Raw genomic sequence first — 164691 nt, forward strand, 5'->3', positions numbered from 1 at the left:
TGATAAACTGGTTAATGCTTCTAAAGTAAAACGTACTCTTTCTTCGGTTAAGTTCGGAGTGCAATGGGGACACCAATGTTTACCAGACAAAATCTGATTGGGCTTGGCCTTCCATATATGTCCATCGGTACATTGCCATGTTAGTTTGGTATGGGAATCAGTATAAGTAGTTGATAGGCATTTTCCACCTCTATTGTAGGCTAACTGTTGCATATCCTCAATTGTATGTCTACGTTCAATTCCTCTTTTCCTAGCACTACATTTAGGGCAAAATCTCCCTTTCTTATCTCTAGTGAAAATTAAAGCTGCATTGGCTTCGAAATTATGACCATGTTTACATTTCCATAGTAATTTTGTCTTATTATTTATATAACTAGATGACAGGCATTCGCCACCATGTTTCTTTGCGATTTCTTGCATATCCTGTAAAGTCTTTTTTTCATTTCCACTACATTTTCTACACCACCGCCCAAACCTAATCTTTGCGGGTGTTGCCTTCCAAACATGTCCGTTCTTACATTGAAAAGTCATATGAGTTTGGCTATTTATATAACGATCAGATAGACATTTTCCCCCTCGGGATTCAGCAAGATTTTGCATATCTTCTAATGTGACTATGATTCTCATTTTTGTTCAGCTCCTAACAAATGATATTAGAAATATTTAACATTTTATATTATATAGTATTAAAGATAGGATAAAAATGTTGTGTAGGGTTATATAGGAGAAAATAGAAGAGGTGAAATTCAAGGGAGAGTGACCAAATTGTGACCAGTTTGTGATTATAAATGCATATAGAAATATCGCTTCATAATAAAAGAAGTCCCAAATCCCTTTAAAATAAGGATTTGAGACTTCTCATAAAGTATGATCCCGACTGGGTTCGAACCAGCGACCTCCACCCTGTCAAGGTGGCGCTCTCCCTGCTGAGCTACGGGATCCCAACTATAAATATTACGACCAGCAATGTGTTTTCATTCGTGTAATCGGAGGATTTATATAATTTGTTGAATATTGTAACATTTGACGTATTCTTATAATAGCAACAAACTTCAATAGTGTAAAGATGTAATTTTCTGAATATTATTATTCCAATTTGTATATAAAAAATAAGCCCAGAAGAGCTTATTTCAATAATAATAATATCACCGCAATTATCAATGATATCATCAAAAATACAAGTGTAAATAATGGAGCTCGTTCATGAGCTATCTTCCTGTAAGTGTCATTGAAGCTGTATAAATTGTATCTACAGAACCGTCAGCATTTGTAATTTTAACTTTGTAACGATATTCCCCGTTTTCTGGAAGTTGTCCCCCAAAACCAGTTGTATTGTAAAATTCTTCGTTTGTTCCAGCTGGTAATTCGGAGCCAAAATTGAAGTCAGTTTCATAGTAACCCCAGCCACTTGCCCATTTCTTTTCAATAGTTACACGATAGCGCACATCTTCAGCTCTATCATTTGTGATTTTTGCAATCATATTTTGGCCGTAGCTGTACTCTGTAGCGTGTAATTGAATTGTGAAGCCATTCAACGTTTCGCTAGGACCACAAATATAACGACAGAACTCGCTTGCTCCGTCAGCATGTGCCTTTGGTGTATCAATGTTCATAGCTGTTAAACCGCCTAAAGCTAAAGCTCCTGTTAATAATACTTTACCAAATGTTTTCACTTGAAATTCCCCCTAAGTATATTCTCAATTCGTTCGATAGATATCATATTAATCTAATGGAACGTTTTTTCCTTAAGTGTATTCGCTATGAATCTTTCATCTTGTAGTAATCTAATCACAAGAAAAAATTTCATAGTTTTGATTCTATATATGTATCATGATTTACATAGAACAAATCTGTTAATACGCTTTGGTTATTTACTTATTCCACCACTTATTATTACCTTTTATTGGTAAAATGTTGGTTTTATTATATAACATTATTATCTATTTACAAGAGAAAATAATACTGTATGCAAAAATGCATAATAAAAAACACTGCTTGTATTCTAGATTACAGATTAAATGGAGTGTTGGGTTTCAATTAATATTTGAGTGGAACTTAATGCTAATTTTTTATGCTTAACAGTATGCATATATCATCGTTTATTAAAGTCATAATTGATAAACCTTGTTCAGGGGACGCTCTTCCTGCTGAGCTAGAGAATCTTCAAAAGGGAAAGTATAAGCGATTATGCTAGTAATGTATGAAGGAATAATGATGAGAAGCGAATTTAGTAGAAAGTAGTCTTTGGATGTAGTGGTTATATTATTTACGATACCAATCCAAAGGACCTTCAGCACTTAAATCAACAAGAAAAGGGAGTAAGAAATGTAAAGGTAAGCTTATAAGTTCTGGCATAGTGTTCACCGTTTTCTTTGATAGATATTGTCTCATAAAACAATACGGACAATCCTTTTCAAATGTCACGAGTATTGCCCATACATCTTTTATTGTCCACTTCGTTTTACAATACGTACAACGCGTCATGAGGTTCCTCCTCATTTTAAGTTTTCTTCTAGTATACTCCATTCCATTGTAAGAAAGTCATTTGTATTTGGTGTGGTAAAATGTAAGTTATTTTATTTTTATGTGAATCTATTTAGTCATTTATGATCAATTACATATCATTTGATATTTTTGCAGAATGATAGATTTTCAGTTTCAATATGCCAATTGGCCAATATATCCTTTTTACAATTTACTGAAAATCATGTATAACAGAGATACATGATTATTTTATCTCGCTATTTGCAGGCAGTAAGATCCCTTACCTCGAAATTCAGCAAAAGTAAAGAAGTTAGGTTGGAGTCTGGATGGCCGTAAAAGTCCGATTGGTGAGGGTTGATGAAAGTTTCACTTTATAAATATTCAGAAGTAGAGGGAGAAAAGTTGTAATGGTAAGAAAAACGTTCAAGATGCGCGTGTCTAAAAATAGAACGATTTCGATTAATGGATCGATTCTTGATGTGGATGTTACACATGATGAATTTTTACAAGAGTTTGTTGAGTGGGTTGATTCTAAAGGTTGGTCGTTTATGGGAATAACAGATGAGATTACGCCCGAGGAAGCTAGTCAAAAGTTAATAGATTCGTTGATTGATGAGAAGGATAAGAAAGAGTAATTCCTTCTTATTTTTATTGTATATTTATGTTCTTTATCGTAAAAGTATGATATAGTAAAAAATAGTGAAAATTCTTCCAATATAATACAAATTACATATGATTGGTAGATTTATTATTTTGTTAAGGAGTAAATGGAAAAGGGAGAGTCATATGGTAAATTTTAAGAAAATTTTGGTTTTTATTACAGTTATTTGTTCGTTTTTTTTGACACCTATGACATTGCGTGCTGAGACGAATATTGGAGTAAATCCAGAACAAGTTGCACCACCACCTGCGGAAGGACCGAATGTTTTTAGTCAGTTTGCAACGACAATTGATGCAAAAACAGGAGATGTTTTGTATGACAAAAACGCATATCACCGCGCATTTCCTGCTAGTACGACGAAGGTGTTAACAGCGATTTTACTCATGGAGCATACAAAGCCAGAGGATCAATTTACATTTTCACAATTAGCATTAGATCAAGAGAAGAGTAATTATCAAATTGAGTTTCAACCTGGAGAGACAATTAATAGAAATACTGCGCTTATGATTTTAATGGTGCTGAGTGCGAATGATGTGTCGTATGCGATTGCGGAGCGGATTGGCGGGAGTGTTGAGAATTTCGCTAATATGATGAATGAGAAAGCGAAGCAATTGGGGGCGAAAGATAGCCACTTTGTAACACCGAATGGATTGCATGATCCGAACCATTATACGACGCCGTATGATATGGCTATGATTACGAAGGGTGTGCAAAAGTATCCTGAAATTTTACAAGCGATGGATACGAAAAGAACGACAGTTACGACGTCTAGGCAGACGGTGTCTATTTTTAATAAATCTAATTTTTTTGAAAATCCATATAGCATTGGCGGTAAGACAGGGTTTACGAATGAAGCACGTAATACACTTGTTTTATTAAATGAGAAAGATGGAAATCGTATTATAAGCGTAGTAATGGCTTCTCAAAGACCTGAAATTTATGAAGATTTGAAGCAGATGGCGGAATATTCTTTCGGTCAATTTACGAAGCAAATGGTGCTTGATAAACATAATTGGCATCAAAAAACAACATATTTAAATAAAGATGTTAATTCTGAGTTGGAACAAAGTGCGGAGCTTATGCTTAAGAAAGATGAAGGGAAAAATGTGAAAACTATTTTCCGGGCGGCTTCATTAGATAAAGAATCTTTATATCATAAAGGAATACATCGTGGTGAGGTAGTTGGTGCAGTTGATATTACGAAAAATAATCAAACAATTGCGACGGTAAATGTTCTTTCAACAGAAGATGTCACTTTTACGATGCCTAAAAAAGATACAACTATGCCTGAAGTAAAAGACTCAAATGTGAAAGTAATAAGTGTTGGGATAGGTGCGATTGTATTATTTGGAGCAATTTTATATGTAGTGTTGCGCCGAAATACAAAAGGAATGAAATCAGAAGGTAAATAAATTACTAATAAAAAGACTGTGTAAAATTTTGGCACAGTCTTTTTTTTATACTTAAAATAACTAATAATTGTAAATTTTCTTATTGCAATAACTTAAAGTTCGTTATATCATTTACTTGTGTTCTTGTTAAAGAACAAAGTGGATATTGCATACTTCAAATAATATAAAACAACGGAGAGGGAGAGAGACGATGAAATTAATATGGAAGATAATTAGCAACGCGATCTCATTTGTTTTATTTGCATTGATGGTTTTTTTAGCTTTTGTAGTTATTTCTTCAAAAGCAAGCGGTGGTGATCCGACAGTGATGGGATATCAATTTAAGAGCGTTCTTTCAGGATCAATGGAGCCGACGTTTTTAACAGGATCAATCATTGCAATAGAACCAAAAAAAGATGGTTCTAAATATCAAAAAGGTGATGTTATTACCTTTAAAGAGAAAGATCAAAAAATTATCACTCACCGTATTATCGGTGTGAAAGATACAAATGGAAAAGTAATGTATGAAACAAAAGGGGATAACAACAACGGACCAGATTTAGAGCCAGTACTTGCAGAAAATGTAGTTGGAAAGTATGCAGATATTACAGTTCCGTATGTTGGTTATTTACTGAATTATGCGAATTCAAAAGCGGGAGCAGCATTACTTCTTATTATTCCAGGAGTCTTTTTACTTGGTTATTCCGCGATTTCTATTTTTGGTGCTATTCGTAGCATTGACGGAGAAAAGAAAGATAAAAAAGTAGAACAATCCGTCTAGTTCGTTTGGTTATACTTTCCGTTTAGGAAGTTAACAAATATATATTAAGGGGATATGGACATGACTTTAAAGAAAAAATTAGGAATGGGTATTACATCAGCGGTATTAGGAGCAGCTTTAGTTGGTGGAGGAACATTTGCATTTTTCAGTGATAAAGAAGTGTCAAACAATACATTTGCGGCTGGAACACTGGATTTAGCATTAAATCCATCAACGGTTGTTAACGTATCGAATTTAAAACCTGGGGATACAATTGAAAAAGAATTTAAACTAGAAAATAAAGGCTCTTTAAATATTAAAAAGGTTCTACTGAAAACAGATTATAATGTAGAAGATGTAAAGAAAGATAATAAAGATGATTTTGGTAAACATATTAAAGTAACATTCTTAAAAAATGTAGATAAACATGAGACAATTGTGAAACAAACTACTTTAGATAAATTAAAAGGTGACACACTTACAGCTGTAGATAATGATTTATCGGCTTGGTTCTGGGATGAAAAAGGTATTTCAGCAGGTAAATCCGATAAATTCAAAGTGAAATTTGAGTTCGTTGATAATGGAAAAGATCAAAATCAATTCCAAGGTGATAAGTTACAATTAAATTGGACGTTTGATGCACAACAAACAGCAGGTGAAGAAAGATAATAATAAAAAGGGCTATCACATGGATAGCCCTTTTTCTATTTTTCTAGTATTTGTCTATCAATTTTAATAGTTCTTTACTATAATATAGGTAATGTTCTGTATAAAGAACGTAACGTTCGATGGGAGAGATTAAGATGCTGAAAAGACCGCGTAATTTTAAAAAGATGCTTATATTGCCGTGTATGTGTTCTATTACGTTTTATTTAGGATCTCAAATTATGACGCATACAGAAGCGGCGTTCATTCATGAAACGAAAGTAGAAGCGACGCTTTCTACAGCAATTATATTTCCGAAAACAGTTAATACGTTAAAAGAGCAATCTGAAAAACATAAACAGTTTATTGAGCGTGAGTATGGAACGATGAAGGGGAAATCGAAAGCAACTTCTATTGAAGAAATAAAACAGGCGATTTCTGTATGGCAACAAGGGCGTGAGAAAATTCTTGCTGAGAAGGAAGCCCTGCAAAATGTATATACTGAAATAGAAGCTCCTTACAATCAAATACAAGAAGAATTAAAGGTAAATAAAGATGAGTCGATGCAGCAAGTGTCCATATATGTAAATGAAGGCTTCCGCAGTATCAAAGAGAAGCGTGACTATATTGAGAAAGAAATTAGCTTGAAAGCTATTGATGAGCAAATCCAGGCTCTTCAGCAACAATTAAACGTTGCAATTGAAGCGGAAGGACAAAAGAAAGCCGAAGAACAAAAGAAAGCCGAAGAACAAAAGAAAATAGAAGAACAAAAGAAAATAGAAGAACAAAAGAAAGTAGAGGAACAAAAGAAAGTAGAGGAACAAAAGAAAGTAGAAGAACAGAAGAAAGTAGAAGAACAAAAGAAAGTAGAAGAACAGAAGAAAGTAGAAGAGAAAAAGAAAGTGGAAGAACAGAAAAAAGTAGAAGAGCAAAAGAAATTGGAAGAACAGAAAAAGCTAGAAGAGCAGAAGAAAGCGGAGTAACTGCTTTAGTGAAACAGCCAGAAAATAAGAATGTGGTGTAAGAGAGAGCGAACGAATAAGCAAGACTAGTAATATTTATACGAGTGTGAGGGAACGTTAGCCCTCACCTCTTTGTTTTTCTTTTTTCTTATAGTATTAAATGATTTGAGTGTGAAAAAAGTTATAAATTATCATTTTTTTCTGAAAAGTCTAAATAATATTGAGAAATAAAAATAACTGAAAATATTAATAAATATGTGTTGTGTTTATATAGGTTTGTTCGTTATAATGAACATAAGGTTTTTAAAAAAGAACACATATTGGCTAAGCTAATATAGTTTTCTTTACATCTCTTATTGAAAAATAAGTGATAAAAATATAAAAAAAGCTAGGGGGAATTGATTGTGAGTCTGAAAAAGAAATTAGGTATGGGAGTTGCATCAGCAGCATTGGGGTTAGCTTTAATTGGTGGAGGAACATTTGCATTCTTTAGTGATAAAGAAGTATCAAACAATACATTTGCAGCTGGGACGTTAGACCTTACATTAAACCCTAAGACGCTTGTAGATATTAAAGATTTAAAACCAGGGGATTCTGTTAAGAAAGAGTTCTTATTACAAAACAGCGGTTCGTTAACTATTAAAGACGTTAAATTAGCAACAAAGTATACTGTTAAAGATGCAAAAGGTGATAATGCAGGTGAAGACTTTGGTAAGCACGTTAAAGTAAAATTCCTTTGGAACTGGGACAAACAAAGTGAGCCTGTATACGAAACAACTTTAGCAGACTTACAAAAAGCTGATCCAGATCTTTTAGCTAAAGATATCTTCGCTCCTGAGTGGGGAGAAAAAGGTGGATTAGAAGCTGGTACAGAGGATTATCTATGGGTACAATTTGAATTTGTAGATGATGGAAAAGACCAAAATATCTTCCAAGGTGATACATTGAATTTAGAATGGACATTCAATGCTAACCAAGAAGCTGGGGAAGAAAGATAATAAAAAAGGCGGGTATCCCCCGCTTTTTTTTATAAAGAAAAAGAAGTGCTGGTTGTAAGCACTTCTTTCTATTATTATTTTTGATTTTGCTTCCACTTTGTAAATTCAAGAAATTCACGAAATTGTTCTTTGGAGACACCAGAGTTCATTGCATCTTTAACGAGTTGTGTCCATTCGGAGTCTAGGTTAGTTTCCTTTGTTGTTTCATCATGAAGTAAAGTATCAACTGGAATTTGTAGAACTGCTGCGATCTTTTCAAGAAACTGAATGGAAGGGTTTTTTTGTAAATTTCGTTCTATAGAACTAATGTAAGATTTAGCAACGCCAGCTTTTTCGGCAAGTTCAGTTAATGAAATACCTTTTTGTAAACGAAGGCGTTTTATACGTTCTCCAATCATATTTGCGCACCTTTCTATCAATATGTAGTTGTCTTATGATGTCATTATTATAACATAAACTTCGTTAAAAAGAACAAACCTATTGAGCCTGACTGGATGGCTTCATACGTTGGAAAAATTGCTCGATGTCTTGCATGGCGATACCAGCATCTAGAGCTTCAAGTATTAAATCAATCCATTCTTGATCCAGTGCGTCTGTCTTATCTTTGTACAAATGTAATTCCTCCCTAATTATCGGTCATAATTGCTGCTACAGAATACATGATAATGCAATCGGATTTTGTGTTTTATATAGTGAATTATCAAATATTGTGTAGATGAAACAAAGATAAAATCCCCATTAAACTCCCTCTATGGAAATTATAAATTGTTCGATAAAAACTTTCAATATTTTCAGAAAACATTGTTGAATTGTGATATATTCGTATGCTAACTATGAAATTTTTACAAATATATTAAAAATATTACATAATATGACTAAATATTGAAAAAATATTGAATTTTTAATAAAATTCAATTTGTAATACATATTATTTATTAGGGGAGGAAATATGGGATGAACAAGAAACCGTTCAAAGTTTTGTCATCAATCGCTTTAACAGCTGTATTAGGCCTTTCATTCGGAGCTGGCACTCAATCTGCATATGCTGAAACGCCTGCGAATAAAACAGCTACGAGCCCAGTTGATGATCACTTAATTCCGGAAGAACGTTTAGCAGATGCGCTAAAAAAACGTGGGGTAATTGATTCGTCAGCTTCAGAGAAAGAAACAAAGAAAGCTGTCGAAAAGTATGTAGAGAACAAAAAGGGTGAAAATCCTGGGAAAGAAGTACCGAATGGGGATCAACTTACGAAAGAAGCATCTGACTTTTTAAAGAAAGTGAAAGATGCGAAAGCAGACACGAAAGAAAAATTAGATAACCCTGCAACAGGAACACCTGCAGCGACAGGACCAGTTAAAGGCGGATTAAATGGTAAAGTACCAACATCTCCAGCAAAGCAAAAAGCGTATAACGGTGATGTGCGTAAAGATAAAGTACTCGTTTTACTTGTAGAGTACGCTGACTTTAAACATAACAATATTGATAAAGAGCCTGGCTATATGTATTCGGAAGACTTTAATAAAGAACACTATGAAAAAATGTTATTCGGTGACGAGCCATTCACGTTAGATGATGGAAGTAAAATTGAAACATTTAAACAATATTATGAAGGGCAATCTGGTGGTAGTTACACTGTAGATGGAACAGTTACAAAATGGTTAACAGTTCCTGGTAAAGCTGCTGATTACGGTGCGGATGCTGCTAGCGGTGGTCATGATAATAAAGGACCAAAAGGACCACGTGATTTAGTAAAAGATGCATTAAAAGCAGCTGTAGATAGCGGTCTTGATCTATCAGAGTTTGATCAATTTGATCAATATGATGTAAATGGTGATGGAAATAAAAATCAACCAGACGGTTTAATTGATCACTTAATGATTATTCATGCAGGTGTTGGACAAGAAGCAGGTGGTGGTAAGTTAGGTGATGATGCAATTTGGTCACATCGCTGGACAGTTGGACCAAAACCATTTGCAATTGAAGGTACACAAGCGAAAGTTCCATATTGGGGTGGAAAGATGGCAGCGTTCGACTACACAATTGAACCAGAAGATGGGGCTGTTGGTGTATTCGCACATGAATATGGTCATGATTTAGGTTTACCAGATGAGTATGATACACAATATAGCGGAGATGGTGAACCAGTTCAAGCTTGGTCTATTATGAGTGGCGGAAGCTGGGCAGGTAAAATTGCTGGAACGACGCCAACAAGTTTCTCACCACAAAATAAAGAGTTTTTCCAAAAAACAATCGGTGGTAATTGGGCAAATATCGTAGAAGTAGATTATGAGAAATTAAATAAAGGTATCGGCCTAGCAACATATTTAGACCAAAGTGTTACGAAATCTAACCGTCCGGGTATGATTCGTGTTAACTTACCAGATAAAGATATAAAAACAATTGAGCCGGCATTCGGAAAACAGTATTACTACAGCACAAAAGGTGATGATCTTCATACGAAGATGGAAACACCGCTGTTCGATTTAACAAATGCAACGACTGCAAAATTTGACTTCAAATCATTATATGAAATTGAAGCAGAGTATGACTTCCTTGAAGTACACGCTGTAACAGAAGATGGTCAACAAACGTTAATTGAAAGACTTGGTGAGAAAGCTAATAGTGGAAATGCAGATTCGACAAATGGCAAATGGATTGACAAATCATATGATTTAAGCCAATTCAAAGGTAAGAAAGTAAAATTAACATTTGATTACATTACTGATGGTGGTTTAGCATTAAATGGTTTCCTACTTGATAATGCTTCATTAACAGTAGATGGTAACGTAGTATTCTCTGATGATGCAGAAGGTACATCACAATTCAAATTAGATGGTTTTGCTGTTTCTAACGGAACAGAGAAGAAGAGCCATAACTACTATGTTGAGTGGAGAAACTATGCTGGTTCTGATAACGCGTTGAAATTTGCTCGCGGCCCAGAATATAACACTGGTATGGTTGTATGGTATGCAGATTCAGCTTACACAGATAACTGGGTTGGTGTACATCCAGGACACGGTTTCCTTGGTGTAGTCGATTCTCACCCAGAAGCAATTGTAGGAACTTTAAATGGTAAGCCAACAGTTGAAAGTAGTACACGATTCCAAATCGCTGATGCGGCGTTCTCATTCGATAAAACGCCAGCTTGGAAAGTTGTATCTCCAACGCGTGGAACGTATACGTATGATGGTTTAGCGGGTGTACCGAAGTTTGATGATTCTAAAACGTATATTAATCAACAGATTCCAGATGCAGGACGTATTTTACCGAAGCTTGGTCTGAAGTTTGAAGTAGTAGGACAAGCTGATGATAATTCTGCAGGTGCTGTTCGTTTATATCGTTAATACTGTGAAACTACCGAGAGATTTTCTTTCGGTAGTTTTTTTGTGAGCAATGAATTTTATATAGCTGAAAAAGTCATATATAATGTAACTTTAAGAATAGAAATTTGTTATATATGAAGTCTATATAAATAATGAAAGAATTGGATAAAAATAGTGGGAGAAGGTGAGTGAATGAGTATTTCCTCTATTGTAAGTAGGCAAAAGGAATATTTTTTAAAAGGTCATACGAGAAGCATCGAAATGAGAAAGAATAATTTGAAGAAGCTTTATGAAGGCATTCAGCATTTTGAAGAAGAAATATTTCAGGCATTGAAATTAGATTTAAATAAGTCAGTTCACGAGTCGTTTACAACGGAAGTTGGATATGTATTAAAAGAAATTTCCTTTCAATTGAAACATATGTCATCGTGGAGTAAACCGAAGCGAGTTCGAACAGCACTGACTCATTTTGGATCAAAAGGAAAAGTAGTGCCAGAACCGTATGGTGTGACGCTTATTATTGCACCGTGGAACTATCCTTTTCAATTAGCAATTGCACCACTTGTAGGAGCATTGGCAGCTGGAAATACAATCGTTTTAAAGCCGTCAGAGTTAACGCCAAGCGTTTCAAAAGTGCTTAAGAGAATGCTAGATGAATTATTTCCAGAAGAGCTTGTAGCGGTAGTAGAAGGTGGCGTTGAAGAGAGTACATCTTTGCTGAAGGAACCGTTTGATTATATTTTCTTTACTGGTAGTGTTAGCGTTGGAAAAGTTGTAATGGAAGCAGCAGCGAAACAGTTGACGCCGCTCACTTTAGAACTTGGCGGGAAAAGTCCTTGTATTGTACATAAAGATGCAAAGATAGAGATGACAGCAAGAAGAATTGTTTGGGGTAAGTTTTTAAATGCAGGGCAGACGTGTGTAGCGCCTGATTATATGTACGTGCATTCTTCCGTGAAAGAAAAGCTAATTGAGGCACTGCGACATGAAATTACAGAGCAGTATAGTAAAGAACCTTTGAAAAATGAAAATTATGTGCGTATTGTAAGTGAGCGTCATTTTGAACGATTATGTGGATTTTTACAAGATGGTCAAGTCGTAATTGGTGGAAACTATGAGAAAGATACATTACATATTGAACCGACAGTGCTAGCGGATATTACATGGCAAGATGCTGTTATGGAAGATGAAATTTTTGGTCCGATTTTACCAATCATAGAGTACGACAATATAGAAGATGTAATTGGCACAATCCAGCAACATCCGAAGCCGTTAGCGTTATATGTATTTTCTGAAGATAAAGAAGTACAAAAGAAAGTGACGAGTAATATTTCATATGGTGGAGGCTGTATTAATGATGTTGTCTATCATCTTGCCACGCCATATTTACCTTTTGGGGGTGTTGGAAGTAGTGGATTAGGGGGGTATCATGGGAAAGAAAGTTTTCGGACTTTTTCACATTATAAAAGCATTTTAGCCCAATCTACAGCATTCGACATGAAAATTCGTTACTCTTCTACAAAAAGTGCTTTAAAATTCATACGAAAGTTGTTAAAATGATGATGGTGTTTATCAGTAGGCGTAGCCGTATGATAAAAGCCCCTTCGCAATGGAAGGGGTTTTTCTGTTCGACGTTATGTATCATGCGAAAATGAATCAAACATACTACATAAAGAATAGAAACGAACGCTTGCTAAATAACCATTTTTGTTTGGATCGAAACAAAAAATAGTCTATAGAACATAAATATTTATTCATGAATATAAAAATTTAAAATTTAAGGTAGATAGGACGGGAAAATGAAAAAGATTATTAAAGTTGAAGCAGTTGAAAAACATTTTGGAAATCAAGTGATTATCCCACCTCTTTCTTTAGATATTAAAGAGGGAGAGTTTTTAACAATTTTAGGGCCGAGTGGCTGCGGGAAAACGACTTTACTTCGTATGATCGCAGGATTTGAAACTCCAACTAAAGGGAATCTTTTATTAGATGATGAAAGAATTAACGATTTGCCGCCATATAAACGTCATATGAACCTAGTGTTCCAACATTACGCACTATTCCCACATATGACAGTAGAGAAGAATATTTGTTTTGGTATGAAAATGCAGAAAGTATCAGCAGCAGAGCAGAAAGAGCGTGCTGAAGAGGCAATGCGTTTAACGCAGTTACTTGAGTTCCGTAATCGTAAACCTGCGAAGCTTTCTGGTGGACAACAGCAGCGTGTTGCAATTGCAAGAGCGATTGTAAATAATCCGCGTGTATTACTATTAGATGAGCCACTTGGAGCGCTTGACTTTAAGTTACGAAAAGACTTGCAACGTGAATTGAAAAACTTACAACGTAATTTAGGAATTACGTTCATATACGTAACGCACGATCAAGAAGAAGCAATGAGCATGAGCGATCGTATCGTCGTTATGAATAAAGGACATATCGAACAAATCGGAACACCGAAAGAAATTTATAATAAGCCAAAAACATTGTTCGTTGCGACATTCATCGGTGAAAATAATATTGTGAAAAACGGGGAAGGCTATGTAGCAATTCGCCCTGAAAATGTAAAAGTACGTTCGGTTGAAGAACCAATTTTAAAAGAATACCATCTTGGACATATTGAAGATATTGAGTTTGTCGGAAATATGGAGAAGCTTTATGTACGTGATGAGAAAACATCAGAATTACTAATGGCATATCAAACTGCTGAAGAGGCAGCGCAGTGGAGCATTGGAGATAATGTATATGTAGGCTGGGAGCAAGAGGACGAGGTGACCTTAAATTGAAAAAAGGGAAATTACTCGCACTACCTACAGTCGCGTGGCTGTTAATTTTCTTCCTAATCCCGCTCATATTCGTATTAGGATTCGCCTTCATGCAGCGCGGAGCTTACGGGACAGTAGAAATGCAATTTACGCTGGAGAATATATCCCGTGTGTTTGACCCATTGTACTTAGGAACGTTATGGGAAACTGTTAAAATCGCAGTTATTACGACAGTAATATGTTTATTAATTGGTTATCCGTTTGCTTATACAATTACAATTGTTGACCGCAAATACCGCTCTATTCTTTTATTATTGGCAACGATCCCGTTTTGGATTAACTTTCTTGTTCGTTCATACGCATGGATTGTTATTTTACGTTCACAAGGTCTTGTGAATACGTTGTTATTAAAGCTTGGCATTATTAGTGAACCGTTAAATTTATTATATAATACTCCTTCTGTAATACTCGGAATGGTCTATTCTTTATTACCATTTATGATTTTACCAGTGTATGCAGCAATTGAGCAGCTGGATAAGCGTAAGCTAGAAGCGGCTTATGATTTAGGAGCAACACCAATAAAGGCATTTTGGAATATAACAGTGCCGATGACGATGTCAGGAATTGCGACTGGTTCTATTTTAGTATTCGTTTCTTCTATCGGAATGTTTGTTGTATCAGACGTGATGGGCGGATCGAAAGTAGCATTAATCGGAAACGTTATTCAAAACCAATTCTTAGGTGCACGTGACTGGCCGTTTGGATCTGCGTTATCGATTATCGTTGTTCTATTCTCTGTTCTGTTAATTTACTTATATTATCGTGCAACGAAAGTATATAAATATAATGAGAACGGAGGCGAATAGGCAAAGATGAAGAAGTTTTTAGTTTCTTATTCTTGGTTAATTTTGTTATTCTTGTATTTTCCAATGATGGTTTTAATGGTCTATTCTTTCAACGACTCTCGCATTAATGCGGAGTGGGAAGGTTTTACATTCCATTGGTATACAGATTTATTTCAAAAACAAGATGTTATTGATGCATTTGTAAATAGTATTACGATTGCAGTTATAACAACGATTGTGACAACGGTACTTGGTGTATTCTTTGCAATTGCTTTACATCGTTATAAATATCGTTTCGAAGGGGCTATTAATGGCCTTGTATATTTACCGATTTTAATTCCGGATATTTTAATGGGATTATCTTTACTAATTCTTTTCAGTCAGTTAGGAATGGAACTTGGACAAACAACGATTATTATTGCACATATTACATTTAGTATTTCGTTTGTTGTTGTTATTTTAGCTGCGCGTCTTTCAAGTATGGGACGTGACTTAGAAGAAGCTGCAAATGATTTAGGAGCAACCCCTTGGCAAACGTTTCGTTATGTAACGTTCCCAGCAATTGCACCGGGAGTTATTTCAGCAGCATTATTAACATTCACATTATCAATTGATGATTTTGTAATTAGTTTCTTCGTATCAGGACCAGGATCAACAACATTGCCACTATACATTTACAGTATGGTTAAGCGCGGAGTATCACCAGAAATTAATGCTCTTTCTACAATTTTAATTGTTGCTATCGTAGGATTAATGGTTCTATCTGAAATCTTCCGGAACAAAGGTGCAGATGGTGAAGAAAACTCTGGAGGACACCTTCCTTTATAATACGAACGATATAGAAAGTACAAGGGGGTAATAAATCGATGAAATTAATGAAAAGAATAGCTGGCGCAGCAATTAGCTTTAGCCTTGTTGCTGGTGTGCTTGCTGGTTGTGGTGAAAAGAAAGAAGAATTAAATATTTATAGCTGGGCTGACAATTTTGATGAGCAAGTGCTAAAAGATTTTGAAAAAAAGTATAATGTGAAAATTAACTATGACAAGTACGCAAGTAATGAAGAAATGCTTGCAAAATTACAAGCTGGTGGTGCAAAGTATGACTTAATCCAGCCGTCTGATTACATGGTTAAAACAATGGCGAAAATGGACTTATTAGCGCCGTTAGATAAAAAGAATATCCCAAATATCGAAAACATGGTTTCTAATTTCAAAACACCTGCGTTTGATCCAGAGAATAAATATTCTTTAGTGTACACTTGGGGTGTAACAGGGATTGCATACAATAAAAAGTATGTGAAAGAAGCACCTACAAGCTGGGCTGACTTATGGAATGAGAAATATAAAGGACGTGTAACGTTACTAAACGATTCTCGTGAAGTATTAGGAATGGGTCTTAAGAAGCACGGGTTCTCAAACAGTACGAAAGACGATGCACAATTAAAGACAGCAGCAGATGATTTAAAGAAGCTGCTTCCAAACTTATTAGCATTTGATACAGATAACATTAAACAAAAATTCATTACAGAAGATGCTTGGATTGGAACAGTTTGGTCTGGAGATGCAGCATTTATCGCAAAAGATAATAAAGATGTAGAATATGTTGTACCAAAAGAAGGCGGCACAATTTGGGCTGATACGTTAGCAATTCCAAAAGGTGCAAAACATAAAGAGCTTGCTGAGAAATTTATGAACTACTTACTAGATGAAAAAGTAAGTGTGAAAAACTACGAGTCAATTGGTTACAGTAATCCAAATGAAAAAGCTCATCCTCTTCATAGTAAAGAATACCGTGATAATCACATGATCTTCTTAACGAAAGAAGAGTTAGATCGTACAGAATGGCTTGTTGATGTGGACGATAAGTTAAAAGATTATGATCGTTACTGGACAGAGCTAAAAACAAAAGGTAAATAAGTAAGGAAATGCGGTTTCTAAAGTAGAAATCGCATTTTTTCATAGTAGGAGGAAATCGTTTGAAGAAGTTACATCAGTATGAGGTAATGTGTATCGGTTTGTTATTTGCTGTATTTGGTATTGTTGCTTGGCGCGTACATGCAGGTGGCGTTACAGTGATGGATACATATGTCCGTGGATTAGTAAGAGGGCTGCAAACGGAAAGTTCTCTTACATTTTTCTCGTACTTTACAAAATTGGGATCAGCAATTGGGATAGTCGCTACGCTCGTTATAAGTTTGCTTGTTTTTTGGAAGAAGCGTTATTATGCTGCGATGATTGTATATCCAATGGGAATTTTAATAACACATCTTGTGAATAAAGGGATAAAAGAGATTGTAAAGAGAGAACGTCCGTCATTAAATGAAGCGCTAGATGCACTTGGATATAGTTTTCCTAGTGGACATGCAATGCTATCGATTATGACATTTGGATTTCTTACTTATATCATTGCTGCTAATTTGAAAAGCGTAGCTGGGAAATGTGTCACAATAATTTTGATGGGTATAGTAATTCTATCGATTGGATTAAGTAGAGTCATTTTAAATGTACATTACCCAACTGATATTTTAGCTGGTTACTGCGTAGGTGGTATTTTGTTAATTATCGCGATTTACTACCATCGTTTACTTACTGAGAGATTAGGGCTTAATAAAGAGAGATAGAAAGACGTCTGGAAAAACTATCATTATAGTTTTTCCAGACGTTTTTTGTTTATATCAAGATGTGATACAGTATAAGTGACAATTGAATCATTTAAAGTAGGTGAAAATGTGTGAAGACAAATGTACATAAAGTTGATAAGTGGGGGAAGTTAGGAGCCTTTTTGTATCAGTCTCGTTATACAGTAATTGTAGCGCTACTGTTGCTCGCAATCGCACTTGGGATTTTTGCTCCAAAGCTACCGGGAGTATTAGGTGGCGATGGTTTCCAAACGGAAGGCGACTATCAAAAAACAAAAGAAATTTTAGATAAAAATTTTAAGAAGTCTCAAGATACGCTTCTGCTCGTTTTTGAGAAAAATAAAGATGTTTCGCATGAGGAATTTAAAAAACGAATAGATGAAATTGTAAAGAATGTTCAAGAGAAAGAGAACTATGAATCTTTCCATCACCCAATCCAAAATAAAGAAATGCTACAAGATGACATCGGTTATGCGACAATTTTATTTTCCGGGAAAACAAATAAAGAAAGAATGGAAAAGACATTACAATTTGCTGATGAGATTGAGAAAGTAAGTAATGTAGCATTAAAATTAACACCTACAGGATTTCCGAAAATTAATCAAGAGATTAATGAAAGAACGCAAAATGATTTAAAAGTAGCAGAAATGATTGGATTACCAATTGCGTTTCTTGTATTACTATTTTCGTTTGGGAGTCTTTTGGCATCAATTTTACCGATTTTGAATGGGGCGCTTAGTGTTATTAGTACGATGGGGATATTGTATTTCATCGGTGTTGATAAAGAACTATCTATTTTCGTGTTAAACGTTGCACCGATGATTGGACTTGCATTATCTATTGATTTTGCGCTATTATTTGTGAACCGTTTTCGAGAGGAAGTTGCTAAACGAACGGTAAAAGAAGCGATAGCAATTACATATCAAACGGCAGGACGTGCGATTGTATTTTCAGGATTATGTGTATTTGTTGGGTTATCCGGTTTGTTTTTCTTTAAGATAGATTATATTCAATCTGTAGCGATTAGCGGAATGATTGTTGTCATTATGAGCATTTTATTCTCACTCACACTTCTTCCAGCACTATTATCGTTAATAGGTAAAAGAATATTAAAAAAGAATCAAGTAGCACATACGCCGGCAAAAGCATGGCGTAAATTTGCACAATTTGTGATGAAACATCCAATTGCAATGATTATTGTTGTTACAACATTTATTGTTATTTGCTTATTACCGTTACGTACAGCTAATTTGCAGTTCCCTGGTGTTGAAGCTTTACCTGAAAAGAGTGATACAAGAATTGCATATGAAAAGTATGAAGAAGCATTTAATGAAACTGTCAAAACACACGCTGATGTTACGTTAGTTGTAGAGACGAAAAAAGATATGAAAGAAAAAGAAAGTCTACAAAAGATAGAAGAAGTCGTTCAAAAGTTAAAAGATGATAAGAAAGTACATGAAGTAAGAAGTTTATACGACGGGTTAACTGGAATGAAAGTAGATCAAGTTGTTGGAATATTACAGTCGCCAGAATCAGCGAAACTAACTCCTGTATTTGAAGCATACACGCAAGGGAATAAGACGACGATAGAAATCTTTTTGAAAACAAAACCACGTACAGAGACTGCAAAACAGTGGGTGCGTGACTTTAAAAAGAACTATAAAGAAACGGATGTTACTTATTATCTAGGCGGAATGACGACATTTCAACAAGAATTAGAAGATGAAATTAAAGATAAAGTAGTAATTGGTATGTCTGTTATATTTGGATCGACCTTTGTTATATTATTATTTGCATTCCGATCTATACTCATTCCAATTAAGGCAATTGTTATGAATATACTTAGTTTAAGTGCAACTATTGGAATTGTTGTTTGGTTATTTGAAGGTGGTCATTTCGGTTTAGAAACGAGTCCGGTTCTGTTTGTCTTACCAATCTTCATTTTTGGCCTCGTATTTGGGCTTAGTATGGATTATGAAGTATTTCTTATTTCACGTATTCATGAGCTCTATGAAGAAACAGGAGATAACGATCAAGCAACGTTAGAAGGGCTCGTTTCAACAAGTAGAATCATTACATCAGCTGCTTTAATAATGATTGTTGTAACTGGTGCATTCGCATTTACTGATATTTTACCAGTAAAGCAGATGGGTCTTGGCGTTGCGTTAGCAATATTTCTTGATGCAACAATTATTCGTCTTATGCTCGTACCAAGCTTAATGAAGTTATTTGGAGACTGGAACTGGTGGTTACCATTTCGAAAAAAACGAGAAAAATCATTGTAAAAAATGCTCATCATATTGATGAGCATTTTTTATGAATAGCAAAGCCTACATTTTGCAAATAGTATGTGATAAGAACATTACATAATAAGTAGGTGAAGGCAATGTTTCGTTATTTTAAGTTTAAGTTAAATGATACAGTACAGTTTGCCGAGAACGATGGGCATATGTATCGCATTGTCGGTTATCGGTTAGAAAAAGGATTTTATCCAAAAGATGAATGGACTCATATCATTTATGAACTACTTAGAGAATTTGACGGGTATACGATGGATGCAGAAGAGGAAGAACTTGTAAAGGTCGTTCAAGTTGAGGATGAGTATTACAAAATACAAGAAGTATCAGGTTATCGCTATCCAGTAAAAATGAAACAAAAACAACAAGTGATGAAAATAGAAAAGATGGACGATTTATTAGATGCTTACAATGATTATAAAAGGTTGGCGGATTTCTTTAAGGATTTATCGTATGAACAAAAAGCTGAAGAAGTATTGTTAGAAATGAAAAGACTTAGAGCTTGAGGGGCAGTCTATTATAAGACTGTCCTCTATTTTTGACGGTGCATCAAAGTGTGTTTTCCGTTACAATGAGAGAATCAATAGAAATAAGGTGATAAACAGTATGGAAACAAAGAAAAAGGGCGAATGGTGTGAAATTACCGTTCCAGCTAAATGGAATGGTATAAGTATTGAATCGGTATTAAAAGTAGAATGGGAAATACCGAAAAAGCTATTACATCAGCTTCGTATGGAAAAAGGTGTTACGGTTAACGGGGAACAAAGAAGATGGAATGAGCTTTTAAAAGAGAACGATAAGTTACAAGTCCATATGTTTGCGGAGGAAGAGTACGGTGTAGATCCAGAATATGGTGAATTACATGTAGTATACGAAGATGATCACGTACTTATCGTAAATAAACCAGAGCAAATGGACACACACCCTGCTGAAAAAGGTGGAACCGGGACGCTTGCAAATCTTGTTGCTTTTCATTTTCAAATGCAAGGTTTAGAGACGAGGGTGCGTCATATTCATCGTTTAGATAAAGATACGACAGGTGGTGTCGTGTTTGCTAAGCATAGAATTGCTGGTGCAATTATGGATCGTCTATTAATGGAAAGAAAAATTAAAAGAACGTATGCTGCGCTCGTTGAAGGGAAAGTAAAGAAGAAACAAGGAAAGATTGATGCTGCTATCGGAAGGGATCGCCATCATGCTACAAGGCGTCGTATTTCTCCAAAAGGTGACCAAGCTATCACATATTATAAAGTAGAAAAGTATTTTAAGAAGCAAAACACGACTTTCGTAACGTTACAATTAGAAACGGGTAGAACACATCAAATTCGTGTTCATATGAGTCATAATGGTAATCCACTAGTTGGGGATGTATTATATGGTGGACAAACAAAATATATGTCCAGTCAAGCATTACATGCGATGAAGATAAATTTCTTGCATCCAATTACGAAAGAAGCGATTGAAGTTGATGTGCCGTTTCCTGCAAAGTTAAATAATAAAATAAAAGAATTTCAAAAAGAAAATGCGTAAAGTATAAGTTTTAACTTGAAAAAAGTAGATTTTTGCAGGGATTTCTCTACAAGAAGCGAAGCCGTTAAGAGAAAAGAGAGGTGAGAATCACTTGATCAAATATAAGTATGTACTTGGAATATTTTTCGCTTGTCTTTTACTTACTCTATGTCTTTATCCCTATTTACCAAATCGTATGGCAGTACATTGGAATGTAAATGGTGAGCCAAACGAGTTTATGAGTAAACAAGTTGTTGTAGCATTTATTCCCTGTTTTATTATTTTTTCATATGGATTTTTGTATATTATTTCACATAATATATTTAAGTTTAATGAAAGAGAGCATGGTATTATAGGCGGATTTATAAAGAAAATTACGTTATTTATGTTGTTTATTCATATGCTTATCCTCTTTATTAATTTTGGGGATTTGATATCCTTTCAAACAGGATTAACGATTGGGATTAGTATGTTTCTTTTTATGCTGAGTAAAGAATTTAAGAAAATAAAAGGCAAAGAAAAAGACCCAATTAAATTACAAAAAATTCGTTTAGTGAGTAGACGGATTTTTCAAGTGATGGCATGTGGCATATTGTTTTCATTGTTTTTGAACTTAGAGTGGGGATTTTATGTATTGCTTAGTGTAATAAGCTGTGGATCTATGTTGTTTATGTTATATATTTTCTATTCATACATAATAGAAAGCTATGAAACTTAAAAAAGAGTCTTCTCATTATGAGAAGACTCTTTTAATCTATTTACTTCGTAATAAATTGTTGTGTCCAGTAGTTGCCGCTTTCTACATAACCAACACCGATATGAGTGAAGCCGTTATTTAAGATGTTTGCACGGTGTCCAGCGCTGTTCATCCAAGCTTGTACTACTTCTTCAGGTGTACGTTGGCCTTGAGCGATGTTTTCACCTGCAGATGTATAAGAAATGCCAAATTTCTTCATCATGTCAAACGGAGACCCGTATGTAGGGCTGTTATGATCAAAGTAGTTGTTTTTTTGCATATCTTCAGACTTAATACGTGCTACTTTGCTTAATTCAGTATCGATTTTTAGTGCTGGTAAGCCTTGTTTTGCACGCTCAGCATTTGTTAATTCAACAACACGTTGTTCAAACTCGCTTAAAGATTTTGCTTCTTCAGCAGGCTTTTGCTCAGCAGGTTTTTGTTCAGTAGGTTTTTGAGTATTGTTGTTTTCAGCAGGTTTTTGAGCTTCTGGTTTTTGAACTTCTTCAGCAGGCTTTTGCTCAACTGGTTTTTGTTCAGCAGGCTTTTGAGTTTCTGGCTTAGCAGTTGGTTGCTCAGTTACAACATTTTCAGTAGGTTGTTGACCAGGAATGAAGCAGTTTGGTTGGAAGTTTCCTTGTTGCCATTGTGCTAATGATTCAACGCCCATAGATTGTAAGAATGCTTGTAATTCTTGTTGGCTCATTTGTTTCATCATCACTTTTGAATGCTGAATATTTTGAACCTTTAAGTTAGATGGTTGTACTGTTGCAGCTTGTGCATCTAGAGAAGATACTCCTAAAGTAAGAGCTGTTGCAGCAGCTACAGATAATAAAACACGCTTTTTCATGATGTGTGTCCCCCTATATAAAGTTTTAATTTGTTTTCACACGATTTGTTTTTGACAGCCTGTCTGACTGACAAATTCATCGTAGCATACAATTTGCGAGAAAAAAGATGGAAAAAAATTCATAGACTTTAAAATTACCTAATTTATCCTAAGAGAAGAAGGGAACAAAAATAAGAGAAATATAGAGTATAAAAGGAATTTATAGTGTTTTTATACTTGGTTTTAAGAGGGGATTTTTGGATAAAGTTACCTAAATAGAAAATGAAGAATCCTATTGTATCAATGGTTTGAGCGATTTTTTGAGGAATATAATGGATTGATTTTTACAAAACTGTAATGTTTCTGTTGTTCTTTTTTATAATAAAGTAACATATTTTTAATGTTGTAGCAGACAAAAAAGCGGCTATCTCTTTACATAGACGAAGGAGATAGCCGTTTTCCTATTATTACGTATGTTACGAGTTATTACGAGTTAGTTTCAATTGCTTCTAATAATAAATCCACAATGTGAATTCCTCTCATTTTATGAGAAAGCCCTTCTCGCTCAATGCCCAATTTCATTTGTAATAAACAACCTGGATTTGCAGTAACAATGGTTGCTGCGTCTGTTTCATGCACACGGTCCATTTTGTAATCTAGAAATGCCATTGATAACTCTGAATGAACAATATTGTAAATACCAGCAGAACCACAGCAACGGTCGGCATCTTTCATTTCACGGTATGTTGCACCTTGGATAGCCTCTAGTAACATACGAGGTTCAGAAGATGTGCGCATAACATTGCGTAAATGACAAGAGTCTTGATACGTAATAACTTGCGGCGTGAGTCGTAAGTCATTACGTTTATGGAAATCTAGTTCTACTAGAATAGCAGTAATATCTTTAATTTTAGAAATAAACTGCTTAGCACGTTCAGCCCAATCCGGATCATCCTTTAAAAGATAATCATAGTCTACGAGATAAGCTCCGCAACCACCTGCATTCGTAATAATATAGTCGATGTTTAAATCTTCGAATGCTTTTATATTTCGCTTTGCTAATTCTTTTGCTCCACTCTTTTCACCAGCATGTCCATGCAATGCACCGCAGCAACTTTGTGTTTTCGGAATAACGATATCACAACCAGCTAATTGAAGAAGTTTCATCGTTGCGTTATTTGTTTCTAAAAACATCGTATCCATTAAGCAGCCTGTGAAGAATGCAACTTGTTTTTTCTTTGTACTTTCTGCAGGTAAAAATGAAGGACGATCTTTCATCGCTTTCATTTTAGGGACTTTGGGTAAAACGAGATCCATCGTTGCAAGTGTTTCAGGGAATAACTTCATAATCCCTGTTTTATGTGTTAGCGTTTGTAAACCAGAACGTTGATAAAATCCGATTAGTCCAGTTAATGTTCTCATTCGATTTTGATGGGGGAATAATCCTTCAAAAACGACTTTTCGAACAGCTTTCACTGGCACTGAGAATTTTTTATTTTGATTAATAATATCACGAGCTTCTTCTAATAAATGTCCATAATTTACACCAGATGGACAAACAGGCTCACAAGCACGGCAACCAAGACAAACGTTTAATGTATTTTCAACATCTTCATCTGGTTCGATTAAACCATCAACGACTGCTTTCATTAATGCGATACGTCCGCGCGGTGAATGTGACTCTTTATATCCGGATTGAATGTAGGTAGGACAAGTAGGTAAACAAAAACCGCATCGCATACAGTTTAGTAATTCATCTTCACTTAATCGTTCTTTAAATTCTTTTTGAATATTTTCTTTATTTAATGTGGTCATCGCTCAACCACCACTCTTTTACGAGTGTCTTTCGCGAACATTTTTCCAGGATTCATAATGTTATTTGGATCGAAAGCTTGCTTTATTCCTTGCATAGCTGCAATACCTTCTTTACCTAATTTCATTTCTAAATATGGAGCTTTCATTGCACCAACACCATGTTCACCAGTAATTGTGCCACCAAGTTCAATTGCTTTCGCAAATATTTCAGCAAAAGCTTGCTCAGCTCGGTGCATTTCTTCTGCATTACGAGCGTCTGTCATACAAGTTGGATGTAAATTACCATCACCAGCGTGTCCAAACGTACAAATAGGAATATTATATTTTTTTGCAATGGCATTAATAGCTTCAACCATAGGAGCGATTTGTGAACGTGGTACAGTTGCATCTTCTAATATTGTAGTAGGTTTTAGTCGTGCGAGCGCTGATAGAGCACTACGGCGAGCGGTACGAAGCGCATCTGCTTCTGTTTCATCTTTTGCAACGCGAACATCAACTGCATTCATAGAGCGGCAAACATTAGCCATGTTTTCAATATCTCGATTGACTACTTCGGGCGGACCGTCTTGTTCGATTAATAAAATTGCTTTTACATCTGTAGGTAAACCGATTTGTGCAAACTCTTCTACTACTTCAATTGTCGGTTGGTCTAAAAACTCCAGTGTTGCTGGAATGATTTTATTTGCAATAATAGAAGAAACAGCACGTGCAGCTTCATTAATATCTTCATATAATGCAAGCATTGTTTTCTTTGTTTCAGGCATAGGAACAAGTTTTAATATAGCTTCTGTTACCACGCCAAGTGTTCCTTCAGAACCGATAAATAAACGAGTTAAATCGTAACCAGCTACATCTTTTGCTAATTTACCACCAGTGCGAATAATATCACCATTTGGTAAGACAAGTTCAAGCCCCATTACATAATCACGTGTTACGCCATATTTCAAACCGCGTAATCCACCTGAGTTTTCATTAATATTACCGCCGATTGTAGAAATTTTCATCGAGCTTGGATCTGGTGGATAAAATAAACCTTTTTCTTCTACCGCTTTAATAATATCAAGTGTAATGACACCAGCTTGTACAGTAATTGTTAAGTTTTCTTCATCAATTTCTAAAATATTGTTCATATGGCGGAAAATAAGGACGATACCGCCTTCAAGTGGACATGTTCCTGCGCAAAGATTTGTTCCAGATCCGCGCACATACACAGGAATTTTGTGAGTGTTACATACTTTTAACACTTCAGCTACTTCATTTGTATTACGAGGAGCAATGACTGCATCAGGCATTGCTTGGAAGTTTGGAGTAGCATCATAACTATAAGTTAAACGCCCCATATTGGATGTATCTACATTATCTTCGCCAACAATAGATACGAATGAATGAATAATTTGTTTTTCTAACATTGGAAATCCCCCTCAAACTGTTAACGTGTTTAGTTATAATAAACAACGTGGTAACAGTGCTTTCATTATAATGATAAAAAAGTTGAGGGATTCTTTCTATGTATAATCATCTAAAGATTAATCTATTTTATCGTTCTTTTTTATATGATTATCTAATAGGAGAAGTGCGAAGTATAAAACGTTTAAGTCTTTGAATTGTTTTGGATCAAGTCCTGTATGTTCTTCAATCTTTTTTAGCCTGTAATGTAATGTGTTAATGTGTATATGTAATTGTTTAGCCGTCTGTTTATAAGATTGGTTATAATCGATAAATAAGCGTAAAGTGTGCATAAGCTCAGGATATGATAATAAGTTTTCGATGGTACGCTCTAGAAATTGTTCACGCGTTTCGGCAGAAATATCTTGTAAACACATTTCTAAACGTAAATCTTCATTAAATACAATTTTTTTCGTTTCCAATGATACAGAAAGAGCTCGTAATGCTTGTTCGTAACATATGCTCATATTGTTTGAGGTAACTGTTTGTCCAATCCCTATATATAAAGGAATAGAAAATAAAGTTTCGCAGTCTTGTTTTAATCGTTTTAAAAATTGATAAGTTTGCTCTTTGGAGCTCATTGCTGTAAATAAAATAAAACGATCATTTCCCCAGCGAACAAATAGATGCTCTTTTGTTAAAATATTACGTATGTGTTGCCATATTTTACGCTGGAGCATCGTGTCATTTTTGCCAATAGAAAACAAAATAAGTTGTTTTTTCTTATATAAATCAATGCCAAGTGTTTTTGCGCGATCAAGAAAACTCGGGGACCACTCTGTATTTTGAAGCCAATCAAAGACAAAAGCTTCATAAGAACGGTGCTCAAGTTCTAGTTGCTCTAAAAAGTAGTTTTCATGAATTAATAATTCGGTCATCTTACGCAATATTTCTCCGTAGCGTGAAATGTTTTCAGGTTCTCCTGTAATCCCAATGACACCAATTACTTCATCATGAAATAATAAAGGAAGATTCATCCCAGCCTTTACACCTTGCAATCGCCTTTCATCTTCTTTTGTAATGATGACGGTTTTCTTTTGTTTGGCGCAGCGGAGTGCACCTTCATGAAATTGTCCAATTCTTTCTGTATCTGTACTTGCGATAATAACGCCTTCTATATTAATGATAATTATATTTTCTGTAATTAGTCTGCGTACTTCTCGTACAATTTTATTCGCTAAATCAGGAAATAGCATAATTGACACACCTCAAATTCTATTTGTTGTACATTATATATGTAAATTGAGTAAGAAAGGGAAATTTCACACTTTCCACACATTTATTTGTTATTTTACAATTATAACGAAATCATCTGAAGATGGAGGGAATCTTTTGAGAAAGTATGTTTTTCTTCTCTGTTTTTTATTTCTATTAGTAGGGTGTCAAGGAAGTTCATATACACCAATTGCTAAAGATAAAAATGTTATTATAACTACGAATATAAAAGAAGGCAGTATTAGTTTTATTGATAAAAAGGATAAAAAGTTAATTACGACATGGGAACTAAATGAGCCAATGGCCGGAATCACACTGCTTCCAAATGGCGATGAAATACTTGTATACGGTAAGCAATTAGAATATATGTATGTATATTCACTAGCGGAAGGAAGGCAAGTGGAAAAATATAAAACTGGAAAGGGCATTGTAAATGTGGTCGTATCAGCAGATAAAAAACAATTATTTGCTGCTGATCAAAATGTTCAAAAGGTAAGATTCTTTACGATAAATGGGAAAGAGACAGGAAATGTTTCAACAGGAAAAGGGCCTATAACGATGGTAGAGTATCAGAATCGGTTATCTGTACTAAACTTTTATGATACGAAACTAACGACAATTGATACGAAGAAAAAAGAAGTTGTTCAATCCTTTATGATTCCGCCAGCATCAACAGGAGCGACGATTAGTCCTGATGGGAAAGAAATATGGATTGGCGGACATGGTGATGGAAATCAAGTAAATGAGAAAGTGTTAGTGTATTCTTTACAGAGTGGAGAAATGGTGCGTTCTTTACACGCTCCATTTATGCCTGTGAATATAACGAAGGATAGTAAGTACGTATATGCACTCAGTCATGGGTCGAATACACTTAGAAAGTTTGATGTTAGCACATATAAAGAAATAGCTTCTGTAGAAGTAGGGTCGAATCCATTTGCATTTTTGGAGAGCGGAGCAGAAGGGTATGTAGCCAGTTATGATAGTGATGAAGTGTGCGTTATGGATATGAAGAATTTGAAAATAAAACAAACAATTAAAGTCGGAAAAGGACCGTTTCAACTCATAGAGAGGGAAGGGAAGGACAATGAATAAATATAGAGTGCTAGTTGTAGATGATGAAAGTGATATGAGGCAGCTTGTTGGAATGTATTTGGATAACTTTGGATATGAGTGGGGAGAAGCTGAAAATGGAAAAGAGGCTCTTAAAAAGCTAGAAACGGATCATTATGATTTCGTTGTATTAGATATAATGATGCCAGAAATGGATGGACTTTCAGTTTGTAAAGAAATTAGAAAAACGTCAGATGTGCCGATTATATTTTTAACCGCAAAAGGTGAAGAGTGGAATAGGGTGAACGGCTTACGTATGGGAGCAGATGACTATATTGTAAAACCGTTTAGTCCTGGTGAATTGGTTGCCCGTATGGAAGCTGTGCTAAGAAGATATACAAAGCAAGAACAGCAAGAAGAGATTCAATTTGGACCAATTCTTATCAATGAAAAAAGTAGACGAATCGAGGCGGATGGTGAATTGATTTCTCTTACTGTAAAAGAGTTTGATTTACTATATTTTCTTTGCCAGCATACAGGACAAGTGTTTAGCCGGGAGCAATTACTTGAAAAGGTATGGGGATATGATTATGCCGGAAGTACAAGAACAGTAGATACGCATGTGAAAACGATGCGCTTGAAGCTTGGAGAAAGTGGAAACTACATTCAAACTGTTTGGGGTGTAGGCTATAAATTCGAGGTGTAACGTATGTTTACGATGGTACAAAAACTTTGGCTTACAGTAGTATGTGCAGTATGTGTAACAGTGTCCTTTCTTTATTTCGTATCTTTATACTCGTATGAAAAATTATACGTTGATAATTTAAAAGCTTCGTTAGTAATGGAAGGAAAAAGTCTTGCTGCTCAATATGATAGGCGTGAAGGAATATCAACTTTTGAAGAGAAAGTAAGATCGTTTGATCAAATATCTAGTTCAGACGTTATTTTTGTGTCTAATCCGCGTGACTTAAGCGCATGTTTGCCTTTTGATGTGCATCACCATTCTCTTATAAGTGAAGGAGATAGGCAAACGCTATTAGATGGGAAAACTGTGACAAAAATAGGATATGAAGAACATTTTGACCGTAATATTATGGGGGTTGTCATTCCTGTATTGGAAAATAAAAAATTAGTCGGAATTGTCTATTCGTATATTCCTTTAAAAAGTATAAAAGATTTAATCTATGATATGGGTCTTATTTTAGCACCGTTAGCAATTGCTATGATTTTAATTACGATATGGATTGGAAGAAAAATTATAATTGCAATTACGAAGCCACTTTCGCAAATGGAGCGGGTTGCAAATCATTTGGCTACGGGAGATTTCTCGGAGCGGATTACAGTTTCTTCAGAGGATGAAATTGGACGATTAGGAAAAGCATTTAATAAAATGGCAAATTCATTAGAAACAGAAGATGTAAAGCGTAAGGAATTTTTAGCAAATGTTTCGCATGAACTTAGAACACCACTTAGTTATATAAAAGGGTATAGCGAGGCTATTTTAGATGGTGTTGCAAAGGGACCGCAGCAGGAAAAAGTAACGCAGCTAATTCATAAAGAAGCAGGTCGTATGCAGCGTCTCGTTCATGACTTGTTAGACTTAGCACAATTAGAAGGCGAGCACTTTCCGTTAAAGAAGCAACCTATCGTTTTTTCACAGCTGATTGAAGACGTATTAGATACGTATGAGATTAAGTTTATAGAAAAGGAAATTCATATTTCAACCAATTTAAATCCAGAGGTCATTGTCATGATTGATGAGGATCGTATGCAACAAGTGCTTCATAATGTGTTAGATAATGCGATACGGTATACAAATCAAAAAGGAAATATCGTTATAACTTTAGAGCAAATCTATGATTACTGTGAATTAAAAATACAAGATACAGGAATTGGCATTGATATAGAACATTTGGAAAACCTTGGGGAACGCTTTTACCGAGTTGATAAAGCGAGAAGTCGTCAACACGGTGGAACAGGTTTAGGCCTTGCTATTGTGAAACAAATTGTTCATATACATGGTGGACAGTGGCAAATTGAAAGTGAAAAAGATAAGGGAACAACGGTTAGTATTAAACTGAATGTACAGGATGAGGGGGCATGTTCTAATTTTTAGGACATGTTCTTTATATTGAAGGAAATATTTATACATAAAAATATAAATTAATATGTAATAAATATCGAAAATTTGACTATTTTATGAACAAAACATTTGTACTTCTTATCAATTCGGTCTAAAATAGTTATGATGCAAAGTTTTTATAAATCGTTTCAATTGTTGTTTGGAAGATACTGAGGTGATTTAACTGGAGTACAAATCTATTAAACCAAAAAAAATTTACGAAGAAGTATCTGAAGCTATTTTAACAATGATTAAAAATGGTACGTTAAAACCTGGTGACAAACTACTCCCTGTGCATCAATTAGCTGAGCAGTTTCAAGTTGGCAGATCTGCTGTTCGTGAAGCGCTAAGTGCGCTAAGAGCGATGGGCTTAATTGAGATGAAACAAGGAGAAGGTACATATGTGAAGAACTTCGATTCTTCTTCATTAACGAAATCATTAAACAATAGATTATTAATGAAGAAAGAAGATATTTTGAATTTATTAGAAGTACGAAAGGTGCTTGAAGTGGGGGCAGTTCGAGTAGCGGCGGCAAAACGTACGGAAGATAATTTACAAAATATGAAACATTGGCTAGATGAAATGGCAAAGAGCATTGGAGATGAAAAGGCTGGCGAAAAAGCCGATTTTCAATTTCATATGGGAATTGCAGAGTCTTCGCATAATAACATTTTGCTTGAACTCATGAATCATGTTTCAGAGATGATTGCTGAAACAATTGGTGAATCAAGACGCATTATTTTATATGGTGAACAAACGACATCAGAACGACTTATAGAAGAGCATCAAGTTATATATGATGCGGTGTTAAAACAAGATGTAGAATTAGCGCAGCAAGCAATGCTAGATCATTTAACAAATGTAGAACATATTGTCACAGGTAAAAACGATATAAATTCGTAATTTAATCTTTTAAAAATTTAATTTTCTGATAAAATAGAGAAAGATTAAGTAAGCGTTTTCTTTAGAAGAGGGAGAGGATAGGCCATGGTTGAGCCTATTTCTTCTCTACTAAGTCATCTGATGACCATATGTTTGTTGGTGAAGTTGTAAAAAGGGGGAGTAATAGTTATGAAAGTTACTTTATTTGTTACTTGTTTAGTCGATATGTTTGAAACAAATGTCGGTAAAGCAACAGTTGAAGTGTTGGAGCGTTTAGGTTGTGAAATTGAATTTCCAGAAGCACAAGTTTGTTGTGGGCAGCCTGCTTATAATAGCGGCCATGTAGAAGCAGCAAAAGAAGCGATGAAACATATGATTGAAACTTTCGAAGATGCAGAATATATTGTTACGCCATCTGGTTCTTGTGCGACAATGTTTCATGAGTATCCGCATGTTTTCAAAGATGATCCAAAGTGGGCTAAACGTGCACAAAAAGTTGCTGATAAAACTTATGAATTTACACAGTTTATTGTAGATGTTTTAAAAGTTACAGATGTTGGTGCAAGTTTACCAGGGATAGCTACTATTCATAAATCATGTCATATGACGCGTATGCTTGGAGTAAAAGAAGCACCAGGAATTTTATTATCAAATGTAAAAGGATTAACTGTGAGAGATTTGCCAAACGTGCAAAATTGTTGCGGGTTTGGGGGAACGTTTTCAGTTAAGATGACTCCAATTTCTGAGCAAATGGTAGACGAAAAAGTAGATAGTGTCATGGAAACAGGTGCAGATTATTTAATCGGTGCAGATTGTGGGTGTTTGTTAAACATTGGCGGACGTATTGAGCGTTTAGGAAAAGAAGTAAAAGTAATGCATATTGCTGAGGTACTGAATAGTCGCTCATGAAGGGGGAACATAAGCTATGTCTATGAAAATCAGTGAGAAAAAATTTAATGATCGCGTTGGTGATGGAATTCAAGATTCGTTTATGCGCGGAGCAGTATCTTCTGCACAAACGCGTTTATATACGAATCGCTTAAAAGCTGCAGATGAATTAGGAAACTGGGAAGAGTGGCGTGAACTAGGTGAACAAATTCGTCAACATACGTTAGAAAATCTGGATTATTACTTAATGCAGTTAAGTGAAAATGTATCAAAAAGAGGCGGACACGTGTACTTTGCGAAGACGAAAGAGGAAGCTGCAAAGTATATTCAAGATGTTGCCAAAAAGAAACAAGCGAAAAAAGTAGTAAAATCAAAGTCGATGGTAACAGAAGAAATCAGTATGAACCATGCGCTTGAAGAGATTGGCTGTGAAGTGTTAGAGAGTGACTTAGGAGAGTATATCTTGCAAGTAGATAACGATCCACCTTCACATATTATTGCACCTGCACTTCATAAAAATAGAACGCAAATTCGCGATGTATTTAAAGAAAAGTTAGGCTATGAAAATTCTGATGACCCGTATGAAATGACAAAGTTTGTTCGTAAACAACTTCGTGAGAAATTTATGGATGCAGAAATTGGTGTAACTGGTTGTAACTTTGCTGTTGCAAATACTGGCTCTCTTTGTTTAGTAACGAATGAAGGTAATGCCGATCTTGTCATGTCGATTCCGAAAACACAAATTGCAGTAATGGGTATGGAACGTATGGTTCCTACAATGGAAGAATTAGATGTTTTAGTTGGTTTACTATGTCGTAGTGCAGTAGGTCAAAAGTTAACAAGTTATGTAACGGTAGCGGGACCAATTCAAGAAGAGGAAGTAGATGGCCCAGAAGAATTCCACTTAGTTGTGGTCGATAATGGTCGTTCTCAAATTCTTGGATCTGAATTCCGCCAAGTATTGCAATGTATTCGTTGTGCTGCTTGTGTTAACGTATGCCCTGTATATCGTCATGTTGGTGGACATTCATATGGTTCTATATACTCAGGACCAATTGGTGCGGTATTAACACCACTTTTAGGTGGATATGATGATTACAAAGAGCTTCCTTATGCCTCTAGTTTATGCGGAGCATGTACAGAAGCTTGTCCAGTAAAAATTCCATTGCATGATTTATTATTAAAACATCGTCAAGTTATCGTTGAGCAAGAAGGACGTGCTCCACTTGCAGAAAAATTAGCAATGAAAATGTTTAGTATGGGTGCATCTTCAGCAGCTTTATATAAAATGGGATCAAAAATGGCGCCAGCAGCAATGAGTCCATTTACATCTGGTAACCGTGTATCAAAAGGTGTTGGGCCACTTAAAAACTGGACAGATATTCGTGAATTCCCAGCTCCAAGTAAAGAACGATTCCGTGATTGGTATAAAGATCATAAGAAAGGTGGGGACAAATAATGACAGGATTAATTCAAAACCGTGATGCCTTTCTAGATAACATTGCAAAAGAACTTGGGCGCGCTCGTAAAACAGAAGGTGTAGAGCGTCCAGTATGGAAAAGTAATGTGAATATAGAAACGTTAAAAGATTATTCACAAGAAGAATTACTAGAAGTGTTTAAAAAGCAATGTACAAACATTCATACAACTGTAGTAGAAACGACAAATGACAGTTTAGGTGAAGACCTTCAAAAAGTAATTATGGAAAACGGCGGGGGACCTATTTTATTATCAGCAGATGAGCGTTTTGATGCATATGGTTTAACATCTTTATTTAAAGAAGAACTTCCAAAGCGAGACGTTGAAGTGAACGTATGGGATCCAGAGAGAAAAGACGAAAATATGCGTTTAGCTGAAAAAGCGAATATTGGTATTGCATTTAGTGATTATACATTAGCTGAATCTGGTACAATTGTTGTACAAAGTCATAAAGGGCAAGGACGTTCTTTACACTTTTTACCGACTGTATATTTTGCTATTATTCCACGTGAAACACTTGTGCCTCGTATTACACAAGCAGTTCAGGATATGAACTCACGCGTAGAAAATGGGGAGACAGCGGCATCTTGTATTAACTTTATTACAGGACCAAGTAACTCGGCTGACATTGAGATGAATCTTGTTGTCGGAGTACATGGACCATTAAAAGCAGTATATTTCATCGTATAAAAGAGGGGAAAGCAGGCCAGAAAATGGCCTGCTTTTTTAGTAGAATAAAGGATAATATGAAGTAGAAGTTCTCTCCTTTTTTTGCTATGTTTTTTGGGAAAGGAGAGGAAGGGATGTTCACTTATTTATATGCACTGTTAGCAGGGATGGTGTTTGGTTCTTTTTTTATGCTAGTTGCGATGAGGGTTCCATTAGGTGTTTCTATTATTACCCCGCGTTCACATTGTGATTATTGCAAATATGTGCTAAGGACAAAAGAACTAATCCCCATCATTTCATTTTATATACAAAGAGGCTATTGTACGAATTGTAAGAGAAAAATTCCAATTATGTATGTAACATTTGAATATATAACAGGAGGTATATTTCTTCTTACAGTTTATATGATTGGAATAGAACGAGAGCTTATTATCATTTTATCCCTTTTTTCGCTACTTCTTATTATTTCAGTTACAGATTACTTATATATGTTAATTCCTGATTGTATTTTAATTTCGTTTGCCGTTTTACTCATTCTCGAAAGTGTTTTTGTACAATTAGTTACTTGGACAGATAGTATAGCTGGTAGTGGTGTTATATTTATTTTGTTATATTGCATGCAAAAGATATATCCAGAAGGGCTTGGCGGAGGAGATATAAAACTGCTTTCGTTACTTGGTTTTATAGTAGGAGTGAAGGGAGTTTTTATCGTTTTATTTTTAGCATCTTGTTTTAGTCTTTGTTTTTTGGGGATTGGTATCGGATTAAAACGTATAGAAGTACGAAAGCCAATTCCATTTGGTCCTTTTATTAGTCTTGGGGCAATGTGTTATGTATTAGCCGCTTATTCAAATTAGAGAGTGAATCGAAAATGAACGTATATATGGATGATCAAAGAAATTGCCCGTTCGGGTATGTGTCCGCAACTACAGTAGAATGTGCCTTGCAAATGGTTCGGGATTATGATGTGAATATTCTTTCCCTTGATTATAATATGGGCTGGGGAGCAAAAAATGGACTAGATTTTGTAGAAGCTTTTTGTACAGAGGGATTATATGTAAATGAAATTCACCTTCATACGAATGATGTCATCGGTATGCATAAGATGAAACAGAGAATGGATAAGGGAAAGGAAGAAGGAGAAATTAATCCTCACCTTTTAGTTAAATACGTGGGAAGCTAAAAACTCCAAAGTAAAACTTTGGAGTTTTTAATGTTTCATATGTGCTTGTAAAGGAATAATCTCTTCTTGTTGAGCTGTTGCGATTTCAGTTTTTTCCTGTTGAACGTCAGGTGTTTTCTTTGTTAAGTAGTGGTATACCATACCGACAAATACTGATCCACCAATAATGTTACCGATTGTAACAGGAATTAAGTTATGAATAGCACCTGAAAAAGAAATTGTCTCAGGATGCGGTGAAACTAAAGATAAAGCAAAGAGTGATAAGTTTGCAATACTATGTTCGTAGCCAGATAAGAAGAATGTGAAAACAAGTAGCATCATGACCATTATTTTTGCTGTGTCACCTTTAACCTGAGAAGGTAAGAAACAAGCAAGACATACGAGCCAGTTACATAAAATAGCTTTAAAGAATAACTGCATCGTAGGTGTGTTCATCTTTCCTTCAACGACTTTACTCATTAAGTGACCGTGATCAATTGCTTCGAAAATTCCAGTTGCGTAAAATAGTAAGGCAAAGAATAACGCGCCGGCTAAGTTACCTGCATAACAAGCAACCCAGTTACGAAGTGTATCAGAAATCGTTGTTTCTTTTCTTAAAGTTGCTACAGTAAAGTACATTGTGTTTCCAGTAAACAATTCAGCACCGCCATATATAATAAGTACGAGAGCAATCCCGAAAAACATAGAAGCAGCTAAATACGTTGCTGGTGAATCTGCAATGTGAAAAAAGTTACCTAATTTAAAACATAGTACAATAATAAAACCGATATAAATACCCGCAAGTGCAGCACGAATGAAATATTGCATTGGGTTTGTATCTAGTATTTTCTTTTTGTTTTTAGCCAGTTTGACAACATAATCTAGTCCTTGTTCTAGCATGAGTAATACGCTCCTTTAGTAAATCTTCTATAAATACTCCTTATATGAATAAAGTACATGGAATTGTTCTCACTTTCAATAAGTTTGTGCAATGTTTCACAAAAAGGACATACATACATTAAGAAAACGTTTACAAAAGGTAGTATAATGGAATTTTTTCTGGACATTGAGAGGAAGAACGGAAAAAGAAAAAGCGCTGTAATTACAGCGCTTTTTCGTCTAAATTCTTTTCTACTTTTACTTCTACTTCTTTTGAGAAGAACCAACCACCAACTGCGATTCCGACTAATACAATCCAGAATGTAAGCTTCCACGGAGTGGATTCTGGGAATGAATGTGGTATTACATTTAATGCAGGGTGTGCTAATGTATAAACTGCTAGCTTCACACCAACCCAACCTACAATTAAGAATGCTGCAGTTTCAAGTCCTGGTTTACGTTTTAAAATCTGTACGAAAGCAGTTGCTGCAAATCGCATAATGATTAATCCGATAAGTCCACCTACAAAGATAACAACGAATTGCCCAGTATCAAGACTACCAATTGTACCTAATCCTGTTTTTGGTAAAGTCATTGCTAGTGCAACAGCAGCTAAAATTGAATCAACTGCGAAGGCGATATCAGCAACCTCAACTTTAAATACAGTCCACCAAAAGTTCTCTTGTTTTTTCTTTGCTTCTTTTTCTTCTGTTTCTTCATCTGTATTCTTTTTAACATATGTTTTAAATAAGTGATTACCAGCGATAAACATAAGGTAGATGGCACCGATTGCTTGCACTTGCCATACATCGACTAAGAACGAAATCATAAATAACGATCCAAATCGGAAAACAAATGCCCCCGCTAATCCATAAAATAGTGCTTTCTTTCGTTTTTCTTCTGGTAAATGTTTTACCATAATTGCAAGAACAAGAGCGTTATCAGCCGCTAAAATCCCTTCAAGTGCAATTAGGATGAGTAATACCCAACCATACTCCAATAATAATGATACATCCATGTACATTCTCCTCTCATTTCTATAAGTTCTAAATAAGTGAAGAATTTCCCCACTATTTAGTTTCCCCATACTCCTGCCTATTAACTTTGGAAGAATCTGGAAATGAATACAAAAAAGACCTCTGCCGTTAATAGGCAAAGGTCTTGCTAGACATATGTAATAAAAAATGCCAACAAAGCCGGAAGAACTAAGTTCTACGTAATGACGACTTTGTTTCCAAGAAATATTCTTGGACGCTACTCCCCTTTGGAGATATGTTATTGTATTCTCATTATATGGATAATTTATACGGTTGTCAACCTGTTAAAATATCTTCATTCGGATATTTTATTTTCGGGTTCTTTTTACGAGCAAATGAAAAAGCCAATGTTAAAGGACCCATTTTCCCAAAAAACATCATAAAGATAATAATAGCTTTTCCGATTATAGTTAAGTGGGGTGTTAAATTCATACTGAGGCCAACAGTCCCAAATGCTGAAAATACTTCGAAAGCACTCATCAATAGAGGAACTCGCTCAGTAATACTTAAAATTAAAATAGCAAAAAAGATAAATGAAATGGAAATAATAGTAATGGTTAATGATTTGACAATGAGAGTATCTTTAATGGATTTTTTAAATACGACAATATCCTCTTGTTGTTGTAAAAATTTAAATACGCCAAAAAATATGATTAAAAATGTTGTTAACTTAATCCCACCACCAGTTGAAGCGCTACCAGCACCAATAAACATAAGGAGCATCATTAATAGGAGGGAAGGTTTTGATAATGTAGAAATATCAACTGTATTAAACCCGGCAGTTCGCGTTGAAATTGCTTGAAAATAAGAGGCCAATCCTTCTTCAAATGGGGTAAAACCTCTCATAGAAAGGGAGTTATGGAACTCGAATATAAAAATAAAAAGGGTAGCAATAATGTTGACGATTAGAGTAGAAGAGAGCATAAGTTTTGAATGTAGTGTAAGGTTTTTAAAGTTTTTCTTTCTTTTTATGTCTACGATTACTGTAAAACCAATTCCACCTAAAATGATGAGAGAGGAAATGACGAGATTGACAAGAATACTATGAGAATGGGACATTAAATTATCGCTCCACACAGAAAAGCCAGCATTGTTAAAGGCTGAGATTGAATGGAAAAAACTATAATAGATCCCTTTCGTAACCCCGTATTTGGGTACCCATTCAAAAGAAAGAATTATAGTAGCGATACATTCGACTGTAAAAGAGAATAAAAATAATGCTTTGGCAAGACGGATGACGCCGCCGATATTCGTTTGATTTAATGCTTGTTGCAGTAAAATCCGATTTTGAAGACCGATTTTTCTTCCGAGCATAATCGCAATTAAGACAGCAAAGCTCATAATGCCCAGTCCGCCTACTTGTATAAGTGTTAAAATGACACATTGGCCAAATAAGGTAAATACCTTCCCAGTGTCTACCACACCAAGCCCTGTAACCGTACAAGCAGAAACGGTTGTAAATAAAGCATCTAGCCATGAGATAGACGTTGTTGTAGCAATTGGCAACTTTAATAAGCATGTACCGATAAGTGATAACATAATAAAAGCCAATGTAAGAACACGGGGAGGACTCATGCGAATATTAATCCGTTTCATGTTACATATCGTTCCTTTCAGTTTGCTTTTACTAGTATGTGAAAAAGTACGATTATGTATGTTAAAAATAGAAAGAGGCAGAGAATATCTGCCTCTAAGCCATATGTTATATTATTATCCACGTAGTTGTTGTTGAGCTAAAGCAACAAGACGTTTTGTTACTTCACCGCCAACTGAACCGTTAGAACGAGATGCTGTATTAGATCCTAAGCTTACACCAAATTCTTGTGCAATTTCATATTTAAATTGTTCAAGCGCTTGTTCTGCACCTGGAACTAATAATTTGTTTGTTTTTACCATGTTGATACACATCCTTATGAGTAGTCCAGTTCAGCTAAGTTCTTATCTAAACTGGTAACGTTATTTTATGTGGAAACGACGTACTCATACGCGGAAGTAATCGGTGCGATTAGAAGTTCTTGGATAGAAAAAAGAGTAGCAAATTTGCTACTCTTTTTTTAGTATTGTCGCTGTTCCTTCCACGACAATATCATCTGATTGATTATATATGTTTGTTTGCAACGTAATGATTTTTTTATCGTCACGCTTCTTAATAACCTCTGCCACAACGCGAAGTGTATCACCGATTTTGACAGGGGCACGGAATGAAACATTTTGGGATAAATAAATCGTATTTTTGCCTGGGAGTTTCGTTCCAAGGATGGTAGAAATAAAACTCGAGACGAGCATTCCGTGAGCAATACGTTCTTTAAACATTGTCGTTTTTGCAAAAGAATCTAAAATGTGAATAGGATTCACATCTCCAGTCAATTTTGCAAAATTGATAACATCTTCATCTGTAATTGTTTTTGTAAGGGATGCTTGATCACCGACTTGAATCTCATCATAGCGAAGCTCCGGAACAGTTTGTGCTTCTTGAAATGGATTCATTTTGTCCTCCTTCTTTTCCATATCGAAAAATGTTAGCCATCTTGATGTAGTAGGAGGAAGAAAGAGTTTTGTTTGTGCTGCGGTTAGCTCCCACATTTTTCTTACTTGATGGAAGTAAATAGATTTTTTGAGTTTTCCTCGAACTTTTTTGCGAGTTCCAACTGTTTTGACTTGAACTCTTCCAAAAAACCCTCTAACTGTTTTTGAGCCTCTTCACGTTGTAATTGTTGTTGCTCAATAAATTGTTTTGTTGTTTCTTCAAATTGACCGCTTGTTTGTGTAAGAATTGACAAAGAAGTTTTTGTAGGAGAAACGGTAAGCTGATGCATATGAGCAGAAAGTTCCTTCCACTTGTCTTGCCATTCGTTAATTTGATCATTTAAGGAGTTTCCAGTTAATTGTTTCACGTAATCTGTATATTGGTTATTGAACTGAGCAGTGAGTTGTTGCAGTTCTTTTTCTAGTTCATCTACTCCTGATGTTAATTTATGCAAAGCGTCTTGTTGTTGTTTTAATGTTTCTAAAGTAAGTTGCTCTAACTGTTTTCCAGCTGAAGAGAAAAGGGAAAGTGATTGAGACCAGTTTTTCCAAAATGCATCGACTAATTCGTATGGTTTAGTTTCCATTGTTTGACCCCCAAATGTTTTTTTGCATATTGTGAACGCAGATTACTCTGCTGTACCACCAGGTGAAGATGAAGAATCCTTTTCATCCTTTTCTGGAGAAGTAGAAAATGGAAAGAATGCATTGGTGTATAACGTGAAAAACGTTCGCAACATATTTTGATAATGTTCAAAAGAAGTCGCACATGTTGTTAAATATTGCTCTCCATATTCAGTTAAAGAATAAATTCTTTTTGCCGGCCCTCCATCGCTTGTATCCCAAGTAGAAGAAATAAGGTTTTCTTTTTCTAATTTGCGTAGTGTTCTATAAACATTACCTTGGTCAACAGAAGAAAAGCCGATATCCATTAGCATTTGAATAAGTTTGTAACCATGAAGACTCCAGTCTTTTAGACAGAGAAGTAAGAAGGGAACTAAGAAGTTTTTTGGCATGGAGTTTGGTTGTTTCGCTTGGTTGCTCTCCAAACTTTCGCGTTGTTCTGGTTCATTTTGTAGCATGATTGTGCATCACCTCATGAATCAGTTAGATGGAATTTTTTGCTTATAAGTGCAATTTACACCTATCTGTTTTTAAAGTCAACACATTTGTTAGAAAATAGAAAAAATAAAATATAGACTTGAAGTTTTATTCAGAATATTAGAAAATAGTGAATAGGTTGAATTGTTTCAAAAACGAAAAAGGGAGTGTAGGTAAAGTGATTGATCAAAAATTCGATCCACTACAAGCATGGAAAAATGCTTATGAACAAACCGAAACATTTTGGGGAAAAGCGCTCAATGAAACAATTAAAACAGAAGAATATTCTGCTTGGATGGGCAGCGTTCTAGATTTGAATTTGTTTTATCAAAAAGCATTAAATGATACGACAAAAAACTATTTAGAACAAGTAAATGTGCCGACGAAAGAAGATATCGCAAGAGTGGCTACGCTTGTTATTAACTTAGAAAATAAAGTAGATAACATTGAGGAGTTTCTAGAAGAGAAAGTAGATTCTTTAGGACAAGCTCCTACATTAAAGCGTGATGTGACGAAAGTAAAACAAGATATTCGTACGCTTGAAACAAAAGTAGATCAAATTGTAGAATTGCTAGAAAAGCAAAATGCAGTACTAGCTAAACTACAAGTACCTGTAAAAGAAGAGGTAAAGCCTGCGAATAAACCAGAAAATAAAAAATGATAAAAGCGCTTGTTTATAACAGGTAAAAGAGAGAGGGAGAATCTCTTTTCACGTATAAACAGCGAAACATAATTATATATGGACTCTATAGTATGAGTATCAAAATGATTCATAACAATCGTTCACAAATTCATTTAAGGGGGAAAAGAAATGGTTCAATTAAATGGAAAAGTAGCAATCGTAACAGGTGGAGCAAAAGGAATTGGAAAAGCAATTACAGTAGCATTAGCACAAGAGGGAGCGAAAGTAGTTATTAACTATAATAGCAGTAAAGAAGCAGCTGAAAATTTAGTAAATGAATTAGGAAAAGACGGGCATGACGTTTATGCAGTGCAAGCGGATGTTTCTAAAGTAGAAGATGCAAACCGACTTGTAGAAGAAGCTGTGAATCATTTTGGTAAAGTTGATATTCTTGTTAATAATGCTGGTATTACAAGAGATCGTACATTCAAAAAGTTAAATCGTGAAGATTGGGAGCGCGTAATTGACGTGAATTTAAGCAGCGTATTTAATACGACAAGCGCGGTTCTTCCATACATAACGGAAGCGGAAGAAGGAAGAATTATTAGCATTTCTTCTATTATTGGTCAAGCAGGTGGATTTGGCCAAACAAACTACTCAGCAGCAAAAGCGGGTATGTTAGGATTTACAAAATCATTAGCGTTAGAACTTGCAAAAACAAATGTCACTGTAAACGCTATTTGCCCAGGATTTATTGATACTGAAATGGTAGCAGAAGTACCAGAAGAAGTACGTCAAAAAATTGTTGCAAAAATCCCAAAAAAACGTTTTGGTCAAGCTGATGAAATTGCAAAAGGTGTAGTATACCTATGCCGTGATGGTGCGTATATCACAGGTCAACAATTAAACATTAACGGCGGATTATATATGTAATGAAGTAAGAAAAAAGTGCATATCCATAGCAGGAATGCACTTCTTTTTTTAAGAAGAAAATCGACCAAAAAGGAGATAAAAAAATGACTACATTCGCAACAGAATGGGAAAAGCAATTAGAGCTATACCCAGAAGAGTACCGAAAAGCGTACCGCCGAGTGAAAAGAGCGAGTGAAATTTTATTACGTGAACCAGAGCCGCAAGTAGGATTAACGCCGAAAGAGGTTATTTGGACGAAGAATAAGACGAAGCTTTATCGCTACATTCCAAAACAAGAAAAAACACAAAGAGTTCCAATTCTGTTAATATATGCTCTTATTAATAAACCATATATTATGGATTTAACTCCTGGAAATAGTTTAGTGGAATATCTAGTGGATCGTGGTTTTGATGTGTATATGCTTGATTGGGGCACATTTGGTTTAGAAGATAGTCATTTGAAATTTGATGATTTCGTGTTTGATTATATTGCAAAAGCAGTAAAAAAAGTAATGCGAACTGCAAAATCGGACGAGATTTCTTTACTTGGTTATTGCATGGGTGGAACGCTAACTTCTATTTATGCAGCACTTCATCCGCACATGCCAATTCGTAATTTGATTTTCATGACAAGTCCTTTTGATTTCTCTGAAACAGGATTGTATGGTCCTTTATTAGATGAGAAATATTTCAATTTAGATAAAGCCGTTGATACATTTGGAAATATTCCGCCAGAAATGATTGATTTCGGAAACAAAATGTTAAAGCCAATTACGAACTTTGTTGGTCCATATGTTGCTTTAGTAGATCGTTCAGAGAATGAGCGCTTCGTCGAAAGCTGGAGATTGGTTCAAAAGTGGGTTGGTGATGGTATTCCGTTCCCAGGTGAATCATACAGACAGTGGATTCGTGATTTTTATCAAAATAATAAATTGGTTAAGGGTGAACTCGTTATTCGCGGACAAAAGGTAGACCTTGCAAATATTAAGGCGAATGTCTTAAATATTTCCGGGAAACGTGATCATATCGCTTTGCCATGTCAAGTAGAAGCATTACTAGATCATATTTCTAGCACAGATAAACAATATGTATGTTTACCAACAGGGCATATGTCTATCGTTTACGGTGGAACAGCTGTAAAACAAACATATCCGACGATTGGAAATTGGCTTGAAGAGCGTTCTAATTAAAAATAAAAAAATCCAACTAGCCTATGTTAGTTGGATTTTTTTATGAAAAATAACAAAACATAGAAAGGAGAAATTTATATTTTAGGAGTATAATTATGAAACTTATGACGGGTAAGTTGTTTTGGAATACAGGAGTTTCTGTACCTTGTTATCCACTGTTAGAAAATGATATGATATGTGATGTGCTCGTAGTCGGAAGTGGCGAAGCCGGTGCTCATATAGCGTATTCTTTAGCGAAAATCGGTATGAGTGTAATGCTTATTGAAAAAAGAGAAATAGCATGTGGTAGTACATTTGCAAATGTAGGTTTATTACAGTTTCTTCATGATAAATCGTTAACCTCACTTATCCATACATTTGGTGAAGAAAAAGGGGTACGAGCATATAAACTGTGTTACGAAGCGTTACGAACAATGGAGAAAGTGGTACCTACTCTCGATATTGATCTCTATTTTATGCCAAGAAGTAGTTTATATTATGCAAGTAAAAGTGAGGATGTCTCATTTTTACAAGAGGAGTACAATACGTTACAGAATTATGGATTTCCTGTTGAGTATTTTACAGAATCTGATATTAAGGAACGTTATCCTTTTATAAAACAAGCGGCATTGTATACACACGGTGATGCTGAGGTGAATCCGTATTTACTAGCGCATAGTCTTTTGCATAAAGCAAACCAAATGGGAGCTAATATATATGAACATACAGAGGCAATACATATAAAAAAACGGCAAAATGATTTAATTTGTTACACGAAAACAGGAAATCAAATTGTAGCAAAGAATATTATTATGGCGACGGGCTATGAAGCGCTTTTTGGAAAGAAAGAAAAAAATACAACAGTAGAGGCATCTTATGCAGTTGTGACAAATGAAATAGATCAGTTTGATGGCTGGCATGAGCGATCGTTAATTTGGGAAACAGCACGTCCCTACTTATATTTTCGGACGTTTCAAAACCGCATTATGGTAGGCGGATTAGATGAAGCGATGCAAATTCAACCGATTGGTGATACGAAACTATTGCGTAAGCGTGATATCCTTATTAACATTGTAAGAGAGATGTTCCCACAGTATAAGAATATACAAGCAGAGTATTATTGGGCAGCAGCATTTGGTAGTAGTCATGATGGTCTACCTATTTTAAAAGAAGATAAGAAGATACATAATTTATTTTACGCATTATTGCACGGAGGTAATGGAACTGTGTATGGAATGGTATTTGCCAAATTATTTGAGCAGTTATTTACAAATAAAGAAAGTAAAGATTTTTCTTTATTTAATCGATAGAAAAAAGGTAGCGAAGTGATGGAATGAGAGATATAAAAAAGTTTTTACAAAAATTACGTCCTGTACAACTCATCGTTTTGTTTTATTTATTAGCGGTAGTTGTATCGGTGATATTGCTTAGTTTACCGTTTGTTACGAAGCCTGGTGTGAAATGGACATTTATAGATTCGCTTTTTACATCGGTTAGTGCGGTAAGTGTTACGGGACTGTCTGTTATTACGATTTCAGATACGTTTACTACAGCAGGAATTATTGTTTTAGCCCTTATTCTACAATTAGGCGGCTTAGGAATTATGGCGCTTGGTACATTTGTTTGGATCATTACGGGAAAAAAGATTGGTTTGCAAAGAAGAAGATTAATTATGGCAGATCATAATCAAGGAAATTTATCGGGTCTTGTAGAATTGATGCGTTCTATTTTAATTGTAATTATTTCGATAGAACTTATTGGAGCAATCCTATTAGGTACAAGATTTTTACTTTACTTTCCGACTTGGCAAGAAGCTTATTTTCACGGTTTCTTTGCAGCTGTTAGTGCGACTACGAACGGCGGATTTGATTTAACAGGACAATCATTAATTCCATATAAAAAAGATTATATTGTTCAAATGATTCATATGTTACTAATTATTTTAGGCGCGATTGGTTTCCCTGTGCTAATGGAAGTAAAGCAATTTCTTAGTAAAAGGCGACAACAATTATTTCGTTTTTCATTATTTACAAAATTGACGACAACAACATTTTTTGCACTCGTTGTTGTTGGTACAATTATGATTTTTTTACTGGAGAGAAATCATTTTTTAGTAGGAAAGTCATGGCATGAAACTGTATTTTATACATTATTCCAATCTGTGACGACGCGAAGTGGTGGACTTGCTACGATGGATATACGTGAATTGTCACAACCGACGCTTTTATTTATGAGTATATTAATGTTTATAGGGGCATCTCCAAGTTCGGTTGGGGGCGGAATACGTACAACAACATTTGCTGTTAGTATATTATCGCTATACACTTTTGCGAGAGGCGGGAGAACGGTTAGAGTCTTCAAACGTCAGCTACATGAAGAGGATGTGCTGAAAGCATCTGTCGTTATGACAATGGGTATTTTATTATGTGCTACAGCATTATTTATTTTATCTATTACGGAAGATGTACCGCTTATGAGTCTAATTGTTGAAGTCTGTTCTGCTTTCGGAACGACAGGACTATCGACGGGTATTACGCCAGATTTAACAACTGTTGGTAAAATTGTACTCATTGTGCTTATGTTTATCGGTCGCGTTGGTATTTTAACATTTATACTAGCTAGTGGCGGAAGAGAACAGCCACCTCGCTATAAATATCCGAAAGAGCGGATTATTATTGGATAGTATGAAACCATTCTACCTATGTTAGGTAGAATGGTTTTTTAGTCGTTAATGCCAAATTGCGGATGCATAAAAGCATCCTTTTTATTATCTACTTCTTTTTTTAGCAACTCTTGATTTTCTTCTGAAATCCACCCAATATCATTTGTAGGATGGATCCATTCTTCTCCAGCCATAATGGCAGGATCTACTTCATCACTCCAATTGTTAAGCGGACTGTTCTCGGAATTATATTTACTGTCTCCAATTACAACATCATATTGATTCAAAAAAGGTTGTTGCATCGTTTTTCCTGTTCCTTTAAAAGATGGAAAATTCATTTGATGCGGGAGCGTTTCATCTAAAATGGGTGACTGAATTTTATCTTGCTTCTTCAAAATACGAGCTCCTTTTTATAATGATTTCTTCATATGTAGTATTTCCATCTAACGCCTCTTATGTACTTGTTAACACTTGCCAGTAATAATTATTTCAGCTTGCTTCAAACTAGAGTAGAAAGTGATTTCTTGAGAGCAGGTGAATGTATTGGTAAAAAGAAAAGTGAAACAAAATGCGGCAATTAACAATAATAAAACTCCGAAAGAAAGCTTACCAGATGCAGAATTTGCATTAGAGTATGAAGGAGAAAATAGCGCGAAGTATGCAAATCGTAATTCAAAAAAAGGGAAATAAAAATGAGGCGTTTTTTACAAACGCCTCATTTTTTTGTGGGATTATAAAGGAATTTTTAATTATTTGTAAATTTAGTGTTTTCTATCAGCAGAAAAATGCGAAAAAACATAGAAGTAGCAACGTATTACACAAAAACAAACAACAAACAAAAGATTAATGTTGGTTTAATACTGCTTTTACACTAGTTGTTTATATTTGAGTTGTACATAAGATTTGTAAAAGGAGAGAGAAACAGTGAAAAAAACAATCTTTAAAGCTGTAGCGACTGGAATGGTATTTTCGTTATTAATGGGGTGTGGTGCAAAGAAGGAAGAAAGTGCTGGAGCGAAAGTGAAAGATGACAAATTATCTGGATCATTAACTGTTTACACAGCGATTGAAGAAGAGCTTGTACCAATTTATCTTGATTCCTTTAAAAAGAAATATCCTGATGTGAAATTGAACATTGTACGTGATTCAACAGGAGTTATTACTGCGAAATTGTTAGCTGAAGGAAAAAATACACAAGCAGATGTTGTATGGGGAACTGCAGCATCAAGTCTATTAGCTTTAGATAAAAAAGATATGTTAAAAGGGTACTCTCCAAAAGGAGCGGACCGCGTTCTTTCGCAATTTAAAGATGACAAACAACCTGAAAAATGGGTAGGAAATACTGCATTTATGACGGGGGTTGCTATAAATAAAGAAGAATTAAAGAAGAAAAATTTACCGATGCCAGAATCATACGAAGACTTAACGAAACCAGAATATAAAGGAACGCTTGTTATGCCACATCCGGCTTCTTCTGGAACAGGATTTTTAACAGTTTCTGCATGGCTACAAATTATGGGTGAAGATAAAGGCTGGGATTACATGAAGAAACTTCATGATAATATAGCAACTTATACGCATTCAGGCTCAAAACCAGCGAAATTAGCAGGTGCAGGTGAATATCCAGTTGGCGTATCGATGGTTTATAGTGCTTTAAAGGAGAAACAAAAAGGTGCACCAGTTGAAGTTGTATTGCCGAAAGAAGGATTAGGTTGGGAAGTAGAAGCGAACGCACTTATTAAAAAAGATAATGCAAAAAATGAAAAATTAGCGCAAGCATTTTTAGATTGGGCAATTACTGATGATGTAATGAAGTTATACTTCGAGAAAAATGGATTTGCAACAATTAAAAATGATTATAAACTTCCAGATGGATTCCCGAAAGATGTGACGGAAAAATTATATAAAAAGAATGACTTTAAGTGGGCAGCAGAAAATCGCGACAAAATTTTAGAAAAATGGGAAAAAGAGTTTGGCCAAAAAGCAGAACCGAAAAAGTAAGTGAGTGGGAGAGAGAAAAAATGAGCGAATATTTATCAATTCAACACATTCAAAAACAGTTTGATGCATTTACAGCGTTAAAGGATATTTCTTTTACTGTGAAAAAAAATGAGTTTGTATGTTTATTAGGCCCAAGTGGCTGTGGGAAAACAACATTGCTTCGAATTTTAGCAGGGCTAGAAGAGGCGACAACAGGTAGTATAGCTGTGAATGGAAAAGATATTACAGCATTACCTCCTGGAAAGAGGAATTTCGGAATGGTGTTTCAATCATATGCATTATTTCCGAATTTAACAGCACTTGAAAACATTGAATACGGCTTAAAGACAAAAAAGTATGGAAAAGCAGAAGTAAAAGAGAAGGCGCTATCGGCGTTAGAACTAGTTGATTTACTGAATGTAAAAGATAAATATCCTGCTCAAATGTCTGGTGGACAACAGCAGCGAGTAGCACTTGGACGTGCGCTCGCTCTGTCTCCGGATATTTTGTTACTCGATGAGCCGTTATCTGCTTTAGATGCAAAAGTGCGAGAAAAGTTGCGTAGAGAAATGCGTGATTTGCAAGAAAAAGTAGGAGTAACAACTATTATGGTCACGCATGATCAAGAAGAGGCATTAACGATGGCTGATAAAATTGTTGTAATGAATCATGCGGAAATTATGCAGATTGGAACACCAGAGGAGATTTATCAAAGACCAGCCAATCCGTTTGTGGCAGATTTTATTGGTTCTATTAATTTCTTTTCGAAAAATAATGAAGAACATGCAATTCGTCCTGAACATGTAACAATTGTACAAAAGGACGGTATTAAAACAGTTGTGGAAAGTATGGAATTTCGCGGATCTGTATATCGGACGGAAGTGCGAGTCTTACAAGAAAACACACACCTTTATAATGAGAAAATTGTAGTGGATATATTAGCGTCAGAAGTAGAAGCAACGGCTATTAGAAAAGGAAAGCCGATTCAAATCTCTTTCTCAGAAAATCATATGTTGTCATATGGAAAGAAGGTCATTGTATAGATGGAGATGTTAGAAAACTATAAGGTAGAAAGTACGAAAAAAAAGATTAAGAGAAGTATAGGGAAAGAGGAATGGATCCAAAGGTTCGTAATTATCGGTATGATTCTTTCTTTCCTTATCATACTTGTATTACCGCTATTACAACTATTTACACAAGCTTTTTATAATAAAGATGGAGTTTTCATTGGTTTAGCGAATTTCAGTAAATATTTCACAACACCAACTTTAGTTCAGTCTTTACAAAATACAGTATGGATTTCGGGCGCAACAACAATTATTTCAGTTGCAATCGCATTCGTTTACGCATATGCAATTGCCCGTACGAATGTTTTTGGAAAGCGTGTATTTCAGTATGTAACGTTATTACCATTGTTCGCACCAACGATGATGCACGGTATAGCACTTACATATTTATTTGGTAATCAAGGGCTAGTAACGAAAGGAATGTTTGGTTTATTTGAAGGTATACAAATCCCTTTATATGGCCCAGTAGGAATTGTAATAGCTGAAGTTATGTATACATTTCCGCAAGCCTTTCTTATATTGCTAATTGCCTTCCAAGGATCTGATTATCGTTTATATGAAGCTTCTAATATGTTAGGGGCGAGTAAAACAAAGCAATTTTTCACGGTTACTTTACCTAGTGTAAAGTACGGATTAATTAGTGCAATGTTTGTTGTGTTTACACTTAGTTTTACTGATTTTGGGGCACCAAAAATTGTTGGTGGTCAATATAATGTGCTTGCTACTGACGTATACAAACAAGTAATTGGACAGCAAAATATGCCGATGGGTGCAACTGTCGGAATGATTTTATTAATCCCAGCTATATTCGCATTTGTAGTTGATCGTATTACGCAAAGAAAGCAGGCAAATTTCTTATCTTCAAAAGCAGTACCATACAGAATAATAGCTAATAAGAAAAGAGATGTCATCTCATTCATATATTGTAGTGTGATTACACTTATGATCATTCTATTATTTGTTGCAGTTGGTATTGCTGCAAGTGTGAAAGTATGGCCATATAATATGAGTTTTACATTTGAGCATTTTAATTTTTCGAGTTTAACAGGAGATGGACTTGAAGCATTTAAAAATAGCGTAATTGTTTCAGCAGTTACAGCAGTTATTGGGGCGATTTTAACATTTGCATTCGCATATGCAATTGAGAAAATAGACCAGCTACAATTTTTCAGAAAAACAGGTTACTTTTTCTCTATCGTTCCTTTAGCGATACCAGGTTTAGTACTCGGATTAGGATATGTCTTTTTCTTTAGTCAACCAACGATTCAAATTCTGGGACTATCAGTAACGAATCCGTTTCATTCTTTATACGGAACAATTGCTGTGTTAGTACTAGTAAATATCATTCATTTTTATTCTGTAACATTTGTCACGGCAACGACTGCCTTAAAGAAATTAGACCGAGAGTTTGAGCTTGTTTCGCAGTCGATGGGTATTCCGTTTTATAAAACATTCTTCCGAGTAACAGTACCAATGTGTTTACCAGCAATTTTAGAAATGGTAATGTACTACTTCGTAAATTCAATGGTAACTGTATCGGCAGTTGTATTCCTATATGCAGCTGATTTTAAACTAGCTGCCGTATCAATCGTAAATATGGATGATGCAGGAAATGTAGCGCCAGCAGCTGCAATGAGTGTACTTATTGTTGTTACAAATATTGTAGTGAGAGTTGTATATGAACGGGGAACGAAAGCACTTCGTAACCGAACTTCACAATGGCAAAAAAGATAAGTAAGAAAGGTGATGGACAGAATGAAAATTGAAGCAGTTATTTTTGATTGGGCAGGTACGACGGTTGATTACGGATGTTTTGCACCACTAGAAGTATTCATGAAGATTTTTCAAAAACGCGGCGTTGAAATTACAGCAGAAGAAGCACGTAAGCCAATGGGATTATTAAAAATAGATCATGTAAGGGCACTAACAGAAATGCCTCGTATTGCGGATGAGTGGAAGCGTGTCTTCGGTCAATTACCAACAGAAGCAGACATTCATGAGATGTATGAAGAGTTTGAAGAAATTCTCTTTTCTATTTTACCAAGTTATGCTACGCCGATTGATGGGGTAAAAGAAGTAATCGCTTCTTTACGTGAGAGAGGCATTAAAATCGGTTCAACAACGGGCTATACGAGAGAAATGATGGAAATTGTAGCAAAGGAAGCAGCGTTACAAGGATATAAACCTGATTTTCTTGTTACGCCAGATGATGTTCCAGCAGGCCGTCCATATCCATGGATGTGCTATAAAAATGCAATGGAACTTGGTGTGTATCCGATGAACCATATGATAAAAGTAGGGGACACAGTATCAGATATGAAAGAAGGTAGAAATGCTGGAATGTGGACAGTTGGTGTAATTCTTGGAAGTAGTGAGCTCGGTTTAACGGAAGAGGAAGTGGAGAGTATGGATTCGGTAGAGCTTCGTGAAAAAATTGAAATAGTTCGTAATCGGTTTGTTGAAAATGGGGCTCATTTTACGATTGAAACGATGCAGGAGCTCGAAAACGTAATGGAACATATCGAGAAACAAGAACTTATTATTTCATAAAAGGGGCACGGGATCATGAATGAAAATCACTACTTATTATTAACACCAGGACCATTAACGACAACAAAATCAGTAAAAGAAGTTATGCTATACGATTGGTGTACGTGGGATGATGAATATAATACGATGGTGCAAGAAGTAAGAGCTAAACTTGTATCGTTAGCGACGAAGGAGGAAGAGAAATATACAACAGTGTTAATGCAAGGAAGCGGTACGTTTTCAGTTGAAGCAGTAATTGGTTCTGTTATTCCGGGAAATGGGAAGCTCCTCGTTTGTACAAATGGTGCGTACGGTAAGCGCATTGTTCAAATGGCAGAGATGTTACAGATTGATGTAGTGATCAGTCAAACAGAAGAGTGGGAACCTACTAATATTGTAGAAGTAGAAAAGTTATTGCAAGAAGATAAAGAGATTACACATATTGCAGTTGTTCATTGTGAAACGACGACAGGAATTATAAATCCAATTGTAGATGTATGTAAATTAGGACAACAGTATGGAAAGGTTACAATTGTTGATGCGATGAGTAGTTTCGGCGGGATTGAAATAGACATTGCTGATTTACAAATTGATTTTTTAATTAGTAGTGCGAATAAGTGTATTCAAGGGGTTCCTGGATTCGGATTTGTAATCGCAAAACGTGATGAATTATTGAAGTGTAAAGGGCAAGGACGCTCTTTATCTCTTGATTTATATGATCAATGGGAAACGATGGAAAAACAAAATGGGAAATGGCGTTTTACTTCACCTACACATGTTGTACATGCTTTTTATCAAGCACTACTTGAACTAGAAAAAGAGGGAGGAGTAAGAGCGCGTTACAATCGATATTACAACAATCAAAAACTACTAGTAAATAGAATGGGAGAAATCGGATTTAAGCCACTAGTAGATGAGGAATATCAATCTCCTATTATTACATCTTTCATTTATCCAAAAGAGGGGTTTGAGTTTCAACAGTTATATAACGAATTAAAGCGTTATGGATTTGTTATTTACCCTGGAAAAATTTCGAAAGTAGATACGTTTCGCATTGGAAATATCGGTGATGTACATGAAGAAGATATTAATCGCTTAGTTGATATTATTGCTAAAGGAGCTGTTATTGGGTGAAAGTATTTTGCTTAGGTGGAGCAGGTAAAATTTGTCGCGAAGCTATTTTGGATTTAGTTCAATTTTCATCTTTTGAGACGATTACTGTAGCTGATTTTAACGAGGTAGAGGGTCGTAAAGTAGTAGAATGGCTCAACGACCCTCGTGTTGATTTTGTAAAAGTAGATGTAACGAATCACGAGGATACGGTTGCAAAAATGATTGGTTATGACATTGTAATGGACGGTACGACGATAAAGCTAAACGGATTGTCGACTCGCTGTATTGCAGAAGCAGGCTGTCACGGTGTGAACTTAAATGGATTTGGTGAAGAAAATGAATCGCATGCTATATTTGTTCAAAATGAAAAAACATGTTTACCTGGATTTGGCATGACGCCAGGTGTAACGCAAATGATGGCAATGCATGCAGCAAATCAACTGGATACTGTAGAGTCCGTCCGTGTAAGTCACGGTTCGTATCGTCCGATTGCTTTTTCTGCTTCAATTACAGAGACAACGACATATGAATATGATCCACATTTACCATCGCGTATAGTGTATGAAGATGGTGAATTTAAGCAAGTACTTCCGTTTGCGCGTCCGAGAGAAATAGAATTGCCAGCGCCTTATGGTAAGGCAACGCAGTATATCATTCCGCATTCTGAAACGATTACGTTAGCAAAGGCACTAGAAAATAAAGGTGTCAAACTGATAGAGACGAGAGGAACTTGGCCAAAGCAAAATATGCAACTTGTACGTGCTTTATATGATTACGGCATATTGCGTAATGATCAGATTGAAATAAACGGGAAAGAAATAGGTATTATGGATTGTATTTCGCAGTATTTATTACAATCGAAAGAAGGACAAGAAACAGAGCTTTATGGATATGCACTTCATGTAGAAGTAATAGGTATGAAAAATAATGAGAAGCAAAGACATGTGTTATATCATACACACCCGTTATCTGATGGTTCTGTTGTAGGATGGGAAAAATTAAGAGCGTATACGAGAAACGTCGGTATTCCATTTGGGATTGCTGCAGAGTTAATTGCAAATGGAAATGTAAATAGGGTGGGTGTTGTTACGCCTGAAGAAGCCTTTGAAAATCCACAATTGATTTTTGATGAGCTAGCAAAGCGTGGTATTCATATTCATGAAGAAGTTGCTACTTACAAAGAAAATTATAACTTTGTATAAGTAAGGAAGTTTATGAGGGAGATATAAATGGGGTGAAGCTATGTCTGTAGTAGGAGAAGAAAGAAAGCGAACCATTCTTGAAAAGGTAGAATTTAAAGGGAAAGTAAAGGTTTCAGAATTAGCGAGAGAATTTGCTGTATCAACAGAAACGATTCGTCGATATTTAGAAGAATTAGATCGTGAAAAGAAGCTGAAAAAAGTGTATGGTGGAGCTGTTCAACTTCCAGGCGCTGGAGTAGAGGCACCAATGTTAGAAAGAGAAATGCTACATATAGAAGAGAAGAAAAGAATTGGTTATAAAGCAGCGACATTTGTAGAAGATGGTGATGTCATTGTAATTGATGATGGAAGTACACCGCTTCAAATGGTTCCATACCTTGTTCATCGTAAAAACTTAACGATTGTAACAAGTTCATTTCCAGTAGCGACACAATTAATTTCTTCTATTAATAAAAAGATGTTTCACGGTGAAGTTTTATTTATAGGTGGAAAAGTATCTCCAAAGCATTCGCGTGTATCAGGTTCTATTTCTCAGCAAGTCATACAGCAATTCCATTTTCATAAAGCATTCGTTTCGATTGATGGGTTATTACCTAGTTTTGGAGTTTCCAGCTTTGAATTAGAGAAAGCAAAATTGTCAGAGGCGATGATGAAATTAGCTGAGAAAACATATATTTTATGTGATCATACGAAGGTAGGCGTGAAAGGGAATTATCGTATAGCAGCAATTTCGCGTATTCAACACGTAATTTGTGATAAAAAAATGCCATATAGCTTTGAAGAAGAACTTATGAAGCATAATATTCAGTGGACAGTTTGTTAAATACAGTGAAAGCACATAAACTCCCGCCTAATTTTTAGGGAGGGGTTTTATTGTCTGCAAATCGTGAAATAAAAGATTTGCATTTATGCAAAAAGTGGACACATTTTCTCACCTCTTTCATATAATTTACCAATACAAAAAAAGTTGGTCGTAGGAAAGAAGGGAGAAAATGTCAGAACGAATATATAATAAACTTGTATTGTACGCGAATATTTTGCAAAAAATCGGTGTCATCAATGAGAAGGAAAAAAGTGAAATTCTTCATACGATAGGTAAAAAATCCCTTTGAATAAAGGGATTTTTTTATTTTTATCTTTAAAAATATAAGTTTAATGTAATATTCTCATTGACAATGATAATGATATTCATTATCATTTATTTGTGAGTAATTGATAAATATTATCAATTAAGAAAATTATATATGATAGGGGATATTATTTTGAAAAAAATTTATATGAAGGCGCTAGTAGTAGCGACAACATTAGCAATTCCATTTGCTACGTACTCTACTCCAGCATTAGCGGCATTAAAAGTTGAAGCAAATCAATCGGTAGCAGCAGCGAGTGATCGCACGTATGATACTGAGATTAAAATATATAAGGACCAAAAAGACGAGCCATCTATGGTTTCTCAATATATAAAAGATCCTAAAGTAACGATTGCAGCTGGCAAAAAAGTTGTCACTGTAACAATGCAAGATAGCGATTATTTTCAATATCTTAGAATAGAAGATAGAAACCAGCCAGGTGTATTTCATGATGTGAAAGTTTTGTCAGAAGATAAGAGGAAGAATGGAACGAAAGTAGTTCAATTTGAAATTGGCGAGTTTGAGAAGAAGAACAATATGCAAATGCATATACTTATTCCGGCTATTGGATATGATCACAAATATCAAGTTCAATTTGAAATTAAAGATCCAACTGTAGGTAACAAAGAAACAGAGAAACCAGATGATAACTCTAATTCAGGCAATACGGAAACGGATAATCCAGTTGATAATCAAAATATGATAACAGATAACAAATTAAGAGAGCTTGTTAATAAAAAAGTATTTAATAGAAAAGATTTAAATACACCAATTACGAAAGATGAGTTATTACAAGTAAAGGATTTGTTTTTAAATACAAATGAGATACTTGATTATAGTGCATTAAAATATATGCCAAATTTAAAATCTTTAACAGTTGCGAATGCGAAGATAAAAGATCCGTCGTTCTTTGCGAACTTAAAGCAATTAAATCATTTAGCTTTGCGTGGTAATGAATTTGCAGATGTAACGCCACTTGTTAAGATGGATAATTTAGAATCCCTTGATTTAAGTAATAATAAAATTACAAACGTTGCACCACTAACTGAAATGAAAAATGTAAAAAGTTTATATCTATCAGGCAACCAAATAGAAGATGTAACAGCATTAGCGAAAATGGAACAACTAGATTACTTGAATTTAGCAAATAATAAAATTAAGAACGTTGCTCCATTAAGCGCTTTGAAAAATGTAACATACTTAACTTTAGCAGGTAATCAAATTGAAGATATTAAACCGTTATATTCATTACCTTTAAAAGACTTAGTATTAACGCGTAATAATGTTAAAGATTTATCGGGTATTGATGAAATGAAGCAATTAAATAAATTATTTGTCGGGAAAAATCAAATTAAAGATGTGACACCACTTACTAAAATGACTCAGCTTACAGAATTAGATTTACCTAATAATGAATTAAAAGATATTACTCCATTATCAAGTTTAGTAAACTTACAAAAGCTTGATTTAGAAGCGAATTATATTTCAGACTTATCACCAGTTAGCAATTTGAAAAAATTAATATTTCTAAGTTTTGTTGCAAATGAAATCCGTGATGTCCGACCAGTTATAGAACTAAGTAAGACGGCTTATATTAATGTCCAAAATCAAAAAGTATTTTTAGAGGAAACAGAAGTAAATAAAGAAGTAAAAGTACCTGTATATGAAAAAGATGGTGAGGTTTCTACGAAAATCCGTCTGAAGAGCGATAATGGTACGTATAGTAATGGTGTAGTGAAATGGAGTACATCAGGTGAGAAAGTATATGAATTTGGTGTGAAAGATCCATTCGCGGATACAGGAATCTTCTTTACAGGATCTGTTATTCAAAATGTAGTAGAAAGTAAAGACGGTAATACATCTAAAGAAGATGAGAAAACAGAAGTGGTAGAATTTAAAGATGTACCAAAGGGACATTGGTCAGAAGAAGCAATTAATTACTTAGCGAAAGAAAAATTATTTATAGGCTATGGAAATGGTGAATTTGGATTTGGTGATAACATTACTCGTGGACAAGTAGCACTTCTAATACAAAGGTATTTAAAATTAGAAAATAATCTAGAACCAAAAACGGCATTTACAGATACGAAAGGAAATATGTATGAAACGGCTATTGATGCAGTGGTTCAAGCTGGAATTATGACAGGATATGGAAATGGTATATTCCGTCCGGATGGAGTATTAACTCGATATGAAATGTCAGTAGTACTACAAAGAGTATTTCAGTTAAAAGAAAATGAAAATAGTACAGAGAATTTTCAAGATATACCAAATGACCATTGGGCGAAAGGGTATGTGAAAGCTTTAGTAGATAATAAAATATCAAAAGGTGACGGGGAAGGGAATTTTTTAGGAGATAATTTCGTAACACGTGAACAATATGCGCAATTTTTATATAATGCAATAAAGAAATAAAAAATGAGGAGAATGCGCTATTCTTTAATTAAAGAATAGCGCATTTTTTATGTACAAAATGAAATAGGAAATAGATAGGAGTATAGACATATGAATAGCCTATTTTAAAGAAGAACGACGAAACTATATTGACAAAAAAGCGTTCTCATGTGATAATTCAATTAAATTTTTAGAATAATCAAAAAATACTCCTTTTACATAGAAAGGATTCGAACCTTATATGAATATTATGCCGGGGGTGACGAAATGTTATTTTTTCTGAAGAAATGGAATGAATTAAAAGATGTGAAATCTGAATTGGCACTTCGTGATTGGTTTTATGGTACCAAAATTAGCTTATCGCTATGTACGTCAAAAGAGCCGTTAACATTTTTAGTAAACGTTGAGGGAAGAGATAAAGGGCTATTTTCGGAAGAAGATTTTATTGTCGTAAATTGCATGTGCGAGTCAGTATTTGAAAATGAAGAAAAACCAGCTGCAGAGTCATTTATGCATGCGGATATTTATAAAAAAAGTAGTGCAGGATGTATTTTACAAGTGCAGACTGTAGATAGTCATTTAATATCAGAGTTATATGGGGAAGAAGGAGAAGTAACGTTCGATAAACGCAGTGTGGAGCGTGTTTTCGGAAAAGAAGGTATAACAGAAATGACAATTCCAATTGTAGAAGATGAAAAAAAATTCGCTGATTTATTAGAAAGCAATGTTCCGAATTTCATTGAAGGTGGAGGGGTAGTTCTTGTTCATAATTATGGCATGATTGTGTGGGGAAAAACGCCAGAAGAAGCGAAAAAATGGTTAGAGGGTATAGAATATTTAATGAACTATCATGTAAAGTTATTAATGATTAAGGGTGCAAGGAGCTCTGTTATATAAAAATGGATGTGACATGGCTACAAGTTAATAATAAATGAAAGCGTTTTAAAAATAATTTCACTCATAAAATATAGGTCTCCTTATTATATATAGATTACATGTTGACATGTAAGGAGGAACATATTTTGCGAGTTAAATATCATTTTCTGCCAAAACAGCAAGTAACATTTTGCAAGATAAATGATTCTGGTGAAGAGGCACTGCAAATAATGAACGAAACGGGATTTCGAGCCATTCCGGTATTAGCAGAAGATGAGAAGAAATTCACGGGGATTATTTATAAAGTAGATTTATTAGAAAAAAAATGCAATAGCGGATTAGAGCATGTAAGTGCAGGAGATATGCTCGCTGATTCTAATGCATTTATTTTTGAAAAGGATTCCTTCTTCAGAGCTTTTTATGTAATTCGTCGGCTTCCGTTTTTAGCCGTGCTAAATGATTATAATGAATTTGTCGGTATGTTAACGCATTCGAATATATTTGATGTTATTGAAGATTCATTTGGTATGCGAACAGGTGGTTATATATTAACAATTGCAACACAAGATTGTAAAGGAACGATTAAAGAGCTTGGTACATTGTTAAAAGCATATAATATTGGTGGCCTATTTACGCTAGATAACGGTGATCAATATATCCGCCGCGTTATTGTAAATATATCAGATGAGTTAGATGAAACAAAATTAAAGCAATTAATCGGAAAAATAGAGAAAAAAGGATTCAGAGTGAGTCACGTAGATTATATTTAAGTTAAAAAGAAAAGTACCTATCTGTTATATATAGATAGGTACTTTTTTGTCCTGCTATTTGTGGGCAGTAAAATCCACGTCTCAAAATTTGGTGAAAGCAAAGAAGTTAGGTGGGCGGGTGTTGCCCGTAAAAGCCCGATTGGTGAGGGCTAATTAAAGTTTCACTTTATGTGAGTAATGAACTTTATTTTGAAACAGGAGGCGGGGATAATGCTAGATCAGATAAGAAAATAAAGTCTGCATGCTCACGAATTTTAGGGATAGAAGTTTCAATAACGCGTGATGTAATTTCACCTGGAGGACCCACATGCCCGATAGCTACCATAATAGGTTTTTCTTGAATTTTTTTGATGAGTAATTGGGCTTGTTTTGAAATATGCCTTGTTGTATACACATCATCAAAAAATAGTTGGTTTTCAATAATAGGAACTCCTAATTCTTTTCCGATTTTTGGGACGACACTATTAGGGTTAGTTTTACTATCTAAGTAAAATAAACCGTGTTTTTTACAAGCAGCAAGTATAAGGCGAACAATTCTTTCATCCGCTGTTACTTTTGAGCCCATATGATTGTTCATTCCAATTGCATGCGGTACTTCTTGAATCGCTTGTTCAAGTCGGTTGTTTATTTCTTCATCACTTAAATCAGTTGTAATTGCTTTCGGCCCAAGCCATTCTTTTTTGCCTTTTATAGGTTCCATTGGCATATGTATAATAACTTCATGGCCTTTCTTATGGGCAGCTATTGCATCTTCTTTTGTGGAAGGAAGAAAAGGCATAACAGCAACAGTGAGTGGAATGGGAAGTGATAACATTTGATTAGTCCCCTTCATATTATTACCGAAATCATCAATGACAATAGCAACTTTATTCGTATGAGCATTTGCTTGAATAGGAAATAAGAAGGACGGTAAAAACAAAACAATGATGAATAATGCAATCGTATATTTTCGCATATAAATATTTCCTTTCTATTGTTATCCCGCTATTTGTGGTAGTAAGACTCCCACCTCAACATTGGGCTGGATAGGTGGGAGATTCACTGCCTACCCGATTGGTGAATGCTAATAATCAGTGGGGGCTGAACAAAAAACACTGATTAAAGTTTCACTTTATCAATCATCATTATGTTTTGCTTTTTTATATAAATTAAACAAAAAATGTCGAAGAAAAGTAGGTGGAAAATTAAGAATCCCCGGTTTACGTAGAATTTATAAAAAAACAAGATGAAAAAAATGTCTATTATTGCGAATGTATTTACAAAGATAGAATAATTTGTAATAATTCTCAAAGTGAGGGTAAAGATTTGTAAATTACAGGGAGAAAATGTTAAAATTTCTGATTCTTCAAATTTGCATATGATTAAGTGGTTAAAAAAGTCAATGGAGAAGTGAAGTTAAGAGCATGGAAGTATAATAAGGGGGATATGGATGTTTACTGTAAAAAGGAAGTACACATTAGAAAAGCTTTCACGTGATATTCATATGAAACGTGAAGAAATGATTCAACTAGGATTAACAAGTGGGTTAAATAGTAGGGAGACAATTCAAGTTAGTCAAGAATTGGACAAGCTTATTTTACAATATCAATGTTATAAAGACAAACAAACACCGAAATGGTTTTCAATTATAAAAATACCTATTTTCCAAATCGGGTATGAAGGAAAATCAAATAATTTTTGGCGAATGCTTGTGGCTGGTTTTATGAAATAAGTATAATTACCCTTATAGGATAAGGATAATTATACTATGTGTAACGGAATTTCGATATGAACTGTCGTTCCTTCGTTTTCTGTACTGTCAATAAAAATATGCCCATTATACATCTCTACAATTCGTTTACATATGACAAGTCCAAGACCTGTTCCAGTATCTTTATTAGTAAAGAACGGATGAAAGAGGTGTTTTTGAATATGTTGCGGAATCCCTTTTCCAGTATCTGTAATATGCAATTGTGCGTGTGTTTCATTGTTTTTTACTACAATGGTTAGTGTATCACTAGAAGTCATGGCCTCAATTGCATTTTTTGTAATGTTTAAAACCACTTGTTTCATATGGTCTTTCGAACAACGGATATGAACAGGATGGTCTGGCAAATGTAAATGGAATACAATGTTATGTAAATTCGCCTCAGATTGAATAATTAATGCTATCTCATTTAGAATTGTTCTTACATCATATGTTTGTTCGATGATGGCGGTTGGCTTTCCGAGAATAAGAAATTCACTTACAATTTCATTGATTCGCTCTATTTCTTGTTCAATTACGGAAAAGTAGAACTGATCTTGCTCATCTTTATATTTCTCTTTTAATAGAGCGACGAGTCCTTTAATTCCAGTAAGAGGATTACGGATTTCGTGTGCTGTACTCGCTGCAAAAGTTCCAACTAATTCAATTTTCTGTAGTTCATTTTGTTGTCTTTCAAGTTTTGTTTGACGTTTTAACAACATGTATTGAACAAGTAAAAATAAAATAGACATTAAAAATAAAGTAGCGATACACTCTATTGTAACCCACTGGTATAAGGTTTTTTGATGAATAGGTAATGGAGAAACAGAGACCTTCCAATTTAATCTTTGGAGTGGGGTAGTAAGCATATTAGAATGCGTATCACTTGTGTCGTTATTATCATCGGTTAGAAAAACTACATCATGTTTATCAGTTACCTCAAAATGGTATTGTGGTTTAATGGCATTTAAAGAAGATGAAATGTAATCAAAGCGTAAACTAGCTAATAATAATCCTGAGAGCTCCTTCTGTTTATTAAATATGGGAGCAGCAATCATAATAGCTTTATGTCCAAGAACGCGATCAGTAATGACTGATGATACAGTGGTTTTTTTAGTTTGGAGCACGTCTTGAATATATTTACGGTCTGAAACATCTATAGGCTTTGATTCATCTTCAGATGCGATTGTAATGACTCCTTCTGGTGTAGCGTAATATAGACCAGAAAAGCGTGCATCGTTTCCATCTGTATCATGTACAATTTGTTTAATGCCATTTATATTACCAGTCTCAGTGCCTACAACTTTTGCAAGCATGTCTAAAGCAGAAATTGCTTCACCAAGATGATGATCCAAATAATCTCTATATAAAAAGAGAACTGTATGAGCGGATAATTTGTTTTCCTGTTTCATTTTATATGTATGATACGAATAAAATGTAGCACCAATCCCTATTGTCGGTAGGATAACAAGCAATATATATATAATTATGCTTTGGAATTTGACTTTCAAATGTGGTACTCCTTCTTTTTTTATTATCATTATATATAAACTATGTTAAAATTGTCATGTTTTTATTCAAGAATGATTCTTAATATATTAGGGGAGAGGAAATGAATGAGTGAATGCTCATTCGGAATTCACATGAAGTATGAAGTGGCATTTTCTTTTTATTGCTGAGAATTTAAGTGAAGGGTTGAAAGTTATATGACATCAAATAATGAACGAGAAGATATTTCTCAATCTTTAAAAGTATTTATTGCATTATCTCGTGTACATCGTTCTGTTATGGATACTACAAATAAATCTATACAAAGTAACGGGTTAAATCCAACTGAATTTGCTGTATTAGAACTGCTATATCATAAAGGCGGTCAACCACTTCAGCAAATTGGTGAGCGCATTTTAATAGCTAGTGGCAGCATTACATATGTTGTAGATAAGCTGGAGAAAAAGGGATTAGTAAAGAGAATCCCATGTCCGAATGACAGACGTGTTATTTACGCGCAATTAACTGAGTCTGGCGAGACCTTTATTGCTTCTATTTTTCCGGGGCATGAGAAAGTTATACATCAGTCTTTTGAAATGTTAACGAAAGATGAAAAAGATGAATTACTTGATTTATTAAAAAAAATTGGGAAGTATGAAAAATAATATGTTCCAAAGGAGCTTTGGATAAGTAAATCCAAGGCTTTTTTATTTGCAATGAACTCAGGGCAGTCACTGCCGAATTTTGTTGAAAATTAAGAGGGAATTCGAGAATACGTATTGAATTATAATAAAGGTATGTAATGGAGAGGAGGCTCGTTCATGTCATTTAAAGACTATGAATATAAACGCCCAAATATTGAAGAGTTAAAAGAGAAATTTACTGTTGCTTTAGAGAAGTTTGATAACGCAAAAACTGTAGAAGAACAAAAACAAGTCATTCATTCAATTAATGAAATTCGCAACGATTTTGGTACAATGGGAAACCTTTGTTACATTCGCCATTCTGTTGATACGACGGATACTTTTTATAAGGAGGAGCAGGATTTCTTTGATGAATTCTCTCCAGTTGTACAAGGATATGGTACAAAATATTATAAGGCACTCATTAATTCTCCATTTCGTGAAGAATTAGAGGCGTATTATGGAAAACAATTATTTGCTCTAGCAGAATGTGATTTAAAAACATATTCAGATGAAGTCGTGAAAGATTTACAATTAGAAAATAAATTATCATCGCAATATACACAGTTATTAGCATCTGCAAAAATTGACTTTGCTGGAGAAGAAAGAACGTTATCGCAACTGATTCCGTTTATGCAAGGAAAAGAAAGAAGCGAACGTAAAGCAGCAAGTGAAGCATACTACAGATTTTTAGCTGGAAATGAGGAAGAACTAGATCGTATTTATGATGAGCTTGTTAAAGTGAGAACGAAAATCGCAAAATCTTTAGGTTTCAAAAACTTTGTTGAACTTGGATATGCAAGAATGTACCGTACAGATTATAATGCGGAGATGGTGGCTAATTACCGTCAGCAAGTGCTGGATTATATCGTTCCCGTTACAACGGAATTAAGAAAGCGACAACAAGCACGTATCGGTGTAGAGAAGTTAGCTTATTACGACGAAAACTATGAGTTTGCTACAGGTAACCCAACTCCAAAAGGAGATGCGGATTGGATTGTTAATCATGGGAAAACGATGTATAAAGAGTTATCGGCTGAAACAGATGAATTTTTCAATTTCATGCTAGATAATGATTTATTAGATTTAGTTGCGAAAAAAGGAAAAGCTGGTGGCGGATATTGTACATATATTGAGAATTATAAAGCGCCATTTATTTTCTCAAACTTCAATGGAACATCTGGTGACATTGATGTATTAACACATGAAGCGGGTCATGCTTTTCAAGTATATGAAAGTCGTAAATTTGAAATTCCAGAATATAATTGGCCAACATATGAGGCATGTGAAATTCACTCTATGAGTATGGAATTCTTTACATGGCCATGGATGAAGCTATTCTTTGAAGAAGATGCAGATAAATATTACTTCTCTCACTTAAGTTCAGCACTTCTGTTTTTACCTTATGGTGTATCTGTTGATGAATATCAACATTATGTATATGAAAATCCTGAAGCATCACCTGAAGAGCGTAAGACAGCATGGCGTAACATAGAGAAGAAATATTTACCACATCGTGATTATGAGGATAATGATTATTTAGAGCGCGGTGGTTTTTGGCAACGTCAAGGGCATATTTATAGCTCACCGTTCTATTATATTGATTACACGCTTGCTCAAATTTGTGCGCTACAATTTTGGAAACGTGCAAGAGATAATAGACAAGAGGCGTGGGAAGATTATGTGAATCTGTGCCAACAAGGTGGAAGTAAATCGTTCTTAGAATTAGTAGAAGTTGCAAATTTAACATCACCATTTGCCGAAGGCTGTGTGAAAAGTGTTATTACAGAAATTGAAGCATGGTTACATGCGATTGACGACACAAAATTGTAAAAAACATGCACTTTTTTTCACATGTTTAACATCGACATAATGGGAAAATGATGAGATAATAAAAGAAAATTCAGAATACTAAAGGGGTGTTTCTAATAAGGAGCACCTCTTTTGACCAACAAAAGGGGGGAACAAGTATGCTTCAATCTAATATGAATGTAAGTTTAGAAAGTTTAGTAAACTCATTACAGTCTACTCGAAGCACGCTATTATCAGAAATTGAAATGTTAAATGACACCGAAGTGAATGTAAAGCCACGCCGTGATAAATGGAGTATTATTCAAATTTTACACCACTTGCATTTAGTTGAACAATCTGTCACGTCTGCCCTTGTATATGCTTTACAAAAAAATGAAAGAAACATGACTTCATTTAAAGACCTCCAACTTACGCTTGATCGCACACATAAACGAGAAGCTCCTCAGCAAATGCAACCAACAGAAACTTTAATGAAAAAACAGCAAGGAATTCAATTGCTAGAACATTCACGACAAGAACTATTACACGCGCTTCATAGTGTTATAGATGAAAAAGATCTATTTGAAAATGGATTAAAGCATCCTGTTTTTAATGATCTGAATTTGTATCAATGGGTTCAATTTCTTGATTTGCATGAACAAAGACATCTTACGCAGTTAAAAGAGGCGAAACATGCAATTTTGCAGCGCTAAAGTGGAAGAAGTGGGAAACCACTTCTTTTTTGATACGTGCATAGTTTTCTTTCTTATTTTGGAATACTACATGGAGAAAGAAAAGAAGGAGTTGAAAAAACATGTCTAAGAAGAAGCGAGAAGAAGAGCGCGCCTGGAAAGCACGTAAAGAAAATCAACAACCACACGGAAAAGTGAAAGCTTTTGCTGAATTAGTTGAAGGAACAGAAAAAACGTGATGAGTATTTCATCACGTTTTTTGTATGAGTGGAAACGTTAATAAAAAGGTTGTACCGATTCCTTTTTCACTTATAATATCAATTTTTCCATTCATAGCTTGAACAACACTGAATACGACCATCATTCCAAGTCCAGTACCTTTTTCTTTCGTTGAATAAAAAGGAGAGCCAAGACGTTTTACTTGTTCCGAATCCATACCGACTCCTGTATCTTTTATATATAACTGAATATGCTTATGATCAGGAACTAATGTGAAATAAAGATCACCGCCTTTTGGCATAGCCTCAATGCAATTTTTAAAAATATTTAATAAACATTGATTTAGTTTTTGCTTTTCTCCAGCGATAAAAAAAGAAGTGCTTTGCTTTATATAATGAGTACGTACATTTGTTAAATTAGCAAGCGGTGTAATTAACGACAATGCATGTAGTAATTCTTCTTCTAACTGTAATGTTTGCTCTTTTTCAATGCTAGGTTTGGCAAAGGTTAAATAATCTGTAAGAACATGATTTGCTTGTTCGATACCGTTAATGGCAATGTCAATATATAATTTTCGTTCCAGCTCAGTGCATGTATCTGATTGTAACAGTTGTAAAAACCCTTTCGTTGAAGTTAATGGATTGCGAATTTCATGAGAGATAGATGCTGCCATTTCACCAATTAAATGAAACTTTTCAGCATTTATAAGTTCGTTTTGGAGACGAACTTGAGTTTGTAATATGTGTAGTAAATATAAAATTAGGATTGTACCAAGCATTGAACATAACTCATACACAATAATATGCGGTATATAATCAGTCTTATTTGTAACCTTGGAAAGGAAGAAGGGTATCCAACTAAATCCGTATGTGAGACTGTAGATAATAGCAAGTGTTATTTTTATACGATTAGAAGTTCGATTGAAAAATTTATATGTTAATAGTAGAACAATAAATAGAAGAACAGAACCGATAAGAGATGGGAAAACACCTACCCCACCTAATAATAAGCGATATATGTTTAATACAACTAAGATAGAACCACCAGCAATAGGCCCTCCCGTTAATGTACCGACAATTAATACAATATGGCGCATATCAAATTGAAAACCATTATTTATTTTTGCTGCAAATGTAATACAGAGTACGGTAGCGAGGCAACAGAGTACAATAAATATAGCTGAATTTAATTTAGGAGAGCGTTTCCCTTTTTGATTCCAAAATAAATGATATACGAGCATTGTAATCAGGATGAATAATATATTTAAAAAGAGATAAATAATAAAGGATTTCAGTGGGATGCCCCCTCTCTTCTTATATTAAATTAATCATACTATAAAATGAAAGAAATGAAATGAAAAATAACCGAAAAATCAGAAATTTTTACGCTAGTATACAATATGTTACAATAAGCTGTGTCAATGAAAGAAGAAATTCCGTGCACCGCGCGGGAGAGGTTCGCGAACTCCCTCTATAAAAAACTATGGAAACAACAATATCCTTAGGTATTGTTTTGTTTTTTTATTGTGACAGTTCAAGAACGTTCTTTCTTCTTATTTATAGTAGAGAAGGAGAATGAGTGAAATGAAAAAAGAAAAAGCAGTTGTTGTTTTTAGTGGAGGACAAGATAGTACAACATGTTTATTTTGGGCAATAGAGCAGTTTGCAGAGGTAGAAGCTGTAACGTTTAATTACAATCAACGTCATAAGCTAGAAATTGATTGTGCAGCGGAAATTGCGAAAGAGCTAGGAATAAAGCATACGGTACTAGATATGAGTCTATTAAATCAACTTGCTCCAAATGCGTTAACGAGAACGGATATGGAGATTACACATGAAGAAGGTGAATTGCCATCGACATTTGTAGATGGACGAAATTTACTCTTCTTATCATTTGCTGCTGTATTAGCAAAACAAGTGGGAGCACGTCATATTGTAACGGGTGTATGTGAAACTGATTTCAGCGGTTATCCAGACTGCCGTGACGTGTTTGTGAAATCGTTAAATGTTACATTAAATTTATCTATGGATTATCCGTTTGTCATTCACACGCCACTTATGTGGATTGATAAAGCTGAAACATGGAAATTATCAGATGAACTTGGAGCATTTGAGTTTGTTCGAGAAAAAACATTAACATGTTATAACGGAATCATTGGTGATGGTTGCGGTGAATGTCCAGCATGTCAACTTCGTAAAGCAGGATTAGATACGTATCTGCAAGAACGCGAAGGAGCGAACAACTAATGGATAACTTTTTTGGATTTCGCATCGTAGAGAATTTGCAAAAAATGGACAAGGATATTCAGCGTAAACAACTCAAATATCATAATAAAAGAGTAATGGTCAGTAAGGAACTTACATTTGATGCAGCACACCATTTACACTGTTATGAAGGGAAATGTAAAAACTTACATGGTCACACATATAAAGTTGTATTTGGAATTAGTGGATATGTAAATGAAATAGGTCTTGCAATTGACTTTGGAGATATAAAAGAAATTTGGAAAAATGAAATAGAAATTCATTTAGATCATCGTTATTTAAACGAAACGTTACCAGCAATGAATACGACTGCTGAAAATATGGTCGTTTGGATTTATGAAAAGATGGCAGAAGCACTAACAAAAGAGAATCGTGTGAACGAATATAAGGGAGCTCGCGTTGAATTCGTTCGTCTATTTGAGACACCGACTAGTTATGCGGAAGTAAGACGGGAGTGGATGCTCGATGAGTAAAATCCCTGTCTTAGAAATATTCGGTCCGACTATTCAAGGTGAAGGAATGGTTGTAGGGCAAAAGACAATGTTTATCCGTACAGCTGGTTGTGATTATAGCTGCGCTTGGTGTGATTCTGCTTTTACGTGGGATGGATCAGCTAAAGATCAAATTAGACAGATGACAGCAGAAGATATTTGGAGTGAGCTTGTTGCAATTGGAGGAGAAAATTTTTCTCATGTTACGATTTCAGGTGGAAATCCGGCATTACTGAAAAATATTGAGTTTCTTCTTTCTATATTAAAAGAAAATGGAATGCGAACGGCAATTGAAACACAAGGGAGTAAGTGGCAAGATTGGTTACTTGAAATTGATGAGGTAACAATTTCGCCAAAACCACCAAGTTCGACGATGAAAACAGATTTTCAGAAGTTAGATGCTATGATTCAGAAACTAGCAGGAAAAGATATTAGTTTAAAAGTAGTAGTATTCGATGATTATGATTTTGAATATGCAGTTAAGATGCACGAACGTTATCCAAAGGTACCATTTTTCTTGCAAGTAGGAAACGATGATACAAAAACAGTGGATGATGCGATGCTTATTAAAAAATTATTAGATAAGTATGAGTGGCTGATTGATAAAGCTGTAAATTGTAAAGAGATGAATGATGCAAAAGTATTGCCTCAGCTTCATGCGTTAGTATGGGGAAATAAACGCGGTGTATAATGAGAAGGGATGTTTAAAAATGGCAGGAAGATTAGATGAAGATTTAAAAGATGTAACATTATTAGGAAATCAAAATACAAAATATTTATTTGAATATAGCCCAGAAATATTAGAGGTATTTGATAATAATCATCCAAACCGTGATTATTTTGTAAAATTCAATTGTCCTGAATTTACAAGTTTATGCCCGAAAACAGGACAACCAGATTTTGCAACAATTTATATTAGCTATATTCCAGAGCAAAAAATGGTAGAGAGTAAATCTTTAAAGTTGTATTTATTTAGTTTCCGCAATCATGGTGATTTCCACGAAGATTGCATGAACGTTATTATGAACGACTTAATTAAATTAATGGATCCACGTTACATTGAGGTATGGGGGAAATTCACACCACGTGGTGGCATTTCAATTGATCCATACTGCAACTACGGTCGCCCAGGGACGAAGTATGAACAAATGGCTGACTACCGCATGATGAACCACGATCTATATCCGGAAACAATTGATAATCGTTAATAGAAAGAAAGGGCCTGTATACTATACAGGCCCTTTCTTTCTATTATATTATGCATTTTGATTAATGACAGTATAGTTTTTATGACTTACAACTGTAAGAGGTTCCATATCTAGTTCTCTAAAATTCTTCATAATTGTTATATCAACAATAACAGAGTTTTGATTTACTTTTTGAACACGGCCTTGCATTCCACCTTTAAATTCGATGATATCTCCAGTTTCTGCGATCTGCATAAGCAACTCTCCTTGTTACAGTTTTCCCAAAAAAAGAATAAATTTGGGTTTTTTTATTTCCTCCTATTTTGAACCATATTTCCTACTTTGTAAATGTTTCCAAAGTAAAAATTCGAAAAATATTCACTTTTTGTAAGAAAATATGTAAAAAATCCATGTTATTTGAAAAAAATAGCGAAAATGCGGGAATCTTTATATCGAGGTATAATGAAAAAGTAGAATAACCTACTGAAGTGGGAGAAATTAGAGGCGGTAAAATGATGTTTGAATTTGTGGGGAGTGTTATAGCTTTAATTTTATTTTTATTTTCTTATATGCATTTAAAAAAGATTCGTCAATATGATACGAGTACATATTTTGATGGGATGGATGGTATCCATGCTTCGATAACACATGATAGTGGTGGGGAGATGTAAAGGTATATAACTTTATTTTCTTGCGTGGTATGATGTTTAGAACTAGTGCATAATAAAGTTCGTAAGTGATGAATGGAGAGTGAAGAGAATGAAGATTTCTTTTATTCGTCATGGTTGTTTAGGTCGTATAAGAGAACCGATGACAATTACTTCATTTCACGAATGGATGAAACAGTATGATTCCGAGTCAATGATACAAAAAGCTAAAATGCCGATAGAAACAATAGAGGCAATTGAAGCAGCGAAATTTGTCTTAACAAGTGATCAAAGGCGTGCTGTACAATCAGCAGCTGAATTAACGGATTCTTTATCTTTTATGCAAAATTCTCTTTTTAGAGAAGCTGAAGTCCCTTCATGCTTTTTTGCTCCGAAGTGGTTGAAATGCAAAATTAAGGTATGGATGTTCATTGGACGAACATTATGGATACTTGGCTACCATAAAGGTGTTGAGTCCTATAAGGAAGTAAGAGAGAGGGCAAGGCAAGCGGCTTACCTGTTACATCGTTATGCTCTCGTACATGGAAGTATTGCTCTTGTAGGTCATAATTATTTTAATTCGATGATTGGAGCGGAGCTGAGGGCAATGGGATGGTCTGGTTCTCCTATTTTGCATAGAAAGCCATGGGGATGTACAACATATACGTTTCACGAGGCGATGGATGGAAATATATTAAATACGAATTTAACATAAAAGCACACGATTTATATAAATCGTGTGCTTTCTTTTTAAGATATAGAAATTTTGACGTTTAATGGTTTTACGAGATGAGCATAAGGTTCGCCTACTAGCATAACAATTACATCTTTTTTATAACCTAACTTTTCGTATAATGAATAGGCGCGTGTGTTTTCTAAATTAACAAGTAAAGCGATTTTTTCATGCCCTTTTTCAGTTGCATAGATTTCGGCAGCTTCAATTAATTTAGAACCGATACCTTTTCCGCCGTGTGCACTTGAAACTGATAATGTATCAATGTAATACTCATCAAGCTCAGCTTCTTTTTCTAACGTAATTGATTCATCTTTATGTAATTCTCTTAAGTGATGTACAATTGGTGCGTCAAGCTGTGTTGCTTCACTACCGTGATAAGCGACAATAACTCCAACTGCACCCCCGTCTTGCTCATATACAAAACAGTTTTCATAGCTCAGTCGATTTTTCTTTTTTGAGAACCATGTTTCAAGTCCTAGTAATACTTCTGTCTCAACTGTGCTACCTGTGATTTTTTCAGCAATTTCGTGCAGAGCGTTATACAATAAAGGTGCTACCAGTTTCGCATCTGTCTTTTTTGCTTTCCGAATCATAGTATCCCTCCTAGTTCTATTCATATATTGTAGCATAGCGGTGTGAAACTTTGCATAATTGAATGTCGAAATGTTTGATATAGAGAAGTAGCTATGTTAGTATATGATATTTAGTGGACATATACTAAAGAGATATCTTTTGAAAAATAATGAAAATGAAATGAAGGTATAGCATCTGGATAATTTTACAGTTGTTGACCTATAGAATATAAGATAAAATAAAATATTGCATAGAGGTGAAATACATGGATAAAGAATTAGCAAATACAATTTTGGATCAGCTGAAAAATGGTGAAATAAAGGAGTATGTTGTTACGAAAGATGTATTTTATACGTTCAGAGAAGTTTTAGTAAATCGAGAAGACTTTAAACATTTCATTGGTAACGCACAGCGAGGCGGGCAAGTGATTTATACATATTCAGAAACGCCACGTTCATAAAGAGGAATTTTGATCAGCAGGGCATCTCTCACTGATTAGTAGCCTTCACCAATCGGACGTTTAATGCGGGATAAATAAAAGATAAAGGAGAGGGGAATTATGGGCGATTTTAAACAAGGCATTTTACCACATTGGGATTATATGTGGAAAGATAGAGCCGGCAATCGATTTATGGGAATGGTTATGTATCCAGAGAAAAGAAAATGTTCAGCAAAAATGCTTCAGAAAATAAAAAGAGCATATGAAGAAGCAGTAGAAATTCAAGTAACTGTACAAGTTCAACATACATATCAGTACGTAGAAGGAATGATTGTATACTTTGATGAAGAGGCTCCTGTATGTACAATGATTGATAAAGATGAAAATCCGCATCATATATTTGTAAAAGATATTTTGCGCATTGAGCAATCTGAATAAACTTTTCATAAATAAATTGAAGTTCCATAATAATAATCTTTTTCTATAATAGTTATCTTTTAGTATGTAACGAGAAACGAAAGTATATGTATAATATATTTAATAAGGTAAATTGGATAAATGTAATCTTTTTTTAGAGCAGATTATAGTTTCATATCTGTTCTTTTTTGCGTGATGCTGGAGAAATATATTTCTTCAGCATCTACCGTTTTATGACAAAATATATTGTTAACTTTTTTTAAAATAAGGTTAAATTCGTTGACAACTTTTTTGAAAAGCACTTTATTGACATGAGTTTTAGAATGTTGTTTCATAGTCATTGTATTGAAAAAAAACGGCTATCATGTCGAAAAGTAAAAGTTAAAAAAAGAAAGAATTTATACATATATCTTGTGTCTTATTTTGAAACGTAATACAATATATAGAGAAATCAAGAACAACATATAGAGAATATAGATTTGAGAGGGAGGGTCGGAAATGTTAGTTGCATATGATTCTATGACAGGAAACGTGAAGCGTTTCATTCACAAATTAAATATGCCGGCCGTTCAAATTGATGAAGATCTAGTAATAGATGAAGACTTTATTCTTATTACGTATACAACAGGTTTTGGCAATGTACCAGAACGTGTTTTAGACTTTTTAGAGCGCAATAATGAAAAATTAAAAGGCGTATCTGCAAGCGGCAATCGTAACTGGGGAGACATGTTCGGTGCAAGTGCTGACAAGATTTCTACTAAATATGAAGTGCCTATTGTATCAAAATTTGAGTTATCTGGAACAAATAACGATGTAGAATATTTTAAGGAAAGGGTGCGGGAGATTGCGACACATTGAACTGAATAATGAAATCACGCAAATGCAGGACGGTTTTTATCAGCTTCATAAAGATAAAGAGGCATTAGAAGTCTTTATGGAAGAAGCTAGAGAGAATACCGTTCCTTTTAATAGCGTGGCAGAGCGAATGGAGTATATGAAAGAACATGATTACTATTACAACGTTCTGGACGAGTATAGCTTGGAGGAAGTAGAGGAAGTATATAACATCGCTTATGGTGAAAACTTCGAGTTCCAATCTTATATGGCAGCATCTAAGTTCTACAAAGATTATGCGTTAAAAACGAATGATCAAAAACAATACTTAGAAAGCTATGAAGATCGTGTAGCAATTGTTTCATTATACTTAGGACGCGGTGATGTTTCGAAAGCAAGACAATTCGCAAGCATGATTGTAAAACAAAACTACCAACCAGCGACACCAACCTTTTTAAATGCGGGAAGAAGCAGAAGAGGAGAAATGGTGTCTTGTTTCTTGTTAGAGATGGACGATAGCTTAAATTCAATCGGCTTTAACATTAATACTGCGATGCAATTATCAAAAATCGGCGGGGGAGTAGCTTTAAACTTATCTAAGCTACGCGCACGTGGTGAGCAAATTAAAGGTATCGACAACGCTGCAAGTGGTGTAGTACCTGTTATGAAATTGCTTGAAGATTCGTTTTCATATGCGAATCAGCTTGGCCAACGAAAAGGTGCCGGTGCAGTATATTTAAACATTTTCCATTGGGATATTATTGAATTCCTTGATACAAAAAAAATAAATGCCGATGAGAAGAGCCGTATTCAGTCTCTATCAATCGGAATTATCGTTCCAAGTAAGTTCTTTGAGCTTGCTGAGAAAAACGAACCTTTCCATGTTTTCGCGCCTTATACGGTTTATAAAGAATATGGCAAGCATTTAGATGATATTGACATTGATGAAATGTACGATGAATTAATGAGCAATCCGAAAGTGAAGAAGAAGCCACTAGATATTAGTGCACGTGATATGCTTATTAAAATCGCCATGATTCAGCTTGAGTCTGGTTACCCATACTTAATGTTTAAATCAAATGCAAATAATCAACATCCATTGAAGGATATTGGAACTGTGAAGATGTCGAACTTATGTACAGAAATCTTCCAGCTTCAAGAAACTTCAGAAATAAATGATTACGGTACAGATGACATTATCCGTCGTGATATTAACTGTAACTTAGGATCGTTAAATATCGTAAACGTAATGGAAAATAAAGAAATTCGTGAAGCAGTTCATGCGGGAATGGAAGCTTTAACAGCTGTTTCTGATATGACGATTATTCCGAATGCACCAACTGTGAAAAAAGCGAATGACGAGCTTCATTCAGTTGGACTTGGAGCAATGAACTTACACGGATATTTAGCAAAAAATAAAATCGCTTATGAAAGTGCAGAAGCGAAAGAATTCGCTCGTACATTCTTTATGATGTTAAATTACTATTCTATTGAGAAAAGTATGGAAATCGCTACAGAAAAAGGCGAGACATTTAAAGACTTCGATAAATCTGATTATGCGAATGGCACATACTTTGAAAAGTATGAAACGACAGATTACAGCCCAGTAATTGAAAAAGTTCAGCAACTATTTGAAGGAATTCATATTCCAACAAAAGAAGATTGGACAAGTTTAAAAGAGCAAGTGCAAAAGAATGGTTTATACAACTCATATCGTCTTGCCATTGCTCCAACACAATCAATCAGTTACGTTCAAAATGCAACTTCAAGCGTAATGCCGATCGTAAGTCAAATCGAATCAAGAACATATGCGAACGCGACAACATATTATCCAATGCCGTATTTATCAAAAGATACGTTCTGGTACTATAAATCTTCTTACGATATGAATCAGTTTAAATTAATTGATTTAATCGCAGAAATTCAAGAACATATTGACCAAGGAATTAGTACAATTCTTTACGTTAATAGTGATATTTCAACACGTGAATTAGCACGTTACTACATCTATGCACATAAAAAAGGCTTAAAGAGTCTGTATTATACGAGAACACGTAAATTAAGCGTGGAAGAGTGTGTGGCTTGTACCGTTTAATATAAAAAGTGAGACATGATGAGCAGGGTTTTCTGAACCCTGCTCATGCTTAGTTATCATATTTAGAGAAGGGGCGATTTAATGCGTGCGGTAAACTGGAACAAAAAAGAAGATGATTTTAGTTTAATGTTTTGGAAGCAAAACATCGCTCAGTTTTGGACAGAAGAAGAAATTGCGGTTTCGTCTGACAAAAATACTTGGGTGCAATTATCGAAAGAAGAGCAAATTGCTTATAAGCGTGTATTAGGTGGTTTAACACTTTTAGATACGAAACAAGGTGGCGAAGGAATGCCACTTGTACTTGTTCATCTTGAAAATTTACAAGCGAAAAGTGTATTAGCTTTCATGGGAGCTATGGAAGAAGTACATGCGAAAAGTTATAGTCACATTTTCACAACGTTAGCTACAGAAGAAGAGATTGATGATATTTTTGACTGGGTAGACAATCATCCGTTACTTGAGAAAAAAGCTGGTATTATTACTGGTTACTATCGTCGTTTATTAAAGCCTGAAGTAACAAAAAAAGAGTTATACATGGCAATGGTAGCAAGTGTGTTCTTAGAAAGTTACTTATTCTATAGCGGATTCTTCTATCCACTTTACTTAGCTGGTCAAGGAAAACTAACAGCAAGTGGTGAGATTATCAACTTGATAATTCGTGATGAGTCAATTCACGGCGTATTCGTCGGTATTTTAGCACAACAAATCTTCGCAGAACTTTCTGCAGAAGAGCAACAAGAAGTGCAAAAAGAAACACAAGAGTTATTAATGGAACTATATGAAATTGAAATGGCCTATACAGAAGAAATTTACACTTCTATCGGTCTTGTAGAAGATGTAAATCGTTTCGTTCGTTACAATGCAAATAAAGGGCTTATGAACTTAGGACTTGAGCCGAAGTTTGAAGAAGAAGAAATTAACCCAATCGTTTTAAATGGTTTACGTACAGATACGAAAAACCATGATTTCTTCTCTGTAAAAGGAAATGGTTACGTAAAAGCAACGAACGTTGAAAAGTTAGCTGACGATGACTTCGTGTTTAACTTTTAATATAGGATTATAAAGAAAAACTGTCTTATTCATTGATAAGACAGTTTTTCTTTATAATTTTGTTTACATAACACTATTATTTTTGTATAGCGATTTATATTGGGAAGTTCTATTCGTTTAACGGATAGAACTTTTTTGTAATTAAATGGGTATTTACAAACCTTTTGTATCGGTGTATTATTTAACTAGTACACCGATACGAAAGGAGGGAAGAAATGAAAATAGAGTTTTCTCCAAATACACCAATTTACATTCAGGTAATGGAATACATAAAAAAAGAGATCGTAACAGGACATTTATTGCCTGGTGATAAAATTCCCTCTGTCCGTGAATTAGCGAGTGAATTACAAGTGAATCCAAATACGATTCAGCGTACATTTCAAGAGCTAGAACGGGATGGAGTTGTTGTCACACGTAGAGGAATGGGACGGTATGTAACGAATGAAGGGGAGAAAATTATGGAGCTGCGAAAAGAGATGGCGAAAGAATTACTTCATTCTTTTATAGATGGAATGGACAATTTAGGTTTTTCAGAAGAAGAAATTCTTACAATTCTTCGTTCTTCATTACATGATAAGAGGGAGGAGAGCCAATGATAGAGCTAGTGAAAATAGAAAACTTATGGAAGAGATACGGATTAAAAGCAGTGATCCGTGAATTAAACATAGAGATTACGGAAGGGAAAATCGTTGGGCTTGTTGGAGATAACGGGAGCGGGAAAACGACGTTATTGAAAATGATTGCAGGCTTGCAACACCCTTCTGAAGGTAGTATTACAATAGACGGTAAAAAGGTAGGATTACAGACGAAAGAAATCGTTTCATTTATGTCCGATAAGCCAGTCTTTGATGATTGGATGACTGTAAAAGATGCTTTATTTTTTTACCGAGATTTTTATAAAGACTTCGATATTCAAAAAGCGGTAGATACGATTGCAGAATTTAAAATACCGTTAGAAGAAAAAATTACAGCATTGTCAAAAGGTATGGTTGAGAAGCTGCAGATTATTTTAACGTTTTCTCGAGAAGCGAAGCTATATGTACTGGATGAGCCATTGGGCGGGATTGATCTTGTTTCTAGAGAACATGTACTTGAGCTAATACTTAAATTTTATCGTGAAGATTGTACGCTACTTATATCGACTCATTTAATAAGAGAAATCGAAAATATATTCGATGAAGTAATCTTTTTGAAAGATGGAGAAATAATATTGCATGAAAATGTGGAAGAACTACGATTTCAAAAGGGTAAAGCAGTACATGAGCTGTTTAAGGAGGCCTATGAGAAATAAGTCAGCTTTTTCTTTATCTGTATAATTGTAATAAGAGAAAGATAGCCATTATTTACTTTGGTTTTATTACAGTTTCATTAATTCTTTTATTTAATATGAAAGGAGTTTCAGGAGTTAGAATTTCAGGTAGGCAAGATATAATTATTATTATATTCTTTATCATACTAGGTATAAATGGATTTGCAATTCTTTTAACAGGTATATCGTCTTTTCGGAAAATGTTAAAAAACTCTATGCTACGTTATACTTCTATTTCAGCAAAAAAGTATATATGTGCAAATATTTTATTCTGTGTACTACTCTTTATGATTTTGCTAGGAATAGGAATCATTTTTCTATACTATTTTTCTTTAAATATTTACAATGGAAAAACTAATTTAGGTATTCAGCAAGCAATACACAGTTTATATAATTATGGAATATTACATCATATGTTATCTATTTTCTTATGGGGACTAGATTTTCTTAATATGCTAGTTTCTATTTATTTTATTATAGTAATTGTAAAGCTATTAAATGTGAAATCATCGATGAATAAAGTTGCTTGTTTAGTTTTATTCGTCATTTTTACCGCATTTAATGGAGGAATAACGTATATTTTTCAGCAAATAGAAAAGTATGTGTTTGCTATAAATAATATTGGATTTATAGATCAAAATGGTTTTTTAAATACATCATTTTATTCTGGTACAGAGGTTACAATTTTAAATCTATTTTTTAATTGTTTATTAACAATTATATTACTAGTAGTTACAGGTAACATAATCGATAAAAAACTAGAAGTCTAGAGGAGGAATCAGCATTGGGAAACGTAGTAGTAAAGTTAGAGAATGTTCGAAAAAAGATTGGTGGAACGGAAATTATTCGTGGTTTATCATTTGAGGTTCGTGAAGGAGAAGTATACGGATTCCTTGGGCCGAACGGTAGCGGTAAGACGACGACGATCCGTATGATGACAGGTCTTATTTCAATGACAGAGGGCGATATTACAATTTGTGGACATAGTATTCGCTCGGAGCGTGAAAAGGCACTAGAGCAAGTTGGAGCGATTGTAGAAAATCCTGAACTATATGATTATATGACAGGAATGCAAAACTTAAAGCATTTTGCGAATATGGCCATTACACCAATTAGTAAAGAGCGCATTGCTGAGATTGTAAAGCTTGTTGAATTAGAGCATGCGATTCATAAAAAGGTGAAAACATATTCACTTGGTATGAAACAACGTTTAGGAATTGCACAAGCATTACTTCATCAGCCGAAAATCTTAATTTTAGATGAGCCGACAAATGGATTAGATCCAGCTGGTATTCGCCAAATTCGTGATTATTTACAACGTTTAGCGAAAGAAGAGAATATTGCTGTAATCGTATCAAGTCACTTATTAAGTGAAATTGAATTAATGTGTGATCGCGTTGTTATTATTAAACAAGGTGAGTTTGTACAAGAGTACAACTTACATGAAAAAGTGAAACATGATGAGGCAGTCGTTGTAGCGTTTGAAGTAGATGAAGTTCAGAAAGCAAATGAAATCATTAAAGGCAAAGCAAAAGGGAATGTAATTGTAGCATCTGTAACAAAAGACAACATTCCGCAACTTGTAAAAAAACTTGTTCATGCTGATGTGCTTGTATACGGAGTTACTGTTCAAAATAAAACGTTAGAGGATGAGTTCTTAGCGATTACTGGGGGAGTGAAAGCGTAATGTTTAAATTAATTCAAAATGAATTTTTAAAGTTGCATGCGAAAAAAGGTATGTATATTTTAATAGGTGTAATTGCTTTATTGGAGATTTTAGGAACAGTAGTATTGGCGAAATGGGGCGACGCTGGTAGCTTAAGTGGATCTTACTTAGATTTTGCGAGTTCAAATATCGGCTTAATTATGATATTCACAACGATCTTTGGAATTACAATAGCTTCTCGTACAATTACAGATGAATTCCAAAAAGGAACGATTAAGCAATTATTAATTCGTCCAAGAAAACGAATGACAATTTTATTTTCTAAATATATTACAGTATTATTAACGATGTTATTTATCGTATTTGCTAGTACATTAATTGCTTTGATTATTGGTGTAATTGTAATGGACGGTAGTAAAACTGAATTAACGTTAGGAATTGTTTTAAAAACAATATTATATCAGCTGCTATCACCATTTTTCTTTGCAACACTTGCATTTTTCTTAGCAAATGTGTTTAGAAAGTCTGTATTACCAATAATTATTACGATGTTTCTATTATTCTTACAAGGTACAATTAACATGGTATTAATGATGTTTGCAAAAGGTGTAGCGAAGTTTGTAGTATTCAGCCATTTGGATTTAAGAGCTTACGACAGCAATAAATTAATTAGTGGGGGAGTAGAACCTACATTTACAGAATTTACATTTACAACTTCATTATTACTTATAGCTGCATACTTTGTTGTATTACTTGTAGCATCAAGTGCATTATTCCAAAAACGTGACGTATTATAATAAAAGAAATCCCCGCTTGTAAAAACGGGGATTTTTATTACATAAAATTCACTTAGATTGAAACTTGAAGAACAGCGATATGGTATTTTAAGAGATATGCTGTTTGAAATGATTTGAGAAAAATAGGAAGAGTTTCAACTATATTCATATTATAATTTAGTTATCCTGCTATTTATAGGGAAAGGATTGCCTATAAAGTACTGATTAAAGTTTTATTGTATTTTTACTATCTTTGGGGGTGTTTTATATGCACTATGCATTTTCACGTATAAGGCTACGTAGCTTTTTTGGATGGATGATTATAGGGGTGCTCCTTATAATGATCCCATTAGGTCTAGCAAATGTTTCTGAGAATACGATGGAGGTTATTTCACAAATAACTGTATTTTTTGTATTTCCGTTACTTTGGCTATACGTAAAAACAAATAAAAATAATGTTGTATTCAACAGTTTTTTTGATAAGCCAGGACGTTTACCTTGGGGATTAATTGTATTAGCAACGATAATGGGGATGATTTTTTCAGTTGGCATATCTCAGATTCAATTTTACATATTAGCACATACGTTACCGAATTTCTTAGTTACTATGCTAGAAGACGGAAATGTTATTAATACGAGTAACGTATATATGACGATATTTACTTTCATTTCAGCATGTGTGTTAGCACCTATTATGGAAGAGGTTATTTTTAGGGGATTTTTCTTACAGCGAATGGCTTATAAATGGGGAATTAAAAAAGCTGTAATTATATCTTCAATTATTTTTGGCCTAGGACATTTTGATGTTATTGGTGCGTTCATGTTTGGTGTGGTTATGTGTCTTTTATACATAAAGACAAAAAATATATGGACGAATATAGCTGTGCACGCTCTAAATAATTTGATTGCAACAAGTATACAATTTTTCAGTGGAGAAGAAAGTGGTACAATCTCAATTACTGAATTACAAGCGCAAAGTAATTTATGGATTGGTATCGGTCTTACGCTTGTCGGATTACTTTGGTTAATTCCTTATATTGGGAAACAATGGCGTGCAGTAAAAGAAGTTGGCGTGCCACCAGTACGTTTTATAAATGAGCAAAAAGTAGTGAATGCATCACAAGAGAATGAAGTGTATAGTCAAGTGATCGTAACCGATAGATTGATGGCCATAGAGTTACCAGATGAGGCTGTAAATAAGCTTAGGTTAGAAGAAAATGATTATGTAACAGTATCTGTAGAAGAAGATAAAATCGTTATAAAGAAAGCACATAGTAGATAATTAAAAAGTAGCTCCTAAGGAGCTACTTTTTAATTTGTAATAATTTCCACTCGAAAATTATTACCGTTCTTTACATATTTAATATCTGTAACAGTGCGGACCGTCTTTAAAATCTCCACTTTTTCACCAATTCGCGGGATGGTTGGAACATTGTCCCAAATACCAAGCAAGTCATCTAATTGTGCCGTTTTTTCATAAAACCAGATTTTCAATGTAAAGCCCCTTTCTCGAACTTTATGTATTTTAATACATAATATGTTATTTTTATTCTTATTGTAAGGGGTTTTTTTATATTTTATGAATAAAAATAAATTAATCTTCTGGGAAGATATGTTCAATATCAGGAGTAAGAGATACTTCTGATAATACGATATGAGAAACGGTCGTTGCATATGAAGAAACATCATTGATAAATTCTTCAAGTTCAACGAGTGAAGGAACAGAAATTTTTACAATGTAGCATAAGCTTCCTGTTACTCGGTAACAAAAACTTGCAGATGGATAAGACTGAATAAATTGTTGCATACGTGTTGTATCACCATTTTTTAAAGTAATTTCTAAAATACAATCTAAAACGAGTCCAGCCTTTTTATAATCAATATCGATTGTGTATTTTTGAATAACACCTTCGCTTTCGAGCTTACGAACACGTTCTGAAGTAGACGGAGCAGATAAGTTTACTCGTTTCGCCAATTCACGCATCGAAAGGCGACTATCATTATATAATTCATTTAAAATTTTTCGATCAACACGGTCTAATTGCATTTGTAAATATACCTCCAGTAAAATAATGATTTTTGTAAAGGAAAAATATAAATTAAGATTCATATGAAATGTAAAGTGAACGTTATTTATTTTACAATAAAACAGAAGGAAATAGGAGGGGAAATGATGGAGAGAATTTCATTATCAAATGTAGGAGATACAAAGTTTCAAAAGTTATTAGGGCATAATTCGGATATATTACATTCGTGGAGTACGTTAGAAGATACACTGTACAATAAAGGAACTCTTTCAGCAGAGTTGAAGGAGCAAGTGAGAAGAACATTAGCGTATGGGAATGAATGTCCGTACTGTATGGCAAAGGGAAGACCTGATGATGTGCAAAAGGCAGAGGAGATTGGCGTAGCCGTTACTTTTGCGCATACATTTGTTCATGACCGAAAAGCAATAGATGATACTATGTTTCACGTATTAAAACAATATTGGACAGAAAAAGAAATTGTAGAGCTTTGCGCCTATGTTTGCTTTATTACTGCGTCACAACAACTTGGTTTTCTATTTCAATTACAGCCAAATTAAGGGGAAATGATGACAAATCAAATAGCACTTATCATAATCGATGTACAAAAGGCGTTTCAATTACCAGATTGGGGCGAGAGAAATAATATTTTTGCTGAAGAAAACATGAGAATTTTATTAGAAGAATGGAGAAAAAGGAAACGACCAGTTTTTCATATTCAACATGTAAATAAAGAAAATGCTCAGTCAATGTTTTATGAGAGAGCGGAAACGGTAAACTTTAAAGAAGAAGTGCAACCACTACTTGGTGAAGTGGTTATTCAGAAATTCGTTAACAGCGCGTTCATTGGGACAAATTTAGAAGAGCAATTAAGAAAGAACAAATGTAATGCAGTAGTGGTTGTAGGATTAACGACAAATCATTGCGTGGAAACTACGACACGAATGGCAGGGAATTTAGGATTTACAACGTATTTAGTGAGTGATGCAACGGCTACTTTTAACCGTAAAGGTTTAGATGGTAAGGAGTATAGTGCAGAAGATATTCACAATATGACACTTGTAAATTTACATGAAGAGTTTGCTACGATTGTGACGACAAAAGAAGTATTAAAATTATTTTAAGAAAATAATTGCGAATTATGTAGAAAAAAATAAGAATATTTCGTATAATCTAAGTACAATCATTTTGAAAATAGGGGTGGCATCATATGGAGCAAATTTCAGTAAAGAAATTAGAAGAGGTACTTGTTGTAGCAGGTGATGATAAACAGAAGCAAAAGGAATTTTATGAATTGCTCTTATCTACTGAGTTTTATGTTGCTGGTTCACTAGAAGCAGAGGACGGGGCAACAGAAGGAATACTTCGTTTGCGTCATTTCCAAGGAGAAGGTAGATGGATCGTTCCGTTCTTTACACAAATGGAATTTGTAAAAGATGTGTTGCCAGAAGGAACGCCCCTTATTAAGATACGTGGGAAAGAGTTATTTGGTAGCATTGAGAAAGATGCTACAGCTGTATTAAATGTTGGCACTGATATAAGTAAAACATTTATTCCAGAAGAAATTGCAGATATCGCATCTGGACGAATTTTTAACTATTATAAATAAAAGGAAAAGCGTAATCGCTTTTCCTTTTTAATTTGAACACGGGGTGGCTACGCCGGAAGCAATAGAGAGTGTTTTATTATGTGTACTTATTGTAGCTGTAGCTCCAAGAGGAATCCCAATGTTTGGACTTATATGTCCAATTGGTAAACCGAATAGGACCGGTATATGATATGGTGCGAAATATTCATATAATATTGCTTGCAATGATTGAGATGGCTTTGAAGGAGTGCAGTCGTGACAACTTGTGAAAATAACGCCCCTGCATTCATTAAACTTTCCAGATAAAAGTAGCTGATTTAACATACGGTCAATGCGGTACGGTTCTTCACCAATGTCTTCAAGTAATAAAAGTGTATTGTCCGTATTTATCTCGTAGGGCGAGCCAATTATACTTGTTAACACAGCTAAATTTCCTCCAACTAACGTACCTGTAACTGTACTGTGAGAGCTAGGTACGATACATTCTGATGCAGATAAAATGGTTGAATACGGATGGAATAGCTGATTGAAAGAGGATAAAGATAGGGAATCAATACCTTTTCCTAGTTCTTCAATCATCGGACCATGAAATGTTATAAGCTTTGCATAACGTGAAACAGCAGTATGTAAAGCTGTAATATCGCTATATCCCCAAAAGATTTTAGGGTTTTGCCGAATGATTTCATATTGAATGTGAGGGAGGAGACGAGCACTTCCGTAACCACCTCGTGCACAGAAAACGGCCTTCACTTCATTATTTGTAAATGCTTCATGTATATCGTCAAGCCGAACTTGATCACTTCCGGCTAAAAATCCATATTTCTCGTAAACGCTCTTCCCGATTATTACGGATAACCCCATCTCTTGTAATACATTCACACCTTTTAATACATTTTCGATTGTAGGTGGACCAGATGGTGCAATGATCATTACTGTATCACCTTGTTTTAATGAATTTGGATAAATCATTAAGCTCAGCCTCCTTCTCTTTCAATATATTCGCTTCATATGAAGTTCAACCCTTGCAAAAGCAGGGGAAAGCTTATCAAATAAAGAAGATATAAGGGAAATAGGAGGGAAAATGATGTTTACAAGTCGAGTAACAGACATATTAAAAATTGAGTATCCCGTTGTTCAAGCCGGTATGGCAGGCGCGATTACGACGCCAGAACTTGTTGCAGCAGTAAGTAATAGCGGAGGATTAGGGACGCTTGGAGCGGGCTATATGAGCCCAGAACAAATTCGTGAAGCGATTTATAGAATAAGAGAACTAACAGATAAGCCTTTCGGTGTTAATTTACTTGTAACGAAAGAGATACAAATAGAAGAAGAGAAGGTAAATGAGGCGAAAGTATTACTAAGCGGAGTGAATAGAGAATTAGGTATAGAAGTAGAAGGAACGTTAAAGCTTCCAAAAAGCTATAAGGAACAATTACAAGTGCTATTAGATGAAAAAGTACCGGTCGTTAGCTTTGCATTTCAAACGTTAGAAAAAGAAGAAATAAATGATTTAAAAAGAAGTGGAATAAAAGTCATCGGAACAGCTACCCATGTGAAGGAAGCGAAAGTACTTGCTGAGCTAGGAGTAGATATTATTATTGGGCAAGGTAGCGAAGCAGGAGGGCATAGAGGAACGTTTATTGGGAAAGAACGAGATGCTATGATTGGTACGTTTGCGTTAATACCTCAGTTAGTAGGGGCTGTTCCGCATACCCCAATTGTCGCAGCAGGTGGTGTAATGAACGGACAAGGGCTTGTTGCGGCATTGGCACTAGGAGCAGAAGGTGTTCAAATGGGATCAGCCTTTTTAACAAGTGAAGAGAGTATTACGCACGATGTGTATAAAGAAGCGGTTTTACATAGTACAGATACGAGCACAACTGTAACTCGTGCGTTTTCCGGGAAATATGCACGCGGTATTCGGAATGAATTTATAGAGAGACATGAAGGAAAAGAAGAAGGGCTTCCCATGTATCCAGTGCAAAACGTATTAACTTCTAAAATACGCAAAGAGGCAGCGAAGCAAAATAAGGAAGGATATATGTCGCTTTGGGCAGGACAGGCAGCATCATTAGCTCGAATCGAATCAGCTCAGCATGTAGTGGAGCGAGTTATGAAAGAAGCAGAGAATGCAATCGAACAATTACAAAATATATACAAAAAGACCACTTGAGTAATTCAAGCGGTCTTTTCATTAGTTTGCTTTATAAAACTGTTGGATGGCTTCGTCGATGTAAACCCAGCCTTTCCAACCTAAGTGCATATGATCTTTTAAGAAGTATTTATCGTATTCATGATTTGAGAAGTCGGCAATTGGATACCCAGCTTTTTCAATTTGCTCATGAACTTTCTTATAGTATGCTTCGCGGCGTTCTTTTGGGAAGCCAGCGTAGTCGTACCAAGGACCTTTGACAGGAACAGAAATGAAGAGTGGTTTTGCACCAGATTGTTTTAATAAATCAAGTACAATTTGTAAATCTTCATATTCTGGCGATTGGTCATAAGCATCATTTTTTAAGTAACCTTCACGTTGTTTTAATTTTTTCTTAATTTTGCTATTGAAGTAACCATCTTCGATACCATATTCATTAGATCCAGATTCTGCTGCACCTGTTTGATCTGCATGTTTACGAGCCTCTTCCCAGTTCATTTGTTTTAATGAAGGGTCAAGCTTCTCTTTGTGCGGTTTAATATTAAACATAGCTGTAAATAAATCTTTACGATCTAAAATGTTACGGTAAATATAAGCGAAAGGTTTAGCAGCAAGTGCTTTTACTTTATACTTCGTATCATCATAAGCGATACCTTCAAGCGAAATTTTTAATAAAGTTTCTTTTTTTACAATCTCAAAGTTTAATAAACGCTTTGCAATTTGTTTTTTCATTTCAGGTTTTAAATCATTGTTGAAAATGAAGTGGTAACCTTGTTGTTTTGAAAAGTTAGGTGCAAAGTGCGTTTCGTCAATACCTTGTGGTACAAACCATTGCGGAGAAAGAACGAATACCATTTTCTTATCTTTCAATTGATCCATTGTAGATGCGAAGTTTAACACATGTACAAGGTCTTGTGTTCCGCCGCGTCCAAGAAGGAATGGCGTAAATCCTTCAGGCTTTACTTTAAAATAATTAGATGGATGGAAAGCATCCATACGTGCGAATTCCGATGAACCGTACATCGGAAGATATTTTGGATCTGCTAACATCTTTTGCTGTAAAATCATACTTTGAATTTTTTCTTCTTTTAAAGAAGTAGCAGCTTGTTCTACTTTTTCATCACTTAAAAGTGGAAGTAGGAAGCGCGTTGGAATAAGTAAGAATACAGCAAAAAGGGCCAATGCTAAAAGCATCGGACCAAATTTTGCTTTGTTCATCGGATTTCTTCCAACTTTTTAATAACCATGTTTGGTGTAGCCCACTCGTCACGGTCAAAATCAGAAATAGAAACTTCAATATCTAAACGCTCTTGGAATTCAACTAATAAAGATACTACAGCGAAAGAATCAAGGATACCTTCTTCAAATAATTGAACATCTAAGTTTTCTTTCACAATATCGTTTTCACATACTTCTTCTAAAATATCTAAGACTTGCTCTTTGAATTCTGCCATTTTTAAAATCTCCTTTATATCCGAAATTATTATATGTGCAACTTCTTAATGGAATAAGAAGGGTGCATTAAAAGTATCTGTTAAGGTGTCCAGAGAAGATTAGGAAACCGAAACATACAACGTGGAACGTAATTACAATCGCAAGGATGCGTGTAAATTTATTGTTTGGCCAAAACTTATGCTTTTTGTTTTTTCGTTCGAAAATATCGAATAAAATAAACAGTGCGGCATGGTATAGACCATAAATAATATACTGCGCAACAGCGCTTCCTTGGATATGCCAAATTCCCATAATGAAGAAGTTTAAAAATGCACCGATATACGAAATTGTGTAACGGTTCTTAATTAACTTTTTCTTCGTTGCAAAAAAGACGAAACGCATGTAAATAAAATCACGGAACCAGAATGATAAACTCATGTGCCAGCGGTTCCAGAAGTCTTTAATATTACGACTAAGGAATGGCTTATTGAAGTTTTCTGGCGTTTTAATTCCCATCATATAACTTACACCAATTACAAAAGAGCTATAACCAGCAAAATCAAAGAATAGATATAAGCTATAGCTATACATGTAAATCATATTTGAAAATATTGTATCGTGTTGAGCGAATGCTGGGTCCATACAATATTGCTTTATTAAGTAAGCAATAATAAATTTATACAAGAAACCTTGGAAAATACGATTTAGTCCTGTATATAGTAAATTTTGATATTCTTCAGCGCTAGGTGGCTTTTGAATATCTTTTTGGAATCTTCGGTAACGATCGATAGGTCCTGTTGAAATCGCAGGGAAGAATAAAACGAATTCCCAGAAGTTAAAGAAAGAAAGCTCTTTAATTAAACCATCACGAACTTCAAATACCATCTGAACTGCTCTGAATGTTACGTAAGATATACCTAGAAAAACAACAAGTTTTAACTCAGGTAAAAACGATGCAAACGGTGCGATTTTTGCCAAAATAAGAGGCAAAATCGATAAAATAACAGCTATGCAAAATGTGAATGTACTATTATTTTGTTTTCTTAAAAGTAAATAGCCTTTAATTAGGGCATATTGCCAAATAATAAATGCGGCTAACATAATCGCTTGCTTCGGTTTATCTGAGAAGATAATAGCAATCATGACTAATGTTAATACTGCATTATATTTACGCAACATTTTACCTTTTAATCCAGCTATGATAGTAGGTATTAATAAAATGCCCACTATAGCGAAAAAATAAAATGATCCATATGCGGTCATGCTGTAACCTCACTCAATAATTTTTTGCGATCTACCTTTCCATTTGGTGTCATTGGAATAGAAGATTGATACATGAATTTACGTGGAATCATGTAGTTTGGTAATCGCTCATTGAGTTCTTTTTTGATTGCAGATGTTAATTTGAATTCTTTTTCAAATGAATGTTCTCCAGGAACAACAACCGCTAATAAATAATCGTATTTTTCACCTTTTTTAATTGGAACGATAACTGCACCTTCTACGTAAGAACACGCACGAAGGTGATGCTCAATTTCTTCTAATTCCATTCGATAACCATGCAGCTTAATTTGGAAATCAAGACGACCATTATAGAATAGAAGACCATTTTCAACATAGCCAGCATCGCCTGTTTTATAGGCGCGCTCACCGTCAATCATAGTAAATGCTTTTTCTGTTAATTCAGGGCTTCCTAAATATCCAACGCTTACGCTTGGACCGACAATTACGATTTCACCTTTTTCACCATCAGGTGCAATCGTTCCATCTTCTTTCATAATAAGAAGGCGGCAGTCTGATTTACAGTAGCCAACTGGAAGTGATTTGTATTGATCAAGCACTTCTTCTGTAACGTGAATACCTGTTACAGCGACAGTAGCTTCTGTTGGACCGTAAGTATTCATAATTGTTGCTTTTGGGAAACGCTCAATTAATTTTCTAGCCACTTCATTTGGTAACACTTCACCGCAGAATAAGAATGTTTTCATGTTCGGTAGCATACTCTCAGAGAAAGATGCTTCCATTAAACACATTTCAGCGAAAGAAGGTGTGGAAGTCCATACTTGAATATCCGATTGCTCTAAAGAAGCAAACAAGTCTTTTGGACGCGCAATCATATCTTTATCGATTGCCCAAAGTGTACCACCTGTTACTAATGATGGGTAAATATCCATTACAGATAAATCGAATGAGAAAGGTGCTTGATTTAAGAATACTTGCCCTGTTTGTAAGTTGAAATCTTCTACAGCCCATTTTGTAAAGCTAACAAGGCAGTTATAAGTAATCTGAACCCCTTTCGGATTACCTGTGCTTCCTGATGTGTAAATAATGTAGAAGTTCTCATCACCTTTTACCGCATGTTCAGGATTTGGAGTGTTCCCTTTATGAGTAAAGAAAATATCTTTTAAGTTGTCTTCACTTACGATGCGAACTGGTAAATCAGTTACAGTTACTGCTGTTGCCGATAAAAGTAATTTCGCACCAGAATTTTCAGCAATACGTTGTACACGATCAGCTGGGATAGATAAATCTACAGGGATGTAAGCATGTCCAGCTTTTACACATCCTAAAAAGTTAATAATCATTTCAGGTTGCATATGGCCATACACCATAATTGGTGAACGATCGTCTGGATACTCAGAAGAAATCCAATGTGCTAACGCATCAGAATCTTCCTTTAATTGTTTGTACGTAATTTTCGCATCTCGCCAAACAAAAGCGGTTTGATCAGGCGTTTCTGCAGCCCACTTTTCAATTTGTTCTAATAACTTCATAACGTTCCCACCCTAGAATTCATTGTAAATAAATGTACTTGTGTTTGTATCATGGAATCCATACAACCAAAGTAATGCAAATAAAATTGCAAGATAATAAACCGTCTTTGCAACCCATTGTGTGAGTGGTCGAGACCATATCTCTTTTAATCTTTCCATGTCTTTCCCTCTCTTAATGAAATAATAGCTCTTTGTAGGTATCATGTCCTACATTATTGTGAAAAAAACAAAATCCCACATTTTAGGTAAAAATAAGTCAAAAGGCTCTTTTTTGATATTAGCACTAAATACTAAAAAAGAAAATCCCTAACTTAGCAATTATATTACATTCAGCATGAATTTGTAATGGGTTTGACATGTAAATAGAAAGGAGATTGTGTGAATACATAAAAGTGGACTATAAGAATACGTAAAAATACAGTATTTGTTTTTATTAATCATTCAAGATGGAGTAAACTTTTAAATTTCTAGTTATTTTGAAAAGGAGGAAATTATCATGAATAGAGTGTGGAAGAATCTAATTTCGGAAGAAAATATCGTGAAATGGAGAAGGCACTTCCATAAGTATCCGGAATTATCATTTCATGAAAAAGAAACTTCGCAATTTATATATGATACATTATGCTCATTTTCTTCTTTTGAAGTAACGAGACCGACGAAGTATAGTGTACTAGCAATTAAAAGAGGTGTGAAGCAAGGGAAAGTAATTGCGATTCGAGCTGATATAGATGCTTTGCCAATTCAAGAGGAGACAAGTAAATCTTATACATCTGTGAATAAAGGAATGATGCATGCATGTGGGCACGATGCTCACGCAGCTATTTTATTAAGCACAGCAGAGGTGCTATCAAATATAAAGGAAGATTTTGCAGGTGAGATTCGTCTATTCTTTCAGCACGCAGAAGAGGTGTATCCCGGTGGGGGACAAGAAATGGTTGAGGCAGGTGTAATGGACGGTGTTGATTATGTAATAGGTTTACATGTTATGTCTGGATTAGAAAGCGGAAAGATAGGAATTGCGTATGGGCCGATGATGGCGGCACCAGACGTATTTACAGTTGAAATTCAAGGCAAAGGAGGACATGCGGCGCGGCCAGAAGAAACGATAGACCCTATTGCTATCGGAGCACAGATTATTACAAATTTACAACATATCGTATCAAGAAATACGAGTGCTTTTATGCAAAGGGTTATTTCAGTTACACAATTTCATGGGGGAACGGCTGACAATATTATTCCTAGTACAGCAACTTTAATGGGAACCGTTCGTTCATTTAATCAAGCATTGAGGGGGGAAGCAGAAGGGAAAATCGAGAAAATTGTGAAAGGAATTACAGAAGCACATGGAGGATCGTATACATATACGTATCGATATGGATATGATCCGGTTATTAATGATGAATATATTACGAAAATAGTAGAAGAAAGTGCACTACATTTGTTTGGGAATGAGCGTGTTGTGAAGCTTGAACCTTCTATGGGTGGGGAAGATTTTTCAGCATATTTAAGAAAAGCACCCGGTTGTTTCATTAAATTAGGAACAGGTAATGAAAATATATATACTTGTTATCCACATCATCATCCGAAATTTGACGTGGATGAATCAGCATTAATTTGTGGAGTGGAGCTATTTTTAGAGACGACTATAAGATTACTAAAATCATAGAAAAACAAAAAAAGGCAACTGCACTCTATTGCAGTTGCTTTTATTTCTTTCCGTCAGAGAGGGCTGAGAAAGAACTATGCTCATTCATAGTATATGAATAGCTAACGGACAAGCTTGTACATTTTAATCATTTTTTTAAAAATAGTTGTTGACATTGATAATCAATGTCAATTAATCTAAATGTAGTTGAAATTGATAATTATTATCAATGGGATGGATGCGACATGTTAATGAGAAAAAATTTTCACCTTCTGCGGAGGGGATTAAAAGATAAAAATAAAGATGTTGATCAGCATATGGAATGGCAAAGAAATGTAATTCGGTCTGAATATGTAGATGAGAAGAAGAGCATTCAAACAGAAAAAGAGATACAAAGTAAAGGGAGAGGTTCAGTTGAGTAAGTTAGTAATGATTTTTGCAAGTATGAGTGGAAATACAGAGGAAATGGCTGACCATATTGCCGGCGTAATTCGTGAAACAGAAAATGAAATTGAAGTTATTGATATTATGGATTCACCAGAAGCTTCTATATTAGAACAGTATGATGGAATTATTTTAGGTGCATACACTTGGGGAGATGGTGATCTTCCTGATGATTTCTTAGATTTTTATGATGCAATGGATTCTATTGATTTAACTGGGAAAAAAGCAGCAGTATTCGGATCGTGTGATTCGGCTTATCCGAAATACGGAGTGGCAGTTGACATTTTAATAGAAAAGCTACAAGAGCGCGGGGCAGCAGTTGTGTTAGAAGGACTAAAAGTAGAATTAACGCCAGAAGATGAAGATGTAGAAAAATGTTTACAGTTTGGAGCTGAATTTGTAAAACACCTTTCTTAATGGCAGAAGGGAGATGAAGAGCAAGTGCATGAGAAAATCTCAATCAAAACGATGACAGATTATCATTTGTATGATTTTATGCGTTGTCCGCATAAATTTTATTTTCGTCATATAAAAAGAAGAGAACCTTCTTCATTTGAATGGCAACAAATAGCACAAATGATTGTCAATCAAATTATTAACGAGTATTACACGCTACCTGCGGGTCAACAAACGAAAATTGTACTTTTAATATTAATAGAAAAGTATTGGAAAAAAGTAAGGATTAATATGTTTGCTTCGAAGACGGATTACTATATTGTATTAGCGAAGCTAACGGATCACTTATTACAGTTTGTTGAAAAGGATGATAGTCAGACACCACCATTGTTTTTATACGAGAAGTTTCAAACATATATGGAAGAGTTAGGTGTCCACATGTCATTGACATTTGAAGTTGGTGAGTGGAGTGCTGAGTCGTTTGTAATTAAAAAGTATGTTGTCGATGCAGATGAGGAAATGCTTGCTCTTTGTCAGAAGCTAATGACAGTATTCAGTTATAAAGCTTTCGGCGTTCTTCCAGGAAAAATTGAAGTTATTAATTTAATAGAAGGAACTAAGTATGAGTACATTCCGAAACAGGAAGATATTATATCTGGAATGGCTGATTTATCTAGAATGAAAGAAATGTTGCAACAACCGGAGCATTATACAGAGCGTCATTTTCGTTCTGAGTGTATAAGTTGTGCGTTTCGTAGTGAATGTCAAGGGGAAGAAGTAAAGAAAGAAGCGAAACAGAAGAAAAATATAGTTCATTAAAGGATGCAACTTTGCATCCTTTTTTGTTATTGACATGAAAAGCTTTTCATCATTTACGGTATATTTGTAGCAGACTTTAATAAAGTGAAACTTTAATCAGTGGGGGGGTTGTCCATCACCCACTGATTATCAGTCCTCACTAATCGGGCTACCCACAAATAGCGGGATAAAGGGAGGAATAATCAATGAAAGATGAAACAAAAGTATTTCAATGGTTAAAAGAACAAAATGCTCCTTTTGAAATTCAACTGCAAATTTTACAGGCATTTCAATTGTATAAAGTTATTGTTGAAATGGATAAAAAGTTAATGATGTATGAGGAGAGAGTATATAGGGAGAGAATGTAATCTCATCCCTGTAATATCGTTTTTAGCTGTTCTGTACCTGTAATGAATTCGAGTTCATTCTCTGACTCAAAGTTATAAATAATATTATGTAGTAAAGGACTGTATTGATAAAAGATAGTAATGCGATGAATGAGTAATGGGTCATGATGAGAAATAAGTGTACTGTACTGTTCATATACAGATGTAGTAAACTCATGTCCGAAATCATAATATAGTCCTGCAAAATCAAAAGCAGGATCGCCAATTTGCGCATCACCAAAATCGATAACACCTGAAATGCTTTTGTTCTGCTTGTTAAATAAAATGTGATGATGTGTAAAATCAGCGTGAATGATTGTGTTTTGAAAAGTGGACGTATCTAAACATGCAAAGAAATTTTCAAATAAGCGATTTAAGGCTAGTTTCTGTAATGAAGTAAGGTTAGTAGTGAGATATTGGTTTAATTTTGTTTGTAGCTCTTTCCAGTAGGTACATGTTTTTTCAATAGAGAAACATAGCGTTGTAACTTGGTGTGAAGGAATACTATGTAGTACCGCAAGGAAAGTAGCTAATTGTGTAATAATTGCTTGAAGCTCCGTATCCTCCAGTTTGGCAACGGTTTCTGTTTTTAATGGTTCACCATGAATGAGAGTATAGTAACTACAAAGAGGAACCTCATCAGATTCATTTTTATAAATTAGCTGATATTGTGGAACTTCGATTTCTTGTAGTGATTGAGTGAGAATTGTGCATAGTTCTTTTTCTAGTGGAATTCGCATTGCATATTCCTGTTTTCGCGGGAAACGAAACAGTAGCTCATCATTTACTATAACTGCTACATTATCCCATCCTTCTTCATTTTGTTTATATGAATGTATAGAAAGATTAGGCAAAGCTTCTTTTATATAATGTTTGTAAGAGTCCATAATTGTTCCTCGTTTCTGAGTTAAGTTATTCTAATTTATGATATCAGAATTTTCTTTCTATATGTTAAAATATAGCTATCATTATGAAGAAGGGCGGGAGTATTACGAAAAAAAGACTGTTAATCATTTCTCTATGTATCGCTTTTGTATTGTTTTGGTCATATAAAGAGGAGGTTTTTGCTACCTTTAAACCGATTGATCAGTACGAATTAAATAAGGAGTTAAAGAACAAAAGTATAGAAAATTTAACTCATAATGAAATGAAAAAGGTAGGAGAGTATTTTGTGACCGAGCAACTATCAGTATTTGAGTTTACTAATAAAGAAGATGTGAAACGAAAAGGTGAAGAAATATTTTTAAATAGAGGGTATGAACAATTAATGGGAAATTATGATCCAAATCGTTTTCAAGATTTAGAGTATAAATTTACAAACGAGGAGATACGTGAAGAGACAGATGAGAGTTTTCTCTATCAAGCTGTAGCGTACGTTGTGGGTACTGAAAATGGTAAGAGAAGCGAAATGAAATTGAATTATGAAGTGAAAATTGTAAAGGTTGATAATATATTTATGGTGCTAGAACAAAAGCAGCGCATACAATAAAGGAAATTCATTGCTCAATAGAACATTTGGGGATGTACTACTTAATGCGGAATAAAAAAGCCCTCAAGGAATCAAGGGCCTTTAAAGATTTTCATTTTGTTGACCAAGTTCTTTTTGAGCAATATATAAATTTCCTTGCTCGACTTGTTTAAGGGTATGAACAGAATCTCCTGCATATTCTTTTTGTGCTTTAACAGTTCTTTTTGAACGATTGGAATCTTGTTTCTTCATATAATAAGCCACCTTTCATCAAAAATAAACGAAAATGATAAGTATGAGTAATACAGCAGCGAAAATGGTAATGCCCATTAAAAACGAAGTGTTTTTATATTTAGGTGGCTTATGTACATCTTGCCGATACCCAGGTGAAATTTCAGGGGCAAATTCTTCATCGAATGATTGCTTTTTTTCTTTTTCGTCCATATGTATCCACCTTTCTTTCTCATTATCGTATACGTTACAAGAAAAAATATGCATAAAGAAAACAGCCGCTTTATTATTAGCGGCTGTTTTGTGTTATATATTTTCGTTGTACTTGAAAAAGACGGATAAGTAGGAAGGCAGCGCCAAATGCTAGACCGATAATAAGACCGATCCAATAGCCTTTCGCGGCCCATTCTGTATACGTTGCTAATATGTAACCTAGTGGTAGACCAATTATCCAATAAGCAATTAAAGTCATAATTAGAGCAACATTTACATCTTTATAACCACGCAAAGCTCCTTGTACAGGGGTTGCAATTGCATCTGAAATTTGAAATAAAATTGCAAAGATAAGAAATTCTTTTGCTAAATGATGAACTTTTGCATCTGTCGTATAAATAGAAGCAATTTGATCATCAAAAAAGTAGAGAAGAATCGAATATAATAAAGCAAAGGCAAGGGCTAATCCAATTCCAATCAGTCCGTATTGTTTTGCATTATTGTAACGTTTTGCTCCAACTTCGAATCCAACCGCAATAGTCATTGCCATTGCTAAACTTAGCGGAGTCATATATAACAAGGAAGCAAAGTTCATAGCTGCTTGGTGAGCTGCAATAGTTGTCGTACTAAAATTACTCATCATGAGCGTTACCGCAGCGAAAATACTTGTTTCAAAAAAGATAGCAAATCCGATAGGGACGCCAAGTTTTAAGAATGCTGTCCAACTCGAAAGAGAAGGTCGGTATAATTGTTTGAAAATGTTGAAAGAGGCAAAAGGCTCTTTCGTCTGAATAATAATGACTGTAATAATTAAAATGCACCAATATGTTGCAGTGGAAGCAATTGCTGCTCCGACACCACCAAGCTTTGGGAAACCGAAGTTACCAAAAATTAATAGGTAATTCAATATTACGTTAATTGGTAATGATAGTAATGTAATAATCATCGTTGTTCGAGTTTTTCCTAATGCATCAATAAATCCACGTAAAACAGTGTAAGTGAATAAAGGTATAATTCCTATTGCGATAATACTTAAAAATTGCGCTGCAATACGTTCCACAGGTTCTTCTAAGCGCATGCCATTTAAAATAGGTGAAACGACGAAGAAACCGATGAGGATAACAACGAAGCTAGCACAAATTGCTAAATAAACTGCTTGTATGACAACGTGGGGAACGTCCTCTTTTTTCTTGGATCCAACGAGCTGTGCAACAATGGGAGTAGTAGCCATTAAAATTCCTGTTAACCCCGTACTAACTGGAATCCATATACTTGTTCCAATTGCAACACCTGCTAAATCAGTTGGACTTGCATGTCCTGACATTGTTGTATCAAAAAAACTCATCGCAAATAATGACATTTGCGTTACGAAAATCGGAAAAAATAGTAATACAAATTGCTTTAACTTTTGTGAGAATGAAGTAGTTTCTTTCATAAAATCCCCTTTCCGTATAAAAAAACAAACTCTTACTATCATACAATTTAATCAAAGATTAGAAAAGAAATACGCGCCTACAACATATGAAGCCAATAAAAAAAGGATGCACTTTGAAAAGGGATAAGGTATTATGATAAGGTGTGAAAAAATTACATATTATTTGTTATTAAGGAGGCACTACTTGTGGCTGATTGGTTAATTGGTTTAATCATGGGTGCTGTTGAAGGGTTAACAGAGTTTCTACCAGTATCATCAACAGGACATATGATTTTAACAGGACATTTAATTGGATTTAACGATGAGAGAGCGAAAGTTTTTGAAGTTGTTATCCAATTGGGATCGATTTTAGCAGTTGTTGTTATATTTTGGAAGCGTCTATGGTCGTTAGTTGGAATAGGTAAAGTAACAGACGGACCATCGTTAAATTTATTACATATTATTATCGGGATGATTCCTGCCGGGGTACTTGGCGTATTATTCCATAGCACTATTAAAGAGGTTTTATTTGGTCCAGGACCAGTTGTTATTAGCTTAGTAGCCGGTGGTATTTTAATGATTGTTGCTGAGAAGTTTTCGAAACCAAGTACAGCAAGAACGTTAGATGAAATCACATATAAACAGGCATTTACAATTGGAATGTTCCAATGTTTAGCTCTTTGGCCAGGATTTTCTCGTTCTGGTTCTACAATAAGTGGTGGTTTATTAGCTCGCGTGTCGCATACAGCGGCAGCTGAATATACGTTCATTTTAGCGGTACCGATGATGGTAGCTGCAAGTGGCTTAGATTTAATTAAAAGCTGGGATGTATTAAGCTCAGCAGATATAACGCTATTTGTAACAGGATTTGTAACTGCATTCGTTGTTGCGATGCTTGCAATTGTTTCATTCTTGAAATTATTATCTCGTGTAAAACTAACACCGTTCGCTTATTATCGTTTCATTTTAGCTGCGGTATTCTATTTCTTCATTATGTAAGAATAAATTATCGGTAATCCCCTATAGAATAGACACTTGAAAAAAGTCTATTCTATAGGGGATTTCTTTTATAGGAGGAGAAAATAAAATTTTCGCTCTCATTTACTTGTATTTCACTATGTAAAATATGACATAATGATTTTATTAGTTAAACCAATCGGGCTTTTACGGGCAGCCCGCCCCCCACCTAACTTCTTTGCTTACGCTGAATTTTGAGGTGGGGGTCTTACTGCCCGGCAAATAGCGGGATAAATAAAATTTATAGGGTATTTGAGAGGAGCAGTTTAGTGAGTTTTGCAATAGAAATAGTAATTCCAGCACCAATTGATGTCGTTTTTGATTATGTAAATAATGATGAGAAGATATTGGAATGGAGTACCTTTATGGTAGAAAACAGGTATCCTCCAAATGTAGATATAAACAATCCTCGTGAAGGGGATAAATATATATCTGTGCAAAAGATGGGTAAGAAAATATATGAGTTTGAGGCAGAAATTTTAGAGTGTGAAGCACCTTATATCGTATCAATTGGATGTGAAATGAAGCAAGGCTATACAGTCGCAACTTATATGTTAGAAGAGGATGAAGAAGGCACATCACTTACTTTAATTATAGAATTTGAACCGAATAATTTTTTATATAAGATTATGTATAAGTTGACTGGGTGGATGACTCGTGGAGTCTATATGGGGGAGATAGAGCGTCTAGCAGAGTGCGTAGATGCCGCATATTCTCAGAAAAAAGGATTATAATTTTGTAAAATAAAAAACCTGCCGAGCTCGGCAGGTTTTTTATTTTACTACTTTTTCCATCATGTTTTCCATTACATGTTCCCAAAGAGAAGTATCATCAGCTAATGTAGCACGGAAATTAGCATACATTTCTTTTTGTTTTTCTTCGAATGTTGGATCTTCTTTTTCAGGTAATGTAGCGCGCATTGAAGTTACTAATTCTTGTACTTTTGGAGCGCGTGGTCCCCAAACAGCTTGTTCATTTCCGTCTTTATCAATGAAAATAAAGATTGGAATCGCACGTGCTGTTCCATTTGTTAAATATTGATCCATTAATTCTAAGTTTTCATCGCGAATTAATAAACTCATATCAATATTTGCAACTTCAGAAATGCGTTTCATAACAGGTACGCATAAAAGAGCATCGCCACACCAATCAGCAGTTAATACGATAACACGCCAGCCATCATTTTGACGTTCTTCTAATACAGGAAGTAATTCATTTGGAATTAAAAAGTTATTGTAAATGTGTAGTAGTTCGTATTGGTTTACTTTCATTTCATTCACATATGTATCAAAGGACATACCTTTATCAGCCCATTGTTGTAAGTTCATAATTAACACCTCTTTAGTAAGATTTGCTTTCATTGTACCAATTTTTATATAGAAAAGCTTGTATTCTTACTCTTTCTTGTCACTTAATAATTTATTTAATAGAAAAAAGAATAGTACGACACATAATTCAGTTAAGTTAGACATTTGTACGCTTTCTATCCAATCATCAGCAGTATGAATGACGAACCAATCTAGTGTAATTTCAATGAATGAGAAAAGAGTGATAGAAATCAAATTTGGCATGTTTTGAGTCAATGGATATAGCAGCGCTTTGAAGAAACTGAAAATAAATAATGTAATACTATCTAAGAAAGTGATTAATAAAAAAAGAGAAGTAAAGTAGTACGTGAACTATACGCTATACCTGTAATTTGAAAGATTCCTACATATACAAAAAATATAAATGCAAAAACTATAATGAGAAAAAGAGCAATAATACTAATGATAATTGTTTTATCTTTTAGGCTGAGATTTGAGAACCTCTCCTTCTCATGCATTAAAATACCCCCTTTTTCTGAAAGGTGACTTCGTTTTATCATGAAATATATATTAAAAAACTACGAATTATGGGAAAATAAGGTGACAAAAAGTAAGATTTCATGTAAAATTATTAATAAGGTTTTTATTTAACTAAATGAAATAAAAGGAGCTGTCAAAGTTGTCTCAAAATCGAGAGCAATTAATGGAAGAACTATCGACAAATGTGTTTGCTATGTTTCGCACGTTGCGTAATGATATTGGAAAAATATTCGGTGGTTACATACCGTGGAATGAATTCATCGTTCTGAGAATATTAAATCGTACGAATAAAGAAATGGTATCGCGTGTAGCAAATGAATTAAATGTGTCGAATAGTCATATTACAGCTGTTACAGAAAAATTAATTAATAAAGGTTTTGTAACTCGTTCACGTTCTACATCAGATCGCCGAGTTGTGTATTTAGAGATTACAGAACAAGGGAAAGATTTAGTTTCGAAAATGGAAGATGCGAAAAAACAATATTTACAAGAAAGATTCTCTGCACTTTCAGAAGATGAAATGAATGTAATGATTTCAATTTCCCAAAAACTTATTTAAGTGATTATAAACAAGAAAACGCTTACGTGATGAAATAGAAGATCTTCCTTATATATGGGAGATCTTCTTTCGTGTGTAATAGATGTTAATAAATAAAATGTGTATGAAAAAAGATAGAGCGCCATACTACTAATACAAGGAAGGAGGGAGAAGTATGACGAATCGTAACGGTAGTAAAGGGAGCGGTAATCAAGGGTCACCAAAGTCCGGCCAATTTAATCAGGAATTTAGCACTGAATTTGAAACTGGTAATGATAATAAAGGAAAAGAATATCGTTCTAAAAAAGGGAGTAAATCAAAAAAGGAGTGAAATAATTCACTCCTTTTTTGATTTAAGATGCTGCCGATTGATCCGTATTATATTTTTCTTCTGATTTTGCGACAATCATTGCGCAAATTGCATCGCCAGAAATGTTTACAGCTGTTCTAGACATATCTAGAATACGGTCAATACCGATAATTAAAGCGATGCCTTCTACTGGTAGATTTACTTGATTTAAAACCATTGTAAGCATTACAAGTCCAACACCAGGTACACCAGCAGTACCGATACTAGCTAGTACAGCAGTTAATACAACCATAGCTAATTGGGGTAATGTAAGTTCAACACCGTATACTTGAGCGATAAATACAGTGGCTACCCCTTGCATAATGGCAGTACCATCCATATTAATAGTTGCCCCTAGTGGTTGTACAAATGAGCTTATCGCTTTTGGAACGCCAAGTTTATCTTGTGCTGTTTTCATTGCAAATGGAAGCGATGCATTAGAGCTAGATGTACTAAATCCAATTGCCATTACTGGTCCGAAATGTTTAAAGAAACGAACAATACTTTCTTTTGCTAATACCTTTAATAAGCCGCCATATACAAAGACCCCGTGAATAATGAGTACTAACATAACGACAATCATATACTTGAACATCGCAGCGACGCCTGTAAGACCCATTTTACCAACGGATGAAGCGAGCAAACCGAATGTTCCAATTGGGGCTAATTTCATAACGATATTAACAAGATACATCATTAATTCGTTGCCCTGTTCAAGTAATGAATGGATACCTTGAACTCGTTTTCCTAAAATAGCTATACCGAGTCCAATCAATACGGCAAAGGCAATGATTTGTAACATGTTTCCGTCAGCCATCGCTTTTGCTGGGTTATCTGGTACGATATTTAGCAATGTGTCGACGAAAGATGTTTCAGTTTTTGCACCTTCATACTTAAGACCTTCTGTTTTAAAATTACCGCCAGCTCCTGGTTTTATAATAAGTGCAAATGTAACCGCTATAGAGATGGCAACCGCAGTTGTTACGAGGAAGAATGAAATTGATTTTAAACCGATTCTTCCAAGTTGTTTCGGATCTCCAAGACCGGCAGCACCAAGTACGATAGAAATGAACACAACGGGAACAACTAGCATTTTAATAAGTCGAATAAACAATTGACCAATTGGGTTGAACACATATTGATTTAGTGGCTCAAAGATAGATGGAGCAGCTAAATTTAGAGTGAGTCCAACAACTAGACCTAGAAATAATGCGATTAAGATTGCTTTTGTTTGTTTCAATAAAATCCCCCTTTTGTTTTTGCGAAATTTCTTTCTAAAGTAATTATACCGAAAAAATACTTAATTTTACAATGTTTTCTGAATTTTTTGTTTAATTGTAGATAGACTTATTTTGTGTTTGGAAAATAAAATAGACCATCACATAGGATGGTCAAGGGAAGGGGACAATTTATGTCAATTTAATTAGGGATGGAAGTTGCTTTAAGACACTGGGGAATGTCTTATAAATTAGGGAGGAACAACTTCGATGCATATACTATAAAAGGTAGATGTGACCTCTGTGTGAACATAGGGTGAAAGAGAGAGGGAGTTTTAAATAAAAGATAGAAAGACAAAAAAATAAGACCATCATTTATAAGATGGTCAAGGAAGGGGACAATTTATGTCAATTTAATTAGGGATGGAAGCTGTTCAAAGACACTGGGGAATGTCTTATAAATTAGGGAGGAACAACTTCGATACATATACTATAAAAGGTAGATGTGACCTCTGTGTGAACATAGGGTGAAAGAGAGAGGGAGTTTTAAATAAAATGAAAATTTAATGAGTGTTTTTTGTTCATCCCCTGTTAATTATTAGCCTTAACCAATCGGGCGTTTATTGCCCACAAATAGCGGAATAAAAGATAGAGCAAACAAAAAATAAGACCATCACATATAAGATGGTCAAGGAAGGGGACAATTTATGTTAATTTAATTAGGGATGGAAGCTATTCAAAGACACTGGGGAATATCTTATAAATTAGGGAGGAACAGCTTCGATACATATACTATAAAAGGTGGATGTGATCTCTGCGTGAACATAGAGTGAAAGATATGGGGATTTGAAAAATAGTACATATGAAATTGTTATTGCTAGCAATATTGAGCTAGGATATAGTTTTCCAGCATAAAACGAAAAAGGAATCTGAATATAAATAAAAGTTGTAATCTATAAAAAAAAGGATTATGCTCAACTATATTATGAGAATATAAGGTTTGTCCCAGTTATTTAAGGGCTTTTAAAAAGCTTTTTATTTATGAGGGGAAAGCTTCACTTTAATAAGGGAGTTAGTGATATGGACATAACAAAAAAACAAGGACTTTATAATCGTCTTATACGATTAAACCCACCACAAATATTAGCATTAGGTTTTTTCTGCTTAATTGTGGTTGGCGGTTTGTTATTAAAATTACCATTCGCAACGAAAGTACATATTAGTTGGGTAGATGCTTTCTTTACAGCAACGTCAGCAGCGACCGTAACTGGTTTAGGAGTAGTGGATACAGCAAGTACATTTACGATGTTTGGCGAAATTGTTATTATGTTTTTAATTCAAACAGGTGGTCTAGGTCTTATGACAATTGCCATTTTAATTGTTTGGGTACTAGGTAAAAAAATCGGATTACGTCATCGTTTGTTAATTGGAGAAGCATTTAATCAAACAAATATAGGTGGTCTTGTAAAATTAGTAAAGCGTGTCTTTATATTTTCGATTTGTATTGAACTTATTGGGGTCATCTTTTTATCGTTTCGCTTTATTCCAGAGTTTGGTTTTGGAAAAGGTTTATACTATAGTATTTTTCATGTAATTGCATCTTATAATAATGCAGGCTTTGCTTTATGGCCAGATAATTTAACAAGATATGTAGGGGATCCCATTATTAATATTGGGATTTGCTCTTTAATTGTAATAGGGGGACTCGGTTTTACCGTATTAATTGATATGTGGTATAGCCGTAGTTTTCGAAAATTATCGCTTCATTCGAAAATCATGATTATTGGAACAGTAGTGCTAAATGTTATAGCGATGATTGTTATTTTTGTATTGGAATATAATAATGTGAAGACGTTAGGGAATTTACCTTTAAATGAAAAGTTATGGGCTTCTTTCTTCCAAGGTATAACTCCTCGTACTGCTGGATTTAATACAGTTGACTACGGGGGAATGGAAGAATCATCTATATTATTTACGATGATTTTGATGTTTATTGGTGCAGGAAGTGTATCGACAGGTGGAGGAATTAAATTAACGACGTTTGTTATCTTAATTACATCTGTCCTTTCTTTCTTTAGAAAAAAAGAGGAAATCGTATTATTTCAGCGTACGATAAAAATGTCAACAGTAACGAGAGCATTAGCCATTGCTGTTGCCAGTCAAATACTTATTTTTGCAGCGGTATTTATATTAATGCTGACAGAAAACTTCAGCTTTATTCAATTATTATTTGAGACGATATCAGCGTTTGGCACAGTCGGATTAACGATGGGAATTACTGCAAAGCTATCGGCATTCGGAAAATGTATTATTATGTTTGTTATGTTTTGCGGATTGATTGGACCATTAACACTTGTGTTCTCTTTAGCGCGACCAGCAAAACAAAAAATAAAATATCCATCGGAAGATGTGTTTACAGGATAAGGTATCCCACGTTAAGCGAGATACCTTTTTCTTTTTTAGAACAGAGAGAACAGTAAACCAATTAGTGCTACTCGGAATAAAATTGCAATAAGTGCAGCAATCCCACCAACAACTGCAGCGATACCCCCAGTTACAGTAGCTCCGCGGTTATAAGCGTAAATACCGAGTAAAACAGAAACAAGACCAAATAGTGTTGGGAATGTAAATAGTGATAAGATAGATAGCGCAAGAGCAATAAAACCAGCAGTTGATCCAGCAGCGGAAGATTTTACAGCATCTTTATCGTCTTTATCATCGTAATTATAATCAATGCGTTGTGGTGCAACTTCAGCGGCGTACTCTTCCTTATAATCACTATCTATTCTATCTCTTCTTTTATAATCATCAAATTTCTCAGTCAAAGTCATGACTCCTTTCATAACAAGGTTCAATAGTAGTATGTATCTCTTTTTCTTTTTTATCCCGCATTAACGGGTAGTAAGACCCCATCTCAAAATTCAGCGAAAGCAAAAAAAGTTAGGTGGGGATTGGGCTGCCCGTAAAAGCCCGATTGGTTAGGGCTAATAATCAGTGGGAGATAAACACCCCCCCACTGATTAAAGTTTCACTATACCGGAGCATGTACAGGGAGTAGTATCTTTTAAAAGGAGGAAAATGTTTTCTTGAAATAGGAAAAGTTAGTATGACTTCCTCTATTTTGGAAAGTATAAAAAGGAATAATGAGGAAAGGGTGCAATACATAATGGAACATCCAATTGAAAATTTAATGAAAACGGCAATGACAAATTTAAAAGAGATGGTAGATGTAAATACGATTGTTGGGAGTCCGGTTTCAACAGCTGACGGAAATGTAGTATTAACAGTATCTCAAGTGGCTTTTGGTTTTGGAGCTGGTGGAAGTGATTTTAAAGGGGATTTCATTACTGAAAAACATAACGGTGGGCAAAATCAGCATAAAGAGAACAAGCAAGGGCATCCATTTGGAGGAGGAAGCGGGGCTGGGGTTTCCATTAGTCCAGTGGCTTTTTTAGTAGTTGGTTCTAATGGGGTGCAAGTATTACATCTCAACAGTAGTACACATTTAATTGAAAAGGCTTTAAATACTGTACCAAGCACTGTAGATAAATTTGTAAATGGTCGTCAAAAGTGAACTTGCATTTTTTAGGAATTATGATATATTAGAAAAAGTGCGCTTTAGGATGATCGGAATAATTGAAATGTAAATATATATGATGTATGGAATAAGGGAGAGGACTTTATGATTAATATTAAAAACTTAGTAGTTGGCTTATTTATGTTAGTAAGCGGCTTTGTTGTATATGTAATAAAAGAAAAAGCTCCATTCTAAAACAGACAAACCGTTACTGTCTGTTTTTAATTTGCAGAAAAATGTTGACAAGTTATTGTATTGGTGTTAAAATTTTAATTCGTGTCTCGGTTACAGCTAGTGTAGAGTAAATATTTCTTATGAATGCAATACGAAAAGTTTGCGAAAGATCGGGTAATTTTATCAACAACTTTTGTGAACAAACCCTATAAATTGTATTTGTAAGCTATATATGTATACTAGTGAATCAAGGAGCGGTCAGTGGAACCGTAATGATGAGAGAGAGGTAGGGCTTTCATCCAGTATATGTTACTTTCCCGTTAGGTGAATATAAAAAAGAGGACTCCTTTTAAAAGGAGTCCTCTTTCATTTTTTAAGTGCGACTTTCAACTTGTTGACAAATTTCATCCGTTGTTAAACCGTGAGCTGTAATGACTGATCCTTTAATTGATGCATCTGCAATGCCCATCATATTGGAATCTTGCCCAGTTACCACACAACAATCGCACCCTTGTGCATCCTGTTCTGAGTTAAGTGTAACAACTTCATGACCTTGTTGCTGAAGAGCTTGTTGAACGTCTGTTAATGAGTTTTCAACGCCAATTCTAGCCATAATTCTCACCTCCTACCATCTAATTGCTAGTATGCTCAAGTTCACTGCATATATTTATGAAAAGACGGTAGGAAGTAAATCTTTGTTTAGTCGTTATATACGCCAGTAAGCATTTGACTAACGAATTGGTCGTTTAATGTATCTTGTGCTGAAGAAGTATTTGAATGGATGTCAATTGAAGCAATAAAATGATTATGTTCTTTCGTATTTGGTTCTACCTCTACGTAATTATCGAATTTACAAAAACCTTTCGTATCCATTAGATCAAATAATTGCAGCATTTCTACTACCTCTTGTCTCGTTCCTTTAATTTGTACACACGCCATATTTATTTCCTCCTTTATTTTGACAAATTGTTTTTTAAAAATAGGATTATGATTACGAAATGAAAAATATGAATGTTATTTTTAGACAGCGCTATTTTTGTTATTTTCCCCCTTTTTCACCAAAAGTCGTTATATATTCCCGGATTTATAAAATCGGATGTCCGTTTATTGAATACAATAGATTCGTATCAATTGATGAAAATCCTTCTTTTAAACAAATATTTTTTTAGTGGAAATTGGCGGAAAAAATTTTTTGACTTTTTGTAAACGTTAACAATGTTGTTAAATCAATATAATTAAAGAAGTACGTACGATTAAAAATTATAAATTTTCTAAAAATTCACTTGATTTATTTAGAAAGGAGAGTAAACTAGGAAACAATAAAAAATTCATAGAACATAGGAGGCGCTTCTAGTGAATGAGCAATGGATTTTCTTAAATGGAGAATTTGTTCCAAAAGATGAAGCAAAAGTTTCAGTATATGATCATGGCTATTTATATGGCGATGGAGTATTTGAAGGAATTAGAGTTTATAGCGGTAATGTTTTCCGTTTGAGAGAGCATCTTGTCCGGTTGTATGAATCAGCAAAATCAATCCTTTTAGAAATTCCATATTCATTAGATGAAGTAACAAATATTGTTGTTGAGACAATTCAACAAAATAAATTATCTAATGGATACATTCGACTTGTTGTATCAAGAGGAGCAGGAAATCTTGGATTGGATCCCGATTCATGTAAGAAGCCGAATGTAGTAGTAATTGCAGAACAATTATCTTTATTCCCACAAGAATATTATGAGAAAGGGATTCCAGTTGTAACAGTTGCAACGCGCCGAAATCGTCCCGATGTTTTATCCCCTCAAGTAAAATCTTTAAATTACTTAAACAATATTTTAGTTCGTATTGAAGCGAAATTAGCTGGAGTACAAGAAGCACTTATGTTAAATGATCAGGGATATGTAGCTGAAGGATCAGGAGATAACGTGTTTATTGTTAAAGGAAATAAATTAATTACACCACCAAGTTCTGCTGGAGCGTTAGAAGGTATTACACGAAACGCCATTTTAGAAATTGGTGAAAAACTTGGATATGACGTAAGAGAAGAGTTATTTACAAGACATGATGTATATGTAGCTGATGAGGTGTTTTTAACAGGAACAGCTGCTGAAGTTATTGCTGTTACGACAGTAGATGGTAGAACGATTGGCTTAGGGCAAACAGGTCCACATACGAACAGTTTATTAGAAGAGTTTCGTAAGTTAGTTGTAGAAGATGGAGAGAAAATTTACGAAGAAAACAAAGTTGGATAACAACTTTTTTAACATAAGAAAGCGTTGATAGGGAGGAGTAGTTGATTGTGAAGCCTCACAGAGAGTCGGTGGTTGCTGAAAACCGATGGTTCACGTCGACGAACATCGCCCTTGAGTGCTAAGCTAAAGCATTTGTCTAGGCTTAGACGGTAGCTCCGTTATTAGCTAGATCCATTTATGGATCACTGAGGCAAGAGTATTCTTGCAAAGAAGGGTGGTACCGCGAAATCTTTCGTCCCTTCAGCACATAGCTGGAGTGTGGACGTAGGGTTTTTTTATTGTATAAAAGTTTGAAAAAGGGGGCTTATAAGAACAATGTCTTCAAAAACGGAAGAGAAACTGGCAACTGGTGCACAGCTATTGTTAGAAGCGCTAGAAAAGGAAGGCGTAGAAGTGATTTTCGGTTATCCGGGTGGTGCCGTTTTACCTCTCTATGATGCATTGTATGATTGTGAAATTCCACATATTTTAACAAGGCATGAGCAAGGGGCGATTCACGCTGCTGAAGGGTATGCCAGAATTACAGGGAATCCAGGGGTTGTAATTGCAACGAGTGGACCAGGTGCTACAAATGTAATTACGGGTCTAGCTGATGCGATGATTGATTCATTGCCACTTGTAGTATTTACAGGCCAAGTAGCAACAACGTTAATTGGGAGCGATGCTTTTCAAGAGGCAGATATTATGGGACTTACGATGCCAGTGACAAAACATAACTATCAAGTGCGAAAGGCCTCAGATTTACCTCGGATTATTAAAGAAGCATTTCATATTGCTAAAACAGGAAGACCAGGACCAGTCGTTATTGACCTTCCGAAAGATATGGTAGTCGAGAAAGGTGAGCGATGTAGCAATGTACAAATGGATTTACCAGGATATAACCCTAATTATGAACCGAATCTACTTCAAATAAACAAATTACTACAAGTAATTGAAACCGCAAAAAAACCGTTAATTTTAGCTGGAGCGGGTATATTGCACGCGAAAGCGTCGAAAGAATTGACAAGTTTTGCTCGTAAATATGAAATCCCTGTTGTGCATACATTACTTGGACTTGGTGGTTTTCCGCCAGATGATGAACTATTTCTAGGGATGGGGGGAATGCACGGTTCTTATACAGCCAATATGGCATTATATGAATGCGACTTACTCATTAATATAGGCGCGAGATTTGATGATCGTCTTACTGGAAATTTAGCTTTTTTTGCTAAAGGGGCGACTGTTGCACATATCGATATTGATCCAGCAGAAATCGGGAAAAATGTGCCAACAGAGATTCCTATTGTTGCAAGTGCTAAGCAGGCGTTAGAAGTATTGCTTCAATCAGAAGGAAAGAAAGAAAATCATCATGAATGGCTCTTTTTATTAAAGAGTAGAAAAGAAAAATATCCATTCTCTTATAAACGAAATTCTCAACGTATTAAACCTCAATATGCGATTGATATGCTATATGAAATTACGAAGGGAGAAGCGATTGTAACAACAGACGTTGGGCAACACCAAATGTGGGCAGCACAATATTATCCGCTGAAAAATCCAGATAAATGGGTAACTTCTGGCGGATTAGGAACGATGGGGTTCGGATTTCCAGCAGCAATCGGTGCGCAAATTGCAAAGCCTGAAGAATTAGTTATTGCAATTGTTGGTGATGCTGGGTTTCAAATGACTCTGCAAGAATTAAGTGTATTAAAAGAACACGCTTTACCTGTTAAAGTATTTATTTTAAATAATGAAGCTTTAGGAATGGTAAGACAATGGCAAGATGAATTTTACAACCAAAGATATTCGCACTCTTTATTGCCATGCCAACCAGATTTCGTCGCTCTTGCGAATGCATATGGCATAAAAGGTGTTCGTATTGACAATCCACTTCTTGCAAAGAAGCAAATCCAGCATGCGATTGAATTACAAGAGCCAGTCGTAATTGATTGTCGTGTACTTCAATCAGAGAAGGTTATGCCGATGGTTGCACCAGGAAAAGGTGTTCACCAAATGGAGGGAGTGGAAAAAGGGTGAAGAGAATTGTTACAGCGACAGTTCGAAATCAAAGTGGTGTGTTAAACCGAATTACAGGGGTTATGACACGAAGACATTTTAATATTGAAAGTATTTCAGTAGGTCATACGGAATCATCTGACATATCGCGGATGACGATTGTTGTACACGTTGAAAGTGAACAGCAAGTCGAGCAGTTAATTAAACAACTTCATAAGCAAATTGATGTTTTGAAAGTATCAGATATTACAGAAGAAGCGATGATTGCAAGAGAACTTGCACTTATTAAAGTAGCGACTTCAGTAGCAAGAGCTGAATTATACAGTTTAATTGAACCGTTTCGAGCCGCTGTAATAGATGTTGGGAAGGATTCCATAGTTGTGCAAGTAACAGGTACGCAGGAAAAAGTAGAAGCGTTAATTGAATTACTTCGTCCATACGGTTTGAAAGAAATTGCAAGAACAGGTGTAACAGCCTTTACGCGTAGTATGAAAAAACAAGATAAGCAAGTTATGTTAATCCAATAATCATTTAAATATAGGGGGAAATGAAAATGGCAAAAGTTTATTATGAGAAAGATGTAACAGTAAATGTATTAAAAGAAAAGAAAGTAGCAATCATCGGATATGGCTCGCAAGGTCATGCGCATGCGCAAAATTTACGTGATAACGGATTTGATGTAGTAGTAGGTTTAAGAAAGGGTAAGTCTTGGGATAAAGCGAATGAAGATGGGTTTTCTGTATATACAGTAGCAGAAGCAGCGGAAAAAGCTGATGTAGTAATGATTCTACTGCCTGATGAATTACAACCAGAAGTATATGAAGCTGAAATTGCACCAAATTTACAGGCTGGAAACTCTCTCGTGTTCGCACATGGATTTAATGTTCACTTTGATCAAGTAAAACCACCAGCTAATGTAGATGTATTTCTAGTAGCGCCAAAAGGACCGGGGCATCTCGTACGCCGTACGTTCGCCGAGGGAGGGGCTGTTCCTGCATTATTTGCAGTATATCAAGATGCAACAGGAGTTGCGACTGAAAAAGCACTTTCTTATGCTGACGGAATTGGAGCAACGAGAGCTGGTGTACTAGAAACGACGTTTAAAGAAGAAACAGAAACAGATTTATTTGGAGAGCAAGCTGTGCTTTGCGGCGGAGTGACTGCACTTGTAAAAGCAGGGTTTGAAACGTTAGTTGATGCGGGATATCAGCCTGAACTTGCATATTTTGAATGTTTACATGAACTGAAGCTAATCGTTGACCTTATGTACGAAGGTGGACTTGAAAATATGAGATATTCAGTTTCAGATACAGCGCAGTGGGGAGACTTCGTATCAGGACCACGCGTTGTTACTGAAGATACGAAGAAAGCGATGGGTACAGTGCTAGCAGAAATTCAAGATGGTACATTTGCAAGAGGTTGGATTGCAGAGCATAAAGCAGGAAGACCGAATTTCCATGCGACAAATGAGAAAGAGAATGAACATGAAATCGAAGTAGTTGGACGTAAATTACGTGAAATGATGCCTTTCGTACAGCAGCGAGTAAAGGTAGGGATTAAATAATATGAAGAAGATTTTGTTCATGGATACGACGCTACGTGATGGCGAACAATCACCAGGAGTGAATTTAAATGAACAAGAGAAATTACAAATTGCTAGACAATTAGAGAGGCTTGGTATTCATGTAATGGAAGCTGGATTCGCGGCAGCTTCCGAAGGAGACTTCCAATCGGTAAAGCGCATTGCGAATATAATTCAAAATGCTACGGTTATGAGTTTAGCTAGAGCGAAAGAAAGTGACATTCGAAGAGCATATGAAGCTGTGAAAGGTGCTGTATCTCCTCGTCTACACGTATTTCTAGCTACGAGTGATATTCATATGAAATATAAACTTTGTATGTCAAAAGAAGATGTGTTAAATAGTATTCATCGCTCGGTTACGCTCGGGAAATCATTATTTCCGACAGTACAATTTTCTGCAGAAGATGCGACAAGAACATCGAGAGCATTTTTAGCTGAAGCAGTAGAAATTGCGATTCGCGCAGGAGCGAATGTAATTAATATTCCGGATACAGTTGGATATACGAATCCGGAAGAGTATTATTCTCTTTTTAAATACTTACAAGAATCCGTTCCTTCATATGAAAAAGCAATTTTTTCTTGTCATTGTCACGATGATCTTGGGATGGCAGTAGCAAATTCGCTAGCCGCAGTTGAAGGGGGAGCACTGCAAGTAGAAGGAACGATTAATGGCATTGGAGAAAGAGCAGGGAATGCGGCGTTAGAAGAAGTCGCAGTTGCTCTTCATATTAGAAAAGATTTCTATAAAGCAGAGCCTTCGATGACTTTAAAAGAAATTAAGGCAACGAGTACATTGGTAAGCAGATTAACAGGTATGGTGGTGCCGAAAAATAAAGCGATTGTTGGAGCGAATGCATTCGCTCATGAATCAGGAATTCATCAAGATGGTGTATTAAAAGAAGTGACAACATATGAAATTATTGAACCAGCACTAGTAGGCGAATCTCAAAACCTATTTGTACTTGGAAAACATTCTGGGCGTCATGCGTTTACAGAAAAAATGAAAGAACTTGGCTATGAATTTACAAACGAAGAGCGGGATACAGTATTTGAAGCATTTAAAAAATTAGCTGATCGTAAAAAGGAAATTACTGAAGAAGATTTACGCGCACTTATGCTTGGTGAAGCAGCATTTGCAGCCCAGCAATATAACATTACGCAATTACAAGTACATTTCGTATCAAATAGTACACAATGCGCGACAGTTGTACTAAAAGATGAGGAAGGAAATGTATATGAAGATGCAGCTACTGGCTCTGGTAGTATTGAAGCGATTTATAATGCAATCCAAAGAATTTTAGGATTAGAATGTGCATTGGCGGATTATCGCATACAATCTATTACACAAGGTCAAGATGCACTTGCTCATGTTCATGTTGAATTAAAAGAAGGTAGTCACCAAATATCAGGTTTCGGAGTTGCGCAAGACGTATTGGAAGCGTCGGCGAGAGCTTATGTCCATGCAGCAGGGAAATTAAAATCTCTTATAGCGCTTGTGAAATAAATATTTGATAGGTGAGAGAAGCTTTCCTCACCTATCAAATTAAAGTTCTGAAAATTCTGTTAAAAGGAGTGTTAAAAATGGAAAAACGTATCGTTTGTTTAGCTGGTGATGGTGTTGGTCCAGAAGTAATGGAAAGTGCGAAGGAAGTATTGCATATGGTAGAAAGGCTATATGGACATCATTTTCATTTGCAAGATGAGTATTTTGGTGGTGTCGCTATCGATTTAACTGGGCAACCATTACCACAGCGAACACTTGCCGCCTGTTTAGCGAGTGATGCGGTTTTGCTTGGAGCAGTAGGTGGACCAAGGTGGGATAGTGCGAAAGAAAGGCCTGAGAAAGGATTATTAGCATTAAGAAAAGGACTCGGTGTATTTGCGAATGTTCGCCCTGTAACGGTAGAAAGTGCAACTGCACATTTATCACCATTAAAAAACGCTGATGAAATTGATTTCGTTGTCGTTCGTGAATTAACAGGCGGAATTTATTTTTCTTATCCGAAAGAGCGAACGGAAGAAGTGGCGACAGATACACTTACGTATCATCGCCATGAAATTGAACGTATCGTTTCGTATGCTTTTCAATTAGCGAATAAGCGGAAGAAAAAAGTAACATCTATTGATAAAGCGAATGTTTTAGAGTCTAGTAAATTATGGAGAACTGTGACAGAAGAAGTAGCACTTCGCTACCCGAATGTGGAAGTAGAACACATTTTAGTAGATGCAGCAGCTATGGAATTAATTCGGAATCCAGGAAGATTTGACGTTATTGTAACGGAAAATTTATTTGGTGATATTTTAAGTGATGAGGCTTCAGTATTAGCTGGATCATTAGGAATGCTTCCATCAGCAAGTCACGCTGAAAAGGGGCCTTCATTATACGAGCCTATTCACGGATCAGCACCGGATATTGCGGGGAAAAATAAGGCAAATCCAATTGCGATGATGCGTTCTGTTGCAATGCTGCTTGGGCAATCGTTCGGATTAACGAGAGAAGGCCATGCAATTGAAGAAGCAGTTTCTGCAGTCCTTAAATCAGGAAAATGTACAGCAGATATCGGGGGGACTGAAACGACAACTTCATTTACAAAGGCAGTTATTCAAGAAATGGAAGAGCAAGCGTTAGTAGGGAGAGGAAGATAATGGGGAAAAGGTTACTAGATAAGCTTTGGGAAAGACATGTAGTTGCGACTAATGAAAATGGATTGGATTTATTATATATCGATCTACATCTTGTTCATGAAGTAACGTCACCGCAAGCCTTTGAAGGCTTGCGGCTTACAAATCGAACAGTCCGCAGACCAGATTTAACATTTGCAACGATGGATCATAATATTCCAACGAAAGATGTTTGGAATATTACCGACCGCATTGCGAAGCAGCAACTAGATACACTTCGGGAAAACTGTAAACAATTTCAGGTGCCATTAGCGGATATCGGAGATGAAGAGCAAGGGATTGTTCATGTTATAGGACCAGAACTTGGACTCACACAGCCAGGAAAAACGATTGTTTGTGGTGATAGTCATACAGCAACACACGGTGCTTTTGGCGCACTAGCGTTTGGTATTGGTACGAGTGAAGTGGAACATGTATTGGCAACGCAAACGTTATGGCAACGAAAGCCGAAAGCGATGGGCATTGAGTTAAAAGGAAAGTTACCGCAAGGTGTTTATGCGAAAGATATTATTTTACACCTTCTTTCAAAGTACGGAGTAGCAGTTGGAACAGGTTACGTAATGGAATTTTACGGAGAGGCCATTCATGCTATGGATATGGAAGAAAGGATGACGCTTTGCAATATGGCAATTGAAGGGGGAGCAAAGGCTGGCATTATTGCACCAGATGAAAAAACAGTTGCTTACGTAAAAGGGCGTAAATATGCACCGAAAGACTATGAATCTATTAAGAAAAAATGGTCAGAACTTTATACAGATTTAGATGCAGTTTATGATTTACATATTCTAGTAGATGTTGCGGATTTAGCGCCGTACGTTACGTGGGGAACAAATCCTAGTATGGGTGTTCGGATCGATGAGAAATTGCCAGAAAAGCATGATGCAAATGACGAAAGAGCGTTTTCTTATATGGGATTGAGTCCCGGACAAAGTACGTATGACATTCCAGTTCAACATGTTTTCATTGGATCTTGTACAAATTCCAGGCTTTCTGACTTAGAAATTGCTGCATCTGTCGTGAAAGGTAAAAAAGTAAAAGAAGGTGTGCGAGCACTTGTTGTACCTGGATCTCAAAGGGTAAGAGAAGCGGCGATGCATAAAGGATTACATCGCATATTTGAAGAAGCTGGATTTGAATGGAGAGAGCCTGGATGCTCAATGTGTCTAGGTATGAATCCAGATCAAGTGCCTGAAGGAGAACATTGTGCCTCTACGTCAAATCGCAATTTTGAAGGAAGACAAGGAAAGGGAGCACGAACGCATTTAGTTAGCCCGGCAATGGCGGCAGCGGCTGCGTTATATGGTCATTTTGTTGATATTAGAAAGGAGAGTTATGATGGAGCCATTTCGTATTCATAAAGGTACTGCCGCAGTACTGATGAATGATAACATTGATACAGATCAAATTATTCCGAAGCAATATTTAAAGAGAATTGAAAGAACTGGGTTTGGAATGTTTTTATTTGATGAGTGGCGATATGATAATAATCGCCAAGAAAACCCTAATTTCCCGCTGAATGCACAAGAAAGAAAAGGAGCCAGCATATTAATCACAGGTGATAATTTTGGATGTGGCTCGTCTAGAGAACATGCTCCGTGGGCGCTTGCTGATTATGGTTTCCGCGTTATTATCGCTGGAGGATTTGCCGATATCTTTTATATGAATTGTATGAAGAATGGCATGTTACCGATTGTAATGGATAAAGATATGCGTGAACAACTTGCTAAAACAGATGCGAGGGAACAAATCATAGTTGATTTAGAAAATGAAATAATGACAACGAATACGCATAGATTTCATTTTACAATCGAGAAAATGTGGAAAGAGAAGTTATTAAATGGTTTAGATGAAATTAGTATTACAATGCAATATGAAAAAGAAATAAAAGAGTATGAAAGAAAAGTGGCTTTACATTAAAAAAAGTGACGGAATATTAAAAATATATTTACATTCAAAATGAACTGTTATATACTATGTGAAAATCAGAGGAGAAAGGGAGTAAGTATTATGAATATCGTGCAATCTATTACAATGCTTACACAACTACATCATCATACATGAAACCCTTGAACCTAGCGTGAAAACGTGTAGGTACAAGGGTTATTCCCGTTGTACCTACACTCTACTGAAGAGCCTTGTAGGTATTTTGTCTACAAGGCTCTTTTTATTTTCGGCTTAGGTGAATGAAATAGGCATACATTAGAAGGGGAAAGGTGTGAAAATTCAAATGACAAAATGGAAACGGGCAAACCCGAATGGAACGAGAGATTATTTATTCGAAGAATGTACGTTAATTGAAGAAGTGGAGCAAAAATTAAGGCTTGCTTTTTTAGAGAGAGGTTATGAGGAAATAAGAACACCTACAATTGAATTTTATGATGTTTTTGCATTTCAAAATAGACCGATAGATGAAGAGAAGATGTATAAATTTTTTGATGAAAAGGGAAGGATTATCGTTTTACGTCCAGATATGACAATTCCTTTAGCGAGAGTTATTGGAACACAGAGATGGGATACGCCACTTAAAGTGACGTATAGCGGGAATGTATTTCGAGCGAATGAATCCCATTCTGGAAAATATAATGAAATCGTACAAAGTGGTATTGAAGTTATTGGGATTGATAATGTAAGAGCTGAAATTGAATGTGTAATAAGTGTCATTCAAGCACTTCAAAAGTTGAAGGTGCAATCTTTTACAATTGAGATTGGGCAAGTCCAGTTATATAAATGTATTGTAAAAAAACTCTCCATCCAGGATGAAGAAGAAAGGGTACTTAGAACGTATATAGAAAGTAAAAATTATGCTGCCCTCTCAAATTTTATCAGAGAAAAGAAATTAGATCGATGCGATGAGACAGTAAGATTACTTGAGAAATTACCAAGGCTATTTGGAAATTTAGAAGTTATTGAGGAAGCAGAAAAGCTTGCTTCAAGTAATGAAATGAAAATGGCAATTGCAAGAGTAAAAGAAATGTATGAAACAATTGAAATGTTAGGATATGGTTCTTACATATCAATTGATTTGGGCATGATTCAAAACTTAGATTACTATACGGGTGTTATTTTCAAAGGATATATATATGAAATTGGAGAAGAAATCGTTAGTGGCGGAAGATACGATGAGCTAATCGGGAATTTTGGAGAAATGCTGCCAGCTGTTGGACTCGCGGTACAAGTAAATCAAATTGTGAAGGCGCTGCAAGAGCAGCAAGAACCATATGAACGAAATCAAATTGATATTATGATTCATTATGAGTTAAATAGATTAGCGGAAGCAGAAAGGCTACGAAATTTACTTCGAAAGGATGGGAAAAATGCTTGGTTATCTCTATTCTCTAATTTAAGCGATACCTTTCAATTTGCAAGAAAAAATAAAATAGGAACGGTCGTTGAGGCAAAGAATGAATACTTAGTGGAATATGTATGGAATGAGAAATGGGTAGTCCAGAAAGAGGGAGAGGCTTCATGCGTAACATTCAAATTGCGTTAACGAAAGGAAGATTAGAAAAACATGTCATTCCACTTTTTGAGCAGATTGGAATTGATTGTTCCGAGCTCAAAAATAAAGGTCGGAAGCTTGTATTTCAAAGTAAAAATACAAATGTTTCATTTATTTTAGTAAAAGCGGTTGATGTTGCTACTTATGTAGAACATGGGGTAGCTGATATTGGCATCGTTGGAAAAGATATTTTAATGGAAAACGAGAAAGATATTTATGAAATGCTGGATTTAGGAGTGGGGATTTGTAAGTTTTGTGTTGCTTCTATTCCTACGTATAATCCGAAGAGTTACCGGAAGAAAAGAATCGCTACGAAATACCCACATATTACTTCTACTTATTTTCATGATAAGGGAGAGGATGTAGAAATTATTAAAATAGAAGGTTCTGTAGAAATTGCTCCTCTTCTTGGATTGGCAGATGCGATTGTAGATATTGTTGAAACAGGAAAAACATTACAAGAGAATGGACTCATTGTATTTGAGGAAATGCACTTTATATCGGCTCGGATGATCGTAAATAAGGCAGCCTTAAAAACTAAAAAAGACGAAATATTCAGTATTATAAATATGATGGAGCAAGAAATCTTATCAGGGAAATAGGAGGACTTAAAATGGAAATCATTTATGAAGATTTTAAGGAGGCATTATCTAAAATAAAAGTGCTAAGAGAAAACGCTAATATAATAGAAGAAACTGTTCAAAGAAGTGTAAGAAAAATCATTAGAAATGTAAGGGAAGGGAAAGATGAGGCTTTATCTTTCTATACAAAAAAGTTTGATGGTGTAGAGATGAAAGATTTTCGTGTAAGTGAAGAAGAAATACAGCAAGCGAGTATGTTTGTAGAGAATTCATTTTTAGAAGCTTTAAAAGAGGCGAAGAAAAACATTGTTTCGTATCACGAAAAGCAAAAGAAGTACTCAATATTCGATTGTGAAAGTAAAGGCATAATTAGAGGGCAGCTCATTCGGCAGTTAGAAAATGTAGGTGTATATGTACCGGGTGGGACAGCCTCATATCCTTCTTCAGTATTAATGAATGTATTGCCGGCGAAACTCGCAGGTGTGAAAAAGATTGTAATGGTAACACCGCCGAGTAAAGGAGGAATTAATCCTCACATATTAGCTGCTGCAAATCTTGCGGGGGTAGATGAAATTTATACGATAGGTGGCGCGCAAGCAATTGCTGCTTTAGCATACGGGACGGAATCGATTCCGAAAGTGGATAAAATAGTTGGACCGGGAAATTTGTACGTCGCTCTAGCGAAACGAGAAGTATACGGAATAGTAAATATCGATATGATTGCTGGTCCATCAGAAATTGTAGTTGTCGCGGATGAAACAGGTAATGCAAAATATATCGCAGCGGATTTATTATCGCAAGCGGAGCATGATGAGAGAGCAACGTCGATTTGTATTACAACGAATATGGAACTAGCTAAAGAAGTAGAAAAAGAGGTAGAAAGACAGTTAGAAACGTTGCCAAGAAGTGAAATTGCACGTGAATCGATAAATAGAAATGGAGCCATCTTTATCGTTCCTTCTTTAAAGGAGGCACTAAAGTTATCAAATGAAATTGCTCCAGAACATTTAGAGTTACATATAAAAGAACCAATGAATGCTCTAGATTATGTGAAACATGCAGGCTCTATTTTCCTTGGGCCATATGCACCTGAACCGCTCGGGGATTATTTGGCGGGACCGAATCATGTATTACCAACGAGCGGAACGGCAAGATTTTTTTCTCCGTTATCAGTCGATGATTTCGTGAAAAAATCAAGTTTTATTTCTTATACAGAGGAAGCATTAAAAAATGTACAGCATCATATTGTAGAGCTTGCAAATAAAGAAGGGTTACATGCACATGCGAGAGCAATCCAAATAAGGTTTGAGGAGGAAAAATAATGCGTCAGTCCAGTCAAGTACGTGAGACGACAGAAACAAAAATTAAATTAAATTTGCAGCTTGATGAAAGTACGAGTGTATCTATTCAAACGGGGGTTGGTTTTTTCGATCATATGCTGACTTTATTTGCTAGACATGGAAGATTTGGATTGCAAGTTGAAGCAGAAGGTGATGTATTTGTCGATGCACATCACACCGTTGAAGATGTTGGAATTGTACTCGGAAATTGCTTGAAAGGAGCATTGCAAAACAAAGAGGGAATTAATCGTTACGGTTCTGCGTATGTACCGATGGATGAATCTTTAGGATTTGTCGCAATTGATATAAGTGGACGCTCATATTGTGTATTTCAAGGGGAATTAACAAATCCGAAGCTCGGGGATTTTGATACAGAATTGACGGAAGAATTTTTTAGAGCAGTCGCACATGCTGCCAATATTACATTACATGCGCGCGTTCTATACGGAAGTAATACACATCACAAAATTGAAGCATTATTTAAAGCTTTTGGTAGAGCGCTTAGAGAAGCGGTCGAAAAAAATGCCAACATTACTGGTGTAAATTCAACGAAAGGGATGTTGTAATTGATTGCCATTATAGATTATGGAATGGGGAATATTCGCAGTGTAGAGCAAGCATTAAAATATATTGGGGCAGAGTACATTGTAACGAGTGATAAAGAAGAGATATTGAGAAGCGATGGCGTGATTCTACCGGGAGTAGGTGCATTTCCGAAAGCGATGGATGTATTAGAAGAAAGAGATTTAGTGTGTGTACTAAAAGAAGTTTGTGACATAGGAAAACCACTCCTCGGTATATGTTTGGGCATGCAACTTTTATTTGAACGAAGTGAGGAACTAAAAGATTGTAGCGGGTTAGGTTTACTACCAGGTGAAATTCGTAAGTTAAAAGTTTCGTATAAAATTCCTCATATGGGATGGAATGAATTAAGGAAGGAAAGAGAATTTTCGCTTTGGAATGGATTAGTGGATGGTTCTTTCGTGTATTATGTTCACTCATATTACGCGGATTGTCCAGATGAAATTGTATGCGGAGTAAGTGATTATGGAATGCAAGTACCAGGGTTTGTCGCGAAAGGAAATGTATTTGGTGCACAGTTTCATCCAGAAAAAAGTGGCGAAATTGGCATGCAAATATTAAAAAATTTTCAAGGAGTGGTAGAAGCATGGAAATCTTCCCAGCTATCGATTTAAAAGAAGGGCGATGCGTTAGACTTTATCAAGGAGAGTTTAGTAAAGAAACGGTGATGAATGAAGATCCGGTAGCGCAGGCGATCATATTTGAAAAGCTTGGAGCGGAAATACTACACATTGTTGATTTAGATGGTGCAATTGCTGGCGAGTCGTTAAATTTGCCCGTCATTGAAAAAATCTGCAAGGCGGTACGTATTCCTGTGCAAGTGGGAGGAGGAATTCGTTCACTTAAAGCGGTGGAGAAGTTATTGTCAGCAGGTGTAGAAAAAGTGATTTTAGGAACAGCAGCTCTTTATAATAAGTCATTTTTAGAGGAAGCAGTTCGTCTATATAAAGAGAAAATCATTGTTGGAATTGATGCGAAAAATGGTTTCGTAGCAACGAGAGGGTGGCTTGATCTGTCTGAAATTTCTTACGTTAGTTTAGCGAAACAAATGGAAAGTTTAGGTGTTCAAACGATTGTGTTTACAGACATTTCGAAAGACGGAACGCTTGCAGGTCCAAATTTTGAACAATTAGCGATACTTCAAAAAAGTGTGGGCATTCGTCTCATCGCCTCTGGAGGAGTGGCATCTATTCAAGATGTGAAAAAGTTAAATGATATGAATATATATGGTGTCATAATTGGAAAGGCGCTTTACGAAAAAACGATTGATTTAGAAGAAGTGTTACAGGTAACGAAGTTATGTTAGCGAAACGAATTATTCCATGTCTAGATGTGAAAGAAGGGAGAGTCGTAAAGGGTGTAAATTTTATAGGATTACAAGATGTCGGTGATCCGGTTGAAATAGCTGAAGCATATAACGAGGCAGGGGCAGATGAAATCGTATTTTTAGATATTACGGCGACTCATGAAGGAAGAAAAACGATTATAGATGTTGTAGAAAAAACAGCAGCTAAAGTATTTATTCCTCTTACGGTTGGCGGGGGGATTTCAAGTGTGAAAGATATGTACAATTTACTAAGAGCTGGAGCAGACAAAGTTTCAATAAATTCAGCGGCAGTGCGAAACCCGAAGTTAATAGAAGAAGGGGCAGAACACTTTGGATCACAATGTATTGTCGTGGCAATTGATGCTAGAAAAGTAGCAGAAGGTAAATGGAACGTATATGTCAACGGCGGAAGAGTTGACACAGGAATGGATGCCATAGAATGGGCGAAGCGTGTTGTTAAACTTGGGGCAGGTGAAATTTTGTTAACGAGTATGGATGCAGATGGAACGAAAAGCGGATATGACCTTCGTTTAACAGAAGAAATTTCAAAAAGTGTTTCCATTCCAGTCATCGCATCAGGGGGCTGTGGTCATACGGATCACATTATAGAAGTTTTTCAAAAGACAACAGTTGATGCAGCGTTAGCGGCATCCATCTTTCATTATGGTGAGGCGACAGTGCAGAGTGTAAAGCGAAAATTAAGAGATGCAAATGTTGAGGTGCGGTTATGAAACCTAATTTTTCAAAAGGATTAATACCAGCAATTGTCATCGAAGAAGGTACGAAAGAAGTTTTAATGCTAGCTTATATGAATGAAGAAGCATATGAAAAAACGTTAGAGACGAAAAGAACATGGTTTTATTCTCGTTCGAGGCAGTCGTTATGGAATAAGGGGGAAACATCAGGGAATGTTCAATATGTGCAATCTTTATATTTAGATTGTGATCAAGATTCAATTGTTGTGAATGTGAAACAAGTAGGACCTGCTTGTCATACGGGAGAGAAGACATGTTTTCACTATCAAATTCTATAGGGGGATACATATGGAAAATGCCTTTAAGTTGCTGTATAAAACAATTGAAGAACGAAAGGAAAGCCCACTTCCTGAATCGTATACAAATTATTTATTTTCAAAAGGAGAAGATAAAATTTTAAAGAAAATTGGTGAAGAGTGTGCTGAAGTAATTATCGCATGTAAAAATAATGATAAAGAAGAAGTAGTGAAAGAAATGGTTGATGTATTTTATCACTGTTTCGTTTTATTAGCTGAAAAAAATATTACATTGGAAGATGTCATGCGAGAGGTGAAAGAACGAAATGGAAAGCTTTCGAGAGTTGGGGATAGAAGGGAAATAGATACATTATAAGGGGGAATGTATATGAAAGTAGATTATCATCTTCACTTAGAAGAAGGACCGTATTCAATAGGATGGCTTGCTAAAATAAATGAAGCGCTGGAATGTTATGAACCGCTTCAAGAAAGGCATTCTATTGATTGGCTTATGAAAACACAAGAGCGTTTGCAAAAGCGTGTGAAGGAAGGGCCATTTACAACAGAATGGATGGACCTCTATTTAGAAGAAGCTGTGCGAAAAGGTATAACAGAAGTTGGGATTGTTGATCATTTATATCGTTTTCATGAAGCGAAAGGATATTATGAAAAATATGTAGATATTAGTGATTCTAAGCTCGGTCGTATACAGAAGGAATGGTTAGATCAAGTAAGGGTAGTTTCACTGTATGATTTTACAAAGGTCATTGAAGAGGCGAAAGAACGATGGAGTAAAAGAGGTGTCACACTTAAACTTGGAATTGAAGCGGATTATTTTATTGGTTGTGAAGGAGAGTTAAAAGAATTATTAGCGCTAGGAGACTTTGATTATATAATTGGTTCCGTTCATTTTCTAAATGGCTGGGGATTCGATAATCCAGATACGAAAGAATATTTTGAGAAGCATGACCTACGCGCATTATATGATATGTTTTTTAAAACAGTTGAGAGTGCGATTCGTACTGAGTTATTTGATATTATCGCTCATCTTGATAATATAAAGGTATTTAATTATCGATTGGATGAGAATGAACAGCTTTCTTATTATGAGGAAATTGCCTGTGCGTTAGTAGAAACGAATACGGCAACAGAAATAAATGCAGGATTATACTATCGTTATCCTGTTCGTGAAATGTGCCCAAGTCCACTATATTTACAAGTATTAGCTAAGTATGGTGTTCCAATTACGATTTCTTCGGATGCCCATTATCCAAATGATTTAGGGAATTATGTACAAGAAAATGTACAAACATTACTAGCTCACGGTGTTACTCAGGTTGCAACATTTACGAAGCGAGCAAGAGTAATGAGGTCGCTTGAAGAAGAAGTAACAAATTCAAAATGAAACGCAATTTTTTGATGAAAACCGTCCTTTTTGTTCAAAATAAGAAAGAATGAAAAGGAGGGTAAGAAATGGCGAAACAACAAAATAAACAAAATGTACAAGGTACACAGCAACAAGCTTATACTTCTGAAACGAATGCTGCATCTCAATCGGTTATTGAGGAGCAAATTAGCGATACGGTTACAGAAGGAACTATTGATGTGAAGCTTGGAAAAGAATCGCAGGAAAAAGCGTAAGAAAAGGGGAGAGTTGCATCTCCTCTTTTTTCATGGAAAAGTGTCGATTTTTAAAACTATAATCAAATTCCTTGGTTTTTATATGTGGATTTCTTACAATGAAATATAAGAGATATCTTATTTTCTATAGAAGAGGTGTTAGTAGTGGCAAAAATATTAGTAGCAGGAAAAATTCCGGAAATTGGATTAGGACTATTAAAAGATCATGATGTAGAAATGTACAATAAAGAGGAGTTAATTTCTATAGATGAATTAACAGAGCGTGTAAAAGATAAAGATGCATTGTTAAGTTTACTTTCGACAAAGGTGCCAAAAGAAGTTATTGATGCAGCACCTCATTTAAAGATTGTTGCAAACTATGGTGCTGGTTACGACAATATTGATTACACGTATGCGGGTGAAAAAGGAATTGCAGTTACGAATACACCGAAAGTATCAACGGAAGCGACTGCAGAATTAACATTTGCACTTCTTTTAGCAGCGGCGCGTAGAATTCCTGAAGGGGATACGTTATGTCGTACGACTGGATTTAACGGATGGGCACCGTTATTTTTCTTAGGACGAGAAGTCCATGGTAAGACAATCGGAATTATAGGTCTTGGAGAAATCGGGAAGGCTGTTGCAAAACGTGCGAAAGCATTTGGAATGGATGTTTTATATACAGGGCCAAATCGTAAGTTTGAAGCTGAAAGTGAACTGGGAGCAACGTATGTGACGTTGGAAGAATTATTACAAACAGCAGACTTTATTACAATTAACTGTGCTTATAATCCAAAATTACATCATATGATTGATGAAGAGCAGTTTAAAATGATGAAGAAAACAGCGTATATTGTAAATGCTTCACGTGGACCAATTATGAATGAAGCAGCACTTGCTCATGCATTAAAAACGAATGAAATTGAAGGAGCAGCTCTTGACGTGTTTGAATTTGAACCGAAAATTACAGAAGAGCTAAAAGAATTAAAGAATGTAGTACTTGCTCCACACGTAGGGAATGCAACATTTGAAACTCGTGATGCGATGGCTGAAATGGCTGTCAGAAATATTTTAGCTATATTAAACGGCGAAGAGCCAGTAACACCTGTAAATCAAAAGGTATTAGTTACAAAATAAAAAGAAACCTTCCGGACTCGGAAGGTTTTCTTATTTTTCTTTATTCGCTTTTTTAGACGGTCTTTGTCTAATGAATTGAGATAACATGTACAAAATATATAGTGGAATGGCAATGAATAAGAAAACAGAAAAATTTCCAAATCCTGTTTGATACATTGTAATAATGATTCCAACTAAAAATAGTGTAATAATGATGCTATATCGTGGAATTGGTACATCTTTTAAACTTGGGATACGAATGCGGCTCACCATTAAAAATGCGAACGTTACAAATACGGTAATAAGAACGATTTTTGGAATGGTATGTGAAAATAATGTTAAGAAAGCAACAAGCCCTCCCGCTGCTGTAATCGGTACTCCAGTGAAATATTTCATTGAAGTAGAAGATGGTGTTACATTAAATCGTGCTAAACGATATGCTCCGAAAAGAGGGAATAATCCCGCTATGTATAATCCGATGATTCCGTAGTTTGAGAAAGATGTGTAATACATTAAAACAGCTGGTGCTGCACCAAATGTTACGACATCTGCAAGCGAGTCGAGCTCTTTTCCCATTTGTGAATCAACACGTAATAAACGAGCAACACGACCATCAAGACTATCTAACATCATCCCGATAAGTACTAAAATAGCAGCTGATTTATAATATCCTAAAGATGCATAGCCGATTGATAAAAATCCGCTATATAAATTTCCGAGCGTAAATAAGTTTGGAATAGCTGCTCTATACAAAATCTGATCCCTTGCTTTCTGTAATAAATTCTTAATTAGTGTATGAAAGTTTACTTATTTTATCATACCATAAATTTATTCCTCATACGAAAGAAATTACCAATTTGTGAAAGATTTCATAGAAGGATGGTTTGAAAATTAAGTGAAAATAAAAAGAGGAAGCAACTTGTATAAAGTTGCTTCCTTTACTATTCAAATTTCGTTGTCATCGTTCCGGTTTTATATCGATTATTAGGATCGAAGCGTAACAAATCTCCATAAATTAATTTATCGGAGAGTTTTAATTCTGTTTTTGCTTTTTCAATATACGGCTGACATAGCGCCATGTCAGCTTCTTCACCTGTACTTCTTTTGTAGCACATATTTTTTGTATAAACATACTCTTCAGAAACAAAGCTACCATCACGCATTACCATAAGCGGATCTTTCTCTTTAATAAATAAGTCAGTTCCAAATTCAACGGATCTATTTGTTTTAATACCAAGTAAATGAAAGAGCGTTGGCTTAATATCAATTTGACCGGATACTTTAGAAACAACTTTTCCTTCTTGGCCAGGCACATGAATAATAAGAGGGACTCGTTGTAATTGCATAGAATCGAATGGTGTAATAGTATCTTTTCCTAGGAACTGTGCAATAGCTGCGTTATGGTTTTCGGAAATACCGTAATGATCACCATAGATGACAATAACGGTATTATCATACAATCCTTCTTCTTTTAATTGTTTAATAAATAATTTAAGAGCTTCATCTGTGTAACGAACAGTTGGGAAGTAGCGGTTTACAACACCACTTTCCGAGTTGAATTCATCAACATATTGATCTTCCGGATTTAGAAGAAACGGAAAATGATTTGTTAATGTAATAAATTTTGTATAGAACGGTTGCGGTAAAGATTTTAACTTTGGAATAGATTGTTCAAAGAACTCTTTATCTTTTAATCCCCAACCGACAGACATTTGCTCCGTTCCTGCGTAATCATTTAAATTAAAGTAACGATCATATCCAAGCGCAGGATACATTACATCCCGATTCCAAAACGTTTTATCATTTGAATGGAAGACAGCAGAAGAATATCCGTATTTCTTTAATTGTTCTGGTGTCGCTGTGTATTCATTTGTTGCATGAGTAAAGAATACAGAACCACGATCTAGCGGATAAAGTGAGTTTTCAACGATAAATTCAGCATCAGAAGTTTTACCTTGTCCAGTTTGATGATAGAAGTTATCGAAATAGAAACTATCCTTAATAAATTCATTTAAAAATGGTGTAATTTCTTTTCCATTTATTTTTTTATTAATAACAAAGCTTTGTGTAGATTCCATTGAAATTAAAATTACATTTTTACCTTTTGCAGCTCCAAATAAGTTTTTATCAACTTGTTTGTCTTTTGAGTCTGTATAGTTTTTAATTTCAGAAAACCCATCCCCACTTGCAAATACACGCTCAGCTGAAGACTTGGATTGAAGCGTAATATCAAATAGATGATATGTGTATAAACCTAAATTCTTCACGACAGTTTGACGGTCAAATGAGCGTGAGAACATTTGTGGTTTATAAATAACTGATACAACAATTTGTAGTGCTAATAAAGCTGTTACACCGCTAAAGAAAGTTCGCTTCTCTGAGCGGGAAAGTGGTGTTTTGTCGCCAAATGATGGGAATTTACGCGAAATAAACATTAAAATAATTGCATCTGCAAATAAAAGTAATGTTTTGTACGTAAAGAGTTCTTTTATACTTGTCCCTAAATCAGCCATATTGTTTGTTTGGAATAAAACCGGGAAAGTAACGAAATCGTTATAGAACCCATAAAACATTGCGTTTCCAAATAAAATAAATGACAGTATAAAACTGATTCCAATTATAATTCGGTTTCGGTGCTTAGATGCAAGTAAAGCTAAGCCGAAAAATAAAAGTAACGCAGCTAGTGGATTGATAAAAAGCATGAATTCTTCAAAGAAATTATCAATTTTAATATCAAATGCTAGCTTGTACACAATATATGTTTTAATCCATAGTAAAACGACTGCAACGAGTGCAAATCGCAGTTTTGGAAACAGATGTTGTAGCATAATATACTCCTCTCCTAAAAAGCATGACAGTTCTTGAGAGTCAGTTTGCTTAACGACTCATTTTATATATACGAACAGTCCTTTGTTATTATGATTATTATACTATGAGTATCATTATACGAAAATAAAAGAAGGTTGTGGGATTTTTTATAATAATCGAGTAGAAAAAGAGTGGTGGGAGACAATAAAACAGAATTTCTATGTATGATAATTATTGTACGCAGAAAGAATCGCGTGATAATACGGAGGTTATAATGCGAAAATTATTATGTTTTATAGCATGCAGTAGTGTTGTACTTTTTACTTCACCGAGTGTGTCGGTAGCCCAATATGATCCACCTCTTATGGAAGATGCACTTTATTCTGTTTTATTTCCAAAAATAAATAAAGCAATTGAAAAACAATATGGAAGTTTGAAACCTTATCAATGTCCTAAAATTATTAGTTTAAAAAAAGTGTATAGCGGTACATATTTATTTCAAGCAAGTATTGAAGTGACAAAGTATGAACGTGTTGCTGGGAAAATTGCTCCACCATTTGAGAAGGTAACGATTACATTTAATAACGAAGAAGGCGAATGGGAAGTGACAAAGATTTCAGTAAAGCGCTTACCAAACGATACCAAACTAAACTGTAAAAAAACAATATAAAAAATTGTTTGACAAATAAAATGGTCCTTTGGTATTGTTAATAGCAACAATTAGATGTTTGAAAATTAAATAGACTTACCTCATCTACTCTCAAAGGTAGAGGCCGCGATAGGAAAGAGTAAGCTATGGGAGATTTAATGGAATCTGTGATCATAGGTTGAAAGGGACTATTGCCGAAATATAAGAATAACCATATTATTCATATATTGGGACTGCATTGAATAAATGTAGTACTGTCATAAGATTTATTTTATGGAGAGCTATTTGGAGATGTTGATGCGGTTTCTTATTTTGAGAAGATAACAACTCGTTTATTTTTTCAATATATATTTTTCCTAATAAGAAACGCGTGTGAACATTGTTCCGCGCGTTTTTTGTCTATCTAAAAGCGTGCTGCAATGAATAGAAGATTGGGGTTATGAGTTTTAGAGGAAATAAGGGAGGAATTTAAATGTATTTACACGGCACAAGCCGAATTAATGGGCAAGGACACTTAGAAATTGGAGGGTGCGATACGACGCAGCTAGCAAAGCAATACGGAACACCACTTTATGTATACGATGAAGAGTCTATTCGAGGAAAATGCCGAGCGTTTCATCGTGCTTTTAAAGAAAGTGGTTTCTCTTATCAAGTAGCATATGCAAGCAAGGCGTTCTTGTGCATGGAGATGTGCCGATTAGCTCGTGAAGAGGATATGTCATTAGACGTTGTTTCTGGGGGAGAATTATATACTGCGCTCCAAGCAGGATTTCCGGCATCACGTATTCATTTTCATGGAAATAATAAAACAGAAGAAGAAATAGTGATGGCTCTTCAGGCGAATATCGGTTGTTTTGTCGTAGATAATTTCTTTGAATTAGAAGTTTTACACGATTTAGCGATGCAACATGGGAAATTTGTGAACATATTAATTCGTGTAACGCCTGGAGTAGAGGCGCACACACATGAATATATTACAACAGGTCAGGATGATTCGAAATTTGGATTTGGTGTTTCAAATGGTCAAGCAATGCAGGCAATTGGATTTGCTTTACAAAAATCCAATTATAATGTGCTAGGGATCCATTCACATATTGGGTCGCAAATATTTGAAACAGCTGGTTTTGTTCGAGCAATTGAAGTTCTTCGCCAATTTTTAGAAGAAGTGAGAGAGCAAACAAACTATGTAGTAAAAGTGTTAAATGTAGGCGGGGGATTTGGAATACGTTACACAGAGTCAGATACACCATTAACTCTTGAGACATATGTGCGAGCTGTAACAAGTGCAGTGAGGGAACAATTTACTGTATGTGAATATCCATTGCCAGAAATATGGATTGAACCAGGCCGTAGCATTGTAGGTGATGCTGGGACAACAATTTATACAGTTGGATCTGTGAAAGATATTCCTGGTATTCGGAAATATGTATCAGTCGATGGTGGAATGACAGATAATTTAAGACCTGCTTTATATAGTGCGCGTTATGAAGCGATGTTAGCGAATCGAGGGAATGATGAGAATGAGGAACTCGTTTCGATTGCTGGGAAATGCTGTGAGAGTGGAGATATGTTGATTTGGGATATTCATTTACCAAAAGTCGCTTCTGCTGATTTACTAGCAGTTTCCTGTACAGGAGCCTACGGGTATTCGATGGCGAATAATTACAATCGGATTCGAAGACCAGCCGTTGTCTTTGCAAAAGGCGGAACATCGCAAGTAGTTGTGGAACGCGAAACATATGAAAATATTATTGGGAACGATCGCATACGTATTAAAGAGCTTGTCTAAATAGGAAAAGGAGTTGTTCGAATGGGCAATTCCTTTTTTATAAAATAAAATAATTAAAATATATCGGAAAACTAGGATTGAAAAAAATCAGAATTGTGATAAAATACAAATACAAAGCTTATCAAGAGAAGCGGAGGGAACTGGCCCGAAGAAGCTCGGCAACCTGCTTATAGAAAGCAAGGTGCTAAATCCAGCAAAATGGGATCCATTTTGAAAGATAAGGTAAAATATATTACCGAACAGTCTTTTCGAAATGGGAAAGATTTTTTTTATGAATAAAAAGGGGGGGCTGTTCGCGTGAGTTTACGGGAACATTTTGATGAAGTATCCGAGAAGATTGAAGCGATGCTTGCTGATATGAAATATGGTTCAATTACAATTGTTGTGCAAGATGGAAAAGTAATTCAGTTAGAGAAAAGTGAAAAAGTACGTTTAAAGTGAAAAGCGCTGACTAGAAAAACTAGAGGCGGTTTTAACCTATTTTCATTAGGTTAAAACCGTCTTTTTGCTTTTACAGGGGGAAAAAACATGTTGACGTATGAAACGTGGGAAGAAAATGTTGTTTCGTTTTCGGAAGAAGATGAAACAAAAGGCGCGTTATCAGTATTAAATTGGGCTTATAAAGAATATAAAGATGAGGTTGTCTACGCATGTAGCTTTGGGGTGGAAGGTATGGTATTGCTGCACATTATAAACCAAGTAAATCCATCTGCTAAAGTTGTATTTTTGGATACAAATGTTCATTTTCAAGAAACGTATGAATTAATTCAAAAAGTGCGGGAACGATTTCCTTCATTGAATATTATAGAAAAACAGCCAGAACTTACACTTGATGAACAGGCGAAGTTGCATGGTGAAAAACTGTGGGAGAGCAATCCGAATCTTTGTTGTAAGATTAGAAAAATTTTACCTTTAGAAAAATCATTAGTCGTGGAAAAAGCATGGATATCGGGCTTAAGAAGGGAACAATCAGAAACACGTAAGCATACAAAGTTTATAAATCAAGATCATCGTTTTCAATCTATTAAAGTTTGTCCACTCATTCATTGGACGTGGAAAGAAGTTTGGCGATATGTATACAAACATAGCTTGCCGTATAACCCGTTGCATGATGTTGGCTATCCAAGTATTGGGTGTGAGAAATGTACGTTACCTGTAGGGGATGGTGGCGATTCAAGAGATGGTAGATGGGCTGGAAAAGTGAAAACTGAATGTGGTCTTCATTACCAATAAGATGAATCTTGAAATAAATCTAAGAGAGGATATAGAAAAATGAGCATAGTAAACGAATTAGTAAACCGTATATATGAGACATATGACGTATCACAAATTGAAAAAGAAATTAAATTAGACAATATTGCGTTAAGTGATTTAGAACTATTGGCGATAGGTGGATATAGCCCCCTTACTGGTTTTTTAGGGAAGGAAGATTATGATTCAGTTGTAGAAACGCTTCGTTTAGCAAATGGTAGTGTGTGGAGTATACCGATTACATTACCGGTAACAGAAAAAGTCGCAGAAAGCCTGAAGACTGGAGAGGAAGTAAAGCTTGTCAACAACGGAAAGATATACGGTGTCATTCAAATAGAAGATATTTTTGTACCAGATAAAGAAAAAGAAGCGTTACTTGTATATAAAACAACGGATGAGGCTCATCCAGGAGTGAAAAAATTATATGAACGACCAAACGTTTACGTTGGAGGAACTATTATTCTAACAAAACGCTTTGAAAATAATCAATTTCCTTCTTATCATTTAGACCCAATTGAAACGAGGGAAGCATTTAAAAAACGTGGGTGGAAAACAGTGGTCGGATTTCAAACGAGAAACCCGGTACATCGTGCCCATGAGTATATTCAAAAATCTGCTCTTGAAATTGTAGATGGTCTCTTTTTAAATCCGCTCGTCGGAGAAACGAAATCGGATGATATTCCTGCTGATGTAAGAATGGAAAGCTATGAAGTACTTCTTCAAAACTATTATCCGAAAAATCGTGTCTTTTTAAGTGTATTTCCTGCTGCCATGCGTTACGCAGGACCAAGGGAAGCGATATTTCATGCGTTAGTAAGAAAGAATTTTGGATGTACCCACTTTATAGTAGGGCGTGATCATGCTGGAGTAGGAGATTATTACGGAACGTATGAAGCGCAAGAAATCTTCACAAATTTTACGATAGAAGAGTTAGGAATTACACCACTATTCTTTGAACATAGTTTTTACTGCACGAAATGTGAAGCGATGGCTTCAACGAAAACATGTCCGCACGGAAAAGAAGATCATGTTATTTTATCGGGTACGAAAGTAAGAGAATTATTAAGAAACGGTGAGATTCCGCCAAGTACATTTAGTCGTAAAGAAGTAGTGGAAGTGCTAATTAAAGGTTTGAAAAAAGAAGTAGTAACAGAATAGGGAGAGAACGAGATGGATACGAATATTACTTGGCACACAGCTTCGGTTTCAAAAGATGAGAGAAGAGTGAAGAATGGACATCATAGTTTTGTAATTTGGTTTACTGGTTTATCAGCTTCGGGTAAATCTACAGTAGCGAATGCGGTCGCTCGTAAACTTTTTGAAAAGAATATTGGAAATTATGTGCTGGATGGGGATAACATTCGCCACGGTTTAAATAAAGACTTAGGATTTTCTGAAAGTGATCGCATGGAAAATATAAGACGTATTGGCGAAGTGGCAAAGTTATTTGTAGATCAAGGAGCAGTTGTCCTTACAGCATTTATTTCACCATTTCGAGTAGACCGCAAACAAGTAAGAGATTTATTAGAGGCAGATGAATTTATTGAAATTTTTGTGAAGTGTCCGATTGAACAGTGTGAGAAACGTGATCCGAAAGGACTTTATAAAAAGGCAAGGAAAGGTGATATTAAGGATTTCACAGGTATTGATTCGCCTTATGAAGAGCCAGAGCAAGCGGAATTAATTGTAGAAACGCACAAATATTCTATTGAAGAATGTGCAGAACAAATCGTGAAGTACTTACAAGAGCGTAGTTTTATATAGGGGGATAAACAATGAGTTATGAAAAAGTATGGGCTAACAATGAAAAATTAAATCAGACCGAGAAAAATAAATTAGAAAAAGATGGCTTAGAAATTTTCAATGATATTCCTTACTATGCGGAAAATGGTTTCAAATCTATTCCGAAAGAAGAGTGGGATGCCTTTAAATGGGCAGGCTTGTATTTACAAAGACCGAAAGAAGCTGGTTATTTTATGATGCGGGTAAATATTCCGTCGGGGATTATTACAAATGCACAGGCAGAAGTACTTGCTTCTATCGCTGAAGATTATGGACGTGATGTAATAGATATTACGACGAGACAGGCGATTCAGTTTCACTGGTTAGAAATTCAGCAAATTCCAGATATTTTTAAAAGATTAGCAAGAGTTGGGTTATCTTCAGCGGGGGCTTGTGGTGATATAACGCGGAATATTACAGGTAATCCGCTTGCTGGCATTGATGCAAATGAACTATTCGATACAACGCATATTGTAAAAGAAGTATATGATTACTTCCAACATAATGAAGAGTTTTCTAACTTGCCACGCAAATTTAAAATGTCTATTAGTTCTAATATTTATAATTCAGCAAACGCAGAAATTAACTGTGTTGCATTTACGCCTGCAACGAAAGAAATAGATGGTGAGAAAAAAGTTGGTTTTCATATAAAAGTAGGTGGAGGATTATCAGCTCGACCGTATTTAGCTGATGAATTAGATGTATTCGTTTTACCAGAAGAAGTGAAGGCGTTGGCGATTGCAATTGCTACTATATTCCGTGATTTTGGATATCGTGAAAAACGTCATTTAGCTCGGTTGAAATTTCTTGTTGCGGACTGGGGAGCAGAGAAATTTAAAGAGAAACTAATAGAGTATACAGGGCCTTTACAAAGTAAAGGGGAAAGTGCACTCAAAGGATGGAATGCAGGCTATTTTTATGGTGTTCAAGACCAAAAACAAAAGGGATTAAAATATGTAGGTTTTAATGTACCGGTAGGTCGTTTACATGCAGAAGAAATGTTTGAGATTGCAAGAATTGCAAAGCGATATGGAAATGGACAAATTCGTACATGTAACTCGCAAAACTTCATTATTCCGAACGTTCCTCCGGAAAATGTAAAAGGATTACTTAGTGAACCGCTGTTTGAAGCGATATCTGCTAGCCCGAAATCATTTATTGGTCATGCGGTTTCATGTACCGGTATTGAATATTGTAATCTTGCACTAGTAGAAACGAAAGAAAGATTAAGAAAAATTGCAGAATACTTAGATACACAAATTGCACTCGATGTTCCAGTTCGAATTCATATGGTAGGCTGCCCGAATTCATGTGGTCAACGTCAAATTGCTGACATTGGGTTACAAGGGGTGAAAATGAAAACGAAGGAAAAAGGCATTGTTGAAGCGTTTGAAATATACGTAGGTGGAACATTGTTAGATGGCGGTGCCTACAATCAAAAGTTAAAAGGAAAAATAGATGGCGAGGATCTACCTGATGTACTCGCATCATTTATAAGTTATTTCAAAGAGAACAAATTACCAGCCGAAACATTTTATGATTTTGTAGGTCGTGTTGGTGTAGATACATTACAAATAGCGTTAAATAACGTGTTAGAAGAAGTAATAGCGTCTTAGGAGGGGCAATATGGATTTATATCGATTTGAAGCGGTATTAGTGAGTAGCATTGTTCCAATTGTTGTTGTTGCTGAAAGTGAAGAACAGGCATTTAAGATGGCGGAGATGGAGCTTGAAAAACATTTTTTACCGTTACCAGAGGTAAAGGAGATTGCTTTATTTGAAAAAAAGAAGATTCGAAAAAGCGCGGCCTTTGTTATTCATGAGTAAGGAACATTGAAATATGAAGAAATGAAAACTTCCATTCATATATAAGGATGGAAGTTTCACTTTAATAGTAGAAATGAGGAGAGATGATGGGGAAGGTTTATATTGTTGGAGCGGGTCCTGGTGATCCAGATTTAATTACTGTTAAAGGATTGAAATGTATTGAGAAGGCAGATGTTATTTTATACGACCGTCTTGTGAATAAAGAGCTGCTTTCACACGCAAAGCCTGACGCGGATTTGATTTATTGCGGGAAACTCCCGAATTATCACACGATGAAGCAAGAAACAATTAATATATTTCTTATTAAGTATGCGAAAAAAGGAAAAGTTGTAACAAGGCTTAAGGGCGGCGATCCATTTGTGTTTGGTAGAGGGGGAGAAGAAGCCGAAGCATTAGCAAAGCAAGGTGTACCATTTGAAATCGTCCCAGGTATTTCGTCTGGAATAGCCGCACCTGCTTATGCTGGTATTCCAGTGACGCACCGTGATGCAAGTGCAAGTTTTGCTATTGTGACTGGGCATAGGAAAGAAGGTGCTGAAGAAGAAGTGAAATGGGAAAGTTTAGCGAAAGGTGTAGAGACTTTAGCGGTATATATGGGGGTTAGTAATTTGCTCTACATATGTGAGCAACTTATGAAGCATGGAAAAGATAAAAGTACGCCAGCTGCTATTATTGAGCAGGGGACGACGTCTATGCAGCGCACAGTTGTTGGAACGTTAGGGACAATTGTAGATGTTGCGAAAAAAGAGCAAATTCAAAATCCGAGCATGATTGTAATTGGAGAAGTTGTCCGTTTTAGAGAAAAAATTCATTGGTTTGAGAAGCAGACAGAAAATGCTTATCAAGTAAGTGGAGTGTTGTAAAATGAAAGCCGTTTTATATATATGTCATGGAAGTCGTTTGAAGACAGCGAAAGAAGAGGCGATTCAATTTATTACATCGTGTATGAGCCGTATAGAAGCGACTATTCAAGAAGTTTGTTTTTTAGAGTTAGCGAATCCTTCTATTGAAGATGGTTTTCGTACATGTGTGAAGCGTGGGGCCACAGAGATTATTGCTATCCCTGTTTTTTTATTAGCGGCAGGTCATGTGAAGAAAGATATTCCGTTTGAATTGGTAAAGCTCAATAATCAATATCCGAATGTTAAAGTGACTTATGGTAATCCGTTTGGTGTATCAGAAACACTTGTTAAATCGGTGTATAGCGGAAGTGGCATCGAACAGGAAGATAAAAATGAAGTGACGTTACTTCTCGTTGCAAGAGGGAGCAGTGATCCTGAAGTATTAAGAGATATAAACTGGATTGCTTCTTTATTTCAAACAAAAGAGAAGGTTAAAAAAGTAGAAGTTTGTTATTTAGCGGCTGCAGAGCCAAAATTTGAGGAGAAGTTAAAGGAAGTTGTAGAACGAAAAGAAAAGAATATCGTTGTACTGCCTTACTTGTTATTTACAGGTTTACTTATGAAACATATTGAGAAAGAAGTGCGCCAATATGAATGGGAAGAGATAAAAATCAGTCCATATTTAGGGAAGAATGAAGCGTTTCAAGATATGTTAATTCAGAAAACGACGGAGTTATTGAAAGGAGATCAGTATGTATCCACTTACAGTGCGAGTTAATGAGAAACGCGTTGTTGTTATTGGTGGGGGAAAAGTTGCAGGATTTAAAATTATTCCTTTACTCAAACAAGGTGCGGATATAGTTGTGATCAGTCCAGAATTAGATGCGAATTTAGTAAAACTTGTGGAAGAAAAGAAAATTCGTTGGTATCAAAGAAAATATGAAAAAAGTGATATTAAAAGTGCTTTTTTAGTTGTTGCAGCAAGTAGTGATTCGATATTAAATGAACAAGTTGCTGAAGATGCCGCCGAGAATCAATTAGTAAATGTTATTACAAATCCGGAAAGTGGTAATGTTCATTTTCCGGCAGCGATTCATCGTGGTTTGCTTAATATAGCAGTTTCTACTGGGGGAGCGAGCCCGAAGTTTGCAAAAAAAATTCGAGATGAGATTGCAAATAAATATGATGAGACATATGAATCGTATTTAGATTTTTTATATGAAGTAAGGGTGAAGTTAAAAGATTTACAGTTAGAAAAGAGGGAACGAAATATATTGCTCCAAGAAGTGTTGAAATCAGTATATGTGCAAAACGAGGGGAAAAGAGAAAGTTTTTTACGAGAATTAGAGGAAAAGGTTTTAAAATAATAAAAGATAAAGTGCGCTTTACAAATATAAAAATATAATTTATAATCACAAGTAACTTCAATAGATGAAATCGATGAGCAAGAAGAGTACGTATATTTGATGCGTTCAGAGAGCTGGGGTTAGGTGGGAGCCCGGTACGATAAAATATACAGAATGGGCTTGCGAGAGGTATGTTGAACATTGTAGTAGGCAACCCGGGTTCCGCCGTTAAAAGGATAGAGTATCGGAATTATTCCTGTACTTGAACAAGTGGGATTTATCAATCCAATTGAGGTGGTACCACGGTATTTACATTACATATATCGTCCTCTACATGCATATTTGCGTGTAGGGGACTTTTTTATTTTCTAAAGGAGGTGTGCGAGTATGAAATGAAAGTGTATAATTAACAAAAGTTTAAATATTCAGAAAAGGAGAATTTATGATGAAAGAAACACAGCAATGGACGTCGAAAATCGGCTTTGTACTCGCAGCAGCCGGAGCCGCAGTAGGTCTTGGTGCGATATGGAAATTTCCATATGTTGCAGGTAATGGCGGGGGAGGCGCATTCTTCCTTGTATTTTTACTATTAACTTTATTTATAGGTATGCCTCTTCTAATAGCGGAGTTTGTTATTGGACGTAGCACGCAAAAAGAGGCGGTTACAGCTTATAAAGTACTAGTGCCAAATAGCAAATTATATCCTTGGATTGGTCGTATGGGAGTTGTTACTTGTTTTAGTGTACTATCTTTTTATAGTGTTGTAGGTGGATGGATTTTACTTTATTTATATTATAGTGTGACAGGAAGTTTCTGGAATGGAGTAGCTGATTATGGACAATTGTTCGGTGAAACGATTTCCAATCCATTAAGTGCGATTGGAGCGCAATTTATCTTTATGCTTTGTACGATTTTTGTTGTCAGTAAAGGTGTAGAGAAAGGTATAGAAAAGGCAAGTAAGTACATGATGCCGCTATTATTTATTTTATTTATTGCGATTATTGTTCGTGCGTTAACACTCGATGGTGCTTTTGCTGGAGTAGAGTTCTTCTTAAAGCCAGATTTTTCAAAGCTTACAGCAGATACGATTTTATATGCGATGGGACAATCTTTCTTCTCGCTAACAGTAGGTGCCTCAGTAATGGTAACGTATAGTTCGTATTTAAAGAAAGAGGAACATTTAGCGAAATCAGCAACATCTATTGTAAGTTTAACTGTTTTTGTTACAGTACTTGCAGGATTAGCGATTTTCCCGGCGATTTTCGCATTAGGAGTTAAACCGACTGAAGGACCAGGATTACTGTTTATCGTCCTTCCAGCAGTATTTGCAAAAATACCATTTGGTCAATTTTTCTTTATTATGTTTTTAATTTTATTCTTCTTTGCGACTTTAACATCAGCAATTTCAATGCTTGAAATAGTAGTAGCATCTGTTGCGAAAGGTAATGAGAAGAAGCGTCCATCAGCATCATTATTAATTGGTATTCTTATTTTTGCAGTCGGTATTCCATCAGCGTTATCATTTGGGATTATGAGTGACGTGAAAATATTTGGGAAAACATTCTTTGATTTAGTCGACTTTTCAGTAAGTAACGTATTGCTACCGTTAGGGGTACTAGCTATTTCATTATTTGTACCAAATAAAATGAGTAAAGAATTGTTGATGAAAGAATTAGAAGTGACGGAAACGAAAGGGGAAACGTTATTTAACATTTGGTTCTTCTTACTTCGTTATGTTATTCCGATAACTGTAATAATTGTATTTTTAAATGCGATAGGTGTATTTAAAATGTTTGCATAAAAAAAGGCGGGGAGCTCCCGTCTTTTTTATGTTGTTGAATGTAATAGATGATTATATGCTTTATAGGCTGTGGTGACTGCGAGGAATGAACCGATTAAAAATAAAACTGAGCCGCCAAATGTAAATATCCGGCTGATATATGTCGCTCTAGCTTCTTCTATTTTTTGTTGTAATTGCGTATTCATATGGATCACCTCGTAAACTAGAGGCATTTAGTTATAGTCTATGTAGAATGCCTATATTGTGTGAAGTATAAATAAAAAAACCTCGGTAGGCACCGAGGTTTTTATAATCCGATATAAGGAGATGGGTCAACTGCGTTTGTCTTGCCGACATTCCATTCTCCAAGATGGAGTTCGAAGTGTAAATGTTGTCCGTATGATTGGCCCGTATTCCCCATAAATCCAAGCTGATCGCCTTGTTTTACAGTTTGTCCATTCGATACAGAACGGCTATTCATATGAGCATATACTGTCGTATATGTTTTTCCGTTTATACGGTGAGATAAATACACTACGTTTCCGTAACTAGATGATAATTCTGAGCGAATAACAACGCCATCTGCAGCAGCGATAATTGGAACCGTTCCCGAAGCAGCGATGTCAATTCCTTTATGGTTATCTAAAGAACGTACACCAAATCCGGAAGTTTTTGATCCGGCTGCTGGTTTGATAAAGCCACCGATATTTGTATCATGTGGTGTTGGGGCTGCTTGAGCTTTTTGAGCAGATTTAGTAGCTTGTTGCTTGCGAGCCTCTTCTGCCTGGCGAGCTTCTTCCGCTTTACGAGCTTCTTCGGCACGTTTTTCTTCTTCAATTGCTCTTTGAACAGCTTGACGTTGATTTTCTAAAATGCCTTTGGATTCTTCTAATCCTTCAATCTCTGAATCTACTTTTGCTACTTTCGTATGTAGATCGTTAATAAGGGTTTGTTGCTGTTGTTGGTTATTTTGTAATTCTTGCTGTTTTTGTTCTAGTTTTTGTTCAGATTCTTTCAGTTGTTGTTCTTTTTTCTCAACAGCTTCTTTTTCTGTTGTTACAGCATTTTGATCAGATGTTTGTTTTTTTACAATATCTGTATCGTTGTTTAATATTAAACTTACGGAGTACATATTATCAACAAGATCAGCAATGTTTGTAGAGTTTGTTAATACTTCTGTAATGATATTTGTACGTGGTTTTTCTTGCATAGATTGTAATCGTTGTTTAATAACTTCCTGACGTGTATCTATGTTTGTTTGTAATTGTTCTATATGTTTCTTTTTATCAGTAATTACTTGTTGCGTTTTGCTAATTTCCTTTTTTGTATCGTTTAATTCAGCCTCATTTTTATTAATAGAAGTAGTTAATTCATCGATTTTCTTCTGTAATTCTTGAATTTCTTTTTCTATTTGTTCTTTCTCGACTGATTTATTTTGTAAGTCACTTTGTTTGCCTTCTAATTCAGATTGAATATTAGATAATTTATCTTGATTCGTTTCAGCGTATACGGGTGAAAGTAACGGGGAAGCAAAAATCGTTCCTGCTGCTAAAACACTAAACGCTGCAAATTTCTTTTTCATTGTTGTCTGACTCCTTTCCCTATGAATGTTATATATCATAAGAAGAAGGGTGTCTATCGTTGTAATCATAATGTAAAGAAAAATTTATAAAATTGCTAAGTTTTGTCGGAATTTATCATTTTTCAACTGTAATTGTCATAGTGCTTACATTTTATTCATATGTGTAACAAAGGTATATTTTGGGATTTATCTGTAAAATAAAGGAGGGAAGTAATCGTTTTTATGAGATGAGATATTGCTTGGAAAGCTAATAAAACACTAGTGAGGAATCGTTCTCATGTTAGGTTTTCTGACATGGGTCTGCTTTTTGTCAAGAAAATTATTTGTGTTCGGGCAAAGTTATTTTGTTGTCAGATTTAAATTTTTGATTTATGATTTTTAACAGGGACAAAATGTAGTGAATTGTCGAATAATATGTAATACTCTTAATTTCAAGTTTTATAGAGATAGAATGAGAGATAGAGTGACACATCGAAGAGGGGGTTACAACAAATATGAAAAGAATAGGACTTGCATGGCAAATATTAATAGGACTTGCACTTGGTATTGCGGTTGGGGCGATTTTCTTTGATAATCCAGCTGTTGTGAAGTACTTACAACCAATTGGTGATATTTTCATCCGATTAATTAAAATGATCGTTGTACCGATTGTTGTAGCAAGCATTGTTGTTGGGGTTGCTGGTGTTGGCGATGTTAAAAAACTAGGTCGACTAGGCGGAAAAACAATTATTTACTTTGAAATTATTACAACAATTGCAATTATTGTTGGTCTATTAATAGCGAATATTTTCCAACCAGGAAAAGGCGTAAATATGGAGCAGTTAACAAAGACAGATATTTCGAAATATACACATACGACAGAGCAAGTACAAAGTCATTCATTTGCAGATACATTTGTAAATATTGTTCCAACGAACATTATGAAGTCATTAGCTGACGGAGATATGCTTGCTATTATCTTCTTCTCTGTACTATTTGGTTTAGGTGTAGCGGCAATTGGTGAAAGAGGAAGACCAGTTCTTCAATTTTTCCAAGGTGTAGCTGACGCAATGTTTTACGTAACAAACCAAGTTATGAAATTTGCACCATTTGGTGTGTTTGCACTAATTGGTGTTACAGTTTCTACATTTGGTCTTGCTTCATTAATTCCATTAGGGAAATTACTAATTGTCGTATATGGAGCAATGATTTTCTTCGTAGTAGTTGTCTTAGGACTTACAGCGAAAATATTTGGAATTAATATTTTCCAATTCTTTAAGATTTTAAAAGACGAGCTGATTTTAGCGTATTCTACAGCAAGCTCAGAAACAGTTTTACCAAAAATCATGGAGAAAATGGAGAAATTCGGTTGTCCGAAAGCAATTACATCTTTCGTTATTCCGACAGGTTATTCATTTAACTTAGATGGATCAACTTTATATCAAGCAATTGCGGCTATTTTCTTAGCGCAAATGTACGGTATTGATTTATCTATTACACAACAAATTACATTATTGCTTGTATTAATGGTTACATCAAAAGGTATCGCAGGTGTACCGGGCGTATCATTCGTTGTATTATTAGCGACACTTGGTACAGTAGGTATTCCACCTGAAGGCTTAGCGTTCATTGCTGGTATTGACCGTATTTTAGATATGGCTCGTACAGCAGTTAACGTTGTAGGAAACTCTTTAGCAGCTGTAGTTATGTCTAAGTGGGAAGGTCAATATGACGCTGAAAAAGGACAAGCTTATTTAAAAGAGATTTCTGAAAAGGGTCAAGCGGCTTAATTATAATATGAACAAGCTCTCACATAATATGTGGGAGCTTTTCTGTATATAGAAGAGGAGCAGACATAATGAAACGTAAATATGGTGACGGTTCTTCATGGAAGAGGCTAATAGAGAAGGGTTATACGGTTAAGCAAGTGGAAGAGGGGATGCTCGGAATACTGGATATAAAAAAGGTGAGGAAGCCTAGTTGTAAAGAATATGATGGTGAAGAACTTTGTATTGCAGCGGATCAGTATATGTGGATTCAATATTTCATAGACGGGAAAAACTTTGCGATTACCGCTATGTTAGATGATCAGAAAAAATTAGTGCAATATTATATCGATGTGGCGAAAGAATATAAAATAGACGATCGTGGTTTACCTTATTTTGATGATTTATATTTAGATGTAGTATTATTATCTAGCGGTAAGGTGTATGTATTAGATGAAGAGGAGCTAGAGGATGCTTATAAAAGTGGCGATGTCACGAAGGAAGAGTATGAGTTAGCTTGGTACACTACGAAATGGATATTAGCTGCAATAAAAAATAGTGAATTTTATTGGATTTCAATATTAGAAGAAGAAATCGAAAAGTTAAAATGATTGTTGTATTCACATTTTTGTATAATTACCAAAAAAATCTATACAAAAAACAATTGACTTTTGTTTTGTAAGCGAGTAAAGTTAGGAAAGAAATTATTATTAAAAAATAAATATGAAACCTTCTTATAAAGAGAGGCGGAGGGACTGGCCCTACGATGCCTCGGCAGCGGACTCGATTTCAGAGTGCTGTGCCAAATCCAGCAAGCGTGTGCTTGAAAGATGAGAAGAGCGTTTCTTATAGATGTATAAGACCTCTTCTCATTGGAAGAGGTCTTTTGTTATTCATTAGAAAAAGGTTGAAACTAGGGAGAGATGGTACTTTGAAAGAAACGAGAGGAAATGGTTTAGCTTTATTACCACTTGGGATATTTTTGGCGCTATTTATTGGTTCTGGAATTATTACAGGTGATTTCTATAAATTGCCGATACTTGTAGCGATTTCAATTGCTGTAGGAGTCGCTTTAGTGATGAATCGTAAAGAAAGTTTTAATGTGAAAGTCGAGCGGTTCGCTAAAGGTGCAGGAAATCCGGATATTATGATTATGGTATTAATTTTTGTGCTTGCAGGTGCATTTTCTGAAACTGCTAAAGGAATGGGCGGAGTAGACTCAACTGTTAATTTAGCGTTAACTATTTTACCGCCAGGATTTATCATAGCTGGAATCTTTGTTATTGCTGCGTTTATTTCATTAGCGATGGGAACTTCAATGGGAACAATTGCAGCATTAGCACCGATTGCTGTAGGTATTAGTGGTCAAACTGATATCTCAATTGCGCTTGCGATGGCTACTGTTGTTGGCGGAGCGATGTTTGGTGATAATTTATCATTTATTTCAGATACAACAATCGCAGCTGTTCGTTCACAAGGAACAGAAATGAAAGATAAGTTTAAAACGAACTTTTTAATTGTATTACCAGCAGCTATTATCACAATTGTACTATTAGTAATAGTTACTTCAGGAAGTGATACGCAGGTTAAAGCGCATAGCTTTGATTGGATAAAGATTTTACCGTATGCAGGAGTACTTATTACAGCGCTACTTGGCTGGAATGTACTTATTGTATTAACTGGTGGAACTGTACTATCTGGTGTTATCGGTCTTATAGATGGAAGTTACACGTTAGAAAGTTTCTTTAAAAGTGTAACGACTGGAATGGGCGGTATGATGGAGTTAGTATTACTTGCTATATTAATTGGCGGTATGGTTGAATTAATCCAATATAATGGTGGTATTCAATATTTAATGAATGTATTAACACGTAATATTCGTTCGAAAAAAGGAGCGGAATTTGGTATTGCTGGTTTAGTGAGTATGACAAATATGTGTACAGCGAATAATACGATTTCAATTATCTTTACAGGCCCGCTTGCAAAAAATATTGCAGATCAATATGAAATAGACCCTCGTAAATCAGCGAGTGTATTAGATCTTTTCTCATGTTGTGTGCAAGGATTAATTCCGTACGGTGCCCAAATGTTAACGGCAGCAGGATTTGCAGCGTTATCTCCGGTTGAATTGTTACCATATGCATTTTATCCAATCTTAGTTGGAGTATGTGGGATTGTTTCTATTTTAATTGGGTTTCCAAGGTTTTCGAAAGTAGCTGAGAAAAAAAAGTATCATAAAACAGCTTAATTTAATATGAATGTTAGTAATTAAAAAAACGTGCAGAGAATAGACTCTGCACGTTTTTTTGCGTAAAGGGCTGAATATGACTCGGTCTTAAGTCTGAGTTAAAAACGGTTCTTAAGCTCGTTATGGAAAGATGAAAAAATAGTTAAGATAAGAGTATCAAATCGAAGGGAGGCAAGCACAAGATGAAACAATTTCTAGCGTTTATCGCAGCCGGTATTTTGGCTTTAATTGCTCTTGGTAGTCTTGCTGGTATTGTAGGGTTCGCAATCGGAGCAGGAGTTGTATATTGGAGCTATAAATCATTTGTGCGAGCTAAATCATTTTTTGGAAAGTTAGCTTGGGGTATTGTTGGTTTAATCGGTTTATCCATTGCACTTTCTCATTCGCCAGCATTAATCGGTATCGCTGCTTTAGTGGTTTTATATTACGGATACCGTGAGTGGAAAAAAGAAAAAGATGTAGTTGTTGAATCTGCTCCAGAAAGTTCTAAACCATATAGCAACTTTGAAGATGAGTGGAACAAATTAATGAAAAATTAAAACAATAAATCAAATTATAAATAAAGTAGAAGAGAGGAAGATTTATAATGAAACAATCTTTATTCGGACGTGTACGCGATGCAATTTTAGCTGATTTTCATAACGTGTTAGATGAGAAGGAAAGAAAAAATCCAATTGCGATGTTAAACCAATATTTACGTGATAGTGAGCGCGAAATAACAAAAATTGAGAAGTTAATTGAGCGTCATAAAACATTAAAATCTAACTTTGCTCGTGAGCTTGAGCAAGCGCGTTATTTCGTTAATAAAAGATCAAAGCAAGCCATCATTGCTCAAGAAGCAGGCGAATTACAATTGCATGAACGTGCTTTAGAAGAGGTAGCTTATTATGAAGGGCAAGTAACTCGATTAGAAGAAATGTATGCAGGTGTTGTAGAGCAAATTGATGAGTTAGAGCGTCGTCTTTCTGAAATGAAAAATAAGTTAAAAGAAATGCACGCAAAGCGTATGGAACTAATGGCACGTGAAAATATGGCACATGCAAATCGTCGTATGAATACTGCGATGCATAAAATGGATGAAAATAATCCGTTCTTACGATTTGAAGAAATTGAAGATCACATTCGTGACTTAGAAACTCGTATGAATGAAGAGCATGAGCGTGACACATTTGATATGAAAATTGCAAAACTTGAGCGTGAAATGAAAGAAAAGAATGATATATCGTTAACGAAAGAGTTAACAAAATAATAGTAGTATATTATAAAACAGGCTTATGATATAGTGATAGGAGAAAAGGTGTTGGAAAGCAATGCCTTTTCTTCTATGTATATGTGACAAGAAGGGGGGAGCTGAAATGAAGAAACATTTTTCAAAGACACAATTAATGGGAATGCTCCTCATCATATTTGGATTCGGTCTTTTTCTTGATATGATACTTGGACATTTTGAACCAGGTGGTCTCATTTTTGCATTTATTATGCTTATGTTTGGAAGGCATTATCGTAAAAAGAATCGTTATGTACGGGGAAATGTATTTTTATTTGTTGGTGGTATCGTATTTTTATTTTTCTTATTTTCATCAGCAGCATTTGTTCTTGTCGTATTTGCTTGTTTAGCTTTAATTGGTTATCAATTGATTCAACAAGGACATCAGCAAAAAGCAATGAAGGTTGAAATTAAAGAAAAAGGGATTATAGACGAAGAGAAGCAAATATATCGTACAGAACCATATTTGAAAAATATGTTTGTAGGCAATGTAAGAATGATGGATCATATTTATGAACTTGAGGATATTAATGTTCAATATGGTGCTTGTGATGTGGAAATAGATTTAACAACTGCTATGATTCCAGAAGGGGAAACGGTAATTGTTATTCGGGGTGTCGTTGGTAATATTCGTTTATATGTGCCGTATGATATTGAATTGTCTCTAAATCATTCTGTTATTGTCGGACGTGTGCTCTTGCCAGGTCATGAGGAGACAGGGTTTAACCGCAATGTTACATTTAGAACAGAGCAGTATAAAGAGGCTCCTCGTCGTATAAAAATTATTTCTTCGCTTGTCGTAGGCGATACGGAAGTGAGGAAAGTATAATGAAGAAACAAAAAAATATTTCGTGGATGTATATTCGTTATTCTATGTTGTCCTCAGTTAGTATCGCACTCATTTGTACAATTGTATATGTATGGAAAAGCGAGCAACAAGTATATGATTTATTATGGAAGGAATCCATCGCTTCTGTTCCAATTGGCTTGTTTATTATGACTACAAGTTTACTTATCGGAGGAATTGTAGGATATGCAATCGGTTACTATATAGAGCAGCGTATACAAGGATTAAATACGTTTCTATTTGAAGTAGAGCGAGGGAATTTTCCGAGTGATGTTTCGTTTACTGCAGATGATGAATTTCATGAAGTGGAACGAAAAGTAATCGTTCTGGCTCGCCGATTAGAGGAGCAAGCTGGACTCTTTCAAAAAGTAACGAATGAACGAGCTCATTGGAATGAAGAGATGAGACAAGAAGCAATTTCTCAAGAAAGGCATCGATTGGCGAGGGAGCTGCATGATTCTGTCAGTCAGCAGCTTTTTGCAATGTCGATGATGATGTCGGCTATTAATGAACAAGTAGCTGAATTTCCAGAAACGACGAAAAAGCAGTTGCAACTCGTTGAAAATATGGTCGTAAATGCACAATCAGAAATGAGAGCATTGCTTCTTCATTTACGCCCAGTACAGTTAGAAGGTAAAAAACTAACAGAGGGTATAGAAGAATTATTAACAGAACTGTCTAGAAAGCAACATATGAAAATTGAATGGTTAATTGAACCGATTCAATTAAAAAAAGGTGTAGAAGATCACTTATTCCGTATTGTGCAAGAGGCGCTGTCTAATACTTTACGGCATGCGAAGGCAAAGAAAACGGAAGTGCGCCTTCGAAAAATTGATCAATATGCGATTTTAAAAATCATTGATGACGGCGTTGGGTTTAAAGTAGGGGTTAATAAGGCTGGTTCATATGGTCTAAGATCGATGCAAGAGCGTGTTCATGAAATTGGTGGTACATTAAAAGTGCTTAGTTTTCCAAATAAAGGTACACAGATAGAAGTGAAAGTACCCATTATGATTGAGAGAGGGGGAGAATCATGATAAAAGTATTACTAGTGGATGATCATGAAATGGTTCGAATGGGTGTATCTGCATATTTATCAACGCAGCCAGATATTGAAGTAGTTGGAGAAGCTGAAAATGGAAGAAAAGGTTCAGAGTTAGCTTTGCAATTAAGACCGGATATTATTTTGATGGACCTTGTCATGGACGAGATGGATGGTGTCGAAGCAACACGTGCTATTATTCAAGAATGGCCAGAAGCAAAAATTGTAGTTGTAACAAGTTTTTTAGATGACGAAAAATTGTATCCTGTTATTGAGGCTGGGGCGACCAGTTACTTGTTAAAAACATCAAGAGCAAGTGATATTGCAGATGCTGTACGAGCTACTTATGATGGAGAAACAGTATTAGAGCCGAAAGTTACCGGGAAAATGATGTCCCGTATGCGTCAAAAGAAAGAGCAACCTTTGCATGAGGAGTTAACAGAAAGAGAGTCAGAAATTTTGTTATTAATTGCAGAGGGGAAAAGTAATCAAGAGATTGCAGATGAGTTGTTTATTGCGCTCAAAACAGTAAAGACACATGTGAGTAATATATTGAATAAGCTAAATGTAAGTGATCGGACACAGGCGGTTATTTATGCGTTTAGACATCAATTGACGAAATGATACAGTGAAACTTTAATCAGTGGGGAGCTGTCCTCACTGATTATTAATTTGCACCGAATCTTATTATTGACGTCAATATATGTAAGCGTTATCATTAAGTTGTTAACAGTACATACAAAGGGGAGAATGTATATGTTAGTTCAAACTATATTTGGCATGGATAAGTCTAAAAAATTAGGGGATTATGTGAACGTATTACAAGCGCTTTGTGAACAATATAATGTTGAAACAGATAAAATTGCAATTATTGAGGCGACAGAAGAGTACTATTTATTTTTAATAAAGCAAGAAGATTGCTACGATGTTGTCAAAGTAGAAACAGTGGATACAAATATCGATTATTATACGAGAGCGTATAAAATAAGTAGTTTTAATCATACTGCTTCTCAAATGTAAAAAACTCCCTTTTGGGAGTTTTTTTAGGATGCTTTTACTTCATGAGATTCGGTTAGCAAGGGGACTTTTTTCGCACCACTTAGCTTAGCGATTGTAAGGCCGATAAGAGATCCAGCTAATGCAGGTACTAGCCAGCCTATTCCTTCATTATATAAAGGGATAAATTCAAAATATGATGTGATAAATGAAACGGAAATACCACCTTGTTTTAATCCATCAAATACGCTTACGATTGCTGCTCCAATCAAAGCGCCTACATAAACGGAGCGATATCCACCGAAGTATTTATGAAGTAATGATAGTAGTACGAGTACAATCGCAATTGGATACACAACAAGTAGAATTGGAACAGAGATGGCAATGATTTTTGTTAAACCTAAGTTGGCAACTAGTAACCCTAAAGCACAAATGATACTTGCGAACATTTTGTATGAAAATGTAGTTAATAACGTTGAAAAATATTGGCTGCATGCAGATACGAGTCCAACACATGTCGTTAGGCAAGCGAGTGTAACGATAAGAGATAATAGAAGCAAACCGTACGGACCGAATAATTGTTGTACGATAACAGTAAGTAACTGTCCACCATTTTTTGCATATCCGAGAGAGACGCTAGTTGCCCCGAGCCAGCCGAGTGCACCATATACAAGTACGAGCCCTGTAGCGGCAATAAGCCCTGCTTTTGCTGTGGCGATGGCAATGGACTTACGATTATTCACACCTTTAGAGCGAATTGCATTTACAACGATAATTCCGAATGCAAGTGCTGAAATGGTGTCCATTGTTAAGTAGCCTTCCATAAATCCTTTGAAGATTGGAGAAGTTTGATACTCTTGCATTGCTGGTCCTGATTGCCCAAGTGGTGTGAATACACTTTTAACAAACAATAAGAAAATTGAGAGTAATAAAATAGGTGTTAATATATTTCCAATACGATCAACAAGTTTAGATGGATTCAAACTCAGCCAAAATACGATAGTAAAGAAGATGATTGTATATACAAATAGCACTAGGCTGCTAGAGCGGATTGTTTCTGGTAAGAAAGAACTAACACCCATTTCATAAGCGACATTTGCAACACGTGGGATGCCCATGGATGGACCGATGGCAATATATACAACTACCGTAAAGAAAATTCCGAATAATGGATGAACATGACTTGCAAGTTGCTGCATTCCATTTCCTGATAGAGAAATTGCGATAACAGTAAGTAGTGGTAAGCCAACTCCTGTTAGTAAAAATCCAATCATTGCTGGCCAAAAGTTTTCACCTGCGTTTTGTCCAAGCATGGGAGGGAAAATTAAATTACCTGCCCCAAAAAATAAAGAAAATAGCATAAGACCCGTGAAAAAAATATGTTTTTTTGATACAGTGTTCATTGTTTTTCCTCCTTTTTCATTCATTCATTTGTAAGAACACAAAAAAACTCGTCCCTAAAGAAAGGGACGAGTTATATTTACCCGCGATACCACCCTAATTTACACATGTAGAAATAAATCTATATGTATACGGCTTTGCGACGTACAACATGATACGTGTTCCTTGTAACGGGGGACGGCCGGTAAGAACTTACTGTAACATTCGGTTCTACTTCTCGGAGATGATTTTCGGTTACGCACTGAACGTTGGCTTTCAGCAAATCGCCAACTCTCTGGGGAACAGTTCTATAACGTACTCGTTCTCGTCAATGAATTTTTATTCAAGTATTCTGACAGTATTGTTGCATGTTTTTTTTAGAAAGTCAATATGTTTTTTGGAAGATATATTTATATACGAAAATATCGAAAGTGATATTCGTTGTTGTAAAGGGAATGATGAATTGTAAAATGGGAGTAAAAATTTGCGGAGAATTGTAAAATTTATAGAGAAAATTGATATTTATAGGAGTGAAGAAGGGATTGTTTGAATTTATAGAGAATAATACAACAATCCACTTGCTGGAAAGAACAAACCAAAAGAGGTGACTGAAATGCTTGCGATGGGAGTATTATTTGGCATTATTGCTATAATTGGTTTTATGTGGTTATATTATTCGCGTTCGTTTAAACAAGCAGAAGTTTTACTCTTTCAAAAAGGTAGTTTGTTGACAAATCAGTCTAGATATTTAGTATGTCCGAAGTGTGGAAGTGCACAGGCTAGAAGTGGAGGATATCAAGAGTGTTGCAAAATTAGATTATGAAAGAAAGGAAGCCTCACATTATTTTGTGAGGCTTCCTTCCTTACAACTTCATCGCGCTCCAAATTGTCCATCGATCTCTTTCAATAATAGGAGAGACGTTTTGTAATGCGGTCTGTATATGATGTAGAAGTTGAGAAAGTTCATCATCTGTTAACTCATATAGAATGGATCGACCTGTTCGAGGAGATAAATCTTGCAATAATGCTTCTACAGAATCATGTATTTTGCGTATTTCCCATTGTGTTTGTGTGGGAAGTACATGAAGAGAATGTTTTTGTAATTCTGTCTGTATAGTGTTGGTTTTTGGACGTCTTTTTGACTCTATTTCAATAAGTTTTGGAAATAGAGAGAAAAAATATCCGCGAATGTGTTCGGGACTTCCTGGAATTGTACAATCTTCAATTGTTCGATCTTGTAAAATAAGTACACCGTTTTTATTTAATATACGAGAAGCTTCACGTAAAAATGTAGGAATGTCTTGTAAATGATGAATAACTGCGCGAGAAATAACTATGTCGAATGTTTCATTAAGGTATGGGAGATTATGTGCATCACTGTGGACGAATGAAATGTTTGGAAAGTTGTTACAATTTTCTTTTGCAGCTTGTAATATTTCTTTTGAAAAATCAAGTCCCACAACATTTTTTGCTCCCATAAGAGCGAGTTCTTTCGTATAAATTCCGCCACCACAGCCGATATCAATTATTTGCTTGTTTTGTATTTCTGTAATGTTTTTTACCATTTCAGCCCAAGAAATATGAGCGTTTCTTGTTGCATATGTGTACTTATTATTTTCATCATGAAAATTAATGGACATGATAAAGACCTCCTTTCAATGATTAGTATAGCGTATTTAATAGGATGTCACGTTTTTGTTTTATGTATGAAGATTATAAGGATTTCTTATCGTAAAAGGAGGATTAATTTGAAAGGGAAATATGTATTGGTGTTGTTGTTTGTTATGTTACTAGCAGCTTGTGGTCAAGTTGAGCCAAAAAAAGAAACAAAAAAAATAGAAGAGACGGTGAATGAAGTGAAAGAAACAATAGGGGTAACCGTTATACAAAGAAAACATAAAGAGAAAAAGTTGCAAGAATCAGAAGCGAAGTTAGTAATAGACATTTTGGATAAAGCTGAAAAACAAGAAATAACAGGAAGCTTCGGTGAACCTGAATATGAAATACACATTAGTAGAGATGGGAAAAAAGAAACTTATTATGCATGGTTAAGGGGAGAAGATAGACGAGGATGGGTGCAATATAAGAAAGCTATGTATATGTTGAATGAAAAAGATACGGAAAAGCTTTTGGATATATTTCCAAATGTCTCAGAACAAAAAGAAGATGAGATGCAGGTAAGCCCTTTAACGGAAGTAACAAAAAAAGATTTGCAGATTACCGCGTTTCATATTAAAACAGGCGATCAAAACGTGAATTATATGGTACGGTATACGATTTCACAATCACTATACAATAAGTTAGTGAAGGAGAAAGAATATTATTTGCAACTCAATTTTCCAGAAAAAGTTCAAAAATTAATTGGCGCAAAAGAGAGTGAAATGATTTTAGGTGAAAAAGTAAAGGAAGGGTATAAGCAATATGAATTGCATGCTACTGTGCAGGTAAAAAGCGCTTCAGAATCACAATTAAAATCATTAGAAACATATTACGAAAATTATGATTTGAAAATATTAAACAGTGAAAAAGAAAAAATAGGTTTGTTTCAAAATATAATTCAGATTGTTAAAGATTATGGTGAAAAAATGAATTTTCAAAGATAAAGTGAGACTTTAATTAGCCCTTACTGATTGGAATGAATGTAAACTCGTCAAATCTATATGGCCTTTCCTAGGAAATGATAATAGAGAGGGGAAAACACCCCTCTCTATTACTTTGCTTTTGTAGATGGCTCATTCATTGATTTTCGTGTAATAAGAAAAGAAATCATAAGAGCGGAAAGGATGACAAGGGCAATAAATACGTGATTGGGCAACAAATCTAATAATAATACGTAACTAACGGTATAAAAAATAAGAGTTGAAGCTAAAAACGATAGAGCACCTATTATAAGAGATTGTAAATTCATTTGTGTACACCTCCTTTTATTTATATTTTTGTCTTAAAATGGATTATATAAACATTATTTCTAATAATAGAAAAAAATATGTCATAATAGAGAAAAGAACAAGCTTTGATGAATGAATATGATTCATTAATGAGAGATAAAGGAGAGGAATATGAAAAATAATAAAAAAGGATTATGGGGAATTATTGTTGCGATAGGTCTATTTTTACTGTCTAAGTTAAAGTGGGTATTTGCATTTTTTAAATTAGCAAAGTTTTCAACGGTATTTAGTATGTTTCTATCGCTTGGCGCATACGCAGTTCTATATGGTTGGAAATTTGGAGTAGCGCTCATTTATTTGTTGTTTGTTCATGAAATGGGCCATTTATGGGCTGCCAAAAGAAAGGGGATTCCAACATCGCCAGCAATCTTTATTCCATTTATGGGGGCCCTTATTGGAATGAAAGAGATGCCGAAAAATGCGAAAGATGAAGCTTACATTGCCTATATGGGTCCGCTTTTCGGACTTCTGTCATTTTTACCAGCGATACCGCTTTATATAATGACGAAAGAGCCATTTTGGGCGCTTGTTATTTTGCTTGGAAGTATGATTAATTTCTTTAATTTAATTCCCGTTTCGCCGCTAGATGGTGGGAGAATTATTTCAGTTGTCAGTACTAAAATTTGGGGAGCAGGCCTTATTTTATTACTTGGCTATTCAATTTACTTTAAAAGTATTTTGGGAGGATTTATTGTTATTATCGGTTGTATGGAGTTATATAGAGTAATAAAGAGAGATGAGCCGATTAAGGAATTAGGGCATAAAATTGATGGGATGAAAGAATATGTTACTAGGCTTGAAGAGGAATTAAAAGAAACGGGTGCTGTACATCGGACTATATATGTGATGCATCATGAGATGCATGCATTAAGACAAAGAGAACGGGAAAAAGAGTTACAAATAGGTGAACTTCAAAAAATGGAAGTGTTAGAGTATCTTTTACCGAAGTTCGAACCGTTAGATTATGTTCCATATGAAGATGAAAAAGATGAGTATACAATTCACATAAGGGAAGCATTTGAAGCGTCAGAAAGAAAATTAAATGAATGGAAAACAGAAAAGGAACAACAAGAAAACTATTATAAAGTGGATGCGAAAACGAAATGGACAGTATTTGCTTGTTATATCGGATTAATGGCTATACTCGGTTACACAGCTTATGAAGGATATATTGTTTTACAAGATTATTTGCCAACGAGAAATGTATAGAAAAACATTGTCGAAATGATAGGAAGAATTAATACAGGAATTATATTTCTACGAGAGAATGTTACATGTATAGTCATACGTTGTAATATTTTTAGTAGAGAAGGAGTTCTGTATATGAAGAAATTGTTAAATGTATTTGGAATTATTATCGTGATGATCATGGCTAGTTATAGTCTTATGAAAGTGCTGTTACATTATGCGAATAAGCCTGCTGAGGTAAATACAATAGCTCAAATAGAAGATGTGCAAGAAGAGACAAAAGTGCTAGATTTTATTCGAATGACACATGAAAGCTATAATAATTTCTTAAATTACGGTAAAGCAGAGAATTATACAGACGGGGATTGGAATCAACTTAAGCAATGGTTTCAACAACAAGAACAATCTTTAAAAAATATACATACGGAAATAAAGAATGAAAAAATAAAACGCGATGTAAATAGAAGCTATGAAATTGTAAAAAAAGGTGTGGAACTTCAAAATATTGAGTATGTAGTGTATGCCCACCGTGTATATCATGACTTGGATATTATCGTAAATAAATATAGAGGTGAAACGAATATCTGGGGGTATACGGAGTTTGGCGATGGGAAAGATATAAAAGTAATTGAACAAGCTATACAAACAAAATAATAAGCTAGCTAGAATTCTAGTTAGCTTATTTTGTTTTGTAAATGCAATGTTCATATATTATTCACAAAAACACCGTGTTAATAGTGATTAAAATCACAATCTGCATTATAAGATTCAGTTAAACTAAAAACAGTTAAGGAAATAGAGGAGTGGGATACAATGTTAAGTACAAAAACAATTGAAATCGTAAAGTCAACAGTACCATTATTACAAGAAAAAGGTGTTGAAATTACAACGAGATTCTATCAAATTTTATTTTCGGAACATCCAGAGTTGTTGAATATTTTCAACCATACGAATCAGAAAAAGGGAAGACAACAACAAGCGTTAGCGAATGCTGTTTATGCAGCTGCAACGTACATTGATAATTTAGAAGCAATTATTCCAGTTGTAAAACAAATTGGTCATAAGCATAGAAGTTTAGGGATTAAAGCTGAGCATTATCCGATTGTAGGTACATGTTTACTACGTGCCATTAAAGAGGTCGCAGGTGCACCTGATGAAGTTTTAAATGCATGGGGAGAAGCATATGGTGTCATTGCTGGTGCATTCATTAGCATTGAAGCAGAGATGTATGAAGAAGCTGCACATAAAGAAGGTGGATGGAAAGACTTCCGCAAATTTGTGATTGTTAAAAAAGTGAAGGAAAGCGATGTTATTACGTCATTTTATTTGAAACCTGAAGATGGAGGGAAAGTTTCTTCATTCATCCCAGGTCAATATGTAACGGTTCAAATCAATATTGAAGGTGAGACATATACACATAATCGTCAATACAGTTTATCCGACGCTCCTGGGAAAGAATATTATCGTATTAGTGTAAAAAAAGAAAAAAGTGTAGATACACCAGACGGTAAAGTGTCTAATTACTTACATGAACATGTAAAAGAAGGAGATGTTTTACCAGTAAGTGCACCAGCAGGAGATTTCGTGTTAAATATGGATTCAACATTACCAGTTGTACTAATTAGTGGTGGAGTAGGGGTTACACCGATGATGAGTATGTTAAATACGTTAATTGAACAAGATTCAAAACGTAATGTATATTTTGTTCATGCAGCAATAAATAGTAATACACATGCAATGAAAGAACACGTTAAGGCAGTAGAAAATGAATATGAACAAGTTAAAGCATATACTTGTTATTCTGCACCGACTGAAAAAGATTTAGAAATGAAGAACTTTGATAAAGAAGGTTACATTGAAAGTGAGTGGTTAAAAACTATTATTCCGACAACTGAAGCAGAATTTTATTTCTGTGGTCCAGTAGCATTTATGAAGCATATAAATGCTGCACTAACTGATTTAGGTGTGAAACAAGAGCATATTCATTATGAATTTTTCGGCCCAGCAACAAGCTTACAATAAGCAAAAAAACGAGGTATTTATTTTACCTCGTTTTTTATTTGTTCTCGTAATAAACGGTTTACTGTTTCACGGCGTATACCTATCAGTTGGCCAATTTCGGTTTGTGTTAATATTTCATATATAGGAATGTCACCTAAATATAGGGTGAACCATTCTTGTAAACGATGAAGACGTTCTTTCGGAGAGACGGTTGTCAATTGATCAATTCGTTGTTGCATCATTCTTAATTTAGATTGCAATTGCATAGCGATGTTAGCATACGATTCGGGATTTGCTTGAAGTCTCTCGTACCATTCATTACTAGTGATCGGTTCCACTTCTGTTTTTATTAAAGCGATAGCTGTACCGTGATATTCTTTCGGCGAAATTAAAGAATGATGAGGTATCGTTTCACCTGGAACGATAATGTTGAATAAAAATGGTGTTCCGTCTTCTTCTAGCCGAACTACTTTTAATAAGCCTGTTTTTATAAAGTATAAAGGACCGTCCTCGCCTTGACGAAATAGTACATCTCCTTTGTGTAGAATCAATGTTAGCCCCCCATTAATATGTTTCTATTTCTTCTATTTTAGCGTATATGTATATAGACAATATGCTATTTCAACAGCAATTTCATTGACGAAATGTATGCTATTACAGTAGTATACTATTTAGTGTGTAATAGTACTAGCAATGAATACGCTGTAGGGGGTTTAGTATATTGTTAGATGCGATGAGAATGACGGATATGAGAATTCCGGCGAATGCTATCATTCATGTAGAAGAGATGAAAGGTGGAGTCGTTTTATCCGTTGAAGTAGACGGCCAAATTATTTATACGATGGCTTATGATGAAGAAACAGATAGTTATGCTGAATTATATGATCGAAACGATAAGAGGGCGTGCCAAGTACATGAAGACTTCATGGGATGGTCACTTCTTCATTAAAAAAGATGTCAATATGACATCTTTTTTTATTAAATCGATAGAATATACAAAGAAATGAAATATAAGGATAAAATTTGTAATAATTGATTTTGCATTGTTAGCGCTCTGTAACTGCAAGTGAACTATTTTTTCGCTATCATAAAGATAACAGTCGCAGTTATAGGAGTGGTCAACTTGAAGAAAGTACATATTTCAAATTATATGTTATTATGTGTTTGTTTAATTTTATTTGTTCTCCTCGGAGGATTTTTATATTCATGTGTATAAGAAAAACGCATTCTAAAAAGAATACGTTATAAAAGGGAAATAATGATTAATCTAGTTCCAAGAATAATTAACGTAATACGTAATAAATTAATTACGGCATTTCCACTTAGTTTTGTATTAATGTAAGCCCCGATTTTTCCGCCGATCCATGCACCCGGAATCAGGATTAATGCATAAATCCAGCTGACATTTCCAAGTGAGATGTGAGTTGCAGAACTTACAATTGCTGATAGAAATACGATGAACATTGAAGTTGCTACTGCAATATGTGCTGGGAATGCAAAAAGAAGCATCATTGCTGGAACAAGTAAGGCACCGCCACCAATTCCAAATAATCCAGATATAAACCCAACTATAAAGGCGATAAAGATAGCAAGAAACGGTGGGAATTGGTAGTGTACAGTATTTCCATCATTATCTGTAAAAGAACGCTTAATTACAGACGTATTTGAGAGGGAAAGAGGTTTTAATTTGTCTCGAAGCATAAGTAGAATTGAGACGAATATAAGGAAAATCCCAAAGTATAAAGAAAATGTGTCTTGGTTTAAAAATTTATTTGCCCATGATCCAATAATACCACCAGGGCCGCTTCCGATAAATAAAATAAGTCCACTTTTATAATCTACTCGCTTATGCTTCATGTAAGTAAGGGTGGAAGATAGTCCTGTGAAAACGACTGTTACCATAGAAGTCCCTACTGCAAGTTGTGGTGATAAACTGTGTAATCCAATTAATAACGGAACAATAATAATTCCGCCTCCAAGCCCAACTAGGCTGCCGACTGTTCCGGCGATTAGTCCGATGAAAAGTAACATGATGTATTCCAAAATTGCCAACTCCTCTAAATAACTTATCCACCAATTATTATACACGCTTTTTAATGAGAAATAGGCTTGTTCACAAAAAAGTCGTCTTCCTGGAAAAAATAAGGAAGACGACTTTTGATTAGAAAACAAAATGTAATAGGTAGTAAAACAGAGCAGCTAAAGAAGCTGAAATAGGAAGTGTAATAACCCATGTAATTAACATACGTTTTGCAGTTCCCCATTTTACCCCTTTCACACGGTGAGAAGCACCAACCCCTAAAATAGAAGAAGAGATAACGTGCGTCGTACTAACCGGTAAGTGAATGAATGTTGCACCGAAAATAACAAGTGATGATGATAAATCGGCAGCTACACCATTTACAGGACGGATTTTCATAATTTGTCCACCGACAGTTTTAATAATTTTCCATCCACCGACAGAAGTACCAAGCCCCATTGCGATAGCACAAGATAATTGTACCCAGAACGGGATATCGCTAGAAGTATGATAGTTATTAGCCATAAGAGCCATCGTAATAATTCCCATTGCTTTTTGTGCATCATTCGTACCGTGTGTGTAGGCTTGTAATGCCGCAGTGAAAATCTGGAATATACGGAAGTTCTTATTCGTTTTCGTTAAGTTAAAGTTTTTAAATACTACTTTAAAAATACTGTATACGATATAACCAATAACGAAAGCGATAATCGGTGAAATGATTAAAGCTTCAATAATTTTAATAAATCCTTTAAGATTTAGCGAGCTAATCCCAGCGGCCGCAATTGCTGCACCTGCGATTGAGCCGATAATTGCATGCGAAGAACTACTTGGAATACCGTAGTACCAAGTAATTAAGTTCCAAGCTATTGCCGCAAGCAAAGCAGCTAAAATTACAAGAGAACCATTTTGTAAGGCGAATGGATCAACGATATCTTTTGTAATCGTTTTTGCTACACCTGTAAATGTCATTGCGCCTAAAAAGTTCATAATAGCCGCCATAATAATGGCATGTCTAGGCTTTAGAGCTTTCGTTGAAACAGCCGTTGCAATAGCGTTTGCTGTATCGTGAAATCCATTGATAAAGTCAAAAGCTAAAGCGCAAATGACTACTAAAACGGTCAGTATCAAGAGTGTATCCATGATCAAACTCCTTACGCGTTCTTCATAATAATTGTTTCTAATACGTTTGCAACGCTTTGACAGCTATCAGCTACTTCTTCAAGCTCTTCGTAAATCTCTTTAAATTGAATAATCTTAATCGGATCTTTTTCACGAGAGAATAAGTTCTTAATCGCATGACGGCGAATATCATCACACTGTGATTCATAATCCTTAATCTTAATCGCATTTGTACGAATGTCGACTAATTTTTTGTTAGACATTAATTCAACAGAGTTTGCAATCTCAATCGCACATTGATTAATTGCTTCTACGAATTTAATCATGTATTCATCAGCTTCTGTAATAGAATACATTTCGAACAGACCAGCACTGTGATCTAATCCGTCTAATACATCATCCATACTCATTGCAAGTTGTAGGATGTCCTCACGCTCAATTGGAGTGATAAACGCTTTGTTTAACTCCATAATGATTTCGTGAATAAATGAGTCACCTTTTGACTCATACTCTTTCATGCGCATAGAAAACTCTTTTAAATCGCTAGCATTTTTAATTTTATACTCCACGAAAAACTGCGCGCCTTCTTTTAAATTTTCGGAAACATTCATTAACATTTCAGAAAATTTATCTTTTTTTGATTTAAAGACCATTATTGTTACCCCCACAAAAGTAATATATGTAAAATATATTGGCTAATCAATTCTAACAAAAAACTGTCGTTTTTTAAAACATTTTATCGAAAAGTTTACAAAAACTTAACATAACTCTCGTTGTTCTATTAATAATATTAATATCCAATAGTGAATATCTTACTTGTAGAATGTCCTTTTCTTGCAAAAAGTATGAATGCAAAAGAAAAGCTTTACACTATAGGAATGACTGCGTTATTATAATAAATTTAAAAGGCGGTATATTCTTCCTTTTAAAAAGAAGAGTGTAAATAAATGAAGGAAGTGAACGAATGAAATTGAAGAACACTCATTTTAAAAAAATGCTTGAGTGGTTCAATAAGAGGAAGAAACTTCGTAATTCATTAATTGTATTGGGAAGTGTATTCGTTACTCTATTTATTGCTGTAAATATAATAATTTCCATTCAAGACATATCTGAATTAAAACAAGCTGTTCCACAACCGACTTTAATTTATGATGCAAATAATGAGGTTGCAACAAAATTAGCTTCTTCAAAAACAGAAGGCGTTAAAAGAAAAGATATTCCTGATATTATGGTTCAGGCAATTGTTGCAGTAGAAGATAAGGAATTTTTTAACCATCATGGTATTTATTATAGTGGAATTATAAGTGCGGTTTTTAAAAATATTACAGCAGGAGAAGTTGTAGCTGGGGGAAGTACAATTACACAGCAGCTTGCGAAGAATGTATTTCTGACACAAGACCGCACATTTTCGCGTAAAATAAAGGAATATTTTTTAACAAAAAAAATAGAGCGTACGTATACGAAAGATGAAATTATTGAAATGTATATGAACCAAATTTATTTTGGTGAAGGTGCTTGGGGTATAAAAAGGGCGGCTAAATCTTATTTTGATAAAGATGTAAAAAATTTAACAATTTCAGAAGCTGCAACGATTGCGGGCTTAATTAAAGCGCCGTCTGCGTATTCACCTTATAAAAACTTTAACAAGTCAATTGAAAGACGTAATGTTGTATTAAGTTTAATGAAAGAGCAAGGGTATATTTCTGACGAACAGTATAGTAAAGAAAAAGAGAGCGGACTTGTGTTAAAACGAGGCGTTGATGATAAATACAAGGGAAAATACTCTCAATATGTAGACTATATTGTTAGAGAAGCGATGGAAAAGTACGAATTAACACAAAATGAAATTTTAGCGGGTGGTTATCGTATCTATACAGAGCTTGACCCGAAAAAACAACAGGCTGTAGAAGACGTTGTGAATAATGATAGTTATTTCAAAGATAGTGGCTCAGACCAACTTATGCAAACGGGTGTAGTTCTTATGAATCCAAAAACAGGTGGTGTACCAGCTCTAGTTGGAGGCAGAGGGCCGTATCAGTTTTTACAGTTTAACCATGCAACGCAATTAAAAAGACAACCTGGCTCAACGCTAAAGCCTTTGGCTGTATATGTACCAGCGTTAGAACAAGGATATGAAGTATACGATATATTAAAAGATGAACCATTTAACATTAAAGAATATAAACCACAAAATAGCGATCATACTTTTCACGGTGATGTGACAATGTATGAAGCTGTGGCAAAATCGTACAATGTTTCGGCTGTATGGCTATTAGAACAAATTGGATTAGATAAAGGATTGAAATCTTTAGAGCGATTTGGTATTCCATTAGTACCAGAAGATCGTACGTATCCGATTGCTTTAGGCGGTATGCATGTGGGGACATCTCCATTTGTAATGGCTCAAGCATACAGTACATTTGCAAATGACGGTGTCCAAGTGGAAGCTCATGCAATTAGAGAGATACAAAATGCTGAAGGTGAAACGATTGGAAAGTGGTATAAGAAAGAGACACGAGTGACGAGCGAGAAAATTTCTCAAAAGATGACATATTTATTAAAAGGTGTTGTGGAAAAGGGAACGGGCGAAAAGGCGAAAGTTACTAATGTTGATACAGCAGGTAAGACAGGAACTACTCAAATTGTAAATGGCCCGAGCACCGGTGCAAAGGATTCATGGTTTGTTGGATACACACCAGATTTGGTAGGTGCGATTTGGGTAGGATATGATAAAACAGATAGCGATCATTATGTTCCAGGTGGTAGTCAAATTACGACGACAATGTTCCGGGATATTATGAAAAAAGCGAACGCAAATCCAGCTCAAAAAGCGTTCCAGTTATCGCTCATATCTGAGGCTGATTATAAAAAACAATTGACTACAATAGAAGAGGAAAAACGAAGAAAAGAAGAAGAGAAGAGAAGAAAAGAAGAAGAACAACAACGAAAACAAGAGCAACAAGAGTGGCTTGATAAAGTGAAAGAATGGATTCCTTCATTTTGGTAAAAGAAAGAGGCGAATAAAGAAATTCGCCTCTTTTTTTGTATGAAAACAAAATGAAATTTTAATCGGTAGAGATTTTTGTCTATCTTAATTAGCTATTAATCCATATCCGTTGAGATACATAATATTACTCGTTAAGTATAATATTCGTACTGCCAAAAGATTCGGAATCGTATGTGACGATTATTTTGCCTTTACTAATAGGTTCGTAAGGTAATTCCTCTTCGTAATTACCGTTATTTTCATTGTGGATAGAAAGTGTAATTTCATCGATTTTTTTATTTGTATACTGAACTTTAATCGTTTCAGCAATCTGAAGTAACGCCTCGGAACTAGAAGCTTTTGTAATAAGCATTCCTTTTATAACTTTTTTTTCATTCTTTGTGGCATTGGAATAAGGGATGTTGCTTTGTTTCGTATATAGAAGTTTGTATGGAGTAGTTTTTCTCTCTGCTTTTGATATAGTGGAATATTTTAGAGTTAAAAAACATCCTAAACATAAAATAATGCATACCATAAGTGCAAACCAAATGCGTATTAGTGACATAACTCTCATTTTCATCCCTCTTTCATATCTTTGACTTCACTATTTATCATACAAAATGAGGATTAAGATAGAGTAAATTTGAGGTAAAGAAACGTAAAGAAGGAGCACTTATCCTCCCAAATAAGTGCTCCTTTCTATATAAAGAGAGATTTAATGCACGGTTAAACGATACATATTATTATAAATATAATTTTCAAGCGAAAATTAGTAAATTCGGAATACAGATAGTGTTGCAGTTGTATCGCCCGTGTTAGGAATAGAAATAGTGTTTGCTGTAGGTTGTACAGAAATTGTTGTACCAGCTTGTAAAGTAACGATTGTAGAGAACGATACAGCACTACCGATAACGTTAGTTGAGAAATTACGAGTAGGTGGTTGGCCGTTGAATGAAATACCGAATCCAAACGGTGAAGAGCCTGGGAAAGTTGTAGACGCTGAGAAACTAATATCATATACGCCTGTTTCTAAAATTGTTAAAGTATCTGCAGTGTCATTGAAATTAATGTTATTTATTTCAAAAACTTGATTAAATTGGATATTCGTTCCAGGGGATATTGTTTGAGCATTGGAGTTTCCGATTGCCGCGATCGTTACAGGAATTGGGGTACCCGCTGGTCCAGTAGCACCAGTAGCACCTGCTGGTCCTTGAATACCTTGAGCACCCGTAGCGCCAGTAGCGCCCGCTGGTCCTTGAATACCTTGAGCACCCGTAGCGCCAGTAGCACCCGCTGGCCCTTGAACACCTTGAGCACCCGTAGCGCCAGTAGCACCTGCTGGCCCTTGAACACCTTGAGCACCCGTAGCGCCAGT

At 35.2% G+C, this 164691-nt stretch carries 181 protein-coding genes, 1 tRNA gene, 1 pseudogene, 5 riboswitches and 3 other annotated features (1 of these 191 running past the window's edge); of the genes and pseudogenes, 129 read left to right on the forward strand and 54 right to left on the reverse strand.

All coding sequences use genetic code 11. The annotated features are described in order from the left end of the window. The 4 genes from BAQ53_RS06170 to BAQ53_RS06185 form a co-directional block, all read right to left on the reverse strand. Positions 1-627, reverse strand: the 5' portion of a protein-coding gene (locus BAQ53_RS06170; protein WP_208906618.1) for a PDDEXK family nuclease. Its footprint begins 978 nt before the window's first position; the window shows 627 of its 1605 coding nt (coding positions 1-627); the start codon lies at positions 625-627; its stop codon lies off the left edge, out of view. 241 nt (positions 628-868) lie between these two features. Beyond that, positions 869-941 (reverse strand) — tRNA-Val (locus tag BAQ53_RS06175). A 267-nt stretch (positions 942-1208) separates the two neighbouring features. Beyond that, positions 1209-1673, reverse strand: a complete 465-nt coding sequence (locus BAQ53_RS06180) for a hypothetical protein (RefSeq protein WP_000846650.1) — start codon at positions 1671-1673, stop codon at positions 1209-1211. Positions 1674-2262: 589 nt separating this feature from the next. Further along, on the reverse strand, positions 2263-2484 hold the full coding sequence (locus BAQ53_RS06185; protein ID WP_208906619.1) for a hypothetical protein: 222 nt from the start codon (positions 2482-2484) through the stop codon (positions 2263-2265). A 407-nt stretch (positions 2485-2891) separates the two neighbouring features. Here BAQ53_RS06185 and BAQ53_RS06190 point away from each other — a divergent pair, with 407 nt between their 5' ends. The 6 genes from BAQ53_RS06190 to calY all read left to right on the forward strand — a co-directional run bounded on the left by BAQ53_RS06190 (position 2892) and on the right by calY (position 7901). Next, a complete protein-coding gene (locus tag BAQ53_RS06190) occupies positions 2892-3119 on the forward strand; it encodes a hypothetical protein (RefSeq protein ID WP_000251856.1) in 228 nt (75 codons plus the stop codon). 151 nt (positions 3120-3270) lie between these two features. Next, positions 3271-4557 carry a D-alanyl-D-alanine carboxypeptidase family protein gene (locus BAQ53_RS06195; protein WP_208906620.1) on the forward strand — a complete coding sequence of 429 codons (1287 nt, stop codon included), beginning with the start codon at positions 3271-3273 and terminating at the stop codon, positions 4555-4557. Between the two features lie 190 nt (positions 4558-4747). Beyond that, complete coding sequence (gene sipW / locus BAQ53_RS06200; protein WP_046945125.1) at positions 4748-5317, forward strand: signal peptidase I SipW; 570 nt, start codon at positions 4748-4750, stop codon at positions 5315-5317. Between the two features lie 60 nt (positions 5318-5377). Next, complete coding sequence (locus BAQ53_RS06205; RefSeq protein ID WP_000172854.1) at positions 5378-5965, forward strand: CalY family protein; 588 nt, start codon at positions 5378-5380, stop codon at positions 5963-5965. 134 nt (positions 5966-6099) lie between these two features. Then, complete coding sequence (locus BAQ53_RS06210; protein ID WP_208906621.1) at positions 6100-6924, forward strand: DUF4047 domain-containing protein; 825 nt, start codon at positions 6100-6102, stop codon at positions 6922-6924. A 383-nt stretch (positions 6925-7307) separates the two neighbouring features. Then, complete coding sequence (gene calY, locus BAQ53_RS06215) at positions 7308-7901, forward strand: biofilm matrix protein CalY (RefSeq protein ID WP_000053710.1); 594 nt, start codon at positions 7308-7310, stop codon at positions 7899-7901. A 74-nt stretch (positions 7902-7975) separates the two neighbouring features. Here calY and BAQ53_RS06220 read toward each other — a convergent pair whose 3' ends face one another. Continuing rightward, a complete protein-coding gene (locus BAQ53_RS06220) occupies positions 7976-8299 on the reverse strand; it encodes a helix-turn-helix domain-containing protein (protein ID WP_000578885.1) in 324 nt (107 codons plus the stop codon). A gap of 79 nt (positions 8300-8378) precedes the next feature. Continuing rightward, positions 8379-8513 carry an anti-repressor SinI family protein gene (locus tag BAQ53_RS06225; protein ID WP_000276219.1) on the reverse strand — a complete coding sequence of 45 codons (135 nt, stop codon included), beginning with the start codon at positions 8511-8513 and terminating at the stop codon, positions 8379-8381. Positions 8514-8855: 342 nt separating this feature from the next. On the opposite strand from BAQ53_RS06225, the gene inhA1 reads away from it, so the two are divergent. From inhA1 to BAQ53_RS06280, 11 genes are all read left to right on the forward strand, one after another. Continuing rightward, complete coding sequence (gene inhA1 / locus BAQ53_RS06230; protein ID WP_208906622.1) at positions 8856-11246, forward strand: M6 family metalloprotease immune inhibitor InhA1; 2391 nt, start codon at positions 8856-8858, stop codon at positions 11244-11246. A 171-nt stretch (positions 11247-11417) separates the two neighbouring features. Then, complete coding sequence (locus tag BAQ53_RS06235) at positions 11418-12785, forward strand: aldehyde dehydrogenase (RefSeq protein ID WP_000028374.1); 1368 nt, start codon at positions 11418-11420, stop codon at positions 12783-12785. A gap of 239 nt (positions 12786-13024) precedes the next feature. Then, entirely contained in the window at positions 13025-14008 is a 984-nt protein-coding gene (potA, locus tag BAQ53_RS06240; protein ID WP_000720333.1) for a spermidine/putrescine ABC transporter ATP-binding protein PotA, read from the forward strand. After that, entirely contained in the window at positions 14005-14853 is an 849-nt protein-coding gene (potB, locus tag BAQ53_RS06245) for a spermidine/putrescine ABC transporter permease PotB (protein ID WP_000715490.1), read from the forward strand. The genes potA and potB overlap by 4 nt, the downstream gene beginning before the upstream one ends. A gap of 6 nt (positions 14854-14859) precedes the next feature. After that, the gene (potC, locus tag BAQ53_RS06250) at positions 14860-15660 is read left to right on the forward strand and encodes a spermidine/putrescine ABC transporter permease PotC (protein ID WP_000714192.1); all 801 of its coding nucleotides are present in this window, start codon (positions 14860-14862) and stop codon (positions 15658-15660) included. A gap of 38 nt (positions 15661-15698) precedes the next feature. Then, the gene (potD, locus tag BAQ53_RS06255; protein WP_000772487.1) at positions 15699-16748 is read left to right on the forward strand and encodes a spermidine/putrescine ABC transporter substrate-binding protein PotD; all 1050 of its coding nucleotides are present in this window, start codon (positions 15699-15701) and stop codon (positions 16746-16748) included. Between the two features lie 86 nt (positions 16749-16834). Beyond that, positions 16835-17452: a phosphatase PAP2 family protein gene (locus BAQ53_RS06260; RefSeq protein ID WP_003300478.1), complete on the forward strand. Its 618-nt coding sequence runs from the start codon at positions 16835-16837 to the stop codon at positions 17450-17452. Between the two features lie 110 nt (positions 17453-17562). Further along, positions 17563-19755, forward strand: a complete 2193-nt coding sequence (locus BAQ53_RS06265) for an MMPL family transporter (protein ID WP_208906623.1) — start codon at positions 17563-17565, stop codon at positions 19753-19755. Between the two features lie 101 nt (positions 19756-19856). Further along, on the forward strand, positions 19857-20273 hold the full coding sequence (locus tag BAQ53_RS06270) for a hypothetical protein (protein WP_000490301.1): 417 nt from the start codon (positions 19857-19859) through the stop codon (positions 20271-20273). Between the two features lie 100 nt (positions 20274-20373). Beyond that, a complete protein-coding gene (locus BAQ53_RS06275; protein WP_000448352.1) occupies positions 20374-21297 on the forward strand; it encodes an RluA family pseudouridine synthase in 924 nt (307 codons plus the stop codon). Between the two features lie 91 nt (positions 21298-21388). Further along, the gene (locus BAQ53_RS06280) at positions 21389-21994 is read left to right on the forward strand and encodes a DUF1648 domain-containing protein (RefSeq protein WP_000598994.1); all 606 of its coding nucleotides are present in this window, start codon (positions 21389-21391) and stop codon (positions 21992-21994) included. 40 nt (positions 21995-22034) lie between these two features. On the opposite strand, the gene BAQ53_RS06285 is transcribed toward BAQ53_RS06280, so the two are convergent. From BAQ53_RS06285 to BAQ53_RS06300, 4 genes are all read right to left on the reverse strand, one after another. Further along, positions 22035-22862, reverse strand: a complete 828-nt coding sequence (locus BAQ53_RS06285) for a CAP domain-containing protein (protein ID WP_074593918.1) — start codon at positions 22860-22862, stop codon at positions 22035-22037. 465 nt (positions 22863-23327) lie between these two features. After that, positions 23328-24656 carry a (Fe-S)-binding protein gene (locus BAQ53_RS06290; RefSeq protein WP_046945120.1) on the reverse strand — a complete coding sequence of 443 codons (1329 nt, stop codon included), beginning with the start codon at positions 24654-24656 and terminating at the stop codon, positions 23328-23330. Continuing rightward, positions 24653-26065, reverse strand: a complete 1413-nt coding sequence (gene glcD, locus BAQ53_RS06295) for a glycolate oxidase subunit GlcD (RefSeq protein ID WP_000890761.1) — start codon at positions 26063-26065, stop codon at positions 24653-24655. Before glcD ends, BAQ53_RS06290 begins: the two co-directional genes overlap by 4 nt. Before the next feature lie 117 nt (positions 26066-26182). Then, positions 26183-27298: a CdaR family transcriptional regulator gene (locus tag BAQ53_RS06300; protein WP_208906624.1), complete on the reverse strand. Its 1116-nt coding sequence runs from the start codon at positions 27296-27298 to the stop codon at positions 26183-26185. A 136-nt stretch (positions 27299-27434) separates the two neighbouring features. Here BAQ53_RS06300 and BAQ53_RS06305 point away from each other — a divergent pair, with 136 nt between their 5' ends. From BAQ53_RS06305 to BAQ53_RS06345, 9 genes are all read left to right on the forward strand, one after another. Next, on the forward strand, positions 27435-28409 hold the full coding sequence (locus tag BAQ53_RS06305) for a YncE family protein (RefSeq protein ID WP_001234149.1): 975 nt from the start codon (positions 27435-27437) through the stop codon (positions 28407-28409). Beyond that, positions 28402-29073 (forward strand): response regulator transcription factor, encoded by a 672-nt coding sequence (locus tag BAQ53_RS06310; protein ID WP_001046395.1) that lies wholly within the window; start codon positions 28402-28404, stop codon positions 29071-29073. Before BAQ53_RS06305 ends, BAQ53_RS06310 begins: the two co-directional genes overlap by 8 nt. Positions 29074-29076: 3 nt before the next feature. After that, positions 29077-30483 carry a sensor histidine kinase gene (locus BAQ53_RS06315; protein WP_208906625.1) on the forward strand — a complete coding sequence of 469 codons (1407 nt, stop codon included), beginning with the start codon at positions 29077-29079 and terminating at the stop codon, positions 30481-30483. Between the two features lie 220 nt (positions 30484-30703). Next, a complete protein-coding gene (locus tag BAQ53_RS06320) occupies positions 30704-31393 on the forward strand; it encodes a FadR/GntR family transcriptional regulator (RefSeq protein ID WP_254904515.1) in 690 nt (229 codons plus the stop codon). 168 nt (positions 31394-31561) lie between these two features. Beyond that, positions 31562-32281, forward strand: a complete 720-nt coding sequence (locus tag BAQ53_RS06325) for a (Fe-S)-binding protein (protein WP_000869148.1) — start codon at positions 31562-31564, stop codon at positions 32279-32281. Between the two features lie 16 nt (positions 32282-32297). Further along, entirely contained in the window at positions 32298-33719 is a 1422-nt protein-coding gene (locus BAQ53_RS06330; RefSeq protein WP_000061927.1) for a LutB/LldF family L-lactate oxidation iron-sulfur protein, read from the forward strand. Continuing rightward, positions 33719-34429: a LutC/YkgG family protein gene (locus tag BAQ53_RS06335; protein ID WP_000147192.1), complete on the forward strand. Its 711-nt coding sequence runs from the start codon at positions 33719-33721 to the stop codon at positions 34427-34429. The genes BAQ53_RS06330 and BAQ53_RS06335 overlap by 1 nt, the downstream gene beginning before the upstream one ends. A gap of 113 nt (positions 34430-34542) precedes the next feature. Next, positions 34543-35265, forward strand: coding sequence for a prepilin peptidase (locus tag BAQ53_RS06340; RefSeq protein WP_000495722.1), 723 nt, complete (start codon positions 34543-34545; stop codon positions 35263-35265). Between the two features lie 14 nt (positions 35266-35279). Then, positions 35280-35591 (forward strand): cyclic-phosphate processing receiver domain-containing protein, encoded by a 312-nt coding sequence (locus BAQ53_RS06345; protein ID WP_208906626.1) that lies wholly within the window; start codon positions 35280-35282, stop codon positions 35589-35591. Between the two features lie 27 nt (positions 35592-35618). On the opposite strand, the gene BAQ53_RS06350 is transcribed toward BAQ53_RS06345, so the two are convergent. The 7 genes from BAQ53_RS06350 to phaQ all read right to left on the reverse strand — a co-directional run bounded on the left by BAQ53_RS06350 (position 35619) and on the right by phaQ (position 41094). Continuing rightward, complete coding sequence (locus BAQ53_RS06350; RefSeq protein ID WP_000893022.1) at positions 35619-36470, reverse strand: formate/nitrite transporter family protein; 852 nt, start codon at positions 36468-36470, stop codon at positions 35619-35621. Positions 36471-36672: 202 nt separating this feature from the next. Further along, positions 36673-37467: a TerC family protein gene (locus tag BAQ53_RS06355; RefSeq protein ID WP_000383326.1), complete on the reverse strand. Its 795-nt coding sequence runs from the start codon at positions 37465-37467 to the stop codon at positions 36673-36675. A gap of 82 nt (positions 37468-37549) precedes the next feature. After that, positions 37550-37724: riboswitch (yybP-ykoY riboswitch) on the reverse strand. A 38-nt stretch (positions 37725-37762) separates the two neighbouring features. Further along, positions 37763-39082 carry a TrkH family potassium uptake protein gene (locus BAQ53_RS06360; protein WP_000822325.1) on the reverse strand — a complete coding sequence of 440 codons (1320 nt, stop codon included), beginning with the start codon at positions 39080-39082 and terminating at the stop codon, positions 37763-37765. A gap of 114 nt (positions 39083-39196) precedes the next feature. Next, positions 39197-39382, reverse strand: coding sequence for an alpha/beta-type small acid-soluble spore protein (locus BAQ53_RS06365; RefSeq protein WP_000241212.1), 186 nt, complete (start codon positions 39380-39382; stop codon positions 39197-39199). A 147-nt stretch (positions 39383-39529) separates the two neighbouring features. After that, the gene (locus tag BAQ53_RS06370) at positions 39530-39973 is read right to left on the reverse strand and encodes a MaoC family dehydratase (RefSeq protein ID WP_001067916.1); all 444 of its coding nucleotides are present in this window, start codon (positions 39971-39973) and stop codon (positions 39530-39532) included. Positions 39974-40074: 101 nt separating this feature from the next. Further along, the gene (gene phaP / locus BAQ53_RS06375; RefSeq protein WP_000448594.1) at positions 40075-40599 is read right to left on the reverse strand and encodes a polyhydroxyalkanoic acid inclusion protein PhaP; all 525 of its coding nucleotides are present in this window, start codon (positions 40597-40599) and stop codon (positions 40075-40077) included. Positions 40600-40641: 42 nt separating this feature from the next. Beyond that, a complete protein-coding gene (gene phaQ / locus BAQ53_RS06380) occupies positions 40642-41094 on the reverse strand; it encodes a poly-beta-hydroxybutyrate-responsive repressor (RefSeq protein ID WP_000939955.1) in 453 nt (150 codons plus the stop codon). A gap of 197 nt (positions 41095-41291) precedes the next feature. Between phaQ and phaR the strand changes: the two genes are divergently transcribed. The 5 genes from phaR (at position 41292) to BAQ53_RS06405 (ending at position 46499) form a co-directional block, all read left to right on the forward strand. Then, positions 41292-41774 (forward strand): polyhydroxyalkanoic acid synthase subunit PhaR, encoded by a 483-nt coding sequence (phaR, locus tag BAQ53_RS06385; RefSeq protein ID WP_000566944.1) that lies wholly within the window; start codon positions 41292-41294, stop codon positions 41772-41774. Positions 41775-41924: 150 nt separating this feature from the next. After that, on the forward strand, positions 41925-42668 hold the full coding sequence (locus BAQ53_RS06390) for an acetoacetyl-CoA reductase (protein ID WP_000250407.1): 744 nt from the start codon (positions 41925-41927) through the stop codon (positions 42666-42668). 83 nt (positions 42669-42751) lie between these two features. Then, positions 42752-43837, forward strand: coding sequence for a class III poly(R)-hydroxyalkanoic acid synthase subunit PhaC (phaC, locus tag BAQ53_RS06395; RefSeq protein WP_000206336.1), 1086 nt, complete (start codon positions 42752-42754; stop codon positions 43835-43837). Between the two features lie 95 nt (positions 43838-43932). Next, positions 43933-45126 (forward strand): NAD(P)/FAD-dependent oxidoreductase, encoded by a 1194-nt coding sequence (locus tag BAQ53_RS06400; protein WP_208906627.1) that lies wholly within the window; start codon positions 43933-43935, stop codon positions 45124-45126. A gap of 23 nt (positions 45127-45149) precedes the next feature. Beyond that, the gene (locus BAQ53_RS06405) at positions 45150-46499 is read left to right on the forward strand and encodes a TrkH family potassium uptake protein (RefSeq protein ID WP_001204713.1); all 1350 of its coding nucleotides are present in this window, start codon (positions 45150-45152) and stop codon (positions 46497-46499) included. 38 nt (positions 46500-46537) lie between these two features. Here the strand turns inward: BAQ53_RS06405 and BAQ53_RS06410 are convergent, their stop codons facing one another. Next, on the reverse strand, positions 46538-46873 hold the full coding sequence (locus tag BAQ53_RS06410) for a DUF3905 domain-containing protein (RefSeq protein WP_000743724.1): 336 nt from the start codon (positions 46871-46873) through the stop codon (positions 46538-46540). Positions 46874-47021: 148 nt separating this feature from the next. On the opposite strand from BAQ53_RS06410, the gene BAQ53_RS06415 reads away from it, so the two are divergent. From BAQ53_RS06415 to cbpA, 11 genes are all read left to right on the forward strand, one after another. Continuing rightward, positions 47022-47168, forward strand: coding sequence for a hypothetical protein (locus tag BAQ53_RS06415; RefSeq protein ID WP_000240798.1), 147 nt, complete (start codon positions 47022-47024; stop codon positions 47166-47168). 234 nt (positions 47169-47402) lie between these two features. Continuing rightward, complete coding sequence (locus BAQ53_RS06420) at positions 47403-48479, forward strand: putative 2-aminoethylphosphonate ABC transporter substrate-binding protein (protein ID WP_000750900.1); 1077 nt, start codon at positions 47403-47405, stop codon at positions 48477-48479. A 20-nt stretch (positions 48480-48499) separates the two neighbouring features. Further along, positions 48500-49501 (forward strand): putative 2-aminoethylphosphonate ABC transporter ATP-binding protein, encoded by a 1002-nt coding sequence (locus BAQ53_RS06425; RefSeq protein WP_074593923.1) that lies wholly within the window; start codon positions 48500-48502, stop codon positions 49499-49501. Continuing rightward, positions 49502-51259, forward strand: coding sequence for a putative 2-aminoethylphosphonate ABC transporter permease subunit (locus tag BAQ53_RS06430; protein WP_208906628.1), 1758 nt, complete (start codon positions 49502-49504; stop codon positions 51257-51259). It abuts the gene before it with no gap. A gap of 21 nt (positions 51260-51280) precedes the next feature. Then, positions 51281-52075: a phosphonoacetaldehyde hydrolase gene (gene phnX, locus BAQ53_RS06435; RefSeq protein WP_000687400.1), complete on the forward strand. Its 795-nt coding sequence runs from the start codon at positions 51281-51283 to the stop codon at positions 52073-52075. A gap of 15 nt (positions 52076-52090) precedes the next feature. Then, complete coding sequence (gene phnW / locus BAQ53_RS06440; protein ID WP_208906629.1) at positions 52091-53188, forward strand: 2-aminoethylphosphonate--pyruvate transaminase; 1098 nt, start codon at positions 52091-52093, stop codon at positions 53186-53188. Then, positions 53185-54369, forward strand: a complete 1185-nt coding sequence (locus BAQ53_RS06445; RefSeq protein ID WP_000862177.1) for a saccharopine dehydrogenase family protein — start codon at positions 53185-53187, stop codon at positions 54367-54369. The genes phnW and BAQ53_RS06445 overlap by 4 nt, the downstream gene beginning before the upstream one ends. Positions 54370-54409: 40 nt before the next feature. Continuing rightward, positions 54410-55192, forward strand: a complete 783-nt coding sequence (locus tag BAQ53_RS06450) for a DeoR/GlpR family DNA-binding transcription regulator (RefSeq protein ID WP_065223916.1) — start codon at positions 54410-54412, stop codon at positions 55190-55192. A 439-nt stretch (positions 55193-55631) separates the two neighbouring features. After that, positions 55632-57914, forward strand: coding sequence for an NEAT domain-containing leucine-rich repeat protein (locus BAQ53_RS06455; protein ID WP_208906630.1), 2283 nt, complete (start codon positions 55632-55634; stop codon positions 57912-57914). A gap of 246 nt (positions 57915-58160) precedes the next feature. Then, positions 58161-58790, forward strand: coding sequence for a class II aldolase/adducin family protein (locus tag BAQ53_RS06460; protein ID WP_000896006.1), 630 nt, complete (start codon positions 58161-58163; stop codon positions 58788-58790). Between the two features lie 125 nt (positions 58791-58915). Then, the gene (gene cbpA / locus BAQ53_RS06465) at positions 58916-59539 is read left to right on the forward strand and encodes a cyclic di-AMP binding protein CbpA (RefSeq protein WP_208906631.1); all 624 of its coding nucleotides are present in this window, start codon (positions 58916-58918) and stop codon (positions 59537-59539) included. A gap of 184 nt (positions 59540-59723) precedes the next feature. Here the strand turns inward: cbpA and BAQ53_RS06470 are convergent, their stop codons facing one another. Beyond that, on the reverse strand, positions 59724-60494 hold the full coding sequence (locus tag BAQ53_RS06470) for a divergent polysaccharide deacetylase family protein (protein ID WP_208906632.1): 771 nt from the start codon (positions 60492-60494) through the stop codon (positions 59724-59726). Between the two features lie 474 nt (positions 60495-60968). Here BAQ53_RS06470 and BAQ53_RS06475 point away from each other — a divergent pair, with 474 nt between their 5' ends. Then, positions 60969-61250 (forward strand): aspartyl-phosphate phosphatase Spo0E family protein, encoded by a 282-nt coding sequence (locus BAQ53_RS06475; protein ID WP_000495534.1) that lies wholly within the window; start codon positions 60969-60971, stop codon positions 61248-61250. 29 nt (positions 61251-61279) lie between these two features. Here BAQ53_RS06475 and BAQ53_RS06480 read toward each other — a convergent pair whose 3' ends face one another. Continuing rightward, entirely contained in the window at positions 61280-62776 is a 1497-nt protein-coding gene (locus BAQ53_RS06480; protein ID WP_208906633.1) for a DUF3149 domain-containing protein, read from the reverse strand. Positions 62777-62971: 195 nt separating this feature from the next. Here BAQ53_RS06480 and BAQ53_RS06485 point away from each other — a divergent pair, with 195 nt between their 5' ends. The 4 genes from BAQ53_RS06485 to BAQ53_RS26185 all read left to right on the forward strand — a co-directional run bounded on the left by BAQ53_RS06485 (position 62972) and on the right by BAQ53_RS26185 (position 66158). Then, a complete protein-coding gene (locus BAQ53_RS06485; RefSeq protein WP_000203347.1) occupies positions 62972-63418 on the forward strand; it encodes a MarR family winged helix-turn-helix transcriptional regulator in 447 nt (148 codons plus the stop codon). 156 nt (positions 63419-63574) lie between these two features. After that, entirely contained in the window at positions 63575-65269 is a 1695-nt protein-coding gene (locus tag BAQ53_RS06490; protein ID WP_208906634.1) for a M3 family oligoendopeptidase, read from the forward strand. A 137-nt stretch (positions 65270-65406) separates the two neighbouring features. After that, positions 65407-65940, forward strand: a complete 534-nt coding sequence (locus tag BAQ53_RS06495; protein WP_208906635.1) for a DinB family protein — start codon at positions 65407-65409, stop codon at positions 65938-65940. A 101-nt stretch (positions 65941-66041) separates the two neighbouring features. Then, positions 66042-66158, forward strand: coding sequence for a DUF6254 family protein (locus BAQ53_RS26185; RefSeq protein WP_000038355.1), 117 nt, complete (start codon positions 66042-66044; stop codon positions 66156-66158). A gap of 11 nt (positions 66159-66169) precedes the next feature. On the opposite strand, the gene kinB is transcribed toward BAQ53_RS26185, so the two are convergent. Then, positions 66170-67378: a sporulation sensor histidine kinase KinB gene (gene kinB, locus BAQ53_RS06500; RefSeq protein WP_208906636.1), complete on the reverse strand. Its 1209-nt coding sequence runs from the start codon at positions 67376-67378 to the stop codon at positions 66170-66172. 206 nt (positions 67379-67584) lie between these two features. Continuing rightward, positions 67585-67628, forward strand: a riboswitch (PreQ1 riboswitch). Positions 67629-67721: 93 nt separating this feature from the next. Between kinB and queC the strand changes: the two genes are divergently transcribed. From queC to queF, 4 genes are read left to right on the forward strand one after another with little or no spacing between them, the layout of a single operon-like run. Continuing rightward, positions 67722-68384 (forward strand): 7-cyano-7-deazaguanine synthase QueC, encoded by a 663-nt coding sequence (gene queC / locus BAQ53_RS06505; protein WP_000711595.1) that lies wholly within the window; start codon positions 67722-67724, stop codon positions 68382-68384. After that, positions 68384-68875 carry a 6-carboxytetrahydropterin synthase QueD gene (queD, locus tag BAQ53_RS06510; protein WP_208906637.1) on the forward strand — a complete coding sequence of 164 codons (492 nt, stop codon included), beginning with the start codon at positions 68384-68386 and terminating at the stop codon, positions 68873-68875. Before queC ends, queD begins: the two co-directional genes overlap by 1 nt. Then, on the forward strand, positions 68868-69584 hold the full coding sequence (queE, locus tag BAQ53_RS06515; RefSeq protein ID WP_000036275.1) for a 7-carboxy-7-deazaguanine synthase QueE: 717 nt from the start codon (positions 68868-68870) through the stop codon (positions 69582-69584). The genes queD and queE overlap by 8 nt, the downstream gene beginning before the upstream one ends. Positions 69585-69603: 19 nt before the next feature. After that, entirely contained in the window at positions 69604-70101 is a 498-nt protein-coding gene (queF, locus tag BAQ53_RS06520; RefSeq protein ID WP_002163902.1) for a preQ(1) synthase, read from the forward strand. Positions 70102-70149: 48 nt separating this feature from the next. Here queF and BAQ53_RS06525 read toward each other — a convergent pair whose 3' ends face one another. Then, positions 70150-70335: a YkvS family protein gene (locus BAQ53_RS06525; RefSeq protein WP_001165082.1), complete on the reverse strand. Its 186-nt coding sequence runs from the start codon at positions 70333-70335 to the stop codon at positions 70150-70152. A gap of 260 nt (positions 70336-70595) precedes the next feature. Between BAQ53_RS06525 and BAQ53_RS06530 the strand changes: the two genes are divergently transcribed. Beyond that, entirely contained in the window at positions 70596-70751 is a 156-nt protein-coding gene (locus BAQ53_RS06530) for a hypothetical protein (RefSeq protein ID WP_000461432.1), read from the forward strand. 88 nt (positions 70752-70839) lie between these two features. Then, positions 70840-71442, forward strand: a complete 603-nt coding sequence (locus BAQ53_RS06535) for a histidine phosphatase family protein (RefSeq protein ID WP_000703095.1) — start codon at positions 70840-70842, stop codon at positions 71440-71442. Positions 71443-71477: 35 nt separating this feature from the next. Here BAQ53_RS06535 and BAQ53_RS06540 read toward each other — a convergent pair whose 3' ends face one another. Beyond that, positions 71478-72056 carry a GNAT family N-acetyltransferase gene (locus BAQ53_RS06540; protein ID WP_208906638.1) on the reverse strand — a complete coding sequence of 193 codons (579 nt, stop codon included), beginning with the start codon at positions 72054-72056 and terminating at the stop codon, positions 71478-71480. Positions 72057-72301: 245 nt separating this feature from the next. Between BAQ53_RS06540 and BAQ53_RS06545 the strand changes: the two genes are divergently transcribed. From BAQ53_RS06545 to BAQ53_RS06595, 11 genes are all read left to right on the forward strand, one after another. Further along, positions 72302-72496, forward strand: coding sequence for a protein YkzS (locus tag BAQ53_RS06545; protein WP_000356683.1), 195 nt, complete (start codon positions 72302-72304; stop codon positions 72494-72496). 99 nt (positions 72497-72595) lie between these two features. Further along, complete coding sequence (locus BAQ53_RS06550) at positions 72596-72913, forward strand: hypothetical protein (RefSeq protein WP_208906639.1); 318 nt, start codon at positions 72596-72598, stop codon at positions 72911-72913. Between the two features lie 477 nt (positions 72914-73390). Then, the gene (gene nrdI, locus BAQ53_RS06555) at positions 73391-73750 is read left to right on the forward strand and encodes a class Ib ribonucleoside-diphosphate reductase assembly flavoprotein NrdI (RefSeq protein ID WP_000959447.1); all 360 of its coding nucleotides are present in this window, start codon (positions 73391-73393) and stop codon (positions 73748-73750) included. Beyond that, positions 73737-75821, forward strand: coding sequence for a class 1b ribonucleoside-diphosphate reductase subunit alpha (nrdE, locus tag BAQ53_RS06560; protein WP_208906640.1), 2085 nt, complete (start codon positions 73737-73739; stop codon positions 75819-75821). The genes nrdI and nrdE overlap by 14 nt, the downstream gene beginning before the upstream one ends. Positions 75822-75902: 81 nt before the next feature. Continuing rightward, positions 75903-76871, forward strand: coding sequence for a class 1b ribonucleoside-diphosphate reductase subunit beta (gene nrdF / locus BAQ53_RS06565; protein ID WP_001203025.1), 969 nt, complete (start codon positions 75903-75905; stop codon positions 76869-76871). A 215-nt stretch (positions 76872-77086) separates the two neighbouring features. After that, a complete protein-coding gene (locus tag BAQ53_RS06570; RefSeq protein ID WP_000687512.1) occupies positions 77087-77467 on the forward strand; it encodes a GntR family transcriptional regulator in 381 nt (126 codons plus the stop codon). Beyond that, complete coding sequence (locus tag BAQ53_RS06575) at positions 77464-78162, forward strand: ABC transporter ATP-binding protein (RefSeq protein ID WP_208906641.1); 699 nt, start codon at positions 77464-77466, stop codon at positions 78160-78162. The genes BAQ53_RS06570 and BAQ53_RS06575 overlap by 4 nt, the downstream gene beginning before the upstream one ends. Continuing rightward, the gene (locus BAQ53_RS06580) at positions 78159-78950 is read left to right on the forward strand and encodes a hypothetical protein (RefSeq protein ID WP_000080430.1); all 792 of its coding nucleotides are present in this window, start codon (positions 78159-78161) and stop codon (positions 78948-78950) included. Before BAQ53_RS06575 ends, BAQ53_RS06580 begins: the two co-directional genes overlap by 4 nt. A 14-nt stretch (positions 78951-78964) precedes the next feature. Then, entirely contained in the window at positions 78965-79867 is a 903-nt protein-coding gene (locus BAQ53_RS06585; RefSeq protein ID WP_208906642.1) for an ABC transporter ATP-binding protein, read from the forward strand. Continuing rightward, on the forward strand, positions 79867-80643 hold the full coding sequence (locus BAQ53_RS06590; protein ID WP_000475437.1) for an ABC transporter permease: 777 nt from the start codon (positions 79867-79869) through the stop codon (positions 80641-80643). Before BAQ53_RS06585 ends, BAQ53_RS06590 begins: the two co-directional genes overlap by 1 nt. A gap of 247 nt (positions 80644-80890) precedes the next feature. After that, positions 80891-81904, forward strand: a complete 1014-nt coding sequence (locus tag BAQ53_RS06595; protein ID WP_208906643.1) for a CPBP family intramembrane glutamic endopeptidase — start codon at positions 80891-80893, stop codon at positions 81902-81904. A 29-nt stretch (positions 81905-81933) separates the two neighbouring features. Here BAQ53_RS06595 and BAQ53_RS06600 read toward each other — a convergent pair whose 3' ends face one another. After that, complete coding sequence (locus BAQ53_RS06600; protein WP_000707107.1) at positions 81934-82116, reverse strand: DUF3913 family protein; 183 nt, start codon at positions 82114-82116, stop codon at positions 81934-81936. Between the two features lie 100 nt (positions 82117-82216). Beyond that, a complete protein-coding gene (locus BAQ53_RS06605) occupies positions 82217-82669 on the reverse strand; it encodes an Lrp/AsnC family transcriptional regulator (protein ID WP_001175505.1) in 453 nt (150 codons plus the stop codon). Positions 82670-82795: 126 nt separating this feature from the next. Between BAQ53_RS06605 and BAQ53_RS06610 the strand changes: the two genes are divergently transcribed. From BAQ53_RS06610 to BAQ53_RS06620, 3 genes are all read left to right on the forward strand, one after another. Further along, the gene (locus BAQ53_RS06610; RefSeq protein WP_000439757.1) at positions 82796-83206 is read left to right on the forward strand and encodes a carboxymuconolactone decarboxylase family protein; all 411 of its coding nucleotides are present in this window, start codon (positions 82796-82798) and stop codon (positions 83204-83206) included. A gap of 9 nt (positions 83207-83215) precedes the next feature. Beyond that, on the forward strand, positions 83216-83770 hold the full coding sequence (locus BAQ53_RS06615; protein ID WP_000184437.1) for a cysteine hydrolase family protein: 555 nt from the start codon (positions 83216-83218) through the stop codon (positions 83768-83770). Between the two features lie 86 nt (positions 83771-83856). Further along, on the forward strand, positions 83857-84255 hold the full coding sequence (locus BAQ53_RS06620) for an SseB family protein (RefSeq protein ID WP_000435263.1): 399 nt from the start codon (positions 83857-83859) through the stop codon (positions 84253-84255). 27 nt (positions 84256-84282) lie between these two features. On the opposite strand, the gene BAQ53_RS06625 is transcribed toward BAQ53_RS06620, so the two are convergent. Next, positions 84283-85203 carry a S66 peptidase family protein gene (locus BAQ53_RS06625; protein ID WP_208906644.1) on the reverse strand — a complete coding sequence of 307 codons (921 nt, stop codon included), beginning with the start codon at positions 85201-85203 and terminating at the stop codon, positions 84283-84285. A 115-nt stretch (positions 85204-85318) separates the two neighbouring features. On the opposite strand from BAQ53_RS06625, the gene BAQ53_RS06630 reads away from it, so the two are divergent. Beyond that, positions 85319-86407 (forward strand): NAD(P)H-dependent flavin oxidoreductase, encoded by a 1089-nt coding sequence (locus BAQ53_RS06630; RefSeq protein ID WP_000495284.1) that lies wholly within the window; start codon positions 85319-85321, stop codon positions 86405-86407. 21 nt (positions 86408-86428) lie between these two features. Here BAQ53_RS06630 and dltD read toward each other — a convergent pair whose 3' ends face one another. From dltD to BAQ53_RS06655, 5 genes are all read right to left on the reverse strand, one after another. Further along, complete coding sequence (gene dltD, locus BAQ53_RS06635; RefSeq protein WP_001030268.1) at positions 86429-87604, reverse strand: D-alanyl-lipoteichoic acid biosynthesis protein DltD; 1176 nt, start codon at positions 87602-87604, stop codon at positions 86429-86431. Next, positions 87601-87840: a D-alanine--poly(phosphoribitol) ligase subunit DltC gene (gene dltC, locus BAQ53_RS06640; RefSeq protein ID WP_000807310.1), complete on the reverse strand. Its 240-nt coding sequence runs from the start codon at positions 87838-87840 to the stop codon at positions 87601-87603. The genes dltD and dltC overlap by 4 nt, the downstream gene beginning before the upstream one ends. Before the next feature lie 67 nt (positions 87841-87907). Then, the gene (gene dltB / locus BAQ53_RS06645; RefSeq protein ID WP_000127930.1) at positions 87908-89083 is read right to left on the reverse strand and encodes a D-alanyl-lipoteichoic acid biosynthesis protein DltB; all 1176 of its coding nucleotides are present in this window, start codon (positions 89081-89083) and stop codon (positions 87908-87910) included. Further along, a complete protein-coding gene (gene dltA, locus BAQ53_RS06650; RefSeq protein WP_000770505.1) occupies positions 89080-90594 on the reverse strand; it encodes a D-alanine--poly(phosphoribitol) ligase subunit DltA in 1515 nt (504 codons plus the stop codon). Before dltA ends, dltB begins: the two co-directional genes overlap by 4 nt. A 12-nt stretch (positions 90595-90606) precedes the next feature. After that, positions 90607-90753 (reverse strand): teichoic acid D-Ala incorporation-associated protein DltX, encoded by a 147-nt coding sequence (locus tag BAQ53_RS06655; RefSeq protein WP_000440293.1) that lies wholly within the window; start codon positions 90751-90753, stop codon positions 90607-90609. 337 nt (positions 90754-91090) lie between these two features. Between BAQ53_RS06655 and amaA the strand changes: the two genes are divergently transcribed. From amaA to BAQ53_RS06680, 5 genes are all read left to right on the forward strand, one after another. After that, complete coding sequence (gene amaA, locus BAQ53_RS06660; RefSeq protein ID WP_001082782.1) at positions 91091-92260, forward strand: N-acyl-aliphatic-L-amino acid amidohydrolase; 1170 nt, start codon at positions 91091-91093, stop codon at positions 92258-92260. 224 nt (positions 92261-92484) lie between these two features. Continuing rightward, complete coding sequence (locus BAQ53_RS06665) at positions 92485-92661, forward strand: hypothetical protein (protein WP_000929023.1); 177 nt, start codon at positions 92485-92487, stop codon at positions 92659-92661. Beyond that, positions 92654-93100 carry a flavodoxin gene (locus BAQ53_RS06670; RefSeq protein ID WP_000041153.1) on the forward strand — a complete coding sequence of 149 codons (447 nt, stop codon included), beginning with the start codon at positions 92654-92656 and terminating at the stop codon, positions 93098-93100. The genes BAQ53_RS06665 and BAQ53_RS06670 overlap by 8 nt, the downstream gene beginning before the upstream one ends. Before the next feature lie 24 nt (positions 93101-93124). Next, the gene (locus BAQ53_RS06675; protein WP_208906645.1) at positions 93125-93898 is read left to right on the forward strand and encodes a hypothetical protein; all 774 of its coding nucleotides are present in this window, start codon (positions 93125-93127) and stop codon (positions 93896-93898) included. 185 nt (positions 93899-94083) lie between these two features. Continuing rightward, positions 94084-94245: a hypothetical protein gene (locus tag BAQ53_RS06680; protein WP_000651086.1), complete on the forward strand. Its 162-nt coding sequence runs from the start codon at positions 94084-94086 to the stop codon at positions 94243-94245. 2 nt (positions 94246-94247) lie between these two features. On the opposite strand, the gene BAQ53_RS06685 is transcribed toward BAQ53_RS06680, so the two are convergent. Beyond that, positions 94248-95150 (reverse strand): aminoglycoside phosphotransferase family protein, encoded by a 903-nt coding sequence (locus BAQ53_RS06685; protein ID WP_000378987.1) that lies wholly within the window; start codon positions 95148-95150, stop codon positions 94248-94250. A gap of 83 nt (positions 95151-95233) precedes the next feature. Here BAQ53_RS06685 and BAQ53_RS06690 point away from each other — a divergent pair, with 83 nt between their 5' ends. Then, positions 95234-95752 (forward strand): hypothetical protein, encoded by a 519-nt coding sequence (locus BAQ53_RS06690; protein WP_000715255.1) that lies wholly within the window; start codon positions 95234-95236, stop codon positions 95750-95752. Positions 95753-95833: 81 nt separating this feature from the next. On the opposite strand, the gene BAQ53_RS06695 is transcribed toward BAQ53_RS06690, so the two are convergent. The 3 genes from BAQ53_RS06695 to BAQ53_RS06705 form a co-directional block, all read right to left on the reverse strand. Beyond that, positions 95834-95983 (reverse strand): hypothetical protein, encoded by a 150-nt coding sequence (locus tag BAQ53_RS06695; protein ID WP_000743735.1) that lies wholly within the window; start codon positions 95981-95983, stop codon positions 95834-95836. Between the two features lie 18 nt (positions 95984-96001). Continuing rightward, positions 96002-96175, reverse strand: a complete 174-nt coding sequence (locus tag BAQ53_RS06700; RefSeq protein WP_000343558.1) for a hypothetical protein — start codon at positions 96173-96175, stop codon at positions 96002-96004. Positions 96176-96251: 76 nt separating this feature from the next. After that, entirely contained in the window at positions 96252-97610 is a 1359-nt protein-coding gene (locus BAQ53_RS06705; RefSeq protein WP_000665552.1) for an MATE family efflux transporter, read from the reverse strand. Positions 97611-97796: 186 nt separating this feature from the next. On the opposite strand from BAQ53_RS06705, the gene uppP reads away from it, so the two are divergent. Together uppP and BAQ53_RS06715 are read left to right on the forward strand one after the other, a co-directional pair. Then, the gene (gene uppP, locus BAQ53_RS06710; protein WP_000796266.1) at positions 97797-98588 is read left to right on the forward strand and encodes a bacitracin resistance undecaprenyl-diphosphatase; all 792 of its coding nucleotides are present in this window, start codon (positions 97797-97799) and stop codon (positions 98586-98588) included. 287 nt (positions 98589-98875) lie between these two features. Continuing rightward, the gene (locus BAQ53_RS06715; RefSeq protein WP_000006434.1) at positions 98876-99340 is read left to right on the forward strand and encodes an SRPBCC family protein; all 465 of its coding nucleotides are present in this window, start codon (positions 98876-98878) and stop codon (positions 99338-99340) included. Positions 99341-99379: 39 nt separating this feature from the next. Here BAQ53_RS06715 and BAQ53_RS06720 read toward each other — a convergent pair whose 3' ends face one another. Then, entirely contained in the window at positions 99380-99967 is a 588-nt protein-coding gene (locus tag BAQ53_RS06720) for a thioredoxin family protein (RefSeq protein WP_003300531.1), read from the reverse strand. Positions 99968-100000: 33 nt separating this feature from the next. Then, positions 100001-100431: pseudogene (locus tag BAQ53_RS06725) on the reverse strand (YrvL family regulatory protein). 161 nt (positions 100432-100592) lie between these two features. Here BAQ53_RS06725 and BAQ53_RS06730 point away from each other — a divergent pair. Both BAQ53_RS06730 and BAQ53_RS06735 read left to right on the forward strand, forming a co-directional pair. Further along, positions 100593-101012, forward strand: coding sequence for a MarR family winged helix-turn-helix transcriptional regulator (locus BAQ53_RS06730; protein WP_000081444.1), 420 nt, complete (start codon positions 100593-100595; stop codon positions 101010-101012). A gap of 154 nt (positions 101013-101166) precedes the next feature. Further along, the gene (locus BAQ53_RS06735) at positions 101167-101322 is read left to right on the forward strand and encodes a hypothetical protein (RefSeq protein ID WP_000184928.1); all 156 of its coding nucleotides are present in this window, start codon (positions 101167-101169) and stop codon (positions 101320-101322) included. A 22-nt stretch (positions 101323-101344) separates the two neighbouring features. Here BAQ53_RS06735 and BAQ53_RS06740 read toward each other — a convergent pair whose 3' ends face one another. Continuing rightward, positions 101345-102580 carry a dicarboxylate/amino acid:cation symporter gene (locus tag BAQ53_RS06740; RefSeq protein WP_000814805.1) on the reverse strand — a complete coding sequence of 412 codons (1236 nt, stop codon included), beginning with the start codon at positions 102578-102580 and terminating at the stop codon, positions 101345-101347. 1057 nt (positions 102581-103637) lie between these two features. Between BAQ53_RS06740 and BAQ53_RS06745 the strand changes: the two genes are divergently transcribed. Beyond that, entirely contained in the window at positions 103638-104981 is a 1344-nt protein-coding gene (locus tag BAQ53_RS06745) for a TrkH family potassium uptake protein (protein ID WP_000355549.1), read from the forward strand. A 35-nt stretch (positions 104982-105016) separates the two neighbouring features. On the opposite strand, the gene BAQ53_RS06750 is transcribed toward BAQ53_RS06745, so the two are convergent. After that, positions 105017-105382, reverse strand: coding sequence for a hypothetical protein (locus BAQ53_RS06750; protein WP_000136544.1), 366 nt, complete (start codon positions 105380-105382; stop codon positions 105017-105019). A gap of 281 nt (positions 105383-105663) precedes the next feature. Here BAQ53_RS06750 and ytfJ point away from each other — a divergent pair, with 281 nt between their 5' ends. Both ytfJ and BAQ53_RS06760 read left to right on the forward strand, forming a co-directional pair. Continuing rightward, on the forward strand, positions 105664-106131 hold the full coding sequence (gene ytfJ / locus BAQ53_RS06755; protein WP_000204241.1) for a GerW family sporulation protein: 468 nt from the start codon (positions 105664-105666) through the stop codon (positions 106129-106131). 108 nt (positions 106132-106239) lie between these two features. Next, positions 106240-106329 (forward strand): hypothetical protein, encoded by a 90-nt coding sequence (locus BAQ53_RS06760; protein ID WP_000608227.1) that lies wholly within the window; start codon positions 106240-106242, stop codon positions 106327-106329. A 352-nt stretch (positions 106330-106681) separates the two neighbouring features. Here BAQ53_RS06760 and BAQ53_RS06765 read toward each other — a convergent pair whose 3' ends face one another. Beyond that, on the reverse strand, positions 106682-106921 hold the full coding sequence (locus BAQ53_RS06765; RefSeq protein WP_000101018.1) for a YkuS family protein: 240 nt from the start codon (positions 106919-106921) through the stop codon (positions 106682-106684). Positions 106922-107007: 86 nt separating this feature from the next. Then, positions 107008-107247 (reverse strand): DUF3911 family protein, encoded by a 240-nt coding sequence (locus BAQ53_RS06770; protein WP_000752512.1) that lies wholly within the window; start codon positions 107245-107247, stop codon positions 107008-107010. Positions 107248-107661: 414 nt separating this feature from the next. Between BAQ53_RS06770 and ilvE the strand changes: the two genes are divergently transcribed. From ilvE to BAQ53_RS06870, 20 genes are all read left to right on the forward strand, one after another. Further along, complete coding sequence (gene ilvE, locus BAQ53_RS06775; RefSeq protein ID WP_208906646.1) at positions 107662-108558, forward strand: branched-chain-amino-acid transaminase; 897 nt, start codon at positions 107662-107664, stop codon at positions 108556-108558. A gap of 15 nt (positions 108559-108573) precedes the next feature. Further along, positions 108574-108801, forward strand: a binding site (T-box leader). Between the two features lie 72 nt (positions 108802-108873). Beyond that, on the forward strand, positions 108874-110574 hold the full coding sequence (ilvB, locus tag BAQ53_RS06780) for an acetolactate synthase large subunit (RefSeq protein ID WP_000095836.1): 1701 nt from the start codon (positions 108874-108876) through the stop codon (positions 110572-110574). After that, positions 110571-111080 carry an acetolactate synthase small subunit gene (gene ilvN, locus BAQ53_RS06785; RefSeq protein ID WP_000822953.1) on the forward strand — a complete coding sequence of 170 codons (510 nt, stop codon included), beginning with the start codon at positions 110571-110573 and terminating at the stop codon, positions 111078-111080. The genes ilvB and ilvN overlap by 4 nt, the downstream gene beginning before the upstream one ends. A gap of 26 nt (positions 111081-111106) precedes the next feature. Continuing rightward, positions 111107-112117 (forward strand): ketol-acid reductoisomerase, encoded by a 1011-nt coding sequence (gene ilvC, locus BAQ53_RS06790; protein ID WP_208906647.1) that lies wholly within the window; start codon positions 111107-111109, stop codon positions 112115-112117. Between the two features lies 1 nt (position 112118). Further along, complete coding sequence (leuA, locus tag BAQ53_RS06795) at positions 112119-113639, forward strand: 2-isopropylmalate synthase (protein WP_208906648.1); 1521 nt, start codon at positions 112119-112121, stop codon at positions 113637-113639. Positions 113640-113716: 77 nt separating this feature from the next. After that, a complete protein-coding gene (gene leuB / locus BAQ53_RS06800; protein ID WP_000415381.1) occupies positions 113717-114781 on the forward strand; it encodes a 3-isopropylmalate dehydrogenase in 1065 nt (354 codons plus the stop codon). Further along, a complete protein-coding gene (leuC, locus tag BAQ53_RS06805) occupies positions 114781-116175 on the forward strand; it encodes a 3-isopropylmalate dehydratase large subunit (protein WP_000518101.1) in 1395 nt (464 codons plus the stop codon). Before leuB ends, leuC begins: the two co-directional genes overlap by 1 nt. After that, entirely contained in the window at positions 116153-116734 is a 582-nt protein-coding gene (gene leuD, locus BAQ53_RS06810) for a 3-isopropylmalate dehydratase small subunit (protein ID WP_089149035.1), read from the forward strand. Before leuC ends, leuD begins: the two co-directional genes overlap by 23 nt. 310 nt (positions 116735-117044) lie before the next feature. After that, entirely contained in the window at positions 117045-118307 is a 1263-nt protein-coding gene (locus BAQ53_RS06815; protein ID WP_208906937.1) for an ATP phosphoribosyltransferase regulatory subunit, read from the forward strand. After that, the gene (hisG, locus tag BAQ53_RS06820; protein WP_001244491.1) at positions 118283-118918 is read left to right on the forward strand and encodes an ATP phosphoribosyltransferase; all 636 of its coding nucleotides are present in this window, start codon (positions 118283-118285) and stop codon (positions 118916-118918) included. Before BAQ53_RS06815 ends, hisG begins: the two co-directional genes overlap by 25 nt. Before the next feature lie 11 nt (positions 118919-118929). Beyond that, positions 118930-120219, forward strand: coding sequence for a histidinol dehydrogenase (hisD, locus tag BAQ53_RS06825; protein ID WP_208906649.1), 1290 nt, complete (start codon positions 118930-118932; stop codon positions 120217-120219). After that, positions 120219-120803: an imidazoleglycerol-phosphate dehydratase HisB gene (gene hisB, locus BAQ53_RS06830; RefSeq protein WP_001249955.1), complete on the forward strand. Its 585-nt coding sequence runs from the start codon at positions 120219-120221 to the stop codon at positions 120801-120803. The genes hisD and hisB overlap by 1 nt, the downstream gene beginning before the upstream one ends. Further along, complete coding sequence (gene hisH, locus BAQ53_RS06835; RefSeq protein WP_000560354.1) at positions 120804-121433, forward strand: imidazole glycerol phosphate synthase subunit HisH; 630 nt, start codon at positions 120804-120806, stop codon at positions 121431-121433. Then, the gene (gene hisA, locus BAQ53_RS06840; protein WP_000402292.1) at positions 121406-122125 is read left to right on the forward strand and encodes a 1-(5-phosphoribosyl)-5-[(5-phosphoribosylamino)methylideneamino]imidazole-4-carboxamide isomerase; all 720 of its coding nucleotides are present in this window, start codon (positions 121406-121408) and stop codon (positions 122123-122125) included. The genes hisH and hisA overlap by 28 nt, the downstream gene beginning before the upstream one ends. Next, positions 122119-122877, forward strand: coding sequence for an imidazoleglycerol phosphate synthase cyclase subunit (gene hisF / locus BAQ53_RS06845; RefSeq protein WP_000880109.1), 759 nt, complete (start codon positions 122119-122121; stop codon positions 122875-122877). The genes hisA and hisF overlap by 7 nt, the downstream gene beginning before the upstream one ends. Next, positions 122874-123179: a phosphoribosyl-AMP cyclohydrolase gene (hisI, locus tag BAQ53_RS06850; protein ID WP_000803965.1), complete on the forward strand. Its 306-nt coding sequence runs from the start codon at positions 122874-122876 to the stop codon at positions 123177-123179. Before hisF ends, hisI begins: the two co-directional genes overlap by 4 nt. Positions 123180-123189: 10 nt before the next feature. Then, the gene (gene hisE / locus BAQ53_RS06855) at positions 123190-123513 is read left to right on the forward strand and encodes a phosphoribosyl-ATP diphosphatase (RefSeq protein WP_000426357.1); all 324 of its coding nucleotides are present in this window, start codon (positions 123190-123192) and stop codon (positions 123511-123513) included. 12 nt (positions 123514-123525) lie between these two features. Further along, the gene (locus tag BAQ53_RS06860) at positions 123526-124542 is read left to right on the forward strand and encodes a histidinol phosphate phosphatase domain-containing protein (RefSeq protein WP_000861842.1); all 1017 of its coding nucleotides are present in this window, start codon (positions 123526-123528) and stop codon (positions 124540-124542) included. A 68-nt stretch (positions 124543-124610) separates the two neighbouring features. Further along, complete coding sequence (locus BAQ53_RS06865) at positions 124611-124778, forward strand: YozQ family protein (protein WP_089149037.1); 168 nt, start codon at positions 124611-124613, stop codon at positions 124776-124778. Between the two features lie 144 nt (positions 124779-124922). After that, the gene (locus tag BAQ53_RS06870) at positions 124923-125894 is read left to right on the forward strand and encodes an NAD(P)-dependent oxidoreductase (protein ID WP_208906650.1); all 972 of its coding nucleotides are present in this window, start codon (positions 124923-124925) and stop codon (positions 125892-125894) included. 30 nt (positions 125895-125924) lie between these two features. On the opposite strand, the gene pssA is transcribed toward BAQ53_RS06870, so the two are convergent. Together pssA and BAQ53_RS06880 are read right to left on the reverse strand one after the other, a co-directional pair. After that, a complete protein-coding gene (pssA, locus tag BAQ53_RS06875; RefSeq protein WP_000285417.1) occupies positions 125925-126626 on the reverse strand; it encodes a CDP-diacylglycerol--serine O-phosphatidyltransferase in 702 nt (233 codons plus the stop codon). A gap of 188 nt (positions 126627-126814) precedes the next feature. Further along, positions 126815-128701: an LTA synthase family protein gene (locus BAQ53_RS06880; RefSeq protein ID WP_208906651.1), complete on the reverse strand. Its 1887-nt coding sequence runs from the start codon at positions 128699-128701 to the stop codon at positions 126815-126817. A 254-nt stretch (positions 128702-128955) separates the two neighbouring features. Between BAQ53_RS06880 and BAQ53_RS06885 the strand changes: the two genes are divergently transcribed. The 12 genes from BAQ53_RS06885 (at position 128956) to BAQ53_RS06940 (ending at position 139968) form a co-directional block, all read left to right on the forward strand. After that, a complete protein-coding gene (locus tag BAQ53_RS06885; protein WP_001228752.1) occupies positions 128956-129351 on the forward strand; it encodes a DUF3888 domain-containing protein in 396 nt (131 codons plus the stop codon). Between the two features lie 89 nt (positions 129352-129440). Then, positions 129441-129622, forward strand: a riboswitch (Lysine riboswitch). 180 nt (positions 129623-129802) lie between these two features. Beyond that, a complete protein-coding gene (gene lysA, locus BAQ53_RS06890; protein WP_208906652.1) occupies positions 129803-131119 on the forward strand; it encodes a diaminopimelate decarboxylase in 1317 nt (438 codons plus the stop codon). A gap of 115 nt (positions 131120-131234) precedes the next feature. After that, a riboswitch (SAM riboswitch) is annotated at positions 131235-131343 on the forward strand. 73 nt (positions 131344-131416) lie between these two features. Then, positions 131417-131560, forward strand: coding sequence for a YezD family protein (locus BAQ53_RS06895; RefSeq protein ID WP_000058410.1), 144 nt, complete (start codon positions 131417-131419; stop codon positions 131558-131560). A gap of 87 nt (positions 131561-131647) precedes the next feature. Then, entirely contained in the window at positions 131648-132352 is a 705-nt protein-coding gene (locus BAQ53_RS06900) for a phosphoadenylyl-sulfate reductase (protein ID WP_000959020.1), read from the forward strand. A gap of 39 nt (positions 132353-132391) precedes the next feature. Beyond that, positions 132392-133528, forward strand: a complete 1137-nt coding sequence (gene sat, locus BAQ53_RS06905) for a sulfate adenylyltransferase (protein ID WP_208906653.1) — start codon at positions 132392-132394, stop codon at positions 133526-133528. A 12-nt stretch (positions 133529-133540) separates the two neighbouring features. Continuing rightward, positions 133541-134134 (forward strand): adenylyl-sulfate kinase, encoded by a 594-nt coding sequence (gene cysC, locus BAQ53_RS06910; RefSeq protein WP_000380505.1) that lies wholly within the window; start codon positions 133541-133543, stop codon positions 134132-134134. An 11-nt stretch (positions 134135-134145) separates the two neighbouring features. Then, entirely contained in the window at positions 134146-135768 is a 1623-nt protein-coding gene (locus tag BAQ53_RS06915) for a nitrite/sulfite reductase (RefSeq protein ID WP_208906654.1), read from the forward strand. 10 nt (positions 135769-135778) lie between these two features. After that, positions 135779-135979, forward strand: coding sequence for a DUF3906 family protein (locus BAQ53_RS06920; protein ID WP_000366922.1), 201 nt, complete (start codon positions 135779-135781; stop codon positions 135977-135979). An 86-nt stretch (positions 135980-136065) separates the two neighbouring features. Then, positions 136066-136842, forward strand: a complete 777-nt coding sequence (cobA, locus tag BAQ53_RS06925) for a uroporphyrinogen-III C-methyltransferase (protein ID WP_000521254.1) — start codon at positions 136066-136068, stop codon at positions 136840-136842. A 1-nt stretch (position 136843) separates the two neighbouring features. After that, on the forward strand, positions 136844-137599 hold the full coding sequence (locus BAQ53_RS06930) for a sirohydrochlorin chelatase (protein WP_199718202.1): 756 nt from the start codon (positions 136844-136846) through the stop codon (positions 137597-137599). Then, entirely contained in the window at positions 137574-138188 is a 615-nt protein-coding gene (locus tag BAQ53_RS06935) for an NAD(P)-binding protein (RefSeq protein WP_199718200.1), read from the forward strand. The genes BAQ53_RS06930 and BAQ53_RS06935 overlap by 26 nt, the downstream gene beginning before the upstream one ends. Positions 138189-138252: 64 nt before the next feature. Next, positions 138253-138501, forward strand: a binding site (T-box leader). Between the two features lie 111 nt (positions 138502-138612). After that, the gene (locus tag BAQ53_RS06940; protein ID WP_000665432.1) at positions 138613-139968 is read left to right on the forward strand and encodes a sodium-dependent transporter; all 1356 of its coding nucleotides are present in this window, start codon (positions 138613-138615) and stop codon (positions 139966-139968) included. A 26-nt stretch (positions 139969-139994) separates the two neighbouring features. Here BAQ53_RS06940 and BAQ53_RS06945 read toward each other — a convergent pair whose 3' ends face one another. Together BAQ53_RS06945 and BAQ53_RS06950 are read right to left on the reverse strand one after the other, a co-directional pair. Next, positions 139995-140153 (reverse strand): hypothetical protein, encoded by a 159-nt coding sequence (locus tag BAQ53_RS06945; protein ID WP_001095999.1) that lies wholly within the window; start codon positions 140151-140153, stop codon positions 139995-139997. 101 nt (positions 140154-140254) lie between these two features. Continuing rightward, positions 140255-141529, reverse strand: a complete 1275-nt coding sequence (locus BAQ53_RS06950) for a murein hydrolase activator EnvC family protein (RefSeq protein ID WP_000726084.1) — start codon at positions 141527-141529, stop codon at positions 140255-140257. A 494-nt stretch (positions 141530-142023) separates the two neighbouring features. Between BAQ53_RS06950 and gltP the strand changes: the two genes are divergently transcribed. From gltP to BAQ53_RS06995, 9 genes are all read left to right on the forward strand, one after another. Then, on the forward strand, positions 142024-143298 hold the full coding sequence (gene gltP, locus BAQ53_RS06955) for a glutamate/aspartate:proton symporter GltP (RefSeq protein ID WP_000821126.1): 1275 nt from the start codon (positions 142024-142026) through the stop codon (positions 143296-143298). Positions 143299-143366: 68 nt separating this feature from the next. After that, entirely contained in the window at positions 143367-143885 is a 519-nt protein-coding gene (locus BAQ53_RS06960) for a ribonuclease FAU-1 family protein (RefSeq protein WP_000824650.1), read from the forward strand. A 120-nt stretch (positions 143886-144005) separates the two neighbouring features. Continuing rightward, positions 144006-144111: riboswitch (SAM riboswitch) on the forward strand. A 94-nt stretch (positions 144112-144205) separates the two neighbouring features. Continuing rightward, a complete protein-coding gene (locus BAQ53_RS06965) occupies positions 144206-145522 on the forward strand; it encodes a Na+/H+ antiporter NhaC family protein (protein ID WP_000665488.1) in 1317 nt (438 codons plus the stop codon). Positions 145523-145704: 182 nt separating this feature from the next. Further along, positions 145705-146061, forward strand: a complete 357-nt coding sequence (locus BAQ53_RS06970; protein WP_000808640.1) for a lmo0954 family membrane protein — start codon at positions 145705-145707, stop codon at positions 146059-146061. A gap of 47 nt (positions 146062-146108) precedes the next feature. Then, positions 146109-146771 carry a PspA/IM30 family protein gene (locus BAQ53_RS06975; protein ID WP_000814126.1) on the forward strand — a complete coding sequence of 221 codons (663 nt, stop codon included), beginning with the start codon at positions 146109-146111 and terminating at the stop codon, positions 146769-146771. A 106-nt stretch (positions 146772-146877) separates the two neighbouring features. Continuing rightward, a complete protein-coding gene (liaF, locus tag BAQ53_RS06980; protein WP_000716094.1) occupies positions 146878-147618 on the forward strand; it encodes a cell wall-active antibiotics response protein LiaF in 741 nt (246 codons plus the stop codon). Next, the gene (locus tag BAQ53_RS06985; RefSeq protein WP_000744331.1) at positions 147618-148673 is read left to right on the forward strand and encodes a sensor histidine kinase; all 1056 of its coding nucleotides are present in this window, start codon (positions 147618-147620) and stop codon (positions 148671-148673) included. The genes liaF and BAQ53_RS06985 overlap by 1 nt, the downstream gene beginning before the upstream one ends. Continuing rightward, positions 148670-149302, forward strand: a complete 633-nt coding sequence (locus tag BAQ53_RS06990; RefSeq protein WP_000598709.1) for a response regulator — start codon at positions 148670-148672, stop codon at positions 149300-149302. Before BAQ53_RS06985 ends, BAQ53_RS06990 begins: the two co-directional genes overlap by 4 nt. Before the next feature lie 57 nt (positions 149303-149359). Next, the gene (locus tag BAQ53_RS06995) at positions 149360-149698 is read left to right on the forward strand and encodes a DUF3992 domain-containing protein (RefSeq protein ID WP_208906938.1); all 339 of its coding nucleotides are present in this window, start codon (positions 149360-149362) and stop codon (positions 149696-149698) included. Between the two features lie 23 nt (positions 149699-149721). Here the strand turns inward: BAQ53_RS06995 and brnQ3 are convergent, their stop codons facing one another. After that, positions 149722-151077: a branched-chain amino acid transport system II carrier protein BrnQ3 gene (gene brnQ3, locus BAQ53_RS07000; protein ID WP_001099173.1), complete on the reverse strand. Its 1356-nt coding sequence runs from the start codon at positions 151075-151077 to the stop codon at positions 149722-149724. Positions 151078-151136: 59 nt separating this feature from the next. Continuing rightward, positions 151137-151395, reverse strand: a binding site (T-box leader). Positions 151396-151667: 272 nt separating this feature from the next. Between brnQ3 and BAQ53_RS07005 the strand changes: the two genes are divergently transcribed. Continuing rightward, positions 151668-151877: a hypothetical protein gene (locus BAQ53_RS07005; protein WP_000880630.1), complete on the forward strand. Its 210-nt coding sequence runs from the start codon at positions 151668-151670 to the stop codon at positions 151875-151877. A 40-nt stretch (positions 151878-151917) separates the two neighbouring features. On the opposite strand, the gene BAQ53_RS07010 is transcribed toward BAQ53_RS07005, so the two are convergent. Next, a complete protein-coding gene (locus tag BAQ53_RS07010; protein WP_000026277.1) occupies positions 151918-152694 on the reverse strand; it encodes a class I SAM-dependent methyltransferase in 777 nt (258 codons plus the stop codon). A gap of 108 nt (positions 152695-152802) precedes the next feature. Here BAQ53_RS07010 and BAQ53_RS07015 point away from each other — a divergent pair, with 108 nt between their 5' ends. Beyond that, entirely contained in the window at positions 152803-153657 is an 855-nt protein-coding gene (locus tag BAQ53_RS07015) for a YhfM domain-containing protein (RefSeq protein ID WP_000677058.1), read from the forward strand. A gap of 107 nt (positions 153658-153764) precedes the next feature. Here the strand turns inward: BAQ53_RS07015 and BAQ53_RS07020 are convergent, their stop codons facing one another. Next, on the reverse strand, positions 153765-153962 hold the full coding sequence (locus BAQ53_RS07020; RefSeq protein WP_001053357.1) for a hypothetical protein: 198 nt from the start codon (positions 153960-153962) through the stop codon (positions 153765-153767). Between the two features lie 151 nt (positions 153963-154113). Here BAQ53_RS07020 and BAQ53_RS07025 point away from each other — a divergent pair, with 151 nt between their 5' ends. From BAQ53_RS07025 to hmpA, 3 genes are all read left to right on the forward strand, one after another. Then, the gene (locus BAQ53_RS07025; RefSeq protein WP_000794471.1) at positions 154114-155211 is read left to right on the forward strand and encodes a site-2 protease family protein; all 1098 of its coding nucleotides are present in this window, start codon (positions 154114-154116) and stop codon (positions 155209-155211) included. A 114-nt stretch (positions 155212-155325) separates the two neighbouring features. After that, on the forward strand, positions 155326-155844 hold the full coding sequence (locus tag BAQ53_RS07030) for a hypothetical protein (RefSeq protein WP_208906655.1): 519 nt from the start codon (positions 155326-155328) through the stop codon (positions 155842-155844). A 159-nt stretch (positions 155845-156003) separates the two neighbouring features. After that, entirely contained in the window at positions 156004-157212 is a 1209-nt protein-coding gene (gene hmpA / locus BAQ53_RS07035; RefSeq protein WP_208906656.1) for an NO-inducible flavohemoprotein, read from the forward strand. Positions 157213-157229: 17 nt separating this feature from the next. Here the strand turns inward: hmpA and BAQ53_RS07040 are convergent, their stop codons facing one another. Then, positions 157230-157742: a Crp/Fnr family transcriptional regulator gene (locus BAQ53_RS07040; RefSeq protein ID WP_000600582.1), complete on the reverse strand. Its 513-nt coding sequence runs from the start codon at positions 157740-157742 to the stop codon at positions 157230-157232. A gap of 170 nt (positions 157743-157912) precedes the next feature. Here BAQ53_RS07040 and BAQ53_RS07045 point away from each other — a divergent pair, with 170 nt between their 5' ends. Continuing rightward, a complete protein-coding gene (locus BAQ53_RS07045; protein ID WP_000883009.1) occupies positions 157913-158140 on the forward strand; it encodes a hypothetical protein in 228 nt (75 codons plus the stop codon). A 293-nt stretch (positions 158141-158433) separates the two neighbouring features. Here the strand turns inward: BAQ53_RS07045 and BAQ53_RS07050 are convergent, their stop codons facing one another. From BAQ53_RS07050 to BAQ53_RS07060, 3 genes are all read right to left on the reverse strand, one after another. Beyond that, the gene (locus BAQ53_RS07050; protein WP_000455762.1) at positions 158434-159234 is read right to left on the reverse strand and encodes a sulfite exporter TauE/SafE family protein; all 801 of its coding nucleotides are present in this window, start codon (positions 159232-159234) and stop codon (positions 158434-158436) included. Positions 159235-159352: 118 nt separating this feature from the next. Further along, positions 159353-160351: an inorganic phosphate transporter gene (locus tag BAQ53_RS07055; RefSeq protein WP_000380272.1), complete on the reverse strand. Its 999-nt coding sequence runs from the start codon at positions 160349-160351 to the stop codon at positions 159353-159355. 11 nt (positions 160352-160362) lie between these two features. Continuing rightward, complete coding sequence (locus BAQ53_RS07060) at positions 160363-160983, reverse strand: DUF47 domain-containing protein (protein WP_000231449.1); 621 nt, start codon at positions 160981-160983, stop codon at positions 160363-160365. A 311-nt stretch (positions 160984-161294) separates the two neighbouring features. On the opposite strand from BAQ53_RS07060, the gene BAQ53_RS07065 reads away from it, so the two are divergent. After that, positions 161295-163337, forward strand: a complete 2043-nt coding sequence (locus BAQ53_RS07065; RefSeq protein WP_000769237.1) for a transglycosylase domain-containing protein — start codon at positions 161295-161297, stop codon at positions 163335-163337. Between the two features lie 124 nt (positions 163338-163461). On the opposite strand, the gene BAQ53_RS07070 is transcribed toward BAQ53_RS07065, so the two are convergent. Continuing rightward, the gene (locus BAQ53_RS07070; RefSeq protein ID WP_208906657.1) at positions 163462-163890 is read right to left on the reverse strand and encodes a hypothetical protein; all 429 of its coding nucleotides are present in this window, start codon (positions 163888-163890) and stop codon (positions 163462-163464) included. Between the two features lie 195 nt (positions 163891-164085). Next, positions 164086-164691 (reverse strand): Gly-Xaa-Xaa repeat protein (locus BAQ53_RS26590; RefSeq protein ID WP_481747219.1); only part of this gene is annotated, 606 nt, incomplete at its 5' end.

This window comes from Bacillus sp. B25(2016b) (assembly GCF_001679765.1).
GTDB classification, from domain to species: domain Bacteria; phylum Bacillota; class Bacilli; order Bacillales; family Bacillaceae_G; genus Bacillus_A; species Bacillus_A thuringiensis_K.

What these genes read in the sequence shown, in the direction of transcription:
- BAQ53_RS06185 (WP_208906619.1), bottom strand. Translation starts at nt 2,484, where the DNA reads ATGACGCGTTGTACGTATTGTAAAACGAAGTGGACAATAAAAGATGTA.
- BAQ53_RS06190 (WP_000251856.1), top strand. Translation starts at nt 2,892, where the DNA reads ATGGTAAGAAAAACGTTCAAGATGCGCGTGTCTAAAAATAGAACGATT.
- BAQ53_RS06195 (WP_208906620.1), top strand. Translation starts at nt 3,271, where the DNA reads ATGGTAAATTTTAAGAAAATTTTGGTTTTTATTACAGTTATTTGTTCG.
- sipW (WP_046945125.1), top strand. Translation starts at nt 4,748, where the DNA reads ATGAAATTAATATGGAAGATAATTAGCAACGCGATCTCATTTGTTTTA.
- BAQ53_RS06205 (WP_000172854.1), top strand. Translation starts at nt 5,378, where the DNA reads ATGACTTTAAAGAAAAAATTAGGAATGGGTATTACATCAGCGGTATTA.
- BAQ53_RS06210 (WP_208906621.1), top strand. Translation starts at nt 6,100, where the DNA reads ATGCTGAAAAGACCGCGTAATTTTAAAAAGATGCTTATATTGCCGTGT.
- BAQ53_RS06220 (WP_000578885.1), bottom strand. Translation starts at nt 8,299, where the DNA reads ATGATTGGAGAACGTATAAAACGCCTTCGTTTACAAAAAGGTATTTCA.
- inhA1 (WP_208906622.1), top strand. Translation starts at nt 8,856, where the DNA reads ATGAACAAGAAACCGTTCAAAGTTTTGTCATCAATCGCTTTAACAGCT.
- BAQ53_RS06235 (WP_000028374.1), top strand. Translation starts at nt 11,418, where the DNA reads ATGAGTATTTCCTCTATTGTAAGTAGGCAAAAGGAATATTTTTTAAAA.
- potA (WP_000720333.1), top strand. Translation starts at nt 13,025, where the DNA reads ATGAAAAAGATTATTAAAGTTGAAGCAGTTGAAAAACATTTTGGAAAT.
- potC (WP_000714192.1), top strand. Translation starts at nt 14,860, where the DNA reads ATGAAGAAGTTTTTAGTTTCTTATTCTTGGTTAATTTTGTTATTCTTG.
- potD (WP_000772487.1), top strand. Translation starts at nt 15,699, where the DNA reads ATGAAATTAATGAAAAGAATAGCTGGCGCAGCAATTAGCTTTAGCCTT.
- BAQ53_RS06260 (WP_003300478.1), top strand. Translation starts at nt 16,835, where the DNA reads ATGTGTATCGGTTTGTTATTTGCTGTATTTGGTATTGTTGCTTGGCGC.
- BAQ53_RS06270 (WP_000490301.1), top strand. Translation starts at nt 19,857, where the DNA reads ATGTTTCGTTATTTTAAGTTTAAGTTAAATGATACAGTACAGTTTGCC.
- BAQ53_RS06275 (WP_000448352.1), top strand. Translation starts at nt 20,374, where the DNA reads ATGGAAACAAAGAAAAAGGGCGAATGGTGTGAAATTACCGTTCCAGCT.
- BAQ53_RS06285 (WP_074593918.1), bottom strand. Translation starts at nt 22,862, where the DNA reads ATGAAAAAGCGTGTTTTATTATCTGTAGCTGCTGCAACAGCTCTTACT.
- BAQ53_RS06290 (WP_046945120.1), bottom strand. Translation starts at nt 24,656, where the DNA reads ATGACCACATTAAATAAAGAAAATATTCAAAAAGAATTTAAAGAACGA.
- glcD (WP_000890761.1), bottom strand. Translation starts at nt 26,065, where the DNA reads ATGTTAGAAAAACAAATTATTCATTCATTCGTATCTATTGTTGGCGAA.
- BAQ53_RS06300 (WP_208906624.1), bottom strand. Translation starts at nt 27,298, where the DNA reads ATGCTATTTCCTGATTTAGCGAATAAAATTGTACGAGAAGTACGCAGA.
- BAQ53_RS06310 (WP_001046395.1), top strand. Translation starts at nt 28,402, where the DNA reads ATGAATAAATATAGAGTGCTAGTTGTAGATGATGAAAGTGATATGAGG.
- BAQ53_RS06315 (WP_208906625.1), top strand. Translation starts at nt 29,077, where the DNA reads ATGTTTACGATGGTACAAAAACTTTGGCTTACAGTAGTATGTGCAGTA.
- BAQ53_RS06325 (WP_000869148.1), top strand. Translation starts at nt 31,562, where the DNA reads ATGAAAGTTACTTTATTTGTTACTTGTTTAGTCGATATGTTTGAAACA.
- BAQ53_RS06330 (WP_000061927.1), top strand. Translation starts at nt 32,298, where the DNA reads ATGTCTATGAAAATCAGTGAGAAAAAATTTAATGATCGCGTTGGTGAT.
- BAQ53_RS06335 (WP_000147192.1), top strand. Translation starts at nt 33,719, where the DNA reads ATGACAGGATTAATTCAAAACCGTGATGCCTTTCTAGATAACATTGCA.
- BAQ53_RS06340 (WP_000495722.1), top strand. Translation starts at nt 34,543, where the DNA reads ATGTTCACTTATTTATATGCACTGTTAGCAGGGATGGTGTTTGGTTCT.
- BAQ53_RS06345 (WP_208906626.1), top strand. Translation starts at nt 35,280, where the DNA reads ATGAACGTATATATGGATGATCAAAGAAATTGCCCGTTCGGGTATGTG.
- BAQ53_RS06350 (WP_000893022.1), bottom strand. Translation starts at nt 36,470, where the DNA reads ATGCTAGAACAAGGACTAGATTATGTTGTCAAACTGGCTAAAAACAAA.
- BAQ53_RS06355 (WP_000383326.1), bottom strand. Translation starts at nt 37,467, where the DNA reads ATGGATGTATCATTATTATTGGAGTATGGTTGGGTATTACTCATCCTA.
- BAQ53_RS06360 (WP_000822325.1), bottom strand. Translation starts at nt 39,082, where the DNA reads ATGAAACGGATTAATATTCGCATGAGTCCTCCCCGTGTTCTTACATTG.
- BAQ53_RS06365 (WP_000241212.1), bottom strand. Translation starts at nt 39,382, where the DNA reads ATGGTAAAAACAAACAAATTATTAGTTCCAGGTGCAGAACAAGCGCTT.
- BAQ53_RS06370 (WP_001067916.1), bottom strand. Translation starts at nt 39,973, where the DNA reads ATGAATCCATTTCAAGAAGCACAAACTGTTCCGGAGCTTCGCTATGAT.
- phaP (WP_000448594.1), bottom strand. Translation starts at nt 40,599, where the DNA reads ATGGAAACTAAACCATACGAATTAGTCGATGCATTTTGGAAAAACTGG.
- phaQ (WP_000939955.1), bottom strand. Translation starts at nt 41,094, where the DNA reads ATGCTACAAAATGAACCAGAACAACGCGAAAGTTTGGAGAGCAACCAA.
- BAQ53_RS06390 (WP_000250407.1), top strand. Translation starts at nt 41,925, where the DNA reads ATGGTTCAATTAAATGGAAAAGTAGCAATCGTAACAGGTGGAGCAAAA.
- phaC (WP_000206336.1), top strand. Translation starts at nt 42,752, where the DNA reads ATGACTACATTCGCAACAGAATGGGAAAAGCAATTAGAGCTATACCCA.
- BAQ53_RS06400 (WP_208906627.1), top strand. Translation starts at nt 43,933, where the DNA reads ATGAAACTTATGACGGGTAAGTTGTTTTGGAATACAGGAGTTTCTGTA.
- BAQ53_RS06405 (WP_001204713.1), top strand. Translation starts at nt 45,150, where the DNA reads ATGAGAGATATAAAAAAGTTTTTACAAAAATTACGTCCTGTACAACTC.
- BAQ53_RS06425 (WP_074593923.1), top strand. Translation starts at nt 48,500, where the DNA reads ATGAGCGAATATTTATCAATTCAACACATTCAAAAACAGTTTGATGCA.
- BAQ53_RS06430 (WP_208906628.1), top strand. Translation starts at nt 49,502, where the DNA reads ATGGAGATGTTAGAAAACTATAAGGTAGAAAGTACGAAAAAAAAGATT.
- phnX (WP_000687400.1), top strand. Translation starts at nt 51,281, where the DNA reads ATGAAAATTGAAGCAGTTATTTTTGATTGGGCAGGTACGACGGTTGAT.
- phnW (WP_208906629.1), top strand. Translation starts at nt 52,091, where the DNA reads ATGAATGAAAATCACTACTTATTATTAACACCAGGACCATTAACGACA.
- BAQ53_RS06450 (WP_065223916.1), top strand. Translation starts at nt 54,410, where the DNA reads ATGTCTGTAGTAGGAGAAGAAAGAAAGCGAACCATTCTTGAAAAGGTA.
- BAQ53_RS06460 (WP_000896006.1), top strand. Translation starts at nt 58,161, where the DNA reads ATGTTATTTTTTCTGAAGAAATGGAATGAATTAAAAGATGTGAAATCT.
- BAQ53_RS06470 (WP_208906632.1), bottom strand. Translation starts at nt 60,494, where the DNA reads ATGCGAAAATATACGATTGCATTATTCATCATTGTTTTGTTTTTACCG.
- BAQ53_RS06475 (WP_000495534.1), top strand. Translation starts at nt 60,969, where the DNA reads ATGTTTACTGTAAAAAGGAAGTACACATTAGAAAAGCTTTCACGTGAT.
- BAQ53_RS06485 (WP_000203347.1), top strand. Translation starts at nt 62,972, where the DNA reads ATGACATCAAATAATGAACGAGAAGATATTTCTCAATCTTTAAAAGTA.
- BAQ53_RS06490 (WP_208906634.1), top strand. Translation starts at nt 63,575, where the DNA reads ATGTCATTTAAAGACTATGAATATAAACGCCCAAATATTGAAGAGTTA.
- BAQ53_RS06495 (WP_208906635.1), top strand. Translation starts at nt 65,407, where the DNA reads ATGCTTCAATCTAATATGAATGTAAGTTTAGAAAGTTTAGTAAACTCA.
- BAQ53_RS26185 (WP_000038355.1), top strand. Translation starts at nt 66,042, where the DNA reads ATGTCTAAGAAGAAGCGAGAAGAAGAGCGCGCCTGGAAAGCACGTAAA.
- kinB (WP_208906636.1), bottom strand. Translation starts at nt 67,378, where the DNA reads ATGCTCGTATATCATTTATTTTGGAATCAAAAAGGGAAACGCTCTCCT.
- queC (WP_000711595.1), top strand. Translation starts at nt 67,722, where the DNA reads ATGAAAAAAGAAAAAGCAGTTGTTGTTTTTAGTGGAGGACAAGATAGT.
- queD (WP_208906637.1), top strand. Translation starts at nt 68,384, where the DNA reads ATGGATAACTTTTTTGGATTTCGCATCGTAGAGAATTTGCAAAAAATG.
- queE (WP_000036275.1), top strand. Translation starts at nt 68,868, where the DNA reads ATGAGTAAAATCCCTGTCTTAGAAATATTCGGTCCGACTATTCAAGGT.
- queF (WP_002163902.1), top strand. Translation starts at nt 69,604, where the DNA reads ATGGCAGGAAGATTAGATGAAGATTTAAAAGATGTAACATTATTAGGA.
- BAQ53_RS06525 (WP_001165082.1), bottom strand. Translation starts at nt 70,335, where the DNA reads ATGCAGATCGCAGAAACTGGAGATATCATCGAATTTAAAGGTGGAATG.
- BAQ53_RS06530 (WP_000461432.1), top strand. Translation starts at nt 70,596, where the DNA reads ATGTTTGAATTTGTGGGGAGTGTTATAGCTTTAATTTTATTTTTATTT.
- BAQ53_RS06535 (WP_000703095.1), top strand. Translation starts at nt 70,840, where the DNA reads ATGAAGATTTCTTTTATTCGTCATGGTTGTTTAGGTCGTATAAGAGAA.
- BAQ53_RS06540 (WP_208906638.1), bottom strand. Translation starts at nt 72,056, where the DNA reads ATGATTCGGAAAGCAAAAAAGACAGATGCGAAACTGGTAGCACCTTTA.
- BAQ53_RS06545 (WP_000356683.1), top strand. Translation starts at nt 72,302, where the DNA reads ATGGATAAAGAATTAGCAAATACAATTTTGGATCAGCTGAAAAATGGT.
- BAQ53_RS06550 (WP_208906639.1), top strand. Translation starts at nt 72,596, where the DNA reads ATGGGCGATTTTAAACAAGGCATTTTACCACATTGGGATTATATGTGG.
- nrdI (WP_000959447.1), top strand. Translation starts at nt 73,391, where the DNA reads ATGTTAGTTGCATATGATTCTATGACAGGAAACGTGAAGCGTTTCATT.
- nrdF (WP_001203025.1), top strand. Translation starts at nt 75,903, where the DNA reads ATGCGTGCGGTAAACTGGAACAAAAAAGAAGATGATTTTAGTTTAATG.
- BAQ53_RS06570 (WP_000687512.1), top strand. Translation starts at nt 77,087, where the DNA reads ATGAAAATAGAGTTTTCTCCAAATACACCAATTTACATTCAGGTAATG.
- BAQ53_RS06575 (WP_208906641.1), top strand. Translation starts at nt 77,464, where the DNA reads ATGATAGAGCTAGTGAAAATAGAAAACTTATGGAAGAGATACGGATTA.
- BAQ53_RS06590 (WP_000475437.1), top strand. Translation starts at nt 79,867, where the DNA reads ATGTTTAAATTAATTCAAAATGAATTTTTAAAGTTGCATGCGAAAAAA.
- BAQ53_RS06595 (WP_208906643.1), top strand. Translation starts at nt 80,891, where the DNA reads ATGCACTATGCATTTTCACGTATAAGGCTACGTAGCTTTTTTGGATGG.
- BAQ53_RS06605 (WP_001175505.1), bottom strand. Translation starts at nt 82,669, where the DNA reads ATGCAATTAGACCGTGTTGATCGAAAAATTTTAAATGAATTATATAAT.
- BAQ53_RS06610 (WP_000439757.1), top strand. Translation starts at nt 82,796, where the DNA reads ATGGAGAGAATTTCATTATCAAATGTAGGAGATACAAAGTTTCAAAAG.
- BAQ53_RS06615 (WP_000184437.1), top strand. Translation starts at nt 83,216, where the DNA reads ATGACAAATCAAATAGCACTTATCATAATCGATGTACAAAAGGCGTTT.
- BAQ53_RS06620 (WP_000435263.1), top strand. Translation starts at nt 83,857, where the DNA reads ATGGAGCAAATTTCAGTAAAGAAATTAGAAGAGGTACTTGTTGTAGCA.
- BAQ53_RS06625 (WP_208906644.1), bottom strand. Translation starts at nt 85,203, where the DNA reads ATGATTTATCCAAATTCATTAAAACAAGGTGATACAGTAATGATCATT.
- BAQ53_RS06630 (WP_000495284.1), top strand. Translation starts at nt 85,319, where the DNA reads ATGTTTACAAGTCGAGTAACAGACATATTAAAAATTGAGTATCCCGTT.
- dltD (WP_001030268.1), bottom strand. Translation starts at nt 87,604, where the DNA reads ATGAACAAAGCAAAATTTGGTCCGATGCTTTTAGCATTGGCCCTTTTT.
- dltC (WP_000807310.1), bottom strand. Translation starts at nt 87,840, where the DNA reads ATGGCAGAATTCAAAGAGCAAGTCTTAGATATTTTAGAAGAAGTATGT.
- dltB (WP_000127930.1), bottom strand. Translation starts at nt 89,083, where the DNA reads ATGACCGCATATGGATCATTTTATTTTTTCGCTATAGTGGGCATTTTA.
- dltA (WP_000770505.1), bottom strand. Translation starts at nt 90,594, where the DNA reads ATGAAGTTATTAGAACAAATTGAAAAGTGGGCTGCAGAAACGCCTGAT.
- BAQ53_RS06655 (WP_000440293.1), bottom strand. Translation starts at nt 90,753, where the DNA reads ATGGAAAGATTAAAAGAGATATGGTCTCGACCACTCACACAATGGGTT.
- amaA (WP_001082782.1), top strand. Translation starts at nt 91,091, where the DNA reads ATGAATAGAGTGTGGAAGAATCTAATTTCGGAAGAAAATATCGTGAAA.
- BAQ53_RS06665 (WP_000929023.1), top strand. Translation starts at nt 92,485, where the DNA reads ATGTTAATGAGAAAAAATTTTCACCTTCTGCGGAGGGGATTAAAAGAT.
- BAQ53_RS06680 (WP_000651086.1), top strand. Translation starts at nt 94,084, where the DNA reads ATGAAAGATGAAACAAAAGTATTTCAATGGTTAAAAGAACAAAATGCT.
- BAQ53_RS06685 (WP_000378987.1), bottom strand. Translation starts at nt 95,150, where the DNA reads ATGGACTCTTACAAACATTATATAAAAGAAGCTTTGCCTAATCTTTCT.
- BAQ53_RS06690 (WP_000715255.1), top strand. Translation starts at nt 95,234, where the DNA reads ATGAAGAAGGGCGGGAGTATTACGAAAAAAAGACTGTTAATCATTTCT.
- BAQ53_RS06695 (WP_000743735.1), bottom strand. Translation starts at nt 95,983, where the DNA reads ATGAAGAAACAAGATTCCAATCGTTCAAAAAGAACTGTTAAAGCACAA.
- BAQ53_RS06700 (WP_000343558.1), bottom strand. Translation starts at nt 96,175, where the DNA reads ATGGACGAAAAAGAAAAAAAGCAATCATTCGATGAAGAATTTGCCCCT.
- BAQ53_RS06705 (WP_000665552.1), bottom strand. Translation starts at nt 97,610, where the DNA reads ATGAAAGAAACTACTTCATTCTCACAAAAGTTAAAGCAATTTGTATTA.
- BAQ53_RS06720 (WP_003300531.1), bottom strand. Translation starts at nt 99,967, where the DNA reads ATGAAAGCAAATCTTACTAAAGAGGTGTTAATTATGAACTTACAACAA.
- BAQ53_RS06735 (WP_000184928.1), top strand. Translation starts at nt 101,167, where the DNA reads ATGACGAATCGTAACGGTAGTAAAGGGAGCGGTAATCAAGGGTCACCA.
- BAQ53_RS06745 (WP_000355549.1), top strand. Translation starts at nt 103,638, where the DNA reads ATGGACATAACAAAAAAACAAGGACTTTATAATCGTCTTATACGATTA.
- ytfJ (WP_000204241.1), top strand. Translation starts at nt 105,664, where the DNA reads ATGACTTCCTCTATTTTGGAAAGTATAAAAAGGAATAATGAGGAAAGG.
- BAQ53_RS06760 (WP_000608227.1), top strand. Translation starts at nt 106,240, where the DNA reads ATGATTAATATTAAAAACTTAGTAGTTGGCTTATTTATGTTAGTAAGC.
- BAQ53_RS06765 (WP_000101018.1), bottom strand. Translation starts at nt 106,921, where the DNA reads ATGGCTAGAATTGGCGTTGAAAACTCATTAACAGACGTTCAACAAGCT.
- BAQ53_RS06770 (WP_000752512.1), bottom strand. Translation starts at nt 107,247, where the DNA reads ATGGCGTGTGTACAAATTAAAGGAACGAGACAAGAGGTAGTAGAAATG.
- ilvB (WP_000095836.1), top strand. Translation starts at nt 108,874, where the DNA reads ATGTCTTCAAAAACGGAAGAGAAACTGGCAACTGGTGCACAGCTATTG.
- ilvC (WP_208906647.1), top strand. Translation starts at nt 111,107, where the DNA reads ATGGCAAAAGTTTATTATGAGAAAGATGTAACAGTAAATGTATTAAAA.
- leuA (WP_208906648.1), top strand. Translation starts at nt 112,119, where the DNA reads ATGAAGAAGATTTTGTTCATGGATACGACGCTACGTGATGGCGAACAA.
- leuB (WP_000415381.1), top strand. Translation starts at nt 113,717, where the DNA reads ATGGAAAAACGTATCGTTTGTTTAGCTGGTGATGGTGTTGGTCCAGAA.
- leuC (WP_000518101.1), top strand. Translation starts at nt 114,781, where the DNA reads ATGGGGAAAAGGTTACTAGATAAGCTTTGGGAAAGACATGTAGTTGCG.
- leuD (WP_089149035.1), top strand. Translation starts at nt 116,153, where the DNA reads ATGGAGCCATTTCGTATTCATAAAGGTACTGCCGCAGTACTGATGAAT.
- BAQ53_RS06815 (WP_208906937.1), top strand. Translation starts at nt 117,045, where the DNA reads ATGACAAAATGGAAACGGGCAAACCCGAATGGAACGAGAGATTATTTA.
- hisG (WP_001244491.1), top strand. Translation starts at nt 118,283, where the DNA reads ATGCGTAACATTCAAATTGCGTTAACGAAAGGAAGATTAGAAAAACAT.
- hisD (WP_208906649.1), top strand. Translation starts at nt 118,930, where the DNA reads ATGGAAATCATTTATGAAGATTTTAAGGAGGCATTATCTAAAATAAAA.
- hisB (WP_001249955.1), top strand. Translation starts at nt 120,219, where the DNA reads ATGCGTCAGTCCAGTCAAGTACGTGAGACGACAGAAACAAAAATTAAA.
- hisA (WP_000402292.1), top strand. Translation starts at nt 121,406, where the DNA reads ATGGAAATCTTCCCAGCTATCGATTTAAAAGAAGGGCGATGCGTTAGA.
- hisF (WP_000880109.1), top strand. Translation starts at nt 122,119, where the DNA reads ATGTTAGCGAAACGAATTATTCCATGTCTAGATGTGAAAGAAGGGAGA.
- hisI (WP_000803965.1), top strand. Translation starts at nt 122,874, where the DNA reads ATGAAACCTAATTTTTCAAAAGGATTAATACCAGCAATTGTCATCGAA.
- hisE (WP_000426357.1), top strand. Translation starts at nt 123,190, where the DNA reads ATGGAAAATGCCTTTAAGTTGCTGTATAAAACAATTGAAGAACGAAAG.
- BAQ53_RS06860 (WP_000861842.1), top strand. Translation starts at nt 123,526, where the DNA reads ATGAAAGTAGATTATCATCTTCACTTAGAAGAAGGACCGTATTCAATA.
- BAQ53_RS06865 (WP_089149037.1), top strand. Translation starts at nt 124,611, where the DNA reads ATGGCGAAACAACAAAATAAACAAAATGTACAAGGTACACAGCAACAA.
- BAQ53_RS06880 (WP_208906651.1), bottom strand. Translation starts at nt 128,701, where the DNA reads ATGCTACAACATCTGTTTCCAAAACTGCGATTTGCACTCGTTGCAGTC.
- BAQ53_RS06885 (WP_001228752.1), top strand. Translation starts at nt 128,956, where the DNA reads ATGCGAAAATTATTATGTTTTATAGCATGCAGTAGTGTTGTACTTTTT.
- lysA (WP_208906652.1), top strand. Translation starts at nt 129,803, where the DNA reads ATGTATTTACACGGCACAAGCCGAATTAATGGGCAAGGACACTTAGAA.
- BAQ53_RS06900 (WP_000959020.1), top strand. Translation starts at nt 131,648, where the DNA reads ATGTTGACGTATGAAACGTGGGAAGAAAATGTTGTTTCGTTTTCGGAA.
- sat (WP_208906653.1), top strand. Translation starts at nt 132,392, where the DNA reads ATGAGCATAGTAAACGAATTAGTAAACCGTATATATGAGACATATGAC.
- cysC (WP_000380505.1), top strand. Translation starts at nt 133,541, where the DNA reads ATGGATACGAATATTACTTGGCACACAGCTTCGGTTTCAAAAGATGAG.
- BAQ53_RS06915 (WP_208906654.1), top strand. Translation starts at nt 134,146, where the DNA reads ATGAGTTATGAAAAAGTATGGGCTAACAATGAAAAATTAAATCAGACC.
- BAQ53_RS06920 (WP_000366922.1), top strand. Translation starts at nt 135,779, where the DNA reads ATGGATTTATATCGATTTGAAGCGGTATTAGTGAGTAGCATTGTTCCA.
- cobA (WP_000521254.1), top strand. Translation starts at nt 136,066, where the DNA reads ATGGGGAAGGTTTATATTGTTGGAGCGGGTCCTGGTGATCCAGATTTA.
- BAQ53_RS06930 (WP_199718202.1), top strand. Translation starts at nt 136,844, where the DNA reads ATGAAAGCCGTTTTATATATATGTCATGGAAGTCGTTTGAAGACAGCG.
- BAQ53_RS06935 (WP_199718200.1), top strand. Translation starts at nt 137,574, where the DNA reads ATGTATCCACTTACAGTGCGAGTTAATGAGAAACGCGTTGTTGTTATT.
- BAQ53_RS06940 (WP_000665432.1), top strand. Translation starts at nt 138,613, where the DNA reads ATGAAAGAAACACAGCAATGGACGTCGAAAATCGGCTTTGTACTCGCA.
- BAQ53_RS06945 (WP_001095999.1), bottom strand. Translation starts at nt 140,153, where the DNA reads ATGAATACGCAATTACAACAAAAAATAGAAGAAGCTAGAGCGACATAT.
- BAQ53_RS06950 (WP_000726084.1), bottom strand. Translation starts at nt 141,529, where the DNA reads ATGAAAAAGAAATTTGCAGCGTTTAGTGTTTTAGCAGCAGGAACGATT.
- gltP (WP_000821126.1), top strand. Translation starts at nt 142,024, where the DNA reads ATGAAAAGAATAGGACTTGCATGGCAAATATTAATAGGACTTGCACTT.
- BAQ53_RS06960 (WP_000824650.1), top strand. Translation starts at nt 143,367, where the DNA reads ATGAAACGTAAATATGGTGACGGTTCTTCATGGAAGAGGCTAATAGAG.
- BAQ53_RS06970 (WP_000808640.1), top strand. Translation starts at nt 145,705, where the DNA reads ATGAAACAATTTCTAGCGTTTATCGCAGCCGGTATTTTGGCTTTAATT.
- BAQ53_RS06975 (WP_000814126.1), top strand. Translation starts at nt 146,109, where the DNA reads ATGAAACAATCTTTATTCGGACGTGTACGCGATGCAATTTTAGCTGAT.
- liaF (WP_000716094.1), top strand. Translation starts at nt 146,878, where the DNA reads ATGAAGAAACATTTTTCAAAGACACAATTAATGGGAATGCTCCTCATC.
- BAQ53_RS06985 (WP_000744331.1), top strand. Translation starts at nt 147,618, where the DNA reads ATGAAGAAACAAAAAAATATTTCGTGGATGTATATTCGTTATTCTATG.
- BAQ53_RS06990 (WP_000598709.1), top strand. Translation starts at nt 148,670, where the DNA reads ATGATAAAAGTATTACTAGTGGATGATCATGAAATGGTTCGAATGGGT.
- brnQ3 (WP_001099173.1), bottom strand. Translation starts at nt 151,077, where the DNA reads ATGAACACTGTATCAAAAAAACATATTTTTTTCACGGGTCTTATGCTA.
- BAQ53_RS07005 (WP_000880630.1), top strand. Translation starts at nt 151,668, where the DNA reads ATGCTTGCGATGGGAGTATTATTTGGCATTATTGCTATAATTGGTTTT.
- BAQ53_RS07010 (WP_000026277.1), bottom strand. Translation starts at nt 152,694, where the DNA reads ATGTCCATTAATTTTCATGATGAAAATAATAAGTACACATATGCAACA.
- BAQ53_RS07020 (WP_001053357.1), bottom strand. Translation starts at nt 153,962, where the DNA reads ATGAATTTACAATCTCTTATAATAGGTGCTCTATCGTTTTTAGCTTCA.
- BAQ53_RS07025 (WP_000794471.1), top strand. Translation starts at nt 154,114, where the DNA reads ATGAAAAATAATAAAAAAGGATTATGGGGAATTATTGTTGCGATAGGT.
- BAQ53_RS07030 (WP_208906655.1), top strand. Translation starts at nt 155,326, where the DNA reads ATGAAGAAATTGTTAAATGTATTTGGAATTATTATCGTGATGATCATG.
- hmpA (WP_208906656.1), top strand. Translation starts at nt 156,004, where the DNA reads ATGTTAAGTACAAAAACAATTGAAATCGTAAAGTCAACAGTACCATTA.
- BAQ53_RS07055 (WP_000380272.1), bottom strand. Translation starts at nt 160,351, where the DNA reads ATGGATACACTCTTGATACTGACCGTTTTAGTAGTCATTTGCGCTTTA.
- BAQ53_RS07060 (WP_000231449.1), bottom strand. Translation starts at nt 160,983, where the DNA reads ATGGTCTTTAAATCAAAAAAAGATAAATTTTCTGAAATGTTAATGAAT.
- BAQ53_RS07065 (WP_000769237.1), top strand. Translation starts at nt 161,295, where the DNA reads ATGAAATTGAAGAACACTCATTTTAAAAAAATGCTTGAGTGGTTCAAT.
- BAQ53_RS07070 (WP_208906657.1), bottom strand. Translation starts at nt 163,890, where the DNA reads ATGAGAGTTATGTCACTAATACGCATTTGGTTTGCACTTATGGTATGC.